We start from the raw sequence: 230,686 nt of genomic DNA, 5'->3' as shown, positions 1-230,686 counted from the left end.
GCAGATGTGGTCCAAGAAATAGAAACTAGAATCTGTAAAATTAAAACGGATGCGGTATTGAGCATTGGAGAACTATCTAATTTTACAAAGGATCAAAATTGGACTCCTTTTCCACAAGCTTATTTAAGCGAACGCCCAGATGCCATTTCTAATCATATACTTGATGGAAAAGTAGCAGTGCTGATGGATAGGTCCCCAGGCGCAATGATTGTTCCAATGAATTTAATTGGATTTTTTCAGACCCCAGATGATTATAATATTCATTGGCTCATTGCATCATTTTTTCGCTTATTACGATTTACAGGATTTATTATAGCTATTTTTTTACCCGCAATTTATATTGCTATCGTCTCTTTTCATTTTGAAGTCATTCCTTTAGATTTATACACTTCTATTGCAACGTCAAGAGTCAAAGTCCCTTTCTCCCCCTTACTGGAAGCTTTTATAATGGAAATCACACTGGAAATGCTACGTGAAGCTGGTATTCGCTTACCACAACCAATTGGACAAACAATTGGAATTGTTGGAGGGATTGTAATTGGGCAAGCGGCTGTTCAAGCTGGTCTTGTGAGTAACGTTATGGTTATTATCGTATCTATTACCGCCATTGCATCATTTATTGTTTCTAATTATGACTTATCAAGCTCTATACGCCTTATTCGTTTTCCAATGATGTTATTGGCATACTTTTATGGGATTGTAGGTATTGTTAGTGGATTAATGCTTTTATTTGCTCATTTTGTTTCACTAACTTCGTATGGTTCACCATACGGATTGCCAATAGCACCATTTCGTCTCCAAGAGTTAAAAGATTCTTTTGTAAGATTTCCTATTTCTATGATCACCACCCGCTCGAGTACAGGACAGCCGAAACAAAAAAAGAAAAAAGAAGGTGGTCCGCATGGGGAATCTTAGATTTCAAAACATAACTTTATTTGAATTTATTGTTTTCATCCATTCACTGCAACTTGCATCAGGTATGTTAATTATGCCGAGCCCACTTGCTACTACCGCTGGCACAGATGGCTGGATTTCTATCATTCTGGGATGGATGATTACTTCTATAATTGGCGTATTTATTGTATTAATGTTACAAAAAAATCCTAGCAAAAATTTCTCACAGATTTTAAAAGCATACTTTGGTAAATGGCTAGGAACATTTTTTCTTCTTTTATATGCCTTTTATCTATTTTTTGCTGGTTTTAATACTTTATTAAAGGCAACTGATATTGTAAAAGTGTGGATATTCCCTTCCACTCCTGCTTATCAAATCGCCATATTATTACTATTGCCTTTTATTATTTTAGCTCTGAGTGGGTTAAGGGCTCTTACTAGTTATTCTATGCTTGTTTTCTTCTTCACTACTTGGATGCCACTATTTCTTCTTTTTTCATTAAAGAGTAACTACAATCCTTTACACCTACTACCTATTTTTAAAGATGGCTTATCCCCTATTGTAAAGGCAACAAAAGAAACCATTACTCCTTATGCAGGCTTAGAAATTGCATATTTTATTTATCCGTTCTTACAAAAAAAACAAAAAGCCATAAAAGGAATACTAATAGCGAATACTGGAACCATGTTTTTCTATCTATATGTGACTATTCTTTCTTATATATACTTTAGCCCGGAGGGGATAAAAGACGTAATTTGGCCAGTATTTCATTTGTTAAAAGGGGTTCGTTTTTCATTCATAGAACGATTAGAAGTTATATATATCGCTTACTATTTGATTGTATTTTCCACTACAATATATCCGTATTTATTTTTCAGTTTTGAATCTGTGACCATTTTATTTCAAAAAAATGCTCGCAATTGGGCGCTCGTTAGTTTTATGTTTTTAATAGTCAGCTTATTTATTTTTCTAAACCCCGACGTGGATCAATATTTGTTTATATATTCTCTTATGGATATCTTAAATATCATTTTCTTTATTCTATTACCAATCTTTTTTTTCGCTTACAGCATTCTTTTCACTTGGTTAACTAGGAGGAAACAACTTTGATTCGAAAATGGATATGGATTGTAACTTGTTGTGTATGTTTAATCGGTTGTAGTCAAAGAATCCCTCTTGAACAGGTTTCATTAATCCTGTTAATCGCTTTGGATAGAACTTCTAATGGAGACATAAAAGTGGGCACAAGCATACCACTCTTTCATCATAAACAGCAAAGAAGTACTATAGAGCAATGGGCGCGGGCATCCACTGTATATAATGGATTCAGTAAAATAGATACGAAGTTAACGGGCTATATGACAGCCTCAAAAGCTGAAATCATTTTAATTGGGAAAAAATTGGCCCAAGAAGCAAATTGGATGCAGGAGCTTGATTCTTCTTACCGTGATCCTTACGCTACCATTAATGCTAAAGTAGTACTTGTTGATGGACCTGTAGAAGAAATTTTCACAATTAATAAGCCCGATAAACCATCACTACCATCTTACATAAGTAGTGTAATCGAATCCTCCATTCAAAATAATCAATCCGTTTCTTCCACGATTCAACAATTAATGAGAGAAAAAAATGAAGAAGGAATGACACAAGCTGTTCCAGTTATTAAAAAAACAAAGAATGAAATCGACACGGTAGGAATTGCACTTTTAGATCGACAAGGAAAATTTTTAACTCGTATCCCTAAAAAAGATGTTAAATTCTTCAATCTTATAAATAAGCCCAAAAATAAAGGCCGGATGATACTACACCTTGTGCTTCCTCCTAAAAAATCCAACAAAAAACCAAACACTTCTATCTTGGTACAGAATGCGACAAGGAAGGTAGATGTTAATTTTCAAAACGGAAAGTTTGTATTTAATCTCGATATAAATGCAAATGTAGCTTTAATAGAAAAAACCAATGCGAATTTAATTAAGGGGCATTATGATAATAAAAAAAACATAAATAATTTAAAGAGTGCTATTCAAAAAGAAATTAATAAGAAGTTACAAGATATTTTGGATGAAATACAGCAGAATAAAATTGATCCAATCGGATTATCCCTATATGCTAGAGCTTTTCAATATAAAGAGTGGAAAAAACTAAAAGGAAATTGGTTGCAAGCGTTAGCAGAGGCTAAAATAAATGTAAAGACACACGTCAAAATAAAAGATACTGGGACCATTAGAAATTAGACTAGCCTATTCTTGTATTTGATAGCATTTCTCAGTAAAATTTTCCCTCCTCAATAATTATTATGTAAAAGATGCTAACTCAAAGAAAAATTTTTAAGTTAAATACAAAGCAATAGATTTTTCTTTTTTATCTAACAGTTCTTTTAAAATGACAACAATTTAACTGCAGTAATCCAGTATAAGTTTCTAATTTAAGGAACCGGAGAACTTATAATTCTGGTGCAGTAGACGTGCCAAATTTCATTCCAATAGCAACTCCAAGATAAAACATCAAAGCCGAAATTCCCAATTTAAGGAATTTCGGTTTTTTGAGTTCGTACGAATGTCTTAGTCTTAGTTCTATGTACTTTGATATATAGGCCCAAATCAACAAAATTCCGCATCATTTTATCGTATAATGAGAGACCTTAATAAATCTTTTTTTATTTATATATCCCATACGGGCATCAATTGTCTTTTATTACTTATACTCTTTAGATTATTTCAAATGATTCTATTTCCTTCTTGTTTAACTCTTTTGATATATTTCAAATTTCTTGTTTTTCCTGTATTGATAATTAATTATTATCAGATATAATGTTGTACCCATACTAAGTTACAAAAAATAATACTCTATTATTAAAGAATCAGAAAAAACTACCCTTATACCTTCCAGTTATACCTCTTATTGCGTACCAGACTCCCATCTATATGTGATGGATTCTTTTATCTTTTTCAATAATCAAATTTTCATTAAATATTTAACTTATTTATTACTCTTAATGAATATTATTTCTTTTTATTAATTTCAGCTTTATATTGTACGATTATTTAACGTTATTCGATAAAATACGTAAGTTTTACAAATACCCTAGTTCTCATTGTTTTCATCGTGTGAAAACTATTTATCCCCCCTTAGTCAAAAGTGCTCCTCCCTATGTATACTTGATTTTTCACTCTTGCATTTTTTATTCATTCATGTATTATATGATGAAAGCAACTTTGCAAGAAGAAAACTATTATCAATGAGGTGTATCATATGGAAACAGAAAATAATGTTACAATTGGTTCTTTCGTACAATTTCCCTATCGTAATAACTCCTCCTTACAATTAACAGGTTATGTAGTGAATATCCTACAAAACACGATTGTAGTTGATATTGCAGAGATTGCCGAAACACATGCTATAGACGAAACTAGACAAGTCGTAAAACATGGTTGTTATCATAAAATGAAGTAAACTTATAATATATAAAAAGATCCTAGTACCCACTAGGATCTTTTTATATAACGTTGGTCAGATTACCACGCTTAAGGGTACCGCATGGTGGAAAATATCCTGTGAAACAATTACTTGTATAGACTTTTTCATTACAATTATATGCATAAATAAAAAAGTGGATAAATAAAAGACAAGCTGTTGGTAGCCTTCCGTCTGATATGTAACTACTGCTGTTAAGTGGTAGTTTACAAAAAGTTATTTTCTTTTTGAACCACCTTTATTACGATTGGCTGACGCGAGGTACCCTCTTACGTTTATTATAACTATTAAAACATAACTTTTACTTGATTCATTTTCAGCCAAACCAAATTCACGTTGTATTAGCCATTAATTCCTTATCCATAAAGGATGTGTAGTATTTAGTAAAACTTGTTTTTTGACCAAATTTTTTAGTTTTAAAGCCATCGATTAAACTTCCTGATGTATATTCTCTTTATAATCTGAGTAACTAGAGCATAGATTGTCAAAATTCCCAATAACCACAGAAAATAATAAAATGGAAGTGGAGTTAAGCCAATTTGAGTACTTAAACTGGTAAATGGAAGGAAAATCCCTATAATCATAACTAAGCCTGTAAGCATCAAAACTGGCCTAGCAGCCGTACTTTGTAGGAAAGGAATATGTTGAGTACGAATCATATGCACAATTAATAATTGTGTTAATAACCCTACTACGAACCAACCTGTTTGAAATAAGGATTGCATTTCAGGAATATTTGCACCAAATACATTCCACATTACGATAAAAATGATTATATCAAAAACACTACTTACCGGCCCAATAAAAATAATAAAACGAAATAAATCTTTTGTATCCCAACCTCTTGGTTTTACTAAAAATTCATTGTCTACTTTATCCCACGGAATTGAAAGTTGGGATAGATTATATAGTAAGTTTTGACATAATATTTGAATTGGTAGCATTGGAAGAAAAGGAAGAAATGCACTAGCAATTAATAAACTTAATACATTTCCAAAATTTGAACTTGCTGTCATCTTAATATACTTCAGTATATTTCCAAACGTTGTCCGACCTTCCACTATAGCATCTTCTAAAACATGTAAGTCCTTTTCTATAAGTATAATATCTGAACTCTCTTTAACAATATCATCTGCTGTATGGATAGATACACCAACGTCAGACTGTTTTAAAGCAAACACATCGTTAATTCCATCTCCCATAAACCCAACTGTATGACCATTCATTTGAAGTGCCTTAATAATACGGAATTTTTGACTAGGATTTAATTTTGTGAACACACTTGTTTTACTTGCAAGTTTTCCTAATGCCTTATCAGGAAGACTATCAATTTCATAACCCAGTACTGGTTCTCCTATATACAAGCCCATTTTCCTACATACATTTCTTGTCACGGACTCATTATCACCAGTTAAAATTTTCACTTGTACTCCTTTCTTTTGTAGAGTATGAAGTGCAACGATAGCCGATTGTTTGGGTGGATTTAAAAAACCTACATATCCAACAAGTATCATATCTGATTCATCATCAATAGAGTAACTATCCACTTTATCACTCTTTAGCTGCTTATATGCAACTGCGACAACTCGCATCCCTTGTTCCTGCCAGAGTTCAATTAAGTGTTTATTTTTACGTTGAATTTCATCTGTAATAGAAATTATCTTATTATTTTCTTTTATATAACTACAAATTGATGCAACTTCTTTAACAGCACCTTTACATAGCATTATTCGTTCGTTAGCATTGTTTTCTAAAACAACTGAAACTCGTCTTCGATCAAAATCAAATGGGCATTCATCTATTTTTGAGTATTGAGATATATCATATTTACTACTATCTCTTACATAACGTATAACTGATAAATCAATTTCATTTTTATATGCTGTATGAAAGTAACCATTTATATACGCTAATTTCAAAACTTCATCCGACTTTTCTCCATTTGTATCTGTATGGCGTACCAGATCCATTTTATCTTCTGTCAACGTGCCTGTTTTATCGGTACAGAGAATATCCATAGCCCCAAGATTATGAATAGAAGATAGCTGTTTTACAAGTACCTTCTTTTTACTCATATTAATAGAACCTTTAGCTAAATTAGCGGTTACAATCATTGGAAGCATCTCTGGAGTAAGTCCAATCGCTACAGCTATAGCGAATAAAAATGCCTCATACCAGTTCCCATTTATAACTCCATGTATCATCATGACAATAGGTGTCATGATGATCATAAATTTAATTAATAGCCAGCTAACTTTGCTTACCCCTTTATCGAATCTGGAATCAGATTTCTTGTTCAGTTTGAACTGATTCTTTGCTATTGAACCAAAATAAGTATCTGTTCCAGTACCTACAACTATTGCTTTTGCGGTACCACTTATGATATGAGTTCCCATAAAACAGAGATTTTCTAATTCAATTAAATTTTGGGTTTTTCTAATTTTACGTTTTTTGTACATATAGAAATACTGATTTGATTTTTCAATGGGTAATGCTTCCCCTGTTAGTGATGATTGATTTACAAGTAAATTTTCCGATGAGATAATTCGTACATCTGCAGGTATAATATTCCCGGCAGATAATTCTATAATATCCCCTGGTACAAGATTCTCAAGAGCAACTTGTACCTTTCCACTTTCTTCTAATACTGCCCTCTTATTTTCCTTATATGAACCATTTCCTCCCCTGAAAACGGTTACCTTTTCATATACAAGATTTTTTAATTTTTCTATAGACTTCTGAGAACGAAGTTCTTGTATGAACCGAATTAACGCACTTATAGCCACCATAATCCCTACAATAATAGTACCCTTTATATCATTAGTAAGAAAAGATAACATCCCTAATATTATTAGCAGAGAAATAAACGGACTTCTAAAAGAATTAAATAATGTTATATACCATTTTACTCTTTTTTGATAAACTACTTTATTTTTCCCATATACTTCAAGTCGCTTAGTAGCTTCTTCCTGAGAAAGTCCATGAGATGTTGTTTTAAAAAAAGATAACGTCGACTCAACATCACTTTTTGCAATTTCACTTAGCATTTTATAATTTTTGCTTAGTACTTCCTGATTATAAAAAGATTTTTTTTTATTAGATCGCAACAACTTTACCTCCTATCCATTAAATAAAATCCCTCTGTTTTTTAAAATATAATTTTAAAACCACATTTTTATAATCACCCTGAATTTTCAATCAGATTTAGAAGTGCAATAGCACTTAAATAGTATTATTCTCACCATAAAAAGTAATTTTTATTTATAAGTTTCCTCATTATTAGCAGCAAAATTTTTGAATATAATTTGGTCTATCGCTAGTATAGTATTGTAGATGCTTTATTTATTATTTTTGAAGTTAGTTTTAACTATATAATGGATTATGAAGGCCCACAAAAGTCCTAAAACAGCTCCTATTAATACATCTAGCGGATAATGTACTCCTACCCAGACCCTTGAAAAAGCAATTAAAAAAGCTAACAATAAAAATACTTTCCCTAAACGTTTTTCATATAAGCATAAAGTTATAGCTATTGCGAAGGCACTTGTAGCATGATCACTAGGAAAAGAGGCATTAGCGGTATGCTCGACAAGTTGGTTTATATTCAAATGAGAAACAAATGGTCGTTCTCTATAAAAAAACAATCCAATAATTCTATTAAATACAAAAGCAAAACAGCATGCTATAATAGCTTGAATTACACAGGTTCTATTTTTATATTTTTTGTTTAACCAAAGAATCATAAATAATAGTATGAACATATACTGAGCATATTCAGCAAAAAAAATCATTAAATAATCGATGTATATATTTTCTTTCACATGCTCATTTATATACCGAAATCCATTATAATCAAGATTGTTTATTAAATTTAACATTTCTCCTCCATAAGCAAATATATTATCTGTTTATTTTATTGAAAATTGAAATATTTATCAGTATTCCCATTGCCATTAAATTAGCCATTAAAGAACTTCCACCAAAGCTAATAAATGGAAGAGGGGTGCCTGTAAGGGGGAAAATTCCCGTGACACCTCCTAAATTAACAATAGATTGAAGACCTATCATACTCCCGATTCCTATTGATATAAGACTTCCAAATTGACTTTTACACTCTTGAGCAACCTTAAAAGAGCGAATTACTATAGTTAATAAACCAGTTAAAATGATTAGTACCCCTATAATTCCAAGCTCCTCAGATACAATTGACATAATAAAATCAGTATGAGGCTCAGGTAAAAAACCTTCCTTTTGAACACTATTTCCAAACCCACGTCCACTAACTCCACCAGATCCTATGGCAATAAATGAATTTACAAGTTGGTAACCATCCCCTTTTGCATCAAGAAATGGATTGAACACCGTTGTAATACGCGCCATTTGAACATCAGATAAACCATATTTAACTATAAAGTATAAAGTCGGTACCCAAACAATAGAAGTAACCGTTATCCATTTCATTAAAATAGTAATGTTTATTCCAGAACATATAAACATACTAGCCCCTATTCCTAAAATTAATAATGCAGAACCTAAATTGGGTTGTTTGTATATCAAAAAGAACGTAAACATTAAAAACAAAATAACTTTACCACTGCCTTGCCAATATGATTTTTGCACCTCTTGACGTTTTGAAAAAAAACCTGCTAGTACAATAATCACACCCAGTTTAATAAATTCTGCAGGCTGTATTCCAAATATCCAAGATTGTGCATTATTAACAACTTTTCCTTTCCATAAAACTAAAAATAGTAATACAATACTTACCATTACAATACACACGGAAACGATGCGTTTTTTCCATATATGAAAAGGTAGTCCAATACAAATTATTAATCCTATTACTCCTAAAAAAAGTTTATTTAATTGAGAGCGAAAAAAGAAATCACTACTATAGCCATAATTTTTAACTGCAACAATTGAGCTGGCACTATACATCATCAAAGTTCCAAATACAATTGTAATGATAAGCGAAAACACCAACGGATAATCCAGTAACTTGAATACTTTTTTCATTTCTATTCTCTCTTTCTCTATACTTCCAACAAGTTTGTCTACAAACTTTGCAGGAACGAACTTAGGTATAAAAAATTTAATATAAATTTCTTATAAGCCTAGTAACATTTTTGCAATGGTAAAGTACAGAATTAACCCCGTTCCATCGACTAATGTCGTAATGAACGGACCTGAGATAACAGCTGGATCCAGCTTTAACTTATTTAAAATCAAGGGTAATACAGATGAAACAATAGACGACCAAATAACAATGAACAATCCAGTAATAGCTACAACTTGTGCGACTTCTGTACCTACGCCTAAAGTGTACGCACGAATTAATGCCGCCACGGCTAATGTAAGCCCTAGTAAAATGCCTACTAATGCTTCTTTTTTCATAACACGAAATATATCTTTAAATTTCACCTCATTTAGAGCTACAGCTCGAACCAATGTAGTTACGACCTGTGTACCTGTATTTCCACCAGTTCCAATTAACAATGGAATAAAGAACGCCAATGCAACTACATGAGTCAAAGTTTCTTCATAATGTCGAAGTACAGAACCAGTATATGCTTCTGCTACAAACAGAAGTAATAACCACCCTATACGTTTACGGTATATTTGCCAAATAGAGGTTTCGAAATATGGCTTATCTAATGGGGTGCTCCCTCCTAATTTTTGAATATCTTCAGTTGCTTCTTCTTCGAAAACATCCATTGCATCATCGAAGGTTATGATACCTATCATCCGATTATCCATCGTTGTTACAGGTATAGCGGATAAATCATAATCCATTAGCTTTTGTACAGCTTCCTGTTGGTCTAGGTCCACTGAAACTGAAATAACATCCAATGCCATTATTGATGATAAAGTCTTATCATCTGAAGCTAGCAATAATTCACGAATAGAAACAATTCCATTAAGCTGACCACGCGAATCAAGAACATAAATATACGAAATTGATTCTACCCCTGCTCCAATTTTTCTAATATGTGAAAGCGTATCTTTCACTTTCCAATTTTCCCTGGCAGCAATATAGTCAATTGTCATCAAACTGCCCGCTGTTCCAGATTGAAAAACCAGCAGACTTCTAATTCTTTGTTGAGATTCTTCAGACAAAAGTTGTATCAGTTTTTCAGCCTGAAGTGGATGAATTGAAAGAATTACATCAACAAGGTCATCAATAGATTGCCTAGCTAATAGCCCTTCTCCTTTATCCACAGGCAAGTTGGTGCAAATATTATATTGCTCCTCTGGAGTAAGGTAACTAAGAATTTTCGCACCTTTTTCAGCAGGAAAACATTTCATTAAAGATATCTGATCTTTATGATGAAAATCTTTCATTTCCATTGCAATATCATAGGATTGAGTTTTTATAAGTTCTCCTACTAAGTGGATGTCTTTTGTCGTTAATAATCGTTGTAAACATTTTTTCATCGTAATTCCTCCTTAAGGACAGTGGTACTTGTTATCATTTTCCCACTTTTGGGAAAACAAATTTCTTAATAAATATGGGATCAATATCATCAATCATTAGTTTTCCCCCCTTTTATAAGAGATTTATTACAAATAAAATTTCGCATATAAAAAACCTCCCCTAGTGATTCAACTAGAGGAGGCTGATTTTAAAAAAGACATAGCTAAATAAAGCTCATTCCCCCTAGTTGAGTTTTGGCACTATACAACGTAAAGGATGAATCATTCATCACTTAGCTATCTTAAGAAGAGCCTTAATCCGACAATTCCTGTTCTACCCATTGGCATCTTTCGATATTTTTGGGCAATAGCCTGTGTTTGTATAGGAGCCTCACCTAACAGGTTATAAATATTTAAAATTTTTTGCTTGTTTCGTGTTAAAGCATATCCACTATTTTTGAACTTGTCAAGTAATAATAAAACTTATTTCTCCACCTTTTGATATCAAAACATTCCCAAATCATAGATATAAACATCTGTATAATAGTTTATATTTATACAACGAATTTTACAATTTATACACTAAATTTTTAAAATTATAAACTATAAAATTAATTTATTTTTATTATTACACGTGTCTTGACGCTTTATTATTGAAGATTGATGTAAAAATAAAAAATTTAAAACCAAAGACGTCTGATAGATAACAAAAATTTCAACTTGATTCTCTCTCATTTTCACTATAACCTGTATCTTGTACAAAGGGATAAATTTTAAACACATTATTTTCACAGTAGATAAACACACAACATGTAATTTGCTTATTTCTGCAAATAATATATGTCTCTGTTAGGTGAGGCTCCTGTATAGAGAAACGCTGCTACCCAAAAATGTCGAGAGACGCCAATGGGTCAACAGGAACGGTCGAATTAAGGCCCTTCTTAATGTAGCTGGTTTTAAACCTATGCTGTACAGTGCTAAAACTCAATGAGGGGGACTTTTATGATAAAACGACTTGTTTAGCTTTTTCTTAGCAAGGTTTGTTTGTCTCGAAAAAGGCCTTTACTCATATGAGCAAAGGCCTTTTTAATGTGAATATAGTACAAAAAGAAAGGGTGAATCTTCATGAAAAAAAATTGGATCTATCACAATAAAATAAAAGTTATTTTGGGTACGTTATTTTTTATTTCCCTATTGGGAGGAACATATATATACTCTCAATTTTATAACTTTAGTGATAAAACATATCGTGAACTCGAAAGAGGACGCAAATCTATGAAAAGAGAACATAAAATATCCCCTTTAAAAGATAATATTTCCATCTTAATCATGGGAGAGGATAATAGTGAAACAAGAGAAGGAGAATATGGAAAAAACGCAAGGTCAGATGCATTAATGGTTGCTACGATTAATAAAGAAACGGCAGCAATAAATTTGTTAAGTATTCCACGTGATACTCGAGTCTATATACCAATAAAAGCAAAAGAAGATAAAATTGCACATGCGCATGCATTTGGTGGTATAGATAGTACAATAGATACCGTTGAAAAGTTTTTGGATATTCCCGTTGATTATTATATTAAATTTAATTTTGATTCATTCTTAAGTCTTATTGATACGATTGGAGGAATTGATGTAGATGTTCCCGTCACATTTACAGAACAGGACAGCCAAGACCAAGCTGATGCTATTCATTTGGAAAAAGGATATCAGCACCTAAATGGCGAACAGGCCTTAGCCTTGACTAGGACACGCCATATTGATAATGATTTTATGCGTGGACAACGGCAGTTATTAGTTATAGAGGCGATTGGAAATAAAATATTAACCATGAACTCATTAAGCAAGTTTAATAGTATATTAGATACAGTTAGTCCACATATGTCTACCAATTTATCCACAACAGATATGTTCTCTATTGCTAAAACTATGATGGACCACTCACCTAACATTAACAAAAGGCAGATTAAATGTAATGATAAATATATAGATGGTATATACTATGCACAACCTGATAAAGAAAGTGTTCAACAGATTTCGAAAGATTTAAAACAAGAATTACAAAAAAAATAAGAATTTTTTAATATATTTTATTTCAGACAAGATTTATAAATATAAAAATGATATATAGATTTTCTTATATAAATCTCTCGCAATATTTGAAATTTAATTATAAAAAAGTAGAAAGCATTCTTGCTAACAAGAATGCTTTCTGTTTTACACGAGTCTTTTAGTAACTATTTATTTTTAGTAAAAAGGATATAACTAGGGGCATAATATACCCATTGTTCATCACCAATACTTAACCATCCATTTTGTTCCTTGTATACAGAATATGATTCATTTTTACTTAGTTTACGAATTACTTCATAAGTCGTCCCAGGCCCCTTGCGCGGATTTACTCCAGAACCAGTTATGGTAACAACACCTATTGTATTATTGTTATTATTATTTAATACATGTAGCATTCTATTCAGAAAGGCAGCGACTTCTCCGCGAGCGGCTGTACCTTTGGGCATAAATTATAAATTCATTTTTTTCATTTTCTTTTACAATCCCTAGTCCATAAACGCGTTGTACAGCTTGTTTATCATACACTAAGTTCTGATCACTAAAAGGCAAGTCTACTAGCTTTCCAATAATATTTTTATATTGTAACGATCGATCAATCATAATGACCACTTCGTCACGCTTAATTGTGTCATTTGGAGCAAAAATATTATCTCCTCTACCACTAATGATTTCAGCTGCTGCTGCACGATTAATCCCATCTATAAATAAAATTTTTGATCTCTTTTAATTACTATCTAATTTCAATTTACCACTATCTTTATTAAGAAATGAGAAAAAATAAATGAATAAAGAAGTTTTTCATAATATACAATATGTTTATCTTCAAAATGTATACTTGTACTTATTTCTTTAGATATTTTACATTTGAATCTTAATTATAATCCACGCATGTGAATTCTCTAAAGAAAAAAACCTAAAAAGAGAATTAATCTTCCAAATTTCACATAGGGAATCATTTGTTTTCTAAAAAACATCCAAGAATCTTTATCAACTCATTTTAGAATATTTAAACAATAATTTTATATACAAACTCTGCATAAATTATTCATTTTCTTTTATATAAGACATACCTTTTTACTTCTGATAAATTCTTAAACATTGGATTATTATACACAATCCAAAAAACATGTGGTATTTTGCAGAATTTTGTCTATCAATATGTATGTACACCCTTTTGTAGTGGATATAGACTGTGAGGTGTAAGGAGATACCTTACAAAATAATGCAAAGGGGATTATAGAATGAGCAGATTAACAAAATTCTCAAAGTTAGCATTTGCAACATTAATTGCAGGAAGTAGTTTAAGCGTCTTTGTTTCTTCACACAGTGTACAAGCTGACACCTTAGATCATAATTACCAAGACACTGTAAAATTCATACCATCTTCTAATGCTAGAGAAACATTGGAACAAAAAAACACTATTGTTCCTGAATCAAAAGTTATTAAAACCCATTATGTAAAGTACTCTAAAGCACATTTCCAATCTAAAGAAAGTATACCAAAAGAAATTTATTACTCTTCAGAAGGCTTTAAGGGCTATATACAATCAACTACCGTTTGGGATATGGGAGATCATTTCGCAACGATATATTCCGGAACCGTTATTCGATGTTAGATTTTTAATGCAACATCTCCAAATGGTTATAAAAATCAATAGATCACGGCAAATACTGTAACATCTATTACACAAAAAAATAAACCACAAAATCATTCAATTTCATGGTTTATCTATTACAAAGATAATGCTAAACGAATACTCTAACATTACCTTCCCCAAAGTTAATTATAGAGTATTTTCAAAAAAAAGACACTCTTGTAGTGTCTTTTTTATAGTATTAAAATTTACTCCCATCTTACTTCGTTTCTGAATTTAGTAAATATGTAGCGCCCTTCCATTCAGACTTCAAAATTGAATATTGATATTCATCAATCCACTGTCCTTTTAACATATAATTTTGCAATAAATGACCTTCTCGCCTCATACCCACACGTTCTAGCACAGAAATAGACTTGTTATTTCGGACATCCGAGAAAGCAATCACTTTATGCTTTCCTAACGAATGAAATATATAATGCAATAAAGCATAAATAGCCTCAGTTGCATAGCCATTTCCCTGATATTCTGGGGAAAGAGTATATCCAATTTCAACGATACGAGGTTCACTCAAAAGCGTGTGAAGTGCACAATCTCCAATCATTTTATTATTTTCAGCCAAAGCAATTGCGAACTGGAACCAAGTACCTGGTTGATTAGGATTATTATTAATTTGTTCATTTACAAAAGTTTCTGCTTCATGATATTGATAATTATCCCATGACTGAAATTTAGCTACTTCCGGATTAGAGCGATAAAAATGAAAGTATTTAGTGTCATCAATACTCAACTTTCTCAAAATAAGACGATCTGTTTTCCCAAAAACTTGATCATATTTCTCCATAACCTTCTCCTCTCTTCTCTACATTAACTGTGAGCTGGATTTCGTTACTTCATAGAGTTTTTAATTTTATCTTTATAATACATAGGCGTATATTGTTTGCATACATAAAAGAAAGTCTTTATCCCTCTTTATTTTATATTTTGAAAAGAATTCAGCTTCCCCACACCTTATTTTTTTCGGCTATTCATTTGTTTCAATGTAATAATTTTGCATTTCGTATATGCAATAGACAATTATCGCTAAACTCCAACTGACACCATAGTAGTCATGTGTGTAGAACTCATATCCTGCCTTAATTCCTTTTTCTATTACAACCAACGTAAATCCTAAAGCCATCCAAGTATTAATTTTCATTTTAATAAAAGTTATAGCTATCACGATTAAAAACAAAATATTTGTAAGGCAGTTTATCATTAGCTCATATTTTTGAATGTATATTGCCATTATACAAGCAACGATATTAGTCGCAATGCCAAAAGCAACTACCGCTCCCCAAATCCTGTCCAAAAGTCCCACTCCTGGGTCAGTCTCTTCCTTAATAAACATCCTTTTCTTTATTTCGTTCCTACACTCTCTATTCAAGATATGCTTTATTAACCTTGTTTGATGAATATCTATTTATCTTTTCATATAGAGCAAACAGAATTTTTACTCATAATTTTTTATTTATTAGGCAAACTATGTCTAAGCCGTTTGAACTAGCGGCTTCACTCTTCTGGTAATGGGAAAGCAATTTATTGTAATTGACTAACTCATTCAATTCATTGGCACCGGCAGGCAACCAAAATTGTTGTCTGCCATTTTCATGTATACTTTTTCTGATTTCATTTCAAACTATATAGAAATAGCGTGCTGTACTGATTTTAAACAGAATAGAAATTGATTTTTGAAAAGGCAAAAAGGGTAGGATTCTGTCTACTTTTTGTATAAGACTTTTTCTTTTCACATATACTATTTTTGAACCTGTTTACCAATACGTGTCCTATTGGTGTCTTGAATTCCTCCTCAATTTCTTTATTTTTTGGATTTTACAAATCTGAAGACAAGAATTTCAAGCATATTTTCTGGTTATTCGTAGTTTTTATCCAGAATAAGTTCCTCGTGTGAGCTGTATACAAAAAAAGAAAAGACACCAAAAAGGTGTCTTTTCTTTTTAAATCTAATCGGATTTCAGTAGTATATTTGTTCTCTTAAAAACCTTCTATCTTGTTCTTAAAGTTGTCAAATTTCATATGTAATTCCCAAAAAAACTTATGCTATTATGTAGCTAATAAACTATGTGTTCCCTTCCCCCTGTTTCCGGCCCTGTAAATTTTACAGGGTCTGTGATTATTTGACAGTTTATCAGCGTTAATAAATTCGAATTTTCATTTTAAATTGTTTAAATGTTAATTAGGTTTTGAACCAATATATTAATATTTAGCTCCTGATTCTTTACTCCTTTTAGATGAAGTGGACTCTCATTTACATGCTAAAAAAAGCGTTTTAACTAATAACAACCCTAAGACAGTCTTATATTGAGCCTTGGGGTTATTATTTAAATTGTTATGAACACCACAGGAGAAAATTCCCTTCATGCACTTTAGGGGATAAATTGTCCATGAAATAATAATTTTTGCTTATATACTTACTATTCATTATAGGAATACAAAAAAGCGATTCTTTTCACATTAAAAAGAATCGCTATCCAAGTTCTTATTTTCAATTACATTAAGTAAAGAATTGAGAAATTATCACCTAAGAGCCTTAACTATCACTTCAGTTGCCTCTGCAATTAGTTGATTATCATAGGTAGCCTCTTTCTCATCTTTACTGGATAAAATTGCGATGATAATGGGTGCTCTATTTGGCGGCCAAACGACAGCAATATCATTTCGTGTCCCGTAACTTCCAGCTCCTGATTTATCTCCAACTACCCAGTCAGTTGGTACGCCTGCACGAATAAGTTTGTCTCCTGTAGCATTTCCTTTCATCCACTCTGTAAGAATGTTACGTTTATGAGCTGGAAGCGCATTTCCGACCGTAAAATCCTTAAGATTGGTAGCAATTGCTTTTGCTGTACTAGTGTCACGAATGTCTCCTGGAGTAGCTTCGTTTAACTCTGGCTCAAAGCGATCAGCCATAGTAACCCGATCACCCATCTGTCTAAGTGCTTTTTCATATCCTTTAGGTCCGCCTATTTTATTAAATAAAATGTTCCCGGCTGTATTATCACTGGAACGAACAGCCGCCTCTGCAATTTCCCCAAGTTTCATGCCTGTATCTACATGTTTCTCTGTAATGGGTGAATATTCAACTAATTCGTCTTTCGTATAAGTGATAACTTCATTTAATTTATCAATTGAGTTTTGCTGCAGCAATACCCCTGCCGCTAAGGCCTTATAGGTTGATGCAAAGGCAAACCTCTCATTAGGTCGATATGCAATTGTTCGATTTGTACCAGTATCAATAGCATACACACCTAATCGAGCATCAAATTTTTTCTCAAGTTGAGAGAATTCTTGATACGTCGCATGATTTTTATGTTTAACTGGTCCGGTCTTTTCTTTCGCTTCAACTTGCAATGCCCCTCCTGTAAAAGCTTCTAGGCTTGTAACACTTAAACCTAATATGCCAACGCATATACCTATTTTTAGCATCCTTTTGTTTTTCAAAATCATCATTCCTTTCAAATTTTCAATACTAAAAACAAGTTGTAAATTCAATACACTGTATCTGAACACCTGTTTTTATACGTACAAATAATAGACCATCTAAGAAACAAGTTTGTTCCATAAATTTAAAACCTTTTTAACTAGTAGCCAAGATATTAACAAAGGTAAGAGATAGCAACTATGATAGCTGCTATCTCTTATTTCAAATCTTCCTTTTTCTTTAACTTATAAAGGCTTTTATATAAACAGGGTCTCTTCCCCTGAGAAAAGTGCACAAATTTTACTAATTTTGATTCGAACTATCTGTACTAGCAGCTTCACCATGCATACGTTGCTGTTTTAAATCAAAGTATGCATCTAAAACTTCCTTTCCAATTATAGAATTAATTCCATTTTTATCATCATGAAGCCATGGGACTACTACAGAAAATGCTACTTCTGGATTATCATATGGAGCATATCCAACTAATGTTAAGTTGTAACATTCCATACGTTCTCCTTTTGCATTTCTACCAATTGGATCATCTCCACCATATACAGTTTGAGCTGTCCCTGTCTTTCCTGCTGGTTTGTATGGAGCATTCTTGAAATACTTCACGCCAGTTCCATCACCTTCTTGGAATACCCATCTAAAGCCTTCTTTTATCCGATCAATATGTTCTTTCTTCATATCAACTCGATTTAATACGACAGGCTCTATAGAGCGTATAACTTTGCCAACTTCCTCTTCTTTTATTGATTGTTCTCCTATTTCCTGTACAATTTGGGGTTGCATTCTATATCCACCGTTAGCAATCGTTGAAATATATTGTGCCAATTGCAATGGCGTATACGTATCATACTGACCGATAGAAAAATCTAATAAAAAACCAGGTTGACTATCTACTTTTCTCGTTTGTCCAATTATTTCATTCGGCAAATCAATACCTGTTGGGACGCCTAAACCAAATTGCTTAAAATAATAGCGCATTGTATCAAATGCTTCTTGTTTAATATCCAACGAACCATTTGGTACGTAATTAACTCCCGCAATTTTTAAAGCTGTCTGGAACATGTATACATTCGAAGATACTTGTAAAGCTCGTAAATCATTAATATTACCAAATCCGGATACATTCCACGATTTCTTGGCTTGTGTACCTTTAAATTTCATCGGTGCATCATAAAATTGATCTCCTGGATGTATTGCCCCTGTCTCATATCCAGTTAATAAAGTAGCACCTTTTACAGCTGACCCTAGCTCATACGAAGTTGTCATGTTACCTAATGCCAAATCCTCAATCTCTATTTTCCCTTCTTTTTCTACAATCTTTTTGCCTGCCATAGATAAAATCTGCCCATTATTTGGGTTCGTCATGACGACAAAAGCTCGGTCCAACAGTGGCTCTGAACTCTTAAAAGCTCTCAAATTTTTCTCAATACTTTCTTCCACTTTCTTTTGTAATTCCATATCAATCGTTAATGTTAAACTATTACCACTTTTTCCTTTAGAGATTATTTCTGCGCTAACAATGTTTCCTGATTTATCAGTAATGTTTTTCACTTCTTCTTTTGTGCCGTGTAATACATCTTCATATCGTTGTTCAATATAACTTTTTCCTACACGATCATTACGGTTATATCCACGTACCAAATAAGAATCTAAGTTTTCTTTCGGTAATCCTTCTTCACTGCTTGTAATATTACCTAACACGGAACGAAATAAATTACCATTTACATAATTACGTTCCCAATCAACTGTTGCATCTATTCCTGGAAACTCCGCAAGGTTTTCACTTATGCGCGCATATTCTTGATCTGTCACATCTTTTTTAATAATTTGTGGTGTCAGTTGATAACCTGAACTCATTTTACTTTTAATAGCTAAAACCTTTAAATCTTGTGCTGTTAATTCTGCCAATTCTACTTCTGTAACGCGACTTCGTCTTAAGTCTTGAATTTTTTTGTCTAGTTCTTTTCCCTCTATTCCCTTTTCTTTAAACTTTCCTATATCTTTTTTAGTAATCTTTGATTCCGCACGTTTCGTATTCAATTGCATCCAGAAATCTTTTTTATCGATATCGGTTAACTTATTTATATCTTGTTCGGGCATTTCAAGTACTTTCGCCAATTCTTTTGCTGTTTTTAGAATATCTTCACTCTTAATCCCCTTCACCCTTGTATACGTAATTGTGCGAAGAGATTTATTATTAACGACTGTTTTCCCTTCTCGATCTAGAATTTGTCCACGTGGAACCGGTATACTAGTTGTTTCATTTTGACTGTTTTCCACTTGGTTCTTATAAGCCTCTCCCTCAACGATTTGTACTTTTCCTAGCTGCATAATAATAGCTGAGAATAGTAGAAATATGCAAAGGAACATTATATTTAATCGAATAGATATATATGTCTGCTGCTTCTTTTCTTTTTGTTTTTTCATAAATCCTCCATATAATTCTTCCGGAACTCCTCACTAATACTTAGTAAATAAATATAATAAATACGTTCCCTATATATTAGAAACCACCATTCAGTTATAAATAGTGTCTTATCCTTTTTTCTAAATCCTTGTAAGCGTCAATTCCTTTTCGTTTAGCCGCGTAATTGATAAATCTCCTTTCCTGTTTTTCTCTCTAATTCTTTTATCACTTGCATTAGAAATGCTAAACTGTATAATGACTCATGTTAAACTTACAAATAGACTTGCTAGTAACTTTTCATACTGATTATTCCTTTCTTCATGCTGTAATACTTAATAGACAATCTAAGTAATAAAGTTGTTCCACATTTACAAAAAAAATAATTAACTATAAGATGAAATAGGCTACATAAGGGAGGGTTATATGTTACATACAAAAAGATGGAGATTTTTTGCGGTTCTTTCTACTGTAGGTTTGATTTTACTAATTTTATTAAAAATCAACTTCATTTCAATTACTATCGCAACTTCTTCAGCTGAAAGAGGAAAAATTTTTGATCAAAATGGTGTAATACTAGCTACAAATAAGAAAGTTAAGTCTCTATATTGCACTTCTAATGATGAAAAACTATCGAATCAAGATACATCAAACACATTAGCTTTTTTCAATCAATTTTCAAACAAGTTTCAACATGATATTTCTGCAGAGGACATAAAATCACAATTACAACAATCTTGTAAAAAGCAGACTATGAATGATATACCGTTATACTCTGACATAAATGAGAGTGAACTTACATTCATAAACAAGAACAAACCCAATAATGTAATAATCAAAGATGAATGGATTCGATATTATCCTAAACACGAAATTGGTTCACAGCTAATTGGGTATGTAGAAAATGACCTTAATTCTAAGTATGGACCTGTTGGAAAAAGTGGGATTGAGCTTCAATATGAAAATGATTTAAAAGGAAAACCCGGAAAAACTCTGATTTTTAAAATGAATAATAAAAAGTTCTTATGGAACATTCAAAAAGTACAAAAAGGAAAAGATGTCCGGCTAGCTTTAGACTCTAAATTGCAGCAAAAAACAGAGGAAGCATTAAGATCTCAAATTAAGAAAATACCTGATGCTAATGCTGGTTATGTTGTAGTCACCGATGTAAAAACTGGCGCAATTTTAACTATGGCCAACTCGGCAGTTTTTAATCCAAATATATTACATACACATGTATCATCTAAAAATGAAAACATTAAATCACTTTCGCAAAATAAAGCAATTCAAAAATTAAAGTATGGTGAATCTTATGTAAATATGGCCTCTACTATAAAGCCACTTACTATTTTAATTGGATTAAACGAAAAGCTTTTTCAACCTGAAGATACTTATTTAGATAAGGGTAGTTTTCAGTATGATAATCAAAATAACATTACGAATGCACCTGGAACGCCTACAGGTGAGATTACACCGAGGCAGGCTATCATTAATTCATCTAACACATTTATGACAGCAAAAGTAGCTCTGCCCTTATTCAACCAAAATAATGGGAATATAGAAAAAGTGGCACATATATGGACAGATTATTTAATGCAATTCGGCCTACGTTCTAAAACCGGGATTGATTTACCCTTTGAAGAAGACGGACAATATGAATTCCATCCATCTAATAAGTTTGAAAATGGAATCTCCGCTTTATTAAATGCCTCTTGGGGAGGAAATGAAGTGCATACCCCTCTTCAACTTGCTCAATATGCAGCAACTTTGGCAAGTAAAGGTGATAAATATAAACCTCAAATCGTAAGTGCTATTATTGGTCAGGACGGTAAGGAAACAAAAAAGTTTAAGCCAATTTTAGAAAGTTCAAATCGTTATCCTATGAAATTTTGGAGCGTCGTGCAAGGTGGGATGAGTCAAAATATAGAGGAGATTAAAAACTTGCCCTTTCATGTGGCAGGTAAAACGGGTATTACAGGTTTTCCGAATGAGCAAGAAAGAATGATAAATCATTCTCTTTTCATTGCATATGCTCCTACCGAAGATCCACAAATTGCTATTTCTGTCGTTATTCCTGGTAGTAATTCAGAAAAAAACATCGCTGCTCTCGTTACATCAGAAATTTTAGAGTCTTGGCATACACTTCAAAAAGAAAATAATAACAAAGAGGAAGGTTCATTAAAGTGAACCTTCCTCTTTTACCATATAGAGTCTATATTTATTATTTTCCATTCACCATTATCATTCTTTTCGAACATAAATGAATACTTAATATCAGTTAAAACATACTTTTTTTGTACATATCCAGTAGTATCACCGTTAATTGTCGATATTTTTATATATCCATCATTTTGCACTTTTTCTGGAATCCAAGCTTTTACCATTTCATTCGATACTTCATATAAAACTTGTGATTCTTGTTTTGGTTCAGCTAAAATTTTCGTTTTATTTCCAGTAACCGTTGCATATATAAAATGTGCTTGCTTTGGTTGGTTACTTTCTGTCAATCCACTTGGTACTTTGTATACTTTTTTTGTATCATTTGCAAATTCTCCTCCCATTGGAAGAGCGACTTGCAACTCATGAAAAATGTCTTCATCAAACTTCCATTCATCCTTCTTATACATACTCCCTTTAAATAGAACTTCATCATTTAACGCTCTATACAAGTCATTTTCATTTTTTGAAATTGTACTTCGAGATAAATCATTTATAAATTGCTTTAATGATGGATCTTGAGCAGACTCATCTTTTATTTTCGACTTAATTTGAGTACTACTTTGTACCGGTGATTTATTATCATCAAGCCCAGGTTGTTGAACAATAAAAAATAACATTGTACAAACCAAAACAACTACAACAGGCAATGCTTTTTTACGAGGTGGTCTCTTATATGTTACAGAATCTACTTCACTATTTTGATATACCGATTGCTTTATTTTATTAATAAATTCTTCTTCATCTTTACGACGCTCCATTGGTCCGTTTTTTAATTTGCTATACCAGTCAGGATTTTTTTTACTGTTCATCACTTCTACCCTCCCCTATTAGTTTTGAAACCTTACTTCTCGCTCGGCTTAATCTGGATTTGACTGTTCCAATTGATACATCTAATGTTTCAGCCATTTCTTCATAAGACAATTCATATTTCGCGTCCAATATTAGTATTTCGCGGTGTTTTTTAGGTAGTTTTAATACAACATCCCATACATCGTTCATTTCCTCTTGCTTAAAAAATTCTTGTTCTGCCGATGGAGATTGCTTATCGTCACTAAAAAATCCCACTAAAGATATCCTTTTAAAATAAGAGGATTTCAAATAGTTTATTGCCGTATTTCTTGTAATTTTTAATATCCACGTTTTAATAGATGACTCCTTTCGAAACGAATGCCAATGTTTAAAAACCTTTATAAAGACATCTTGTGTGATGTCATCTGATAAGTGTGGATCTTTCGTAATAATAAATGAATAATTCCATACATCTTCCCAATAGTCTTTTATAACATAGTCAAGCTCATCATGATTACATTTTTCAATAAACTTCTGTTCCATTTCCACACCTCAAACTTATTTGAATAAACATAAAACTGCCCTCACTTTTAATATGGTTTCAATATATAGACATGATACAAGTTTCATTTGTTCCATTGTTTATCTTTTTTTTGATAGAAGAATTCTCCTGAAAAATGTAAAGGTGTTCAATACATTTCATTAAATCATCACCTTTACATTCTTTTCGATGACAGACTCCATATTCAGCCCGTACTTGCAAATACTATTTCAAAAATCACTTTTGAAACCATAGAATTTGATTTACATAATGAAAATGATGCGATATCAACTTTCTAGAGCCACAATAACATAGAAAAAGCATTCTCAATTAGGGAGAATGCTTTTTTGAAACTTAATTATTCTTTGTTTTGCCCAATTTATACCTTTGGGTTAAGCATTCATATAATAAATTTAGTAAAAGATTTCACTTTATAATTTAGTGTTATTTCTGAAAAACATGTTTTACTTTTTCGCCGGGAACATTACTCCCCCCTCTTCCTTTTACATCTTCAATCATCATGGTAACAATCATGTCTGGCGCATTTGCATCAAAAGCTGCAAACCATCCAAGTTCTTTTCCGTCTGCTTCTTTCGACTCTTTCAGTTCTGCTGTACCGGTTTTACCAGCAAGAGTTACACCATCAACCTTAGCAATTCTCCCAGCGCCATCAGGGTCATTAATGACTTTTATTAATGCACTCTTTAATATCTCTTGATTCTTTTTAGAAACCACGTTTTCTTTCCAATTCCCCGCTACTTTTGCCTCTTTTAACAGATGAGGCGACGGAATATTCCCTTCATTCACAATCGGTGCATATGTTAATGCTAAATGAAGTGGTGTCATTAATACTTGTCCTTGTCCATATCCGGTATCTGCTAGTTGAATATCGTTTTTTATCCCATCTTTTGCAATTGTTGAAATAGGAAATTCGTATTCGATTGGTAATTTTTCATGAAATCCGTACTTCTTAAATTCACTTAAATACTGATCTTTTCCCATTTTCAAAGCTTGTTGAGCAAAATAAATATTATCAGAGTACTTCATTGCCTTATCAAAATCAATTGGACTAGCATCTTTCACACGTGTTACATAATAATTTCCCCACGATGAATCTTTTGTCCACTTCAATCCTTGGATTTTATATTCTTCCTTAGGATTTATTGTTTTCATTTCCAAACCAATTGCACCTGTAATCGTTTTAAATACGGAACCTGGTACAAATGCTTGTGTGAAGCGATTCATCATTGGCAGTTTCGAGTCGTTATTCCATGCTTCTCGTTGAGCTTTTGATGCTCCTCTAACTATTGTATTTGGATTATAAGCAGGGCTACTTACAAGTGCGATTGTTGCACCCGTTTTAGGATTGACCGCTGCACTTGATCCTGCTTCATTTTTCATCTCATTAAAGATTTTTTCTTGAATTGCAGCATCAATTGTTAACGTAACATTTTCCCCTTCTTTTGCTTCTTTTTTTGCTACGTTTTTAATCTCTTTCCCGTTCTCATCTTCCATAAATACGCGTCCACCCTTTTCACCACGCAATTTATTCTCTAATACTTTTTCTAAACCTGCCTTACCCACTAAATCATCTGCTTGATAACCTTTTTTTTGAAGCGATTTTAACTCCTCTGCATTCACCTTTCCTATATATCCAGTTAAGTGTGCCGCTGCTTCTCCTAATGGATACGTACGAATATTTACTGGGCGAGATGAAACTCCTTCTAATTCAATATAATCATTCTGTCTACTTCCCTCTTTTAAAATACCGATTGGTACAAAGGAATCTGGTTTTATCCATTTTGCTGTGAGCTTCTGATCGATCTCTTCTGTAGACATATCAAGTAATTGTGCTACTGTTTCTTTCGTTTGCGCTGCCGTTTCACCTAGTTTCTCTGGAATAATTCCAACCTCAGACGCTTTACCATTCGTTGCAAGCCCTTTTCCGTTTCGATCATATATTTCTCCGCGTTTTCCTTGTTCTATTTGCATACGTACTTTGTAATCTTTTTTCATGCCTGGGAAAATGAAGTCTGGTGTCCAATCTATTTTCCAAGATTCCTTATCTTTCACAAGTTTTGCTTCATGGATGAATGAAACTGTTCCTCCATCCGTATCCATTTTAACTTCAAAAAGAAAACGTTCTTTCTCTTTAGTATTCTCTCCTTTCGTTTTAATTTTTAAATTCTTAACTCCAATACCTTCATAGATTTTTTGATATTTCTCGGTAAAATCTTTTTTTGAAATCGTCTTTTTTGCATGCTCTGATAAATGATCATACATATTTGCAAATTTTTTATCATTCCATAAATTAATATATTCTTCAAATGCTTGTTTTGGCGGTTCGTTTTTATTACATCCTACCAACATAACTCCAAAACAACAGAAAAGCAGCATCCATATTTTTTTCAATTCAATCTACTCCTTTAGTTATAAATGATTATTCCTTTCTTAAAATATTAAATAAAAAATGTTTTAACGCTTAATAGACAGTGCAAGTAATGAAATAGTTCCACATTTACAAAAAAATTAAATTTATGGTTAAGCTGCATTGGAAGAGGGAAGATTTTAAGCTTCTCACAAACATAAGGAGCGAATATATTTAGCGAACCATTATTAGTGTTGTTTTGAAAAATTCATTTAAAATACCTTTTAGTTCGTTTTCGCCGATCTTATCTTTTTTCTTTATAGATTTTTGATACAAAAAATAGAATCCTTATAGTAAGGATTCTACATCAGAAAATAACAAAAATATAAACGCTACAAAAAAATCACTTAAAGTAAAAGTGTCATCTTCATCACTTCGAGGCGTTAATATATACATATTGTTCATCATAATCTGTCACAACAACACTATGTTGATGATATATTTGTTTTTCTTAACTTGATGGTGACGGGGTTCTACCCGTATAAACGAAATTGTTTACTTTTCTGTAATATTTACAAATTCAACGGCTCCCTTACCCTCAGTACCTAAAGCCGTATTCACTTTATCTATTTCCTTACTTAATTCTGGTGCTTTCCCTTGATTGAGTAAATTATGATTTCCAAAAGATTTATTAAAAGATAGAATCTGTCTAGTTTTTTCTTTCCCATTTATTTCTTTAAATAATGTATCATCTACAATTAATAGGATTACGTTGGATCCACCACGATATGGAGATAGCCATACATCCCCTTTATATTGAACATTCATTTTTTTCTCATCAAATGTTAGTTCTTTCAAGTCTTTATATTCTTTATTTGCAAATATGATAGTTTCATCTTTTTCTATTTTTGGTAACGAATCAAGAGGGACTGAAGATAGGAGCCCCTCGTTATTATCCCTTTCACGAATAAGTCCCTTTTTATTCATTTTTTCAGCAGTTGTTCTACTAATAAATAGTAAATTACTAGTAGCAGTATCCATAGAATCCCCAAATTTAGTCGGTAGCTTTATGTCAAGCTTATTATTATCTATAGTCCCTTCTTTTAATTGATATAGGTCTTGTGAGGTTGTTATATCTTTGTATGAGTCAATTATAGAATTTCTTGTTTGTTCATTTAACTGCTCTACCTCTATTGAAAGCCCATTTGCTGGAGAGTCTTTTGTACCAAATAATGAACATGCTCCTAACATGGTAATCGAAATACTAGCTACTATTAATAATCCAATTCTTTTTTTCAATCTATATTCTCCTTCTTTTAATTATATTTAAATTAAAAAATCGTTTTATACATTTTTTTCAAGTATTGAGATCGAACAAAGTAAAAGTATATAATTTGCAAAACTAAGAAACAAATTAATACCATAACGGAACTACCCAAGACTGAAAAATTAGCTAACTTTTGTAAGGCCATAAAAGCAACTGTACTATGTGTAATCGCTATTGCAATTGGTAAAAAGAATAACAATGCAAGTTGACGTGACACAATTTTCTTTAATTCAGGTTTACTTAAACCAACTTTTGCTATCATTTTATATTGCTGCTGATTTCGTTCTAAGTCTGTATATAATCGGAAATATAAAAAGCTTGCAGCAAACGTAAAGAAAACAATGCCTATTAATACACTCATGATGGATGCAAGTCCAAAACCTTGTTTCATCACTATCCATGTAGATATTAAAGAAGAAAATTTATATTGTTCGTTGTATAATACAGGCTCATGTATACCTTCATTATCTTTCTGAAGAGTAGTCACGATTTTTTCAGCAACTTTTTTCGTGTTCTCCCAATCCTTCACAATAAAACCATTAATGGTGGATTCACCACGGTAATTCTCTGGATCCACTATCATTTGATTATATACTGCGTCTGGTATAATAATTGTCGTTATGTTTGTATCTTGTAGTTCTTTTGGCGTTAGTGTTTTATTTACATGCATATCTATTTTTATATTTCTATGCGACAATCGAAAGTTATTTTGATTCGATTTTGTATTAGCGAATTTTCTTGCAGGTATGACAATACTATCATTTTCATTTTTTAAGCTTTCTTTTTCAAAACCAAATGCCTCAGCTAACTTATTATAATCACTTATTTTTATAACGCTTAATAATACATTACTGTTATAAAGGGTATCTGGAATTTGTTTTATTGAATAAGCTACTTGTTTGAATTTAAACCCACCATTATTGAGTTGGCTTTCTATTTTTTTTAGATGCTCTTTTTCTAAAGGATTATTATTATAGGACTGATAAGAAAATGCAAAGGGACTATTCGATTCAGCCATAGATGAGTTACCTAATCCCATACAAGTTCCAACTGCAGTGAAGGCAACGGCAGATATAATAGTGACCATAAAAAACATTTTTGCATTATCTTTTAATTGATACACTAAATCTGAGATGGTGAGTATGTTTGTTTTCTTAAAGAAAATATTTTCCCTTTTCTTTAATGCACGTAACACATATACACTGAGCTGTGTAAATAAGAAGTACGTTCCAAGTACAACAAAGCTCACCCCTGTCGCCATCATGAATAATACATATTTCATATCCTTATATTGAATTGCATTTACACTATGGAATACACCCGTATATCCTAATCCAATACAAATAAGTGCGAATAAAGACAGCCAAAAGGATGCTTTGGGTTCAGGCTTTGGCTTTTCTTCTGCTTTTATTAATTCTACTAATTGCTCTACATTTACTAGTCGAGAAGTGAAAAGTGAAATAAATAAAAATAATAAGAAGAAAGCTCCAAATGTTATTCCAATAGCTTTAAAGGGCATGTAAAATGGGAGTCCTTTATCAATCATTAGCAGATTGTTGCTCATAATTAAGATAAACTTAGAGAACGCCATTCCAATTGTAATTCCTGTTAAAATAGAAGCGATTCCAATTATTGTATTTTCAATAAATATTAATTTATTCAACTGTGAAGGTGACATCCCATGTAGCATTAGAATTCCAAAATCTTTTTTTCTTGTTTTTAAAAATGCACTTACAGAATATAGGATAAAGAAGAATGAGAAGAAAAATATTAACCCCTGCGATATCTGTAATCCTGACTTTGCAAATGTATTGATTGTTACACTGGCAGCAAGATCGCCTTGTAAATTAGGATGAAATGCAAGTAATGCATAAGTAAAGAAAATCATAATAGCAAACGTACTACTTAAAAAATGAGCCAAATATGTTCGTTTACTTCGAATGACGTTATTAAATGCGAACTGTCGAAAAGTCATTTGCATTTCCTCCTAATAATGCTAAAACCTCTAGAATCTTTTGATAGAATACTTTGCGATTATCTCCACAATAAATCTCATTGTATAACTGTCCATCTTTGATAAACACAATGCGATCACAATAACTTGCAGCCATTGCATCATGTGTCACTAACATCATCGTTGTGCTATTTTCTTTATTAAGCTTTGTCAATAATCCCATCACATCACTAGCAGATTTTGAATCCAGATTTCCTGTAGGCTCATCCGCAAGTAATAATTTCGGATTATGAATAGTAGCTCGTGCGATTGCTGTTCTTTGTGCTTGCCCGCCAGAAATTTCATACGTACGTTTATCTAATATTTCAGTTATCCCTAGTTTTTCAGCAATAGCTTCCACTTTCCCTTCCATTTCTCTAGGGCTTACACCATCAAGCGTAAGTGGAAGAACAATATTTTCTTTCACTGTCAGTGTATTAAGGAGATTAAATGATTGAAAAACAAACCCTAATTCACGTCTTCGAAATAAAGACAACTGATCTGGAGATAACAGATATGGATTTTCTCCATGAATTAATACTTCTCCTGATGTTGGAGCATCTATAGTAGACACCATATTTAATAGCGTTGTTTTACCACTCCCAGATGGTCCCATAATTCCTACAAATTCACCTTTGTTTATTTTTAAATCAATATGGGATAATGCTGTATAAGAAATTTCCCCAGAATAAACTTTCCCTAAATCTGAAACATGTAGTATCTCCACAAGTATTTCACCTTCCATTTCTCTTTTCGATACATGAAGTGTAACCTATATATAGTATGTCTCATATCGATTTCCCTAACATTTATCTAACAAGTTTGTAAGATTCAAAAGAAAAAACCGATGAAAAGTCTACCTTTCATCGGTTAACGAGAGGCATATGGGAATACGATTCTAACTTTTGTTCCCTTACCTACCTCAGATTCTATCTCAATCTTATGATTTAATTTTTTACATACTTCTTTAACAAGATATAATCCCATTCCCGTAGACTCTTTGAATTTCCTACCATTTTCTCCAGTATAAAATGGATTAAAAACACGTGGTACATCAGCAGTAGGAATGCCCACTCCATAATCTCTTACTTCCAAAATAATTGCTCGTCCTTTTGAATACGCCGATACTATTACTTTCTCTTTCTTACTTGATGAATATTTAATTGCATTTGACAATACTTGATTGAGTATAAATCGAAACCATTTCTTATCTGTTTCTACAATAAGACTCGGATCTACTTTTACTTTTGGATACACATAACTACGTATAAACAGACGTTTATTTTCATGAATAACAGAATCAATCATTCCCAATAATTTCAATCTTTCTACATGAAAATCCTGTTCAAATGTTTCTAAACGAGCAACATATAAGACCATTTCTAATCCTTTTTTGATTCTTTCCGCTTCTTCATTAATACTGTCAAATCTTGAGTCATCTGCATCTTGTGTAATTAACTCAATAACAGAAAGAGGTGTTTTCATTTGATGAACCCATTGATTCATAAATGTTGTTTGTTCTTGTTGTTTTCGTTCCCATTTTTTTAATTGGTTTTGATAATATTGATATTGAGTTTGTAGTAATTTATCTAAGGCCATTGATAATGGAGTCAAATCACTATCTTTTATTGACTCATTTAAAGTTTCCATTGGTGTTGATAGACGCTTGTAGAATGAGCGATGACTATAATAACGATATATTAGATAACCTATTAATAAAAAAATACCCAAAAATACAGAATATAATGCTGTCAAAATATGTGGATACCCATCAAACCAATATATAAAAAGGATGATAAGCAATTGGGCAAATGTATAACAAATGAGTGGAATATGTTCTTGTAAAAATAATTTCATTATTCCTTTCCTTCCTTCTCCCAAGTGGCATGCAAACGATATCCAGCACCACGAACTGTCTCTAGTGCGTTTTCAATACCTAAATCTTGCAACTTCCTTCTAATTCTCCCTATATTTACACTCAATGTATTCTCGTCTATATATGAACTATCCCATAGTTGCTCTAAAATCACTTCACGTTTTACAAGGAGCGGAGACTTTGTTATCAATATTTCCAATAAAGTTGTTTCTTTTCTAGTAAGTAAAATTGTCTTATCATCTAGTTGAAGTTCCATTCTTTCTGGGAACAGGAATAATCCTGATTGCTCAACTATTCGTTCTTTTACTTTAGGAGCATATTCACCGTATGCTCTTCTGAGTTGACTACGGATTTTAGACATTACAACTTCATAATAAAAAGGTTTTGTAATGTAGTCATCACCACCATTTTCTAAAGCCATAACTTGATCCATCTCTCCACTCCTTGCAGATAGAAATACAATTGGACAAGTAGAAATAGCTCGAATTTGACGACACCAATAATAACCGTCAAAATTAGGTAAATTTACATCTAATAGCACTAAATCTGGTTTTATCTCTTGAAATATTTCTAAGATATTTTCAAAATCCTCTATAATAACACTTTGGTATCCATATTTTTTATATGAGTTCCCAGTAATTCAGCGATTTTCATATCATCTTCTACAATCATGATTGTATTCATTTCGTACTCTCCTTTAATTTAGGTGTAATTTTTAAAGTTCGTTTAGTGTTTTATATTTTACTTATTTAAAAAAGATGATATCTTACATCCCCCCTCAAATGCAACAAGTATCCAATAAAGCGTATATTTATTGTTTCTTAATTAATAAACTTAATAGAGATGGTTTCCATCTTTTTTCTTTACTTAAAATAGCATGTTGACTCTCCAATTAGATGAGTAGGATATAATTGAAAAAGCGCCCTGTTTACAGGGCGCTTCATTAAATATATTATCCATTTTACAGATTAACTAAAAAAATTTATAAATTTTATACCTATTAAGGCTATCTAAAAGGGATACGACCATGATTCCTTTTTTTGAGCCACTGACAAATGATTAAGCCAAAAATATCAAAATAAATCGGAACAAATACATATTAACCTTAGTATATTTTTAACATTCTAAAGGTGCATAGCCAACCATAATTAGTGATTGAGTATGCACCTTGAATTTTTTGTTTACTTTTTTATAAATATATTTTTGTACATATGCGTTTTAAATAGTGATTTCTAATAATAAGGAAGTAAATAATTTGCATACAAATAAAGCTTATTAATACAACAATTGAACTTTGAATTACGGATATTTCCCTACTTACTGTTTGTCCTAATTGATGAAAAGTTAGAAATGCAAAACTGCTGTGGGCCATAGCCACTACAATCGGTAAGAAAAATAGTAACATCATTTGTCTTGTCACTATTTTCTTTAACTCACTATGGCTTAAACCTAATTTTGAAATCATTTGATACTGCTCTTTATCACGTTCTAAATCAGTAAATAGACGGAAATATAAAAAACTTAGCGTAAATACGAAAAATACAATCCCCACCAATACACTTGAAATAGAAAGTAATCCATTTTGTTGTTTCAGTTCAAGCCATTTTAAATACAAAGATGAAAAGATATAAAAATCATCTTGACTCGTACCAATGGACTTCATAAGTTTTGTAGAAATTGCACTTGTTTCAGGCCATTTTTTTATGATAAAACCGTATATGGTGTAATCTCGGAGTACGCCTTCGTGTTGTATATTTAGAACTTTACTGTAAACGGCATCAGAGACAATAAAAGGTTTTTCAATCTCGGCGAATTCTGGGATATAAATTGTTTTTTGAACAGAAAGTGGTACTTCTAGTTCACCATGTTTTAATTCCAATGTTTTTCGATCCTCTGCACTTGTGTAATTTTTCTTTGGTAGTATAGCGATACTTTCAGTTTCATTTGTTAATTTTTCTATTTCATACCCTAATTTTTTAGCGTATTCATTATACGTAGAAAGATTAATTAACATCGCCCCGTTTTGTGCCCTTTTAAATTTTGTTGCTACAAGTTTATAAGAAAATCCAGATTCTTTTAATTGTTTCTTTATCTCTTCAATATGGGATTTTTCTTGTGTATTTCCCTTATCCGATTGATAGGTAAATGCATATGGGGTCGCACTTTTTGCCAATTCAGGATTTGCGATTGCCGTACAAACTCCAATTGCTGTAAAAGATACAGCCGATATAATTGTAACGATAAAGAACGTTCTCGCATTATCTTTCATTCTGAACGCTAATTCTGAAATAACAAGGAGATTGGTTCTTTTAAAGAATGTAGTTTCTCTATTTTTTAAAGTGTATATCACATATACACACAATTGAGTAAAGAAAAAATAGGTTCCACATACAATTAATAAGACACCTACTCCTACGAGTAGAAGTAATTGTTTTAAACTCATGAAATCGACCGCGACGATACAGTAGTGGACGGCGGAGTAACCTGCTCCAATTAAGATTATTGCCAACAAGGATATCCAAACGGACGCTTTCGGCTCAGGTTTTGGTTTTTCCTCTGATTTTATGAGTTCTACAAGTTCATTCATTTTCACCATTTTTGATGTAAATAATGAAATGAGTAGGAATAAAACAAAAAAGGAAATAGCTGTTACTCCCATAGACTTTAATGGAAAGTAAAATGCTAACGTATTCTCTATTCCCAATAAAGACCCACTAATTAGTAAAAATAATTTAGAAAAAATCATCCCAATCCCAATGCCTGCTAGTATAGAAGGGATTCCAATCAACATGTTTTCGAAAAAAATTAATCGATGAAGCTGTTGATGAGACATTCCATGTAACATTAATAATCCAAACTCTTTTTTTCTATGTTTTAAAAATGCGCTAACAGAATAGAAAATAAATAAGAAAGAGAAAACAAAGATTAAGTAATACGATAATTGAAATCCTATTTTCCCAAATGTATTCATTATGGTACTTGCATGAGTCAGTTCACCTTGTAGATTCGGATGAAAGACAAGTAGCCCATAAGTAAAGAAAATCATTACCGCAAATGTACTACTAAAAAAATGACCAAGATATATTCGTTTATTCCGTAAAACATTATTGAATGCGAGCTGTCGAAAAGTCATGTTTATTCCCCTCCTAACATAGAAAGACTATCCATAATATGTTTATAAAATAATGGGCGATCATCATTGTAGCAAACTTCATTGTATAACTGTCCATCTTTAATAAAAATAATGCGGTCACAGTAACTTGCAGCAACTGGATCGTGCGTTACTAACATCATTGTCGCCTTTTCTTCTTTATTTAATAGTGTTAATATCTCCATTACGTCTTGAGAGGCTTTAGAATCTAAGTTTCCTGTCGGCTCATCCGCAAGAACCAATTTAGGAGAGTGAATGAGTGCACGGGCAATCGCTGTTCGCTGAGCTTGCCCTCCTGATATTTCATATGTTCGTTTATTTAAGATTTCGTTGATTCCTAATTTATTCGAAATAGATTCTACTCGTTTATTTATTCTTTTCACATTCATGCCATCTAATACGAGCGGAAGAACCATATTCTCTTTTACTGTTAATGTATGCAGCAGATTAAAGGATTGAAAGACGAATCCTAATTCCTGTCTGCGAAATAAGGCCAAATCATTGGGTGAAAGTTGATACGGATTTTTATTATGAATGGATACACTTCCTGAAGTTGGCGAGTCAATAGTAGAAATCATATTCAATAAGGTTGTTTTCCCACTACCCGAAGGGCCCATAATCCCAACAAATTCCCCCTCTGTAATTGTTAAATTAATATTTGAAAGTGCTGTATGTGAAACCTTCCCTTTGTATTCTTTACTAAGATCTTTTACTTTTACTATTTTCATATGAAAAATTCCCTCCAAATTTACACACTAAGAATGAGATTTGATAGAAGATGCCTGCCTACATTTTGACTTTTTTAAAATACGAGTAATGTACCACTCATTAATGGTCTGTTTCGAATTTCCTTATTTAAACTGGACTACATGGCCAAATGTTATAAGCACGAAAATAACTTGATATCGTATCTCATAATTTTTATGATTGTTTCTGTTTTTCATTGTAGTAGTAAGGTTGTTTTTCTCATATTGAATTACCTTTCATTTTTCTTACACGCTTGAAATATTTCTGAAAATACAGTTTATACAGTTTACAGCCATGATTCTTTTGTGGGAGATAGTAAAGAGGGATTTTTCATATGCACTATACTATAGGGAACTAGCTTTCTGTATAGTTGTTATTTGCATTTCATGGTGTTTTCTTAACAAAACACCATGTTCTTAAAAGAACTTGCTGATGCTTCTGTTCGATATAGTGACAGTACGTCACATAATTTGATTCTTAAACAATTAGGTGGTCCTTCCGAGCTTGAAAAAATATTGAGAGAAATTGGTGATACAGTTACTAATTCAGCACGATTTGAACCTGAATTAAATGAAGTGAATCCAGGAGAAACACATGATACCAGTACTCCAGAAGCGATTGCTAAGACGCTTCAATCTTTTACATTAGGAACTGTACTTCCACCTGAGAAACGTGAACTATTTGTAGATTGGATGAAGAGAAATACAACTGGAGATAACTTGATTCGTGCGGGCGTACCAAAAGGATGGGCAGTAGCTGATAAAACAGGTGCAGGATCATACGGAACAAGGAATGATATTGCAATTATTTGGCCACCAAATAAAAAGCCAATTATTCTTGCAACACTTTCTAATCATGATAAAGAGGATGCTACATATGATGATAAACTTATTGCAGAAGCAACCAAAATAGTGTTAAATACTTTAAAAGTTACGAATAAATAATAATAGTAATAGATTAAAAATTCCCCATTTTTCCGTCAGAGTACTGTGACGTTTTTTTTAGGTGTTTTACAAAAAATTGACCATTTAATGTTACGGAAGCAATTCAAAAAAATGTTTAAAGACCACCTATTTTCGTAGGTGATCTTTATTTGTGATTCTGCATTTGTACACTACTGTAGAAATATATCATAGATACGGTTTGTTTGCTAAGTTTTTAGTTCTCTCCGCTTACTAAAAAACATCGCTTAATACAATTAATATCATATTTTTTAAATTGCGAACTATTATTCTGTCTTCTGTACAGGCAAACTACTAAAAATTAATTCAGCAACTTTTACATATCCTTTTGAGTTTGGATGAATTAAATCTGTAGACCAAAGCGTATTGTCATTAACTAAATGATGATTCCAAAAGTCAACATGATGAAGCTTATACTCTCTACTCAGTGAAAGTATAACTTCATTTGCCTCTAATAATTGCTCTTTTAATACTTGTTTTTTTTCAGAAGAAAAAGGAAGCCGAACTGTAAAATCTGGAAGGTTTGCTATCATAATATCAGCATCTGTTTTACTTAATGTATCTATCATAAATTCCATATCGTTCTTATATGCTTCATGATTCCAACGTCCTTTTAAAACATCGTTTGCACCTGCAATTAGACTAACCAAATCTGGATTAAAAGTTACTGCCTTTTCCAATTGCTGTGAGCGAATTTCTTTAGTTACTAACCCACGCTTTGCAAAATTAGCATATTCTATATCGCTTATACACAGTTGAACAAAATGATCTACCCAGCTTTTTAATGCTATTCCCTCAACTTCATCCCCTATCCCCTCTGTAAAACTATCACCAATCGCTACAAATCGCTTCCACATATATAAGTCCCCCTTTTTTGTTATTCATATCTACACTATACAATAGCCCACAATGTAATTGTTCTCCTAAAATGTTTTTCAATTCCAATAAAATTCCATAGGAGATTTTTTAAATGAGCACGACAACTGGAGTGAACTATTTCACATGAACAAAAACATGAAAATCTATGTTATTTTCTCGCAGAAATAGGTTGAGACCAACTATCTTTGTCATTATCATTTAAGCGTACTTGAAAAACATATATAGGTTGAGAAAAACCTTTCGAATCAGCGTGGTAATCTATATTATAATCTGTAATGACTAATGTATCACCTGCTTTGAAAGATATTATAGGATCAAAGTCTCCTTGTTTTAGTTTTTGAAATGCTTCTTTAGGAGACAGAATTTCAACATCTCGAATATGTAATTTTTTTGTAACTGGCTCATTGTCATCAGACATGTTTGGAATTTCCTCTTTGTAAACAGGCATTTTTTTACCTTCGTCTTTTAACTCTATTGATGTTTTTATAGTGACATCAGTCATGTCTATTTTTGTAATGGGATCTAAAGGCGTATTCCCAAATTCCTTCATTTGATACGAAATCATTATTCCAAGTGCAACAAAACTTACTGTAATCGGAAGAAATAAATATTTGATCATTTGTATATCCGTTTCTTTTTTCTTCAACAATATAAGAACTATATTTACCATAGAATATCCTAGCATCATTCCTAAAGTATTATGAAGTAAATCGGCTAGTTCCATACTTCCACGTTGCATTGTAAATTCAAGGGTTTCAATCAATAAACTTGCTATAATTGAGCTGATTAACATCCATTTTGTTTTTTGAAAAACATTACTAACTAAAGGTAATAAAATTCCTAACGGAAAAAGCATACCTATATTCACAATGATATGGAAAAAAGAAGAAAATGAAAAGGTATTCCATGCTTTTTTATAAACACTAAGTACATCAAAGTCAATTGTTCTTGCAAAAGTTATATCATCTGGACGACCAAATGAAGTAGCTGATAATGCAAGGGAATAATATCCTATTATTAATATAAACAATATAATTTGTTGTACGGTAAATTCCCCCCCACCTTTACACACCTTTTTGTATACTACAAAGTAGCTGAAAACAAATATGAGTAGTAACAAAAATGTGAGTTGTATTGTAGGAATTGCAACGTTAACAAGTAGTTCGGAAATAAAGTTCATTTTACACCTCAGTTTTTACGAATAAAATATTCAATAGTTTTATATAACATTCTAGATATAGATATCGATGTATTGTTACCCCTAATAATTATTAATATAGAATTAAACCTGTACTCTTGAAACTAGCTTTATATGACCAAGCGGCTACTAGGAAACTAGCGTTTTACTAATTGTATTTTCAGCTATGTTTGGATAAACGTTACGAAGATTCTCTTTAGTAAGAGGATTTTTGAAGTTATATATAAAATTAAAAATTCATTCAATTTTAGTATGTTTATATAGAATCTATAATTGACCGATTCCTAATACACTTAGGAACCGGTAATATACGTATATTTACTAAAGAAAGAAGATTCCCTCAAGCATTACACTTTTTTTCGAAAATTAGTTGTTCTTTGTTTTGCCCAGTTGATACATTTCTTTTCAATTAAATGATACGATATTATAGAAAAAAGTAGTGTCATTGTAATACATAAAGTAAGAAGTAAGAAGATAGGTATCTTTGTATACAAAAGTTTAAATAGTACCATCATGATTGGAAAGTGGCACAAATAGATACTGTATGAAATTTCTCCTAAGTATACAAACACACTCTTATTTAAAAATACTTTTACTTTAAGGTTACTCATCGCCATTATAATAAATATACTAACACCCATTACGACACCCCAATCTTTTAATAAGAAAGTAGTATCATTACGGGAAATACCATAAATTAAAATGGAATATAAATATAAAATAATCCCTAGTGCAATAAGAAATCCTTTATTAAATTTTTTCATATTCCTATATGAGTAGATAAGTTTTTCCTGATGCTTAAAAAGTAACATTCCAACCATAAACATGGATGTAAAATGCAGTGTATCAGCATAACCATTATAAAATCCCTCAGCTTTCCCAATATGCAACATATTAAGAAAAACACTAATTAAAGAAAAGCTCAAAGCAATTAGTATCGTTTTCTTCCAACTCAGTTTATAAAAAAGAAGGAATAACAAAGGAAACACAATAGATATACGCATTTCTTGAGCCAATGACCAAATAACTGGATTATAATTTTCCGTAAAAAAGTTATTAAGAAGCACAAAGTGGTTTATAATATCTAATTTTGTTATAGACCCTTGCCACCTATCATAGAACCAATCCCGTAGTCCTGCCACTTCATACGGTGAAAACAAAATAAATAAAGCAAAGGTAATGATTATCCAAAAATAATAAGGGATATAGATTCTTACAAATCGCTTAATTAAATATCCCCAATAATTTGTTTTTGAATGATAAAGTGCCATAGATAAAACAAAACCACTTAGTACATAAAAAACGATTACAGCTTCTCCACCCGCCCATAAAAACCTAAGCGGGGAAAATTTAATAGAGTTAGGCAACGATGGTAGCATTAAACAAAAATGTCCAAATACCACTGTAAGTGCCGCTAACCCTCGTATGGAATCTAATTCTTTTATTCTCTTACTCATAAAATATTCTCCTTGTAAATTGTAAATTTTGCTGTTAATAAAGGCCACTATACTAGTGTAGTGGGAGAATTGTACATATTCTTTCTTTAAATCCCTAATATAAGCAGTACAAGATCAATCTATGTATCTGTTTAAAGGAACTTTCGAATTTAGGCATAAGTTATATAGTAATAGAAAGAAAAAAGAAATTTCATTCTATAAAATCGTATTGTCGTTTAGAAAACATTTTAAAACTTTTTTCTAAACCCTCGTTATAGTCTGTCTGTTTATCCGTCCATTGAACGCCCTTATTTCCAGGCCACCCTGAGGTATTCGCAACATGTTTTAATAGCTCTGCTCCTTTTAAATTTTGCTGTAAACCACGGTTATACGCATTTATCATATTAGATATTGCAATTCGAGTATTGGTTTCTGCATTTTTCAAATCTTCATTCGTTAAATCTTTAGGTGCTAGTCCACCCCGGTGGAGCTGAAACAGTCCAAATGATGTGCCCTGATCCCCGACTGCATTTTGATCAAACTTACTTTCATGGAATGCAATAGATAAAGGAATCCATGGTGGCATACCGTGCTCTATTGATATTTGTTGAATTGTGTCTCTTACTTTAGCTCGGTTCGTATGATGGTCATATGCGTATTTTGTAAGATATAGCCCTACTGTGAAAACCAAAATAAATACTACGATTTTTATTAATATCCCTCTCATCGACGTCACCTCACTTGTCAGTATCAAAGATTATCTCTAGTAATCATATCTTTTGGGTATATTAACTCGTAATCGTGTATCAGATGATTATTCTTGGTTTCATTAATTACCGATTTTTAAGTGAAATTATTAGGGGGCCCTCTATATGGTATATCCCATTAAAATCGTACTTTTTTCTCGAATACTTTGTTTTCTATTCGATTGAAATTAAAGAATAACTATATACAAGGGATAAACGCTATAAAAAGATACTTAAACTTCTTTAAAAAATTCATTTTTTGGCCTCCATTTCTTTATATAATTAATTTAAAACAAAATATTTAATAGAAAGAAAAGATTTTATTAAATTTTTATAAAATTTAATAACAGAAATAAGTACCAGGTATCAATTTTTATTTTCACTTGGTGGAATAATGAATGTTCTTTCATCATGTAACTTTATTAAACTAACCTTGCATCAGAACCCTTTGAATCGAAATATCCATAAAAAACGCCATCCTTTCTGTATATTTATACAAAAAGAATAGCGTTTTTTGTTTATATAGATACAAATTTAGTTTAGCTTGGTAGCAATACGAAAAGTTCCGAAGAACCAAATTTGAGAATTAATACAATCTTCCATTCCAAGCTATCCACATAAGAATCTATAATACTTTGAAACTTTTTGTTTCAGATTACTATTTAGTTTTATCCTATAAAGTTAGCTTTTTACTATATCAATCGCACTATCCCACATACCGCTAAAGAAAGATCCGATTTCGCGCATAAAACGTGTAAACCAATTTGCTTGTTCTACATCAGAGTTTGTTACAAGGTCTACTTGTAATGATTTACCTGATAAAAATCCAGGATCTGTACTATCTTTAGGCGAAATAATCATTTTACTAATTGTTACATCCTTTTTAATAGGCGCTTCTTGTTCTTTATTCGGTACTTTAAATTCTTTTTTATAAACGTCATTGTTGCCCTTTGGCATTGGAAGTGAAACAGCTTGCTTCGTTTGAACAACTACATCTTTGTCTTTTGCATTTGCTACTCGCACTGTTTCATGCCCTTTTACCACTGCATCTTTCCCATAAACTTTCTTCACTTCAAAATTCGCAAATCCATAATCATATAATTTCTTCGTCTCATCAAAACGTGCTGTATGAGAGTTTGCTTTTATCACTACAGAAATTAGGCGCATACCGTTTCTTTCTACTGTACCAGTGAAGCAATCACCAGCTTCTGGAGTAGTTCCTGTTTTCAACCCATCTACACCTTCGTATTGCTTAATTAAACCTTGTAACATCATGTTAAAATTCACCATATCAATTGGATACTTGCCACCCTTTTGGAATGTTTTTTTTGGGATTTTTGCTGTATCTAACATTTTGGGGAAATCTTGAACGAGACGTTGTGCTAAAATCGCACAATCTCTTGCGGACATTTTATTTTTCTCGTCTGGGGTTGTCCCTTCTGGATGATGTCCCTTTAAATCATAGTTTGTTAAGCCTGTAGAGTTTACAAATTTATAATTTTTCATTCCAAACTCTTTTGACTTATCATTCATCATTTTCACGAAATCGGCTTCTTTTCCAGCAATTTCTTCAACTAAAGCAATTGTTGCACCGTTTGCAGAGTAAATTGCCATTGCCTCATATAACTCTTTAACTGTATAAGAGCCACCATTTTCTAATGGAACGTTTGATAATGAGCGATCTTGCGAAATCTTATATGCATATTCAGAAATTTTAATTTTTTGATCCCATTTAAGTTTTCCTTTATCCACCGCTTCATGAACTAAGTATTCACTCATCATTTTTGTCATACTAGCAATTGCTAATGATTCATCCGCATTTTTTTGATATAAAATTTTTCCGGAATTTGCTTCTACTAAAATTGCTGATCCTGCTTCTACGTCTATAGCAGGAACTGTTTCCGCTGATGCTCTTCCAGATGTAACAATTATGCTACAAAATAGTGTAAGCACTGTTACTATTACAATGAATTTTTTGTAAAACATACCTTTCAATTCTCTTACCTCCAATATCTTTGTACTCAAAAAAACGATATTCTAGCATAATCCCTATAAAAATAGACAGTTTTATCAAAGGCTATTTACAAATAAGACTTTAGGATCGCTTTCATATAGACCATCTCATCACACCCTTTTAGGCGCACTGACACTTAGTATTCCCACACACATCCCTATTTCTAATACCCTTGTATTTTTCAAAATGATCCGTACTTTCATATTTTTTAGGATTACATTTAATAGACAATCTAAGTAATACATTTGTTCCACAATTACAAAAAACTACATCCTATATTTAATGTAGTTTTTCTAGCTGATTTATTTATTTTTCACTTCATTTTTATAAAAAGCAAATAATGGTTCAATGGCTGGACTAGATAAAAGAGGAATTGCCTTCTCAATCAATTCTCTATCCCAATCAAACCAACGCATTTCCATTAGCATATTAATTTCTATATTAGTGAACCGTTTCTTTATTTCTTTAGCAGGATTACCACCTACTATTGTATACGACGGAACATCTTTACATACGACAGATCCAGCTGCAATAATTGCACCTTCGCCAATAGTAACGCCAGGCATTATAATAGCATTCATACCAATCCAGGCATCGCTTTTAATGACTGTATCACCCTTCGGTTCATATGATTGTTCTATTTGCTCAACGAATGGATAAACGGTAATCCATTCAGGGTGATGATTATGATTCCCACCCATTAAAATGACAACTCCACTTGCAATACAAACATAATTTCCAATAATGAGTTTATCAAGTTGCCAACCCATCTGTTCAATTGGATTGAAAAGTGCTTTGGATTTAGCATCTCCCCACAAATATCTTACACAACCATCTTCAAAATTTTGATCGCCATAATATCCTGAATAATAGGAGTACTCCCCTACTTTAATAAGTGGATTTGTTACTATGTCTTTTAAATACTTCGTTTCAGACCAATGATTATATAATGGATGCTTCATAATTACATTCCTCGCTTCTAAGTATGGTAGATTTTATAATTTACTTAGAAGCTTAATACGACAGCTACATTTTTAAACTTTTTCAAACGACGAATCATTATCTTCAAGCCTTTCTTTTATTATAAAGGAATCATAGCTCGATAAATTACATAAGTCAAATTGTAAATTATGCACGAAAATTTATGGTGTGAACTGAAATTTCAGCTTTAAAATAAACGTGTTTTCAATTAATAAGTCGCAATTACATATAATAAAGATTTCTTAACTATACATCTAACTTCTTTCTTATATTAGCCTTAACTCCCTCGATATAATTTTATTATTCATTAATTTGTCTGATAAATCAATAAATGTTAATATGATTATAGAAGATATTATCATCCTTTAGATTTCACAGCTAGTTTTTCACAAAAGAGAGTTCTGAATCCTTTATTAATTAGGAGGTCTAGAAGATGAAACTTTTAAGGCAATCAACAATTATTGGTGCATTGACTGTTGGAGGATTTTTATTTTCGAATACAATTAGTACACTCCCACCTGTGTCTGCTGAATCGCAACTTACACAAAAAGAATCGCGATTTTTAGATACTTGGCGGTGGCAAAGCTATTTTTTATTACATCATAATGCAGATTTTATAGAAGAGTTAGCAGTTGGTGACTTAAAGCATGGAGATACATTCGATGTTACTATATATACTGGTGGTAAGGATACTGGTATTGTAAAAATATATCAATTGAGTGGAAATGGAAATGAAAATGATGAAATAAACTTGCATAGATATAAAACCATTGATGACTCTGGTTTAAAACATAATTATGGTAGATTTGTAACGCCTATTACTAAGGCTTATAATCCAGGAACATATGTAGCTGTTATGAAACTTGGAGAAAATTATTATTATGGGGGCAGCTTTAAAATCTCAAAATAATTTACGTTTATCTCACCAGTAAATAAATATTGGATACTATTTTTTTAAACAAAAACCATTTTAAAAGCTCCTCTACCTTATATAAGATAGAGGAGTTTTTTGATTGTTTGCCCTTTTTAAGGTTAGAAAAAATCCTTACTTTCTTTATAAATTATCATTTTTATTCAATAACTGTTTCCACTTCTTTAAGTTCTACAATTAAATATGCAATATTGCATATTCCACGTGTTTGATTTAAAAACATGTGATAATTAGTTTATATAAATACCTCAAATAAATATTGAAGGGAGAATGCTACATGTCTTTCTTTTCTTGGTCTCCTCTTATCTTCTTAGCAGTTGTTGCAATTATCATTTCTATTCAAAAGGCTAAGAAACAATAATTTATTATTTGGAGGTGTAATAATGTCATTTGCAGCATGGAGTGCAATTTTTATGACTTTAATCGGAGCAATATCAGGAGCAATCTTTGGTACAATCTCCTCTAGAAATAAGAACAAAACTATCAATAAAAAAACTCATAATAAAGATCAATACAAAAAAGTAGCCTATAAAGTTTTATAGGCTACTTTTCATTTCATCAATATTATTTAGCTAATTCTTTCGTACCCTTCATTACATCAACGAAGAATCCCCAGTTATTCACTACAGAAGAGATACTAATATGTTCATCTGGAGTGTGGACGTTAAAGATGTCTGGTCCGAATGAAATTGCATCTAATTCAGGCATCTTTTGAACGAATGCGCTACACTCAATCCCCGCATGTACAGCGAAGATTTCAATTTCTTTATTGTATTTTTCTTGATGTACTTTTTCAAATAAATTACGAATTTGTGAGTTTGGATTGTATGGCCATTCTGGATACTCTGACTCTATTTCAAAAGTAGCACCAACTAATTCAGCAATATATTTGATTTCTTCTGCAACATGTTGTTTTAAACTACTTACAGAACTTCGCACTTCGTTGCGTAATTTAATTTCATCTTGCAACGTTTCAATAACGCCTAAATTTGTTGAGCTTTCTACAAGACCTTTAATATCCATGCTCATACTTTGAATGCCATTCGGAATTAAGAATAATGATGAAATAAGCTGCTTTTGTGTCTCTTTAGCAAATACTTTTTCAACTGTTTCATCCAATTTTGTCAGTGTAACATGAACATCTGGATCAACAGCACGCATTTCTTCTTGTAATACACGTGTCCATGATTCTATTTTTTCTTCTACTTGCTCTACATCTTCTGTACGAATTAAAATTGTAGCTACACTTTCACGCGGAATTGCATTCGTTTTTAATCCACCGTGAACTTCACTGATGTTAAACTCCATATATGCTGATAAATCACGTAATACTCGTCCTAATACTTTGTTCGCATTACCGCGTTGTTTATCAATTTCCATACCAGAATGTCCGCCTTTTAGACCACCAACATATAGACGGTATGCATCCATATTCGCTGGCGTTTCATCCCAAATTACAGGAATTGTTTCAACAGCTTTCGCACCACCTGCACTACTTACAAATAATTTATGATCTTCTTCAGAATCAATATTTATAAATATCTTTCCTTCAAAATGATTTGGATCAATAGCAAAAGCCCCGCCCATTGTCGTTTCTTCTTCAGTAGTGATAACGACTTCAAGTGCTGGATGCGGAATATCTTTTGAATCTAATAAAGCTAATGCATACGCAACTGCAATACCATTATCAGCACCTAAAGTTGTTTGATTTGCATATAACATATCTCCAATGATTCGTAATTCAATTGGGTCTTTTTCAAAATCATGTACTGTTGCTTGATTTTTTTCACAAACCATATCCATGTGACCTTGAATGATAATAGCTGGCACACTCTCATAGCCAGCAGTTGCGTCTTTTTTAATAATGACATTTAATGCTTCATCTTGAATCACTTCAAAGTTACGCTCTTTTGCAAAGCCCACTAAATAATCACTAATTTCCTTTTCATTACCTGATCCTCTAGGAATCTTTGAAATTTCTGCAAAATGATAAAATACAGGGTGCTTTGTTAATTGTTCTAAAGTAGAATACATTTTTCAAGCTCCTCTCAAAATGACGAAATAATATGTAAGTCCTTTATCATTATACCACGATTCATTATTTTACCTTTCTTTTAACTTTTATTGTTCATTTTATGTACAACACTCTTACAACATTGTAAGAGTGTTGTACTCTATATCGATTTTTCTCATTTAATAATAGTCGTATACTTTTTAAAGAAACACATTAAAGGAGATAAAGAAAATGAAAAAGTTTTTAGCAATTATTACACTATGTTTATTATTTTCTAGTTTTACTATTGGCTGTGAGAGAGCGTCACTAAATAGAATTGGTAAAGATGTATATTACATGCAGATAAAAGGCGAAGGAACTACCGAAAAAGTAGATGGTAGAAACTTACGAAACTATACGCTGCCCGCATATGATGAAGATGGCGTCAAAAAACAAATTACATTTAGAAGTACAAAAAAAGAAAACAATCATAAATTAAACGAAGACACGTTTTTACGCCTTTATGTAGATCAAGATGATAATAGAAAAAATGAAATATCATCAATTGAAGTAAAGTCCTATGAAGAGATTCAGAAAGCAGATTTACCTGAAAAAGTAAAAGATAAGTTTACTATTAAATAAAAAAACAAAAGAAAATGCTCTATGCATTTTCTTTTGTTCTTTTCACCTGTATATATTTTGAACTGCTATTATTCATCAGTTTCTCTAACCGATTTATATTCTCCGTTAATGCACCTTTCACAAGAGAGAAATCTGTATTTGATTCTTCTTTTTTTTCTTTAAAAAATGAAGACTTTTGTACATTGACTTCAGCCATCTCTTCTCCCCCTTTTCAAAAAGATACAACCTTTTATTTATATTATATAGCAAATGTAGACAGAGTGTACACGTATCATTTTCTTTTTAATTCTTCTTCTAACTCTTCTACTTGCTGCAAAGTATCTCCTTTTATTAAAGAGAAATCTGTTGTATCTTCATTATCTTCTTTAAAAAAATCATTGTCATAATCTTTTATCACTACAATCACCTCTACGTGCTAGTGTAGGAATGATTGTCCGATTTTATACAAGTTTGTCTGAATTTGTTCTCCCTTTATGTATAGGTGAAAAGGACAGAAAAAGATTCTGTCCTTATTTACTAAAATAACTATGATGAATTGTTAAATTATATACATTTTCAAAATCTCGATCTTGAAGGTTATTTTTCTTCCCATCAATAACAATGAAGACATCACTCACAGTTTTTGCTGGTATAATTCCGACATTTTCTACTTGCACCGCTTTCTGTTCATTCAATTGCTCGATGTGTTCTAATGGAACAATACTACTAAATTGAGAGCGGATACCACGAAAGTTTGTATTTAATTCCTTCACCGCTTCAAACACAACAATTTTCGCACCAATCTTTTCCCCATATGAATCTAAAAATGCGTTTAAGCTTTTTGTATATTCCTCTTCCGTATGCCATTCCATTGTCCCAAAGGCTGCTGGATTCACATTTTGAATAATTGTCGTATATATTTCTCCTCTTGCTTTTGAAGCAATTAATGACCTTTTAATTGATTGGACCGTCTTTCCAATATCGCTAAATTTCGCTCCCCATATTTCTGAAATATTAGGTGTTAAAATAAATGCAATATCAACGAAAATTACCATCGCAGTGAACATTAAAAGATTTTTCCAGAGGGTTAAATCTATTCCTTTTATCATGAAATAAACTGTGACTGATATTATAAACAAACCATACCAAGTTTTTCGAATTCGTTGTTTCTTCTCCTCGTACAACTCTTCATTTTTCCAATAAAAGAAAACAAGAACTACAAAGGCGATTACTAGAATAAATAAACCGATTCGAATGTTAGAGATCGTCAATCACATCACCCTCCATTCAAAAACTCTTCACGATATCATTACATGCACAAGCAGCTCTCTTTATGACAAAAGACGTGGACAAGCTTCTAAATTTAGCAATATCGCATATGTATTAGAAGGTACCACGTCTTTTATCCCGCTATTTGCCGGGCAGTAAGACCTCCACCTCAAAATTCAGCAAAAGCAAAGAAGTTAGGTGGGCAGTGGGGACGAACAAAATCCCCACTGATTAAAGTTTCACTTTATCATGAATCTACATTGTATATGTAGACAAGTGTGCGTTTCAAATTTTCATGTTAAAAAGAAATATGTTTCGGAATTTCCCCTTCAGGTACTTCTCCGTCCATACTTAAGTAATAATGACGAATCGGATGTAAATCATCGTCTAATTCATAAACAAGTGGTATGCTCGTTGGAATATTTAATGAAACCACACCATCATTTGAAAGGTTGTCTAAGTATTTCACTAGCGATCGAATTGTATTACCATGCGATGAAATAATTACTTTCTCACCACTTTTTAATGATGGTGCAATTTCTGAATGCCAATATTCCAGCACTCTCTTCTCCGTATCCTCTAAACATTCCGTCAATGGGAATTCACCTTTTTGAAGTGTTTTATATCTTGGATCGTTCGCCTCATATCTAGGGTCATCTTCAGTAAGAGCAGGTGGTCTTACATTGACACTTCTTCTCCAAATATGAACTTGCTCTTCACCGTATTTTTTTGCAGTTTCTTCTTTATTCAATCCTTGTAGCGCTCCATAATGCCTTTCATTTAGTTTCCATGATTTATGTACAGGCACCCAAGTAAGATCCATTTCATGCAGAACAATCCATACAGTCCGGATTGCTCGTTTTAATACAGATGTGTAAGCAGCATCGAAAGTATAACCGTTTTCCTTTAATATTGCTCCTGCTTCTCTTGCTTCACTTAATCCATTCTCTGATAGATCTACATCCGTCCATCCAGTAAAGCGATTTTCAAGGTTCCATAAACTTTGTCCGTGACGAATAAGTACAAGTTTTATCATTATAATTCCCCTCTCGGAAATGTGAATTTTATTGTTCCATCGCGTACACGTATAAAGTATCTAGTAATGCATCTTTTTATCCATTCACTCTATGATTTATCCATAGTTGCCAAATGCATGGATAAAATTCTTTCTTTTTCAAACTATAAAGAAAGGCATATTTCTCATTATTTTTGATCAACTGGTATTTCTCTTTTCGTTATCCATGCATCATGGCCTGAACGGCTATTCGCCATTTCGTTCATAACTTGATGCCAATTCTCTTCACATGATTCACCAAATTTTGAAAAAATAGCACCCATTTGTTTTCTTTGAACATCACTTAGTTTTTTCTCTAAATCTGTACCTTCTTCTGTTAAGGATAATTGTTTTACTCGACGATCATGAGTAGCTTCATTACTTTCAATTAGTCCCTTTTCCACAAGTTGACGCAGTGGTCCGTGAAGAGCTTGTTTACTTATTTCTAATAACGATAGTAACTCATTTACACTTATCCCTGGAAAACGTGCGATAAAAAATAAAATTCGGTGATGTACTCGTTGTATACCATATTCTTTTATAATTTCATCTGGTTTTTCTGTAAAAGTTTTATATGCAAAGTAAAATAATGCTAATGCCTCATTCATCTGTTCTTCTTTATGTTGTGTCATCTACTTTCCCCCTGTATGTAAATTATACCACAATCCAGTAATCAATATTTTAATCAACGCACTGGAACTTCTTTAGTTAATTGAAATATTCATTGTACAGTTAGGAGATGATTCAATTGCAAACGCAATATACTGTAAGTACATATTTACTAGACCGACTAAGCGAATTAGGAATTGAATATATTTTTGGTTCCCTGGTGATTATAATTTAGCTTTTTTAGATGATGAACTAGCACATGAAAAGCTAAAGTGGATTGGCAATTGTAATGAATTAAATGCGGCATATGCAGCCGATGGATACGCTCGCATAAAAGGAATCGCAGCGAGGAAGTTCTTGAAATTAAGCCTTTTATCTCTGAATCATCTTTATTTACCGAAGGGTTCATTCCAAAAAAACAAATCGTTACACAAAAACGATTTTGGCAACAAATGAATCATTTTTTAAAAGAAAACGATGTCTTAATTGCAGAGCAAGGAACACCTTTCTTTGGTAGTTCCGCTATCCCTTTACCAAACAACACTACATACGTCGGGCAACCATTATGGGGATCAATCGGTTATACATTACCTGCTCTACTTGGTACACAGCTCGCTGATTTATCGCGACGTAACATTTTAATTATTGGTGATGGTTCTTTCCAATTAACTGTTCAAGAGTTATCGACTGTACTTCGTCAAAATTTAAAACCGATAATATTTTTAGTCAATAACAATGGATATAATGTTGAACGTGCGATTCACGGCCAAAATCAACCGTATAATGACATACAAATGTGGGACTACACTAAACTAGCAAATATATTCGGATCAGAAGAAAAAAGCCTAACATTTAAAGTGGAAAATGAAATAGAGTTAGCAGAAGTCTTAACTAAAATAAATTTTAATATGAATCGACTTATCTTTATTGAAGTTGTAATGAGCCAAGGGGATCAGCCTGAATTGTTAGCTAAACTTTGGAAAAGATTCGGCAAGCAAAATTCTTAAAAAGAAAAAGTGCTACTATAAATAATAACAAGCTAAGAGCTATAAAACTTGTTATTATACTCAAAATGCACAAGGAAAAGGATGGCATGTGCCATCCTTTTTGACATATATTGAACTTTCCCTATTTTTAAGACCATTCTTCTACTAACGCCCAGTATAACAAGTAAAAATTTTTAATCCATCTTTAACTTTATAGCTTTTGTAGCAATAAAAGTTTTAATATGCTTATCTAATATCCTAGTTCCACCAAAATCATCCTCATAAAAACCGGTTATAACTAAACCAGCTTCAATTTGACCTTGAATTTGGTCTTCAAGAGTATGTGCATATTCTATTGTTTGATTAGAATTCACATACTCTTGAACTTCATCCTCTGGTAAATAATCTAGTGTTGATGATGGTATTGAATGTTTAACATCTAGAATACCTTTTTGTTCTAAGTTGTCATCAAAAATCCATAGTAATGGATTTGTAAATCCAGAAATAAGAATACCTCTATTCTTTAAAACTCTTGACGCCTCATTCCATACAAGATGAACATCTTTTACAAACAAATTAGAAACAGGATTTACGACAATATCAAAATATTCATCTTCAAAATCACTAAGGTCTGACATATCTCCTTGTACTGTTTTTAAAGTTAACCCCTCCCGTTCCGCTACCTTTTTATCTTGTTCCAACTGCTTTCTTGATATATCAGTAACTGTTACATCTGCTCCAGCAGCAGCTAGAACCGGCGCTTGTTGCCCTCCACCTGATGCTAAGCACAGTATCTTTAATCCCTCTAATGACTTTGGAAACCAATCTCTAGGAACTGATTTTTCTGTGGTGACTGTGATTTCCCATTCACCTGATTTACTTTTTTCGATAACCTCGCTACTTACAGGCTGCGTGTATCTAGAACCTTCTTCAACCTTCTTATCCCATGCATTACTGTTTTGTTGAGTTGTATCCATTATAACTATTCCCCCTAGCTATCTTGTTACATTTTAAGTGTAAGATCATTAACTATTTATGCTTTCCTTTTTCTATTAGCCTGCCTAATAGCGAATATACACTTTTCTATATTTATATTAACAGATAAAAAGCGGTAAGAAATATAAAATATTCCAAATAGAAATAAAATTTAGTGTTTAATTAATATAACAGTAGAATTAGTGAGTTTTAAACAACTCACTTACATATAAAAAGGCGTTCCAAACCTATTGACGGTTGGAACACCTTTTTATATATTATTTAAATTTTTAACCTCTTCACTGAACTCATTAAACAAATAAATTACAATTTATTTATTCAGCAAGTGTTAACTGCCAAGACACACCATACTTATCATTTAACCAACCAAACTTTTTACTAAATGGATAAGCACCTAAAGGCATAAGAATTGCTCCATCTTGTGCTAACTTATTAAAAACAGTTTCAATTTCTTCTTCCGTTTCACAAGTTACATAAAGTGACATAGCCGGAGTGAATGTAAAATCATGCTTTACATAACTATCGATACACATGAATTCTTGACCATTTAACGTGAATGTTGCATGAATTACAGTTCCCTCTTTACCAGGTCCCTTTTCATCGTAACGAGAGATGTTTACAATTTCTGATTGATCAAATAACGATGTATAAAAATCCATCGCTTCTTCAGCTTTTCCCTCAAACATTAAAAACGTAGTGATTTTTTGATTTGTATTACTCATTTAGAGACATCCCCTTGTTATGTATTTATACAAAACATACATCGGATAATAAAACCGAACGTATATTCTTGTAAATGTATTGTCTATAAAAATGATGAGTTTGTCAATTATCTATGTTTTATTTCTTCTTAAATAATGCTGTCCAAAGAAATGATTCTCCGAACATTTCATTCGGTTGTTCAATTTGCTTCATCTTTCTAATTTCAATTACTTCAAATTCTTTAAATACTTCTCTTAACTTTTCTTCCGAATATGCCAGTCCACCTTGTAAACTCCAACCCCTATATACATCCCAATCTGTTATTTCTGATCCATTTCGTTCATCCAGATCACCTGCTGCAAAACATGTTAATCCGAAATAACCACCAGATTTCAATGAGTTATTAATTAAATCGACATAATTCATTCTTCTATGCGGTGGAATGTGATGCAAACAGCCCGAATCGTATACGAAATCAAATTCATTTTGAGCACCTAAATTAAAAATTGAATCACAAATAAAGTGAATTTCTATTCCTTTTTCTAATGCCCTCTCTTTCGCCCAATTAATACCTTCTATAGATAAATCTACTGCTGTTACATCAAATCCCTCATTCGCTAAATAAATTGCATTTCTTCCTGGACCACATCCAAGTTCTAATACTTTCCCTTTTGAAACACTCTCTTTTTGTATATACGAAACTAGATTCTCATCTGGGACATTTTCAAAAAACGGAACATCTTTTTCTCTATTCACATAAAATTCATTCCAAAATGGTTCTGCAGGTCTTAATAATGAATCAAGCATTTTTAATATATCTTCTTGTGTACGTAGCGTTTCATTTTTCATTTATACCCCTCCATAATCAATAGTCAGAAAATTATTATATCTCTTTTTGAACTTTCAAACAAAGAAAAAACTCCTATATTCAATAGGAGTCAAAAATATTATCTCTTTAAAATCCAAGTACAGTTAACCATTTTAACAATTTCTCTTCTCGCACCTTCAAATCATCTTTTCTATACTTACCCATCTGTATTTCGCTAACAATTTCTCCGTCCACCATAAAAAGAACTCTTTCTGTTTTAGCTGCTACCTTTACGTCATGAGTAACTAGCATAATTGTAGTTCCCATACGGTTTATATTTGCTAAAATATCCATTACCTCTTCTGTCGCTTTTAAATTCAAAGCACCCGTTGGTTCGTCAGCAAAAATAATATTAGGTTTATTTATGAGCGCTCTACAAATAGATACCCTTTGTAATTCTCCTCCTGATGCTTCAGTTATATTATTAGTTGCAATTTGACTAATTCCCGTTTTCTTCATCAATTCAAGTGCACGTTTATTTATTATTTTCCTGCTCTCAACTTTTGCTAAATACGCAGGCAAAACTATATTATCAAAAAGATTCAAATTTCTAAGAAGATTGCTCTGTTGAAAAATAAATCCCATTTCGCTGAGTCGTAATTTTGCTAACGCCTCTTCTTTCATACATGTTATTTCTTTACTATCAACTTTCACACTTCCTGATGACATTCGATCCATTCCGCTAATATTATATAGTAACGTCGATTTCCCTGAACCAGAAGGTCCCATGACCGATATAAACTCTCCCTCATAAATCTCTAAGTTTATATTTTTTAACATATGGTAAGTTTTATTTCCATCCATTGCGTATTTTTTATTTAATTGTTTTACTTCTAAAATTTTTTTCAAAATACACACCTCCTACTCCCCATTTAGCTTTAAATCACTTGTTTGTTTCACTGTAAAACTACTGAAAAGTGTTGCTGCGGTCACAGATATAAATAAAATAGCTGGACATACTACATAAGAAATGATCGGATTAACAACAAACTTTATGTGAGCTGCTCCCATAAATGAACCTAACCAGCTTATTAGTGTTTCTCCAAACGTAGCAGCTATAAATGTCCCTGTTAAAATACCTACTAATACTATAGCAATAGAACGAGTAACATATTGTATACGAATATCTTTGTAGGAAAACCCGATACTTTTCATAATTAATATTTGCGAAGAATCTTTTACCAATAACATTTTAAAAAACATCGCAGTTATTAAAACCGATATCAATATAGCAATCAAAATTGCCACTTGTGTCACGAGTCTTAACTGTTTAATCGTCTCTCCTAAAGTTTGAGATAAATAATTATCCGTATCTGTTATTTTTGCAGAATTAAAATTTTGTTTATACTCCTTCACTTTTTCTTGCAGATTCACTTTGGGTTTCATATCTACATTTACTACGTACCATAATATATTTTCTTTATTGTAAGAAAAACTCGCTTTAGCTGTTTTCCCTCCATTCGTTACATCTTGATATATACCACTAATAGTTAGCATTTTCTCTTTTCCTTCTACAAATAAAACGATTTCATCCCCTATAGTCTTTTTTAATTCATCTGCGTTCATATAAGAGAGAGCGATCTCATTTTCATTTTTTGGTGCCATACCTTTAACATATTCTATTGGAAATTGGGTGAAGTCTCCCACTTCTACATTTAAATTTCCATTTGTACTATCAGCTTTCACCATTTTAAATGTACTCGTTACAAATGCTGCATATTTTTCTACTTCTTCATCATTTCGTATATATGAAATTACGTCCTTAAATCGTTTCTCTATATTTTCAGATTGCTGTAAATCTATTCGAATATCACTTTTTCCTGTTCCCATGTAATTTACAAACTTCGGTGACTGAATCGTATACAAAAAGTTAACAGGTACAACAATCATGAACACGGCTATGATTAAAACGATACTTAATACGCGATATAACTTAAAGTGTTTTACTACATCTTGTATACCAATAAATATATTTACATTTGTAATTTTAGTTTGAGAGAGAGAAAAAAACCTTCTAATCTTTCTTTTTCCTAGTTTATCTCTTGATCGTAAAGCGTCTATTGCTGTAATTCTCCTGAAATTCCGCAAAATGATGCGGCAAAAAAGGATAACGGCTAGAAATAACAATGTTGTGACTATCAATGGCACAACATAATATAAAATACTTTTATTAGCTGTCCCCATATAAAGTGCGATGTTAGAGGTAAATATTTTTGTAACAAATAACGAAAGGATATATCCACATATACATCCGATAGCGGAAATAACAACATATTTTGTTACATATAGTTTTTGAATATCTTTACTTTGAATGCCGATAGCTTTCATAACACCAATTTCCCGATAATCTTCTTCCATTGAAGTCATAATCGTAAATCTAATACATAAAATCGCGATTAGCATTAATAATGCACTTATTATGATAAGTACTGCAGCTATTATTCCATCTGTTAATGAATTGAGTGTTTTAAAGAGTGAATACGTAATAGAGGGACCTTTTTGAGGTAAGTTTGATGACTGGTATAAAGTTTCAAATTCATTTATTTTATTTAAATCTGTTAGCTGGAATTCAATAAGATATTCACTTTCTCTAAAATTCCCCTTTATTCTTTCGAAGTCTTCATCGCTTATTACAAATCGTTTTGAACTAACAAGTGATGGGTTCATTTGAACATCACGAACAAATGCCGAAATAGTAAATTCTAGCTCATTATTATTTTTAACAACCCAAATTTTATCTCCAATACGCAAATTATATTTTTGCATATAATAAATTGGTACACCTATTTCCCCTTTCCTAACATCGATCAATTCATTATTTAAATCTAATAAAAAGTCAAAAATAGTATTTTGCTTAACGAAGCTAATGTCCATTACATTATTATGTTCCGCTTGATTTTTCTTCTTTATAAAAATGTTAGATTCGCCTATTTGAACCATCTCAGCTGTTTGCTGTTTTTTTACAAAAGGAGTTTTCGCTACAAATGAATCGATTGACTTTTGATTTATTTCTCCGGCATGCATTTGTACGAAGTGCGGTGCGTTTGATACTTTAAACAATTGATCCATCGAGTTCAATAGATTTATAACATTACTTGAAGCACTAGCCATTAAAAGACTTGATAACATGATAAACATAAATAAAATGGTAATTATCATTTTATTTTGAGAGAAATCTCTTTTTAACATTCTCCTAATCATATTAAGCTAGTTCCCCTCATTCCATAATATTTTCTTCGTCACTATCGCTATTATTATCATTATGAAACTAATAGCTACTATAGGTAAATAAATTTTCATACTGTATTCTTCAAACATAAAACCATAAATGACTTGCCCAATTGGTGCCATACATTGAGATACCGCTGTTATAATTGCCATTACTTTTCCTAGGTTTTCATTTGGTGTTTTCTTTTGGACTACAGTAATTACATAGATGGATACAATTGTCATGATCATTGCAATTAAAATAGAAGAAAGTATAAAGAGGATAAATGGTGGATAGTATCCTAAATTAAGAATAAAAGGCGTAACTGATAGTGCCATTGGTATTACTAATAATGCTATTAAAAGCATCCAGTAAAACAATGTTTTCATCTTCAGCTTTTTCGCAAAAAAACCTATTGATAATGCACCTACAATAGTAGCAAAATCGATTAATCCCATTCCAATTCCGTATAACGTGTCGCTACTTTCCATTGTTACTCGTATAATAATTGGAGTACCAACAACAAATAGTGGTGTCAATATTAAATTTAGTAATGCAGCTAAAAGCATAGATTTCAAAATAAATGGTTGTTTTAAAACATATATAAATCCTTCTTTCATATCCTTTACAATTGTCGGTATTATATGGCTTTCTCGTGCTCTTTTTATAAAAGGTATTGTAATAAACATTTCTAAAATCGCAGATAAAAAGAAAGCAAGACAACTTATTATTACGAGCATTTTCAAACCAATTATGCCGTACAATATTCCTCCTAATACAGGAGCTACTATATTAGATAATGCTTGCACACCATTTACGATACCGTTCGCTTGCTCTAACTTATTCTCTGGAACTAATTGCGGAATACTCGCCATTACAACCGGTGAGTACATTGCACTAATGACTGCTAGCAAAAACATAATTGTTCCAATTAATAGAATAGATACAGATCCAGTAAATAACAAAACTATAAAGCTTAATACAATCGCAGCGTTTATAAAATCAAAAATAACCATTAAATTACGGCGATTGAAACGATCTGCTATTGCTCCGCCGAGAGGGGCTAGCAAAAAAGGAATACTCGTTACCGCATATAATCCTGCGAATATATCAGCACGCCCTGTTATATCTAACACATATAAAGACAGGGCAAAACGCAAAAGTGTTGAACCTAAAATAGTAATAATTTGCCCACTCACCATTAAGTGAAAATCTTTCATAGAAGATTTTATACTTGCTGGCATCCTCATCACACCCTTCATTCGATTCAGACCGACTGTCGGTCGATAATATCCAAACAGAAAATTACTATTTCTGTTTGATTAAAACCTCCACCATGTAATCAAAGGCTCCCTCTTTCGCTCCAACAGATGCTTCCATCATTTTAATATAAGCTTTAGCTCTCCTCATCATTTCTTCCGGCTTCCACTGGAATAACCCCTCATCAAATATGACTTGTGCTGAAGAGAGTAATAATTCAATCGTTTCTTGTGGGTATGGAGTAGAAAATATGCCTTCAGCGATTCCTTGTTCTAAAATCTCTGCTAAAACAGGAGATAAATGAATAATTGATTGTACTATACTTTTTTGATGCATTTCCGCATTATTTGGCTGATGAAATTGTTCAATCATTTTATCTTTTACATCTCCTGATTTTGGTGATTGTTCCATTAAAACTCGAAATAACTTATCTAAAACTGGGATATTAGGATTAGAGACAATTGCTTTTGCTTTAGCAACATCTGCTTTAATAATCCTTATAATAATTTCATCCATTACTTCTTCTTTCGACTTAAAATAATGATAAAACGTCCCCTTTGCTATACCAATCTCTTTTAAAATGTCATTTACTGTAGTTTTCGTATACCCTTTTGTAACAAACAAACGTTCAGCAGTTTCTAAAATTTCATTTCTACGCTCCCCATATTCTTTTACGATCCTCATCGATGTACTCCTTCCTACGGACCGACTGTCGGTTTATTTAAAGTATATGTTTAGTATGTAAAAAGTTTCCTGTTATTGTACATATACAACATCCTACTTTCTATTTCCTTTATGAATTTTAATTTTTTAATACGGTGAATGAAATTTTAAAGGTTGTTTCTATACAATCACCCTTGTACTTATATCGACTTCGTTGTATAAAAACAAAAAAGAGCCGCAACACTTTGCGACTCTTTTTGTATAATAACTATTTAACGGCCACGTCTTTGCTGACCTTGTTTTGTACTACTTTTCTTATTACTTGGCTTATTAAATGATCGATTGTTATCATTTCTCGAACTATTTCTTGAATCGTTTCTTGGACCACCTTTTGAACCACTTCTTGAACCTTCACGGCTATCTCTTTGACGATATTGACCTGATTTCTTTGGAGCCGGCTTTTGTACCGGTTTTCCATTTTCATCTACATTTTTTATCATCGGTTGTTCGATTATTTGTCTTTGTATTGGTGCACCAAGCGTTTTTTCAATTTCTTCTAAATGTTTTTCATCTTTCGCTGCAACGAACGTAATTGCAAGACCTGATCCACCTGCACGTCCTGTTCGGCCAATGCGGTGAATATAACTTTCTACATCTTCAGGGATATCAAAGTTAAATACGTGCGTTACACCATCTACATCAAGTCCACGAGCTGCTACATCAGTCGCAATTAAGTACTGAATTTTAGCTTCGCGGAAACTCTTCATGACTCTTTCACGTTTCGCTTGAGGTATATCACCATGAAGTTCAGCACAATTATAACCTAGTCCTTTTAAATTATCATACAGCTTACTTACTCTAACCTTTGTACGACAGAAAATAACTGCTAAAAATGGCTGATCACGATCCATAACAAAACGAAGTGCATCTGGCTTTGCACGATCTGTCGTCTCAATGACACGCTGCTCAATTGTATCTACCGTTACTTCTTCACTTTGTACTTGAATCATTTGCGGCTCTTCCATATAACGTTTCGCCAATTTTTTAATATCTTTTGGCATCGTTGCTGAGAATAACATCGTTTGTTTACTATCAGGTGTCTCATCTAAAATATCTTCAATATCATATAAGAAACCGAAATAAAGCATTTGATCCGCTTCATCTAGTACAATTGTTGAAAGATTACTTAAATCAATTGTTTCACGACGTATATGATCTAATAATCGTCCTGGTGTCGCAACAACTATATGTGTATTACCTTTTAATTTTCTTAATTGTTGTGCTACATCTTGTCCGCCATATATCGCTAGTACATTAATATCTTCTCTTTGAACAAGCATTTTTTTAATTTCAGTTGTAATTTGCAGTGCTAGTTCCCTTGTTGGTGCAACAATTAAAGCCTGAACATCACTAGACTCTGGATCGATTTTTTCTAAAATCGGTAACACGAATGCTAACGTTTTACCCGTTCCTGTTTTCGCCTGCCCAATAATATCTTTACCTGACATAATAACAGGAATTGCCTTCTCCTGAATCGGTGTTGCTTCTGTAATTCCATTTTCACGTAATGTATGATTAAAAGTTTCACTAATTCCTAATTCTAAAAAGTTTTTCAAATAGACCACTTCTTTTCCTTATTTTTCACATTAGCTTTCATTGTACCATTTGTTTCGCCAAATATGAAAAATAAAAAAATTCTTATCTTCTTTTTTTATATTCATCCTGTACTAGATGAACAAATTCTTTTTGTTTTTTCTCGGAATTTATTATTGCTTCCATATTTGTAGAATTCAAAATATACTTCTTGATTTTCCTATTACTCCAAATTAAACTTGTATACTTTGTATCTTCGTGTAACTTTCGAAACCACTCAAATTCGCTTAATTTTGCAATATGATGTTTTAATTTCATATCATTTCGAGGATAAAACAAAATAATATCTGCAATTACATCAAATAAAGAGCTCATAATCTTCCCTCCTATGACTTCTATTACATATATACGTTCCTTTACATATATATTTGAGATTTATGGAAATATAGTTAGAGGGTGATAAAAGTGAACACTAAATTAATAAAGATTTTTTGCATATTTTTCTTACTATTTTTTCAATCCATCTCAATTATTATGGCCAAATCTCAAACCGATGTAATAAGTAAATTTAAACATGCTTTACTCAAAAATAACGAGAAATTAATGCAGTCATATGTAACAGAAGGGATTAAACTACCTACATTTCCAAAAGATAAACATTTTCATGAAATTGTAGAGATTCAATCTCCTAAAGAAGATACTATAATTCTTATCGCTTATTTCAAAGACATTAGTGATGTGTGTACTATTGGTTCCATTTTAGAAATCGTAACAAAAGACAATAAAATATCTCAAATTAATCAAATTTATAATGGAACGAATCCGTTTATGAAAGAAGCTACGATTGTAAAAGAATATGAAATGAAGTGTAAGCAGCATATACTAACACCTACAAAATTCCCGTTCGAAATTCAGGGATTTCACGGTTACATCTATAACGATTACTTGGAACTACATTACTATAATGATGATATTAGTGGAATTTTAAAAATCACTGTTTCACCAGTGCATAATAAATTAGAGCAATATGTACATAGAGGAACAAAATTCTATCATTTAAACAATAATATAAAAGCATTATATAATCCTCATTTTGATTTCGCATATGAGCTTCTATTTCAAAAAGATGGTTTTCAATATAAAATTGCAATTGGTAACAAACTGCATATAAAAAGAGAATTCAATGTTAATGATTTGATTCAAATTGCAAAATCTATGAATTAAAAAAACGATCTTTTTATTTTAAAATAGATCGTTTTTTTATTATTTTATACAGTGAATTTCCCTCCATGATAGCAATCATACCTTGTTGCTTTAAGATTTTTAATCTCCTTTAAAGACTGCTCCGCTTTTTCTATATCTAAACAAAAGTTCGGATTCGCAATTACTAATTTCCGATTATCTTGAACAGCTGCATCTCCCGTAATTACACAATCCAAATTTGGAAAATATAATAAAATATGCCCCGAAGTATGCCCTGACGTCTCCAGTATTTGACATTCATTATTCAAAATCATTTGACCATCATGTCCTTTTTCATCAACAGGAATATGACTTACATTTTTTAACTGCTGTATAAACCATTCACCAAATTCCTTTTCTTCATTTTGCATATGTTCTAGCATTTCTTCAGCTTGAACCAACCTCTCTGATTTTATATCACCACTAATATAGTTAGATTCAATTTCACTAGCAATAATATTAATTTGAGGATATCTCACTTTGAAATCGTATAAAGACTCTATATGATCGTCATCATAATGAGTAATAATTATATTTTTTAAATTTTTCATCTCATATCCATGTTTTAAAATTGCATCTTCAATTAAAGGTGAAAAATTTGTATAACCTGTATCTACTAAAGTTAATTCATTGTTTAATACGATTAAGCTCGGATAAATAGATTGTTTCTCCCGTTAAATTCGAATTCAATTGGTAGTTCTATTAGCTTCCCCCATACCGCTTATTAAATGTTTAATAATAACTGAATCGTCTACATATATTTTATTATACATGCCATGTAACAAAACAATGTGAGTCGTTTCATATCACCTTCGCTTAACAAACATTATTTTATTTTAAACAGGTATTCGCTTATACTTATCGAAATGTATAATAGGAAAAAATGATGAAATTGATTATTCTTTCTCTTCTTTGTCTATCCTTTTAAAAAAATCCATATTTTATAAAAGGAGTGTTTATATGGAGAAACAGACGCTTTGGAAAAAGTTCAAAAAAAGCTCAGCAAACCTCGGTAAATCCAGTGTATATGAAAGTATTATTTTATACTACACTTTGAAAAAAAAAGGATTACCTGCTAAAGCTAAACTCGTTATACTAGCCGCTTTATCCTATTACGTATTGGCAATCGATTTCATTCCAGATATAGCTGCGATAATCGGGATTGGCTTATTAGACGACGTTTTAGCAATTGCTTTGGCTCATAAATTTGTCATGCAACATGCAAATGCTGAAATTAGAGAAAAGGGAAAAGTAAAGATGGAATCATTATTTGCTTCAGCACAGACATGATTTAAAGTAGTCAGTCATTTACCTACCTTTTCTAACTTCAAATAAAGCGAAACTTTAATTAGTGGGAGTTTTGTCCATCCCTACTGAATATTATCCTTCACCAATTGGGATTTTACGGGATAAATCCTTTAAAAAAAGAAAAAAAACTTCTCCTAGCTATCAAACTGTAAATAAATAGGGTGTCAGAACTTGTTCCTAAGTTCTGACACCCTATTTGTTCTTAAATCCATCTGTTATGCAGTTGATTCCGGAAAGATTCCAGCAGCGGGATCCCTTTATAATCGAAAATGAAATAAAGCAGGTAGTTCACATAGTCACATGCGTACCCTTATACAAAACTCCAATTGCCGCTGCTATAAGGATTATACCCATAAAAGCGGGTGCAGCATGACCAAGTGATACATATATTTGTCCTCCAATAATAGGACCAATCATTCTTGCTAAAGCCTGAATAGATTGGCTTCCACCTTGAATCCTTCCTTGTTCACTAGAATCGACAGACTTTGAGAGCATACCATTGAATGAAGGGCCGAAGATTGAATCACCAAAACCAAACATTAACATTCCAACGATAAGAAGTGGATAGAGTGAAAACAAAGCTGATGCTGCAATAAAGCTGTAACCTATAATCTCCGAAACCATCCCAAGAATTGCGATTTGTTTATCACTAAGCTTTCTCAAAAGCTTTGGCATTATAAAACCTTGTGAAATGATATCTTGAAAGCCCATTATTGAAAACATAAGCCCAATTAATGCAGGCCTCCAACTGAAAGTATCCATTGTAAATTGTGTGAAAATTGCTTGTAAAGATCCGTTAGGTATCCAAAGTAAAAACGCTGAGACAAGTAACCATTTTAAGTTTTTCATGGAAAGTACGTTTGCAAGCTGTGTAAAAGGATTCAACCTTACAAAGTTAATCTCTTTCAACCTATTATTTTTGTCAAGACTCTCAGGCATATATATGAGTCCATAAACAACATTTAATAAAGTTATGATTGCTCCAAAATATATGGGTACAGAATCACCAAACTTGGCAAGTAATCCCCCCAGAGTTGGGCCAATGATGGTCCCTACACCTACCACTGCACTCACCCACCCAAAGTATTTCGTTCTCTGCTTTGGAGGAATGATGTCTGCAAAATATGCGAAAATAGTACTTATGCTCCCGCCTGTTATACCTTCTATTATTCGTCCAGCAAATAGTACCCATAAAGCTCCTCCTATACCAAAAACTAAGTACCCAATTGCAGAACCGAAAAGGCATACTAAAAGTAATGGACGACGACCATATTTATCGCTCAAAGCTCCGAGTACGGGAGCAGCTAAAAACACACAGGCTGCATAAACAGATGTCAGTAGCGTAACAACTAGAGCCTGTTCTTCCGGATTGCTTGTATACGGCTGCACTAAGAATGGTACTACAGGCATTATGATACTGAAGCCTATTCCACAAAGAAACACAGAAATAAGGCCAAATATTAAAGCATGTTTATCTATGTTTTTTTCAGTGTTCCTTTCATTTCGTGATCTAAATATAGACATTTAAGTTCTCTCCTCAAAACATTTTGTTGCTGTGTCAACAAAATGTTAACTCTGTTTTGTTGATTCGTCAACAAAATAATGATAATAAAAAGGCTGCCTTTTCTCAGTAAAGTTAGGCTGCCCATGGTTTCATTTTCATTATTTTAATTTATTACGACTTAATATGTATACCTTGTTTCTTTATTTCTGCATCCAAATGCTTACTATATTTTTCCACGAAGCTAATTATACTGTCGAATTCTTCTTCGGTTACCTGTTCAAATACGATTTTATCCCGCTCTTGAAACTCTTTGTGCAGGTTTTCATGGATTTTATAAATTACTTTCCCTTGTTCTGTAAGCCTAAAATAGATTTCTTTCTTGTTATCCGACTTCTGATAGCTTTCGATAAGGCCTTTTTTTATGAGCTTCTTAGTCATTCTACTTATGGCACCGCGAGTTACATAAAAGGCTTCTGCAAGTTGGGTCACGTTAGAATCTACATTGTTTTCAATATATTCAATGCAATGTACTTCAGAAGACTTAAAGCCTTTAAGACCTTCTTCCATCTTATCCTTATTAAGCCAAACCATCTTGTTATATAATTCCCTGAAACCGATAATGACCTGTTCTTCTTTATTCATGGCCTGTCCCCCTACCCGTTCATTCGTACATTAACACTATTATATTCAATTTCTGCTTCCGTTTCGACAATATTGAAATAATTATTTTAATATTTGAGGTATACGTGAAAGTAGGTGATTAAATACTAAGTAAATAAAATAATTCACTAGACGGAAAAAAACACAAGTTTATTGCCACTTACACTATACAGTAGACAAAACGTAAGAGCTAAGATAATTTCTCTTAGCCCCTCTTTCATAACAATATTTTTTTAAAATACTATTTCACTTCATTAGCTACAAAAAAGTGCTCACATACACTCGATATGCGCTGCAAGTCCACATTTCCACCAGATATAACTGCTACTACTTTTTTTCCTTTTATATAGTTATCAACTTTTCCTGCGAGAAGTGCAGCAGTAGCTAGTGCACCCGCACCTTCTACAACAGCTTTTCCACGTTGTAATAAGTCTTTCATCGCTACTTCTAATTCACCTTCTGATACTGTTACAATATCATCTACTAATTCTTTTACAACCTCAAACGTTAAATTCCCTGGTATTTTAACTGCACAACCATCTGCTATAGTAGGTGCCTCGTAATGTTCTACGATTTTCCCTGTATCATAAGATGCCTTCATCCCATGGACATTTTCTGCTTGTACACCAATTATATTGATTGATGGATTAAAAGACTTTAATGCAACAGCAATACCAGAAATAATTCCGCCTCCGCCAATTGGCACAATGACCGTATCAACATCCCACATATCATCAAGAATATCTAATCCAATTGTACCTTGACCAGCCATTACCTCTACATCATCATATGGATGTAAGTATGTCTCACCTGTTTCCCTTATAATTTCTTCACATTTTGCCTTTGCATCATCAAAGGTTTCACCATGTAAAATAACTTCTGATCCATATCCTCTAGTTGCTTCAACTTTCGCCTGAGGTGCAGAAATTGGCATAACAATTTTACTCTTAATACCAAGTAAATGAGCGGATAATGCAACTCCTTGCGCATGATTACCTGCGGAACACGCAATTACTCCTCTCTCTTTTTCTTGCTCTGTCAGCTGCGACATTTTATTAAATGCACCACGGAATTTAAAAGAACCCGTCAATTGCATATTTTCTAATTTCAAATGAATTTCTCCACCCGTTTTACTAGTCAAATAAAAAGATTTAACTAATGGTGTTTTTCGAGCATTTCTATCTAGAATTTTGTGAGCTTTTTTAATATCGTCTATATGTAATGGTAATTTTTTAGTTATCATACTAACACCTCTTCCAATGTTCTATTCCTAAGTTTTCGTAAGTCGCAGATCCTTTATACGAAACCATCTATGTTAAAGAAAATTCTTTAAATATGAACTCCACTCTATAATACACATATTTGTAAACAGTTTAACATCCTCTTTATATCACGTTCTTTGTAATGATTTAGGCATGCAATTTGGATCCAGTTATTCTTTTGTAAATACGCTGATTCATAATGGACAATATATCCTTGTAACGCTAACGCATCACCTACCGTTTTAGAAGACTGGCCTTCGCTTAATTGAATCGTAAGTATAATTGGCGCGGCATGTTCTTTAGGTGAAACAAGGTTTAAATCCATACTAGCAATAGCTTCTTCCATATAATCATATGTCTCTTTTATTTTTACAAATGCCGTTTCATCTTCAAATCTCTTCAATGCTTCTTGCAAAGCATAAATTAAATTCCATGATTGTGAGTATGGAATGCTTTCATTTTTTTCATACATGCCAATGTCCATATAGGCAGGCACAGCCTCGTTTATTTTTACAATGTGATTATGAAAAACGAAAGAAATTCCTGTATATGATTTAATCGCTTTACCGCTAACACCACTAGCAAAATACACATCCTTCAAATCTAACGAAATTGCTCCAATTGAGCTAATGCAATCTACACATAGTTTCATTTGGTACTTGTTACAAAGAGTATTTAGCTCGTCTAAATCGTTTAACATTCCAGTAGATGTTTCATGATGAACAAACCAAAGCCATTCATAATTTCCAGTTGTCATTATTTCTTCTAATTCGGTATAAATAAACGACTCTCCCATTTCTTTTTTATACGTATCAAAATGTAACTGTGCTCGTTTTGCATGTCCAACTAATCTATTACCAAATTCCCCATTTGTTAATACTAGTCCTTTCCCTTTTAAAGAACGTAATTGTAAAGCAATCGCATCATTTGCTAATGTCCCTGTTCCTAACATTATTTGTACACGTTTTGCTTTTGTCATTTGAAGTAACCGTTTTTTTACATTATCCATCGTCACATGAAATGACTTAGAGCGATGCGAAATAGGCCGGGTAGAAAATGCCTTTCGAACATTGTCTTCGATGTCTACTGGACCAGGTAAAAACGTGTATTCTTTCGTCATAATACTTCCAACACTCGATTCTTCAAACATAGCAGGGGTAACATACATTGGCTGAAAGGCTGCTTCTTCTGTACCAACTAACGTATGGAAAGCTTTGAATCCCATTTGCTCATATAAAGGTAGTTCACGTGTTGTAGCAGAAATGAGTGCCAATTCATATCCATTTAGAAGCAAATAACGATGTAAAAAGCGAATTAAACCTAACAATGCTCTTCCATTTCGATATTCACGTTCTACTGAAAGTAAACGAATTTCATATACATTTTCTCCATGTTCTTGCAAATAAAAATCTAGATTTGGAATTTTATAATCTAACGAGAATGGTCGTTTTCCTCGCAATGCAACCATACCTACTAACTTATCGTCATCTAAACAAATTAAATATGTATTTTCTTCATGGAAACGATCTATACGAACACGATCTTTCGTTTCTTCATGTTGCGGAATTTCTTCTACAAATGTTTTATAATTCAATTTATGTATACTTTCAAATTCCCAAGCTTGATCAGCAACTTTATAAATTAACCCCATGTTGTATCTCCTTTATGTATTTAATAAAAATAATAAGTGGAGATTAACTCCACTTATTAAAAGTTCATTTCATTCTCGATTTACATATAAAATAAGTGCAATGATAAGTGCACTTAAAATAGTCGTAACAATAGAGTAAGAGTACAAAATCATGCACACTGGTAAACAAGCGATTGTAATTAGTCCTGGCTTAGTAAATCCTTTAAAGATTAAATAAAATATAATGAAAACAGCAATAAGAGTAAGCGCTATCAAATAATCAAATGCAATTAATCCTCCAATAAATGTTGAAATGCCTTTTCCGCCCTTGCCTTTAAATAAAATTGGATAAATATGTCCAAGTATAACAGCCAGTAAAGCTAACATTACAAATGTAGAATCTTCAAAAAGGTATTTTGCAATAGAAACTACGATTGCCCCTTTAATCGCATCACCTAAAAATGTGGCGACGAAATACCCTTTTCCATATACGCGCCCCATATTTCTTGCGCCAGGATTACCACTTCCTTCTTCACGAATATCAACATTATGTTTCCATTTCGTTACTATATAAGCGATTAATATGTTTCCAAATAAATAAGAAGCCACCAAATACAAAAATTGCATACTATTAATCATGTAATCATTCACTTTCTACATGGGAATACTTATACAATATTCATTTACTACGCATATTGTACTTTTTTCACCCTACATCCCTTTATACATTTTAACATCATAATTTTACAAATCCTACAAAAATTCTCATCATGCTATTTACACTTTGAAATATTTATCCTTCATTAAATAATATGTTCCTTTCGCTGCCATTTCTGATTGTGATACAAATATAACTTCTCCCATACTTTCCACACTGCATTTCTTAAATTCAGCATATATTTCAGGTACTGAACACAATATACTACCACTAACTGAAATTGAAGTTGACAACTCAAATTGCGTCTTATGATAAACATTTACCGTAATTCTCGCTAATTCCTTACCAGCTTGCATCATGATTTCATGTGCATCATCATTCCCATTTCTCGCTTCCTGAATAATTAATGGTGCAATTGCTGCAACCTTGTCTTTTGAAGAAGTATATACTAAACTTTTTATATGAGATGGCGTCAAAAGCTGAAACTGATTTTGAATATTTAAGCTTAATGGACAAAGTCGAACTCCTTGATCGAATTGTAATGCCATTTTCTTTAAAGCTTGTAATGCAATCCAATATCCACTTCCCTCATCCCCTAAAATATGTCCCCATCCGCCGCTATACTCGTACTCTTCGCCTTTCTTACCTATACAAATTGCACCTGTTCCACCTATAGTTAATATTCCGTCCTTACCTTTTAAAGCAGCTGCATGTGCAATTATTGCGTCATTAAAAACTTCAATTTGTGTTCCATATTTCTTTTTTAATCGTAATGTTAATTCATTTATATTTGCTCCACTTATACCCGCTAATCCTAGGCAAATACAAACGCATTGTCCATTTACTACACTTTTCTGGCATTGATCAATCACCTCCATAATGTGCGAAAGTGCTTTTTCATAATCTATTAATATATTTCCAAATCCACCCGTACCTCTTGCAAGCTCGTTTCCGTCTCGATCAAAAGCAATTGACTCAGTCTTCGTTCCCCCACCGTCTACTCCAATCATATACCTCATTTATTCGCCTCATTTTCCTCTTCTTATTGGAGGGAATGTTATATTCCCTAAAACCACAGATTCCTTAGCACCTGTTGCACTCGGCACATTGCTCGGATTACGATGGTACGTTTCGTTTGCTAAGATTGCAAATGCGATTGCTTCTTTCGCTGCTGAAGAATAGCCTAAATCTTCTTGGAGAAATATTTCGCATTTTTCTTCTCTTAATCCATTCCGTATCATTTCAACAAGTGTATTATTATAACTTCCCCCACCACCTAAAATTACCTCATCGATTTCATAATACGGCAAAATAAACTCCTTATAATGATGAACAATTGTACTTGCTGTAAACATCGTGACAGTCGCCAATATATTTTCTTTGCTATAGTCTTCAAATCGCTTCAATAATTCACTCACAAACACTTCTCCAAATTGTTCTCTACCTGTTGATTTTGGCGGTTTCATGTTCAAAAATGGATGGGTCATACAGTATGTCAATATTCCATCTACAACTGCTCCCTGTCTTGCGATCGCACCATTTTGATCATATGGTAACTGAAATAACCTTTGACATACTTCATCGATTACCATATTCCCTGGGCCAGTATCAAAGGCAATAACACGCTTATCACTTAGTTTATTTGGAATCACTGTAACATTACCAATCCCACCAATATTTTGGAGTAGTCTATTTTTAGTTTGATGCCGATACAAAACGACCTCTGAATATGGTACAAGCGGTGCACCTTGTCCCCCTGCTGCCATATCCATCGTTCTAAAGTTAGAGATAACTGTCGTGTTCGTTTCATATGCTATAACTGCTGGTTCCCCAATTTGCAATGTTGAAGAAATAATATTACCTTCTGGTGCTGGTTGATGATAAATCGTTTGTCCGTGAGAACCAATTAAATCCATTTGTTTTAACGGAAAATTAGCCTCTATACAAACTTCCTTAACAGCGTTTGCAAAACATAAACCAAGCTTAAAGTTCAAACTGCATATTAGTTGGACATTAGACGCATCAATTGCTAAAGCCTGTTGTATCTCATTTTTTATATCACTGCAAAATGGAACGGTAGTAAAATGTATAAGTTCAACCTTAGAATCTACACCGTTCCCTTCTATATGAACGAGCGCTACGTCTATACCATCTAACGATGTACCGGACATTATCCCTGCAATATACATAACATGCATGCCCCCTATTCACTAAAACACAATTATGTATGTAAACAATGTACAACCTACAGAAAACAATATAAATCTAATAAACAACTGGACTTTCGATACAAATGTGCCATCAATAAAAGAAACAACGATTGTAAGCAAAACACTTGCCGCAATACTTGTAACGAGCCATATACTATGCATTTGTGATAGATTTAGCATCCTTAATAAAGGTACAAAAATTAAGTTCGCACAAATCACCCCAAATAATAGTAAAAATACACCTTTATAACTAAATTTTATATACATACCTTTTCACCTTCTCTCAATTCTATATGAAAGAAGTGATAGACAAATTGTCTATCACTAATAATTTACTGAACGTGCGTTATGCATTCACAGATTCTTCATCACCATTATTCTCAATTTCAAGCATGTTTTTGTCATACATTTTAAAGAATGGAAGATAAATAAGAAATGATATTGTTATGTTTATAAATACGAGTACAATCGCTCGCCAATCTCCACCTGTAGCTAAATAAGCGCCAATTGGAGCAGGCAATGTCCACGGAGGCATTATATGTGTCGGTGTAACAAATCCCATCGCAGTTGCTGAGTATGCAACAGTTGCTGTTACTAGTGGGGTAATGATAAATGGGATAATTAAAATGGGATTTAGTACAATCGGCAAACCGAATATAACTGGTTCATTAATATTAAAAATCCCAGGAACGATACAAGTTCTTGATAACGCTTTCGAATATTTTGATCGACCAAATACAATCATAGCTAATATAAGCCCTAACGTCGCGCCAGAACCACCAATCCATATAAACCATTGATATAACGGTTCTGGTGCAATGAATGGCAACTGATCAGCACCGCTAGCAACTGCTTCACCATTTTTTCCTAAGTATACTTCCCATAATGGACGGGCAACAGTGCCAACAACCGACACACCATGTATACCGAACGACCAAAAAAATGTAATTAAAAAAACTGGGATGATTACACCGAAGTAACTATCCCCAGCTTTTACTAACGGTGCCGCTAATTTATCAACAACATGATGTAAATCAATACTTAAAACGACAGTAACTAGACTCATAATAATAATAACGAAAGCTGCAGGTATAAGTGCTTCAAAAGAACGTGATACAGACGGCGGTACTTGTTCTGGCATTTTAATCATTACATTTCTCTTCTTACAAAACCTTAAGATCTCTACAGATAAAATAGATACAATCATCGTAACAAATAATCCATGTCCTCCGAGATTTGTCATCGGAAGCATAAATCCTTTTTTATCAATTAATTCAGGCGTTAATGTTAAAAGTAGTGAACATACCGCAAGTTGCGCTCCTGATAAAGCATCTAACTTATAACTTTTCGCTAAATTATATCCAATTCCAAATGCTATATATAAAGACATAATAAACATCGTTAAACGATATGGTATTAATATACTTGTTTGATTCTTTAATGCCCAAACTGATATGAAACTATCTTTCGGTAATGGTGGAAATGCTACTATTAAAAAGAAACTTCCAACGATAATAAATGGTAACGCCGAAATTACCCCATCACGAATTGCTTGTAAATGTCTCTGTTCAGAAAGCCTTGCCATCGGTCCAGATAAGTTTTTATCAAGAAACGTGACAAACTTATTCATAACGCTTCCCCCTAACTGATTAATTCATTTACAGTTTTTAATAAAGTCGGTCCACCAAGCGGCGTGTATGCTTGTGGCGGAATAATACCGCACGGAACGGATTCCTGTTCTGCAAATTTTTTTACAGAGTCAAATCGGTGTCTTACTTGAGGTGCAACCATTACAACATCCCAACCATTCTTGACTTCTTCCTCAACCTCATTCGTTCCAATTGCATGCACTTGCATGTTCACACCTTTTTTCTCTGCTTCTTTTTTTAAAGCGTTTACAACAATTGCGCTGGACATTCCTCCAGAACAAACGAATAAAACTTTCATTTATTAATCCTCCTATACTTATAATTTATTCCCTTTCAAATGAAAGGAAGTTTCACTTTACTAACAAGCATATGAAGAAATAAAACGATTTAGTTATACTGAAAGTAAATTTCAGTAAAAATATTTTCTCTATTAAATTATTGTTTCAATATAAATTTTTCTCAATTGCAAGGCCAACCTCACATCGTATATTATTTTAAATAATCGTATGATAGGGAGGCGTATAAATGATCATGAAACGTTTATTAATGATATGTTGTATCGTCATCTTGTTTATTCCTTTCTCTTTCATTTTCCCTCACTCTACTTATGCCGAAGTAACTACTACGTACAAAAAACATGAATTACGTGCTGTGTGGATAGCATCTGTCCTTAATATTGATTGGCCCTCAAAAACTGGGCTACCTATTGAAAATCAGAAACAAGAATTTATAAGATTATTGGACGATGCAAAAAACACTGGGATGAATGCCGTTGTTGTACAAATTAAACCAACTGCTGATGCTTTTTATCCTTCAAAATACGGTCCTTGGTCTGAATACATTACGGGTACACAAGGAAAAGACCCTGGTTATGACCCACTCGCATTTATGATTGAAGAAGCTCATAAAAGAAATATAGAGTTCCACGCATGGATTAATCCCTACCGAATAACGATGAATCACACTGATATAAATCGATTATCAGAAAATCACCCTGCAAGACAACATCCCAATTGGGTTGTACCTTATGGCGGAAAGTTATATTATAATCCTGGTATTCCAGAAGTGAAAAAGTTTATAACAGAAGGTGCTTTAGAAATCGTTCAAAATTATGACATTGATGCCCTTCATATGGACGATTATTTTTATCCGTATAAAGTAGTTGGTGAAGTGTTTCCCGATCAAAAAACGTACGAAACTTATAATAACGGTAGATTTACAAATATAGAAGATTGGCGACGTGACAATGTAAATGAACTTGTAAAAGGGTTAAATGCTGCTATTAAACAAGAAAAATCATACGTGAAGTTTGGCATTAGTCCATTTGGCGTATGGCGAAATATAGCTGACGATCCAACTGGTTCTAATACAACCGCAGGTCAAAGAAACTACGATGACCTGTATGCTGACACACGTGAGTGGATACAAAATGGATATATTGACTACATTACACCGCAAATATATTGGAATATCGGTTTCACACCTGCTGCGTATGACATATTAGTAGATTGGTGGGTGAAAGAAACAAATAACAAACCGATTCACCTATACATCGGTCAGGCGACCTATAAAATTAATAACAATTCTGTTCCTGCTTGGTCTGATTCTGAAGAATATCCAAGGCAAATTGCATTAAACCGTCAATATCCTCAAATAAAAGGAAGCATGCATTTCAGCTTAAAAGATATAAATAACAACCCACTTGGAATTAAAGATAGACTTTCGAATGACATATATAAACATCCTGCATTAATACCATCTATGCCTTGGCTTGATCATGACCCACCAAAACAACCTACTTTAAAAGGTGCCATTCCAAGAGATGAAGGTATTGCTATAGGTATAATTGACAATAGAGATAATGACTCTGCTTATTACGCCATTTACCGTGTGAATGGAAAAAATGAAGTAGATATACAAAATCCAAAAAATTTACTTACTACTGTAAGAAAAACAAAATTCGGAGAAATTTATGTAGATAAAACGGCTATTTCTGGAGAAACGTATACGTATGTGGTAACTGCAGTTGATCGATTGCATAATGAAAGCATTGCTTCTAGTAAGACTACTATAAAAACAAAATAGTTATACAACAAAAAACTACCTATTCTTTTATGAATAGGTAGTTTTCATATTATTACTAATATTAAACTACATAATTTCTTTTAATAAAGCTCTACTAATTCTGTAATTTCTGATTGCGGTATAATTTCTATCAAAAATAAAAAGAGAACCCCCGAAAAAGCTGCATTTACCAGCTTTTCCAAGGAAATCTCTCCTACTTATTTTTAAACTTCTCAGTCGCTGCTCTCATCTTCACATTCAAATCGTGATCAATGGAGTCACGAATATCACGCTCTACTACTTCCATTTCCTTTTGGAAATTTTGCAAGTATATTTTTAGTTCTTCTTCTTTTTCAGGACGTTGTGATGGTGGTAATTGTACCACTAGTGATAACATCGCTGTTAAATCTTTCATTAAGAACGTTTCAAGTTTATGTTGTTGTTCAAACATGCGTTGTTCTTGATAGTACGGAAGTGCATTTAATACTGAAATTGTAATGTCATCAACCGTTCTTTGTAGTGAAGGATTAATCGAGCGTTTATATGCTTGAATTGTATTTAATGCATCTGGATATCGATCATAGAAATACAATTTATAAAACGATAAGTCTGTCGGTTTAAGAGTTTGCTGTGATTCTTGTCTCAAGAAATCTTTCACTTTCATTGTTGCGATATCAATATCTTCATTCGTAAGCTTTTTTGTTGTTTTTGCCATCACATGCACTTTTTTCTGCTTTTCTTTCGGTAACATTGAGAAAACTTGCTCTCTCGTACGTTGGCCTGATGTACAGAAAAGAGTATTTAATGCATTTTGTTCTTTTTTCCCTTCTGTACGAATCCAACGATAAAAGAGTGGGTGCTGCGTAAATTCTTGTAAAAACGGTGTTGATTTGTTCGATAATTTCTCAATGGAATCTTGCGCTCTCTTATATGGTTTCGTCCATGAAAAATAAAGTTTACGTCCGAAGTATACAACTAAAACAACGACAGTAAATGCGAGTAAAAGTAATGACCCTAATAGTAATAATACTCCTTGAATGAAACTCATTTTTTCACCTCCTCAAATGATCTGTTATTTCCTTGGACGCTGAATGAGTTTCTGCTTCATCTCATCATTAAATGTGTCAAGTTCAATTACAAACTTCTTACTAGACTCAATAATACGCTCTGATGATTTCTCAGATGCTTCAATAGCGGCAAATACATTTTGGAATGATTCACGTAATTTATCCATGCTAATTGCAGGATTTTCAAGGAGTTTTGTTGTTTCTTCTGTATTTTGTTTTAATGCTTGTGAATTGCTTAATACCATTGATTCAATCGCTTCATTTGTTGCATTAACAGCATCAATTGTTTTACGTTGATTTGTTAATGCAAGCTGTATTGCAGCGGAAACCGTTACAACGTTTTGCGTCATCGTAATTGCATTACGAATTGCCTCTGATAGCTTTTCATTATTTTTCTTAATGATGTCTACAGATGCGATAGATTGTAATAATACACTTTTTGCTTGTTGCATATTACGAGTACGCACAAGTATCTTTTCTAATGCATCATTTATTAACGGAATATCCCTTTGACGTTCTGGATTTTGTTTCTCAGCTTCAAGCATACCAGCAAGTTTTCTTCCTAAGTATACTTGTTTATCAAGAGCGTGAATTTTATCGTGTGATTGCTCTTTTAACATTTCAAGACCAACCGTATCCTCTTGCAAGTTATCACGGCCAATGAGAAGTGATCTTATAATCTCCTCGATTTGCTTATCTATAGATTGATATTTATGCACGTAATTTTCAAGCGGATTTTTCTTAAACACTTTAAACATAAGTTTTTTCATACCAGTTGCCTTTAATGAATTCGGATCAAGTTCTGATACCACTTTCCGTAATTCTAACAATGTATTTGGAATTTCTTCATTCTTCCCATTCATCATCGCTGTTACAGGACGTTTTAATGCCGATAGCGTTTGTCCCGCCGCTTGCTGCTCTTTATCCCCTAAGTCTCCAAGCTGGGACAATACTTTTGATAAATCTGTATTTTGCTCGCTATTTAACTTTTGTACATAAAGATCTGCTTCTTTATTCAATTCTTCAAGTTCTGCATCTTTTATTACTGTATCAACTACTACTTCTACATTATTATCTTTCACAATCGATACAGGTTCTTTTTTCTCGAGTTCAGTCAACAAAATCGCTCCTTTATTTATATGTGCGAATTTATGTGCACTTTATTCCATCTAACATATCGTATTTCATACACATTTTGCTTGTTTGAAATCGATTTTTCAAGAAATACCTGCTTATGCAGTCATTCCCTGTTTCATAGTATAAGTATACATGTTCTCAACATTATTTTCCTCAGACTTAAGACCTAGAGAGGAACATGCTGAAGACGGATTCTTCACAGATTCCCTTACTTATCACCACTGAATATTAATTTGAAGTTCCATTTAGTTACCTTCTTAAATTCATACAATGCTCTATCTTTTGACATATGCTATCTTTCAATGTGATAATTATATTAGGTCCACTTCTAATTATTCTTCCGCGCAACAAATGCTCCCTTTTGAAAAGCTAATAACACTGTTTCAAACGTAGCATCTTCTTCAATCATCTTTATAAATTCTGCTAGTTCCTCCGCATGAGAAGTTGCATTATCAATAACAAGAAAACCTTTTGGCTCTAAAATACGTTTTATATGTTCCCACCACCACATGTATTGCGTTCGTTCTGAATCTAGGAAAATAAAATCAAATGAACGATTTACTTGTGCATCTAAAAACGCTCCTGCCTCTTGATTGTGAACATCAATTCGATGTGTAAGATTTACCTTCCCAAAATTTCCAAGAGCTTCTCCAACTCGTTCTGAAGAAATTTCTACAGTTGTAACATTTCCATTTGTTTCTTCTACCGCATTTGCTAACCACAATGTAGAATAGCCATTTGAGGTTCCAATTTCTAAAAGGTTTTTGGCATTACAACCTTTTACTAACAATGATAAAAACTGTCCCATTTCACGAGATATATTTCTTAATTTTTCTTCCCGCTTTTCTTTATATCGATCGTGCTCTTCCCCATATTGTTCAAGTTGCAATAATAATGAATCTAAAGTATTCATTTTTCCCATCGCCTTTCCAAGCAATATGATGAAAAAGCTCATGATGTCCGTCTACTTTTCATTATATGCGAAATGTGAACCTTTTTCCTGTTATATGACAAAGAATTAAATTCTTTATAGCATATTGTTTCGTTTTTTGGTAAAGTTAATTTCTACGTGTAATTATTTCATTACATTATTTTACAATGGAATTGCAATTATAAAATAATCTATACCCCATTTAAATGAATCGGTATTTTTAATTCAAACAAGCGCCCTTTTCGGACGCATTTTCTTTTGTTTATATATTTCTGTGAGAAAGGATGCTTACACATGAACGTGATTAATTTAGATGCTGCTAGAAGACGTAAACAGCATAAAAAACTAATGATAACTATACCGATTATTAAACGCATTTATGAAGAAGACGGGGAAATTAAATTCGAGGTAGCTGGCGAAAAAGATGTACCTCTTGAAATGTTAGAAAAATAAAATAAAACTTCATCCTCAAAACTAACCTCTATACTCTCACTTAGTTTTGAGGATGAAATCTTACTTTTCGCAAATAACGAGATAAATGAATAAAGACGTACTTCTTCTGAAGTACGTCTTTATATTATATACTTTTATTTAAATGCATTAGTTTTTCTGGATTAACCATCATATAAATGTTTGAAATTTCCCCCTCATGAAATGCAAATGAAAGCACATAAGTCACTTTATTATTTATTGTAACAATAACCCCTGGTGCACCATTTACCATTTTGAAATCAACAGCGTACTCTGCTGGTAACCTTTTTGCGATTCCAAAGAACAAGCGTATTATTCTATCTGCAGAATAAATCGGATTAATAACGGTAGTAACTTTCCCGCCACCATCTGCTTTGAATACTACATCTGTTTTTAATACTTCTAACATGCCTTGCGCATCCCCACATTGTAATGATGATACAAATTTTTCAACATAAGCAGCCATTTTCTTCGTGCTTAATTTTGATTGATTTGGTTTATCCAAAATACTTTTTCGTGCACGCTGAAATATCTTCCGGCAATTCACACTACTCTTACCAACTATTGATGCTATTTCTTCGTAATCATAACTAAAAACTTCTCTTAATATGAAAACAATCCTTTCTACCTCAGACAGTTGTTGTAAAAGTAATAAATATGCCGTAGAAAGAGATTCTTTCATTACGTATGACTCTGATGCCTCATCACTCTCTTCCACAAATGGCTCAGGTAACCACATTCCGACATATACGTTCCGCTTATGTGCCGCAGAACGCAATTTATCAATTGAACGATTACTTACCATTTTACATAAATATGCTTTTATATTTTCAACAGACTGAACATCTTCTAAATTATTTAATGAGATAAATACGTCATGGACTATATCTTCAGCATCCATAACACTCCCAAGTATTCGATATGCTAAAGAAAACAATAGAGGTTTATGTGCTTCATACAATTGCTCCGTTTCCATGATGAATAGCCTCACTTTCTAATTGCTTTATAATGTGTAACGCTGCACGTTTTCCGCTTGCCACCGCAGCATCAGCTAATAATTCATCATGTCCAGTCCAATCTCCTGCAACGTATACACCTGGCATTTCAGGTATATTAGGACCCGGATTTTCAACTCGGCCAATATGAGAAAAATCATGTACTACTGTTATTTTGGGTAAATATTGCTGTGCAACAACTTCTCTTTTCCAATTTGGATGTAACAGCTCCATCGTACTTTCTAACTGTACTTTATCTTCATGAATATGATTCATCTCTAGCGCAGGATTATGGTACTTAATTAGACTCACTGCAATGGATCCATCTTCACTTAATTTAGCTGCTCTTGATTGATTCGTGAAAAATATTGGCTGATCTAACCCTAATGCAAATTGATGTGTAGGATTGGGTAATCGTCTCAAACCAATATCTAATGCAGCAACAGTAACCGGTACCGATTGTTCACTCCATCTATGCAAACTTGTTCCTTCTGCCCCTTTTATTATTTTACAAGCCTCTTTCGGTGGAGTCGTCACGATAACTGTACCTACTTCCAATACCTCACCGTCAAAACAATGTATTCTTTGCTTATCTTCGTAATGCTCTATTTCCAAAACATGCTTTTTAGCCAAAAATTGCACACCAACATTATTCGCTATATCTCTTAATTTTGTTATTATCGTCTCCCAGCCACTATCTACATAAAATACTCCTTCTTTCATAGAAAGCTGAATTTGCTTTAGTACTGATGATGCTAATTGCATTGTAGGAGCATACGTATACGTAGTTGTTCGACATAACGCATAAAACATATTTCGTACCATGGGATTCTGTATTTCTTTTTCTGCCCATGTAGTTAGGCTCATTTTTGGAACTTCTCCTACATCTAAATTCCCTAAACCAATCATAAGACGTGAGAATTGTACTTTTGCAGACCACGAAAGTAGTGGTGTTGATAAAATAGAGCGAAAATCTGTTGGGATGGTGAATATATCCCCTTTCCATATTCCATGTGCTTTTGTAGATGGTATTCTACCCGGAAGATTCATACCGAGCTCATTAAAAGTTAAAAATGCTGCTCCTCCTCTATATAAGGCATGTGCACCAAGATTCATGCAGATCCCATTTTTATTTATAGTCATCCCTCGACCACCAAATCGACTAGACTTTTCTAATACAATCACTTTCTTTCCAGCTTTCGCTAAATATATAGATGCTATTAACCCAGCAAGCCCACCGCCAACAATGACTACGTCAAATTTATTCATAACAAAATCCCTCCTTATCGTTCTACATACAAGACGAACGATGAAGGTAGGATGTGACATGAGAATATATTTTTATGTTATCTACTTTATTTAATTATTTTTTTGTAATCCGATCATATTGCATACGAAATAACTCAATAGCAAATGGAATATCCTCTTCACTCTTTATATAATAACTAACCCATCCTGATTCAGGTAATATATGGTGTGGTTGAACTAATCCTTGATTAACTAATTCATCCCGATTTAGCTTTGGAAATGGTAAATCAGCTAACTTATCACCATGAAGATGACCTAGTTCTTTCTTACCATAATTTATTTCAATGCCTCCAAATCGATGCGATTTTTCAGAAACACCTGTCCAGCTGAGCACTTCTTTTCTAATCATTTCACTAAATGACATAGTCATTCGCTCCTTTACGATTGGTGTAACTATAAATTACTATTCCTCTCCATATATTTCATCAATCGAAAGTATGAAAGGCTATACGAATATAGTTTAATGATAGATTATTAATTAACCTTAATTTCATATGTACGAAATACTTCTCCAGTTAAAAGTACGCAAAGTTTTTACACTAACATCGATTCTAACTACTTAGCCTGTTTTTTTCAGTTCTTAAATTTCAATCTTACAGTGGCACTCAAAATCCGTCGCTCAACTTCACGAATTTTGGCAATCTTGAGAGGGCAGATCTAATATTATGCCTAGAATTGCACATTACAAAAACTAGACTCATATCCTAATTTCATACAATGACATACAAATAGAAAGGCAGGTAATACAATTGACTTCAAATATTGACTACACTTCCCCCTCAACCAATTTCACCCATGATTTAAATAAAAGTAATTTTTTTAAGAAAGATTCCAAAAATTATATAAACGTACTTGGCATTAAACAATTAAACACATTAGAAAACACTTCTTTATTAGATATATATTTAAGTACAGGTAATGTTGTAGAACCACATATCCATCAAAATGCAGCTGAACTCGTTTACTGCATTTCAGGGTCCGCTGTCGTTTCTTTACTTAATCCGTTTACGAATCAAATTTTAAACTTACCTATAAAACCAGGGCAAGTCGCTAATATCCCACAAGCTTGGTGGCATTATGAAATCGCCACAACAGATAACACACATTTATTAGCTATTTTCGATGCCCCAACACCAGAAGTTATTTTTGGATCTGATATTTTAAGATTAACTCCTGCCAATATGATGGCCCATACTTATTGTCTTGATGAACAACAATGGAAACAAGTCATATCTCCAATTCAATCCACTACAGTAATTGGACCACCAACAAATTGTAATCAAAACCGAGGAATGATAAACCAATCAACTCAAGCCCCCTCTCAACAACAAAATCTATATTACCAAGACTCATACTATTTCCCTCCTTATTGGGGGTATTAAATTCATTCATTACTAGCAAAAAAATTATTCATCTCCTTGGAAAATACCTCGGAGATTTTTTATTTATATACCAATTACGTATTCTCTTTCGTAACAATTAATAGAGTACATACATATAATATTTATATATTTCATTGGAGGTGATAGCACTATGAGTAATTATAACTATCGAAAAAACTACTCTAATAATAAAAATAGTAGTTCATCAGCGTCCTCTCAATCTTTCAGTTCCCAATCGGAAAGAGATTTAGCTCAACAAGGATACGTAAAGAAAAAAGGATGTAACTGTAATAAAAATAAATAGGTTATTACTAATTTGAACAATGACATTTCACAGCCCACGATAAATAATACGCTAACCTATTATTTAGTATTTTTAAGAGATGAATTCTGTTTTTAATAGAATTCATCTTTTTTTGCTGACGAGGATTTTTTCAAAAGGCATTTCTTATTCCATGAACTATAAAGTGTAAATCATAAATTTGAATTTTTCTTTTATACCCACTTAACAAAGAGTAACTTTTCAATTGATTTATTTCTAATTTCCCACAAAAAATATAGTCCTTCCTAATTAAATTAGGAAGGACTATATACAAACCCCTGTTTAATTTTCAATTAAACATTGTAACAAATTAGACGATATTAATACCTGCGCTTACAAATCCAGCAACAGCAGCTATTGGACTTGCTGCTGTTAATGAAACATATACTAATATTTTATCTCCAGCCGCAACTGGAATACTAAGAGCTTCAATTCCTGATGCTGTGTCCAAAATAGCTATTATAGGAAATGCTGGTGTTAATAATAGAGGTGCGCCCTGTACTGTAAACGTATTACTTGCTGCAGGTGCAGTTAATATTTGTATCTGCACTTGAACAGGTGATAACGGAGCTAATGCAGCTGTTGCACTAAAGAAACCTGCTAATGACGTAATAGTCCCTGCGCGTGGTGCTACAAATGCATAATCACCTAGACCTAACGCTAATGTGATACTTGTTCCACCCGTTAAAGCTACACCAGGCTGACTAAATCCAAATCCAAGAAGAGTTCCTGTATTAGCTATTAACGCGTTAACTAATGCAGCTGGTGTTGTACCTGAAGCAAACGGAATAATCGCTCCGCCACCAGTTGCACCTGTTGGACCTGTTGTTCCCGTTGGACCTGTTGCTCCTGTTGGACCTGTTGCTCCTGTTGGACCTGTCGCTCCTGTTGGACCTGTTGGACCTGTCGCTCCCGTTGCTCCTGTTGCTCCTGTTGCTCCTGTTGCTCCTGTTGCTCCTGTTGCTCCTGCTCCTGTTGCTCCTGTCGGGCCTGTTGCTCCCGTTGGACCTGTCGCTCCCGTTGCTCCTGTTGCTCCTGCTCCTGTCGGGCCTGTTGCTCCTGTTGCTCCCGTTGCTCCTGTTGCTCCTGTTGCTCCTGTTGCTCCTGCTCCTGGAGTAGCACCAATTAATTGAGTTAATAAGTTTAATAAAAGTTGTAAACTTGCAGGGTCAATAATTAAAGAGAAGAAGAATGGTGCAAGGGCACTGTAGAATTGTTGTAATAATGAAAGTAATTCGCTTATGTCTGGATTAGGGGATTGTAGTACGTTGATAATACTTTGAATTAGTTGTTTTAAATAATTACCCTCTGGAGATGGTGCTAATCCATTTAGTAAATTTAATAGTTGAGTAAACAAATTGAGTAAATTTAATCTGTTTGCATCACTTGGATTTGCAAAAAATGCTGCAATAGCTGAAATTAAAGAATTTAGTAAAGTGATTAATTGTCCTAATTGAGTGCTAGTAATTGGAACTGTTTGTGGATTATTACAACATTCTGGAGTGAAAACTATCGGATTGCAGTTATTATGACCAAAACAATTATTATGTGACATTTATTTCCTCCTTACTTGTCTTATATTTGAGTTTTTTCCTACTCTAAACACTATAAAAAATGTTACTGTATAAAATGAAGTTAGATTATATATTTAACTTAGAATAGAAAACATGAATAACAATTAAGATTTACAATGCTACTTAATTATGTTCATGACTCACATATTAATTATATGTTTTTAATAATTGACTGCTTAGATTAAACACCTAAACTTAAGAGTTTATTTTATTTTTCCACGTTTATCTCTTAGGTACAAAAGCACATATTAATTTGAATATAAAAACTCTAATTAACCATTAGCATATATTCCACAAGTAACAACATTACTTTTTACATATAATTAAAGATCAATTCTTTATTAAAATTGTGTTCACACTATAAACAGGAAGCCGTTTCTATTATAGAAAACTCTCATACAATATAGTGGACAAGTTATTCAATACTTCGTTCCAATTAAATATTAATAGGAGTGAGAATTAATTGCCTATCATTCAACCATTTATCGCATCTAGAAGATTCACATCTACACTGGGAGCTGGAACTGGAACTGGTGCAGCCTTTGCGGTTGCTGCCACAGCTTGTTTAAACGATGCGGGTACTACTGCAACTGCTTTTCCCATTTTCACGTATTACAACCTATATGTAAACGGTATTCTTCAGCCAAGCGTGAACTCCAGTGTTACTACTGGTCCTACTGGCGCTATTACAATTCTTGGAGGAGATGCATTAGACGGCGGAATTCCAATCACAATCGAATTTATCGTCACTTAATGTTAACGAATATAATTTAAAACAAAAAAGACAGATTCCTTTTCATTTAAGGATCTGTCTTTTTTAATTAATAATGATAAATTGCAAAATAATTGAAGATCCTTGCGATGGTGGTTGATTATCCAATAAAGTTAGTTTACCAGTACTAACTTCATAAAATGGTTGTGGTTGCAGAATTCCATTGATAAATAAATTAATATATGAAACCTCACTAGGTGCTAATATATTCGTTGTCCCATATTGAGCTATCCCATCTGAATCTGTATATATAAGTTTCTCTCCATCTGAAAAAGTGTAATATAACAAATTGGTTGTTGTTATGGGGCCAATAACCCCAGTTGCTCCTGTTGGCCCTGTTGCTCCTGTTAACCCCGTTTCTCCTGTTACTCCCGTTTCTCCTGTTGCGCCCGTTTCTCCTATTGCTCCTGTTGCTCCTGTCGTTCCCGTTGGCCCTGTACTTCCAGTTGGAACATAAATTGGTGGAAGAGTTGGAAATGTAGGTCCAATATTCTCAGGTCCTATCCTACCTTTATTCATTGATAATTTATCATTCCGCTTCAATTCAATACCTCATTCCACATGTTTTTAACTAACATACATTATTATGACTCTATTATTAAGGAATAATTTCATAACTATTCTTTTTTCTTTCAAAATGAATCATACATATAAACATTTCACCATTGTTATAACTACTATTAAACCCTTCCACCTTACTTCAGGCTCTACTTTCCCCCGTAATATAAACTTCAAATTATAATAATAATTTAATTACTAATTTAAATTCACGTAATACAAGTCCACTTCAATTATTCGGTATATTATCAATTGTTAATTGTCAGTTGTTCAATAGATGCCTCACTAACAATTATACGAATCGATTAAAAAATGATTCAATCTTTTTTTAAATAAACATTCTTAAATACTAAAGTGTTAAATATCACATCAACCACAAAGATAAGAACATTCCGATAATTAAACAACATCGATGAAGCTAATAAAAAATATATTGTACTATATTCATAGTAGAAACTATCTATACTAAATTTTCCGTATATACATTATCAATTTACACTCGCCCTTACCGATGTTACATTAAATATGAAGACAGTTTCTCCTTTACGAACCATCTCTCAATACGTATTTGAGAAACGTACTCCAATCCTATGCGCGAGAGCAATACTATGTTGGCACTCAAACGAGTGTCTTTTTTTTGTAATTTAACACAAAATAAAAACCACCTTGTATAGATGGTTTTATCTTTTCTATATATAAATGCACACTTATGTAGCTGGGTAATAAATTGTCATGCTTAATCGAGTCAAAGATTTCCCTAAATTATGATAAGAGTGTGATCTATTGGCCTTAAAACGAATTGAATCTCCACTATTTAATGTATATTGACAATTATTCACTTTTATTGTCAATTCACCTTCAAATACCGTTATAAATTCTTCTGCTCCTTCTTTGTGCCCTTCTGAACTTAGTTCCCCTTCTTTTTCTATTTCAACTGTATACATTTCAAAATGTCTATCATCTTGAAAAGGAAAAGAAGGATACACTTTATATTTTCCATTATCCTCAGACAATACTTGAACATCATCCCTTAAAATAACTTTTATATCAGGTTGTGGATTATTGATTAAAGAAGTAAAAGACACTTTCAATCCATTCGCAATTTTCCATATTGTTGTTAGTGTCGGGCTTGATTCTCCTCTTTCAATTTGTCCAATCATCGTTTTACTCACACCTGTTAATTGAGAAACCTTTTCTAAACTTAATTTTTCTTTTTCCCGTATTGTTTTTAAATTTTTCGCCAAAGTAAGTTGAATTTCTTCCATAAAAAAACCCCCACAATATATACAATATAACGACCGTTATGTATAATAAAAAGAACACGTTATATTGTCCTTTTCGATCATTATAACATACAAAAAATAATAAGGGGGTTTTGAAATGCCTATATTTTCTTTTTTATTATTTGTTTTTATAAGTAGCTTCACACCCGGTCCTAACAATTTTTTAGCTATGACATACGCCAATCAACACGGGTTAAAGAGGAGCATGCAATTTTGCTTTGGAGTAGCTTTTGGCTTTTTCATCCTCACTTCTTTATGTAGTTTCTTTAATGTAGTACTACTCAATATCTTACCAATAATCGAATTCCCTTTAAAAATTTTAGGTGTAACGTATATGTTATATTTAGCTTTTAAAATACTCACTAGTAAAGGCAGTACGAATCCCAGTGAAAAAGCTAATAAAAACTTATTTACAGTGGGGATTTCTCTTCAATTCATTAACCCTAAAGGGATATTATTCGGACTGACTGTAGTATCGACTTTCATACTCCCTTACTACAATTCATATTCAAGTTTTCTACTTTTTTCATTATTTCTAGGTGTAGTCGGTTTAATGAGTACATTTAGTTGGAGTTTATTTGGTTCAATATTCCAAAAACTCTTAATAAAACATAACCAATTATTTAACATCATTATGGCCGTTTTATTAGTTTTCAGTGCCATTTCAATCGTTATACACTAATTCGATGCTCCTTCTAATTTTAGATTTTTGTACTTTTTCATACCAATCTATTTTTCTCTAGTAGAACTTTGATGTAGGAATATTGCTGCACACAGATCCACCCTTATTTATTCTCGTATTACCAGCCTATAACCTTACATATCATTTCATTGAGCACCTGATGTTGGATCGGAAATAAAATATGGTAATCCATTTGAAAAATTTTCAATTCTAGATTATCTATCTTCTAGAACAAAGAACTTAAAAATCTACTTATAATAATACTGAAAAATACGGTATAATATAAATTACTGTTCTTTTGGAGGGTTATAATGGCTGATAAGTATAAAGTTTTCATTCTCATTGTTACCGCATTTTTTTCTTTCTTTTCTTTAATAAAAGATTTCCGCAACACTTCAAAAAGTTTCTTTTGGGGTAGTTTTGTAATTCTTACAAGCTTCATAATACTTTTAACACTCGCTTTAGATTTAACTCAAATACTCCTATATTCAACGCAGATAGCGCTTGAGATTATTACAATACCACGTAAACTATTTCTACCATCTGTCACTGAGGCCGCTAGTTTTTGCTAACAACTCGTGATTCTAAAAAAACACATAAATTACATACCTGAACAACTGTATATTCCACCCTTTTTGTAACTTAACTACGTTTAATCTGCATTTTTGCAACCTAAAACACTATTCATATGTTTTACCAGAGATTCAAGGTGATACTGTCAAAGCATTTAATGAAAGACTATTGGGTTTAGCAATGTTCGCAATCATTAAAAATGCGGTTTCTCTTTTCTAAAGAAACCGCACCACATGAATATTATTATTAAATTTTAAACTGACTCGTATACAATTCAAAGTAAAATCCTCTATCTTCCATAAGAGATTCATGATTTCCTCTTTCTAAAATACTTCCATCCTTTATGACAAGGATTTGATCCGCCTTTTCAATCGTTTTGAGTCGGTGAGCGATTACGAAACTCGTTCTACCTCTCATTAAATTATTTAATCCTGCTTGAATTTGCAATTCTGTTCTCGTATCAATATTAGATGTCGCTTCATCAAGAATTAGTATATCTGCATCTGCTAAAATTGCCCTTGCAATCGCAAGCAGTTGTTTTTGCCCTTGACTTAAATTCGCCCCTTCTGAAGCAATCTCTGTTTCATATTGTTTCGGTAAATGCTTAATAAAAGAATGTGCCGATGCAGCCTTTGCTGCATTGATTACTTCTTCATCACTTGCATTTAATCGTCCATAACGGATATTATCCATAATTGTCCCAGCAAATAAATACGTATCTTGTAAAACTACTCCTATTTTACTTCGTAAAGAATTGATATCATAATCTTTTATATCTTTTCCATCAATATGAATTTGCCCTTGCTGTATATCATAAAATCGAGTCAATAAATTTATGATTGTTGTTTTTCCCGATCCCGTTGGACCAACTAAAGCAATTGTCTCTCCAGGCTGTGCCTTAAGGCTCACTTCTTTTAAAATCTTTTTATTTTCCACATAACCAAACGAAACATTCTCAAGTTCAACATGCCCTTGTAAATTTTGTACAACGAATGCGTCTTTTTTATTTTGAATTTCTGGTACTTCATCCATAATTTCAAAGACACGTTCTCCTCCAGCAACTGCCGATTGAATCGTATTCATTAAAGTTGCAAATTGACTAAGTGGTCTTGAAAATTGTCGAGAATAATTAATAAAAGCTGCAATGACACCTACTGTTGTCATTCCGTTTAATACCATTACCGATCCAGTTCCAATTACAAGCCCCATTCCTAAGTTATTAATAAAGTTCATACTTGGAAAAATAAATGCTGAAAACGTTTCAGCCTTCGTTGCTGAAATTCTTAGCTGTTCGTTAATTTCATTAAAGTTATGTACGGTTTCTTTTTCTTTTCCGTATAACGTAGTTACGTCTGCACCTGTAATAGCTTCCTCGATAAATCCATTTAATTCCCCTAAATCCTTTTGACGCTTCGCAAAGTTTTTGCCACTATAAGCAACTAGTTTTTTTGTAACGAAAAACATAATAGGTACTGTAATTAAAGTTACAATCGCTAAAATCCAATCTAATGAAAACATCGCAATCGTTACACCTATAAATGTTAACGCTGATGAAATAATTTGTACAACACTTTGTGTCAAAGCTTGATTTAAGTTATCAATATCATTTGTCACACGGCTCATTAAATCACCTTGAGAACGTACATCAAAGAATCGTAGAGAAAGCGTTTGGATTTTCTCAAATATATCTTGTCGTATTTTTTGAATTGTCTTTAATGCAACATTAATCATGACAAACGTTTGTAACCACGTTAAAAGCACCGTTACACCGTAAATTGCAATAAGTAACATACACATTCTTGCCGTACCATTTAAATCTTTCGGTACAATATATTGATCTATAATTACTCCCATAAAATATGGACCTAATAACCCAAGTAATGTCGTAACAAATACTAGAAATATAACGAACATTAGAGCAACCTTTTCATACCCCATATAGTTCCAAATCCGCTTTACAGTTCCTTTAGTATTTTTAACTTTTCCACTCTTAGGTGCGTTACGTCCACCTTTATTAGCAAATTGCCCTTGAAAATTACGCATGTTCTTTCCCACCTTCTTTATGCAAATTACCACCTTGGGAAAGATAAATTTCCTGATATACCTCACATTGTTCTAACAGTTGTTCATGTGTGCCATCACCAACTAATTCACCATTATCTAATACGAGAATTTTATCAGCATCTATTATAGATGAGATTTTAGAAGCAATTAATAATGTCGTTGTTCCTTTATATTCCATTCTTAATGCCGATTGAATGTTGGCTTCTGATTTCGCATCAACTGCTGATGTAGAATCATCTAATATAAGAATGGATGGTTTTCTCACAAGCGCTCTCGCAATGGATACACGTTGTTTTTGTCCACCTGATAAATTCGTCGCACCTTGTGTTAAATTATAATGATACGATTCTTCCAACTTGTTTATAAACTCAGTCGCACACGCAGATGAAGTTGCTGTTTCCAATTCATCGTGTGTGGCATCTTCTTTACCATAACGCAAATTCTCTTCTATACTTCCTGAGAACAACAATGCCTTTTGAGGTACAAAACCTATTGAAGCACGCAATTTTTGTAAATCGAACATCTTAACATTTATTCCGTCAATACATATTTCACCTTGCTCAATATCATATAGGCGTGGTAACAGTTTAGCTAAAGTAGATTTACCACTTCCTGTAGAACCGATAATCCCTACTTTTTCACCTTTACGTATGCTGAATGAAATATCTTTTAAAACGTATTCATTATTTTTCGTATAACTATAACTAACATCTTTAAAATCAATATTCCCCTTGATTTGCTCAGGTTCAATTGCTTTAGCTTCGCTCATAATATCAACTTCAGTATTTAAAACTTGTTGTACACGATCCGCAGATGGAAAAGCTCGAGCAATTTGAATAAATACCATACTAATAGACATAAGTGCCATTAAAATGATATTCAAATAGTTAATAAATGCTAAAATCGCACCTACTTGAAGAGTTCCATTAAATACTTTTTCTCCACCAATCCATAGTGTTGCGACAATCCCACCACTTACAACTAGCATAATAATTGGCATCATTAAGGAAATAAGCTGCACAGCTCGAATATTTATCTTCGTTAAATTTGTATTAACATTTCCAAACTGAGAAATTTCATATTTTTGTCTTACATACGCTTTTATAACACGTACACCAGATAAATTTTCTTGTAACTTTGTATTCACTTTATCTAATGCTTCTTGCACATTTTTAAACGTTCCACTCGCTTTACTTGCAATTAAAATAATCGCCAGTAATAAAATTGGTACAACTACAAGTAATATTGGAAATAACTCTCTCGCTGTTATAAAAACAATAATTATACTTCCGATAAATAACAAAGGGCCACGAACGAGAACACGTAAAGTCATTGTCATCGCCGATTGAATTGATGTAATATCATTTGTCACAATCGTTAATAATTTTCCGGTTCCAAATGTATCCCGATTTTTACTAGAAAATGTTTCTATTTTCGTAAACACATTTTTTCGTATGTCCGTAGCGAAATTTACAGCTGCTTTTGTAGAATACATCATACATCCAAGTCCTCCAACTAACCCAAGTGCCGCTGCTCCTATCATTAGAAGACCCATTTTTATTACATAATTCAAATCCCTATTTGCAATCCCAACATCAATAATATGTTGCATAATAGTCGGTTGAATTAAGTCCATCGCAACCTCAAGTACCATAAATAGCGGTCCAATAATAGCGAAGAACATGTATGGTTTTAAATACTGTAATAACTTGCGAAATGATTTCATACATAATCTCCTTTTTTCCATGAAATTACCACTGAATAATTCATATCCCTCCTTATTTAAACCCTAAGGTTTGTAATTTCTTCTTTACTTTTATTATATTATGCAAATTAATATTTAACATTATTAAATGATAAGCATTAATGACTTTTCGGTCAATAAATGTGCTTTCTATTATGTAAATACAAAAACCGCATTCTTAATGAAAAGAATACGGTTTTTTATCTATATTTCTTCAATAAAAAAGCATGTAAATTAATATTTAAAACTCAGTTAATACCGGGAATTTATAACCTTTAAAATCTAATTCTTTATTACTTCGAACCATTAAATACTTACTAGTCTGTAATTCTGTATATTGTACATCATTAATTCCTAATTGATCTGGGTAAAAATAAAATTCAATCTCCGTAAACTCCCCAGGGATTTCCTCACATAATTCATCTAAAATCGGAATTACCGGCGCAAATACTCCAAATAATTTTAGTTTTTGATTTTCTACTGTAAAAATAATCAGCGCATCTAATTTCTCTGAATAATAAAGGTTTTCATTCCATGTTGAATCATACATATTTAAATAAAACGAAGAGCGGTAATTTAACGTTGAAAATTCATTAGAAAGCCTTTGGCCATTTTCAATAATCTCATATATTAATTGTCTATCCGCTTCATTATAAAAATCTAACTTTTTAAGTTGAGAATCTTTATTACTCTTGTTTTCGTATGATACTGTCATCAAATATTCTTGCACAATTTGAAAACCAAATGGTTTATATAGTTCCGGATTTTCAGTAAACAAGACCGCACACTCGCATTGCTCATCAATTTCCTCTATCATCTTACTAAACAATTGTTTCATTAATCCTCGTCTACGATAATTCGGATGTGTCATTACTGATTGAATACCCGCTGCATTTATTTTTTCACCATTAATTAAAAGCGGAAGTGAAAATGCCGCAACATTTGCAATCGCTTTATCATCTTGTAAAAATGATAATGCTTTATATGTATAATCCCAATACCCTTTCTCCGAAAAATCATTCAATGTTTGACTTGTAATCCCAAACACTTCTTCAAATAAAGGAAATAACTGTTCTCTTCTCGGTTCTTCTAATAGAAAGTTTGCAATTTTTTCAACATTCCCCATGTTGTCCCTCCATACGTCGATTCCATTATTTTAGATATACTTATATGACCTGCTCTCAAAAAATAGGCCTTTCAAATCAATATAGTATCATAAAACTTTTAAAAATGGTTTAATTTATTTTATGTTTTGATTATTAAAAAATAAGTCGAATAAACAAATATTAGGATTTTTGAATATTAATAAGTTTATTATATAAAAATAGTGCTTTCTAATTAGCTTTTACTAATAGAAATGCACCATTTATAAAAAAAAAATTTTATTCTTTCGCTCCTTCAAGCCTCTCCTTCGTATTAATTTCTTCTCCGCTCATACGCTTTTCAAATGTCTTTCTCCAACTAGTAGAAAGTGCATGTACTTCTAAAATTCTTTTTAATCCTTCAATATTTAGTTTTTCCTTATGCATGATACGATTAGCAAACGCTACTGTAATTCCTTTTGGATCAGACTCCAGCCGTTTTAACGTATCGACTGGTGATACCCACCCTTCTTTTAATACACGAAAATAAAACCCTGTATATCCTGTATCTTGAAAATATAATGGCAACTTTGGATTATTATATTTCTTCGCTAATTTAAAACAAGGCTGTCTTGGTTGCGTTATTTGTACAATCGCTTCTCCGAGCTCAAACGTATCACCGATACAAACATCCTCTTCACGCATACCGCTAACTGTTATATTTTCTCCGAACGCTCCATATTCAAGGTCTTGATTCAATGTTTCTTCCCAATAACTATAATGTTCACTCGAATACACACAAACCGCTTTATCCACACCACCATGATGAACTAAATCCGCCTGACCATCACCTTTAAATTTTAAAAATGATAAATATATTGGTTCCTTTGTTTTCGTTTTATTTATACCCGTATGAATTAATTTACCACCATACATAACTTCTTTTGGGAATCCTATATTTAGTGATAGTACCTCATATAATTTATTTATCATAATTACCTCTCTCACTTTCAGCACAATTTTTTAAAAGATTGATTTATTATTTCAAAACCTTTATCAATTTCTTCATTTGAAATGACAAGAGGCGGTAAAAAACGTAGTACATTATCAAATATTCCTGCCCCAATACTTATAAGCCCATTCTTCCAAAAATCTTCAATTAGCTTTACTGTTAGTTCTTTTGCAGGTTCTTTCGTTATGCGATTCGTTACAAGTTCCATTCCAACCATCGCACCGATTCCACGTACATCACCAATCACTTCGTACTTTAATTGCATTTGATGTAGATGTGACATTATTCTATTTCCAATTTGCTGAGCCCTTTCAACTAGATTTTCTTCTTCCATTATTTCAAATACAGCAAGACCGGCTGCACATGATAACGGACTCCCAGCAAAAGTTCCACCAATTTGTCCTCTCCCAGGAATGTCCATCAACTCCGCACGACCGACAATAGCACTTAATGGTAAACCGCCAGCAATTGATTTTGACAAAGTCATTATGTCAGGTTCTATATGAAAATGTTCCGTTGCAAACCATTTCCCTGTTCGGCCAAATCCAGTTTGCACTTCATCCATTATCATTAAAATACCGTATTGATTACAAATTTCTCGTAATCGTTTTACAAATGAAATAGAAGGAACAATAAACCCACCTTCTCCTTGTACTGGTTCCATTACGATTGCTGCTACTTGTTCAGGTGATACTTCTTCTAAAAACTTTTCAAACTGATAGATGACTTGAGAATCCACTTCTTCAGGAGAAACTCCTTCTTCAGCTCTGTAATAGTACGGATACGGCAATATATGCATGTCTGAAACGAACGGACCAAATCCTGCTTTATATGGATTTTCTTTGGTCGATAAAGACATTGTCATTAATGTTCTCCCATGAAATCCTCGTTCAAACGAAATTACTTTCCTCCTCCCTGTTACTTTACGTGCGATCTTTACAGCATTTTCAATCGCTTCCGCACCACTATTGGCAAACATCGTTTTTTTCTTGCTTGTACCTGGCACTTTCTCATTAATTTTCTCCGCTAAAGTAATATAATTTTCATATGGAGTTACATGAAAACAAGGATGTATAAATGATTCTGCTTGTTTTTGCACCGCTCTTACAACTTTCGGATGACAATGTCCAACATTTTGCATACCAATTCCACCAGCAAAATCAATAAACTGATTTCCATCTACATCTGTTATTATCGCTCCCCTTGCTTCTTTTACATATAAAGGCGTTAAATGATATATTCCTTTCGGTACAGCCTCCTCATACCTTTTTTGAAGTACTTGTGAATAACTGCCCGGTAATACACTAGATTTCAACAATTCTTCTTCACCTCATCTAATTTTTTAATCAATCCATTTCTGATAAAGTGATTATATATCCCATAAAACCATTGTTCAATTCAATTATTTATATAATAATGATAGGTATATCCTATGATTAAACTTGAGGTGATTTCAATCGAATTACGACAATTAGAATACTTTTTAGCTGTTTCGAAAGAATTACATTTTACAAAAGCAGCCGAGAAATTAAATATTTCACAACCTTCACTAAGCCAACAAATACGTGCATTAGAACATGAAGTAGGCATGCCACTTTTCGATCGAATTGGTAAAAAAATATCTTTAACTGAAGCAGGAAGAGTTTTATTATCGCACAGTAAAACAATCTTTCATGAAGTCGAACAAGCCCGTTCTGCTATCCAAGACTTAAATGGATTACAATACGGATCCTTAACAATCGGCTCATTGTTAACCGTTGTAAATTATTTACTACCGCCAACCCTTTTACATTTCAATAATCTTTATCCAAACATCGAGCTTTCTGTGTTAGGACTTCGTACAGGAGAAATTCGTGAAAAATTATTACAAAATGAATTAGATATTGGTATTACATTTCTCCCGGTGCAAGATAAAGAGATTGTTTCTATCCCACTATATAAAAGTGAACTTACATTAGTTATTCCAATCGGTCATCCTTTAAGTGAACGTGATCACGTGTCTATCAAAGAATTACAGAACTACCCTTTAATCCTTCTACCAAAAAACTTTTATTTAACAGAACTACTTACAACCTATTGTCAAAACTTTAGCTTTAAACCAAAACCAATTTTAGAAATTAGTACGATGGAATCTTTAATTCAAATGGTTTCAAAAGGTATGGGAATTACAGTGTTACCCAAGCCGTATATAGACTTTTTACAAAATGAAAACATTCAAGCTATTAAAATAAAAGATCCTACTCCAACTATAGATATAGGACTTATTTATAGGAAAGATAAATATATGTGCGCTGCCACTCGTGAATTTATTGAACAACTAAAAATAACAGTACATTCTTTACAAAACTAAACGAACAAAAGAGATTATTCTATAAAACCGTTTCATAACGACCTAGTAGAATAATCTCTTTTCATAATGAAATATAACATTACATATAAACTCGTATAAATTTTAGTGCACCTTTTTTGAGATTGGAATATACTTTGTAAAATACGCCCCCACTAGCAACAATACAATTGAGACTAGCCACGTAAAAACACCGCCAAAATGAAGCCAATATGCAAACAAATTTAAGATTGCAATTAAAAAACAACAAATAGAAGTTAATGAACTTTTTAACCCTTTTATCCCCGCTTTTTTTCTTTTTTGATAAGTAACATAAATTGAGATAACCAGAACAAAAATAATAACAATTGGTAATATACCTTCCAACAATGACATCCCCTCCAATATATTTCCACTCCATTTCATGTTACCATCTTATTCCTACGTACCTTTTTACCTTTTAGGAATCAAATCATTTTTCTCTTCTCTCCAAAAGTCAGCATAAGCTTTATTTGTAAAATTCACATTCACCTCAATAAACGGAAGACTTTCTCCTACTTTCAATGAATACCAATCATTTAAAAGTGGCGATCCGAAACAAATATTCATTGTACAATCCTGTAAATCAAATAATACAGAATGCAAAGTCCCAAACCATTCTTCATAATTATGTACAGTCAGCCCTACAGGATATTCTTCTTCTACTAATCCTTTTAAAGACTCCATGCTCAACTTTTCATTTCGATTTAAATGTTCATGTAAAATGTGATATCTCTTTGTAGACTGTTCTAATTTCCTATTATTTAATTTCTGAATAGATGAACTAACTGCATGGTTTGTTGATACGATAAAAGCTTGATTGTCATCATCAATCGTTGTTATGGATTTATATCCGTCAAATATTTCAATATGTGCTGCATTTAAAGGATCAGCTACAATAATATTAATATTACTTGCAATAGGCAGATCTTTTATTAACGATATAGCTTCCTTAACATTTTTACATTTCTCCAATAATACCCGGATTACCGCAAAACATTGTAATCCATTTACCTTTGGTTTTCTTAACCCTTCAATATTTCCTACCGGTTGGCCACATGCTGAAAATGTAACAGATAATCCATGCTCGTTCACTCCTTCTGTCCGGCCAAAGTATTGAGTAGAAAAACCACTATGTGCATACGCACCTTCAACATGCGTCGAACAAAAACGCATATCATCAATTTTTGGTGATAAATCATAATTTCTTAATACATATGTATGCTCTAAATCAGTTTTTTTAGGCAATACTGCACAATGACTACAACCTGCTTTTAATAGTGTTTGATAATAATACATCATATTTTTAAAAGGAATTTTTAACACTTCACAAAAGCCTTCAATTTCTTCATTTATTCCTGGACAATATTTATTTAGTATTTTTCTAGATTCTGTCCAATGGTTATCCAATATTAAATGTTCTTCCTGCATAAATTGTGGAATGAGGTACAGATGATTTTTTACAAATTCCCCTTGCTGCTTTCCAATTTCATAATGGCTTCCTTTTAATGATGAAAAATACCCTTTTACTTTATACATTATAATTCCCCCTCACAATGAATATATCCATATCATACCAAATGAACTTTATTCATTCTTGATGTTTTTCACTATCTTCCCTTCACATCATCCCTTTTGAAAAATCTCAACTAATAATTATTTGCTAGCTAATTAAAACCTTGTTAATATTACCGTAATAGCAGATTTCCGTAATAAATTAGTTTGATATCAAATGAGCAACACACTCTATTGAACCCATTTATAAGCAATCATCTAGTTCATGAAATTAAGAAACTTACTTATCAGAACAAAAGGAGAATATATTTATGAGTAATTGCAAACCAATTGATGAATTAACTATTGAGGACCTAAAACAAAACCCAATATGGGAATGGGCAATAGATGAAGAAGAAAACGAAGAACATGATGAAACATGGGTGAAACCAGCGGCAACTTCTAATTTTACAGAAGAGTTAAACGGCTCAATAGTACTAGGCAAATTACTCTTACATAATGGCGAGAAATTCTCTATGATGTGTGAAATTAATATTGAAAATGACGAGGTATTCCTTAGTTCTGTTGTTTATTATAACGAAATAGAAGATGAGTATATTGCTATAGAAGATGTAGTAAAAAAACTTGAACTACCTTTAACAATTCATATAAATCTTACTATTAATGAAGAACCTACAACTTTAATATTTTCTGCGAATAAAGTGGATATTTATAAAAATACTATAAAAACTAATTTATATTAAATTCTCACTAAAATAAGAACTAGGATACTTTTATAATCATTAGTTTCCTAGTTCTTATAATACATGTGTATTTCTATACTAAATAATCTCCTTTTCCACCAACGTCTCTGCGATTTGAACTGAATTCCAAGCCGCACCTTTTAATAAATTATCGGAAACGATCCAAAGATGGAATCCGTTTGGCATATCAGGATCCTTTCTAATTCTCCCGACAAATGTATCTATTTTCCCTTCTGCATATAATGGCATTGGATACAGCTGTTCACTAGGATTATCTTGTAATATAACACCTGGTGCATTCAGCAGCACTTCTCTAATTTCTGCAACAGTTGCTTCTTTTTCAAGTTCAATATAAACCGATTCTGAATGTCCTGATGCAACTGGAACACGCACACAAGTAGCTGCCATTTTCAAGTTTTGGTCTCCAAAAATTTTCTTCGTTTCTTGAATCATTTTTACTTCTTCAAATGTGAAATCATTATCTGTGAATATATCTACTTGTGGTAGTACATTAAACGCAATTGGATAATGTTTTTTATCTTTCTTCACTGGTAATATAGTACTCTTAAACTTTTCACCTGCAAGCATTGATTTAGCCTGTTCTTTTAATTCATGAATCGCATGGATTCCTGAGCCTGATACAGCTTGATACGTTGAAACGATAATTCGTTCTATACCAAATGATTTTCGTATTGGCTGAAGAGCTGTTACCATCTGTAATGCTGAACAATTCGGAACTGCAATAATACCGTTATGTTCCTTTAATGTGTTCGCATTTACTTCTGGAACAACGAGAGGTACACCATGTGCCATTCGGTATTCACTTGTATTATCAATTACGACTGCGCCACTAGAGACTGCGTGATTGGCAAATTGTCTAGAAACTTCTCCCCCAGCGCTAAAAAAGGCAATATCTACACCTTCAAAACTAGTTGTTTTTGCCTCTTGTATAATTATCTCTCGTCCTTTAAATTGCACTACCTTACCAGCGGACCGTTTTGACGAAAGTAATGTAACTTCAGCTATATTAAACTTTGTTTCTTGTTCTAACAGTTCAATGATTTTCTGCCCTACTGCACCTGTAGCCCCAACAACAGCTACATGATAGCCCTTTTCAATCATCTTTTCTCCTCCAATATCGCTTGAATAAATTTCTTCACAACTTCATTCTAAAAGAAATTTATTCATTTGAAAAATTGAAATACATGATATAATCATTCACAAATCATGATAATAAAAGAGGTATCATTTATGGAAATGAGACATGTTAAAACATTTTGTGCCATTGTTAAGCACAGCGGTTTTTCCAAAGCTGCTCATGCGTTAGGTTATGCCCAATCTACTGTAACAACGCATATGAAAGCATTAGAGAATGATTTAAACATTCCTCTTTTCGATCGATTAGGCAAAAAAGTACTTCTTACAAAAGCGGGTCATCAATTTCATCCGTATGCATTAGAATTACTTGCTATTTATGAAAAAGCGCAAGAAATCCCTCAAAATAGTGATGATTTAGAGGGAACATTAACGATTACATCTAACGAATCATTAGCAGTGTACCGGTTACCACAATTATTACGTACTTACAAACAAGAAAATCCGAAAGTGAATATCGTTCTTGAAACAAATACAAACGAGCAAGCAATGAAAAAGCTACGTGAAGGAGAAAGCGATGTTATCTTCCTAATTGGAGAAAGTATAGAACATAATGATTTGATTACACGTACTTTTAGTAATGAAACATTTGGATGGATTTTACCGGCTTATTCCTCTGCACACGCAAATCCATTCCAGTTATTACAGGACACCCAGTTTATTTTTACAGAACAAAGCTGTGGCTATAGACCGATGGTAGATCGTTTTTTACATCAAAGCGGGAATATTCCAGATAAAACATTTGAAACTTCCAATGTTGAAGTAATTAAACAATCCGTTATGTGTGAGTTAGGCATTTCAATTCTTCCTTATATTGTTGTACAAGAAAGTTGTCAAAAAGAACAACTATGTTTTCAGCCTATCGAAACTCCAGCCGTTATTCAAAGTCATGTAATCTATCATAAATCTAGATGGATCTCCCCGGTACTACAGTCGTTTCTTTCCTTACTAGAGCGAGACTAAAAATATTAAAAAAGTGCATACAAAAAAGAGTAACTGCCTAAAAAGCACTTACTCTCTTTCATTGCTAAGTATATTATTTATTAGCCTGTCCCCCACCTGCAATTAATTTGCTACCCGAATATGTACCTTTTTGCATAAACACTTGATTAATTAATTCTTTTTGTTCTGCTTCTGACATTATTCCTTTCCCTTCTCCTAAGTTCCCACTTTGCAATTTCCAAATCTTATTGTGATCCGCATCGACTTTTTCATATTTTCCTTGTTTCCATCGTTCTAAAATGTCAACATATGTACTTCCCTGTACAAGATCATTGCTCTTTACAATATCAATTAAACTTTCAATACGTTCTTGTGTGATAAAAATATAGCCCCACTTTTGATCGGCTTTCGTTTTTTGATGTGCCATTTCATGTAATGCTGTCTGTATGTGCTCATCTGTCCATTTAAAATTTTTATTAAAACCGCTATTTGGTAATGAATGATTGCCATTTTCTAAAAGCTTCGCCTCTTCTGCTTTTACATTAATATCAGCTAACACTTCTATTGCGGGAGCTGCTGGTGTTGTCTTTTTCGCAGCTGGTTTACTATTATTTAAATAATACAGCATACCATATGTTAAACCTACTCCAATTACTGCCATACCAGCTATAATACCGATTATTTTAAATAGTGTTTTCATCTCGCTTGTTTCCTCCCAAATATCCCTTTTCATAATTTCTATCTATTAAAAGCAGGTGTAGCATATTTTTTTCATACTAATTAATATAAATATAACTATTACTTTCCAAAAATGTAGCAACGCCATCTTCATCGTTACTTTTCGCAATAAATTTAGCAACTGATTTTAATTCCTCAACAGCATTACTCATCGCTACACCAATCCCACACTTCTCTATCATTTCCATATCATTGTAGTCATCTCCAAATGCAATCACTTCAGATGCGTCTCGATTTAGATGCTGTAGAACATGTTGAATGCTATTCCACTTCGAAACTTCTGCATGCATGATTTGACACAATGTTCCGTCATCTGTAATGACTGCATTGCACTCAATAGGCAATTCTTTAGTGAAATCCTCATTTATTGGTCCTTTCGTACAAACTATTACTTTCGAAGCTTTTTCAAAGTTCAACTCTCTAATATCCATAACTTCACACAGTACATTACCGAAATAATCAGTAACATCAAAATTTGAGTACAGTTTATCATTTATTTCAAGGCAAATCTGATGGAGATTATATTTTTTTGCTATTTCTATAATCTCTAAAACGTTATTTTTAGAAACTTTCATTTCATATAAAATATCATTACCTTTAAGAACAAGCGCTCCGTTATAACAAATAATAATCTCATTCTTTAACACGTTGGGAATATATTGGTTTATAGCTCTTGGAGGCCTTGCCGTAGCAAAAATTAGTTCGTCTCCATTATTTTTGCACTCCCTTAAAATATTAATAGATTTCTCTGAAATTGTTTTATCACTTCTTAATAAAGTCCCATCAAGATCTGAAATTATAATCTTTTTCATGTTTTCATTTATTCCCCCTTCAAAAATTATACTTGATACAATAAATACTAGTTGAACTAATCTACCTTATACAGGCGATTGATCTCCCACCTAACTTCTTTATCCCAGCTTGATTTTGAACCTTACTACCAGTTACCGTAAATACTAGATAACTCTATTACATGATTACTATTTCCTAAATCATATGTATATTTCCTTATATTGTATTTCTTTTCTTTGTAAATTGAAAGATTATTCTGTCTAAAAATACCTTCTTTTTCAAATGCAAATTCTACTTTAAGCATTTCATTTTAAGTTTATAAAAATAAATGTTAGCCTAATATTTAAAGGAGATGAATAAATATGAGTTTATTGTATAACGGTTTAACATTTTTAAACTTTGATGATACGTATTTATTACAAGATAAACTACATTCTTATTCTCATGAAGATATTGATTTTACTCATTTAGAGCACTCAAATCTGTATTGTGAAAACCCTTCTTTAATGCATATAAAAAGGAATTACTTTTATTGGTTCTGGAAATTATCATTATGTATCTTATTTATTACTAGAAGAAATTAAAAAATCATTTAGCCTTATACTATTTGACCATCATACTGATATGAACTTAAAAGGAATGAATAAACAAACTCTTATTTCCTGTGGGTCATGGGTATCGTTTGCTCTTCAAAATAATCATAAATTAAAGAAAGTAATTATTATTGGTCCTTCTTCTTTAACAATTCACTCTAATGATTGTTCATGCGTAGAAGTTTTCCCGATAGACATATCCCATGAAATATCCGTATATACACTCCTTTCACATATTCATACAGAAATAATACATGTAAGTGTTGATAAAGACGTTTTAGATCCAAAAGTAACTATTACAAATTGGGATCAAGGACATATGAAACTACCTAAACTTTTAAAATCTATTCATACTCTCATTATGAATAAATCTGTTTATGGAATTGATATTTGTGGTGAACTACCAGTTTATCCTTCTCAACTTTTCTTACCTAAATATACAAACGCTATTAAAAAAAATGAAACAGCAAACTTACAAATTTTAAAAATAATATATAATTCGAATTTTACATATGCATAAAAAACAACGAGTGCCATTTATGACACTCGTTGTTTTCATACTATGCACGATGTTCTTGTAACCACTCCATAATTGCATCTAACCTCGAAACATCAAAACGTCTATCTTCACATACGTTTAAGCTGTTTAAACTTTTCACAATTTCTAATTCATTCGACTTTATACTTTTTGCTTCAATCAATTTACAGTACCCGTCTGTGACGGTATTTAAATTTTCATAATAACGCCGCAACGGTTTTGATATATGTAAATGTTTTTCAAAGTTTCTTCTGCTTCTCGTCTCATCAAATTCTTTCCGTTTTCTAAGTTCTTCATCATTCGTGTACAAATAAAAATATTGATCTGGAAAACCAATTTCCCTATTTATCAACTTTTCTTTATAAAAATTTTCTATTAAAGATAATGGTTGATTAAATATATCAAAATGAAAACACCAATTATAACTAAGTGGCTAATATATATATCCATCAAGTATTACTAATTCATATTGCTGCGACTTTTCCACTGCTATATTCCAGCGCTCTACTTGTTTTTCAAAATACCATGTTCTATGTTCATTTTTTGGTCTTTCAAATAAAAAATTCACTTCAGGTATAATGAATGCTCCATAATTGTTTTCTAGTTCACGACATGTTGTGCTTTTCCCAACAGCACTCGCTCCCTCAAACGCTATAATCCCCATAGTTTCCCCCACTTTTATTAACTAAAATCTCGTTGTTTCGCTCTTCTCCCCCATAACTGTCTCCATGAAACAATTGAAGCGATAGAAAGCATTATTGTTGTAATAATACTACCTTCAATCCCAAATGAGCCTCCATGAAGGACTTCATTGCCATTTGTTACAGGTTTAAATAGCGGTGTTGAATATATCGTCATTCCACTAATAGCAAAGCCATAGACGTTATATTGTGCCCAATTCCAAATGGAATGCCATGCACAAATCCCCCAAAGACTACTGTCCTTTAGAACGTAAAAAGCTGCAAATACACCAACTAATATTATATTCGATATTGAAAGAATTGTAATTCCTGGATTAAGCAAATGAAGAAAACCAAATAAAAAGGACGTCACAACAATCCCAATCCATATACGACTTCTAACAGAAAGAACTGGGAATAACCAACCTCGTACAACAATTTCTTCAGTGGCCCCTTGTATTAAAAATGCGACTAAAGACCCTGCAATACCAAATATAGCTGTCATCGTAATTTCTTGCATTTGTAGTTTTACATTTCCTGTTAATACGAGTAAAATTACTGGTATCGAAATGAAAATAAACCCTAATAGTGCCCCTCTCAAATACTTTCTCATCCATTGCTCATTCCAAAAACCAATGGATGAAAATGATCTTTTCTCAACAAATTTAATCCATAAAAACACAAAAAATATAGCCCCGCCAAACGTTAAAATCATCTCAATATTGTTATACATTGCCTTCATAAAGGTTGTTTCTGTTTTCGGTAAAAACAGCATAAATAACATAAATAATTCACCTAAAGTTAAAAATACAATAGCAAGTATAACAGCAAAAACAGGGTGAACTTTCCTTCTTCCGTCTTTTGCTGCTTCGATTATTTTAAATTGTTTATTTTGCAATATTCATCCTCCTAATTTTTGTAATCATCTGTATTCTTAAAATATATATCATTTCCCTTAAACATACTATTTTATATAAATGATTTCTGTTTGGAATACATTCAGATTAGGAATAATATATAAATAAAAAAGATGTCTTTGCGCCTTTTACCATTATCGCCCAAATTACTCACTGGTATTACCAGCACTTGCTATTTCCCACCATTTGTTGTAAGATAGTAATTAAGGTCAATTTAACATTATATTTTCTTTGCATATTATCAAGTATCAATCAGGAACATATTGTACTCCTTATGGATTTTTGATAATATGTGAACTTTTATTTTCAATCAAATAAGGCCGATCATATTGTAATCTTTTTAAATTTTAGGAGGCACTACCATGACATTAACAGGTAAAGTAAAATGGTTTAACAGCGAAAAAGGTTTCGGTTTCATCGAGGTTGCAGACGGTAGCGACGTATTCGTTCACTTCTCAGCTATCACTGGCGACGGCTTCAAGTCTCTTGACGAAGGTCAAGAAGTTAGCTTCGAAGTTGAAGACGGTAACCGTGGACCTCAAGCTAAAAACGTTGTAAAGCTATAATTCAAACAATAAAAAGGTTGTTACCAGCTAGGTTAACAACCTTTTTAATATATAACTAAAAATTTTTACATAAAAGGAGTGGTTACATGTATCGCAATCGAAAGAACGATGTAGCAGAAGTACCACCAGAACAAACCCCTGTTTGGGAATGTGAATCAGAGGATTGTTTAGGATGGATGAGAAAGAACTTTTCATTTGAAGAAGAGCCTAAATGCCCTTTATGTAAAAGTAGTATGAAAAGCGGAGAACGTTTATTACCTAAAATAGGTTGATTTTTACAAGCCCCTCTTATTTTAAATAAGAGGGGCTTTTTATTAATAATGAATATCCTCTACATCTGTTCGTACAATAGAATACATTAATGCATCGTGTTGCTTATTTCCTTGATGAATATATCCACGTAACAGCCCTTCTTGTTGAAAACCTAATTTAGATAACATATTACACGAAGTTATATTTTCAGGATATGTAATAGCTCCAATTCTAAATAATCCTAAATCTCGAAATCCATAAGTAATAATTTCTCGAGCAGCTTCAGAAGCATAACCCTTCCCCCAATAACGAGGATGCAAATCATATCCAATCTCTGAGCGTTTACTCCAAAGTTGTAAATTATTTAATCCAATTGTTCCTACTAAAGTATTTGTGTCTTTTAATACAATGCCCCAACGCATTGCCTTTTTCTCAAAGTAATTTTTCGAAAAAGATTCAATCATACGTGAAGCTTGTCCAAACTCAGTAAAAGAATTCATACCGTAATAACACGTTACCTCATCCAATGAGAATATTTCATATATTTTTTGACAATAAGATTGTTCTATTTCAACTAAGCGCAAGCGTTCCGTTTCTAATATAGGAAATGCCATAACCATAGGATCACTCCTTTCTCTCTACTAATTTATTATAGCAGAAAAAGTATTTATAATTAGGAAAGTCCTCAATGTCCCACAAATCAAATATTTCTAGCGCCGCTTTTCCTCATTTTCTATTTATATGCAACTAACGCCCAATGACATGGAGCTGTTTGTCTCCAGTTTACACTTGAAAACCCAGTTTCTCTTAGAAGAGTATCTAACTCATTAAAGAAAGGATATACTTCTGTACTATCCCACTTCTTCCCAATTCGTTCTCTCGCTTCAAGAGTACGTAACAATTACACCCCCCTGTTACTCTTTTCTCATCTTCACTTAAAAATATGTTTTATTCTTTTCATTTCTATCACTCCGCTCGTACTAAGCTATTTTATAATTTCGATAACATATCCACCTTTCCCTTCTAAAACAACAACCTAATCCATACATTCATGTTAAAATATAGAAAATAAGTTTTTTATTATGGAGGTGTAAAATTCCTATGTATATTTTCATCGGCTTATCCCTCTTGCTCATTTTACTCATTTTTTTATTCGCAAAAAAATTTACACCAAGCTCATTTATAATGACAAGTTTTAAAGGAAATAGCTTTAAGACATTTTCAGTTGGTATATTAATCGCTGCCACACTCTCTCTTTCATACGGAATGTATCACGCAGCAACATATCAGCCTAGATATTTAGATATTAAATTACAAAATCAAAATTTCACTGTTTTCGGTAATGTTGGTGAGTTTGGTTATTTCTCAGAGGAATTACTGAAAAAAGATGCAGAAGTTGAACTGTATTTTGTCTCTTGGGAAACATTACAATTAAATAATCCAGAAATAATAGTAGACTACCCTTCAGGCAAACAGAAAACATGGAAGCCTAATATAACAATAATACCTACAAATAAATTACAAGAAGAACATAATATTAAAGAACTTTATCAACTCTCACCGTATTCCTTTGAGGAATCTGGAAAAATAACTTTAACTATTAAAGAGAATAAAACATCTCATAAAAAGATTGCAATTAATGTGAAATAATTACAAATAAAATGTCCCTCCATTATGTTGGAGGGACATTTTATTTACATATGTATTCAATATTATTATTTTGACTGTTCATTCAATGTCGCAATTATTTCATTGGCAGTATTCTTTCCGTTTCCAATACAAGCTCCAATTCCTACACCGTAATATGAAGCTCCAGCTAAGTATACATTAGGATAAAGAGCGGCCAATTTTTCTTGTAATGATTGAACAGCTTGATTATGTTCTAAATGATATTTCGGCATTAAACCTTTCCAATTTGTAACTTCAATTACTTCTGGTTCACCTTGAATTCCAAGACTCTTTTCAATATCATGTAAAGCTACTCGTACTAATTCCTCTTCACTATAACTTTTGATCGTTTCATACACTGGATTAGTACTCTTATAAAACATTCTTACTAATAGCTTTTGTTTACCCGATGTATGTTTCCACTTCCTGCTTGTCCATGTGCAAGCGTCACAATGTAAATCACTGTTTTCCATTACGATAAAACCTGTGCCGTCAGCCGGTAGTTGTTCATCTAGTATGTCAAAACCTAAGTAAATACTTATAAGCGATGAATTTTTAAATTTATTAAAATGCTCATTTAACTCATTAGACTGTAATAAAGTTTGTGCGATATCATGTGGAGCTGCTAAAACGACATAATCAGCTTGTATTGTCTCATGATTTGTAAAAGAAACCTCATATCGATCCCCTTTTTTACTTATCGCTGTTGTTACAGCACCTTTTTTAATGACAGTCTCCTTCAGCACTTCTTCTAAGCGATTAATAATCGTTGATAGTCCCCTTTTAAATGATACAAACTTTTTATTTCCTGCTGACTGAAATTGTTTTTTATTCTCTTCAAAACCTTTAATAATACTTCCGTATTTATTTTTATACTCAAGTAAATATGGTAACGTGGATGCCATTGTAAGCTCATTCAATTTACCGGAATATACACCTGAAAGCACAGGTGCAATTTGTCTTTCCACTAACTCTTTCCCTAAAAAGCTTTCTAAAAATACAGCAAGTGATGTATCCTTTGTAAACTCCTTATTTTTCGTAATAAAATCTTTTAAAGCAACGATTTTCCCTTTTTTTGAGACTAGCGTACTGCTAAATAATGATTCAACACTCATAGGAATCCCGAATATAGTGTCAGCAGGAATTGGATGTAATATGTTATCAGAGTATATGTAAGAAATACCTGTTTCGTTATATACCATTTCATTTTCTAAATTTAAATCTTTTACAAGCGGCAAAACATGTTCATTACGAGCTACGATAGAATCTGCTCCAGATTCCATAATAAAATCATTTTCTTCCACACTGTGGATTTTACCACCTAAATACTCTTCTTTCTCAATAAGGATTAAATTTAAATCTATATTATAATCCTTCTTTAATTTTTCTAAATAAAACATAGTAGAAAGTCCAGTAATACCTCCACCGATGACAACGACTGTTTTCATATTTGCTGCGCTCCTAACCGATACAATTAATAATTCCTTTATTATTATAACCAAAAATTATCATAGTCGACTAGCAGCTTGCGCATTCTGTAAGAAATTAGACAATATATATGAATATATTTTTGGTTGATCATTATGGACTAAATGACCTGCATACGGAATAACAGCAATATGTATATTGTTGTTTAATTGTTTAAACGTTGTAGCAGCTGTAACTTCATCTTCTGAATCTCCTCCAACAATACACAGTGTAGGTACTTTAAGGTTATCTACATCACTTGTTTCATGAAATGGGTACCACTCCTTAACTTGCCACGATTCAAGTAACCCTTTCCAGTCACTTTTTACATGAATTTGATTCATATAAGTTACAACTTCTTCATTTTCCATCAGCTGTTGATGGCACTTTGCCTCGTACTCCTGAGACTCTTCCCAATTATCTCGCTTAACCGGAAAGATACCTGAAATAGTTAATGTACTCACTTTATCTGGATATTTTTTTGCAAATAATAAAGCGACTAATCCCCCAAGTGAAACACCTGCCACATGACATCTATTTATTCGCAAATACTCTAGCGTATCATTTAAATCCTTAGCAGAGCGGAGGAAATAATTATCTAATGTCCCCCCAGATTTCCCATGTCCTCTTAAGTCAGGACGAATTACTTGATAATTTTTTTCGCGAAAAAACTCTACCTGCTCTTCGAATTCTACTAAACCTGTCATACCACCAGAATGTAAAAGTACAATTGGTTCCCCTTCTCCTGAAATATGCGTATGTAGTATCATATATCCCCTTTCTTTAAAACGTAATATTCTGTCAATTATTAGTATATCGAATATATTTTCAAATTACCAAATAAAAAAGAACTATAACATATTCAACTCACGTCATAGTTCTTTCTATTTTAAAAACATAAACCAATTTATTAATTTATCTATTTCTTGGCTGAGTTCTATTACTTTTTCATGTTGAAGTCCATAATTTGAGACTAGATTCAATAATTCTTCTTTTTTCATTTCAATTACTTTTTCTAACTTCACTAATTCCATGTCGTCTTTATTCGCTCCAATTTCAAAATATATGTAATATAGTATAGCCTACTTACATAATAAGTAAAAGTCTCATACTAATGTAAAATCTTACATATTTGAAAAAACAATATACTACTAACAAAAAAAGAGACTTACACTAAGTCCCTTATTACAGAAGAATTTCGTATTTCTATTAATATGTTACTAAACCTTATGAATTTGTGCCATTTACTCTTATTTAAATTTAGAACCTGTTACTCATTAATAAGACAACGGAATTTATCTAACGTGATATTTTCATATTCTGGGGCTCTTTTCAAGTGGCCAAAATAACTATATGAAAATTTAAATATATGTCCAAAATCCCAATTTAATTCATTATAGTCTTTAAGCCAAAATACGTTTTCTATCGGAAGTGTATCAACTTGTTTTGCTTGTATGAGAGGTAGCTGATCTACTGGAGAATTCAATATTAATTGCGCATTTGAAGTTAAATTACGACTTTCTCTAAGTACATAAACTAGCTTTATTAGTGGCTTTACTCCTCGTTGAAATAATTCTATATGTCCTAAGTCATATAATATATTAATTGCATACGAAAAAGTAAGCATATGACCAATTAAATCGTGATGTGATTCCGCCCTATATATAATATTAAATTTAGATAATTGTTTTGGGTTTTTAATTTCACTTTGCATCTCATCATTATTTATAATTAGTCGCTTTACTTCTTTAGTTGTAAAACCAATCCAAGATCTACCGGGAATTGTTTTTTGAAACGATAATATAAGGTTTGCTATATTATTAATTTCTAGGTCACTCCCCCAATTGCTTAACTCCTTAATGGCTAATAAACTTAAAGAAGCGTAAATTACATTGTGACCAACCCAATGAAGCTCATCAATCGTGTGTTTCAAGGATTTGATTATCGTTTTTTCAGCACTTTGAAAATCGACTCCTGCTTTATAATCAATAGTTTCACCTAACCTTTGTTTATGAATCATCATTTTCGTTTGAGAATAAATGTTACATGCGGTTTCTTCATCAATGTTATGATCTTTCGCAAAAAAATAACGAACAATTGCAGCTGCTCCAAAATGTGCATGCCAAATATCATTTGTTTCTGTTTTACATTGAGATATAATCGAAAGCCCATCTTTTAATAAATTTGTATTTTTCATCTCTATTATCCCCTCTAAACCCTAATAAAAATGGATTTTTAGCATCTACAAAGTCGCCAAAAATCCAGGTGAAAACTCTTGAAACATTTCTTCCTTTACTGTTATAAATTTAAATTTCCCCTGTCGTTCTACAAGAATTAAATCTATTTCTAACAATACTTTGAGATGATACGATCGATTAGACTCATCTCTAATGTAGTCTCAATTTCTCTACAAGTATGTTTGTTTTTATTATGAAATAAATAACGAACAATTTCGATACGTTTCACTTCTGCTAATGCCTTAACTATTTTCACTCTGTGTTCATCTGATTTTTTTATTTGATAGTCATTGAACTATCTTATTTTTGTTTTTTTGTCAAATCCCTCCGCTTACTTAACATAAAAAGTAGAGAGTAAATGTGTATGTATTTATGGGGGAATATTCAATTACACACGCACCTATTTACGTAATTCAAAATTGCTAGCATGTTACCACTTTGTATTTCCCTAAGGCGGATACACCCTTAACTTAATGACGGTGTTAACACAAATAAGATATGATTCATTTCACTACTCTTATTCAAAAATCTATGTTTCACATTCGGGGGAATACGCACAACGTCCCCTTCTTCTAAAAAATATTCGTTCCCTTCCAATTCCACATATACTTCCCCTTTCATTACAACCGCAATCTCTTCCTTATCTTCATGTGAATAATGACTTTCCGTCGTATTTGCATGTCTATTTAAATCCATCATTAACATTTCAATACGAGCTTTCATAAAGTCTGGTGTTAATACATCGTAAACAATATGATCATTATTTTCTCGGTAAACCTTTTTACGATCTGTTTTCTTAGAAATGAGTGAATCTGTATCAATATCATTTATAAAAAGTGTAAACAGCGGTACGTTTAATGCTTTCGCTATTAATTCTAATACACTTAAAGAAGGATTAGCATGTCCCCTTTCAATTTGACTAATCAGTGAAGTACTGATTCCTGCATAATCAGCAAATTCACGAATTGTCATATTATTTTTCTTACGATAACTTAAGACAGTTTGACCTAATCGATAATGAATCATAACAAAAACTTCCTTTCGTCTATCATAGTGCATGTTTTATCCCTTTTGTGCTGACATACTAAACAGAGACAATTAATCCTTCCTTATCTCATTAAAGACTTATATACTAACTCTTGTACATTATATTATATACAGTTCATTATAATAAACAATATATCGGAGGAACAAACTTTGAAATCACCTATTCTTTCATATTTCATCTTATTTTTCGGCGTGTTTGCCTTATCAACTTCAGCAATCTTTGTAAAATTAGCGGATGCCCCTACAGCAATTACTGCTTTTTACAGATTATTGTTTGCAACGTTAATTCTTATTCCATTTCTAATATTTAATAAGGATAATCGAAACGAATTACGCTCTTTATCAAAAAAACAATGGGGATTCGGACTATTATCCGGATTATTTCTAGCAGCACATTATGTACTATGGTTTGAATCATTACAATATACTTCTGTAGCAAGCTCTACAGTTATCGTTACGTTACAACCTTTATTTTCAATGCTTGGAAGCCATTTTTTATTTAAAGAAAGGTTTACGAAAGGTGCCATTATAGGGTGTCTCATAGCAATTTCCGGAAGTATCGTAATTGGATGGCAAGATTTCCAAATTAGTGGAGAAGCATTATACGGAGATATTTTAGCTTTCATTGCAGCCGGAGTCATAACAGCCTATTTTTTCATTAGTCAACACGTTCGTAAAGATTTATCTCTTATACCATATTCAGTAATTAGTTATGGCAGTAGTTCACTCGTTCTCGGTATATTTGCTTACTCGCAGCAGTCATCTTTCTCCAATTATTCAGCACAAACATGGTGGTCCTTTATAGGCTTAGCATTCATTGCAACGATTTTAGGACAAACAATTTTCAATTGGTTATTAAAATGGATGAGTACTACTGTTATTTCAATGAGTATTTTAGGAGAAACGATTGGAACGTGTATATTAGCGTATTTCATTTTGAATGAAACGATTTCGTTACAACAAGGTGCAGGTATTTTACTTATTTTTATTGGATTAACATTATTTTTATTACAACCGTATCCTAATAAAAAAGCATGACATTGTATTGTCATGCTTTTAACTATTAATTATGTACAATCAAACCACCCGGTCTAAAACGACTCATCATAATTTCATTAACAAATTTCCCATGAGCCTTCAAATTCCCTACCTTTACACCCTCTTCTATAAATCCAAATTTTTCATATAAGGCTTTCGCTCCAGGGTTCGTTTCTAACACACCAAGCTCTACTCGCTCTATCATTAACCAATTGTCAGCAAGATCCAGCATTTTTGTAAGAAGTGCTTTTCCTATTCCTTTATTGTGATATTCGCTGTCTACTCCAATAAATAAATCTCCTGAGTGAGATCTACGTCCAGGACTTTGGGTTAAACCGACAAATCCAACAACTTCTCCATCATATTCTGCAACAAATTCAAATTGATTTGGTGCTAAATTACGAATTCTATTCTCCATCGCATCTACACGCATACTAGGTAAGAAAACCATATAAGGTAAAACATCCTCTTGAATGCATATACGATGAATTGCTCTAGCATCTTGTAGTTCTACTGCTCTAATGTTAATCCCCATCTTTTCCCCCTCCATTCAAATAATCATATAGATATTCTAATATGCAATGCGAAAATCCTTCCTAACCTTAATTAATCATGTTATTTTTATATAATTATTCCAGTATAATAACATTTTTAAAACTCAACACTTTTCACTCTAAACCACTTAAAAAAATCCAAGCGATTTTATTTTAACTATTCACCCGATTATACAATTCAAGTAGTTCCTCTACAGCAATATTATTTATTTTCATACCTGTTATATCACTATTTTGTATTTCAACATTTTTAAGATTACAATTAATTACTTTACTACCTTCAAGATCGCATCTTTCAAAAGAAATAGACTCCTTACCTTCTTCAAGGCTTGTATCTTTAAATTGAACTCCACCTAAAGTCACCAAATTAAATTTACTGCCTGAAAGATTTAAATCTGCATATGAGGAGTTCCTTAGATTTATATTTTTAAACTTTGATTGACTTACATTACAATTACTCATGTTCATATGCATTACATTGCTATTAACAAATGAACTATCCTTTAAATTCACCTGATAATACTCTGTATTTGCCAAATTACAGTTTTCGTATTGCCCACTTTTCATATCTTTATTTTTAACTAAGTTCTCTTCGCTTGAATCTGTCTTTATTCTTTTTACATAGCAATATTCATCTTCTGTTTCAAAAATTGTCTCAAAGCCCATTTTTTTATAGAAATGATGATTATTAACTTGTCTACTAGACGTCTCAAGATCCCAAATCCTTACGCTTGGAAACTCTTCTTCTATAAACTTAATAGCCAGTGATCCAATCCCTATCCCCTGATGAATAGGATCCACACATATACGATCAATTCTACCGTAAGACTTACCAGAAATCGTAACTATAATTCCACCGACAATTTCTTCATCCATTCTAACTTTAAAATAATCCAATTCTTCAATTGAATATATAGTCATCTCAACTGAAGAATATCCTGGTGGCTGAATGTTATAATCAATTACACCATCTTGATCACACAACCATTGTTTTGCTTCTTCATCAAATGTTCTTTTCATTATTTCTGTTAACTTTTCAGCATCTAAAATTGTAGCTTTTTCAATAGATATTATCGTCATTTCATTTTCCCCTTAATTTTCATAAACAAATTAGTTACTAATTTACTTTCGTTTTTATAAATTTCCCCATTATTACATATGGAACATCATCTTTACTTGGATGAAAGGGTTCCAATACATTCACCCAACCTAATTTTGCATATAAAGAACGTGCCTTTTCATTGTTTATTTGTGTTGTTAAAACGCTCGTTTTATTTGGAATCCCTTCTAATAATTCATTATGTAATTTCGTTCCAAGACCTTCATTTCGATATTCCGGGTGAACTGCTAACTCTACAAATTCAAAACAATCTTCTAACCATTGGTCTACTTGTTCCAAATTTAATGCTTCTCTCATTAATTGATTATATTACTGTCCTTCCAAAGAACGATAACCATAAGTAAAACCAACTACTTCATTTTCATCATTTATTGCTACTGCTCCTTTAAAATCTGTATATCCCATATGTCTTGTAATTCGTTCTACCATTTCATCAAAATTTGTTTTATTAAATACTTTACAATATAGTTTTGCCATATTAATAATTATGGCTTCATCTTTTCGTATAGGTAATATTGTCATTTTATCACTCCTATTTTTAGTGATTGTATTTACCAACACTCGTAAATAATTATAAAATATAGAATTTTTCATCTCTTTTTATATTAACCTATTATTCATTATAAGTGTTTAATTATTATCATTTTATCAAATGATATATCAACGATGTTTTATGTCTATTTCGTATAGGTGTTAGCAAGTTCGTTTACAAACTTGTTAGTACTTTTCACAAAAATTGTATAATGCTTCACGAAGTAGGAATCCGTTTTGATCAATATTTTTTCAAAATGGATTCCTTTTGTCTCTTATCAAATAAGGGGTTGTAAAGCATTTCTGATTAAACTTTATCCAAATGTTACAATAGTACCAGTAGTATCAGCAGTACCATTAAAACCATTAAAACAATTAGAGCAACCACCGCAACCGCCACAACCACCACAACTAAAGCAACCGAAGCAACCAAAACAACGGAATCCACCACAACGACCACCACCACAACCGCCACAACGACCACCACAACCGCCACAGCGACCACCACAACCGCCACAGCGACGAGCATCACCTTCAATATAGTAATATGGATATTGGTTTTGCTGGTCCCAGTACACAACATTTCCAGATTGATAACCATTAAGGCTTAACGCTTGTAGTTCTTGTTGAAAATTATTCATTTTCATGACCTCCGTTTATAAACTAAAACCCCATCGATACTTTCCTATATTTCTGTTCGTTAAATCTAAGTAGAAATAGCGCCATAAACTAAGTTCAATACGTACACCAACAAAATATGACCTATCACTAGATGATGCACCTTGTTCATATGCCTATTTTTAGGTTATTCTTACTATAGGCTCATTTTTATAAGTGGAAATTATAAAATATGAATTTAAACAATAGCATTTAGACTTAAGCTATTATTTTCCAGTTCCATATTCGTATATTCCATAATTTTGTTTGGTCATCTTCTTATTTCCAATAAGGAATCCCGTCTTTATTTTTCTTCGCCTCAATATCTGCTATATTAAAACGGAATATTTTTATTCATTTACAAAACACAATAAAAAGCTCTGGAGCATATTTAAGAAACAATTCATACTTCAGAGCTTTTGTATATTTCCTTTTATTCATTCGTTAAGCACCTTCCGTACCATAGTCTTCAATGGTTAGCTTAACATTATATTTGATAGGCGTCTTACTAAACACTTCATCCCAATTTTTTCAACTTTCTTCCATACTTTTGGATACCTGATTTTCAAACTAGTATTAAAGCCAGCAACATCAGTTTTATATTCCTTTTGAATTTTGTGTAATGTATGCTTCACTAACTGCCTAACTTCTTGCTGAGCAGATTGCTCCGCTCTTTTGAGAAATGTATTTTTAAATGCTTCCTCTGACTCAGACCAGTTTTCGGATAACCGTCCCACAGACTGCACATTAAAGGCTTGTATAAAAACTTTCCACTCAGGTACATAAGAAACAATCGTGTCCCACATTTTTATCATCCTATAACAATACATGATTTTAGAAATCCCTCACTAAATTGGAATTTATTACTAATCATTATGTCTGATAAGAAAAATTTTGATGCACTTAAAACCTCATGTTACATTTCCTCTTTATTTTTCATTTCATATTCAAAATGGTCATTCTTTATCAGACAAACAAAAAAGAAGGCTGCCTAAAAATCAGTTTTACTGACTTTATCGGCAACCTTCTTTTATAAAGTATCTTCTTTTTGTAATTGCTTTTCTTCTTTCCAAAGCTTTCCGGGCCAAAAAGCGAAGCGTCCTAATACAACTGTAATTGCTGGTACTAATAATGGTCTTACAATAAACGTATCTAGTAATACACCGATTGCTGTCACAATACCGAATTGAACTAGAACTTGAATTGGTAACGTACCTAACACTGCAAAAGTTCCTGCTAAAATTAAACCAGCTGATGTAATTACACTTCCTGTTTGTATAACACCAGATTTTACTGCATCTACATGATTTTGTTTCTTTCTATTTTTCCATATTTCAGAAACCATAAAGATATTATAATCTTCTCCTAAGGCAACTAAAAATACGAATGCATATAACGGTATCGCACCTTGTATTGCGGGAGCCCCCATACCGAAATGCAGTAAGACCCAGCCTGCGCCTAATGCAGAGAAGAATGATAAAACGACAGTTACAATTAAGTAAATCATCGCAACGATTGAACGTAAATACACGAGTAAAAGTAAAGCAATGATACTAATCATAACCGGAATAATAACCGCTTCATCACGTTCAGTAATTTGCTTTGTATCATATAAGGAAGCTGTTTCTCCGCCAATCCATAAATGATTCTCAGCTTTACTGATTCCTTCATCTTTTAATACCTTTTCTACACTATTTTTCAATTTAGGGATTTGATCTAATGCTTCAATTGAGTATGGATTTTCCGCTAAAGAGACTTCATACATTTGTAATTGATTATTTTCTTTTCCCTTCATTGGTTCTTTCACTTTATTAACAAAAGATAATTTCTCTATTTCTTGTTTAATAGGTAAATCTTTTCCCTTTGAATCAACTACTATCTTTACTGGTGCTAATTCTCCAGCTGAAAAATGATCCGTGATTAATGTAAATCCTTCACGTGATGGCATATCTTTCGGGAATGATTCTAATAAATCGTACGTGTATTGAATACGTGGTACAAATGAAGCCAATCCTCCTAATAAAAATACAGTTAGCATAATAATTGTCCACGGTTTACGTACAACAATATCACCAAGCTTTTTACTAAAGGCCCCCTTTGTAGTTTTTACTTTTAAAACTTTCTTTTTCGTAAACTCTTCATTCATTGCAGTTGTTCTCGGTATGAATGGGAAGAATGCAACTCTACCAAAAATCAATAAAAATGCCGGAAGAATTGTTAATGCAGCGATTCCCATTATGAAAACAGCAACACTAAATGGTACTGCAAATCGATGAAACGCTCCATAATGTGCAAGTAATAATGTTCCTAATCCTAATACTACAGTTAGTGCACTCATTATAATTGCTCCGCCTGATGCTTTTATCGCAAGTTGCAGTGCTTTATATTTACTTTCTTCTTCTAACAGATACTCCCTATATCTTGAAATTAAAAATAGACAGTAATCCGTTCCCGCTCCAAACAGTAAGACAGTCATAATCGATATAGCCTGTGCATCTACTTTAATCCATCCATTGTCTGCTAAAAAGCCCAGTGTCGGACTGATAATTCCATATGCAAAGCCAACAACAAGTAAAGGTAAAATTGCTAAAATTGGAGAGCGATACAATAAAATTAATAAAACCAATACAAGTAATACAGTAGCAACTAATAATTTCACATCAGCTTGACTAAATAAACTTACTGCATCCGTTTGAATACCTACAGGTCCAGATAATCGAACATGTAAACCGGAGTCGGTAATTTTTTGTTTGAATGGATCTACATCCACTTTACTATTCACTATTTTTCTTAAATCTTCAAGATTCCCTTTTAATATATCCGTTCCAGCTGATTTATTAAAAAATACTGGTGTAACAAATGATGTCCCCTCTTTTGATGCACTTTTTGATAATACTTGCTCTGGAATTGTATCAAATGGTGGTAATGTTGATTGTTCTTTTAAAGGACTGTCCTTTAATTCTTTATAAACGTCTTGTATGAGTTTATAATCCTTTAACTGTAATCCACCCTCTCGATGCCATACTACTAACAACGGATTTCCTGCATTATTAGGAAATTCTTTTTTCATAAGTGCTTCAGCTTGCTGTGACATAGCTGTTTCAGGTAAATTTTTCGGATTCGGTTCTTTCATACTGTTTACTTGTGGCAACGTAAATGAAAGTACTAATGTAATAAGAATCCAAATCGATAAAGTTATCCATTGCGTATTCTTCCCTGCTACAAGCTTCCCTAACATATTTAACGGGTGCTTTTTCATAAAAACCCACCTTCCTTTTTCCCTCCAATATTAATTATATATACTGGTCGGTCAATTAATCAAGAATGATTAAAAAATTATGTTATAATTATCTCAATAATAAATGTCAGGAGCGAATGTATTTGGATCAAAAACAACGTCCTCTCGGAAGGCCTCGTCAAAATAAAAATACAAAGTCTACAAAAGAAATCATTTTAGAAGTTGCAACTAGGTTATTTCTCACCCAAAATTATCAAGTTGTTTCAATGGATGAGGTCGCGAAAGAATGTGGTGTTACAAAAGCAACCGTCTACTATTACTATTCAACAAAAGCGGATTTATTTACCGCTACTATGATTCAAATGATGGTACGAATAAAAGAAAATATGGATCAAATCCTCTCTACAAATAAGACTTTGGAAGAAAGATTATTGGACTTTGCTACAGTATACTTACACGCAACGATAGATATTGATATGAATAATTTTATGAAAGATGCAAAACTCTCTTTATCTGAAGAGCAATTAAAGGAATTAAAAAATGCCGAAGATGACATGTATGAAGTATTGGAAAAAGCACTTGACAATGCGATGGGCCTTGAAGAAATACCTAAAGGGAATCCAAAATTAGCTGCCCATGCGTTCGTAGCTTTATTATCAATCGGGAATTTTAAAGATGAGAATCACAATCCTATTCTTGCAAATATAGATGAATTAGCAAAACAAATCGTTTCGTTTTATTGGAATGGGTTAAGTCATTAATATGTAATACATTTTCCAAAATAAAAGAGCATGTTTGGAGAAATCCCTTCAAACATGCTCTTTTATTATTTATATACTAATAATTAAATTATACTTTAGCATTATTTAACAAAGAAGTCTGATCTTCACCTTCTACAATTTTTGAATTTGTGCATGTATATTCCCCTTACTTAATCCCCCATGATAACAAACTACGGATTCAATTTCTAAATTTAAATACTTCATCAAAGACTGTTGAGCTTCCTTAATATCCAGAGTAGTTGGGGCATGAACTCCTCCTAACATTCCATTCACACTGTACATGGAATCCCCAGCGATAAGAGTTTTACTTTGTTTCAAATATAAACTAATATGACCGGGAGTGTGCCCTGGGGTATGGAGAATAATAATACCACCGCAATATGGAAGTTCTTGCCCATCAATCACAATCTCACTTACTTTTCCTTTTGGTAGGTTCTCTAAATGTGCACCTTTCAATAATGGTAAATCCCCTTCAATATAAGGTTTATCTAACTCGTGTGCATAAATTTTGATATTACTTACACCGTTCTTCAATAATTCAGGAAGACTCCCTATATGATCTATATCCTGATGTGTCAAAATGACGACTTTTAACTTATCAAAAGATACCCCAACTCTCTCCATCTCTACTTGTATATCTTCAATTTGTCCAGGGAAGCCAGTATCTATTAATACTGCCATTTCATCATCCCATAAAAGAATTGGATGAATAATAAATTCTTGAAATTCAAGGTGTAGCATTTCTACTCCTTTAGCAATCTCCATACAGCAATTCTCCTTTATAATGAAGTTTGAAAATATGTACGAGTACACCGAAAATATACACGGACCCGCTATCTTATAATATGTTTTGTCATCCCAATAGAGAATGCCTCAAACCCTATAGATTCATAGTAAGATTGCAAATTTTCTACACACATAAGTTGGGGAATGACCTTGTTTTGTTCACAGTGCTGGATTAATCGTTTCACTATTTCTTTTCCAATGCCAACGGACTGATACTTTGGCAATACACATACACCACAAATAATGCCCGTTATTACACCATCTGATATTACTCGTCCCATCCCAATTAATTGTTGCTCTTTAAAAGCATAAATTGCATACCAACTTTGTTTACACATTTGTTCCAATTCATTAACCGTTAATTTCAGAGAATTCCATCCTAAAGATTCGTATAAAGCTAATAATTCATTGAAATCTGTTGGATGTTCAATTGTGTAGCTTATTTTAATTTTCATAAACTCCTCCCTATTTACTTCTATTCCCTATTAAATTATTTTATTAAAAATTTCAAGCTGTCATCAAATTAACTAGAACAAACTTCAATAAGAAAAATAGAATCCCTTCTCAAAATAAAAAGAAATTATCTCACCTGAGATAACTTCTTTTATATAAATCTATCATTATATTATCAACCAAAAATTATACAGCTACATACGATAAGAACAAACAACACCAATAAACTATTTGAGAAATTACCCATTGAATACTGCCCCTTTATTTACTTATGTAAAAGATTTTACCATAAAATTATTTACAGCATAATATCTGAAAAAGACATTGCATTCATTAGTTATGTATATTTAGTAATATTTTATTTTTGGCCCTATTCGCCTTTCCTAAAATCACTTCTCATCCTTCCCTTCTTTAGTCCACACAATTACTAAAACAACAAATTAGTAAACATTAATTTACTATAATAAATAAAATCATTTGATTTATAGCTAAAATAGCAATAAAATAGTGACTAAATCCAAAAAGGAAGCGAAAACAATGTCCCATAAAGAATTATTAAATGAATACATGAATTTATTATTAAATATGTCAGGTACTTTCAAATTACTATCAGAGAAATCTTCTGAATTTACACATTTAGAGCAACACGTAGTGGAGTATATCGCCCAGCAAAAAGTCGCTGTAAATTTAAAAATGATTGCTAGTTATTTAAACATACCTAAACAGCAATTAAGTGTAACCGTTCGTAATTTAGAGAAAAACGGATACATTGTAAAAAAACAAGATACAGTAGATAAACGAGCCGTTTTAATTTCCCTAACAGAAAAGGCTGAAAAGGTGCACTATAAAAAGTGGAAACAAATTTATAATAATTTCACAGTAAACATCGAAAAGTTATCTGAAGAAGATATGAGGGATTTAACTTACGGACTGTATAAAACAAATAAAATGCTATCAAAAATGCTAAATACCACTAATCATATATAAAAAATATTTTTTATTATTAAACGGAGGATGCTTAATGGTTAAAGAAATAGATTTACAATCAGTTCAAGGTACTATGCTTATCCCCCTATGGGGACGAGCATATGGTAGTGAGAACAATAAAGATATTTTAGATGATACGGAAGCTATTCGTATTATTAATGAATGCGACTTTGATTTCTCTAAAATAGCAGATACATTTGGCGAATACGGTTGTATCACATACATTACCCGTGCACGAAAAATTGATGATACGATAAAACAATTTATTACAAAACACCCGAATGCTACTATAGTAAATATCGGTTCTGGTCTAGACACTACTTTTTCAAGAATTGATAACGGTACAATACAGTGGTATAATCTTGATTTGCCTGATGCAATCGCTTTTCGCAAAACATTAATTGAAGATACACCGAGGAATATAAGCATCGCTAAATCATTTTTTGATACTTCTTGGTTTAACGATATAAAATATGATCAAAGCGACGGTATTCTTTTTATATCAGCAGGTGTGTTTTATTACTTTAAAGAAGAAAATTTAAAAGAAATCATAGTTGCTATGTCAAAACGTTTCCCTGGAGGAGAGCTATATTTTGATGCTGAATCAAAGTTCGCACTGAATCTTTCGAATGCTACTGTAAAGAAATCCGGTAATAACGGCGCGATGATGTATTTTTATGTAAACAATCCAAAATCAATAGAAAGATGGTCTTCTAACATAAAAGTATTAAGCTGCTCCCCTTTCTTTAAAGGTATACCTACAAATAACGATCGGGATGGTAGTACACGTATAATGATGAGAATTGTAAACATAATAAAGATGTTGAAGTTTGTTCATTTGCAGTTTAAAAAATAATAAATAAAGAAGACTCCAATACATTTATATTTAGGTCATACATGTTAAGCTTAATAAAATCAAAGGCAGGAACATATTTGATATGTTCCTGCCTTTTTATTATGGGGTACCGATACATAGTCATCTAGCTAAGATTTTGAAGTACTTCAAAATCAAAACATTCATTTCACCACAGTTTTCTATGAAAATCCAGTTCATTTTTTTGTTTTAGAAAAGGATGAATTTCTTAACTTGCTGGCGATGGGGTCTCGTTAGCATTTTTGAAGAAAAACACGCTAAGCAAAAACATACAATAAGCTGCCCATATGGACAGCTTATTTACATAATTATCGAAAGCGGAGGTTAAAAATTCTTAGTTTTTTGCTCAATTAAAGCACTACATTAATCTAGAAATTCAAGTAATTTCAATTTTTCAATTATCATTGATTTATATTTGATAGCTTCATACTGTGAATTATCAATTTTTGTCTTTTTTATATTTAACATATCAAATATTTCTCTTTCGATATCTCTTCTTGCTTCTAAAACTTTAATTGTTCCGTCTAAACCGTGATAGCCTTTCATTTTCGCATACCCTTGATTTGTATAATACTCAATAAATCCAGCAGACCATTCTTTTTCTCTTTCATTAAATACCTTTCTGAATGAGAATTCCAAATCATCTTGTTCTATATAAAACAATACTGGATTTAATTTCTCTATGATTTTCGCTAATGCATTAATATAACTTATAACTTTCTCTTTTTTTTCACCATATTTAACCATTCCGATTGTTAATGGATTTTGTATGAAGCAACATTCAAAAATATAAGTTTTATTTTCGTTGTTGGCTATTTCAACAAAATCCCTCCATTTTTCAGTTATTAATTCAATATTCCCCTCTAGCGGTAATTCATATATATCATTTTTGAAAATGGTATTTAATAAACTTTCAGGAAAATTAGAGCTGTATTCATTTTCAATTTTTTTATATGGCAATAAATAATTGTTTCCTCGCTTCGTGACTCTATCACTAATTACTTCCCTAAAATTACCACTATTCACTAACAAACTTTCGAATTCAGTTTTATCAAAACAAGATACCCCATCATAATCAGCAGGGTGGTCTGGATTCCCTTCAAGAAATAACTCAACGTCAATATTTTTTTCAATTAGAATATCGTAAAGCAAGTTTGCAGTGGTGGATTTCCCAAAGCCAGGAAGCCCTTCTACTATGATTAATTTTGTATTCAAAAAAATCTACACCTTTCTAAGACAAAATAAAAAGTTTTAAATTAAAAATAAATTGTCCATTGAACTCACCCTCACCTCTTTTTCTAAATTTTACCATCTGAATAATGCGGTAGTAAAGAAGTTTTTCTTGTATATCGTATACATAATCGGTTGACATAACGTCACATTATCGGTAGCAATCAAAAACGGTGAAACCGTACTCTCACAAGAGCATCTTCTTTTTTTCTATGGATCTATGCATTTTTTATACATTCCTATCCTAGCACGGTTTTAGGGTTCTTGTTTGTTATTGGATTAGCTGAAAAACTGTATAAAATTCCGCATGCTCTTATCATGGGGAGCCGAAATGTTGGTGGTATCCCTTATATTTCCTTAATAGAAGATTCAACTCTTAACTTAATTTGCCCTTACTATCCTCCCTATCTTTCCACAAACTCAATAATCGTTTCACATACTTTATCCGCCTCTTCAATATCTGGAAAATGTGCACTATTTTCAAATATAACAAGTTTACTATTTTTTACTTGTCTCGTTATTCTACTACTCATTCCCACACCCGTGTTATAGTCACGCGCCCCGATTATGACACACGTATCAATTTCTAAATCTTTAATGCGCTCAATAAGCGGTAAAGCTGATCCTGTTTCTAAAATCACTTTACTCATCCTCCCTGTATTGTTAACTTACTTTCCTCCCAAAGACTTCGATTTAACTTTGCAAATTCTTCATTTATAAATAATAGTCGATCTATAGTTTTGGTATCAACTACACTCCAAACTTGATTATATTTTTCTTTTAAAGAAACTTCTGACTTACTTCTTATTGAGATTTGTTCATTCATATTTCCTTCTGTCACCTGTAAAAAACCTTCTATCTGCACATTATACATATTCATCTAACGATGGCGCTTGTAATACCATTTTTTTAATATTCTCTGGATATTTCAAAGCATATTCTAAACAAAGTTGTCCACCAAATGAATAACCTAACAAATTTACCTTCTTTACATGTAATCTCTTTCTTAATTTCTCTAAATCTTCCACTAGCGTATGTATTGAATAATCATCGTCATTTTTTGGTGCATCACTTCGTCCGCATCCTCTTTGTTCGTAATAAACTACTGTTATATAATCTTCTAACCTCAATCCAAATGTTCTTTCGAATACATAATGATTACCACCTGGACCTCCATGTACAATAACGAGAGGAATTGTATTATGAGCTGCCCCTGCAACTTTACACCAATGCTCAATACCGGATATGTGTATATATTGCTCACCATCTCTTAACATGTGATTACTCACTTTACCTCTCCCCCTTATGTAAATGCCCTTACTAATTTTTCGTTTTTACTACCTTTATTCACATTCTGCTTTCTCACTTTAAAAGCTTTTTCACCACACATAACCACACTTATATTTATTCTTTCGATTCTTATTTCCCCCTCTATTTTGACAATATTTTCATATAGCTATTACAGAAAAAGCTGTATCCTTATAGAAAAAAGATACAGCCGTAACCGAATAAATTTAGTGTATTATCTAAATCACTCCCATTATTCATTTATGAATATACTTATCAAACTCCTTCAATTTCTATAACTGTATGCTTATAAAGGTTTTATATATTGTAATGTTGAATTACTAAATTTAACATTACAATATTCGATAATTACTACTAGGAGGATACCCATGAATGAATCAGAATTTTACGCATATCACATCGTTACAAGGAAAGAAATGAAAATTGGACAAATCATTCAATTTGATAAAAATCAAACCAATACTCTATATCGCTTCTTTTTTGAAAGAGACCAATTAAATTCTAACGGTGAAGATGGCATAAAAATTTTAAACAATCATTATAATAATGACGGATTACATATAAATAATGAAAATGCTCAAGTAGTTATGAATTATATGGATCAAACAATAAGAGCGGTTAGAGAAACGATTGTGGAAATGGTTAGGCTGCAAGAATATCCTGAATACCCTTCAAGGTTGTCTTGCTTATATGCCTCCAAAAGCTATGAAGATGCTTTGAAATGGAAAGCGTTATTTGATTCTTATAATCGAGAAGTTTTGCAGATTGTTAAACTACGAGTGATTGGTAATTCTTTTGAAGGTGACGGAAATCTTTTACCGAAAGAAGATGGTATTCCTTTTTCTCAAAAAATTGAACAGGCTAGAGCGTATTGGCAAGGAAACGTTAGAAATGAACTTCCTGAGCTACTAATTAATGGGAGAATTGAAGTGGTAGAAATTATTGATGATTTTTCCCAAATTCATATTTAATTCCTGACTAAATATTATAGGATGGAGATTATAATGATGAAAAAAGTGTACTTCAATCATGATGGTGGTGTAGATGATTTAATTTCATTGTTCCTAGTACTTCAGATGGACAATATTGACCTCACAGGTGTTTCTATTATCCCAGCAGATTGCTATTTAGAACCAGCGATATCTGCAAGTCGTAAAATTATCGATCGCTTCGGAAAAGGTAATATTGAAGTAGCAGCGTCAAACTCTCGTGGGAAAAATCCATTTCCAAAAGACTGGCGGATGCATGCATTTTATGTAGATGCTTTACCAATTTTAAATGAGTCTGGGAAAGTTGTGACACCCGTAGCGGCCAAACCTGCGCATCACCATTTAATAGAAACTCTTCTACAAACTGAGGAGAAAACAACTTTATTATTTACAGGTCCTCTTACCGATCTTGCCCGTGCACTATATGAAGCGCCTGTAATCAAAGAAAAAATTGAAAGCCTCGTTTGGATCGGCGGTACATTTCGTACTGCGGGCAACGTACATGAACCTGGGCATGATGGAACAGCCGAGTGGAATTCGTTTTGGGATCCCGAAGCAGTCGCTCATGTATGGGATACTAATATAAAAATTGATTTAGTAACACTAGAAAGTACAAACCAAGTTCCGCTAACTTTAGACGTACGTGAACGCTGGGCAAAAGACCGTAAATATATTGGTGTCGATTTCCTTGGTCAATGTTATGCAATGGTCCCCCCTCTCGTTTATTTTTCAACTAACTCTACCTACTATTTGTGGGATGTATTAACTACTGCATTTGTTGGAAAAAGTGATCTCGCAAAAACACAAATGATTAATAGTATTGTTCATACATATGGTCCTAGCCAAGGGCGTACAGTGAAAACTGCTGATGGACGACCTATAAATGTAGTATATGATGTAAACCACAATGCATTTTTCGACTATATAACTGAATTAGCTAAGAAAGCTTCTACTCGAAACCCCCGCTAATTAACGTATTCTACTTAGGGGATGAAAGCTAACACTTGTTTAAAGGCTAGGAATTGCAACGAAAAGTTTATTATGTTAACTTTCACAACCGTGGTATAAATCCAGATGATGAGCCATCTAAAAGATTTAGAAATTGGTTGGAACTAATTATTTAATTATTAAAAAGAGTATTGAATTAACTTTCAATACTCTTTTTGTGCAGTTAAATTGCATTTGGTCAGAATAAGCATTAATTTCATTAGAGTTAGGTTTTACAGATTAACCATTTCATAACCATTTACAAAATACGCTATTGTTTCTAGCTCATCTTCATTTAATTCTCTATCTAGCTCTTGCTTATACGCTGCCTTTATCTTCTCTTCATCGCCTTTATGAGTTTCCGTATAACTTCCTACTGTTTTTAACAAACCAATCTCTCGCAAAAACTCATTTCGATCTATTGCTTCCCCATGAGAAAGAATATATGTCTCAGCATCAAATTTCTCTAATTCTTCTATTAATGTAAACGTTCGTTTCGTCGTATGGTTCCACTTTGAAGAAAAAATATCTGCATATATACAGTCTCCTAAAAACAATATCTTTTCTTCTTTAATATACATAACAACAGAGTCATGTGAATGATCTCCGCCCACATGCTTTAACACACATGTCACATCACCAAGGTCTAATTCAAGTTGATCCTGGAACGTTAAGGTCGGAGGAATAATTTTAATATTTCTTGGTTTTTCACTGAACTCTTTTTTGATACATTCCGCACAAAATTCAATTTCTGTACCTTCTTTTACACGTGCGTCCAATGCCTCATCCGTCCACTCGTAAGAAACAAGTGTGTTCATCTCTTTTTTCGTTTCAATATGTGCAATAGATACTGCATCTTGTAATACAGGCAATCCAAAAATATGATCCCAATGCCAATGCGTTAATGCTACGAAATCAGGATTTGATACATTCTGTTCTTTTAGCATTTCTAAAAACAATTGTGCATGTTCTTCTGAATTTCCTGCATCAATCATTAAAGTTTTTTCTTTTCCAACGACCATTCCTAATATAGGTCTATCTGTTTCAGAAACAGGTGTCATATACCAAAATGAGTTTCCTATTTTTTTAATTTGCTGCATAACTATTGCCTCCATTTATGACTGTGTGAAAATTTCCAGCCAAGAAATTTCTTTATTTTGTATTTTGATTATTAGTAAATAACAATGTCAAAAATGAAATCATTCTACATTTTTTATTATCTAGTGAAATACAAATACTAATTTTGACAAGGGAATCATTTCTCAACATTTGTTACTTTTAATCTATTTTACGCTACGAATTTACCTTTATATTATATTACAATTTGTATAAATGAGATATATTTTACAATATCGAAGGAGTGTTGAACCTTGAATGCAAAGGAAACAATCATTCCCTATTTCGGTAATGCGTTAGCAGCTAAAGAGTTGATCAATCAATTCGTTTAATGAAGAATGCTAACATATTACCAGATAAATAAAAAGCAGCAACTATACAGTTGCTGCTTCCATCATTTCTTTTTGTATTTCAACACGTTTGATTTGGTGAGGGTCTTTAGAAAGAATTTTAAATGTATATCCTTCGCTATTTACTGTTTGCCCTTCCTCTATATCATAATTCTGCATCAGAATCCAACCACCAATCGTATCAACATCACTATCATTCATATGTAATCCTAGTAAATCATTTAATTCACTAATTAATACCTTACCTTCTACGACAACATGATCTTCATTCATTTGCTGGATGGGCGGACGCTCATCTTCATCGTATTCATCACGGATTTCTCCTACAATCTCTTCCAGAATATCCTCAATGGTTACAATACCAGCCGTACCGCCGTATTCATCATATAACACAGCTAATGGAATACGTTTCTTTTGCATTTGTAGTAAAAGATCATGTATTGGTATAGTTTCAATTACTCCGATTACTGGACGTGTATACGATTGAATTGAACTAAATTCTTTTGTTTCTTTATTCATATAACGAATAAAGAAGTCTTTCACATTCACCATACCAATGATTTCATCTTTATCTTCCCCAAATACTGGGTAACGTGTATACTTTTCATCACGGATTATTTTCATATGGTCTGCTAAAGAATTATCTACATGTAGCCCTATAATTTCTGTACGAGGGACCATGATTTCTTTCGCAATACGATTATCAAATTCAAAAATATTATTTACATATTTGTATTCAGCTTGATTAATTTCTCCACGCTCATAACTTTCAGAAAGAATCAGTCGTAATTCTTCTTCTGTATGTGCTACATCATGCTCTGATGCAGGTTTTAAGCCGAACATTCCTGTTATCATCCTTGCAGAGCCATTTAACAAGCGAATAAACGGATACATGATTTTGTAGAACCAGATAAGCGGAGCCGAAAGTAATAAAGTAACCTTCTCAGCCTTTTGAATCGCCAATGTTTTTGGTGCTAATTCACCAACTACAACATGTAAGTACGTCATAATAGTAAAAGCAATCCCTAAAGATAATACACCTGCAATGGAAGGATTGATGTTCCACTTATCAAATAAAGGGTGTAAAAGTCTCTCAATCGTTGGTTCACCTAGTGCCCCAAGTCCCATTGCTGTAACTGTAATCCCTAATTGACAAGCTGACAAATATTCATCCAAGTTTGATGTCACTTTCTTAGCTGCCAGCGCACCCTTCTTTCCTTCTAATACAAATTGATCAATCTTTGAACCTCTTACTTTTACAATAGCAAACTCAATTGCCACGAAAAATGCAGTACATGCGATTAAAACCGCTACCATGATTAAATTAAATATGTCCAACTAATTCCCTTAGCTTCCTTGAAACTAAAGGATTCACCTCCTGATATATTTTCTCTTTCCATACCTACAATTTCATACACTTTAACATGAGATTGAATACAATCTACATTCTCAAAATGATGAGAGGTACTCTGAGAAAATCGAGGTCATTTAGCCACCTATCCGAGTCAACATCTGAGTCCAATACATTTCCACCGCCTTGATTAAATTATCTATATGTTAGCATGAGAAATAAATCCCAGTCAACGTTTACATTTGGTATACCCTGAAATTTTTAAAAAGGGCTTCTCTTCCCTGTTACATAAAATCTCTTAATGCGTGCATCAAACACTATCCACCCTCATAAAAAATACTAGCAAAAATCTAATAAATAATAGACTTTAATTCGTATTAATAAATCTATAATTATCACTTATCACCTTATATCCACCAACACTTTCTTTTCTTCCGACATATTACCACCATAGAATAACAATCCTCTCTCAACTCATTCCCTTCCCGATCATTATATATATGCAGCAATTCAAACCCATTTAATTGTAACAATCTTTCTAATTCTTGTGGATACGTATACCGCAGATCTATTGTTGTTTTCAGTTCCTCCACTAGCGTATTATCCTCATAAAACCTTCTTGTTGTTATGTAGTGCTGTATTTGCTGAATTGAATCATATATCATTTCAGTATATAAATCACACTTTCTTCCCTTTTCATCATTAACAGTTATCCAATATTCTTCTGTAGATGGTTGTATTAATTCTTCTTTTGAAGGGAAACGTGTATCGAATATAAATATACCATTGTCAGCTAACACATGATGAATAGATGTTAATAACTGATTTTGATGTATATTCGTAAGAAAATGCTGGAATCCATGGCCAACCATATATGCAAACGGAATTGTTTCTTCAATATTCAATTGTAAGCAGTCTTGCTGTAACCATTTCACATTCGTTAAACTCGCAGATTTACTCTTCGCTTCAGCAAGCATACCTTCATGTATATCTACACCAATCATATGATATCCTTCTTCGATAAAAGGAATAGTGACTCTCCCTGTTCCACAGGCAATATCTAGAATCCATTCATTTTGTATATTTAGTTTTTTCGCCCATGATAGTAAAAACGGAAAATCTGATAAACTTTTATTTTCCACATCATATCGTTTCGGATTTTCGTATTCGGATAAACTCCAATTTGTCTGCAAACTTATTCCCCTTTTCATCTTTCCACTTAAATTTAATATGTAAATTATAACGAATTGTTAGTTTTTTCTCTATAATCAAACACAATTACTTGGACTAATCTAACTTTCCTTTTCGTAAGCTAAAAATAAGTGGAAAGAATCGGAGTGTGATAAAGTGGAACGATTATGGATCCCAATGATTGTAACATTTTTTTCGTTCGGTGGATTACTATTAGGAGGTGCTGTTGGAGTAGCAACACGCCAACTAATTGAAGAAAAGATGCATCGCTTATACGCATTATGTGGTGGGATTTTGCTTGGGCTTTTATCACTTGAAATTATTCCTGAGACATTTTCAAGCTATGAAATAATAGGTCCTATACTTGGGATAGCTATGGGAGTATTAGTTATGAGTTTATTAGATAACTATTGCCATCATCCGATTATACATAAGAAAGATCAACAAGCATGGCAAACCTTCCTTTTTCTTTCTTTCGCTATATTCATTCATAATATGCCGAGTGGGTTTGCTTTAGGTACAGCATTTACGAATCATAACGACTCTGCCATTCCTTTCTTGCTTGCGATTGTCATTCACCATATTCCAGAAGGGTTAGCTTTAATTATTCCATTTCTTTTTACAAAACATAAATATATTTCATTTTTATTAACAACTTTATTACTTTCTCTCATCCTAGGGACCGGTACTGTTTTTGGCATTATGATGGATGGGAAAGCTCTCCATTTACAAGGACTTATTATGGGAAGTGCAATTGGTTCTCTTGGCTATGTCACAATTCACGAAATGCTTTGGAAAGCAAAAAAACAGCTACCTTTCCTTCCGTTTCTATCGTGGTCTATAAGTGGATTTTTACTAATAATAGTCTTCACTCTTTTCACTGGACATCATTAAAACAAATAAGTTATATCATTTGTATATTTTTCCTTTTTCTCCAAAACATAATAGTATCTACCTATTATAAGGAGGAACGATTATGTTTGGGAAAACAGCCGGTGAAGCATTAGTAGATCTTTTAATTGATTGGGGCGTAGAACACATATATGGTATGCCTGGAGATTCCATCAATTCTATAATTGAAGCTTTAAGAAAAAAACAAGATAAAATTAAATTTATTCAAGTTCGCCATGAAGAAGCTGGCGCGTTAGCAGCGGCGGCATATGCGAAATTAACAGGAAAACTTGGTGTTTGTATGGCTATTGCAGGACCTGGAGCTATTCATTTATTAAATGGTTTATACGATGCAAAACTCGATCAAGCTCCTGTATTAGCAATTTCAGGACAAGTAGAAACCGATTTACTCGGGACGGATTTTTTCCAAGAAGTAAACTTAGAAAGAATGTTTGATGACGTTGCGGTTTATAACCAACGAATAATGTCAGCTGAACAACTACCTGCTGTAGTGAATCAAGCGATTCGAATGGCATATACGAAAAAAGGTGTATCGGTTCTAACCATTCCAGATGATGTTCCGAAATTTGAAGTGAAAAATGGTGCACGTATTACGAACTCTTCCTTTACATTACCTGAAATATTTCCGCAAGAAGAAGATTTAACTGTAGCGAAACTCGCACTTAATGAAGCGAAAAAACCTGTTATTTTAGCCGGGAAAGGCGCGAAACATGCGAGAGAGTCTTTACTCGCATTTGCAGAACATATCGGTGCTCCAATCATACTTACATTACCCGCTAAAGGAATTGTTCCTGATGAACACCCTCTTTGTATCGGTGGATTAGGGTTAATCGGGACGAAACCTTCTTATGAAGCAATGAAGCATGCAGATACTTTAATTATGGTTGGTACTTCTTATCCGTTCACTGGTTTCTTACCCGAAAAAGCAAAAACACTTCATATTGATACAGACCCCGCACAAATCGGGAAACGTTATACGACAGATATCGGCTTAGCTGGTGATGCTGATAAAACATTAAAATGGTTAATTGAAAATGTAGAAAAACACGAGGACCATTCCTTCTTAGAGCATCATCAAGAAATGATGAAAAAGTGGGAAGAAAAATTACACACTCAAGAAGAAGATTCTTCTACTCCAATTAAACCACAACGAGTTATGCATGCACTGCAGAAAGTAGCAGAAGATGACGCAATTCTTTCAGTCGATGTCGGAAATGTAACAGTATGGACTGCAAGGCACTTCCGTATGACAAACCAGAAATTTATCATTTCTAGTTGGCTTGCAACACTTGGCTGCGGTTTACCTGGTGCACTTGCTGGACAAATTGCTTTCCCGGATAAACAAGTGTTTGCAGTTTGTGGTGACGGTGGATTCGGAATGACAATGAACGATTTCGTAACAGCTGTTAAATATAAACTACCAATCGTTGTCATTGTATTAAACAATAATAAAATTGCTATGATTAAATTCGAACAAGAGGTTATGGGTAATATTGAATTTGGTACAGACTTAACGAATCCTGATTTCGCAAAATACGCAGAGGCGTGCGGTGGTATTGGATACCGTGTAGAACATTTAGATGACTTACTTCCTGCCTTTGAAAATGCGGTAAAACAAAGTAAACCATGCATTATTGATGTAGTTGTAGATGTAAATGAAGCACCAATGCCAGCAAAAATCACATTTGGTCAAGCAGCTGGTTATACGAAACATATGATAAAAGAATTATTTGAAGAAGGTAAGATTGATTTACCACCACTTTAAACAAAAAAGATAGCTGAAAACAATTTGTCTTCAGCTATCTTTCTTTATTTTTGTACCTCTTTATAGAAAGAAAAATCATTCATAGTAGGTTGTACTTGCTTCTCTACTTTCACTTCTTTATCCTTCCTCTTCGGCATTCTTACATTTCCTAGTTTAATCGCATCTTGCATACTATTACTAATAAGATTTCCTGACAAAATTGTCATACTATAAAAAGCAATCGGAATAAGTACAATCCATGTATGTGTAGTTAAGTGACGGAAATTTTGTCCGATTAAACCTGTCCACTCTTTTGTTACACTATCTGCCTCTGTACCAGAGATTATTGTTCCACCGAAAAACAGTTCTAACAAACCAAGATGTAAGAGAAGTAATAGCGTGCTTACAAATTGCTGGGCTACTAATAAAAGAAATGATGGTAGCATATGCGGCCATACATGGCGTTTCAACCTCTGCCACTTACTCCCGCCGAGCACAGTGGCCGCCAACATAAATTCTTCATTCTTAATACGTTTTACTTCTTGCGCTACATACAACATAACAGTTGGTACAGCAAGGCACGCAAGAACCACTATTTGAAACGCAACTCGTAAATGAAACGGAGCAGCCTCCTCTCCACTTTCAAACATTAAAACTTCATTTAACATAAAATAGGAAATCATAATCATCGGTACAATGCTAAACGGATCAAAAAAAGATGAGATAACTGAAAATGAGCGTTTACTGTACATACCAAGCAATAAACCCATAGTTCCGCCAATTACTACACGTAAAATTGCGATAACGATACTAGCACCAAATGTCCATTTCGCTCCTTCTATTATTAACTGAAAAAGGTCGCGTCCTTTTTCATCGCTTCCGAACCAAAATTTACTCGATGGTGAAAACGGAGCAGCCTCTAATTCTTCTTTTTCGTTATACATCATCGTTAATTCGCGAATATTCCCGTCAAAAAATACCGTATTTCCAATACTAACAATCATTAGTACACTCAAAAAAGTAACACCTAGCCAAAATCTCACATCTCTTTTTACAACTTGCCACATGTTACACACGCTCCTTTATAACATTTTGTAAAAGCGTATGTAATAAACGAAATAGTATAAAAAGCGGTACGTATAATAAAACTAAACTCACTGTAAATATTTCCAATTTTGAATTTTCTTTTACAAAAACAAACATACCGTACGTATTAAACAGCCATTCAATAATATATAAATTTGATAACATAAATAAAATATTTGTTTTTGCATAATAGACTGTTGTAAACAAGACATTTCTTGAAATATGGTGCGTCAAAATATGTCTTAAACTTAGCCCTTTACTCTTAGCAAATATACTATAATCTTTCTCTAATTCTTCTCTGAAACGTAATAATAGTAGCTTAATAAATAATAAAGTTGTAGGTATAGAAAGGCATATTATTGGTAACAGGCGAGCCCTTTCCTCTCCAAGTCCTGCAAATTTCACTGGCATAAAACCTGTCTTTTGAAAGATTATTACTACTAGAAGTTGAGATAATAAAATTAATAAAATGTCCGGAATACTTTCAAGTCCGACGAAAATCCCATTCCACATACGTTGCTTTGATTGAGAGCGCTGTAATACCCAAACAACGATAAAATACGCAATGAGTAAAGAAAGTATAAATGCCGAAATAAATACAAACATTGTCTCTACATAATGAATCCATATTTGTGGAAACAACTTTCTTGAATTCCGAAACCCATACGTAATTTCACCTGGTTGAAGTAACTTCTCTCCAAGAAACACAACTGTGTTCCAAAAACCGATTAAATCAATTTGCAGCCCCTTAAATAAGCGCGGGAGTGCCCCTAAAAATAGAATACAAATAAGCGCCGCAAATAATTGTAAACATGTAACCCCACACCACTTACCAATTCGCATCAACATAACTATTACCCCTTACTTTTAGAAAGAATGTTCAGAAATTAAAATCCAGATATATTACATCTCTTCAGCTACACCCTGCACTCGCTTTTGCCCACTAGGTAAAATAACTTGATATAAACACGTAACCAAAAATAATAAACCAAATAAAATAATAAACAATGTATCTGCACCAATCCATTTTGGAAATAACATCGCTATCGCACCGAGAGATAACAGCTGGAATCCTGTCGTTAATGGACTAAGTAAACTTTGAACACGCCCCATGAATGACTCTTCTACAATTTCATACATCCAGCCCGATATTGCAATATTAATAAACGGTAAAAAGAACGTCGCTAAAGCGATACATACATAAAAAGACCATACATGATTTACAAAATAGCACATACCAAAGGAGATTCCTGATCCCGCCATCCCAAAAACAATAATAGATTTTGGTGCATATTTCTTACCTATACTTGTTGCTACTACACTTCCGATTAGTAATGAAATCCCTCCAACTACCCCACCTACCATTGCTAAACTTTCATACGTTGCTGGAGCTAATTTGTATTTTAATATGTAAGTAGTGGATACGCTTAAAATACCATTTAATAATCCAAACACGATAAATCCTAAAAGTAATTTTTTTAAAGTTTCATTTTGGTATATATACCTAATCCCTTCTTTAAACTCTGTTATTAACATCTTCAAATTAACTTCTTTCCATTTTGTTCTACCGTTTGGCAAACGAACTTTTTCTGGAATTGAGATCGTTTGAATCAAAATACCACTCGCAATAAAAGTGAACGTATTTACTAAAATGCTCCCGTAAATTCCAAATGCCCAATATACCATCGTTGCAATTCCTACACCAAATAGAGCATACAAACTATTTACCATTTGATTAATACCTGCTGCTGCACCGTATTGGTCTGATTCTACTACTCCCTGTATCATCGCCTGTTCTGATGGAGAGAAAAATTGGATACATGCATTTTCCAAAAATAAAAATATAAACACAAGTATGATCATCCCGTAATAAAGCGAAATTAGAATTCCGATATTACAGAGAGAACAACATATATTACTTACCGTACAAATACGTTGTCTATCAAATCGATCCACTACTGTCCCTACTAATAGAAAGAAAATTAATGCAGGTAATGCAATCAAAATTTGCGTCATCGTTGCGTAAACTGGTTGTTTTCCGTATTGATCTAACAAGTAAAACATTAAAGAAATTCCAGCAATCATAGAACCAAGGCGTTCTAAAATATTTGCTAGAAAAAAGCGTGCAAAAACTTTGTTGCGAAATAACTGTAGCATTTCTTTCATACGTAATATCCTTTCTCTCGACAAAATATTATTATTTCAGTCATTTCTCGGAAGTCTTATTATATTTTTTTCGACCATTATCCAATCTTTTCCTTCTTTATAAAGAACATCCCATAAAAAAGACCCTTGTTCATTAATACAAGGGTCTTTGCATTTTTCTTCGCTTCACGAATCTGCTGTTGATATTTATCTAAAATCTTTAAAAGTCTCTCTAATACCTACTTAATCTCTCTAACTTTTTTGATTCCCTAAAGTTCGGATCAATTATATTTATTTTGCAAATGTATCACACATCCACTTATAAAACTTTTCTTTCTCTTCAAATTGAGGGGAATGTGCTGAGTTTTCAAAAGCTATAAATTCTTTTTGATTCGCTTCAATCCTATCAAAATACTGTTTTGCTGCATGAAATGAAGTATTATAGTCATATTTACCCATAAGAAAATAAAGCGGTAACTTCAGTTTAGTTACTTTAGTAGGTAATGGATTCTTTAAGTCTTTTTCTAATAAGACAGTTTGAGAATGTGATAATCCAACGTTATAACGAATTACGTCTAACAAGTTATATTCATTACTAAATAGCATCACCATGTTATCACCATCTGGATTTTCAATGAGTCTTGATGTTCCACCATATTTCGCAACATAATTTCGCGGGGTATATGTATCACCTTTTTTAATTTTTTCAGTTAATCCTTTTAAATATGAGACCTCATCTGCGTTCCCAGCATTTTTCGCTTGATCGACAACAAACTTTAAACTATCCATTTCATTTTCTACTGTATCACTCATCTGCCCTATACCAACATACGCTTCATATTTTTCAGGAGCTTTATAGGCAGCTTGCATTCCAATATATGCACCGTAAGAATGACCAATCAATATTACTTTTTCTTTACCGAGACGTTTTGAAACGTAATCCGTCATAGCTAATAAATCCTCTACGAGTAGATCTGATGAAAGGTTAGAATAGTCTTCAAAGAAATGATACGTTTTCCCGCTTGCTCTTTGATCGTAATTAACAACTGTGAATTTCTCTTCCATTAAGTCTTGGTATTTTTGAGCATACGGTATTTCCGATGAGCCTGGCCCACCATGTACAAAGATAATTACTGGATTCCTCTTATCTTTGCCGCGTATCATAATCTCATGACCACTTCCATTTATCTCTACTTGTTCTAATGTACTTATACTGTTTTTCCCCTTTATTTGCGAGGTCCATGTAGGAAATATTAGTGCTATGATTATTAGTAGTATAATGATGACTCCAATAAGTTTTATTAATTTTTTTATCTTCTTCATAAGACTCTTCCTTTCTGTTCAATTTATAAAATATCAATTTAATTCTATAAAACTACATCAAATCGCCTCAAAAATAAGCGCGTAAACCAATTACATTCTCCAATTTCCACTCAATCTTTTTGTACATTATTAATTTCCCATAAACTTCTTAACTTTCCGCTATATAAACCCTTATTTTTTTCTTAATTTTCAATATTCTAACCTCAGAAAGACTTTATAACATCTCGCATACACATATTTATGTATGACACCTATAGAAAAAAGCCCTTGTTTTCATAACAAGGACTTTTTTCTTAAACTATTTCGCTACTTCTTCTTTCGGCATTACCATCCCTTTATAAAGTTGGACAGTAATCCAATAATAAATGAAATAAATTACTATGAAGATTCCTATTGGCATCCACACTTTTACAAACGGGTCAACTAATATGAAGCTGAATAAGTTAAGCCCTACTAAAACGTGGGAAATTCCAATAATTGCTGGGAAGATAAATAAATATGAAATTTCTTTATATATACTTTTTGTCAGCATACTACGTCTCACACCGATTTTTCGTAACATTTCATAACGGCGTACATCACGAGAAGCGCCCGTTAATATTTTGAACATAAGAGAACTTGCCATCATTGCCAAAAAGGCAATTCCAAGGAAAAATCCCATAAACATTGTCCCACTCATGAAACTGTTCATAAACTGATAAATTGTCATTTTAGTAAATAAGTCTACTTTTGCACCTGTTGTTTTTTCAATTTGTTCTTTTTGTCTCTTATCTATTTCGATCAACAACGGTTTATATTTTTTCATATCATCTACTTTTGCTAATGTCACAGTGTGTTCTGTTCCTTGAATTCCTTTATAATGCTCTTCATCAGCAATTCTTACAGGTTTTCCGTTAAATTGATTATGTGTAATTTGTATTTCTCTTACAACCGCATCTTCCCAATCTTTTGGCATACGAGGAAGCTTATTCGCTACTTCGGGAGCTTCCAAAGCAGAATATACGGGTTCAGTTAAAGGTTCAGCTACACGTTTACGAGCAGGTTCTTTTAAAGTCTTTGTATCAAAATGATCTGAAATAAGTGGTGGTTTTTCAGTTAAGTCGTTACGTAAGTAATAAACTGCTTCTTCATCTACTTTATACTTATACTTACTTTCTTCAACAATTTCCATTTCTTTTAATGCTGCTTTATCTTGTTCATTTGGATCATGAATTACGACATCATACACACGTGAGAAGTCTGTCATAATACCGACGTTCTTTTGAAACGCCATACCTGCTGTCATCGCACCTGCACCTAATGCAATTAACATCGCTACAGTGCCTAGTACTCTCGATAAACTAGTCACTCGAAAGCGTAACTGTGCATAAGTAAAACTATTTAATCCCGTTTCATTTCGCTTTTTATTCCCCTTAATTTTCATTACAAAAAGTGGCAGTAATGAGTTGAAAATGAAATACGTTCCTAATGTCGTAACGATTGTCGCTATTATAAATCCTAGTTCAGCAAACATTTGTATATTTACCATAAAATAGTATCCTGTACTTACTAGCAATACACCTAGTACTGTCATAATAACTGTGCGAGTTTTACTTTTCTTCACCTCATCTTGCGTTTCATCTTCACGTATTAATTCTAATTCTGTTTTACGTAATAATCGGAAACTATTCATTAGACCAGTAATGAAAAATAATATTAAGAAGAAAATAGATGTAATTAATATAGCTGGTGTGTATACAGATGAGTAACTACCTTTTGCTGAAATTTCCATGCCATTCATTAAAAAATTCCCTGCTACACTAGCTAGTATGATTCCTACTAAAATACCGATAATAATACTGACAATACCCATACCAAAAGTCTCAATAAATAATAATTGCGCTACTTTTTTCTTTTTCGCTCCAAGCATCATGTACATACCGAGTTCTTTTCTTCTTAATGTAAGTAAAAAAGAATTGGCATAAATGATGTAAAAAACTGTAATGAAAGAAAGCAATATTGCACCAACCCAGAAGACGAGCCTAATACTACTAATGAGACTATTATCTTTTGTAAATTCACTATTCATCGCCATCGTTTGGAACATGTAAAAAATACTAATACTAATAACGAGACCAATAAGTAAAACCATATAATCTTTTAACATCTTTTTCATACTATGACGTGATAATTTGAATAACATAGTCTCGCCCCCTTACTTAGGCTCAGCTGTTGAGCCCATTTGGGCAAGCACACCTAAAATATCTTGATAGAAATTTTCTCGTGTTCCTTGACGATTTAACTCTTTATAAAGAAGTCCATCCTGAATAAATAAAATACGTTCACAATAGCTCGCACTAAATGCATCGTGTGTTACCATCAAAATACTTACATTGTGATTTTCATGTAAATCTTGCATCGCTTCTAATAAGCTTTTTGCATTTTTACTATCAAGTGCTCCTGTCGGTTCATCTGCCAATACGATTGCTGGATTATGTACTAAAGCTCGTGCTGCCGCTGTTCTTTGTTTTTGTCCACCAGAAACAGCTGACGGATATTTCGTTAAAATTTCAGTAATCCCTAATTTCTTTGCTACTCCATTTACCTTCCCAGTAATCTCGCTTGACGGTACGCCTTGCAAGGAAAGTGGTAACGCAATATTTTCATAAATTGATAAGTTTTCTAGTAGATTAAAATCTTGAAAAATAAATCCTAATTTTTGAGATCGAAAATCTGATAATGCATTACCCTTCATAGAAGTAATATTTGTTCCAGCTATTGTCACACTGCCACCTGTCGCTTGATCAAGTGTACTAATCACATTAAGTAATGTCGTTTTTCCAGATCCAGAAGGACCCATAATCCCTACAAACTCTCCCTCTTTAATACTTAATGAAACACCCCTTAATGCTTTTGACTGATTCTCATTCTTTTTTCCATACGTTTTTTCTACACTTTCTACTGTAACTACATTTGCTGACATCTCTTTCACTCCATCCCTTTTGTATAGTATTAACTTCTCATATATTTCTTATCTTTTTGTCATATAAATCCTTAAGACTTTTTTAACTTTTCAAACTTAAAGGAAATATGAATCATATCACTTCTTAATATTCTCATTTTTCTAAAACTCGTTCCTTCGATTTCTCTTACATTTACCTTACAATTTTGTAAGGTAAAAAAGAAAACACACCACTTTGAAATTGAAGTGAACCCGAAAAGGGGGAATCCTATTCTCACAAGGGACCTTCTTTTTTGTTCTATAGATCTATGCATTTTTTATACATTCCTATCCTGGCGCGGTTTTAGGGTTCTTATTTGTTACTAGATTAGCCGAAAAACTGTATAAAATCTTGCATGCTCTTAGCGTGGGTTTTTTCCGAAATACTGACGGTACCCCATCTCCATCAAGCTAAAAGAACGAGTTATCCCCAAACAATAAATACGAGCAACATGCTCAAAACTTTCATTCTGGGATATTATGATGTCTTAACTTGATCGGCTCGGCATGTAGTTTTATCCCTAATTAATAGCTTGTTCTCTTCTATATAACTTTTTAAAATATAGATTTGAACCATATTTCTCAATGAATAAAATAACTTAACATGGTAAAATACTATTTGGATGGGAGTCCAATACATATTATTAAAATTAAGATGGTTCAAGTCTGAAGAAGGCACCTTAGAGTTTCTTTTCTTTATAGGCTAGCACCAAATCCTGTATCCATTATTTGTTCACTTTGAATACATACGGTTTAAGTTTATTATCAAATTACCAATACAATTAAAGTAAAAAAAATCCCTCAGATAAACTGAGAGAACCTTTAAAATTCACATTATTTTTCCTTCTTTAATCGCATTTTTCTATTTGATCGCCTTCTTCACCTGTGTTTACTGCCGAACTATCCGTTCCGCCTCCCACTGCATGCTGCTGTTTGGTGTTAGAACTTTCGATGGCAGCGTTGGTTCCCGCTGCACTGTCATCTCCACCACCACTTGCCACTTGAGTAGCACTAGCCTGTTTCTCACGGGTTCTATTAATTTGATTATTGATGATGAGTACAAATTCTGCCTCTTCATCCGAAGTTTCTTTTTTCATTTTATGCGGCTCAATCTGATCCCCACTAATTCCTTTATTTATCGCTTCGCCTCCAGCGCCCACAGTTTCTTGCTGTCGGGTATTCGATGAATCGATTGCTGCATTACTTCCTGCTGCACTATTTTGTCCGGCTCCACTGGCGATTTGTGTTGTATTCGGTGCAAATGTAATCTGATTATTAATGACAATGACAATTTTTCGTTTATCATCAAGATTTCCCAAATTAATTTCTTGCCCATTTTTTTTTACAAATCGAAACGTGATTTTTTCATTGTTTTCCATGTTCTCACCCCCTTTGTAATATTAAATGACTAAAGAATGATAATGGATTGGACAAGGGTATTTTTTTATAAATATGTGCACCCCGCCCACAATGAAGGCTGTATTCCTGTGACTACTTTCCATAAGAAGTGAATGTTATTTTTCTTAAACCGTTCGAATGTAAACTTTTAAACATTTGTTTACTTTCATTCCCTTGATTTTATCGCATCTTACTTATTTTTCTCAAAAACGACTAGGGAAGTATACATTCAAAACATGACGAATAAAGAGATTAGAACATCCATGAACAAAAAAGAAAAAGCTAGATCCATTCTAGCTTTTCACATAATTTTCGTTAGCAGAAATTAAATTTATCTTTTAAGGAAATCAATTGCTTGCTTAAAATTTGTATTGTCTATCTTATAAGCTATAGTGTGAGTTCCATCTGTACCTTCTAATATCATAATTTCAAGATCTTCTTCGACCCACACAAAGAAGGTTTCTTTTGATCCATCTTCAAATTGAACAATCATATGAGATCTCATCGCATCTTTAACTTCTTGATGCAATAGTATATTCATTGGTTTACTATTTTCTATTGCTGAAACAACAGATTTAATCGTATCTTTATTTGTTGTTTTGAAAACATCGTTTTTACTTAGATTTTTTAACTCAATTGATGTAATTTTGTCCTTGTTCTCAAATATTACAGCATGTACCTCTGCTTTTTGCCGTTCAGATATAGATGGTTTTGAAGAAACCATTTGATCTTCTTTTGTAGTACAACCCATTAAATTTATAGATAGCACAAAACCCCTAACTAAACACATGATTTTTTTCATTAATTGTGTTCGTTTGTTTTGTTACCCCTTATCCTTCCTTAACAAATAAGACAAGAAATTCCATGTACAAAAAAAAGAGGGCTTTTTCTTCAAAGCCCTCTCCAATAGAAATTTACCACTCTCGACGATTATCGCAATCACAGTCACGATCACGCTTACGTCTACGACGACATTCATCACAATCACAGTCGCGGTCACGTCTACAACAATGGTCATCACAATCTCTATGTCTGCGTCTGCAGAACATTAAATCATCCCAAAATCTATCACAATCTCGGAAACGTCTGAAATTACAATTACATCCCATAAATATAATTACCTCCTCTTAACTCTAGGATTCATCATATTTTATGCTAAAAAACAAAAACAGCTTGTTTACTAGTCTACTTTCTGCATTTTAAAGTAATAATATTATTATCTAATCTTTAAGTTTCAAATCCATTTCAGCCCTTATCTTTCTCTAACAACAAACAAGACGCCACCCAGATCCCGGTTGCTATAAATTTAATCAAACTTATTTATCCTCAAGTCATTTATTTCTTTGCTTCCATACCCCATTCTCTTTACGATATATATTCTTGCCATTCATGAAGTCAGCTGTATTACCTGGAATGCTATATTTCTTACTCTTTTTCTTAGCCTTCTTCTTTTCAGCCTCTTCTCTTCTTGAACAGCTTGCAAATCCGCCTTCCATTGTTTCAACAAACCCTTTTCACGTCGCATCGAATTTGTACCTCTTAGAGTAAAATGTGAATCCAATAATTAGATTCTTCCTATTTATATACTCATTTAATCCAAATGTCCATTTTGTACAAAATAAAGAGCACCTTACAATTACAGGTGCTCAAATATATGAAGTGGGGCTATCCCATACTCCAATATATGCTTGTCCTTATTAAAAAGTGCAAAATAAAAAGAGTACCCGTCATTAGGTACCCTTCAACAAATAAGTATGGCGCTCCAAGTTTCACCTCATATGATAACTCGTCCCACGAATTCATCATATATCATATGTTTGTCTTATTAAAATGTTCACTGGTTTAATGTGTAATTTCTATATAACAAAGAAAAAAGCACCCGTTATGAATACTTTTTATACATTTTCATTTTCGTAACGTAATTCAGAAGCTTCTAAGCATAATTTCTTCATTTGGTCTGTATATTCAAAGTCTGCTCTTGGTATTGACTTCTTTCCTTTTGGCTGTTGCGACATCCTTACGGAAGATTGAATGACTGATAGTGGTACTGCGAATACTGACTTGTCCTTGCTAAATTCAATAAGAAAGAAACAAATCGCCGTCATAGTCTACTGTACTTTTAGCTTCATAGAATCCATTTAGCACAGGTGCCCTTTACTCTTTAACACCTTCACAGGAGTTGGACGCTTGTTTATAAGCGCCACTCCCCCTCTTTGATACATTTTCATTCGCTAGATTGATAAGCATTTCAAATGCCATTCCACGGTTTCCTAGTCCCATCTTTATTCCTCGCTTTCCACTTGTAAATTTCTACTTAAATTAAATATGCAATATTTCATATTTATTTATCGCGATATACCTTTATTAACTATCATTTTCTAGTGCATCATTAATATCCATTGATAAATCAACATTTGTAATTTAATCCCTTATATTAGTCCTTGAAAGAATACTTTTAAACACTTTATTCAAATAATCATATTGGAATTTCTTATTCTACACATCTATACGTATTTTGTGTATTATATAGCGGAAGAGTAAGGTAAGAGTTACTCTTTGCCATTTTAGGAAAGGTCCTGTTGGAGACAACAGGACCTTTTTTCGTAAAAGGATTATTTTGTTTAATTCTCACCACTAATCATCAAAACATCTTATAATCGTTATATAATGAATTAAAATAAATGATTAGGAGTAGATAAAATGTCAGTTACACTAGAACTTATTCTTGTCATTCTTATAGCGATTAGTGCTGTTGGCTATTTGATAAAAGAATTTCAAAAAACTAAGAAAACAACACTTGGAATTTCACTAGAATTTTTAGTACTTTTCTGGTCAATATGGAGAATATCAACTATCATAATCTAATTTGTAAAATATAATCTCCCTTGAATAAAACTCAATATTCCGTCGATACTGCAGGCACCCGTTAAGTTACTTTCTCCTTTTCCACCCTTGGAGAACCGAGCAGTTAGCTTTTGCTAGTTGCTCTTTTTTATGAGTTCTAATTAATTTCCCCAAGCACATTTATAAAAGTTCCGTATGATATAGTCAATCCTTTCTTTTGAGTGAATGATCTCGTCACGAGAGCACTTTATAAAGTGCTCTTTTTTCATTTCAAATACATACAAAATGAAGTTTATATACTAATTGCGTTCACCTCTCATAATCCAATTCACTCGCAGGGTTACTTGGTCCAAAATAGATATTTGCTTATGGATGCTGTCACGATATTCCTCACTATGGATTCTTGAAAAACTATTCTGGATCCGTTTTAAACCAGATTTTCTTCGTTCCAGATCAGTGATAAGCTGTTTAACTTCTTCAGATCCCAAACTGCACATCCCTTTTCTACAAAATGAAATTTTTATTAGCTTGTCACCATTAGATTGGACGAGCATCTATTATAGTATTGGAATAGGCCTTGCTCACTTTTTTCATTTTATTTTATAATCTTCTTTTTAAGTAGGTTGATTTTGAGCAATAAGAAGGTCTCTTATTTACAAATTTATAAAATAAAGAAGCACTCAAAATTGATATGATCCCCTTATAGTAGACAGGAAAAAGAAAGCGCATTACCCTGTTTATTATGGAGGGGATTTTTTATGGGAATTTCTTAAATTACTTATATAAAAGCTAATGGACGAGTATTAATACTTATGAAGTAACTTTTATCTGATAAGAAAGGGGCATCAGATTTATGAACAACTTTAATTTCCTTTGTGAGCAATTTGCTAAAATTCTTAATGGAAAGAGCAACATAAATCAGGGTGTTTGTTCTGTCTCCTTGCGTCGTAATATTAGAGTGTTTGTTCAAGGACGACCAAGCACCTCTGTGATACCGATTGGGATATCTTTTGAATCGTTAGATCAAAATGGCAATGCGTTGAACTTAGGGGAAATCGCTATTTTACAAGAAGAAATTCCTTTATTTATACAATCAATTGTTCAACAAGGGATTATTGTTAGCGCCTTACATAATCATTGGTTATATATGAAACCATTGATTATGTATATTCATATCCAATCTGTTGAACCACCATTAAGTTTTGCAAAAAAATTGGCAAATTCCTTTTCTTTTTTAATTAGTTATCCAATTACTGATAACGGAGGCTAATGTTAAGTAGATCATATTTATTCATTTCTAGATACATTGAATTCCGATAATGAGAATTATGTAAATGAGCTGTTCATATGGGCGGCTTATTATATTTTTTGCTTAGATTGTTTTTTTCAAAAATGCTGGCGGTACCCCTTCAATAAAGGCTCAGACACAAAAATAGGCCGTGGAGAAGACTTTCTCCACAGCCTGAGAAAACACTTCACTTAAGATAGAGAAGTGTTTTCCCTTCATTATTGATTAGAACTAGAAGATTGTGATTTTTTTGCCTCAGCTTGTGCATTCACTTGTTTCACTGCATGCACATCCGTTTCAGTTGCAAATTCTGTACCATAACTAGCATTCGCACTTTGTGCACCTGAAGCTTGTGCTTTCTTTGCCTCAGCCTGTGCATTCGCTTGTTTTACTGCTTGTACATTTGTTTCAGTTGCGAATTCTGTACCATAGCTAGCATTTGTACTTTGGATGCTAGCGCCAGAAGTTGCCTTATTGTAACCTTGTTGTTTTTTGTTCACCTTTCTCACCTCCACAATCAATATTGTAGCCAATCCATTTAAAAGCTATCCTTAATTTTATTTTTAAACTTCCGTATATACGTCACTTTCAATAAGACCTTTTGGACCTTTAGGCGTATATTTAAATCTTTTGCCTACGCGGTTTAAATATTCAATACTTCGACAAAATTTCCATCTACTCACTAAAATAGTAGTCTATTTACACGTCTATCAAATAAAAAAGTTGGCAATTACTAAAGCGAAAAAAGCTCTTTCTTTTTGCTCATTCATTTTCGGGTTCAGTTCATTATATTTTCTACTTTGTCTTTATATACAACATATTCTTTTCCATCCACTACTGCTACCACCGCAAATTCATCTTTTGGATTAAATGAAAGCCAGTCAGCCCACATGCTTGTATTTGGTCCTCCACCCCACATATTATGAACCGTGTTTTTAGTTAAATTCATAACTCTATAAGACGCATTTGGTGCATTTGATCCAGTCTTTATTTCAAATGTATATGCGTTATGAATTTTTTTATAAAAGTAGGAAACGCTTGATGGACGAAGCTGATTCATAAAATCTTGTTCTTTTTTCTCTGCAATTTTTATCCCCTCTTGTAATGTGACAACATCTGTTCTTATTGTTTTCCAACTATCTTTTGCTGCATTCAAGTTAGGTGCTAAGAATTTATATCTATTTTGATCAGCTTTTTGATTAGCTGTATCAATATGTCCCAGTACGCCCGAATATTGAGAGTCTAAATCATCCCATTGCGTGGACATAAAAGTAAGAGCAGTAATAGCACTATCAATCGCACTATGCATATCACTAATATTATGAAACGCAACTCCTACTACACGATTTAATGTTATCTTATAATCTACATTCTGACGTAATTTTGCTAATTCCGGCTCTAGCCAGCCTAGCTTACCTCTTGCATCACCTATCATTATCCCACCAGCAATCAATGTTGGGAGAAAGGGGATCTTTACCATGTCTAAGCCCTTAGATTCTATGTCTTTCTGATAGTTTATTTGCCCTAAAAGGTCCTCTAGACGCTTTTGATCATCCTCTACCGCAGCTCCTTGGTTCTTTAAAATAGACTGCAAGGTCTCTTTATGGCTCCCAAATACTCTAACATCTTCTCCAATAGCATTTTTAAATTTAGTTAATTCTTCTATTAATACTTTTGCAGACTTTTGATTTTGTTGAATTTCCTCCCGTAAATCCGTAATCCCTTTTTTAAAAGTATCTCCATTCCCAGTATTGATCGCCTCTACTAATGTTTCATAATGATTTTCAAATTTTGTATCGTATTCAATAATACCTGTCAATGTATCTAAAAGCTGTTTTTTTACTTTCGTATTCCATGAAACTGCATGTGCTCTTGCATTCTTTTGATCTTGTACAATTTTACTAGGTAAATCTGCATATCCATTAATAGTAATTCCTTCAAAACTCACATCTGGATTATTAATTAACAAATAAGAATATTCATTCATAGATTTTACAAATAACCCAGCATCTTGCACAGTTTTTTTCATCTGTTCTTCATTTGCTGAAAGAGACATATCTCCATTGTTAGTTTGTTCAATTTCACTTGCAAAAGCTGCTACTGGTATAACTGAATAAGTTGTTGTCATAGTTAAAAATGTAGATACAGCGAGTATTTTATAAGGGATTTTTTTCATCATTTTATACTTCTCCTATATAGGTTTTGATTTCTAATTCTATTCCTCTTTAAAAGCGACGTCTTTCAATTTTTTTGAAAATCAGCAATACAGCACGGCTATCTTGGTATCTGGGTAAAAATTTTATAAAAACGAAAGGCGAAGTCTTTAATGAGACTCCGCCTTTTTGGTGTATAAGGAATTATTAATTGTTGCATTACTATTTAACAACGTAATCATAGATTCTCTATGTTTTAGGTGACTTTGCAACAAAACTAATATTTTCTTATTTTTGCGGAGTAACAGGCTCCACTTTTAATTCTTTGATTCCTTCTTTTAAAGTGACCGCATCTGTGTGCAATGTTTTCCAACTGTCTTTAGCTGCATTCAAGTTAGGTTTTAAGAATTTAAATTTATTTTGATCAGCTTTTTGAGATGCAGTTTCAATATGTCCAAGTACTCCCGAATATTGAGAATCTAAATCATGCCATTGCGTGGACATATAAGTAAGAGAATTAATAGCATCATCAAGTGCCTTATGCATTTCATTAATATTATTGTAAGCAACTCCAACTACACGATTTAATGTTACTTTATAATCTACAGTCTGACGTAATTGTGCTAATAAGGGCTCTAACTTTCCTAAATTATCTCTTGCTACACCCACTATAATACCGCCAATTATCGGTAGGCCCAAAATGGCACCCTTCATTACATTAAACCCATCAGATTCTAATTGTTTATAATAGTTTACTGATCCTAAAACTTCATCTAGACGCTTTTGATCGGCCTCCACATCAACCCCTTGGTTTTTTAAAATCGATTGCAAGAGATCTTTATTACTTCCAAATGCTCTAACATCTTGTCCAATAGCGTCTCTTAATTTAGTTAATTCTTGTATTAATTGTTGTGCTTGCTTTTGGTTTTGTTGAATCTCACCTCGCAAATCTGTAATGCCTTCTTTTAAAGTTTCTCCATCACCTGTATTAATCGCATCTACCATTGTTCCATAATAATTGTCAAATGTTGTGTCGTATTCAACAATGCCTGTCAATGTATCTAAAAGCTGTTTTTTTACTTGTGTATCCCATATAAGAGCATGTGCTCTTGCATTTTTTTGATCTTGTACAATTCTACCAGGTAAATCTACATATCCATTAATAGTAATCCCTTCAAAGTTCACATCTGGATTTTTAATTAACATATAAGAATAAGCATTCATAGATTTTGCAAATAACCCAGCCTTTTGCAAGGTTTCTTTCATCTTCACTTCATTTGTTGAAAGAGACATATCTCCATTATTTGTTTGTTCAATTCCGCTTGCAAAAGTTGCTACTGGTGAGACCACAGAAGTTGTTGTCAAAGTTAACAACGTCGATACAGCAAGTAGTTTGTATGGGATTTTTTTTATCATTTCAAATTCCTCCTATATAGGCTATGATTTTCAGTTCTATTCTTGTTTAAAAGCGATGTCTTTCGAAATGAATTCTGCATCTTTATGAATATCATTCCAACTTTGTTTAGCAGCCTTTAAATCATCAGGTATCAACGAGAGTTTATGCTCTTGCATTTGGTCGATATTATCATACAAATCTGTATAATTAGCCCCCATTTTATTCCATTGTTGTTGAATATTCGTTAGAGACAGTATCGCTTGATCCACTGTCTGATACAGATATGCCAAAGTGTCTTTCGCGTTAGTAAGCGAAATAACAGCTTGGCTAGCAAGATCAGCTTTTGTACTTAATTGTCCAATTTTGTTAGAAATTTCGTTATAGGAGTCCATATGTTTAGATGCCGTGACACCAGCTGCTGTTCCTAAACCAATTCCAGCTGCACCAAGAGCTGTAAGGCCACCAACAACAGCGGGTGTTGCTGTACCGCCAGTTACAACAATTATTACCGCTCCAGCAATAGCTCCAATAACTAAAATGGCTGCTCCTAATCCACCGCCAATTGACCATGCTAATACATTATCAAAATGTTCTTTCTGAGTAGAATGTAGCTTCTCAATTTCAGCTTGAAGTTGTGGAATTAGCGCTTGTTGACCCGCTAATAGTGCCGTTAATCCACCTTTTCCATCTGGGCCGCCTACATTATTTTTAAAATCTGTAGAATTTGTATATAGTTTTGCTTTGAAGTCCTGTAACATCTTAATTACTTCTGTAACCTCTTTTGAGTTTGTATTAATTGTAGTGATTAAATCATTTATACCCTCTTTTAAGCCTGCCTTATCTTTCTTTTGTACAGTATCTACTAATGTGTCGTAATAATTTTGAAATTGTTCATCGTAATTTACAATATTACGTGCTGTTTTTTGAATCTTTGGTTTCGCTGTATCTAACCAATAATTAGCATTGATTCGCGACAGTTCCTGATTAAGGTGAATGTTTTTGATTAATTCTCCTTCTTCTGAACCTAAATCAATATTGGATAGATTTACATTCGGTTGTTTAATCATTGTTTTTGCGTATAAATCCATTACAAGAATATGAGATCCTGTTTCAGCCAATGCTTTCTTCAGTCCCTCAGGCCCTAGTGTATAATTCTCTACTTTTTGTTCTTGAGCGGTCTTTTCTTGTGCAAATGCATGAATAGTGTTACCGGTAGTAGCAGTTATAACCGTTGCCAGAGTAGCTAAAGTCAACACTTTAAATGGAAATTTTTTCATAACTATTCTCCTTCTCATTCTTTCGCTAGATTCTTATAATCTTTTTAGATTTTCAAAAACATAATATCAAAATTTATAGACCTGTTCTTCAAGGTAACTTATTACATTTTTTATTTGTCTTAATGTATCTTTTTGAGACTGCTGGTTAGTTGTATCAACATTAGTAGATAATTTTGTAATACTATTTTTTATTAGACCCAAATCTTCCTTATAGCGTTTTAGTAGGTCAAGTTCTACATCTACTTGATATGCAAATGTATGTAAATCATTTTGCATAATAAGAAGCATTGATTTTTGTAAATCTGCTATTTTTAGGTTCTTAGTCAAATCATAAAATTTTTGGTTTTGTGTCTCTAAATCTGCTAAATGTGTTCGCTGTTCTGCTGTTAATTTATTTACTTCAGCGAAAGCACTATATGTTTTCTTAATTTTTTCAGGGTCAATAAATTTCGTAAGGTCATAATCTTTTGTTTTTGCAACTGCAGCTGCAGCTATTTCAGCTTGTTTGCTTTTCTCAATTGCTTCACGGGCTTCTTTTTTGGCAGCTTCAATCTCTAGAGCGGATTTACCCTTTTCTTTCGCTTCTTGCTCTGCTTTTTTCTCTGCTTCTAAAATAGAGTTGTTAATTTCTTTGCCTTTGTTATACGCTGCTACTGCTGTTTGAGCAGCAGGTTCAATGATATCTTTTGAAAGGTTATAGACTTCTTTGAATATAACAAACCCTTGTTCATTTAAAGCTCCTGGTAATAATGCTATTTGTTGTAAATCATTTTGAATTGATTTTTGGGTATTTTGTAATTCATTTTTTAGCTGATCTATTTTCCCTGTTCCATCTGAACTTAGTACACCCTGTGCTTTTGTTACATCCATATCGAGATCTTGAAGTTTTTTATCCAGTTGTAATTTAAGATCTGTTAATTCATTAATCTGTCTTTGTACGTTTTCTTGATTCGTCATAGTCATATCTTGAAGAACCTCAAGTCTATCCAAAAACCCTTCTTTATCTTCTTTATTGTCTACAAACTCTTTTAATACTGGGTAATAGTTATTAAATTTAGTTACAAACCCTTTACTTTTTGAATTTACTAGAATTAAATGTGGATAAAGTTCTGATGACCATTCCTTCATATCTTGCTTGATTAGGGATTGATTTGTATTTAAAGCTGGGACTTCTGCTAGCTGTACATTAGGGCTCATTAAACCTTGATCAATATATGTTTGGATTAATTTAGATTGTGCACCTAATTTTCGTAATGATGAGGAAATATCCATGCTTTCCTGTTGAGTTTCTGCATGAACGATTGGTGTTGCGAGAGCATTGATAGGAATAGTCGCCCCAGTTACAATTGATGTTATAAAAAATCCTGAAATTATTTTATTTTTCATTCCGTACGCCCCTTTACTATTGTCTATTTTCAATCTTATACATACATCTTGAACGACCTAACGCTAGGCTCTTTTTGTCACATGCTCTAGGAAGGAGAAATCTTTCGGATAGAGTGTTAAACCTCGTTATTATTTACTTCTCGTAGAAAGTAAGAATGTTATTTTCTAATAATTTTAATATTGCGTTTTTTGAAAGTAAACGATAAAATTTCATCACCTATATTTGAATTAATGCCCCATGAAAAGTATAATATTTATTTTTCTCTTGAGTCTATCTGGATTTGCAGGAATCCAGATAGACTCATTGCTTCTACTGCTAACCCTGCCATGACCTTTTTGATAATAATTTCATAATATCTCTCCTAGTTTTGTCGACAGGGCCCTACAAGATTACAAAAGATGAATTTATACTGTACATTGCTTATACTTTTATTACGGAATAAAATCATTTTTGCTATGTAGAAACTTAAAACACTTTTTTTCAAATGTTATAATTTCGAGATTCTAGACCTTTTTAAAAGTGACGCAACATTAAGATAATTAACTTTAACATAATGTTACTTGCAACTTTACTGCACATTTATTAGTGCAATCTTCTCCCCCTTGAGTGGTCATACCATTTACACCTTTATTAAAACATTAAATTTTTAATACGTAAATAGTAGAATTTTGTCGATTACATTCAATAATTTAACTATTAAGTATTAATACGAACGAAAATGTTATACTTATAAAATGATTTTTTAATTTTATTTAAGTAATTATAGCAGTTACAACTTGATATACTTAGTTAAAGGGCGTCATTTTTAATATATATATAATAACTAATATAATTTGAGTTTTGTTTAATATAATTTAATCACACTCTGCATATCGATCCCCTTTATTTATCTATGCATCATTACATATTTCTCCATAGATAAAAACAACAACATTTCTAAAAAACGTGTCGTTATTTGTTATTTTCCGTTACAAGAGATATAACGTAATATTAAGATTTAATGAATAATTGATTTGTTATTTAAGTCCCTACATTACAGTACATGTAAATCGATTTGGAAAGTAGCATATTGATTCAAATCGAAAACCATCCGAACTAGCATTGGATCTTTCATTCTCTCCAAAAAAAGTAGCTTTCACTAAAATAATGCATAATAAGAGCCGTAGGAGTATAACCTACGACTTTGTAAAGGAATCTCGATTTACTATAGAATATCCTCTAAAGGTTTATTCTTACGATTTAAACCTCCTGTAAAGCTTTCTGTTCACTTTGTAAGAATGAATCTAGTTTATCTATCAGTCGTCTAATATTTTCATTTTTGGTATACTTACTTGAATCATAGCCTTCATCCAGTTCTAAATAATAAATAAACCCTTTCATATCCTATGGATAATTAAAATCACTATACAGGTTAGCTACATTCTCTAATAAAGTATCATAATCATTATTTTTTTCTCTCATAGACATTAAAATAGAGTACTTCCATTTTCGTTCCTCAATTTCACTATTCCAATATATTGCTAAATCCATGACTATGGTTACTATTAATTCAATAGCTTTTTCTTTATCATATTTTCCCCATGTAAGTAAAATGTCCCTCGATTAATATTGGCTCTAGCTGTAATATCCTTAACCGTAATGAAATCAAACCCTTTTTCATTTATTAATTCAGTTAGTGCATTGCATCACGTATCGCTTCTTTAGTACGAGCTACGCGTAAATCAGCATATGTATCTTCCATTTTTTACCTCTTTAATTTTTTTAGACATATTTTTATATAATGTTCAGAATGCAACAGATCAACTATTTCTGTTTATTGAACCCATAAGATACCCATACTATAATACTAAATATAAATAATCAACACTATGTTGATTAAAACGATAGGAGGTACAGAAATGAAAAACCAAGTATCACTAGTAGTTGAACATGAATTGAATGACGTAACACCAGAAATGATTGACTAGTGGTGGGATAATATTGATAACTCTGAACGATATAAACTATGGCATCCAGAAGAACATGTTGATTTTAAATGGTTAGTTGATCCTAAAGTACATGGACACGTAGGAGCCATATCAGCTTCAATCGAATCTGCGGGGGGGGATGGACTAGAATTTCCGCTAAGGATTAGATGGGAAGATCCTAAAGATTGTCCTATAAATACCCATTACAGCCATGTTTTAATGGGTTCATGTTTAGATGATAATGACGATGTAATTTCACAAGTAATACATCAATACGAAAAATCTGAGAACGGTACAGTAATGACTTCTACATTCATTTTTCCGAAAGGATTACCACCATTTATTAACCTAAGTGGTTTATATAAACACAATGTAGAAGAAATGGGTCAGTTCAGCAAATTTTTACCGAAACTTTTTGAAGAAAATTTGTAAGGCAAGTTAACAGCTTTACTTTTAATAAGTGATTAACTAGAAAACAAATCGGCCTCCAACATTTTAGATATGTCTACAATGTTGTGGGCCTTTCAATATCAAATCAATCACTTTCCACTTTACTTCATTCAGGTAATGTACTCTTCCCTTCAAATGAAAAACACCTCCGTTGAATTGACATACTTAGTATGCGAATTCAGGAGGTGTTTTTTTTCATGTGCCATTATTCGAGTTCACTTCATTATAATGGCGTATTTTCTAATCAATTATTATTTTCTATCCTTTATTTCCTCTTCAATACTTGCCGCAAATATATCTAGCGAAACAACTTCTGACTTCTCTTCACCATATTTTCGTATATTTACAGCTTCGCTTTCCATTTCCTTATCCCCAATAACAAGAACATAAGGAACTTTTTGCATTTGTGCTTCCCTTATTTTATATCCTAATTTTTCATCTCGTATATCTCGTTCAACACGAATTCCAGCTTGTGCTAGTTTGTCTGCAACCTCATTTGCATATTGTACATGTACTGCATTTGAAACTGGGAGTACTTTCACTTGAACTGGTGCCACCCATGTAGGGAACGCGCCACCAAAGTGCTCAATTAATATGGCTAAGAAACGATCTAAAGATCCTAAAACTGCTCGGTGGATGACAACTGGTCTTCTTTTTTCATTATTTTCACCTATATAATTTAAATCGAATTTCTCTGGCATTTGGAAATCGAGCTGGACTGTTCCGCACTGATGACTTCTATTTAAAGCATCTTTAATATGAAAATCAATTTTCGGTCCGTAAAATGCACCGTCACCTTCATTTAATCTATATTTATAATTTAATGATTGTAATACATTTTCTAATGCCGATTCTGCTTGCTCCCATAATTTATCGTCACCCATTGAATCTTCTGGGCGAGTAGAAAGTTCTACTTCATACTCAAATCCAAAAGTTTTATACACATAATCAATTTGCGCCAACACTGATTTAATTTCATCTTCAATTTGTTCTGGTGTTACAAATAAATGAGCATCATCTTGGCAGAAAGTACGAACTCTTAATAATCCGTTTAAAGCGCCACTAAATTCATGTCGATGCACTTGACCGAACTCACACATGCGAATCGGTAATTCGCGATAAGAATGCAATTTATTTTTAAACATAAGCATATGTCCTGGGCAGTTCATCGGTTTTAATGCAAAACTTTTATGATCTACTTCTGAGAAATACATATTATCTTTATAATGTCCCCAGTGTCCTGACTTCTCCCATAATTCTTGATTCATCATAAATGGAGTAAGCACTTCTTGATAATTGTACTCATTTTGAATTTCTCTTAAAAATGCTTCTAATTCATTGCGAATAATCTGCCCTTTCGGCAAGTAAAACGGCATTCCCGGAGCCTCTTCTGAAAACATAAACAATTCAAGTTCACTACCTAACTTACGATGATTTCTCTTTGCAGCCTCTTCAACAAAATGCAAGTGCTTTTCCAATTCTTTTTGAGAAGAAAATGCAACACCATATATACGCTGAAGCACTTGATTGTTACTATCACCTCGCCAATATGCACCAGAAACATGAGTTAATTGGAAGGCTTTCAAATAGCCTGTTGACGGTACATGTGGTCCTCTACATAAATCTACAAACTCACCTTGTTTATATAGTGTTACACTTTCCCCATTAGGGATTGCTTCTAAAAGTTCTAATTTCAGATGATCGTTCATTTCTTTAAACAGTTTGTTTGCCTCTTCTCGTGAGACCTCAACTCGTTCTATTTTTACATTTTCATTTATAATCTTTTTCATTTCTTTTTCGATTTTCGGTAAATCTTCTACGTTTACACTACTCGGAAGATCCATATCATAATAAAATCCATTTTCAATGATTGGTCCTACTCCAAGATTTATATCACCATACAATCTTTTTACAGCTTGCGCTAAAATATGTGCCGCGGAGTGTCTTGTAATTTCTACACCTTCATTTGAATCTATAGTAATGATTTCTACTTCCGCATTTTCTTCAATATTTCGGCGTAAATCATATAACTGATCATTTACTTTCCCCGCGACTGCTTTCTTTTTCAAACTACTACTAATTGATCCAGCAATTTCTTCTAAAGTAATGCCTTTCACAAATTCTTTAACGCTACCGTCTGGAAATTTAATTTCAATCATCTGTTCTTTCATTTTTCATCTCTCCATTTCATAATAAAAAGCACACTCCTCCCTAAAATAGGGACGAGTGTGCTTTTACCCGTGGTTCCACCCAGATTCCCATTGTAAACATACAATGGCTTCTTTTACGGTAACGTCGTTTACACGGCACTAGATACTTAATTTCCCCAGTGCAGCTCTAAGGTGGTAAGTTATTTTTCTGCGTTAGGAAGTTCTCAGCTTTCCTCCCTTCTCTGTATAACCGGGTAAAATAACTCGTGTCCTTTTCTTCGCTTATTATGAAATTGAATGCAAAAAAGCATATTCATCCCTAAAATAGGGACGAATATGCTTATATTCGTGGTTCCACCCAGATTCCCATCACAAAAAACATAATGGCTTCTTTTGCGATAACGTCGCTTACACGGCACTAGATACTGAATTTCCCTAGTGCAGCTCTAAGGTGGTAAGTTATTTTTCTGCGTTAGGAAGTTCTCAGCTTTCCTTCCTTCTCTGTATAACCGGGTAAAATAACTCGTGTCCTTTTCTTTGCTTTTAAAAGTACATCCATTAATTGTTATTTACTATATCTTATTCATTTTATTTTTGCAAGTGTTTAAAAAATATTTTTTATTTAATAAAAAAAGAAACCAAAAATAAATTTTTGGTTTCCCCTTCTCAATTTTACCAATCTTGTGGTTCGTAATTTAAGTCTGAAAATAGTCGTTTTTTCTCTTTTTTCGATAAATCTCTCCACTGTCCGACTGGTAAATTATTCAACTCAATATTCATAATTCTAGTACGTTTTAACGTGTATACTTGATACCCTAAAGCTTCACACATACGGCGAATTTGACGATTTAGCCCCTGTGTTAAAATAATTTTAAACTCATATTTTGATAACTGTGTAATCTCACAAGGAAGAGTTTTTGTATCTAAAATTTTAACACCCGCTGCCATTTTCTCTAAAAATTCCGGTGTAATCGGCTTATCTACTGAAACGATATATTCTTTCTCATGCTTGTTTTCAGCACGTAAAATCTCATTAACAATATCGCCATCATTCGTTAACAAAATTAAACCGTCTGAGTCTTTATCTAGACGTCCAATGTGACTAATTCGTAATGGATGATTCACTAAATCGATAATATTACCTTTTACAGCTTTTTCACTCGTACATGTAATACCTACTGGTTTATTTAAAGCGATATATACGTGATCTCGAGCGATACGAAGTTGCTCTCCATTTACTCGTACGTCATCACCTGGATTTACTTGGTCACCAATTTTTGCAACCTTACCGTTAATAATTACTTTTCTCTCGTTAATTAACTTATCTGCTCCACGTCGAGACGCTTTTCCAGCTTCACTAATAAATTTATTTATACGCAAGTTAGGCACATCCTTTTCATAAAAAATTTCAAGCTCACACTGCTTCTACCGTACAATACAAAAGGGTAAGCCTCCTATTTTAACTTAAATATATTAACATGAAAGGGTATATGGCGTCTTCTATTAATTTCTTGTTTATAAGAAAATATCTTTATTATACATTCATTTATGCACTTTTTACAGAATTAATATACAAGCCATTCTTCCTTACATACAGCTTGTTTCCCTTTTATCTCTTCTATATCTTCATGAATATTAGCTAGTTTATACAATAAAGGAAAACTCTCTTCCACATAATTTTGATGCACCATTTCATCTTCCCAATAAGTTAATACTATGTAACGATTTTCATTTTTTAAAGACTTCGCAACTACTCCACCTAACATCCCTTTTACATTCTCCATTCCTTTATTCCAAATTGTTTCTTGCTTATGTAAAAAATGATTTTCTTTTTCTCCCTTTACATCACATATGGCAACTCTTACGAATGATCCTTCTGTAACAACGTTTTTCAAAGGCTTATCATTTATATCATACAACGTTTGAAATAATTCAATTTCACATGAAAGAAACGTATCCTCTTGATTACTATTTAAATAAATTGTATCGTGAGCCCCATTCATAAACGATTGATATGCATTTCTATCTTCCCATAAAGTATATACACATGCCTCATCTTCATTCCATCCACCAAATTGCCCATGAAAACCATCTAGATGCTGTATATCACGCCATTTTTCTTGTGCTTTTGAAAACAATTCCTTTTTCTCTTCTTCCACCCTACAGTAGATTGTTTTTAGTAACATTTCTAATTCCCCCTTATCTTACATTTCATTTCCCAGTTGCAATACTTTCTACCTTTCCACCTACACGAACATTAAGATCATTCATTTCTTCATATGTTTCAAAAGTAAATACCATATAAAAATTCAAATCTCTTGCCTCTCTCTTATTCCACCCTTTTGTTTACATAATATAATTACATTTCACTAATTGTCTTTAGTATTCAAAAAATCCTCCGCTCTTTCTATCAGCCATTCACCAAACGTGTCTAAAAATAATAAAATTTCATTTATATCATTTATCGGCTCAATTACATATTGTAATGCCTTTCTCATATTTTTTTCTTGTTCAGGAAAATGCTCACTAAATAACTCATATGCAGGATATAAGTCTCTGGAATAAAGCCCTTCTCTATCAATTGTCAACGCTAGACCTGACCTAATTATTATCTTCATAATCCAACGGCAGCAATCCGCAATATCATCCACGCCTTTATTATGAATTAATTCTTCGCGTGCTTGTCCAATTTGCTTCCGCAATTGAATAAGGTGTTCATAGGCTAACTCCTGACTTACTTTATATTTAGGTAAAGACAATGTTATATCTTCACCCAATATACATACACCATGTGTCTGTATCATAAAGCTTATAAAAGAAAAACTATTGGAATTTATCACTTCTTCTTCACTGTAAAAACTTAACTCCACTCCTGATATACAATTAAACTTTTGTAGACTTTGAACTTCTAGCTTCTTTCGCCAACTTAAGTCTATTAATTTAGGATCCTTTCGCACTAATATAAGTACATCTATATCTGCAATCCCTTCAATTCCAATCCCTTTTGGAATTGAACCCCTTATATAAACACTGTGCAAAGCATCCTGTAACATTTTACAACAAGTATTTTTTATTTCTTGTATTACCTCCATAAATATAGGTTGAATTTTATCCATATGTGCATCATTTATAATATAGCCTTCATCATCTGTTGGACAAAAACGTCCTATTTTTTTTATACTTGGCAAATTATCAGCTCATTTCCATACTAAATATTATTTTATCCTATACGCATAATAATTATAATTTAAATGATTCAGAATTAAAAATTAAAAGAGATAGAAAGTAAACAATCCTACAATATCATTTACTTCCTATCTCTTTTATTATCAATTATTTTTCAAATATATAATACGTAATCTCTCCCGGATAATGTAATACAGTTACTTTCCGATCCCCTTTTTTAAAACTAACAGTATGCCCGTTTTCCCCTAAGTTCTCCCATCCACTTGCCTTCGTAATAGGCATTACACTTATATATTTATTATTCTCTTCGTTATCATCGTTAATATGTATTGCTGACATTGGTATTGGAAAATCTTCGATTTCTGATTCTTTGTTCATATATATGAGTGCAAGTAAACCAACTAATAACATAGCCGTTGCAATACTTGAAGCTCGTTTTTTTCTTTTCGTCCCCACTAAAACTCCCCTTTTCTTACATAATATCTTCATTATTTTACTAGTTTTAATTATTCACGTATAGAATAAACGTACTTCAAATCACTTCTGCACTATACTCTTTGCCTTCAATAACATTATTGTTTTATATTATAATTATAAATTTTTAAATTTTGGAGGCGCTACATTTTGAAGAAACTACTTTTTACTAAATGGACAGTTGTTATTTCTATTTTCATCATTTTCGGTACGATTTTCTACGTAACTAATGGTAAAAATAAAAATGAGAAAGCAACTGTAGAAACAGTGGATACAAAAACTTTCAAAACTAAATTACAACCTAAAATTAAGGAATTGACTACTAATTATAATGACATTATCGAAAAAGATTGGTTGCCTGCCTGGGAAGAGATTAACACGAACGGAGATTCAGTGGATAGAAATAAACTATTAGTTACAATGAGTGCTGTTTCCAAGCAGTATGAAACAATTATGAACGAAATAGACACGATAAAAATTGAAGAAAACATAACAGATATACATATACAAAAACAACTAATCCAATTCACAACTCAGTTTAAATCCGCATCAAATTACATGAAAAATGCAGCAGATTTAATTATTGATAAATACAATAATTCTACTCCATCCAATGAAATAATTGAAAATACAAAACAGGCTTTAGGGCTTGCCGATCAACATATTTTCATCGCTTTATCTACTTTAAATGAGGTTGAAGATAAATTAGGACTTGCAAAAAAATAAACTGTTTACTATTTTAAAATAAAAAAATGATTGCAATTCACAGTTTGTCTGTCTATAATATTTTTATTGATTTATAATCAATGTATTTAAGTTATTAATTTTATAATTCGGATGAACCATTCAGGAGAAGATCTATTGATCTACCGACGGGGCAAAAAGTTACTGAACTAACTTTGAAACTCTCAGGTCTTGGTTACAAGTAGAACTGCATGGGGACGAATCTCTGGAGAGACTCCCTCTCGCTTTTATATAGCGCGGAGGAAAACGAGCGCCGAAGGAGCAAATCCGCTATTTTAGCGGATAATCTCTCAGGTAAAAAGGACAGAGACAAGCGAAAGAAAATGCCGATTTGTATCGGTTTATTTTTCTATTCCTTGTTTCTCCAGAGACCATTTCATTTACTTGAAGTGGTTTTTATTTTTTCTAAAAAAGGAGAATAAAGATGGAGACAGTAGGTAAAGCATTAGAACAAATTAATCATTATGTGTGGGGATTACCAACTTTGTTGCTACTCGTTGGTACTGGTATCATTCTCACAGTGCGTTTAAAAGGTTTACAGTTTAGTAAACTATTATACGCTCACAAACTAGCATTTAAAAAATCAGAAGATACCTCTTCTTCTGGAGATATTAGTCACTTCCAAGCACTCATGACAGCTATGGCGGCAACTATTGGGATGGGAAATATAGCCGGTGTTGCAACCGCTGTTACAATTGGTGGTCCTGGTGCAATTTTTTGGATGTGGATTACCGCTTTATTCGGAATGGCAACAAAGTATGCCGAAGCAATCCTTGCGGTGAAATACCGTGTTAGTAATGAAAATGGTGAATACTCAGGTGGACCAATGTATTATTTAGAACGTGGTTTAGGCAAAAAATGGCTGGCTGTTTTATTCGCTATATTCGGCACAGCTGCTTCTTTCGGTATCGGTAATATGGTTCAATCTAATTCAGTTGCAGAGGCAATGCGAATCAACTTTTCTTTCCCCCCTGCATTAACTGGTATACTCATGTCATTCTTAATCGCTATCGTTATTTTGGGCGGTGTAAAAAAGATTGGTAGAGTTACTGGATATATCGTTCCTATTAAAGCTTTCTTTTATATAATTGCTGGCCTTATTATTATTTTCTATCACTACGATCAAATTCCAGAGGCATTTTCACTTATTTTTTCTGGTGCATTTAATGGTACTGCAGCTGCTGGTGGTTTTATTGGTGCAACAGTTGCATCTGCTATTCAAATCGGAATGGCTCGCGGTGTATTTGCGAACGAAGCTGGTTTAGGAAGTGCACCAATTGCGGCTGCGGCTGCAAAAACAGATTCACCTGCAAAACAAGCTTTAGTTTCTATGACTGGTACTTTTCTTGATACATTTATCGTATGTACAATTACAGGACTTGTATTAATTACAACAGGAGCATGGAAGTCAGGTAAAACTGGTGTTGAAGCCACAACACTTGCATTCCAATCTGTTTTCGGCACCGCTGGTAGTATGATCCTTGGTATTGCCATTATTTTATTCGCCTACTCTACTATTTTAGGCTGGTCGTATTACGGTGAGAAATGCGTTGCTTATTTATTTGGAGAAGGTGCTGTTCGATATTATAAAGCAATCTTTATCGTGATGATTGCAATTGGCGCCAATTTAAAACTAGGCATCGTATGGACATTTGCTGATATTGCAAATGGACTTATGGCGATTCCAAACTTAATTGGTCTAATTGGATTAAGTGGTGTAGTTGTCGCTGAAACAAATCGGTTTTTACAAGCAGAGAAATTAAAGGAATTAAATAAAAAACGTGTAAGTTAATTTATTTCTAAAAGGAATGACTCATAAAGTGAGATCATTCCTTTCTCTTGTTATGTCCTCTCTATTGTTATTGTAGAAAATATATCATTTGCTTCTGAACTTCCGATTCTCTATCAGCCTTTGCAATCCCTTTTCCTTCAATTTCATGTTTATTTATAGTTTTATATTTTACATACGTATGAAATTCTGTTTTAAATGGAAATGGTGTAATTCGAATTGTTTCTTCATCCACCCATTCAGCTTGAATAGGTTTATCCTCTTTACTATTAAACATTTCTGTTCCTTCAAAACCATCTTTAAATAAATCAATTTCATCTTTCTTTTTTACACCAGGTTTATTCATACATACATATAATGAAAGCTCATCACAAAACTTTAATAGCCTATAATGTTTATCAAACATAGCATACTTCTCTTTTGTTAACGTTTTCAAAATTCTTTTTTGTCGATCCAATTCCCCTGTATAAAATGACATCATCTCTTCGTCTTCCTCATTTAATGGAAACGATAAAAAATGTTTACTACAAAGTAACGCCCCGTATGGATTAGAGTTTTCAATTTCATTCAAACCAATCGTATAAAAAACAAAGCGTAATGAGCTTGGACAATCCATAAATGTATATGGGATATTTTTAGCATCATTCAAAATTGGTACTTTATCAAGCTCTATCCACCCTCTATCATGTTCATATATAGCATCAATTGTTTCCATCAAATATTCCTGATTTATAAAAAAATCTTCCTTTATATTACTAGCAATCTCACCAGCTAAAAAACCATGATCATGTTGACGAATTAATATACTTTCTTTCTCATTCTTTTCACGAAAAATCATCCGTATACTCCCCCTCATCTTCATATTATAGCTTGTCGTATGCATCAATTCTTAATAAATCCCTTTTAATTTGCAGGGATTCAGTTTCTTTCAACGAAATTAACATAAATATACAGCATTCTTTCTAATCACAAAGTTAGCTTTATCTTTACTAACCATTATACTAAAACATTCATTCTAAAAAATTTTTTATGAGGTGAAAACATGAACAAAACAGAATTAATTAAAAATGTGGCACAATCAGCTGATATTTCTCAAAAGGAAGCTTCTGCAGCTGTACAATCCGTATTTGACACAATTGCTACTGCATTACAATCTGGCGATAAAGTTCAATTAATCGGTTTTGGAACTTTTGAAGTGCGTGAAAGATCTGCTCGTACAGGGCGTAACCCACAAACTGGAGAAGAAATTCAGATTGCTGCTGGTAAAGTTCCAGCATTTAAAGCAGGAAAAGAATTAAAAGAAGCTGTTAAATAAACAAGAAACCAGCCATTTTATAGGCTGGTTTCTTGTTTATTTCTTATTTAAGCAGTTCCTTTATATTCTCTGCATGATAAACTTCACAAATATAAAATATACATTTGCAGTTACTTACAATTTGATATTTTCTAGTCGGATAAACATTCGCTGCTACCGAGCACCCATCAAACAACTCGATAATATTTCCAGAAGGCTGATACCCTTCGTATAATACGTTTCTTCTTACTTCCATCTTTTCTATAAGCTTTTCAACTGGAATATTTCCATCCTCTAATTCTTGCTTTATAGTATCCGGTAAAAACGATGTGTCCGCAAAAATTAGATTTTCAGATAACACCTTACCTTTATAACTAACATGAGATACGCGGTAAAGAAATGTTCCGTTTTTATCAAAGAAATTCTTTGCTTCTTTCGGAATGTACTGTCTATCAAGTACCTCTTGTTCGAGAACATCAAACTGAACTGGATCATTCAAAAGCTTTTCTAAAGCATGAATGGATGATGTATCTCCAGAAAATAAAATATTTTTAATTGCTTGTACATTATAAGTTAATTCGTTTTTTCTATTTTCCGCCACTAACATGAGGAACACCTCTTCTATAAAATATTTTATTAAACTTATTTATTCTTTAAAAGCGATACCGCGTCTAACTGCGTAATTTCAGTTACTTCTTTACTAAATATTGCAATGGAAGCTATATAATCTAAACTAGGTCTTATATCTTCCATCATTGTATTTTCTGCTAACTCTTGTCTATCTTTAAAAATCAACAATTTTGGAGGCTCATTTGGAGCTGATACTGTAATTTCTACTGGTGGAATCAATAGTCCTTCACCTGTCGCTTTCAGCACCGCTTCTTTTCGAGTCCAATATGTTAAAAATCCTTCTAGTCGCTGCTCATCAGGTAATTTCATAACTTGTGCTATTTCAATGTCTGTTAATACACCCTCTGCCATTTTCATAGCATCTACATTGGGATTCATTTGTTCAACATCAACACCCACAGGTGCAGATGTTGTAAATGCAACGACAACCCACTCACCCGAATGTGACACTGATATTTGCGGCATACCTTCTGGTAATTGTGGTCTGCCATGTTGTAATTTACATACCGGGCACATTCGATCAATCGGCACTTGAACTGGTGACATAGAAAGTATCTTTCCAAGTACTAATCTACTAATTACGCAACCTATTATAAAACGTGCACGATCTGCCGAATGATGATATGAATTTGCTTTCTCTCGCTCTACACCATTTAGTAAATTGTAATGCCATGATTGTAAATCTGAAATTCTCGCCCACCATATTTGACAACTATTCTCATTAAGAGTTGGTACAGAATCTACAACTTTACTCTCCATCATGTAAACTCTCTCCTTTTAAATGCCAATATCACTTAATTTCAAAAGAGTATTAGCATGCTACAACTTATTTATTTACAACTTCTTTCTCTTTTTGTAATACAGATAACGGCTTTTTATTCTTCTTTGACATTATCTCTTTATCAGAAATACGTAAAGAAAATAGTAATGCTAGAAGTAAAAATATTGCCGATCCAATTAATGCTGCTTGATATGGTAAGAAATCTGATTGTGCATTATTCTGTACGTTATTACTTCCAAAAGCAGATAGTATACTAGCTAAAACAGCAACTCCTATTGCAGATCCTAATCGGTTTTGCACATTGAATATAGTAGTTGCTCTCCCCATAGAAGGTGGTGCAATATTGTTAAAAGCAGAAAATTGAACTGCACCGACAGATTGACCTAAGAAAATACCTATACCAAACAACAGTGCCCGTATTTGCCATGGATTCGTATCGTGATTTACAAAACTTAATAAAACAAATATAACCGCGGTACTTATTAATCCAATAGAGATTATCTTTCGAGCTCCTAATTTCTTATATGACCATGGCACAATCTGTGAAGAAATCATTAATCCAATCGCCTCCGGGAATGTAGTAAGACCCGATTCCAGCGCGGAAACTCCTATTACATTTTGATACATAAGCGGAAAAATAAATAACATTCCTAGTAAACCAGCTGATGAAAACAACGAAATTAGACTCATTTTTCTAAAAACGGGTTCTTTTAATAAGCGTAAATCTAACATCGGTTGCTTTACTTTCAGTTCTACAATTATAAACAATGTAATGAATACAATCCCAGCTATCCCAGTACTTATTATTTCTGGAGAAATCCAACCTTTTGACGGACCTTGACTAAGTGCATAGATGAGCATCGCAAAACCTGGTGCTGAAAGAACAAAACCGATAGAATCAAAACGACCAGCTGATTTTTCAATATGCTCTGCTAAAAATAGAAGTCCAAATAGCAACGCAATGATACCAAACGGTAGATTAATATAAAATGCCCAGCGCCAAGACATTTGATCTACAAAGAAACCACCAATAATTGGCCCGATCGCTGGTGCAACAGCAATTGGAAGTACAATAAATCGAGAAATTTTTGGTCTTTCCTCTGGTGAAAATGTTCGGAATAACATCGCCATCCCGACTGGTGTTAAAAGCCCGCCACCAGCACCTTGAATGATACGAAAAATGTTTAATGAAGTAATATCATTCGCAATTCCACATAATGCAGATGCAATTGTAAAAACGAAAAGGGCAGTTAAAAATACTCTTTTCGTACCAAAACGATCGCCTAACCAACCAGAAATCGGAAGAAAAACAGCTAAGCTAACTAAATACCCAACATTTACTGTCCCCATTGCAGATGGGGGTACTTGCAGTTCTTTGCTTATCGTTTGCAGTGCTACATTCACAATCGTTGCATCCATCGCAGCCATAAACATCGCTGTTATATAAACGATGCTTACAACTACTTTTGGATTTATTTTTACTTTCATTATTGTTTTCCTACTAATATTTTTTCGCTAATTTGATTTTTTTTTGGCTCTAAATCATTCCAGTTAACTTCAACGTAGTCTAAGCAAACTTGTCTGCTAGCTTCTTCATGTACGACATTCCATCCAATTGGTACATCGAGAAAGGCAGGCCAGAGAGAATACTGGCCCTCCTCATTCATTAATACTTTATATGTGTAATTATCATTTTCAAATGGATTCGTCATACTCTACTTACCCCTTTCTTATTCTGTAAATATTTCGCTAACACTTGTCCAATTTCTGTAAGCGGCCCTGGCTGACATAAATCCTTATGTCTACAATCAATATCATGTTGCACGATATCTCCATCTAAATAATTTAGCCATGTATTTGGCGAAATAGGATCAAACCAGTCTGGTATAACAGTTGACCTAAAGAATAAAATATCCCCATTATAAACTTTCGGTACGTATTTCCCTAACAACCCTACCGAATTTACATATGTTTCTTTCAAGTTCAAAATAGTCTCTTCTTCAAGACTTGCTAATGCACTTCCATCTTTGCGAAGGATTGCAACCGCACTTTCCATAGTAAGTGGTTTACCATCCATGTTATCTGGATCATATCCACCTAAAGCAAGTAATGCGATTAACGCTTCTTCTTCAGTAGGTGCTTCCGTATTCGGTAAGAAGTGACCAGGATAAGAATCAAGCATAACGAGTAATTCTACTTCTTCCCCTTCATTTTGTAGTTGCGCCGCCATTGCATGAACAACATTTCCTCCAAGCGACCAACCGAGTAAACGATACGGTCCGTGAGGCTGTACTTCACGAACGTGTTTCAAATAATCCGCCGCCATCTCCTCTAAGCTTTTTGGAAGTTCTTCATTTTCAGCGATACCACGTGCTTGTACACCATAGATTGGATAATCTGTCCCTAAAGATTTCATTAGTCCTGCATAGCACCAACTTAATCCCCCTGCTGGATGTACACAAAATAGTGGTAATTGATCTCCGCTTGCTCTTAATGGAAGCAACACATCAAGTGCACTTTGACCATTCCCCATTTCAAGTCTTTCAGCAAGCCCCACAACAGTAGGTGCTGCAAATAAAGTTCCGATATTCAGTTCAACGCCAAGCGCCTCTTTAATGCGACTCATAAGCTGCACTGCAAGAAGTGAATGACCACCAAGATCAAAGAATCCGTCATCAATTCCAATTTGAGACACACTTAAAACTTCTGTAAACAAGTCACATAACATTTCTTCTTGCGGTGTTCTTGGTCCGCGGCTAGAAGATGATGCAATAAATTCTGGAGCTGGCAATGCCTTTCTATCTAATTTACCGTTTGGAGTTAAAGGTAACTCATTTACTACCACAAAAGCGTACGGAACCATATAATCTGGCAAACTACCTCCAGCATGCTGACGCATTTCATTCGTATCAATCGTTTCATTATTTGATGCGACGATATAAGCAACTAATCGTTTATCCCCTGGTTGATCTTCCCGGACAATAACTGCTACTTGTTCAACTTTATCGTGCTTCATTATTACCGCTTCTATTTCCCCTAATTCAATCCGGAATCCACGAATTTTAATTTGATGATCTGCACGTCCTATATAATCTAACGTCCCATCTTGACGCCAACGCGCTAAGTCTCCTGTTCGATACACTCTTGTACCTGGCTTACCAAATGGATCTGCGATAAAGCGTTCAGCAGTTAATCCTGCTCTTCCTAAATATCCACGAGCTAGTCCAGCACCTGCAACATACATTTCTCCAACTACTCCTGGTGGCACTGGTTGTAAATAGTTATCTAATACATATACTTTAAGATCTGGTATACTGCACCCGATTAAACTATTTGCTCGTAAAGAAACGATACTCTCATCTAACTCAATATAACTAACATGTACCGTTGTCTCCGTTATACCGTACATATTAATAAGCTTCGGTGCGTTATGAGGATGACGACTATACCAATCTTCTAATCGACTTAGTTCAAGTGCTTCTCCGCCAAAAACAACATATCGTAAAGATAATTTTTGACCAACCTCTTCATTTTCACGATCTGCTTGCATCAATTGATAGAACGCTGATGGAGTTTGGTTTAAAACAGTAACCTTTTCACTAACAAGAAGCTGTAAAAATTCTTTCGGCGAGCGACTTACAGTATGTGGTACTACAATTAAACGCCCTCCATATAATAAAGGTCCCCAAATTTCCCAAACCGAGAAATCAAAAGCGTATGAATGGAACATCGTCCACACATCGTCTGCGTCAAATTGGAACCAATGATCAGTTGCTCCTAACAGTCTTACTACATTTTGATGAGGTATCATAACCCCTTTCGGTCTACCTGTTGAGCCTGACGTATAAATAACGTAAGCAATATGTGAAGGAGATAACGGCTTCATGCGCTCCATTTCATCAATATTGTCTTCACTATATTTCTCAATTTCTTCTATTACGTTCACATCATCAACTAAAATCTTTAGTGCCTCATCACATTCAATTTCTACACTTGAATTTGTTAAAACACATGATGGTTTCGCATCGTGTAGCATAAATGAAATACGATCTGACGGATAATCCGGATCTAACGGAAGGTATCCGGCACCAGCTTTAAGAACAGCAAGTAAGCTTACAACCATATTTAAAGATCTCGGCATCGCTAAAGCAACGAGTTGATCAGGACCGATTCCTTTCGCTATTAACAAACGAGCTATTTTATTCGCTTTTCTATTTAACTCTTCATAAGTTAGCTTTTCATCTTCAAAGACGACAGCAATAGAATTTTGATTTACATGAGCCTGCTTTTCAAATAATTGTGGCAATGTCATTTCAGGTACAATTTGAAAACCACCATTCCACTTTTCTAAAACTGTATTTCGCTCTGCTAAAGTTAATATTTCTAATCTACCAATTGATTGATCCGGATGTTTCTCTGCATCATCTAATAATAGAATGAATCGTTCTATTATTTTTTGAACCGTTTCACGTTTATATAAATCGGTACTAAACTCTAACAATCCGTGTAAGCCGTTTGGAGTACCATCAACCCCGTTACTCTCGCTAATTTCAAATGTTAAATCAAATTTTGCAGAACCAACACTTTGAATTTCAAGGCTCGCTTCTAAATCCGGTACATTAAACGTTGCTTCTGGCGTATTTTGGAAAGCTAACATAACTTGAAACAGCGGATGACTATTTCGAGTTCGTACTGGGTTTAACACTTCAACAAGTCGTTCAAATGGAACATCTTGATTTTCATAAGCTGCAAGGTTTACCTGCTTCACTCTATCCAATAATTCTTTAAAGCTTGGATCTCCTGATGTATTTGTACGTAACACTAATGTATTTACAAATAAACCGACTATATCCGAGAGTACATCGTCGTTTCTTCCAGCAATCGGGCTACCTAATGGTATATCAGTTCCAGCACCTAATCTTGTAAATAGTGCACTAAGTCCCGCTTGCAACACCATAAACAAACTAACTCCATTTTTACGACCAAGCTCTACTAACCTACTATGCATACCTTTATCTATATGAAAATGAATTATTTCTCCGCGATAACTTGTTTCAATTGGACGCTGATAATCTGTAGGCAACTCCATTTGATCTGGTAAACCTTTTAGCTCTTCTTTCCAAAAATCTAATTGTGTTGAAATAAGGCTCTCTGGTGTAGATTCATCACCTAGTAGTTGCTGTTGCCAAAGTGAATAATCTGCGTATTGAACTGGAAGGGCTTCTAATTGAACACTATCACCTTGACATCGTGCTTTATAAGCTACTGTAAAGTCTTTCGTTAACGGTTGTAATGACCAGCCATCTCCTACAATATGATGTAAAAGAATTAGTAATACATGCTCATTTTCACTCACTTTAAAAAGTTGTAAACGAACTGCTGGCTCAACATCAAGGTTAAAGCTATATTTTACCGCCTCTGAAAGTACACTTTCTAATTCATCTTTACATGTTTTTGTTATAATCATTTCTAGATTTAAGTCTTCCATATTTAAAATTTTCTGATATGAACTACCTAATACACTAGGGAAAATTGTTCTAAGTGTTTCATGTTTCTTCACTACATCATAAAAGGAACCTTGCAGTGCTTCCTCATTCAATTTTCCAGACATACGAATGACTAACGGAATATTATAAGTAGGACTTGGACCTTCTAAACAATTTAAGAACCATAACCTGCGCTGTGCAAATGAAAGTGGAACTTCATTTTGCCTACTTACTTTCTTAATAGCTGGTCTTGCGCTTTTTGCACGATCTAATTGTTTCGCTAATTCAGCAACAGTTGGTGATTCAAATAGCTTTCCGATCCCTAATTCTACACTTAACGTTTCACGAATTCTTGCCATTAAACGAGATGCAAGAAGCGAATGGCCACCCATTTCAAAGAAATTATCATCTATACTAATTCGCGAAACACCAAGTACTTCTGCAAATAAATCACATAGTATTTCTTCTTTCGGATTTCTAGCAACTCTCTCATTGTTCATTCCATTAAAATCAGGAGCAGGTAATTTCTTTCTATCAACCTTACCATTTGGTGTTAATGGTAATTCTTCTAGTGCAACAAATGCCGATGGTACCATATAATTCGCTAAACTTTCTGAAACATAAGAACGAATCTCTGAAAGATTAATTGGTTCCTTCTCTTCGGTAACGATATACGCAATGATTCGTTTATCATTTGGGCGATCTTCTCGTACCATTACTACCGCTTGTTGAATATTTTCATGTCGTTGTAATACCGTTTCAATTTCAGCTAATTCAATTCGGAAACCGCGAATTTTAATTTGATGATCTGCACGACTAATGTACTCTAGCGCGCCATCGGTACGCCATTTCACAAGATCACCTGTGCGGTACATACGCTTCCCTGGTTTTCCATAAGGGTTTGCAACAAACCGTTCAGCTGTTAACTCAGGTTTTCCTAAATATCCGTTCGCTAGCCCTTCCCCTGCAATATATAATTCACCGATAACTTCAGGTGGAACAGGTTGTAACCCTGCATCCAAAACATACACTTCTGTATTCCAAATTGGTCTTCCAATAGGAGGTATACCATTTTCACTGTCATCAATGTTCATGAAAGTAGACCAAATAGTCGTTTCAGTTGGTCCATATAAGTTAGTTATAGAGCAACCTAATTCTTTTAATTTATTTGCTAAATGTGCCGGAAGAGCTTCACCGCCAACGAGTACGTTTAGCCCTTGTAGCCTCTCTGGATATTCATTTACTAACGCTTGCCACAACGTCGGTGTAGCTTGCATAATTGTCGCTCTTTCTTCTTGTAACAATGTGGTTAACGCAGAAGGCTCTTGGATTACCTCTTTTTGTGCAATTGTTAAACTTGCACCACTAATAAGAGGTAAATAAATTTCTAGAGCAGAAATATCAAACGCAAACGTTGTAACTGCTAATAAATGATCGTTTTCATTTAATGAAAACATATCTTTCATAGCTAATAAGAAGTTACTTAAACCTTTCATAGTAACAATTACACCTTTTGGATTTCCGGTTGATCCTGAAGTATAAATTGTATACGCTGGGTTTAAAAGTGATTCATCATTTTTAAATGGTATATTCATATGAGAATATGTTTTTAACGCTATTTTCGTTTCTTCGCTATCTAATATGATTTTTTTAATATCATTTTCTATAACTAAAGTAGATGAAACAGATGAATGTGTTATGATACAAACTGGATTTGCATCATTTACTATATAATGAATTCGCTCGGCTGGATATTCTGGATCTATCGGTAAATACGCTGCACCAGCCTTTAGAACTGCTAGCATACTAACTACCATTTCTATTGATCTTGGAAATACTAAGGCTACAAACTGATTTGCTTGTATTCCTTCTTCTACTAAATAGGTTGCTAATTCATTCGCTCGTTCATTTAGCTCTTTATACGTAAGTTTTTTCCCGTTACAAGTAACTGCTATTTTATTTGGATTTTTTTGTACTTGTTTTTCAAATAATATAGGTAGATTAATTAGCTCTTCAGCTTTCTTCGTTTCATTCCATTCCAATAAAACTTTATGATTTTCTTCAGGAAGAGTAATGTTTATTTTTCCAATTGGCTCGTCTTTATGATAATTATTTATCACTAATTCTAATAGATTCATAAATCTTTCTTTATGCAATGCTAGTTCCGTGTCGCTATAAACTTCCGGATTCGCATCAAAATGAATCATTAACTCATTTTCATCGAAGCGCTTATATACATTTATCGATAAATCATCAACAGGTCCTGCTGATAAATTATGTGTAATACCACGATTTCCAGCAAAGTTAAGCCCATAATCAAAAGGCATAACATTCACCAACGGTCCAAATAACCTTTGATTTTCACCTAGTAACTTTAAGTCTCTTCTTAATTCCTCATGACGGTATTTATGATGACGACGTACATCTCGAATTTCTTTAGAAACTTGCTGTATGAATTCCGCAAGAGTTATATTTGGAGCTATAGTGAGACGAAGTGGAACTAAATTCATTACCATGCTTGGTGTATGAATAGATACAGAACCAAGACGCCCCATCATTGGTAAACCTAAAACAATATCATTTGCACCTGTTAATTTATGCATGTAAATACTTGTTACGGCTACAATAAATTCGGGCCAACTCGTTAACGAAATGTTTATATCTTCTAGTAAAGTTTTCGTATTAGCATTTGATAAATAAGCGGTTTCTCGTAAAAATCCATTTGATGTTCTCGGCGCTCGTTCTGCCAAACTTACAACTTCCGGTTCATCTGCAAACTTCTCTAACCAAAAAGTACGATCTTCCTGAAATTGTTTAGATTCACGATACTCATTATCTTCTTGTACAATTTTTGCAAGAGAGCCAAATGGCTTTTCATTCTTATTTGTTTCTTCTATAAGTGATGTATACTCATTGGCTACCTTTTGGCTAAGAAGTGAAAACCCATAGCCATCCATCACAATGTGATGGATGCGCTGATACCAAAAGAAACGATTATTTTCAACTTGAATAAGTGCTTCAGTAAATAATTTATCTTCTTTTAAATCTATCGGTACAGATAAATCATTTTTCATCCGTACTTTAGCAGCTTCTTCAGGATTTTCTTCTTTACGAACGTCAATAAAATGCATATGAAACGTTGACGATTCCTCAATAACTTGCCATGGGCCAATTTCATCCTCTTCGAAACGAACATGAAGTGCCTCTGCTTCCGTTATAACTTTACGTACAGCTAACTCGAAAATTTCTTGATTAATCGTTCCATTTATTTCTACATATTCCCCAGTATTATAAATCGGATTAAGCGGATCTAATTGCTGCGCAAACCACATACCAGATTGTGCAGACGATAACGAATGACGAGTCTTTTGACAATTAGACATTCTTTACTACCCCTTTATTATGTAGTCTATTTGTTACAACACCTGTGCTGCTTGTGAAGATAGTAAACTGTACCAATCGGCAACAGTTGGACGTTCTGCTAAATCTGCAAAAGTGATTTCTTTCCCTTCGCGACGCCACTTCTCTACTAAACTCATAATTCTGACCGAATCAAGTCCTCTATTTAATAAATCTTCATCAACTTTAATACTCTCTACTGGCTCACGAAGTAGTTGTGCAACTAGTTCGTGCACTTCCTGTAAAGTGATCCCTTTACTCTCATCACCTTTTACACTTTGTAAATCTTTTAATAGTAAGTTTGTTGATGTCGTTACTGCACATCTATTAGATGCATACTGCAATGCTTGTTTATGATGCTCTAGTGAAAAATCAGCTACTCCATCTGCTACAAAAAATGGCTCTATACCATCCATAAATGCTTCACAAGCTGTTAAAAGGCAGCCAATATGCGCATAAATACCGCAAATAATAAGTTGATCTCGTCCTTGTTCATTTAAAATTTCTAATAGATTCGTCTTTTTAAATGCACTATATCTCCATTTTGTTAGGAATATATCATCCTCATCAGGAGTAAGTTCATCGACAATTTTCTTTTTATCCGGTCCAGCGGGAATACCATCACCCCAAAAGTCTTGTAATAACCCTCGTTGTTCTAACGTTTGTCCACCAGGCTGTGCTGTATATATAACAGGTACACCAAGTTCCTTACATTTTTCTCTTATCACCTTAATATTTGAAATTAGTTCTACTTTTGGCGATTCTTTATCGCTATATGCGTCAAGAAAATATTCTTGCATGTCATGGATTAAAAGAACTGCACGTTTCGGATCCGGCGTCCAATTCACTTTATTTTTTGGTAGTTCTGATTCAACTGGCATTTTATATACTGAAATAGATGGGATAGCCATCTAATCACTTCCTTCCGATTTTAATAGTTTTTTATCGTTTTACTATAATAAGTTTTTCAGCAATGACTTTACGTAATTCTTTTTTGCTTACTTTTCCTACACCTGTTTGCGGGAATGATTCAATAAATTCAATTCGATCTGGAATCTTATAAGCTGCTATACCACGTTCTTTTAAAAATATTTTCAATTCACTTACAGTTGGAGCTTGTCCGCGAGCTATAACAAATGCACAAGTACGTTCACCTAAATAATCGTCTGGCATAGATACAATTGCTACATCATGTACTGCATCATGTGCTAATAGATGATTTTCAACTTCTTCCGCAGCAACCTTCTCACCACCACGGTTAATTTGATCTTTATCTCTTCCTTCTACAACGATGTAGCCTTGTTCATTTACTTTTACAAGATCACCTGTGCGATAAAAGCCATCCTTTGTAAATGATCGTGCATTATGCTCTTCCGCTTTATAATAACCACGAATTGTGTATGGCCCTCGTGTTAATAAACTACCTACTTCACCAGGTTTTACATCGTTATCATTCTCATCAACAACCCTTACTTCATCGAATGTAGACATCGGTCTACCTTGTGTATGAATAATGATTTCTTCAGGATCATTTAATCTAGTATAATTTACTAACCCTTCTGCCATACCGAATACTTGCTGTAACGTACATCCAAATGTAGAGCGTATACGCTTCGCAACTTCGGCACTAAATTTCGCACCCCCTACTTGAAGAACTTGCAGGCTCGATAAATCGTTATTACGGGAAGATACAGCATCAAGCCAAATCATTGCTAATGGTGGAACGAGCGCTGTAATCGTAACTTTTTCTTTTTCTATAAGCGCAAATGCCTCATCTGGGCTACCTCCAGTTGCCAACACTACTTTTCCACCTGCATAGAAAGTTCCAAACGTTCCAGGAGAACTCATCGGATAGTTGTGTGCTACTGGAAGAACTGCCATATAGACGCTTTCTGCATTTAAATTACAAATTTCAGCGCTAACACGCAAACTATAAATATAGTCATCATGCGTTCTAGGAATTAATTTAGAAAGTCCTGTTGTCCCTCCTGATAATTGGAGAAACGCAACTTCACTTGGCTGAACTTCTGGTAATGGAACGGGATCCATGTAAAGTTCATTTATACTCACAAATTCTTCTTCTTCCCCTACTACGATTACATGTTGTAAAGTAGGCACTTTTTCTTTTACTTCTCTTGCTAGTTTTCGGTAATCAAAGCCAAGAGCCTTATCTGAAATAACGTAAGCACTCGCCTCACCAAACTCGCAAAAATAACTAATTTCACTACTTCGATGTGAAGGTAGTGCAAAAACAGGAAGCGCTCCAATTCGAAATAGTGCAAAACATATTTCGAAAAACTCTGTAATATTAGGTAGCTGAAGAACAACTCGGTCTTCTTGCTTTATTCCTAAATTCAGTAAACCTGAAGCTAAGCAATCTACCTTTTTATCAAGTTCACTATACGTTATATGCGTATTACCGCTTACAACCGCAATTTGATCTCCATATTTTTCAGCACGCTCTCTTAACACTCCGCCAAATGTTTCACCAAGCCAACATCCTTCTTCTCGGTAACGATCTGCAAATTCTTTTGGCCATTCCGTATAACCTGTTAACATTCTTTCTTCCCCCTATTTTTCATTCAACGTATTATCTCTTAACCCTAAAGCCTTCAACATTGTTTGGAACTTAGCTGATGTTTCTGCTAACTCATCTTCTGGTTTTGACTCAGCAACAACTCCAGCTCCTGCATATAAACGAAGTGTATTTTCTTGCACTTCAGCACAACGAATTGTAACAATCCATTCGCCATCTCCATTTAGATCGCTCCACCCTAACATTCCTGTAAAGAATTCACGGTCAAATGGCTCAATTTTTTGAATGGCCTCTCTTGCTTCTTCCATTGGAGTTCCGCAAACTGCTGGCGTAGGATGAAGAGCAATTGCTAATTCTAAAGAAGAAGTATTTGGATCCTTAAGTTCACCTTTCACTTCTGTAGACAAATGCCACATTGCTTCACTATGAATAACTGATGGTTTTTCTGGCACATGCAATGTATGACAGTACGGACGAAGCGCAGCAGCAACCGCTTCAACTACTACTGCATGTTCATGTAAATCTTTTGGTGAAGAGAGTAATTCCTCTGCTCTTCTTTTATCTTCAGCTGGATCGTCACTTCTTGGTCTTGAACCAGCTAATGGATTAGAAACGACTTGCATACCATTACGTGAAACAAGCAATTCAGGGCTTGCTCCAATTAATGTCTTATTGTTCTCGTTTTCATCTTTCGGTAAATTCACAGCAAATGTATAACCGTGCTTATTATGCTCTGCTAATTCGCGAAGTAGTTTTTGTTTATCAATCTTCTCTGAAGATTTAACATCTAACGATCTAGATAGAACGATTTTCTTTAAATCTCCGTCCTGAATTTTTTCAATCCCTTGCTTCACACCATTCATATATACTTCAGGAGCTGGAACCGGTGTCATTTCAAATGTCAGTTTCTCATTTCGTTTTATCTCATTTGTTGTCTCCAACTGTAAACGCTCAGTAATTCTGCAATATTCCGGTACAATAAGTTGAACTTCTTTTCTACGATCAAATGGCAAAGCACCAACAACGATAGGATTCGGATTTCCGGCTTGTTTTGCATTACTTAATACCGCTTGTACAAGCTCTGGAAAGCTTTCAATTTCATAATGTTTTACTGTAGTAAACTCTCCTTCTGTCAATATCGTTCGAGTTGGTGAAGCGAAAAAGAACGAAGATTCAGTCTTATAATCTTCTAATAATTTTTCTGACAGTTCCTTTACGGCTGTAAGTTCATTCATAGTATTAAAACCTCCTGAATTTTTTATTAAACTCCTAATGTAGCTCCGCCATCGACACATAAATTGTGCATTGTAATATGACTCGCTTTATCTGAGGCTAAAAACAATACTGCTTCAGCAATTTCTGAAGGTTGTGCAATTTTTTGTAACGGTATACCGAGTCTATATGTATTTTGAGAACCAGCAATTATATTTTCAGCTCCATTCTCATCAGCCCATAATAATCTTTGCATTTCAGTTTCAGTAGAACCTGGAGAAACTAAGTTGCAGCGAATATTATGTGCTGCAAGTTCTAACCCTAAACATTTCATAAACATCGTCGTTGCAGCTTTTGATGCAGCATATGCAGCCATCTCCATTCTCGGAGTATTTGCCGCATTTGAACCAACTGTAACAATTGCCCCTGACTTTCTTAACATCATGCGTTTACTTACTGCTCGGGCCATATAGAAAACTCCTGTAGTATTTACAGAAAATGTTTTATGCCAGTCTTCATCACTTAAAGAGTGAATCGCTCCCATTCGTAAAACTCCTGCGACATTTACTAATATATCTATAGGTGCTATGTCATTTTCAATTTGTTTTACTACCTCTTCAACAGCAGTGCAATCACTCACATCTAAATGAAATGTCTTTATACGTGTTTCGTATGATGCATAATGATTTAATAACATATTTAGCCCTTCTTCATTTTGATCAACTGCAATAACTGTAGCTCCTCTTTCTAAAAACATTTTTGCTACAACACTACCTATACCTTGCGCTGCACCTGTTACTAAAACGATTTTTCCATCAAATTCCCCTAGGCTCATTTCCTCTATCCTTTCATATAAAAATTAATCCAGTTTAACATCATAAATGATAACGATTTTCATTATCACTTATAATGTTAAAAATAATACACTTACTAAACTAATTGGTCAAGTGTACTTTTCATCAAATCAAACCTATTGATAATGATTTTCATTTTCTCTACCTACATCGAAATGATAATGTTTCTCAATATACTTGTCAATCTTTTTTTATTTTTCAGATAAAATATTTTTTACGTTTCTATGCCAGATTGCATCTATAAGCATTAAAACGTAATTTAAATAAAAATTTAATCCCTAATTCCTTATCATCTTTTTTGAAATTGAAAAAGATAACCTATAGATTTCTTCGCCCACAATACTTTATCAAAAATTCAAGTTTTTCTTTTCTCAATATTTTTCTGAAAATATTTTACTTTACATCTTGCATTTCTCAATGCATATCTTATATATAATCTAAGATTTTCATATATTATGCGTGACTCAATAATATTCCAATATAATCCAATTGAATATTTTAATAACTCTTTTATCAGTAAAATTCCATAAATAAAATAAAGTGAAACTTTAATCAGTGGGGGTTTTGTTCATCCCCCCACTGATTATTAGCCTTCACCAATCGGGCGTTTACGTGTAGCCCGACTCCCACCTAACTTCTTTGCTCTGCCTGAATTTTGAGGTGGGAGTTTTACTGCCCGCAAATAGCGGGATAAAGACCGGTTAGAGAAAAACTATTAAAATTAGTTCATAAAGAAAAAAGGAAAGTGGTTCGATATCCACTTCCCTTTCGTAATTTTATTATGTATCGGAAAAAAGCACCCTATTTTATAGGGTACTTTTTAGTTGCCTTAGTGCTATAGAAAATTTAAATACTTACGCTACACTGCGATACTCTTCTTCTTTTTCTTTTTTCTGATTAGGTGCTTGAATTAAAATTGCGATAATAAATGACACGACACATAATACACCGATCACCATGAAAGTTGGTTTGAACCCACCTAGAATTGCACCGATAAAGGAACCTGCGAGCGCTCCAAATCCAAAGCCTTGATACACAATTCCGTAGTTTTTACTATGATTTTTCATACCGAAGAAATCACCAACAATAGCTGGGAAAATAGTGATATTTCCACCAAAGCAAAACGCTACACTTGCTACACAGACGAAGTAGATACCATAATTTAAATCTACGAAACTTAGAACCAAGACTGAAGTCGCCATAGCAACAAAAGTACCAGTAACGATTTTTAAACGGCCGATTTTATCTGATAACGGTCCCAGAATGATACGACCCAATGTATTGAAGATTGCAACCATAGCCACCGCATTAGCTGCTGTTGCTGCGCTAAGCCCTACAAGTTGAACACCAATGTCTTTTACCATACCAATTAAGTATAAGCCACTCATACATGATGTAAATAGCATAATAAATAATAAGTATACTTGTTTTGTGCCTAGCATTTCTTTTGTTGTATATTCTTTAGTTTTTGTTTCTTGAACTGCACTTTGGTCAACAGCTTGATGGATCAAACAAGCACCGATTACTATCATAGCTGTAACAATTAAACCCCAGTATATAAACGCTTGCGATACACCAACTGAATCAATCAACATTGCGTTTATGTATTTGAATATTAGGCTACCTGTACCATATGCAGAAACAGATATACCGGCGATTAAACCTTTACGATTTGGAAACCATTTTATTAAATTGGATAGTGAAGTGATGTATGCTGTTCCATCTGCGTATCCTACAACAACTCCTGCTAGTACATAAAGCATTAATAATGAGGAAGCTTGTGAACTAAGCATTAATCCAATTCCTAATGCTAGTCCAGCTATCATAATAAGTTTACGAAGTCCCCATTTTTCTTGCAATTTACTCGCAAACAAAGTTGAAAATGCTAAAGAAAGGCTAGTAATTGAGAAAGTTATAGCAACAGCGTTAAGACTCCAACCGTATTTACTCACTAAGGGCTGATTGAATAAACTCCATGTATATATCGTTCCAAGCCCCATTTGTACTATGACTGTTCCAAGAACAACAAGCCATGGATTAACCGATGATTTTTTCATACCATCTCTCCTCCTCTTTCTATTTCAATGCTATTCGCTAAATATGCTTTTTTCATTTTCATTTTCGCCACCTCATTCGATTTAACAACTTCATTGTATAGGATGTTACCGATTATGTAAGCACTTACAAGACGGAGCGTCAAATATATGGAACCAGTTACATAAAACGAAGGGTGAAATACAAAAAACTGCTTGTTAAATACGTAGCAGCTTTTATAATGTTTTGCATCAGTACGACTTACGGGGGCTTTTACATCCTCTTTTACAAAAAAATTTATCGAATTATACCATGGCTGGACTTCAATATTTTGCTTACCCTATACAAACAAAAAACATCCTATTCTTATTTAACTCTTCAGCGTTTATAACATGTTGCGTCTGTATTTCTTGATACAAATCATTTAATAGTCTTGTAATCTGGCTTCTCGTTACAATGCTTGTAATCAAAAATCCCACCATTTCTACTTCCGTATATTTTGTTTTTCTAACGAAACATACAGAATTACAACGTTTTTTTACAATTTTCTACATGAAAACAGAAAATATATAATTCATTTACATAATGTTGCACTTTAATTTTTAGTAAACAACAAATATTTTATTGATAAATAAAACTAAACATTCACTAATATATCTATAAGTGGTTTAATATATATAATAAACAAACATTTCTGTCTTTTATAAGGAGGTACTATGAAAGCAAACGTAGGGGATACTATACTATTTCAACGAAATAACTTAAAGATCACAGCATCTGTACTAAAACTATACACTGAATCGGTCTTAGTTGAAGTTACAGATGTAAGCGGTGGTACTTTTGAATTTGACCGAACAATTGTAAATCATAAAAACTATAAAATTTTAAATACGAATACATAAAGTGAAACAAACAACACAAAATAGCCCCTGCTCACCAGCAGCGGCTATTTTATATGAAAATACTTCATTAGTTAATATATCCTAAAACACTTACAATCTTACTCGCTTTTAAATTATTAATGTGATAATAAATTTCTAAGCCCCTTCTCTCAGCTCGTAACACTTTACCTTTCATTTTTGATAAATGTTGCGAAACAGTCGATTGTGGAATATTCAGTAATTCTGTTAATTGTGTTACATTACAAGTTTTGCGTGCACTTAATTCATTTACAATTTGTAATCGTATTGGATGCGCCATTATTTTTAAAATATCCACATCTTCTTCAGTAACTAAACTTTTTTTTATCTCGCTCGTATATGTTGTCATAAGACATTCCCCTTTTATTTGAATTCATTTTTATTAAAATCTGCTTCTAAATAAAATGTAATTTCTAACATACAACCAAGACCTTTATATAGAAATAATAGGATTTTAATTATTTAAAAGCAGCAATGCTATGTAATTTTATTTATTTGGTACATATACATAATACAATTTCAATTTGTGCTGCATGTGAAGTTAGCATAAATTTATGGTGAAGATTCTTCATTCATTTATACATAAACTGATAGGACTTCTTCGTAGTTCATTTATTATTTCGATTGGCTTATTGTCTTTTATATAGATGCGAGGTATCCTTCTACTTAACATACAAGTAATCTCATAATTAATTGTACTTAATATATCTGCAACGCAATCTACACTTATTGATTCCTCGCCTTGATTACCATAAAAGACCACCTCATCCCCAACATGTATTGGCATGATTTTTGTTACGTCCAACATTAACTGGTCCATACAAATACGTCCTATAATAGGAACTTTCATACCTTTTATTAATACAAACCCTTTATTCGAGAGTTGCCTGCTGACACCATCCGCATATCCAACCGGTATCGTCGCAATCCATTCTTCTCCTGTCGCTGTATATGTTGCTCCATAGCTAACCCCATTTCCTTTTTTTACTTTTTTGATATGCGCAACTTTTGATTTAAATGTCAGGATAGGCTGTAACGAAATAGCTTCTTGATTGACATCTGCAGATGGATAGAGACCGTATAACGCGATTCCAAGGCGGACCATATTTCCTTTTGTTTCTCGCATATCAATTGTAGCAGCACTATTATTGGTATGAATCCATGGAATAGCAATTTGTAACTCTTCTGCTTTGCTTACGGCTTTTTGAAATACCTCTTGTTGCATGAGAGTATACATTTTATCCCTTTCATCTGCACAAGCGAAGTGCGTGTACATTCCTTCAACCTGAATATATTTTGTACACTTTAATGTTTGTAAAAACAATGTGACTTCATTAAGTTGTAAACCGAGTCGGCTCATTCCAGTGTCAATTTTAATATGGATGTACGCATTCTTTTCCATTTGTGAAGCAATCTCTTCTATAGCATGCAAATCCTCAATTGTATATACTGTCATGCTTAAATCATACGTAATTGCATCTACTATCGCTTCATACGGTGTGTATCCAAAGATTAATATTGGTACAGTTATACCAGCTTCTCTAAGTTCAATTCCTTCATCTACAAACGCAACTGCCAAGTGACTTGTGCCTGCCTCTATTACCGCCTTCGCAATCGGAACTGCCCCGTGTCCATAGGCATTCGCTTTTACAACTGTCATAATCGCTGTACCAAATGGAATAGCTTGTTTGTACTGTTGGAAATTACGTTGCAGTGCATTTAAATCAACTTCAATAATAGTATGTCTACCGTAGTTAACTTTCATAATTTATTTACCTCCTATATTAAGCTATCAAAAATGCTTTTCCTGAATAGCCAAGTTCATGAATCCGTAAAAATCATTAGTATTCAAACGAAAATCCGTCGGTTATTATTTTTTTAGTATTCCTTCAGTTATTTTTACCTCGTAACCTTCCGTGAGCTAAGATCGTTAAAAATCACATTCACTCTCACCCTCATATTTTTACATATCTTTACCTATCCAAAAAGGTACACACATTATGTATTTTTACAGTCTAGTGGTATGGTGGAGAGGTATAGAGATACCTCTTTGTAATACAATTGCTTTACGAAGTAATACTATATGAGTAATAAATATATCTACTGTATAAAAATATTCATAAGATGACGTCATGTCCTACAACTATATAATTTAACTATTCGTTTTTACGGTAATTCCAATGTATATTAAACATTTAAATGTAGTGATATTTAGTTTACGAATTGATAAGTAGGAGGCTGTTGTAAAGTAAATTACAAAAAGGGTATTTTAGTTAGTCTTATATGTGTATTTGTATTTTCATTAAGTGGTTGTAATTTTATCGATGGGTTTAAAAGCGGATTTGCTTCTAATACGGAAAAGGTAGAAAACCAGGAGAAAAAATAAATCCGTACAAAAAAGACGACATTTTATGTGTCGTCTTTTTTGTTTCAACTTTAAAGTGAACCCTCATTATTACTTTATTGCACCAAAGCCCGTCAGTCATTCCTTAGTTCAAAACCAGTAAAAGCTTACACTGTTTTCCATAATGATAAAGCATAAATCCAGTTTGGATCCCCATTTCCTTGGTAATTTTGGACAGCTTCATACACTTTCCCTTCGTGTACGACTCTATCTCCCTTTTTATATGCCTTCTTTGAATTCCACGCTTCGTATGAAGCGCTTTCAGTTTTTGTGGTAACTTTGAATACATCGCTTTGTGTTGATTCATTTCCAGCTACATCAACAGCTTTCACCGTATATTTATATGTAGTATTAGCAAGCAAATTTTTGTCCATATGAGAAGTAGTGTTGGATGTTCCAATTTTTTTCATTACGCCTGATATTTCTCTATAAATATCGTAATGGTCTACACCGTCATTATCGTCAGACGGACTCCACATCAGATCCACACTTGATGCTGTCGTTCCCATGCTGTGTAATCCTTTTGGCTGTGTAGGTGCTTTTGTATCAAGAATCGCTACTGATGTTTTCACTTTAACTGCCGTACTTTCTTTCGATACATTTCCAGCTGCGTCAATCGCTTTTACAGTATAAGAGTATTCAGTACTTGGTTGTAATTGTTTATCAATAAAATGAGTGCCTGGTACTGTGTCAATAATCTCTCCATTGCGTAGGACCTGATAACCTTTTACCCCTACATTATCCGTAGAAGCGGTCCATGCTAGTTCTACACTATTTGCTGTAACTTTTGTTGCCTCAAGTCCATTTGGATTACTTGGTGCTTCTGTGTCTGGTTTTTCATTATTGACTAGATTTACATCAATTACATTATAGAATGCATTTGCTGTATCAGCTACATCCCATACCGCTAAAATAACATGGTATCCACTACGATCAGTAGGTACGTTAATTTTGTGATTTAAATTGTTTAAAGCTGCAGAGCCATCATGTTGTACAGTTCCAATTGGCTCAAAGTCTGCTCTTGTTAGCGCTTTATTTGGATTCCAACCTTTTTTCGTAATATAGTAATGCCATTTGCTTGTTAAGTGAGGAGCTGTATACTTCCATGTGAACGTATTTTCTCCACCTGTTATCGTATTTTTAAACCAACGCTCTGTTGTTTGTTGATCCAAAATACCACCAAATTTCCCGCCTGCCGAAGCAATCAGCCCATCAACTGGGCCACCTTGTGGAAATCCTTTTGGAGCTTCTAAACTTTGAGGTTCATACATAATACTTTCGCAGTTCAAGTTCAGTGCGCCGTAAGTTGGGCTACATAAAGCAGAACGACTTCCAGGTTTTTCAACAAAACCGTGCGCATATGCATTTTGAGGAATGAGAGTCGTGCCTATGATTCCAGCCGTTAATGCAACGGCTCCCAGGCTTTTCTTGTTCATCTTCATATTTAGTAAGTGTTTTAAAATTCGATTATTCATGTTCGTATCCCCTTCTTGTTATACTTCGTAGTGTGATGAGGGCTTTGATGCAAAAGAATAACAATAAAGACACTTGTTTTGGAGAGTGCGTAAGAAACGCACACTTAATAATAAACGAATGTTCCATTCATTATTATTGAATATTTAACTTTATGGATATATCATGACATATAAACTACTAAAACTTGTGCATAAGTTGTGCAGAATCGTTGAACTTAATACTAACACTAGCTAAATATTAAATTCACTTAGATGCTTATACATACAACTTCTTCATTTTTAACACATGTTAGGCGTTTGTATATACTATTACAAAACACATTTTTATAAAGGAGGGAATCATATGCCTACAATGTTACAAGAAGAAGTTGAAGAATCACGAGAAACATATGTCAGTCGTATCATATTAGTAGGTGGATCAGCATTATTTTTAGCGGGTGGTGTTATATCGGCAATTTCTGCTTTTAAAACTTATAATCGATTATCACATACGCCGCCTACTTCAGATAACTCATAGTTCCTTATTTCATACAAACGCCGCCTCCAATAAGGAGACGGCGCTTTATTTATTATTTCACTAAATTTTTCAGTAATTAAATCTTGTTACTTCACCACAAACTTAGTCTGACTACACCCATCCTTCTGCTTCGTTACTTCTAATACAGCTGGCATTGCGTTTTTCAGTTCTTGAACGTGTGAAATTACACCGATAAATCGGCCTGATTTTTGTAAATCGATTAGGGCGTCAACTGCTTTCGTTAATGACTCTTCATCTAATGAGCCGAATCCTTCATCGATAAACATCGTTTCGATGGAAATACCGCCTTCATACGCTTGAATGACATCTGCCATTCCAAGCGCTAAGCAAAGTGATGCATTAAATTTCTCGCCGCCAGATAATGTTTTTACATCGCGTGTTTGGCCAGTGTATGCGTCATAAACATCTAATCCTAATCCACTTTGACGATTTCTCTTTTCAACTCGTTCGCTTCGTTTTAAATAAAATTGTCCGTTTGATAATTTACGTAATCGTTCGTTTGCAATTTGAACAATTTGTTCTAAATACTCAATTAAGATGTAACGTTCAAATGATATACGGCTTTCGTTATCACCTTTCATTACTTCATATAAATCAACAAGTTCTTGGAATGCTTTTTCTTCCTCATGAATTTGCTCATCGATACGTCTAATATTTTCATGTAAATCAGAAATATATGTTACAGCGTTTTGCGCACGTTGACGTTTTTCTTTAATGATATCGAGATTAATTTGTAATTCTGTTATGTGTTGACCTAACGCTGTAATATCCATATACTCTTTATCTTTTAATTCAGCATGTAACTCTTCAATTTGTTTTGCAAGTACTTCAAGAGATGAATAATAACTTTGAATTTCTTTTTGTAACATCTCCATCTCAGCATCATTTAATTTTGCTTCTTTATACGTGATTTGATCTGTAAATCCGCTTTGTTCAAGTTCTTTCATAAAGCGCGCAAAAGTATCTTCTTTCTTCAATTTTGCACTTTCAAATTGATTAGAAGCACCTTCCTGTTCTGCTTGAATACGTATATTTTCATTCTGCCAATGCTGATACGCTTCCTGCACTTTCTTCCATTCATCTTCCATTAACCTAAGTTGTTGCGTCGCTTGATCAAACTGGACTTTCCAAGCTTGTATTGTTTGTAAGCTGTCAGGAATATTTTTCTTATCATGTTCATATGACGTTCGAAGCTGTAAACACTCCATTTCTGTACGGTGCTGCTCTGTTTCTACCTCACGCTTTTGTTTCTGAAGCACATCTACTTTTTCTTCTATGCTTTTTATATTCACAGCAGTTTGCTTACGCGTTTCTTCGCTTGCTTTTAACGTATTTACTTCCGTTACTAATTGTTTTCCTTTTTGAACAAGTGCATTGTATGTTTCAGCTAATTCTTCCGAGCGATAGCCTCGCTGCTTAACCTCTTCTATTACCTGTTCATATTGAAGATGATAGAAATTCCATTTCTCCTCTAATTGAACATGTAATTTTTCGGCAATATTCTTCTTGTCTCTTAAATCATTTAACTCTTTTTCATCGATCGCATCACTTTGCTCTGTAGCTTTTTCCGGATGGTTCGTACTACCACATACTGGACAAGATTCGCCATCATGTAGATGAAGAGCTAATATACCAGCTTGTTCACTTAACCAGCGGCGTTCCATATTTTCATATGCGTTCACTGCCAATTGCATCTTATTATATGCCGCTACTTTTTCTTGCTCAAATTTTTGTTTTTCTTGCCAAACATCATATGCTTGCTTTAAAACTTTTGCATCTTCTCGCATATTCGTTAGTTCTTCTACTTTATCTACATATTGCTCAAGTGCTCGTTCTAATTGCTGTAATTCACTAGACATTAGCTGTTTTTGATTTGTATGCTCCTCTAATTGTCGGTCTAATTTTTGCATACTTTCCTTTAATTTCCCTAGTTGAATTTCTGCATTTTGTAAATTCAACTGTTTCTCAGCTAATGATGCAATAATCGGTTGTAACTCTTCTAATCTTTGAACAAGTTTTTTTGCATCTTCTCGCTCAGGTTCTTTATTCTTTACTGCTTCATATTTCACCTGAGCAAGTTCAAAACTATTCATTACATTTTCTTTTTTGGCGATAATTTGTTTTAACAAACTTTCAGCTTTCTGCTCATTTTGCATCGCTTCTTCGTGCCATTGTTCAAATGGTAATAAGCGCTTCGCCTGTTCCGCACGTTTAAAAGATCTTTCTTTCATTTCAATAACTGTACGATTTTCTTGTAAAGTATTATATTTCTCATTCTTTTGTTGTAAATCTGTAAACTTCTCATTTACAGATTTCGCTGCGTGAAAACGTGTTTCAGCATCCTTTAATTGCTTCGTTTGAACATCTTGTTCTACTTGTAGTTGCTCAACCTCTGCCTTATACGCAGCTGTTTCTTGTTCTAACGCTTCTACTACTTGATGCGTATTTACATGTTCTTGTTCTACTAATGTCTCTAATAATGCTCCATCGCGAATTGGCAATTTAAAAACATTACGGAAGTATAGCTCACGTTCTTTTTGTTTTTCTTGTAAGACGTCTTTCCATTGTTTACGCTTTTGATCTAATAACTCACGCATTAATTTATAACGATCTGTTTTAAAAATGCGGCGTAATATTTCTTCTTTATTTTCCGTTTCAGATGTTAATAATTTTCGGAACTCTCCTTGTGGTAACATGACAATTTGGCTAAATTGATGTTTACTTAATCCAATTAAATCTTCAACTTTTTTATTTACATCCGTTACATGAAAACGATCAACAGCTGGAACCTGCTCTTCATCAATCACTTCATATAATTCTACTGCATGTCCTGTGATCGTCTTGTTCCCTTGTTTTTTATGCCCAAGTTGTCGTTTTATTTCATAACGTTTCCCTTTTAACTGAAAGGTTAGTTCTACACTTGTATACACATTATCATCAGCAAATTGACTGCGAAGCATGCTCGTATCACTACGTTCTTCTCCGCTTGCCTCACCATATAACACATAACAAATCGCATCAAAAATCGTTGTCTTTCCGGCTCCTGTATTTCCAGAAATAGCAAAAATACGATGCTCACCAAGATCTTTAAAATCGATTACTTCTTTCTGTTTATATGGACCAAATGCGGTCATAATTAGCTGAAGCGGTCTCATCCTCGTTCACCTTCCCGTTCTTGCACTGTTTGCAAAACATCTAAAAATAGACGTTCTTTCTCTTCTGATAACTCTATCCCTTTCATTTCTTTATAAAAAGCTTTTAAAAGAGATAAATCATCTGTTTTATGTCTTGAAACAGTTACTTCATTTTCATCTGTGAACTCTCGTCTTTGAATAGATCTTTCAACATGCATTGCATTTGGGTATACAGAACGTATTTTTTCCATTGGCTGCAAGACAGGATTTTCATCTAATAATTTCACAAATACATAATCTTCATTTACTGGATGATGCAATAAATCGTCTATTTTTGCTTCTACTGTACGCATTTTACGACGTGGTGTAAGTAAACGTTTTTCAATTGTTGTTTCACCTTTTTCATCCAGTTCCACAATATAGTATCCTTTTTTATGTTTTTCTTCAGAGATAGAATATGCAAGTGGCGAACCTGAATAACGAATGGTCTCATTACGTACAAAATGCGCTTGATGTAAATGGCCAAGCGCCGTGTAATGAAACTTATCAAAATAATGGCTATTTACATATTCAGCACCACCAATTGAAAGTGGTCGTTCCGCATCACTTGTATTTTCCTCTGCCTCTCCCGAAGAAGTTACAAACGCATGTCCTACAAATACATGTCTCGCTTCTTTATCCATCGTTTCAGAAAGTTCATTCATAAAAATACGCATTGCATCATCATGAGAACGAACATCTTCGTTTTTCAATACATGTCTAACTATGCTTGGATCCGCATATGGAACGAGATGGAAGTGAACCTCGCCATATTCATCATTTAATATAATTGGCTCATATGGAAATTGAAATTGCCCCACAATAAATAATCCTTGTTTCTTCATTAAACTACTTCCAAAATGAATACGATCTGGACTATCATGGTTTCCTGCAACTGCAATAACTGGTGTTTGTAAATCAATCACTATTTTTTGTAAAACATCATTTAATAAGTCTACTGCTTCCGTAGGTGGAATTGCTCGGTCATATAAATCCCCTGCAATAATTACGGCATCTGGTTTTTCTTCTTCAACAGCTTGTACAAACTGATCTAATACAATCTTTTGATCTTCAGTCATATACACGCCATGAACAAGCTTTCCTAAATGCCAATCCGCTGTATGAAATAACTTCATAGTTTCCTGCTCCTTTTAATTTACTGATTTTAGTGATACGAGTTGATAGTTTATTGTCGTTTTTCCGTTTTCCCACTCTAACTTTTGTATCATTGCACTACCAATTCTTTCTTCATTTGATTTATATAAAGGCAATATTTCTTGCAGTGTAAATAAGTGATAACCATCCAATTTTAATTGAAATATATTTTCTTCTATATGTAATCTTACTTCTTTTTCATTTGAAATAATTTTTGTGTGCATCTCAAATTTCATGACAGATACAACCCCTTTTTCTAATCTCTATATTATTAATAGTATATTGGCTATGCAAGATTGACAAGTAAATACACGGCAAAGTACATACTTTTCTATTGCTATTTGTTTTTTATTTTTTATATATAATACGGTATGTGAAATTTTATTTATTACAAAAATAAAAATGTCTCATGTGACATCTTTATTTTTGTATAAAGTCTTTCATTACATAATATAAAACTGTAATTAAAACGATCGCTACAAAAAATGAAAATACAGCGACAATGTACCCATCCTTATTTAATAGAATACAAAAAGAAATAGATATGATAAAAATCGGAAATACGAGACGTACTTTATCCTTCACTTCCTCTGTCGTATCTGTATGATGAAAAAACTGTGTTATCCCTATCATTAAAGAAGACAAAATAATCACCGACAACAGTAAAGGTCCTGGCATTCCGATTTCTCCTTTCTCTATTTCTAATGAAAAGCAATTTTTCTTTCATCATAATCATTTCAAATACCCTTTTTGAAGTGATTATGTACAATTTACACCTATATAATAGCGCGTTTATTATGATAACTTCAAATAATTACAATTACAGTAATGTTGTAATATTCATTTTCAACCTCCGAAATCCTGCAAATATAACTCGTCAAAATATGCATTGGGCAAATTAACATGTATCGCCAACTTTAGACAAAGTTTATAAAGGACATTTCAGTACATATCAAGAATTAAGAATAAGAAGATATGTAAGGGAGGATGAATTATGACTGAACACGTTTTATTTTCTGTTAGTGAAAACGGCGTTGCATCAATTACTTTAAACCGCCCAAAAGCACTTAATTCTTTATCTTATGACATGTTACAACCAATTGGGCAAAAACTGAAAGAATGGGAAAATGATGAGCGAATTGCGCTTATCGTATTAAAAGGAGCTGGCACAAAAGGTTTTTGTGCAGGCGGCGACATTAAAACTCTTTATGAAGCACGTTCAAATGAAGCTGCATTGCAGCATGCGGAACGTTTTTTTGAAGAAGAGTATGAAATTGATACATATATTTATCAATATAAAAAACCGATCATCGCTTGTTTAGATGGAATTGTAATGGGCGGTGGTGTCGGTCTTACAAATGGTGCGAAATATCGAATTGTAACTGAGCGTACGAAATGGGCAATGCCAGAAATGAATATCGGCTTCTTCCCAGACGTCGGTGCTGCTTATTTCTTAAATAAAGCTCCAGGGTTTGCTGGCCGCTATGTTGCTTTAACGGCATCTATTTTAAAAGCATCTGACGTATTATTTATAAACGCTGCTGATTACTTTATGACATCTGATTCATTACCAAATTTCCTTACTGAATTGGAAAGTATAAATTGGCATAAAGATGATGTACATACTAATTTAAAAGAAGTCATTCGTACATTTGCAACTGCTCCAAGCTTAGAGAGCGAACTTGCTCCTACATTAGAAGAAATGAATTCACATTTTGCATTCGATACAATTGAAGAAATCATCCATTCATTGGAGAAAGATCAAGGTTCCTTTGCTTTAAAAACGAAAGAAATGCTATTATCAAAATCCCCTATTTCGTTAAAAGTAACATTAAAACAGTTTATTGATGGACAAGATAAGTCCGTTGAAGAATGTTTCGCTACCGACCTTGTACTTGCTAAAAACTTCATGAGACATGCAGATTTCTTCGAAGGAGTACGCTCTGTTGTCGTTGATAAAGATCAAAATCCGAATTATAAATATAAGCAGTTAAGTGATGTTTCAGAAGAAGATGTAAATCGATTCTTTAACTTACTTAATGCATAAAGTGAAAATTTAATAAATGGGTAACATCCCCATTCATACGGGATAAACCTGAGGCTATATGGTCGTGTAATTACGCGACTATATAACCTCTTTCCTATTTAATAATTTTTAATAAAATTTAATTTTATTAAATCAAAATATGTGCTACACTATTTTTAATCGAATATTCTAAAAATAAAAAAAGGAGGAGCGACTATGATTGAAAATTTTTTTCTTTTCATCATTATGTCCATTTTTCTTATTATTTTACCCGGTCCAGATACAGCAATGGCCACGAAAAACACATTAGTTGCCGGTAAGGTGGGCGGGGTGAAAACAGTGTTCGGTACATGTGTTGCACTTTTGATTCATACGTTAGCAGCAGTAATCGGACTTTCCGCACTTATTGTAAAGTCAGCTCTTTTATTCTCTATTTTCAAGTACGTTGGAGCTCTATATTTAATTTATATTGGTATTAAAGCCCTTTTAGCAGTAAGAAACAAAGAAGGCGTTGATACGAACGATATATCTTTGAATAATGAAAACGAGCATACTTCTTGTTTTCGCCAAGGGTTTCTTACAAATTTATTAAACCCTAAAATTGCAGTCTTCTTTTTAACTTTTTTACCGCAATTTTTAAATCCAACTCATAATACGTTTATCCAACTTCTCGTAATGGGCCTTACTTATCTCATTTTAACAGTTATATGGTTCGCTTTTTATATATTTTTAATTGATAAAATTAGTACTTTTATGAAAAAACCGAAGACGCAACGTTATATTCAAGGGTTAACAGGAATCGTCTTAATTGGTTTTGGTATTAAACTAGCTTTTGAAAAAAGTAATTAACAAGACGAAAAACACCACATCTTCAAAGTGGTGTTTTTCATTTAACAATTTATTTGACTGGTCTAGGCTACTAATTAATTGTGAGGAAACAATCCCTCTACTCTCTATTAAAACCAGCGCTCAGTTACAACTTTTTTACGTGTATAGAATTGAACGCCATCTGTACCATTTGTACCTAAATCACCAAAGAAGGAAGCTTTATTTCCTGCAAATGCGAAGAATGCCATTGGTGCTGGAACGTTTACGTTTACACCGATCATACCAGCATCGATATTATCACGGAATGTTTGTGCATGTTTACCATTTGACGTATAAATAACCGCACCATTTGCAAATTCCGATTGATTTGTCACCTTAATACCTTCTTCTAAATCTTTTACTCTTACAATACTTAATACTGGAGCAAAAATTTCATCTTGCCAAATTTTCATCTCTTGATTTACGCCATCAAAGATTGTTGCACCAACAAAGTATCCTTCTCCAACTTCTTCATTAATTTTACGACCATCTACTAATAATGTTGCTCCATCTGCTACACCACTATTAATATAGCCTAAAACACGTTCTTTATGAGATTCACGGATTAATGGTCCAACATAATTATCTTCGTTGAAACCGTCACCTACTTTTAACTTCTTCGTTTCTGCTACTAATACATCAATGAATTCATCAGCAATTTCATCTACTACTGCTACTACTGAACATGCCATGCAGCGCTCTCCACTACTTGCGAACGCAGACCCAATTACACCTTGTACAGTTTTTTCAAGGTTGCAATCTGGCATAACAACCGCATGGTTTTTCGCACCTGCTAACGCTTGTACACGTTTACCATTTTTTGTACCAGTTTCATATACGTAGCGTGCCACTGGCTCAGAGCCAACAAACGAAACAGCTTGAATATCTTTATTTTCTAAGATGCTATTTACAACATCTTTTCCGCCTTGTACTAAATTTAATACCCCTTTTGGAAAACCAGCTTCATAGAATAACTCTACAAGTCGCTCTGCTAAAAGCGGTGTTCTTTCAGATGTTTTTAATACGAATGTATTACCACAAGCAATTGCAAGTGGGAACATCCATAATGGAATCATCATCGGGAAGTTGAACGGTGTAATACCAGCAACAACTCCGATTGGATAGCGCCAAATCGATCCATCAATTCCACTAGCAATATTCGGAAGAGCTTGTCCCATCATTAAATTTGGTGCTGATGTTGCAAGTTCTACTGCTTCAATACCACGCTGCACTTCACCAGTTGCATCCGTTAGTGTTTTACCGTTTTCAAGTGTAATGATTTTTGCAAGCTCATCTTTGTTTTCTTGTAAAAGCTGTAAATATTTATATAATTGTCTTGAACGATTCGGAACTGGTACTTTAGACCATTTTTCGTATGCCGCTTTTGCAGCTTCAACAGCCTTTTCAACATCCTCTTTTGGAGATAGTGGAACGTAAGCAATAATTTTTCCAGTCGCTGGATTCGGAACTGCTTCTACTTCCGTACCTGTTGATTCAACCCACTCACCATTAATATGATTTTTTACTCGTTTAATTTCAGTTGTAATCATTATATTCTCTCCTTTTTTATGATGTATATAAGTCTATTATTTTTGATTAGAAATTAATTGTTCGCTAACTTTCTTATATAAAGCAGCCATATCGTTTTCACCATATCCTGCTTTACTCGTTTCTTCATATACGTTTAATAGCATTTCACTTACTGGTAAGTGGAGTTCACTTTCCTTAGCTAAATCAACCGCAAAGCCTAAATCTTTCTTTAATAGATTTACAGTAAAGCCTGGCTCGTAGTTTTCTGATGCAATGAAACTTTTATAATTACGCTCATAAATTCTACTTTGGCCATAACTTACATTTAAAATATCAAACATTTTATCTAAATCCATATTGTTCTTTTTAGCTAATGTTAAAGCTTCACTCACACCAGCTGTATAAAAACCAATTAATAGATTGTTAATTAATTTAACAGTTGTACCACTATCAATCTGCTCACTAACATGGAAAACATTCGCTCCAAGTACTTCCATGACAGATTCAGTTTTTTCATATACTTCTTTCGATCCACCAACCATAAACGTTAATGTACGGTTTTCTGCACCAATTACCCCACCACTAACAGGTGCTGCTAAAAAGTCTACTTTCTTTTTCTTCGCCGACTCCTCTAACTGTTTGTTTAACTGTGGAGATACTGTACTTGTATCAATTAAAACTACATTTGAGTGGCTATTTTCAAATAACCCTTCTGCTCCAAAATATACTGCTTCAACAGCACGAGGTGACGGTAAACTTGTAAAAATCACATCACATGTCTCTGCTAGTTTCGAAATTGATAAACCGATAATTCCGCCTTCCTTTTCAAAGGAAGCTTCAGCTTCTTTATTCAAATCCACTCCGTATACTGTGTAACTTGATTTAACTAAATTTTTAGACATTGGAAGACCCATGTTACCTAAACCGATAAAACCAATCTTTTTCATATCGCTTTCCTCCTATTTACACAATATATTTTCCGCGATTTATAATAGCTTTCGCAATATCTCTCTTTTTCGTAAATAAGTTCGTGTATAAAGGCACTAATAATTGACGGATTTCAGCTAAAACTACACTTCTATCTTGTTCTTCTGCGACAGCTGCTGAAAGAATGGAAATCGCAGCTTCTTCTACTTTACGATATCCTTCTTCACAAATAACATCTGTTATCATTTGCTTCGTACGCTCTCTTTCTTCACCATTTTTAGTAACTGCTTTCCTCGTACGTAAAAATGCTGATTCCATGACGTACACGTCCGTCAACATATTTGATAATACACGTGAATATTCTTGCTCCTGATCAATTTTTAAGTCCGGAGTTTTAGAGAGCGTTTTCAAAGATTGTTTCAACAATTTTTTCGCTAATAAAATGTAACGATGGTTTCTTTCTACATTTTCCATATCACTTTCTACTTCATGCTCTTCTATTTGCTCTATTTGTTTCATTAACATTTTGGCAACTGTTAATCTGTTAATTTCGTTCGTTCCTTCAAAAATACGACTAATTCTAGCATCACGATATAAACGTTCTACCTCGTACTCTTGCATATAACCGTATCCACCATGAATTTGTACAGCCTCATCTACAATATTGCCCAGTGTTTCAGAAGCATTTACTTTATTAAGTGCACATTCAATTGCAAATTGGGACATTTTTTTCATAAGATCTTCATCACTCTCATGAATTGCTTCATCAATTACACCTGCTGTGCGGTAAGCTGCACTTTCTGCTCCATATGTAGAAATAATCATATTGGCAATTTTCTCTTGAATCATCGTAAAGTCCACTAATTCAGTTTGGAACTGTTTTCGTTCTTTTCCATATTGAACTGACAAACCGATTGCTTGTTTTGCTGTTCCAATATTTCCAAAAGCAAGTTTCAACCTAGCGAAGTTAAGAATATTAAGAGCTACGTGATGACCTTTCCCAACTTCCCCTAAAACATTTTCAGCCGGGATGACAACATCTTCTAAAATAAGCGTCGCTGTTGAAGAACCTTTAATCCCCATCTTCTTTTCTTCTAGTCCTATTGATACACCTTCACATGTTCTTTCGACAATAAACGCTGTCATTCCTTTATTTGTCTTCGCAAAAACAACGTATACATCTGCCATATGAGCATTTGTAATCCACTGCTTCTCACCATTCAACTTCCAAGCTGTACCATCTTCATTCAATACTGCACTCGTTTTTGCACTTAATGCATCAGAACCAGCATTTGGCTCAGTTAAAGCATAAGCACCAATCCATTCTCCTGATGCGATTTTTGGCAAATATTTTTCTTTCTGTTCTTTCGTTCCGTAATATATGTAAGGCAATGTACCTACACCAGCATGTATATTAAATGAAACGCTAAATGCACCAGCGTATCCCATTTTCTCTGCTACAAGCCCTGAAACGGCCTTTCCTAACTCGAACCCACCGTATTCTTCTGGGACCTCGATACTTAATAATCCAAGTTCTCCAGCTTTCTCAAATAATTGACGAGAAACTTTATAATTATGTTGTTCAATGTTCTCAATTTGTGGAACAATTTCTTGTTTAACGAATTGTTCAGTCGTTTTTGCAATTAAATCTTCATCCCCTGAAAAATCTTCTGGTGTAAAGAAAGTATTGTTCACATCTTTATTGAGTGAAAAAAATTCATCCCAAGGTAACTTCGTTTTCTCCATCTGAATCCCCCTATCATTTCGGCCTTCATTGCTCTTTGCATATGCTCGTCTACGATGAGTGGAATATCTTATTATTGAAAACAGAAGGCGATGAATTTTCACATCAAGCAGTTCGTTTTGCCAAAGATGTATTCTCATCGCCTTAGTTGTTCTACCTATTGATCTTCAGATAATACTGTTTTTGCAATACCAGTATCTAATTCTTCAAAGTCATGATATGAAATTGTTTCATATAATTCACTTCTCGTTTGCATATTAGAAAGTGCATCTTTTTGAGAACCTGTTTCCTTAATTAAAGTAAACACATTCTCATACGCTTTCGCAGCAACTCGAAGTGAAGTTACAGGGTAAATAACCATTTGGAAGCCCATATTCGCAAATTCCTCAGCACTATAATATGGTGTTTTCCCGAACTCAGTCATATTTGCTAGTAAAGATGCATTCACTTTGCTAGTAAATAAACGGAATTCTTCTTCCGATTGAAGCGCTTCTGGAAAAATTGCGTCTGCACCTGCTTTAACATATGCATTCGCTCTTTCAATCGCAGCATCTAGTCCTTCTACACCGCGTGCATCTGTGCGTGCTACAATATATAAGCTTGGTGCAACTTCTTTAATCGCTTTAATTTTTTGAACTAATTCTTCTGTAGTAACAAGTTTCTTACCATTTAAATGTCCACATTTCTTTGGTAATTGTTGATCTTCAATTTGAACAGCCGCTACTTTTGCCTCTACCATTTCTACAGCTGTTCTCGCTACGTTTAGTACTCCACCAAATCCTGTATCAATGTCAACAAGAACTGGTAAATCTGTAGCTCTAACTAGATCTCTTGCTCTTTCAGCTACTTCAGTAGATGTCACGATACCTAAATCTGGTAGACCTTTACTTGCAGTGTAAGCAGCTCCCGATAAATAAAGAGCTGAAAAACCTGTATTTTTCGCAACAAGAGCCGCCATTGCATCATGAGCACCTGGAATTTGCAAAATTTCATTTGCTTCTACTAAAGCTCGGAAGCCATTCGCAAGCTCCTCTTGTGTTGACTGTTTATTCACAACCCAAGCCATTCTAAATTCCCCCTATTATTAAATTAAGAATAGATCTACAAATTCGTTTACATTCATATTTTCTAGTTTTTCTTCATTTAAACAAACTTCATGAATTTGTTCTTGTTGCTTACTAGAATAATGACCTGCCATATTTGCAGTGAATTTTTGAACAACTTTTGGAATCGCTTCATCTCTACGGAAACGGTGACCAAGTGGGTATTCACATTCCACATTTTCTGTTACAGTACCATCTTTAAAATGAACTTGAACAGCGTTGGCGATTGAGCGCTTGTTCGGGTCAAGATAATCTAAACTGTACTGTTTGTTTTCAACAACAACCATCTTATTTCGTAATTCATCTACACGTGGATCATTTGCTACTACATCCTCATAATCGTCCGCAACGATATCTCCTTTTAATAAACCAATTGCTGTAATGTATTGTAAACAATGATCACGATCAGCTGGGTTATTTAATGGACCTTCTTTATCGATAATACGAATTGCTGATTCATGAGTTGTAATTGTAATGTGATCAATTGCATCTAATCTTTCTTTAATTTCCGGATGTAATTTCACAGCACATTCTGCAGCTGTTTGTGCATGGAATTCTGCTGGGAATGACACTTTGAATAATACATTTTCCATTACATAAGATTCTAGTGGTCTTGCTAATTTTAATTCTTGCTTGTTAAATAACACATCTTGGAATCCCCATCCTGGTGCAGATAAAGCTGTTGGATAACCCATTTCACCTTTTAAAGCAGTCATTGCAAGATGAACACCGCGGCTCGTCGCATCTCCTGCTGCCCATGATTTACGTGAACCAGTATTTGGAGCATGACGATATGTACGAAGACTAGAATTATCAATCCACGCATGTGATAATGCATTAAAGATTTCTTCACGCGTTCCGCCAAGCATTTTCGCAACTACTGCAGTTGTTGCTACTTTTACATATAATACATGGTCAAGACCAACACGATTTAAGCTGTTTTCTAAAGCAAGTACACCCTGAATTTCATGTGCTTTAATCATCATTTCTAGTACTTCACGTACTTTTAATGGTTTTTTTCCTTCTGAAATACGAACGCGGCTAATATAATCTGCTACTGCTAAAATTCCGCCTAAGTTATCAGATGGATGTCCCCATTCTGCTGCAAGCCAAGTATCGTTATAGTCTAACCAACGGATCATACATCCGATATTAAATGCGCCTTTTACTGGATCTAGCACATAAGATGTTCCTGGTACACGTGTACCATTTGGCACGATTGTTCCTGGTACAACTGGTCCTAATAATTTCGTACACTCCGGGTATTGTAGTGCTAAAATTCCACATCCAAGTGTATCAAGTAATACGTAGCGGGCCGTACTGAATGCTTCTGCACTTGTAACCTCTTTATTTAATACATAATCCGTAATTTCTTCTAATAATGCATCTTTTTGTTTAATTTCATTTGTTTTAATCATGCTATTCTTCCCTTTCTGTCGAAAATTCGTTATTATTAATGATGGGTGTCGGTCAAACACCCATCTGGCGGGCGGCGCTAACAACTCCCCAGTTGTTTTTATTTACTAAATACATGTCGCTCGCCAATATAATTTACACGTGGACGGAACAAACGATTGTTCGCATGTTGCTCAATTACGTGTGCACATAGCCCTACTGTTCTAGAACTAAAGAAGATTGGTGTGTAAAGTTGAATTGGAATACCAAGCATCCAATATACTGGAGCAGCATAGTAATCAAGATTCGGATAAATGCCTTTTTCCTTCTCCATAATCTTCTCTCCAGCTTCACACATTTCATATAGTGTATAATCGCCTTTTACATCACAAAGCAGTTTTAAAGCTTCCTTCATCATAAGTGCTCTTGGATCTATCTTCTTCATATATACGCGATGTCCAAAGCCCATAATTTTTTCTTTGTTATAAAGTTTCTTCTGTAATAGTTCTTCAAATTTCTCAACATTGCCAGCTTCTAAAAGCATGTACATAACCGCTTCATTTGCGCCACCATGTAAACTTCCTTTTAAAGATGCAACTGCACCTGTTAGAGCACCGTATAAATCCGATTGTGTTGACGCAATTACACGCGCTGTAAATGTAGAGTTTGGCATTTCATGTTCACTATATAAAACAAGGGAACGATCAAAGATCTTTTCCTCAAGTTCAGTTGGTTTTTTACCAGTTAACATATAGAAGAAATTCGCACTATATGACAATTCCTCCAGGGGCTGAATTGGCTCCTCATTATTTAAAATATGATAGCTATTCGCTACAATATTTGGCACTTTACTTAAAAGCTTGTACCCTCGACTTTTATTCACTTCTAACGAGCGGTTTTCGATATCACTATCGTAACCAGCTAATGCAGATACACCTGTACGTAACCCATCCATAGGATGCGTTTCCTTAGGTAATGCCTTTAGCACGTTGAATACACCTTCTGGCACTGCATATTCTTCTTTTAATTTCTTTTCAATTGTTGCTTTTTCATCCTCATTCGGTAGATGTTCTTCTAATAAAAGGTGCACAATGTCTAAATACTCTTTTGTTTTTGAGAGTTCGATTAAATCATACCCTTGAATTACAATTTCACCTTTTACTGTGTCAAGAAACGAAATTTTCGTCTCCGCTGCTACTACACCATCTAATCCCGGGGAAAATTTTTCTTCAGCTTTCATCATTATTTCCTCCAATCCTAATAGATCTTCGTGCACATAACTGTAAGCCTTTACATTACTGTGAAACTACATTTCTATTTCAATGTATCAGAGTTTTTAGAAGATTTCAATTTATTTTATAATGATAAGTTTCCTATACTTTTACCGATGTAATAATACAATTTTTCAAAAATAACTTTCATCTTTTATAAAGAAAGGACAGACATCCTTTTAATATTTTTCAAAACGAAATATAACAATTATCCATATAATCCGACTAAATATACCTTTAATCCCTTTTTCTTTAACAAACATAAAAAACCGAGCTGCACTCATGCACAGCTCGATTTTTTATTATATTTATTTCATACTCCCATAAATATAATTCTTATATAAAATTTATTTATTTTTAATAAAATTATTATTTTACATAATTAAATTAAATTTCTTCCGTTTCTTTATGATAGCTTACAACTAATTCATAGTTTTGAAAGTACGAAAGATCATCAAAATCTATAAAAATAAACTACCGTCTTTCTCAACTGACACTATTTCCCCATCTGATTTCTCAGAAAAAATCCCTAAAGAATATTCGGGCTGAATTTTGAGGTGGGCTCGCAAATAGCTGTATAAATCGAATAGATTCATCATGCTTTATACGCAATTCTTCCTTAAACCATTGTAGAGCATCATGATCAATTGAAATTTTCATCTTCGCTCCTCCTGTTTACGCAAAATCCTTTTTGCCAAATCGTTGTTTTACAAAAATGACAAATATAATTAAAGCTATTAATCCTGAAATTGCACTACCTGCGAATAAAATACGGTAACCAAATACTTGTGAAACAAATCCAAGTAAAATCGCACCTAATCCAATACCTAAATCAAATGCGGTAAAGAATGAAGCGTTAGCAACTCCTCTTTTACTCGGAGCAACAATTGTAAGCATCGCTGCTTGTAAAGCAGGCTGCGCTGAACCAAATCCAACACCGTATAATACCGCTGCGATAATTACACCCATTAAACTATTTGAAATGGTTAATACAACTATAGCTAAAATAGTAATACATAGTGCCGGGAGTATGATAAATACTTCTCCATACTTATCTAATAATTTCCCTGAAATCGGACGTACAATTGTTAAAGCAATTGCATATACAAGAAAAAATGTTCCAGGATTCACATCAATTGATGATGCAAATAACGGTAAAAACGTTGTTATGCCTCCGTATGCAAATGATAAAAAGAAAACAACAATCGTTATTGATAAAACGGATTTTTCAAACAGCTGAATTTCCCCTTTTTCTTTTTGTGGCGTGAATGGCATTTTCGTTATTAACGATAATATGACTGCCATAAAGGATAAAAGAGTTGCTAATAAGAATAGGCCATGAAATGAATAATTTTGTACAACCCATAATCCAATCATCGGGCCGATTGCCATCGCAATTGTCATCGCCATCCCATACCAGCCCATACCTTCACCACGGCGTGAATCTGGAATAATATCAGTTATCGCTGTCCCAACAGCTGTTGTAGAAACGGCCCATGTCACTCCGTGAATAACACGTAAAACAGCTAAAAGGACAATAGTTGATGCTAAATTATACGAATACATCGTTATCCCAAAAAAGATGAGTCCGAAAATAATAAAAGATCTTCTACCATATTGATCTAACATACCTCCAATAATCGGTCGTATTACAACTGCGGCTATCGTAAACATTCCCATCATCAGCCCAACTTGTGATTCATTTCCACCAATCTCTTTAATAAAGAGCGGGAGCGTTGGAACAAGTAAATAAAACCCTGTAAATAAAAATAACATTGCGATAGTCATTTGAATAAATGATTTCGTCCATAATCGTTCCATTAAAATTCCTCCATAAACACGTAAAATATTGCAATCAACACATCAATTGTATATTTTTCATGTTCCCTTGCCCTCCGCTAATAGACGTATCTTTTCATAATAAATGGTCTATCCTCAATTCGTTTTGGTCTTACGACTTTGTACGTATGTTTTAACCAAAAGTCCTATCTATGTGTACCTTAATAAGTATTAAAAGAATATACTACTTTATCATTGAAACTTAGGAGTGATCGTTTTCATGTGGGTATCACCAAGAATAACCGCCGTTGTCCCAGCAGCTCCCTCAATACATGTTCCTGCCGTTCATACAGCTAGTTCTGATGTTGGTATCGAACTTCCTGCCGCTTGGCAACAATATCAATCGACTGACCAAGTCACCCCTTCATTTTGGCATCATGGTACACACCCGAGTAGTACTACTTTTTATGGCCCTAGTTATCCAATACCGCCAACTCAAATTTTTTATCATTTCCCATCAATTTACTTTCAAAATTTCTATGGTACTTTTAATATTTAAAAATAATATTACTCTTTATAATACAAAAAGCACCAAAGAAACCGTTTTTCCCGGTACCTTTGGTGCTTTTAAAATGCATTATTTATTGTCCATTATTGGAAGGAGCCTCTCCTGTGTTCCCGCCAGTAGTTGGTGGGGTTGGCGTTTCTTGGCCACCTCCAGTGGTTGGTGGTGGAGTTCCTTGGCCACCTCCAGTGGTTGGCGGAGTTGGCGTTCCTTGGCCACCTCCAGTGGTTGGCGGAGTTGGCGTTCCTTGACCACCTCCTGTAGTTGGTGGTGGTGGAGTTCCTTGACCACCTCCAGTGGTTGGTGGAGTTGGCGTTCCTTGGCCACCTCCAGTGGTTGGTGGAGTTGGCGTTCCTTGACCATTTCCATTGTTTTGTTCATTTTGCTTATTCTGTTCATCTTGTTTCTTTTGCTCTTCTTGCTTCTTAAGTTCCTCTTGTTTCTTTTGCTCTTCTTGTTTCTTAAGTTCTTCCTGTTTCTTTAATTCTTCTTGCTTTTTCTCTTCTTCAGTTTTTTGCTGTTGATCTTGTTTTGGTTGTTCCGTTGTATCCGGTACGCTAGTATTTGGAGATGAATCACGTTTTTCACCTTTTATACGTAACTCGCTACCTTCTTGAATAACACTACTTGGCATTTTAAAGCGTGATTTATCTGTAGCCATCTCGCTCATCATTTCTTTAAAGATCAACTGTGCAATTTTCGTATTTTTACTACTAATATACTCATTTTTACCATCTTTCATATATCCAGTCCATACTGCCATCGTATATTGCGGTGTATATCCTGCAAACCAACTATCACGAGTTGCACTTTCTGGAATTCCATATTGTGCTAGTTGTTTTGAAGAATAGTTAGTTGTACCTGTTTTACCAGCTACATCTAAAGAGCCCACATTTGCCGCTGTACCAGTACCTGATGTCACTACTGAACGAAGCATATCAGTAATCATATATGCTGTAGAATCCGCCATAACTGATTTTGGTTTTTGTCCAAAACTTTGTGACTTGCCGTCTGGATAAACTACTTTCTTAACAAAATGCGGCTTTGTATACTTACCATCATTACCAAATGCCGCATAAGCACCAGCTATTTCAGTTGGCGATACTTCATTTGTACCAATAGCTGTAGATTCATCCGGCGTTTGCTTTAATGTAATACCTAACTTCTCGGAGAAGTCTTTTGATTTACTACTTCCGACTTCTTTTGCAGTTTTAATTGCCGGAACATTTCGCGACATTTTTAATGCTTCACGCATTGTAATTGGGCCTAAATGACTTCTGTCTGCATTTCGCACTTCTTGTCCAGTTGAATACTTAAATGGAGAGTCGTCAATTTGATGATAAGTAGACCATTTTAAGTATTCAATAGCAGGACCGTAATCAAAGATTGGCTTCATTGTCGAACCAGCTGCACGATCTAATTCAATCGCCATATTATGCCCTTTAAATACTGCTTTATTTTCACCGCGCCCACTACCTATAGCGCGAACTTCCCCTGTTTTTGTATCCATAAATGTGAAAGCACCTTGGAATTTATCATTTGGATAATCAATAATATTTGTATTTAAAATATTATCAGCCAATTTCTGTGCTTTTGGATCCAACGTTGTATAAATTTCTAAACCATCAGAACCAATATTAGCATCTGGTAATTCTTTTTCTACTTCTTTCACAACCGCATCCATAAATGCAGGATATGGCATTGTTTGTTCAGTTACAGTCTTAAGCCCATCTGTTACTGGAACTTTTGATGCTTCTTCCATTTCTGCCTTTGTAATATAACCATGTCGATTCATTAAGTTTAGTACAGTATTTCTTCTTTCTGTTGCCCTTTCGACATTTTCTTTTTTCGTTGGATCATAGTTATTCGGTGCTTTCGGCAAACCGGCAAGCATCGCAACTTCTGGTAATGTTAAATCTTTTAATTCTTTACCGTAGTAGTTTTGCGCTGCTGTTGCGATTCCATATGAACGATTACCTAAATTAATTTTATTTAAATACATCTCTAATATTTCATGTTTTGAATATTGTTGTTCTAGCTTATACGCTAAATATATTTCCTGAACCTTACGCTTTGACGTTTTTTCCATCGATAAGAAGTAATTTTTAATAACTTGCTGCGTTATCGTACTTCCACCTTGAGAGCCATAATCTCCTTTAAGACTGACTAAAACCGCACGGGCAGTACCTTTAAAGTCTACCCCGCTATGCTCGTAAAAACGTGCATCTTCTGTTGCTAAAAATGCATTTTCTACTAATTTTGGAATTTGATCATACGTAACATTCGTTCGCTTTTCTTTCCCATATTCATATACCAAATTCCCGTCTTTATCATAAATTTTTGAGGATAACGGATTAACAAGTTTTGATTTCTCAAGTTTTGGCGCATCCTTTATCATAACGAAAAAGGTAGCAACCCCTGCCACTAAACCTACAATACCAAGTAGTAAACAACTGATTAAAAATTTACGAAAAAACGATGTTTTACCTTTTGGTTTTGTTTTTTTAGAAGCTGGCTGTTTTTTCTTTTGAACTTGTCGTCGTTCCTCTCGAGAACGATAATTTTCTGACATGTTACTTTCTCCTGCCTTTCAATTCTCCCGTTGATTTACATAAAATATTGAGGTCACCTTCACAAATATACTTATATTTAGAAAGTTTATTAACCGGAAGCATTCAATATTTTCCCAATTCACAGATTATAAATTTTGGAATACTTCTTATACAAACTATATTCACCTCTATTTTTTTCTAATAATACCGCCCCTTAAAGCATAGAATGTAAGAAGTGAATTTTAATACCTCGTATAAATAATATACCTTTTTTTCAAATGGTCAATATTTTCTTATTAATAAATCAAAGGTGAAATAAAAATAGCACAACTATATGTACTTCGTGTGAACTTCCTTATAATTACGTATAACGAACATTTAATATCTTACATATAAGTATAATACCCCTTTAATTATAAGGATTTCAATACCACATCCCCTTGCCTACAAGAAAACACCTTAAATGAAAAGTAAGGAGTTGCGTAATGATAAAATTATCTCCCGTTATATCAAGAAATATAGTTGCTGTTGGCTATAATCCTTTTTCTATGATTTTACGTATTCAACTAAAGAATGGTATGTATGATTTCTTTAACGTACCAGAAAGTATTTACACCGGTTTATTAAACGCACACTCTAAAAGTTATTATCATAATACCTATATTAAAAATTCTTACCGCTACACTAAAATTTAAACTTGATTGGCATACAAAAAAAGAAAGGCGAATCAAATTCCCTTTCTTTTTTTGTATGTTTTCACTTGCAATTCACCTTCTATCTTCTTTTATTAATTTCATCGTACGCTTGAATTTGTCTTTTAAGTCGCCTGTCGGCTTTTTTATCATGTACGATAAGAACTGCGTGTATCGCTCCTGGAACCCAAAAAATTAAGGTTAAAATGAAATTAATAATCGCTTGAAACGGCTTTCCGCAAAATAAAACAGCTACCGGCGGAAGTAGAATTGCTAATAAGTACATCATGTCTGAAAAACTCCTTAATGTTTATTTTTCAATTCTTACCCATCCATCTCCTATACTATCAAACCTATGAAATCATGTTATTTCTAAAGACGTATATAAGAACTCATCATTACAAAAACCACATATAATAGTATAACTAAATGAAGAGCCTCTCACTAACGTTAATAAGCTATTTTCACCTGTTCGTTTATATGTATATTCTACGCCCATATGAAAAAGCCTACAAAAAGAATTATCACATCAATCTTGTCCTACTTCTAAAATTGAAATACTCCAAACTTCATTTAAATGAGTATTTCATTGCCTTTTCTTAGATTCCAATCTTTGTTCCTCTACTATTTCTGTTAATCCAATTGCTGAAATTACAGTACCTATTGCCTGTATCCAAATACCTATTAGCCCTATTATACGTTGATTTTCTTTATCTATATTACTGTCTTCATTTTCCTTTTCTTCTTTTGATATATTGTGAATACCCTCATATGCTTGTAACCCTGCACCTAAACTTTGCATTGAATTCCCTAATACAATAATCCACTGTGTTCCATTTATCTCATTCAATGCTACTTCTACTCCTAAAAAAGCTCCAATTGATTGCAAACTATTTCCAGTAATTATAAGGAAATCATTTTCTTTTATTTGTTCATTTAGATTAAAATACGTTCCTATTACATTAGAAATATTACCTAAAGCTAATAACTCAATCCCCGTTTTCGCTAGCGCTTTATTTTTATTATCTACAGTTACATCTTGCTCCTCACATTTATCTTCATCTTTCACATCAATAGTTGCTATAATTTGTAATATATATCCGAGGGCTTGTAATGAACTCCCTACAATAACAAGATCCGACTCAATCTGTTCTTCTCCTGCAAACCCTCTAGTTGTTCCAATAGCTGCTATAAGATTTCCTCCTACTTGAAACCATGCCCCTGTCAATTCTAAATCGCGTAGGTTCATTTCCCATCACCTATATTAAAATTTTCTAGTACATTCGAAATAAACAAATATCACCTTTAATTCATTATTTTATTTTTCATATGTAATTTTGTGCATCACATAATGTAATAATAATACAAAAGAGCACCTTTCAGGCGCTCTTTTTGACAAGGAGTTTCTCGATGAATGTATACTTTGCAAATGCTTCCCACATAATTCAATATATGCTTGTCCTTTAAATCTGTGAATATAACATTTAATACCTATCTGAACATTAAATGCCTACCGGACATGTCAATGAATCTCCATTTTTATCTATTGATATATTTAATATATAATGAATTGCTTTATGTGACCACATTTCAGGTGTAGGAGATTCTTTTACATATTGAGGTGCACATAAGTGAAGCATTGGAGTGCTAATACTTCCACCTGGATCTAAAGCAACTACGGCCATGCCATTTGGCAGTTCCATTGCCATAGACTGAGTGATACCTTCAATAGCAAACTTCGAAGCACAGTATGGCGCAAGTTCAGCCTCGCCTTCTCTTCCCCAACTAGAGCTCATATTAATAATAATTCCTTCTTTCCTAGCTATCATCGCCGGGACGAATGCTCTAATGACATTTACTACCCCGTTCACATTTACACTCATTACACTTTCAAATTCTTGAGCGGTAACTTTCCATAGCGGTGCATTTTGATTAACAATCGATGCATTATTTATTAACATATCGGGTGCCCTATACCTATTAAGAATACCACTTGCCCATTTACTAACTTGGTGATGATTTGAAACATCAATTATTTGAAAATCATGTGAAGCACCGTAATATTTATTAAGCTCTTCAATTTTATTTTTTGAGCGTCCACACCCTGCTATGTTCCATCCCAATTCATGAAACCTATCAACCATTGCACGTCCTAACCCTTGCGTTACTCCAGTAATAATTACAAGTTTCCCAATGTCGTTTCGCTCCAACTTCATCTCCTCCTTTCAATTAATATTACTCTTTTTATTCTTATTCAACCTCTCACTTAAGTATCAATTCATTTCATACTTTAGAAGTATTTTTGATATTACATATTACAAACAAAAAGAGTAATTATCATAATTACTCTTTTTGTTTATATCGTTATTATTTTAAAATTGTATCTTCTCTTCCCACATTTCTCACACCGACGAATAAAAGTTACACCCAATTTACCATTTTTATTATCTTGTATTTTAATAAAACCCTATTTATGTTTACAGTTCGATTCATCCAAATACTTTTCAATCCACTTTTTCAACTTAACAGAGCCCACCTCTATCAAAGAATTTCCACCTAGTTTTATAACATACTTTTATATAAATTCTCAATCTCATTTTGCAGCTTTTTAAATTGCTCAAAATGCATTGTTATAGATTGAATACTATTCCTTTCAACATTTTTCTTCACTAATAAAACACCTGTATCGTGAAAAATCGCTTCAAGTTCTTTCCTTATAGATATTTTCGTAATATATGCGGTTTTAATTGCCGATAAAATTGCTATTTCATTAAACTTTAATTTTATTTCATTAGGACAAAATGCTTTTTCGATCAATGTAACATCATTACTATAAATAAAAGCAACAAGTTTACTTGATTCTGCATCTGTTAAATCCACTGTTTTTATAACATTATCCATTACATTTCGCCTCCTTTAATTCCGTATATATTAATTATTCAAATTTATTCTTTTTAAAATTCCACTCTTCATTAATTTTAACATACTTTTTGCTCGATTGATTAAACAAAGCTTCAAACATTTTTCTATTCCGGAATATTTGTCAAATGAACCAATTAGACTATACCTCCATATAGTAATGCAAACAATTACTTATAAAGTAGGTGAAAATTATGCCCTCAGTTGTTGGGAATTTAGTTGTACAAAATAGTAACGGATCTTTCAACTTAGGTGATTTCTACAATGTTTCTCCAAAAGAGAATACGAAAGCTTATAACGGCTCTGGCGCATCTAACGTTGGTTTCGTAGTGAACACTTTTAGTGGGGTTAGCGCGACTAATACATTTGATTCTGATCTAGCAGATCAAAACCAAGTTGGTACGGCCTAACCAGATCTGTAATCATTTTTGTATAACATTTTTAAATTTGTCTATACTATACTCAGGCTGATACACAGCTATCGTCGATTTTTTGAGTGCCAATCTTTTTCTCCCTTTCCCTGGGACTAAGCAGCTAGCTTGCATCTAGCTGCTTTTTCATTTAGTTCTTCATCTCTTCAAAAAATTAGGTTTTTACAGGTAGCCTGACTCACAGTCGAATTTTGAGGTGTGAATCTGTCTGTCCGTAAATAGCTGGATAAATTAAAGAAGCTAAACTTCAAAATTCAGCTTCTTTTAGGTTACATCAATTATGTCCATTGCAGAAAATATATTTGTTTTATAAAATGCATCTGTACATTTTACAATTTGTTGAATTGGATTTATATGAACCACTGTCATATAACTCGTAAGTATGTATCCTTCTTCAAAATATGTCACTAACATCTCTTCTTCAGACAATAATGAAGTTAATAATTTATCTGAAATGCTTTCTTTCGCTTCATTCGTTATTAGCGGTCTTTGGACTTTTAATTTCTCTCCAATAATTTTTTTCATACTTAATAATTGTTCCGACATTACTGTAAACGGAACCCACTCTCTTCCTTTTTCCTGTATCTTTTCATAATTCATTTTCTTTACTCCTCAATTTTCTACATCTATCTATTCATAAAAATAAAAATTCCACTTCTAAATACACTTTATCCATCTCTTATTTATATGTAGCGTAGCTTTCTAATTAAAAACTATTTATGCATTTGTAGAAATCCCCACCCCGAAAGAACGTTTGTTCTAATTATATACGAACTAACGTTCTTTCGGAAGTGCAACATGTAAATTTTTTAAACAAAATGCAACTTTAATATATGAAGTTTATTCGTACTCATTGATTACTCCCTTTTATTAATCAAATTTCTTTGCACTTCCTATAAAGTTAATTTATACTCCAATAAATATGATATGTACCATTCTTTAAATTATGTACTCTATTCAATTTCTAAGAAAATATTAAAAATACATTTGGTTTATATTTAACAAAATTAATTAACTAAAACATTATCAGTTCAACATTTTGCGAAGTAATTGCTTATTTTTTTTATTTACACCAAAATTTTCTATTGTAATTCTTAATATTTAAATGTAATATTGTATTGTCTTACTATCTATTTATAACTCACACACTAACGAGAAAAGGGAACTCTATATGAGTTCCCTTTTCTATTAAAAATTAAAAAACAGAAATATAGCACTATGCTAAACCTCTGTTTTTCTTCTAAACCTTACTTTTCATCTAAGAATTTAAATGTATCTTTAAATTCATTATCAGTTACTTTAATATCCGCTTCTTTCAATAGATCATTGACTACTTGTTGTTTCCATTTACCTGTCGCATCTTGTAGTCTTTGTTGTTCTAAATCTTTTCGAATAGTATCTTTCACTTCATCAAATGGTTTCAATTCTTTTTTATCTGTCACTTTTATTATATGATAACCATATGATGTTTTTATTGGCTCACTTACTTGCCCTGCATCTAATTTATATGCAGCTTCCTCAAATTCTTTCACAGTTTGACCAGGAGCAAAACCAGCTATTTCTCCGCCCTGTTCCTTTGAACCAGTATCTTCCGAATATTGTTTCGCTAAAGCAGTAAAATCTTCACCATTATTTATTTTCTCTTTTACTTCTTTCGCAGTTTTTTCATCTTTCACTAAAATGTGACTTACCTTCATTTCTGGTTTATGGTTATCTTTCACATCTTTATCTGTGACAGTCGCTCTAATCGCTTTCTCAAGTGCAATTTCTGGCTTCATTCTCTCTTTTAATTCATCTTCATTTTTTAATCCTACTTGCTCTAAAGCCACTTTAAACTTGTCACCCATTTGTTCCTTCGCTGCTTCTACTTGTTTTTTAGCTTCTTCATCTGATACTTCATATTTATCTAGCAATGCCTTATTTAACATCATTTGAGATAAAGTACTTTTTCCATATGTTTGCCTTAATTCTTTACTTAACTCGTTCTCCGTCACGTTTCCTACTTTTGATGTTGCAACATTTTCTGAGGAACCACACGCAGACAATGTTAGCGCCACACATGTAATAATAGTTCCCATAAATAGCTTTTTCTTTTTCAATTAAAATACCTCACTTTGATAAATGTATATTAGGAACTATACAGCGCTATTGTGAAATTAATGTGTTTTCCGCAAGTATTTCTCTTCATGCCAAAGACAAGCTTTATTAAATACAAAATCCGGCATAAAGCCGACTTTTTAACATCATTTAATCTGCACATGTTCTTCTTTGATCCATTTGTTCCCACCTATATCTATATATCCATCTTGACGATTCCAAATACGATAAGGGACCTTCCCATCGACCGCACCTGTATCATTCCCGTTTGGTCCATCGTACGTTCTAATTTCATATCCAGGTGCGTATTTTGAATATGCATAAAACCATTGCACATTAAAGTGTTCTAACTTAGCCCACTGCTGTTCACCACCTAAACAAATCATATCTTTTTCGCCACCTCCCCAATAACCTTTAAAGATTAAATATGGGATTTTTTTCGTAAGTCTTCCTGTGAACTGTGGATTTGCAGGATTTTCATATAAATTAATGCCGTATCCATCATCATATTTTGAAACTGCAATACCCATTCCATTTGGTTGCTTTGTATTATCTATACTTGATTGATTTGTTTTGTTTGTACCTATAAACCAAGAAAGATCCTTATTTCCAATTAATTGATTCAAATCACATTTCCCAATACCAGGAACATTTCCTGAATCAGTATATTGCCAAATATCGCACGGATATGCTGGTTTATTCCCTCCATAACGAGGAATCCAAATAAAATCAGCATCAATATTGCGAGCTCCAAATGATATATACGTGTGATGCCCTACATATAAACCAATTTTTTTTGCACCTAATCGGCGTAATTCATCAATAAATGCTTGCGTCCCGCCCTGCATATCTACCATTGTTTGAACTTCTACATCTGCCACCCAAAATTTGGCGTTTTTATCGCCACGATTCCAAAAATCTTGCGCTTCTTTTTTTGCATCTGATATAGATATAAAACGGCAAAATGCATAATTTCCAAATGGAATACTACGTTTCTTCATTTCTTTCACATAACCTTGATACATAAAATCGACCGTATTCGAGCCATCTTGAACTCTAGCAATAACTAAATCTAGTTGAGACGCTGCAATATCCCAATTAATATTTCCATTCCATTTCGAAATATCTACAATATAACCCATTACTAATCAACTCCTTTTTATTATCCTATTCAAAGCTTGTATTATTGCTAGACCCATATGCCTAATAGCAAGCTTCTATAAGACAAATAAATATATTTTCATCATTTTTTAAAACTAAATAATTTCTTTTTATCCATAATACTCAAGTTCTTCTTTTTTGCATTTGCAAACGATAGACTTGCGTTTATTTCATACTAAATATCGGGATAAAACTATAAATAATGTGCATACTATATGTAAGCTATTTTAGCTTATACTCATGACTGACCTCCAATATTTTTCAATCTCCCTGTAAAAAGACAGCTAAATAATAAAAGCTGTCTTTTTATTATTTCCTTTATGTACAAGAAAAAGACATTTTCGATTCAGGAAAATGTCTTTTCACATTTTAATAATACAATTTTGGTGTTATATCCTTATTTTCTATATTCCCTTCAATTACAAATCGTACATCATCATTGCTTGTAACGCAGCTTGTAGAGAATAAAATAGGGATATCGCACACAACGTCGTTCATTACATCATGAAATACATTGGCAGCAACACCTGTAAACGTTTGGCAAAGGTTTGAGATATCATCGTTAAAAAATTGAATAACTTTCGCAGCAAAAACTGGAAAAATAACATTCGCTCCACCTGGTAGCTGTGGCTGTACAACAACTTGTTGAAAATAAGGATTATTTTCTAGCGCTACTTGAAATAAATGTGCAATTTCAAATGCATCTAGTGGACATGGAAGCGGATTTACAATCACACTTTCTGCGTTACTAACAACAACCGTTACACTTACGTTTCCAAATTCCACGAAAGATTTAAGAAGCGTAGCTAATGCTATCGCTTTTTCATCACTCATAGCTTGTACTAAAATAATAAAGTTCCCACCAACTGGAATAAGCGGACCCACTGTTATAGTCGGATCAGCGCCTATAGAATTTTTAAGCTCATTAAAATACGTAATCCACGGTGGTGAAAGCTCAACTTGTACATTTTCTTCCATTCTTTCATTCTACCTCCTTATACAATTTTCATTACCATAATATGTAATTGTTTTAAAATTGCATAAGGCATTTATATTATTTTCTTACGTTCACTATTTATAATAATGAATCAATTTAAGAAAAATATGCTATGTTTCTTTCCTAACTTCAAGTATTATGCTGGAATGAGATTCCATGTACCAATACGGCATCTATAATAAGCAACTACACTAAATTTACATATTATATTTAAATGTCTTCACATTCAAAAGAAGATTAACACATACACCTTCTATATGTAAGGAGTTTATTTAATGAAAAAAATCCCTATCGTATTCAAAGTTCCCCCGAATTCAAAGCTAAAAGTTACATTCTACGGTCCTTGTAACGAAGTAATTACAAATGTATCTTTAATTAATCAACTACTCACCCCTACCTGCCAAACTGTATCTCAATATCCAGACTTTAAAAAATATATAACTGAAGTCCGATCATTATCAAATTGTTAATCGTATCATTTTATGATTTATCATTTCGAACAGTACGATACCAAAGTAATAAAAAGAGCCGCATCTATCAAAATGATATGATCCCCTTATAGTAGACAGGAAAAAGAAAGCACATTACCCTGTTTACTATGGAGGGGATTTTTTATGGGGAAAATTAGAGTCACTTACGATGTAGAATTTAAGAAACAAGCTATAGATTTATACTTAAAAGACGGCATGAGTTATAAAAACATTGCGAAAGAATTAGGTATTCATCACTCGATTGTAAGTCGTTGGGTGAAACACTTTGAAACTGAAGGAATCAAAGGACTAGAAGAAAAACGCGGTAAAGCGAAAGGACCAGGTTTAGGTAGACCAAGGGTTAGACCCGAAGATCCAGAAGCTAAGATCAGACGATTAGAAGCGGAAAATGAAATGTTAAAAAAGCTCTTAGGGATGTAAAAGGAGGAATGAAAGTCGTATCCAAAACGAAAAAATTCGAAGTCATCCATGAAATGACAAAAACAGGTTATACAGTGACCATTCTATGCGATATTGCTGGTGTAACCAGAAGTGGGTACTACAAATGGATAAAACGGCATACGACGCCTTCAAAAAAACAATCAGAGGATATCGAAATTAAGAAAAAGATATTGGCGTGTCATAAAAAATTAAGAGGAATTTATGGATATAGAAGAATACAAGTGTGGCTGAAAGCCACATATAACCTTTATTTGAATCATAAGCGCATCCAAAGATTGATGCGTGAACTAGGTATCAAAGCCGTAATTAGGAAAAAACGACCTTATTACGGAAAAAAAGAAGCTTATGTGATTTCAGAGAACCATCTAAATAGGGAGTTTCAAGCTTCAAAACCGAATGAGAAATGGGTAACCGATATTACCTATTTGATTTTCAATGGACAGCGCTTGTACTTATCCGCTATTAAGGATTTATACAATAATGAAATTGTTGCCTATGAAACCAGTCGTAGAAACGACTTGAAACTTGTGTTAGATACACTGAAAAAGGCAAAGAAAAAACGAAATGTGAAGGGAATCCTCTTACATAGTGATCAAGGGTCCCAGTATACATCTCGTCAATATAATCAATTACTTAAAAAATATCAGATGAAGGCAAGTATGTCTCGAAGAGGCAACTGTTGGGATAATGCTTGTATGGAAAACTTCTTCAGTCACTTTAAGGCAGAGTGTTTTCATTTACACTCCTTCCATAAAGCGAATGAGGTCAAACTTGCCGTGCGTAAATATATGCACTTTTATAATCATCAAAGATTTCAAAAGAAATTAAATAACCTGAGTCCATATAAATATAGAACTCAGGTTGCTTAGTTACGCTTTTTAAATACTGTCTACTTGACAGGGGTCACTGCAAAAGAAACGGCTCTTTTTTCATTTCACAAAAACATGACTTCATTAAAAAACCAAAATAACTCATTAATTGATATTCTATTGATATTTTGTTGATATTTTACACATATCAATGAAATGAGCATATATTATCGTATGGAGATTCTCCACTCATAAAACCTATCTTTTTTTGAGCATACTTTATTTGTATGCTCCTTTTTTATTCTTTACTTAACGGATTATCCTGTTAGCATTTCCAAATATCCACCTAGACAAACATTGAATATTTCAAAAAAAGATTTTCTTATTATGATGCACTATGAATATAAGTTTAATAATTTATCTATAGCTACATTTTCAGTATCACTTAAATCGACAAAATAATGAAGTTGCCACAGTTGACTCTTCTTAGCTTGATTACTAACAGGCTTATCCCAAATAGGGTAAACCCTTATAGCCATTTTTCCTTTTTGGTTTTGAGTTTTTAATATTTTTTCTTTTAGAAGAATCTCTTTTGGAAAAATAAATTGTCCTAGTTTATTATCCGCTATACAAGTAATAACTAAAAGATTAGGAGCCGAATCATAAGAAAATGCCTGATTTCTCATGGAAGCATCCTTCTCCCAAAAAGAAACAAATTGTCCAATCTTATTAGGCGTAATTTTTGATACCCTAAATCGTATGCTTCTATTATTTAGCTGAAATACCCATCCTGCATATTCTGAATTTTGCTTTTCTTCTTTTTGGTTAGTAATGAATAGATTATTAGGTTTGTAAATCATTTCATCTAGTTTTTTAATTATATTACTAAAATTTGTCATGTAAACGCACCTTTTTTATTTTTCAGTATACCAAGAACATTCGTTCTTGTATATCAAACTTAAACAAATGATGGCTTTGAATAGTCTTTCAAAGATTATTTGATCTACTCCATCCATAACTTCAAATTTACTTTTATAGTATTTATTACATTACTCTTCCAATTTCTTGTATTTTTCATTATTATATTAATATATCAACAAAAAACGAGGTACATATTACATGAATCCATCCAAAATTGACTTCGGCTCCATAGAGCAACCTTTCTTCCTATTCGTTTTATATCTTATCGCAATTCTTTTAACACTCGGCATTACATTTAGTATATGTCATTCCCTTTTACTAAATTTAAATGCACCGAGATGGGTAGCAAAACTGTTAGCCATCGTATTAACTCTAGGTGTTGCTTATCAAGTATTTATGAACTTATTTTAATATATTCCCTTTTAAACTATTTTAACTAAAAGGCCCTACCATAAGGTAGAGCCTTTTTTTAAAAAATAGTCCATAAATCACAAACATGTATTTTATTTTATTGGAGATGGAAATCTTGCAGCTTCAAAATGCGTACTAATAAATCCTGGATCATTTTGTATAATCAGTCCATCTACATCACTCTCAGCAAAAATTTCAACTACATCTCCTGCATGTAATTGAAGTATTGTTGAAACAGCTACGACATTTGCAAAATTGAGTGGACCAAAAAAGTCATTATCTATCGCTATAGCTGGATTATCATTTACCCGAATTTCTACACGCGCTCTATAATTCGTATTACTATCATTAGGTGCAAAGCTGATTGTACCAATAATAGAATAAACCCCTCTAGTCTTCGGAATAAAATCTGATGTTGCTGGGTTATATTCGTTCGCTAAATCAAATTGTTCATTTTGAAATAATACTTTAACAAAAGTATTTGCAGTGACATTTTGATCTACTGTACTAACCGCTCTAAAAGCAGATGCCCTTACAAGTTTATCTTTCTCATTATCACAACACTTCTCGTAATAATCTGTACTCTTCTTACAACAAGTATGCTGTTTCTTTTTATAGCAATTGCAATGCTTACAATAATAAGACATATTTATATCCCCTTTCTAAATCTATTGTTGTATACTATGCAAAATAAATTTAAAAAGTTTGGACGAGCTATTGCTATTATGAAATTAAAAAAACTCCACGGAAAAGCAGAGTTAATAATTTTTTTTCCTTTTCAATATTTATACAATTGGAGATGGAAATCTAGCAGCCTCAAAATGAGAACCATCCTCTGAACTACTAATAACTCCATCTATACTACTTTGCGCAAAAATCTCAACAATATCACCTGCATGTAATTGGAGTATTGTTGAAACACTTACGACATTCCCAAAATTTATCGGACCAAAAAAGTCGTTATCTATAGCAATTGCCGCATTTCCATTCACTCGAACTTCTACACGCGCTCTATAGTTTACATTTGTATCGTTTGGAAAGAAACCAATCGTTCCAATTACGGAATAAACGCCTCTAGTCTTCGGAGTAAACTCTGATGTTTCCGGGTTATATTCATTCGCTAAATCAAATTGTTCATTTTGAAATAATACTTTGACAAAAGTATTGGCTGGAAGGTTTTGATCAACTGTATTTACCGCTCTAAAAGCGGATGCTCTTACAAGGTTTTTCTCCTTATGATTGCAAGAACAATCATCATATTTTTTACTGCACTTATTATTATAGTCACTTCTTTTTTTACAACAATCATGATTTTTCTTTTTGTAACTCTCACAATTCTTACAGTAGTAATAACAAGACATATATAGTGCTCCTTTCTAATCTACTACTGCATAATATGTATGCTAGACTTGGAAAGTTTGGACAGGTTATTGCGATTACAAAAATAAAAATGCTCCACCATAAGGCAGAGCGAAGAGAAAGTATAACTTTTAAAAACAAAGCACTCATGTAATATTCTGGTTAAATCAGTAATACAAATTATCTAGTTTCATCAACTCGGATTTTCAGAAAAAACTCCTCTGTACGATTTTATTATTATTGAATAGACTATATTGTTCAGTGAGATATGCAATATTTCGTATTTTATTATTTCAATATTCCTTTATTATCGTTGAGTTGTAAATATTCTCTTAAAAACACTTTAAAATCAACACTTACTCTATAACAAATACTTTTTCATCCTTCAGAATTACCTGTAATCATTATATTCAAATATCATTATTGCAAATTATTGACCTGTACAAACATAAGGTTTTTGTGTATTCTATGGACAAGGAGTAAGGTAAGAGTTACTCTTTGCCATTTTAGGAAAGGCTCTGTTGGAGACAACAGGGCCTTTTTTCATATTTTTTTATAGTAAAGCATCCAAAATTTATAAACACTTGGCAATAATTTTTGCCAAATTCCTCTCTCATCATTCTTATCGTCACCTTTCATTTTGGAAAAATAATATCCCCACTTAAGAATCCTTGCGCTGTATATAACTCATGAGGTTGTAACATTCTCATTCCAATATCTAAAATTTTATAATTGTTCCCTAGATACGAATCATTCCTTATAAGGGCGCTCTGTACTTGCGCTCTTATATAAATACTTAAATTTATTCCCCCGCATACTTTTATAAATTGTATACAGTTCCATATGGAATTGTTGAAACAGAAATTCCGTATGGTGTAATATGATGCATTGGGTAATAATACTCCATAGATGGATAGTACGGTTGTATGCCTTGCTGTATTTGTTGCATTTGCTGCTGTGCTTGTAACGCTTGTTGAACAGCTTGAATTGTACTTTGTGCTCCGCTATACGTAATACCCGCCGTACCATACGGACGCATTCTATCTCGGGTATCAAAATATGAATAAAACATTATTATTCAACTCACTTCCATATAAGTTATTACAAAGTATGTTATGATTCTTAATTTCAGTGAGTGTTAAAAACTAGTTCACTAGCTTTTATTCAAATAGCGTTTTTGTTCACCTTCCTTCTTTTGACCCCCACTATTTACCGAAATATTCCGACTTTTTTGCATTCAAGGCCAATCTTTTCACGGACAATCAATCGGTCTACATTTGCAAGCATCCACGGGTATTCAGGATGCTGCCAGATTGCATTTCTGCGTTGTACCTTTAAATCCGTACGCTTGGAAAATTCTTTTGCAACTACCTCTTCCAAAACGTTTCCGAAATATGCCGATTCACTTTGTACATCTTCCTTTTCAATCGCTTGTGTTTTTTCAAAGAATACTTGAACTGCTGATTTTCATTTATTTAAACCTGCGATTGCAGAAACATCTGAGCCACCAATAGCTTGCAACCACTGAGCGTGGTCCATGTTTAGTTTGTTAACCAATACTTTTGCTTGCATGTTCTATTCACTCACCTTCCATTTTATACTAATACCAACATATATTTTTTATGAGGACTCATTGCCGTGAGTCCTTTTTTATTGCCCCAAATACTTTTGTAACAATTCCACTGCTTCATTAATGCTCCCATTCACACCCTCATGGATATTCATGTGAAATCATTACCGCTCGACTGATGGCATCTTGTAACTTTTCGGCATCGATAGACGTTGCCATGATACCTTCTTGCTCCTGTGGATCAGCTTTACCATAGCCATTGTGCATGGACATCTGGTTTTCTAGCAGCTAGCTCGCCTCCTTAAAAAATACAGGATTTTCCTTTCTGTTATCGAATTAGTAATGCTTGGAAAGGGGGTGTAATATGGCAGAAATTAAAGTAGGACTTACACAATTTCTAGACTTCACACTGAAAAGTAGTGCAGCTAAAACAAACTTTATGAAAAATCTAAAATCTCAACCGGAATACCAACCAGCTTTTGATTACTGGAAACAATTACGAGACACTGTTATTAAATTTCATCAAAACGAACTACCTTTTGAATGTTTCGAAACATTAGTGCAAACGGTTGATCAGAAGAAACAGCAAAACTATATCGATGTCATAAAACAGTACAAAAAATTTATTAAAAACAAAGACGTCTCTTGGTTCGATCCAGGTAAATCACATTGGATATCAGATGATTTAATCGTCCGCTCATCGCCTGAACTCGGTTTGCTCATTAATGATGAGCCGCATCTTATCAAACTGTTTTTCAAAGGAAAAAAAGAGCGAATTGATAAATACAACATCAACTCAACGCTGACATTATTAAACGAATCAACATTTTCAAATGAACATAACGATGTGAATTATACGGTTCTTAACATCCAAAAGAACAGAATGTATACGAATAACTCTATTAATAATGATCATTTAATAGCGCTTGAATCAGAAGCTAACCAGCTTTGTTATATATGGAATAAGATGTAAAGGATACTATTCATCTCTTTCAATACCTTGTTCATGCATAATTTGGGCATAATTTTCACAAATCCAATCAGTTTCGTTTAATTGAAGCTCACCTTCTTGTTCCTCACAAACAATGCAGGGTGGGCGTTTTTCGAAAATAGTTTCTTTAACCATTTCCGCCCCCTAACCCACCTCCTCCGAAAGAGTGATATAATGAACTCTTTCCACTAAATCAGCGTTAACCCCCTGGTTTTTTAATCGATGAAGAAGTTCTTCGTTTTTTAGAACATGCAAAAGAAAACCGTTATTATATCGCTTATCTTCTTGCTATTACATGTGGAATACGTAAAGGTGAAATCTTAGGTCTACAATGGAAAGATATTGATTTTGAGAGACGAACGTTATCTGTTAACCGTTCCCTCTCTCACATTACAAAGGGATTCCATGAACCAAAAACCTCTTCTGGAAAAAGATTACTGATTTTGCCTGACATTACTTTAATGGCACTAAATGACCATCTGCAAAAAATCTCTGAGAAAAAAGAGCGATATGATAAACGCTATAATGACTACGATTTGGTCTGCCGTTTCAGAAGTTTGACACAACTCCTGAAAAAGCTTATAAAGAAAAGTGGGGTTCCTGATATTCGTTTCCATGATCTAAGGCATACTCATGCAACATTAATGTTGCAACAAGGTATTCACCCGAAGATTGTCAGTGAACGATCAGGACATAAAAGAGTAGGTATCACATTGGACACCTACTTACATGTCGTACCAGGGCTTCAGGAAACTGCGGTGGATCAATTTGCAAACGAATTATTCGGAATGAAAAACTTTTGTTAGAAGTTTTCGTTTCTGGGCAAAAACACCGCCTAAATAACCCAAAATATCACAAGTGAAAAAGGAGCAACAGAACATGAGAGAAATCAAGTCTGACAAGGAATTCAAAGACATCATCGCAAGCGAGGAGCCAGTAGTTGTTAAGTTCTTTACTACATGGTGCCCAGATTGCGTGCGTATGGACAACTTTATCGGGGATGTAATGGAAGAGTTCAATAAGTTTGAATGGTATTCTATTAATAAAGATGAGTTCCCAAGTATTGCTGAAGAGTATCAAGTAATGGGCATTCCAAGCCTACTTGTATATCAAAATGGCGAAAAGCTAGGTCACTTACATAGTGCAAATGCAAAAACGGAAGAGCAAGTTACTGAGTTTTTAGAAGCGTACTAAGAAACGAAAACCCTCTGAAAAAATATTTTCCAGAGGGTTTTAATCTTTTTTCACAATTATCTTTCGTAGTTGTTTCGTCATCTCTTTAGAAGAGTAATATACGGTTTCCTCATGACCAATGTACATAATTACACTCCTATCCCCTTCATCTCCAAGGTAAAGATGTATACCGTTTGTATCACCACTTTCATATGTAATTAATACATCGTATTGTGGTTTTTCGCCGCTTCGCTTTTGTTTTTTCGTGTTATTAAATAGATTATTAATCCCTTTGATTATTTGTTTGTCTTCTATACACATAAAATAATTTTCATTTAATCCACCGTATCCTTTAAAAGTGGATATTGATATTTTAGAAATATTTTGTTTCTTCACGTTTTTATCATTTGATGAATTACATCCAGTCATTATAAGAAAAATACATAGTAAGAAAAGTATGCGTTTCTTCATCCTCCTACCCTCCTATCTCTTGAATTGTAGATAAATCCCAATTCCATTCATACCCTTACTTTGTACTTTTCAACATATTTTTCCTTAACGAAACTTTGTTATCCCCTTCTTAAAAAGCTATAAAACGTCAACAATGTTTGTATAGACCCACACGAGTTTCGTTTGATACTCTATGTATAGAAAGAAATTCCTTGTAGAAAGGCGAGTGATTAAAATGGATTCTCTTTCTCATAAAGAAGCTGATAAAGGTGCTATTGTCAGCATTATAGCCTACATATTTTTATCCTCTATGAAAATCATCATCAGTTATATTACCCTCTCTAGCGCATTACGTGCTGACGGTTTGAATAACTTAACGGATATTGGTGCTTCTTTAGCGATATTAATTGGCCTGAAAATTTCTCGTAAGCCTCGTGATCCAGATCATCCATATGGGCATTCGCGTGCAGAACAAATCGCATCTCTTGTTGCTTCCTTTATTATGGCAACGGTCGGATTAGAAGTTGTGATTAGTGCAATTCAATCGTTTTTAAATCCGAAACAAGCAGCACCTAATGTACTCGCTGCGTGGGTTGCTTTATTTTCTGCCGTCGTAATGTATTTCGTATATAAATATACGAAAAAGATTGCGATTCAAACAAAGAGTAAGTCGTTAGAGGCTGCTGCAAAAGATAATTTATCAGATGCTCTCGTAAGTATTGGTACAGTAATAGGTATTGTCGGATCACAGTTCAAAATGCCTATTTTAGACCCTATTGCTGCTTTAATTGTCGGTCTTATTATTTGTAAGACCGCGTGGGACATTTTCGTAGAAGCTTCTCATATGCTAACGGATGGAATTGATCCTGAAAAAATGGATGAATACGCTGATGCTATAGGGCATATTTCAGGTGTTGAACATATTGTAGATATTCGTGCTCGTATGTATGGGAATCAAACGTATGTAGATATTACAATTGAAGTAGATGCTCGAATGGATGTTAGCGAAAGCCATTGTATTACTGACAGTATTGAAGATATGCTTCGAAAGAAATTCGGAATTTACCATGCTCATATTCATGTGGAGCCCATGCAAAAAGAACCTATTATGACATAGGTTCTTTTTTAATGAACGCCTTATGAAATATAACACATAAAACGAGCCAGCTACCGCCCGCTGCCCATCCGGCTAATATGTCAGATGGATAGTGCACGCCAAGATAAATTCGGCTAACTGAAATAGATAATACAACGAAGCTTGCTATAAAAATAATCAGCAACTTTTTATGCAATGAAATACGATCTTCTGTAATTGTGACATATGCAATAAATCCTAAGAAAGCAGTAGCATTCATCGTATGCCCGCTCGGAAAGCTATATCCAGTTGCTGTAACAAGCTGCGTCACATCAGGTCTTGCTCGTTCGTACCATAGTTTGAGCATACTGTTCAAATAACGTGATCCGTAATAATTAATTGTTAGAAGTAATGCACTTAATATTTTTTTTCTAAGGAGAAAATACATTACAAGTATAATGAGTAACGGGAAATATATTCTTTTTGAACCGATAAAGGACACCCAAGTAAAATAGGTTGTCAAATACTCGTTTCGGAAACTTTGAATAAAGTGTGCGACTACATTATCAAATTTTTCAATACAAGCGGTATGATACGAAAGTGATAGTGCGACAAAACAAATGAGTAGTGTACAACTTAACAAGTATAAATGTCGGTATCGTTTCACATACATAACCTCACTATGCAAAAAAATGGAGCGGTTGTTTTAGTTTTCCTCTCCATTTCTTTTTTATGCATAGTTTATTAAAAAATATTATTGTTAATTTTTTGCTGCATCGTTGGAATATCTTCGCTTGTTACTGTAAAGCGAATAACCTTCTCATCAAGATCTAGCGCTTCCGCGAACAAACCAGCTAATCCACGTGATTTTCTATCTACTTCCATAATAATTTCTAATCGGTCATGGGCACTTGGCAAAATTAATAATTCTAATTCATCTAATTTCCCATAATACTCTCCGGAAACTGGAATAAACTCAAATTCTTGCGCGAATGGAACTTGCTTACGTAATCGATACGGCAATTCCTCGCATTCTATATGACGCGCTTTAAAACCTAATTGATTTACACTATTTAATACACTGTTCAATAGCGCGTTCGGCAACACTTGAATATAATCACGGTCACTTGGATCAATACTACGTTTAATATCAAGGCCTGTATGAACCCAAACCGTTTTCATTCCAAGTGTTAGTGGTACTTCAATTGGCATTAAAAACGAAAATGGAATTTCCACTTTTTCATTTGACTCTACAGAAAATGGATCTGTTAAACGAACTCGCTCCAAATCATACGTTGACGTTACTTTTTTATCATCCACTTCTCTTACATATGACGTCGACAACGTTAAGTAAATGCTTTCAATTTCTTGGCTAACTGAACCTCCAGTTATATGTATCTTCCCTACGATTTCTTCTCCAACTATATACTCATCTTTTTCAAGAACAGTATCTACTTTTGCACTACCAATACCAACGCTTGCTAAAAACTTTTGAAACATGGGGTCTCCATCCTTTCTAAAGCGTAAGCTACATCTTTTTTCAAATCTTGTACATTTTCATAGTATGGCGCTTTCATTTGTAACATTCGCATTAGCATGTCGCGATTATATTCTTCCAGCACTAACTCTTCATACCAAGGTTTTTCCTTTTTTTCAGTCGATTCATAACTAGCATACAATAAAAATAATGCGAAATGACCGAGCGCATAAAAATCGCTACGAAAGTGAATTTCTCGCATCAAAGCTTGTTCACCTTCATAAGTTGTAGCTCGCTCATCACCCTCACCTTTCAATTTAGCCAATCCAAAATCAATAATACTAATCTGATTTTCTTTCATTAATATGTTTGGAATACGTAAATCTCGGTGAATGATCCCTTTACTATGAAAATACGAAACAATTCCTAGTACTTCATATAAAATTTCAAAAACTTCACGTTCATCATATACTTGCCCATCTAGGAAAATATAATCTTCGAAATTTTCTCCCGGCATATACTCCATCACAAAAAAGTTCTTTTTCTCCCATATGAAATGATCATGTAGATTAGGAATTGACTCATGATTTAATGTTTGTAAAATCACTTTCTCTTGCTCAAATGATTTTCTACCAAACTCATATCTTTGTTTACTTTGCCTTAATTGTTTTAAGACTTTATATTTATTTATTTGAAAATCATTAACGACATATGTAACCCCATAACTGCCCATTCCAATTACTGATTCAATCTTATAACGCTCTGCAACAATTGTATTTTTTCGCAGTGGTCTATCAAATAAAGCTAGTATACGACGCCATTTCATCAGCTACTTGAAAAGAAGCTACGGCTTTTACGTTTTCTTTTATAATGCTGATGCCCATAACCAGATGAACGTCGTTTATTATCGCTACTTGAATACGAGCGCCCTCTATGACGATAATCACTACTTGAATACGAACGATGTTTTTTCTTTCCTAATAAAGAATCAATAATTTTTTTGAACATCCCTTCACCTCTTGTATAAAATTTTCTTTTAATTATACCAACAATTCTTGTCTATATTTGTGACAAGTTTGTAAAGAGTAAAAAACGACGAGTTAAGCCCGCCGTTACTTTCAATCTTCCTCTTCATCAAAAACTTCATCAATCATGCATTTCTCTAATAAATACTCAAATGTAATATCTGCCAGGTCCTCAATTTCTTCTCTTTTTGGAACGTACCCTCTTTCAATTAGTCGCTCATAAAAAAACTCCGCAATCTCTTCCGTGTCAATTACGACTTCAATTTCCTTCATGAGCATCACTCCTTTATTTCTGTTTTATGAAAAAATCTCAAAATTATGTATATGAGATTAGAAAAATAGTTTTTTCTTTTTTATAAGTCATATCGTGTAGGCAAAGGGCATACGATGTTAGTACAAGCTATCCAAGGGGGGAAATAATAATGGAATACCAATACGAAGTAGAGCAAACAAAAGAAGAGTTCATGCATGAAGATCAATGGGCAGACTCTCTTATTAAATGGCTTTTTATTTTTTTAATAATTGTAGGCATACCTTATACTGCATATGTTGTTGTTCAATTTATTCTCTCTTTCTAGTTAACTATTTTTTCTCTGTCAATTTAACTAAATAATTTTGAACAACATCCATAACAATTTTATATTCTTCATCTTTAAATGTATCGAATAATAAATGATAATCATTATAAATATCTAATAACCCATCAATAATTTCTTGGCGATTCGTCTTTACACTTACTTTTTTCGAATTGTTAATTGACTTCAATTTTCCTAAATCCAATTTATTCATACCAGCTTTATCTTGTTTCATTTTCTTCAAAATTGCATTTGCCGTTTGTGCATTGGCAAGTAATGTTAAATCAGATTCATCAGCTTCTAACCATTCACCATCAGTAATTCGTGACAATTCATATATAGTATCTTCCCATGCATCATTTTTATATCTCCATACTTCTGTACGAAAACCAACAATACGAAAAACATCTTTATCATATCCAGTTACTTGCACGAGATCACCAAACGTAAAGTTATAATTTAATTCAATCCACTCTGTGTCGCCCTTTTTCATTTCCTGCTCTGTTACATGCTGCAAAGTTTGCTCAACGTAAAACCCATCGTGATTATTTACTTCGTATACGTAAACTCCATCTAAAACCTTCATATTTGTAACTTTCCCAACGGTTCCATATAGCGTAATCACGACTATGTCCCCTACGTTGTATTTAGGTTGTTTTTTCTTTGCCATCTCTATCTCTCCTTTTTTAAACGTCGTGATTTTGATAACAGTATATGCAACCTACATTAAAACGCTTATCACAGAAGCTTATATTCATAAATTTTTTCAATAAAAAAATATCACTACATAAAATTTATGTGAAACGCAAAAAAACTAGTAAATAGACTAGCTTCAAATCAAGAACTTTCGTATAAAAAAACATACAAAATACTTCACTTTAAAAAAGTAATGTATTCTGTATGTTTTTTTATAATTTTTATCTCTCTTGTATATATAAATCCCATGCATCATCAAATATAGACATACTTTCTAGCATTCCACTTAACTCTAAGTATGAACTAATTACATCATAGTCTTCAGATTGCTTCGGAAAACTTAAATCATCATACATCGCCTCTGCTAAATCTGATATTTCATTTTTAAATAAAGCTGCACGGTGCTTCATCATATAATGGTAAAATGTCTTTTTCAAAAATATTCCCTACCTTTCTAACTTGGGTACATTATACAAGGCAAAAAAGAAAAAAACCAGCATAAAAGCTGGTTAAAAGTCGAAATAATTCCTTTTTAATAAACGTGGTCTTCCCATCAACTCTTCGTATGTTAGTTGTTTTGGCAAATCTTTCGTATAAATTAAAAACAACTGATCTTCAATTTCTTTTACAGTATGGTCTGCTTGATAGTCCATTCCACATGAGGAACAAGTAATACATGGTGTCTCTTGGATTTCAATGGCTTTCGTACCATCTGGTAATTCCCAATATACAGTATTCAAGCTTTCTTTCGCTTCTGTACTGTCACACCACATACAATTCATACTACGTCACCCTCATTTTTTTTGTCGTCATCTAACTTTGCCATTTGTGCTTGATATTTTTTATCTTTTAATTGATCACGCTTATCACGTTTATCTTTTAAAGAAGCATGCGTTTCATTGACTTCATAATCTTTACGGCGATTCATACGTTGTAAATCATCTGGAACAAGATTAAATTTCCTATCACTCATCAATCCTGCAACGCCGATATCAGAACGTTTCTCTTCATAAGTCGGATAAATTTCTTTAAAGTAGCCTTCTGCTCTTCCTGGGATATAGTTTTCTGGTTCTGGATACGTTGTAATAACCCCTTCAAAGTTACGAAGAACAACTTTATCCGCACTTTGTGAAATTAAATAGTTTGGCTGAAGCGCAATTTTCCCGCCTCCGCCCGGTGCATCAACAACGAAAGTTGGTACTGCATAACCAGACGTATGTCCACGTAAGCCTTCAATAATTTCAAGACCTTTCGAAACTGGTGCACGGAAATGACCGATACCTTCTGATAAATCACATTGATAAATGTAATATGGACGAACACGAATTTTCACTAAATCATGCATAAGTTTTTTC

The 230,686-nt window shown here is 33.3% G+C and carries 207 protein-coding genes, 20 pseudogenes, 3 riboswitches and 2 other annotated features (2 of these 232 only partly in view); of the genes and pseudogenes, 59 read left to right on the top strand and 168 right to left on the bottom strand.

The window, feature by feature from the left end; genetic code table 11:
• The 4 genes from KPL75_RS26345 to KPL75_RS26330 all read left to right on the top strand — a co-directional run.
• Nucleotides 1–915, top strand: the 3' portion of a protein-coding gene (locus KPL75_RS26345) for a spore germination protein (RefSeq protein WP_219918517.1). The gene continues 594 nt to the left of window position 1, outside the view; 915 of the gene's 1,509 nt are visible here — the last part of the coding sequence; its start codon lies beyond the left edge, outside the window; it ends in the stop codon at nucleotides 913–915.
• Nucleotides 902–2,005: a GerAB/ArcD/ProY family transporter gene (locus KPL75_RS26340; RefSeq protein ID WP_219918515.1), complete on the top strand. Its 1,104-nt coding sequence runs from the start codon at nucleotides 902–904 to the stop codon at nucleotides 2,003–2,005. The genes KPL75_RS26345 and KPL75_RS26340 overlap by 14 nt, the downstream gene beginning before the upstream one ends.
• Nucleotides 2,002–3,129 carry a Ger(x)C family spore germination protein gene (locus KPL75_RS26335; protein WP_002147856.1) on the top strand — a complete coding sequence of 376 codons (1,128 nt, stop codon included), beginning with the start codon at nucleotides 2,002–2,004 and terminating at the stop codon, nucleotides 3,127–3,129. The genes KPL75_RS26340 and KPL75_RS26335 overlap by 4 nt, the downstream gene beginning before the upstream one ends.
• A 1,018-nt stretch (nucleotides 3,130–4,147) precedes the next feature.
• Nucleotides 4,148–4,348, top strand: a complete 201-nt coding sequence (locus KPL75_RS26330) for a DUF2187 domain-containing protein (RefSeq protein ID WP_002065497.1) — start codon at nucleotides 4,148–4,150, stop codon at nucleotides 4,346–4,348.
• Between the two features lie 437 nt (nucleotides 4,349–4,785).
• Here KPL75_RS26330 and mgtA read toward each other — a convergent pair whose 3' ends face one another.
• The 4 genes from mgtA to mgtE all read right to left on the bottom strand — a co-directional run bounded on the left by mgtA (nucleotide 4,786) and on the right by mgtE (nucleotide 10,804).
• Nucleotides 4,786–7,479: a magnesium-translocating P-type ATPase gene (gene mgtA / locus KPL75_RS26325; RefSeq protein WP_219918513.1), complete on the bottom strand. Its 2,694-nt coding sequence runs from the start codon at nucleotides 7,477–7,479 to the stop codon at nucleotides 4,786–4,788.
• Nucleotides 7,480–7,707: 228 nt separating this feature from the next.
• Nucleotides 7,708–8,247, bottom strand: coding sequence for an undecaprenyl-diphosphatase (locus KPL75_RS26320; protein WP_002147863.1), 540 nt, complete (start codon nucleotides 8,245–8,247; stop codon nucleotides 7,708–7,710).
• 22 nt (nucleotides 8,248–8,269) lie between these two features.
• The gene (locus KPL75_RS26315) at nucleotides 8,270–9,385 is read right to left on the bottom strand and encodes an FtsW/RodA/SpoVE family cell cycle protein (RefSeq protein ID WP_002065490.1); all 1,116 of its coding nucleotides are present in this window, start codon (nucleotides 9,383–9,385) and stop codon (nucleotides 8,270–8,272) included.
• Nucleotides 9,386–9,475: 90 nt separating this feature from the next.
• Nucleotides 9,476–10,804 carry a magnesium transporter gene (gene mgtE, locus KPL75_RS26310; protein WP_219918509.1) on the bottom strand — a complete coding sequence of 443 codons (1,329 nt, stop codon included), beginning with the start codon at nucleotides 10,802–10,804 and terminating at the stop codon, nucleotides 9,476–9,478.
• Between the two features lie 212 nt (nucleotides 10,805–11,016).
• Nucleotides 11,017–11,193, bottom strand: a riboswitch (M-box (ykoK) riboswitch).
• A 428-nt stretch (nucleotides 11,194–11,621) separates the two neighbouring features.
• Nucleotides 11,622–11,785, top strand: a riboswitch (M-box (ykoK) riboswitch).
• 123 nt (nucleotides 11,786–11,908) lie between these two features.
• On the opposite strand from mgtE, the gene KPL75_RS26305 reads away from it, so the two are divergent.
• Nucleotides 11,909–12,856, top strand: a complete 948-nt coding sequence (locus tag KPL75_RS26305) for an LCP family protein (RefSeq protein ID WP_016095350.1) — start codon at nucleotides 11,909–11,911, stop codon at nucleotides 12,854–12,856.
• A gap of 164 nt (nucleotides 12,857–13,020) precedes the next feature.
• Here KPL75_RS26305 and KPL75_RS27600 read toward each other — a convergent pair.
• Nucleotides 13,021–13,558, bottom strand: a pseudogene (locus tag KPL75_RS27600) (S-layer homology domain-containing protein); the annotation flags it as partial.
• Between the two features lie 539 nt (nucleotides 13,559–14,097).
• On the opposite strand from KPL75_RS27600, the gene KPL75_RS26290 reads away from it, so the two are divergent.
• Nucleotides 14,098–14,472 (top strand): hypothetical protein, encoded by a 375-nt coding sequence (locus KPL75_RS26290; RefSeq protein ID WP_219918506.1) that lies wholly within the window; start codon nucleotides 14,098–14,100, stop codon nucleotides 14,470–14,472.
• Between the two features lie 238 nt (nucleotides 14,473–14,710).
• On the opposite strand, the gene KPL75_RS26285 is transcribed toward KPL75_RS26290, so the two are convergent.
• Both KPL75_RS26285 and KPL75_RS26280 read right to left on the bottom strand, forming a co-directional pair.
• Nucleotides 14,711–15,295 carry a GNAT family N-acetyltransferase gene (locus KPL75_RS26285; protein ID WP_219918503.1) on the bottom strand — a complete coding sequence of 195 codons (585 nt, stop codon included), beginning with the start codon at nucleotides 15,293–15,295 and terminating at the stop codon, nucleotides 14,711–14,713.
• 180 nt (nucleotides 15,296–15,475) lie between these two features.
• Nucleotides 15,476–15,811 (bottom strand): hypothetical protein, encoded by a 336-nt coding sequence (locus tag KPL75_RS26280; RefSeq protein WP_219921170.1) that lies wholly within the window; start codon nucleotides 15,809–15,811, stop codon nucleotides 15,476–15,478.
• 1,123 nt (nucleotides 15,812–16,934) lie between these two features.
• On the opposite strand from KPL75_RS26280, the pseudogene KPL75_RS27895 reads away from it, so the two are divergent.
• Nucleotides 16,935–17,009 (top strand): annotated as a pseudogene (locus KPL75_RS27895) (undecaprenyl-diphosphatase); the annotation flags it as partial.
• A gap of 19 nt (nucleotides 17,010–17,028) precedes the next feature.
• On the opposite strand, the gene bla (KPL75_RS26275) reads toward KPL75_RS27895, so the two are convergent.
• A complete protein-coding gene (bla, locus tag KPL75_RS26275; protein WP_375141039.1) occupies nucleotides 17,029–17,955 on the bottom strand; it encodes a class A beta-lactamase Bla1 in 927 nt (308 codons plus the stop codon).
• 277 nt (nucleotides 17,956–18,232) lie between these two features.
• Entirely contained in the window at nucleotides 18,233–20,368 is a 2,136-nt protein-coding gene (locus KPL75_RS26270; RefSeq protein WP_219918500.1) for a peptidoglycan D,D-transpeptidase FtsI family protein, read from the bottom strand.
• Nucleotides 20,369–20,771: 403 nt separating this feature from the next.
• Here KPL75_RS26270 and KPL75_RS26265 point away from each other — a divergent pair, with 403 nt between their 5' ends.
• A complete protein-coding gene (locus KPL75_RS26265) occupies nucleotides 20,772–22,532 on the top strand; it encodes a peptidoglycan D,D-transpeptidase FtsI family protein (protein WP_219918496.1) in 1,761 nt (586 codons plus the stop codon).
• An 11-nt stretch (nucleotides 22,533–22,543) separates the two neighbouring features.
• Here KPL75_RS26265 and KPL75_RS26260 read toward each other — a convergent pair whose 3' ends face one another.
• The 10 genes and pseudogenes from KPL75_RS26260 to KPL75_RS26215 form a co-directional block, all read right to left on the bottom strand.
• Entirely contained in the window at nucleotides 22,544–23,374 is an 831-nt protein-coding gene (locus KPL75_RS26260; protein ID WP_219918492.1) for an SH3 domain-containing protein, read from the bottom strand.
• The gene (locus KPL75_RS26255; protein WP_219918490.1) at nucleotides 23,364–23,897 is read right to left on the bottom strand and encodes an RNA polymerase sigma factor; all 534 of its coding nucleotides are present in this window, start codon (nucleotides 23,895–23,897) and stop codon (nucleotides 23,364–23,366) included. The genes KPL75_RS26260 and KPL75_RS26255 overlap by 11 nt, the downstream gene beginning before the upstream one ends.
• A gap of 442 nt (nucleotides 23,898–24,339) precedes the next feature.
• Nucleotides 24,340–26,307: a penicillin-binding transpeptidase domain-containing protein gene (locus KPL75_RS26250; RefSeq protein WP_219918487.1), complete on the bottom strand. Its 1,968-nt coding sequence runs from the start codon at nucleotides 26,305–26,307 to the stop codon at nucleotides 24,340–24,342.
• Nucleotides 26,308–26,818: 511 nt separating this feature from the next.
• Entirely contained in the window at nucleotides 26,819–27,562 is a 744-nt protein-coding gene (locus KPL75_RS26245; RefSeq protein WP_219918482.1) for a lipoprotein BA_5634 family protein, read from the bottom strand.
• 32 nt (nucleotides 27,563–27,594) lie between these two features.
• A complete protein-coding gene (locus tag KPL75_RS26240) occupies nucleotides 27,595–29,565 on the bottom strand; it encodes an FtsX-like permease family protein (protein ID WP_219918476.1) in 1,971 nt (656 codons plus the stop codon).
• On the bottom strand, nucleotides 29,540–30,310 hold the full coding sequence (locus tag KPL75_RS26235; RefSeq protein WP_309137442.1) for an ABC transporter ATP-binding protein: 771 nt from the start codon (nucleotides 30,308–30,310) through the stop codon (nucleotides 29,540–29,542). Before KPL75_RS26235 ends, KPL75_RS26240 begins: the two co-directional genes overlap by 26 nt.
• A gap of 143 nt (nucleotides 30,311–30,453) precedes the next feature.
• On the bottom strand, nucleotides 30,454–31,440 hold the full coding sequence (locus KPL75_RS26230; protein WP_219918468.1) for a sensor histidine kinase: 987 nt from the start codon (nucleotides 31,438–31,440) through the stop codon (nucleotides 30,454–30,456).
• Nucleotides 31,440–32,143: pseudogene (locus KPL75_RS26225) on the bottom strand (response regulator). The gene KPL75_RS26230 and the pseudogene KPL75_RS26225 overlap by 1 nt, the downstream one beginning before the upstream one ends.
• A gap of 505 nt (nucleotides 32,144–32,648) precedes the next feature.
• Nucleotides 32,649–34,592, bottom strand: coding sequence for an FtsX-like permease family protein (locus tag KPL75_RS26220; protein WP_219918465.1), 1,944 nt, complete (start codon nucleotides 34,590–34,592; stop codon nucleotides 32,649–32,651).
• Nucleotides 34,564–35,338: pseudogene (locus KPL75_RS26215) on the bottom strand (ABC transporter ATP-binding protein). Before KPL75_RS26215 ends, KPL75_RS26220 begins: the two are co-directional and overlap by 29 nt.
• Nucleotides 35,339–35,767: 429 nt before the next feature.
• On the opposite strand from KPL75_RS26215, the pseudogene bla (KPL75_RS26210) reads away from it, so the two are divergent.
• Nucleotides 35,768–36,301 (top strand): annotated as a pseudogene (gene bla, locus KPL75_RS26210) (class A beta-lactamase); the annotation flags it as partial.
• A 284-nt stretch (nucleotides 36,302–36,585) separates the two neighbouring features.
• On the opposite strand, the gene KPL75_RS26205 reads toward bla (KPL75_RS26210), so the two are convergent.
• The 6 genes from KPL75_RS26205 to KPL75_RS26180 all read right to left on the bottom strand — a co-directional run bounded on the left by KPL75_RS26205 (nucleotide 36,586) and on the right by KPL75_RS26180 (nucleotide 43,554).
• Entirely contained in the window at nucleotides 36,586–37,176 is a 591-nt protein-coding gene (locus KPL75_RS26205; RefSeq protein WP_219918463.1) for an SGNH/GDSL hydrolase family protein, read from the bottom strand.
• A 170-nt stretch (nucleotides 37,177–37,346) separates the two neighbouring features.
• The gene (locus KPL75_RS26200) at nucleotides 37,347–38,378 is read right to left on the bottom strand and encodes a VanZ family protein (RefSeq protein WP_219918460.1); all 1,032 of its coding nucleotides are present in this window, start codon (nucleotides 38,376–38,378) and stop codon (nucleotides 37,347–37,349) included.
• A gap of 365 nt (nucleotides 38,379–38,743) precedes the next feature.
• Complete coding sequence (locus tag KPL75_RS26195) at nucleotides 38,744–39,853, bottom strand: acyltransferase family protein (protein ID WP_219918458.1); 1,110 nt, start codon at nucleotides 39,851–39,853, stop codon at nucleotides 38,744–38,746.
• Between the two features lie 190 nt (nucleotides 39,854–40,043).
• Entirely contained in the window at nucleotides 40,044–40,559 is a 516-nt protein-coding gene (locus KPL75_RS26190; RefSeq protein WP_219918456.1) for a transglycosylase SLT domain-containing protein, read from the bottom strand.
• Nucleotides 40,560–41,259: 700 nt separating this feature from the next.
• Entirely contained in the window at nucleotides 41,260–42,573 is a 1,314-nt protein-coding gene (locus tag KPL75_RS26185) for a D-alanyl-D-alanine carboxypeptidase family protein (RefSeq protein ID WP_309137441.1), read from the bottom strand.
• A 321-nt stretch (nucleotides 42,574–42,894) separates the two neighbouring features.
• A complete protein-coding gene (locus KPL75_RS26180) occupies nucleotides 42,895–43,554 on the bottom strand; it encodes a CatB-related O-acetyltransferase (RefSeq protein WP_219918454.1) in 660 nt (219 codons plus the stop codon).
• 452 nt (nucleotides 43,555–44,006) lie between these two features.
• Between KPL75_RS26180 and KPL75_RS26175 the strand changes: the two genes are divergently transcribed.
• Both KPL75_RS26175 and KPL75_RS26170 read left to right on the top strand, forming a co-directional pair.
• Nucleotides 44,007–44,483 (top strand): DUF5065 family protein, encoded by a 477-nt coding sequence (locus KPL75_RS26175; RefSeq protein WP_219918451.1) that lies wholly within the window; start codon nucleotides 44,007–44,009, stop codon nucleotides 44,481–44,483.
• Between the two features lie 404 nt (nucleotides 44,484–44,887).
• Nucleotides 44,888–45,046: a hypothetical protein gene (locus KPL75_RS26170; protein ID WP_258237061.1), complete on the top strand. Its 159-nt coding sequence runs from the start codon at nucleotides 44,888–44,890 to the stop codon at nucleotides 45,044–45,046.
• A gap of 22 nt (nucleotides 45,047–45,068) precedes the next feature.
• On the opposite strand, the gene pepD is transcribed toward KPL75_RS26170, so the two are convergent.
• A complete protein-coding gene (pepD, locus tag KPL75_RS26165; protein ID WP_219918444.1) occupies nucleotides 45,069–46,538 on the bottom strand; it encodes a beta-Ala-His dipeptidase in 1,470 nt (489 codons plus the stop codon).
• A 211-nt stretch (nucleotides 46,539–46,749) separates the two neighbouring features.
• Here pepD and KPL75_RS26160 point away from each other — a divergent pair, with 211 nt between their 5' ends.
• Nucleotides 46,750–47,139 (top strand): YxeA family protein, encoded by a 390-nt coding sequence (locus KPL75_RS26160; RefSeq protein WP_219918442.1) that lies wholly within the window; start codon nucleotides 46,750–46,752, stop codon nucleotides 47,137–47,139.
• Between the two features lie 19 nt (nucleotides 47,140–47,158).
• On the opposite strand, the gene spoIISB is transcribed toward KPL75_RS26160, so the two are convergent.
• From spoIISB to KPL75_RS26135, 5 genes are all read right to left on the bottom strand, one after another.
• On the bottom strand, nucleotides 47,159–47,335 hold the full coding sequence (spoIISB, locus tag KPL75_RS26155) for a stage II sporulation protein SB (RefSeq protein ID WP_000852629.1): 177 nt from the start codon (nucleotides 47,333–47,335) through the stop codon (nucleotides 47,159–47,161).
• Nucleotides 47,336–47,410: 75 nt separating this feature from the next.
• A complete protein-coding gene (locus tag KPL75_RS26150) occupies nucleotides 47,411–47,536 on the bottom strand; it encodes a hypothetical protein (RefSeq protein ID WP_000588712.1) in 126 nt (41 codons plus the stop codon).
• A 112-nt stretch (nucleotides 47,537–47,648) separates the two neighbouring features.
• Nucleotides 47,649–48,389, bottom strand: a complete 741-nt coding sequence (locus KPL75_RS26145; RefSeq protein WP_219918440.1) for a type II toxin-antitoxin system SpoIISA family toxin — start codon at nucleotides 48,387–48,389, stop codon at nucleotides 47,649–47,651.
• A gap of 296 nt (nucleotides 48,390–48,685) precedes the next feature.
• The gene (gene gpmA / locus KPL75_RS26140) at nucleotides 48,686–49,423 is read right to left on the bottom strand and encodes a 2,3-diphosphoglycerate-dependent phosphoglycerate mutase (RefSeq protein ID WP_219918437.1); all 738 of its coding nucleotides are present in this window, start codon (nucleotides 49,421–49,423) and stop codon (nucleotides 48,686–48,688) included.
• Nucleotides 49,424–49,590: 167 nt separating this feature from the next.
• On the bottom strand, nucleotides 49,591–50,073 hold the full coding sequence (locus tag KPL75_RS26135; protein ID WP_219918435.1) for a MarR family winged helix-turn-helix transcriptional regulator: 483 nt from the start codon (nucleotides 50,071–50,073) through the stop codon (nucleotides 49,591–49,593).
• A gap of 178 nt (nucleotides 50,074–50,251) precedes the next feature.
• Between KPL75_RS26135 and KPL75_RS27890 the strand changes: the two genes are divergently transcribed.
• Nucleotides 50,252–50,506: a thiamine pyrophosphate-binding protein gene (locus KPL75_RS27890; RefSeq protein WP_375141038.1), complete on the top strand. Its 255-nt coding sequence runs from the start codon at nucleotides 50,252–50,254 to the stop codon at nucleotides 50,504–50,506.
• Nucleotides 50,389–51,057, top strand: a pseudogene (locus tag KPL75_RS26130) (thiamine pyrophosphate-dependent enzyme); the annotation flags it as partial. The gene KPL75_RS27890 and the pseudogene KPL75_RS26130, both read left to right, overlap by 118 nt.
• A 173-nt stretch (nucleotides 51,058–51,230) precedes the next feature.
• Here KPL75_RS26130 and KPL75_RS26125 read toward each other — a convergent pair.
• From KPL75_RS26125 to KPL75_RS26085, 9 genes are all read right to left on the bottom strand, one after another.
• The gene (locus tag KPL75_RS26125) at nucleotides 51,231–52,013 is read right to left on the bottom strand and encodes a class I SAM-dependent methyltransferase (RefSeq protein ID WP_219918432.1); all 783 of its coding nucleotides are present in this window, start codon (nucleotides 52,011–52,013) and stop codon (nucleotides 51,231–51,233) included.
• A gap of 333 nt (nucleotides 52,014–52,346) precedes the next feature.
• The gene (locus KPL75_RS26120) at nucleotides 52,347–52,754 is read right to left on the bottom strand and encodes a VOC family protein (RefSeq protein ID WP_002147959.1); all 408 of its coding nucleotides are present in this window, start codon (nucleotides 52,752–52,754) and stop codon (nucleotides 52,347–52,349) included.
• 118 nt (nucleotides 52,755–52,872) lie between these two features.
• Nucleotides 52,873–53,583, bottom strand: a complete 711-nt coding sequence (locus KPL75_RS26115; RefSeq protein WP_219918430.1) for a class I SAM-dependent methyltransferase — start codon at nucleotides 53,581–53,583, stop codon at nucleotides 52,873–52,875.
• Nucleotides 53,584–53,689: 106 nt separating this feature from the next.
• Entirely contained in the window at nucleotides 53,690–54,451 is a 762-nt protein-coding gene (locus KPL75_RS26110) for an ABC transporter ATP-binding protein (RefSeq protein ID WP_219918428.1), read from the bottom strand.
• A 12-nt stretch (nucleotides 54,452–54,463) separates the two neighbouring features.
• Entirely contained in the window at nucleotides 54,464–56,803 is a 2,340-nt protein-coding gene (locus tag KPL75_RS26105) for an ABC transporter permease (RefSeq protein ID WP_219918426.1), read from the bottom strand.
• Between the two features lie 6 nt (nucleotides 56,804–56,809).
• Nucleotides 56,810–58,072 (bottom strand): MFS transporter, encoded by a 1,263-nt coding sequence (locus KPL75_RS26100; protein ID WP_258236995.1) that lies wholly within the window; start codon nucleotides 58,070–58,072, stop codon nucleotides 56,810–56,812.
• A 46-nt stretch (nucleotides 58,073–58,118) separates the two neighbouring features.
• Nucleotides 58,119–58,754 (bottom strand): TetR/AcrR family transcriptional regulator, encoded by a 636-nt coding sequence (locus KPL75_RS26095; protein ID WP_219918424.1) that lies wholly within the window; start codon nucleotides 58,752–58,754, stop codon nucleotides 58,119–58,121.
• Between the two features lie 251 nt (nucleotides 58,755–59,005).
• Nucleotides 59,006–60,358, bottom strand: a complete 1,353-nt coding sequence (locus KPL75_RS26090; protein ID WP_002012917.1) for a DEAD/DEAH box helicase — start codon at nucleotides 60,356–60,358, stop codon at nucleotides 59,006–59,008.
• A 73-nt stretch (nucleotides 60,359–60,431) separates the two neighbouring features.
• Nucleotides 60,432–60,701, bottom strand: a complete 270-nt coding sequence (locus tag KPL75_RS26085; RefSeq protein ID WP_219918421.1) for a hypothetical protein — start codon at nucleotides 60,699–60,701, stop codon at nucleotides 60,432–60,434.
• A gap of 90 nt (nucleotides 60,702–60,791) precedes the next feature.
• On the opposite strand from KPL75_RS26085, the gene KPL75_RS26080 reads away from it, so the two are divergent.
• Nucleotides 60,792–61,550, top strand: a complete 759-nt coding sequence (locus KPL75_RS26080; RefSeq protein ID WP_219918418.1) for a hypothetical protein — start codon at nucleotides 60,792–60,794, stop codon at nucleotides 61,548–61,550.
• A gap of 44 nt (nucleotides 61,551–61,594) precedes the next feature.
• On the opposite strand, the pseudogene KPL75_RS26075 reads toward KPL75_RS26080, so the two are convergent.
• A pseudogene (locus tag KPL75_RS26075) lies at nucleotides 61,595–62,271 on the bottom strand (MBL fold metallo-hydrolase).
• A 257-nt stretch (nucleotides 62,272–62,528) separates the two neighbouring features.
• On the opposite strand from KPL75_RS26075, the gene KPL75_RS26070 reads away from it, so the two are divergent.
• Entirely contained in the window at nucleotides 62,529–62,858 is a 330-nt protein-coding gene (locus tag KPL75_RS26070; protein WP_002200484.1) for a YkvA family protein, read from the top strand.
• Between the two features lie 306 nt (nucleotides 62,859–63,164).
• Here the strand turns inward: KPL75_RS26070 and KPL75_RS26065 are convergent, their stop codons facing one another.
• From KPL75_RS26065 to KPL75_RS26020, 10 genes are all read right to left on the bottom strand, one after another.
• Nucleotides 63,165–64,400, bottom strand: a complete 1,236-nt coding sequence (locus KPL75_RS26065) for an MFS transporter (protein ID WP_219918416.1) — start codon at nucleotides 64,398–64,400, stop codon at nucleotides 63,165–63,167.
• Nucleotides 64,401–64,551: 151 nt separating this feature from the next.
• A complete protein-coding gene (locus KPL75_RS26060) occupies nucleotides 64,552–65,022 on the bottom strand; it encodes a MarR family transcriptional regulator (protein WP_219918415.1) in 471 nt (156 codons plus the stop codon).
• A 259-nt stretch (nucleotides 65,023–65,281) separates the two neighbouring features.
• Complete coding sequence (gene tdcB / locus KPL75_RS26055) at nucleotides 65,282–66,283, bottom strand: bifunctional threonine ammonia-lyase/L-serine ammonia-lyase TdcB (RefSeq protein ID WP_219918414.1); 1,002 nt, start codon at nucleotides 66,281–66,283, stop codon at nucleotides 65,282–65,284.
• Between the two features lie 104 nt (nucleotides 66,284–66,387).
• Nucleotides 66,388–67,953 (bottom strand): aminotransferase class V-fold PLP-dependent enzyme, encoded by a 1,566-nt coding sequence (locus KPL75_RS26050; protein WP_219918413.1) that lies wholly within the window; start codon nucleotides 67,951–67,953, stop codon nucleotides 66,388–66,390.
• Nucleotides 67,954–68,022: 69 nt separating this feature from the next.
• Nucleotides 68,023–68,571: a glycerol-3-phosphate 1-O-acyltransferase PlsY gene (gene plsY / locus KPL75_RS26045; RefSeq protein ID WP_219918412.1), complete on the bottom strand. Its 549-nt coding sequence runs from the start codon at nucleotides 68,569–68,571 to the stop codon at nucleotides 68,023–68,025.
• A 138-nt stretch (nucleotides 68,572–68,709) separates the two neighbouring features.
• Nucleotides 68,710–69,609 carry a BadF/BadG/BcrA/BcrD ATPase family protein gene (locus tag KPL75_RS26040; RefSeq protein WP_219918411.1) on the bottom strand — a complete coding sequence of 300 codons (900 nt, stop codon included), beginning with the start codon at nucleotides 69,607–69,609 and terminating at the stop codon, nucleotides 68,710–68,712.
• 9 nt (nucleotides 69,610–69,618) lie between these two features.
• A complete protein-coding gene (gene anmK, locus KPL75_RS26035) occupies nucleotides 69,619–70,779 on the bottom strand; it encodes an anhydro-N-acetylmuramic acid kinase AnmK (RefSeq protein ID WP_219921166.1) in 1,161 nt (386 codons plus the stop codon).
• A 21-nt stretch (nucleotides 70,780–70,800) separates the two neighbouring features.
• Nucleotides 70,801–71,067 carry a hypothetical protein gene (locus KPL75_RS26030; protein ID WP_219918410.1) on the bottom strand — a complete coding sequence of 89 codons (267 nt, stop codon included), beginning with the start codon at nucleotides 71,065–71,067 and terminating at the stop codon, nucleotides 70,801–70,803.
• Nucleotides 71,068–71,146: 79 nt separating this feature from the next.
• The gene (locus KPL75_RS26025; protein ID WP_219918409.1) at nucleotides 71,147–72,430 is read right to left on the bottom strand and encodes a PTS sugar transporter subunit IIC; all 1,284 of its coding nucleotides are present in this window, start codon (nucleotides 72,428–72,430) and stop codon (nucleotides 71,147–71,149) included.
• An 11-nt stretch (nucleotides 72,431–72,441) separates the two neighbouring features.
• Nucleotides 72,442–72,747 carry a PTS sugar transporter subunit IIB gene (locus KPL75_RS26020; protein ID WP_219918408.1) on the bottom strand — a complete coding sequence of 102 codons (306 nt, stop codon included), beginning with the start codon at nucleotides 72,745–72,747 and terminating at the stop codon, nucleotides 72,442–72,444.
• A 227-nt stretch (nucleotides 72,748–72,974) separates the two neighbouring features.
• Between KPL75_RS26020 and KPL75_RS26015 the strand changes: the two genes are divergently transcribed.
• A complete protein-coding gene (locus tag KPL75_RS26015; RefSeq protein WP_219918407.1) occupies nucleotides 72,975–74,534 on the top strand; it encodes a glycoside hydrolase family 10-like protein in 1,560 nt (519 codons plus the stop codon).
• Between the two features lie 193 nt (nucleotides 74,535–74,727).
• Here KPL75_RS26015 and KPL75_RS26010 read toward each other — a convergent pair whose 3' ends face one another.
• From KPL75_RS26010 to KPL75_RS26000, 3 genes are all read right to left on the bottom strand, one after another.
• Nucleotides 74,728–75,561 (bottom strand): DUF3974 domain-containing protein, encoded by an 834-nt coding sequence (locus KPL75_RS26010; protein WP_219918406.1) that lies wholly within the window; start codon nucleotides 75,559–75,561, stop codon nucleotides 74,728–74,730.
• 24 nt (nucleotides 75,562–75,585) lie between these two features.
• On the bottom strand, nucleotides 75,586–76,698 hold the full coding sequence (locus KPL75_RS26005; RefSeq protein WP_002119468.1) for a toxic anion resistance protein: 1,113 nt from the start codon (nucleotides 76,696–76,698) through the stop codon (nucleotides 75,586–75,588).
• A 347-nt stretch (nucleotides 76,699–77,045) separates the two neighbouring features.
• Nucleotides 77,046–77,639, bottom strand: coding sequence for an O-methyltransferase (locus KPL75_RS26000; protein WP_219921165.1), 594 nt, complete (start codon nucleotides 77,637–77,639; stop codon nucleotides 77,046–77,048).
• A gap of 303 nt (nucleotides 77,640–77,942) precedes the next feature.
• On the opposite strand from KPL75_RS26000, the gene KPL75_RS25995 reads away from it, so the two are divergent.
• Entirely contained in the window at nucleotides 77,943–78,101 is a 159-nt protein-coding gene (locus KPL75_RS25995) for a hypothetical protein (protein ID WP_002085567.1), read from the top strand.
• A gap of 124 nt (nucleotides 78,102–78,225) precedes the next feature.
• On the opposite strand, the gene KPL75_RS25990 is transcribed toward KPL75_RS25995, so the two are convergent.
• The 3 genes from KPL75_RS25990 to KPL75_RS25980 all read right to left on the bottom strand — a co-directional run bounded on the left by KPL75_RS25990 (nucleotide 78,226) and on the right by KPL75_RS25980 (nucleotide 80,786).
• Nucleotides 78,226–79,095, bottom strand: coding sequence for a sigma-70 family RNA polymerase sigma factor (locus KPL75_RS25990; RefSeq protein ID WP_219918405.1), 870 nt, complete (start codon nucleotides 79,093–79,095; stop codon nucleotides 78,226–78,228).
• Nucleotides 79,073–80,383, bottom strand: a complete 1,311-nt coding sequence (locus KPL75_RS25985; RefSeq protein ID WP_219918404.1) for a phytoene desaturase family protein — start codon at nucleotides 80,381–80,383, stop codon at nucleotides 79,073–79,075. The genes KPL75_RS25990 and KPL75_RS25985 overlap by 23 nt, the downstream gene beginning before the upstream one ends.
• Before the next feature lie 94 nt (nucleotides 80,384–80,477).
• A complete protein-coding gene (locus KPL75_RS25980; RefSeq protein WP_219918403.1) occupies nucleotides 80,478–80,786 on the bottom strand; it encodes a luciferase domain-containing protein in 309 nt (102 codons plus the stop codon).
• Between the two features lie 385 nt (nucleotides 80,787–81,171).
• Between KPL75_RS25980 and KPL75_RS25975 the strand changes: the two genes are divergently transcribed.
• Nucleotides 81,172–81,804, top strand: a complete 633-nt coding sequence (locus KPL75_RS25975) for a cupin domain-containing protein (protein ID WP_219918402.1) — start codon at nucleotides 81,172–81,174, stop codon at nucleotides 81,802–81,804.
• A gap of 632 nt (nucleotides 81,805–82,436) precedes the next feature.
• Here the strand turns inward: KPL75_RS25975 and KPL75_RS25970 are convergent.
• Nucleotides 82,437–83,681, bottom strand: a complete 1,245-nt coding sequence (locus tag KPL75_RS25970) for an exosporium glycoprotein BclB-related protein (RefSeq protein ID WP_219918401.1) — start codon at nucleotides 83,679–83,681, stop codon at nucleotides 82,437–82,439.
• A gap of 482 nt (nucleotides 83,682–84,163) precedes the next feature.
• Between KPL75_RS25970 and KPL75_RS25965 the strand changes: the two genes are divergently transcribed.
• Nucleotides 84,164–84,454, top strand: a complete 291-nt coding sequence (locus KPL75_RS25965; protein ID WP_219918400.1) for a DUF4183 domain-containing protein — start codon at nucleotides 84,164–84,166, stop codon at nucleotides 84,452–84,454.
• Between the two features lie 63 nt (nucleotides 84,455–84,517).
• Here the strand turns inward: KPL75_RS25965 and KPL75_RS27750 are convergent, their stop codons facing one another.
• Nucleotides 84,518–85,015 carry a DUF4183 domain-containing protein gene (locus tag KPL75_RS27750; RefSeq protein ID WP_219918399.1) on the bottom strand — a complete coding sequence of 166 codons (498 nt, stop codon included), beginning with the start codon at nucleotides 85,013–85,015 and terminating at the stop codon, nucleotides 84,518–84,520.
• Nucleotides 85,016–85,146: 131 nt separating this feature from the next.
• On the opposite strand from KPL75_RS27750, the pseudogene KPL75_RS27585 reads away from it, so the two are divergent.
• Nucleotides 85,147–85,339 (top strand): annotated as a pseudogene (locus KPL75_RS27585) (collagen-like triple helix repeat-containing protein); the annotation flags it as partial.
• A 398-nt stretch (nucleotides 85,340–85,737) separates the two neighbouring features.
• On the opposite strand, the gene KPL75_RS25955 reads toward KPL75_RS27585, so the two are convergent.
• Nucleotides 85,738–86,295 carry a helix-turn-helix domain-containing protein gene (locus tag KPL75_RS25955; protein WP_219918398.1) on the bottom strand — a complete coding sequence of 186 codons (558 nt, stop codon included), beginning with the start codon at nucleotides 86,293–86,295 and terminating at the stop codon, nucleotides 85,738–85,740.
• A gap of 115 nt (nucleotides 86,296–86,410) precedes the next feature.
• Between KPL75_RS25955 and KPL75_RS25950 the strand changes: the two genes are divergently transcribed.
• Together KPL75_RS25950 and KPL75_RS25945 are read left to right on the top strand one after the other, a co-directional pair.
• Complete coding sequence (locus tag KPL75_RS25950; protein ID WP_002148002.1) at nucleotides 86,411–86,995, top strand: LysE family translocator; 585 nt, start codon at nucleotides 86,411–86,413, stop codon at nucleotides 86,993–86,995.
• 311 nt (nucleotides 86,996–87,306) lie between these two features.
• Complete coding sequence (locus KPL75_RS25945; RefSeq protein WP_000774136.1) at nucleotides 87,307–87,567, top strand: hypothetical protein; 261 nt, start codon at nucleotides 87,307–87,309, stop codon at nucleotides 87,565–87,567.
• 247 nt (nucleotides 87,568–87,814) lie between these two features.
• Here KPL75_RS25945 and KPL75_RS25940 read toward each other — a convergent pair whose 3' ends face one another.
• The 5 genes from KPL75_RS25940 to gabT all read right to left on the bottom strand — a co-directional run bounded on the left by KPL75_RS25940 (nucleotide 87,815) and on the right by gabT (nucleotide 94,788).
• The gene (locus KPL75_RS25940; RefSeq protein WP_219918397.1) at nucleotides 87,815–89,611 is read right to left on the bottom strand and encodes an ABC transporter ATP-binding protein; all 1,797 of its coding nucleotides are present in this window, start codon (nucleotides 89,609–89,611) and stop codon (nucleotides 87,815–87,817) included.
• Nucleotides 89,604–91,358, bottom strand: a complete 1,755-nt coding sequence (locus tag KPL75_RS25935) for an ABC transporter ATP-binding protein (RefSeq protein ID WP_219918396.1) — start codon at nucleotides 91,356–91,358, stop codon at nucleotides 89,604–89,606. The genes KPL75_RS25940 and KPL75_RS25935 overlap by 8 nt, the downstream gene beginning before the upstream one ends.
• 259 nt (nucleotides 91,359–91,617) lie before the next feature.
• On the bottom strand, nucleotides 91,618–92,502 hold the full coding sequence (locus KPL75_RS25930; protein WP_219918395.1) for a GNAT family N-acetyltransferase: 885 nt from the start codon (nucleotides 92,500–92,502) through the stop codon (nucleotides 91,618–91,620).
• Nucleotides 92,503–92,758: 256 nt separating this feature from the next.
• On the bottom strand, nucleotides 92,759–93,451 hold the full coding sequence (locus tag KPL75_RS25925; RefSeq protein ID WP_219918394.1) for an MOSC domain-containing protein: 693 nt from the start codon (nucleotides 93,449–93,451) through the stop codon (nucleotides 92,759–92,761).
• 17 nt (nucleotides 93,452–93,468) lie between these two features.
• Nucleotides 93,469–94,788 (bottom strand): 4-aminobutyrate--2-oxoglutarate transaminase, encoded by a 1,320-nt coding sequence (gabT, locus tag KPL75_RS25920; RefSeq protein ID WP_219918393.1) that lies wholly within the window; start codon nucleotides 94,786–94,788, stop codon nucleotides 93,469–93,471.
• 129 nt (nucleotides 94,789–94,917) lie between these two features.
• On the opposite strand from gabT, the gene KPL75_RS25915 reads away from it, so the two are divergent.
• Nucleotides 94,918–95,820, top strand: a complete 903-nt coding sequence (locus KPL75_RS25915) for a LysR family transcriptional regulator (protein ID WP_219921164.1) — start codon at nucleotides 94,918–94,920, stop codon at nucleotides 95,818–95,820.
• A gap of 102 nt (nucleotides 95,821–95,922) precedes the next feature.
• On the opposite strand, the gene KPL75_RS25910 is transcribed toward KPL75_RS25915, so the two are convergent.
• Nucleotides 95,923–96,186 (bottom strand): hypothetical protein, encoded by a 264-nt coding sequence (locus KPL75_RS25910; RefSeq protein WP_219918392.1) that lies wholly within the window; start codon nucleotides 96,184–96,186, stop codon nucleotides 95,923–95,925.
• Between the two features lie 63 nt (nucleotides 96,187–96,249).
• Nucleotides 96,250–97,374 carry a C45 family autoproteolytic acyltransferase/hydrolase gene (locus tag KPL75_RS25905; protein ID WP_219918391.1) on the bottom strand — a complete coding sequence of 375 codons (1,125 nt, stop codon included), beginning with the start codon at nucleotides 97,372–97,374 and terminating at the stop codon, nucleotides 96,250–96,252.
• Nucleotides 97,375–97,661: 287 nt separating this feature from the next.
• Here KPL75_RS25905 and KPL75_RS25900 point away from each other — a divergent pair, with 287 nt between their 5' ends.
• Nucleotides 97,662–98,093 carry a hypothetical protein gene (locus KPL75_RS25900; protein WP_219918390.1) on the top strand — a complete coding sequence of 144 codons (432 nt, stop codon included), beginning with the start codon at nucleotides 97,662–97,664 and terminating at the stop codon, nucleotides 98,091–98,093.
• Nucleotides 98,094–98,171: 78 nt separating this feature from the next.
• On the opposite strand, the gene KPL75_RS25895 is transcribed toward KPL75_RS25900, so the two are convergent.
• Nucleotides 98,172–99,215 (bottom strand): aspartate-semialdehyde dehydrogenase, encoded by a 1,044-nt coding sequence (locus tag KPL75_RS25895; RefSeq protein WP_219918389.1) that lies wholly within the window; start codon nucleotides 99,213–99,215, stop codon nucleotides 98,172–98,174.
• Between the two features lie 129 nt (nucleotides 99,216–99,344).
• On the opposite strand from KPL75_RS25895, the gene KPL75_RS25890 reads away from it, so the two are divergent.
• Nucleotides 99,345–100,211 (top strand): LysR family transcriptional regulator, encoded by an 867-nt coding sequence (locus KPL75_RS25890; protein ID WP_219918388.1) that lies wholly within the window; start codon nucleotides 99,345–99,347, stop codon nucleotides 100,209–100,211.
• Between the two features lie 73 nt (nucleotides 100,212–100,284).
• Here the strand turns inward: KPL75_RS25890 and KPL75_RS25885 are convergent, their stop codons facing one another.
• Both KPL75_RS25885 and KPL75_RS25880 read right to left on the bottom strand, forming a co-directional pair.
• Entirely contained in the window at nucleotides 100,285–100,890 is a 606-nt protein-coding gene (locus KPL75_RS25885) for a PRK06770 family protein (protein ID WP_002148017.1), read from the bottom strand.
• Nucleotides 100,891–100,966: 76 nt separating this feature from the next.
• Entirely contained in the window at nucleotides 100,967–101,740 is a 774-nt protein-coding gene (locus tag KPL75_RS25880) for an HAD family hydrolase (RefSeq protein WP_219918387.1), read from the bottom strand.
• Between the two features lie 342 nt (nucleotides 101,741–102,082).
• Here KPL75_RS25880 and KPL75_RS25875 point away from each other — a divergent pair.
• A pseudogene (locus KPL75_RS25875) lies at nucleotides 102,083–102,833 on the top strand (arginase family protein).
• 40 nt (nucleotides 102,834–102,873) lie between these two features.
• On the opposite strand, the pseudogene KPL75_RS25870 reads toward KPL75_RS25875, so the two are convergent.
• Both KPL75_RS25870 and KPL75_RS25865 read right to left on the bottom strand, forming a co-directional pair.
• Nucleotides 102,874–103,515 (bottom strand): annotated as a pseudogene (locus tag KPL75_RS25870) (chloramphenicol acetyltransferase).
• 17 nt (nucleotides 103,516–103,532) lie between these two features.
• On the bottom strand, nucleotides 103,533–104,429 hold the full coding sequence (locus KPL75_RS25865) for a CPBP family intramembrane glutamic endopeptidase (RefSeq protein ID WP_219918386.1): 897 nt from the start codon (nucleotides 104,427–104,429) through the stop codon (nucleotides 103,533–103,535).
• A gap of 381 nt (nucleotides 104,430–104,810) precedes the next feature.
• On the opposite strand from KPL75_RS25865, the gene cspD reads away from it, so the two are divergent.
• Together cspD and KPL75_RS25855 are read left to right on the top strand one after the other, a co-directional pair.
• Nucleotides 104,811–105,014, top strand: a complete 204-nt coding sequence (gene cspD / locus KPL75_RS25860) for a cold-shock protein CspD (RefSeq protein WP_002012849.1) — start codon at nucleotides 104,811–104,813, stop codon at nucleotides 105,012–105,014.
• Nucleotides 105,015–105,100: 86 nt separating this feature from the next.
• Nucleotides 105,101–105,286 (top strand): cold-shock protein, encoded by a 186-nt coding sequence (locus KPL75_RS25855; protein ID WP_000286202.1) that lies wholly within the window; start codon nucleotides 105,101–105,103, stop codon nucleotides 105,284–105,286.
• Nucleotides 105,287–105,328: 42 nt separating this feature from the next.
• Here the strand turns inward: KPL75_RS25855 and KPL75_RS25850 are convergent, their stop codons facing one another.
• Both KPL75_RS25850 and KPL75_RS25845 read right to left on the bottom strand, forming a co-directional pair.
• Complete coding sequence (locus KPL75_RS25850) at nucleotides 105,329–105,880, bottom strand: GNAT family N-acetyltransferase (RefSeq protein WP_033718163.1); 552 nt, start codon at nucleotides 105,878–105,880, stop codon at nucleotides 105,329–105,331.
• A gap of 119 nt (nucleotides 105,881–105,999) precedes the next feature.
• Entirely contained in the window at nucleotides 106,000–106,167 is a 168-nt protein-coding gene (locus KPL75_RS25845) for an SAM-dependent methyltransferase (RefSeq protein WP_219918385.1), read from the bottom strand.
• Nucleotides 106,168–106,367: 200 nt separating this feature from the next.
• On the opposite strand from KPL75_RS25845, the gene KPL75_RS25840 reads away from it, so the two are divergent.
• Nucleotides 106,368–106,916 carry a hypothetical protein gene (locus KPL75_RS25840; RefSeq protein WP_219918384.1) on the top strand — a complete coding sequence of 183 codons (549 nt, stop codon included), beginning with the start codon at nucleotides 106,368–106,370 and terminating at the stop codon, nucleotides 106,914–106,916.
• Nucleotides 106,917–106,981: 65 nt separating this feature from the next.
• Here the strand turns inward: KPL75_RS25840 and KPL75_RS25835 are convergent, their stop codons facing one another.
• From KPL75_RS25835 to KPL75_RS25810, 6 genes are all read right to left on the bottom strand, one after another.
• On the bottom strand, nucleotides 106,982–108,382 hold the full coding sequence (locus tag KPL75_RS25835) for a protoporphyrinogen oxidase (RefSeq protein ID WP_002148030.1): 1,401 nt from the start codon (nucleotides 108,380–108,382) through the stop codon (nucleotides 106,982–106,984).
• A gap of 60 nt (nucleotides 108,383–108,442) precedes the next feature.
• Nucleotides 108,443–109,171 (bottom strand): alpha/beta fold hydrolase, encoded by a 729-nt coding sequence (locus KPL75_RS25830; protein WP_219918383.1) that lies wholly within the window; start codon nucleotides 109,169–109,171, stop codon nucleotides 108,443–108,445.
• Nucleotides 109,172–109,285: 114 nt separating this feature from the next.
• Nucleotides 109,286–109,435, bottom strand: a complete 150-nt coding sequence (locus KPL75_RS25825; RefSeq protein ID WP_219918382.1) for an aspartyl-phosphate phosphatase Spo0E family protein — start codon at nucleotides 109,433–109,435, stop codon at nucleotides 109,286–109,288.
• Between the two features lie 236 nt (nucleotides 109,436–109,671).
• Nucleotides 109,672–110,598, bottom strand: a complete 927-nt coding sequence (locus KPL75_RS25820) for a hypothetical protein (protein WP_219918381.1) — start codon at nucleotides 110,596–110,598, stop codon at nucleotides 109,672–109,674.
• A 149-nt stretch (nucleotides 110,599–110,747) separates the two neighbouring features.
• Entirely contained in the window at nucleotides 110,748–110,894 is a 147-nt protein-coding gene (locus KPL75_RS27580; protein ID WP_258236994.1) for a hypothetical protein, read from the bottom strand.
• A gap of 209 nt (nucleotides 110,895–111,103) precedes the next feature.
• On the bottom strand, nucleotides 111,104–111,697 hold the full coding sequence (locus KPL75_RS25810) for a helix-turn-helix domain-containing protein (RefSeq protein WP_219918380.1): 594 nt from the start codon (nucleotides 111,695–111,697) through the stop codon (nucleotides 111,104–111,106).
• A 138-nt stretch (nucleotides 111,698–111,835) separates the two neighbouring features.
• Here KPL75_RS25810 and KPL75_RS25805 point away from each other — a divergent pair, with 138 nt between their 5' ends.
• The gene (locus KPL75_RS25805) at nucleotides 111,836–112,723 is read left to right on the top strand and encodes a DMT family transporter (protein WP_219918379.1); all 888 of its coding nucleotides are present in this window, start codon (nucleotides 111,836–111,838) and stop codon (nucleotides 112,721–112,723) included.
• A gap of 25 nt (nucleotides 112,724–112,748) precedes the next feature.
• Here KPL75_RS25805 and KPL75_RS25800 read toward each other — a convergent pair whose 3' ends face one another.
• From KPL75_RS25800 to KPL75_RS25775, 6 genes and pseudogenes are all read right to left on the bottom strand, one after another.
• Nucleotides 112,749–113,258 (bottom strand): GNAT family N-acetyltransferase, encoded by a 510-nt coding sequence (locus KPL75_RS25800; protein ID WP_219918378.1) that lies wholly within the window; start codon nucleotides 113,256–113,258, stop codon nucleotides 112,749–112,751.
• 172 nt (nucleotides 113,259–113,430) lie between these two features.
• A complete protein-coding gene (locus KPL75_RS25795) occupies nucleotides 113,431–114,357 on the bottom strand; it encodes a GNAT family N-acetyltransferase (protein WP_219918377.1) in 927 nt (308 codons plus the stop codon).
• Nucleotides 114,358–114,394: 37 nt separating this feature from the next.
• Nucleotides 114,395–114,919: pseudogene (locus KPL75_RS25790) on the bottom strand (GNAT family N-acetyltransferase).
• A gap of 323 nt (nucleotides 114,920–115,242) precedes the next feature.
• Complete coding sequence (locus tag KPL75_RS25785) at nucleotides 115,243–115,569, bottom strand: heterocycloanthracin/sonorensin family bacteriocin (RefSeq protein ID WP_002136253.1); 327 nt, start codon at nucleotides 115,567–115,569, stop codon at nucleotides 115,243–115,245.
• A 460-nt stretch (nucleotides 115,570–116,029) separates the two neighbouring features.
• Nucleotides 116,030–116,334 (bottom strand): annotated as a pseudogene (locus KPL75_RS25780) (Ger(x)C family spore germination C-terminal domain-containing protein); the annotation flags it as partial.
• Nucleotides 116,335–116,615: 281 nt separating this feature from the next.
• Nucleotides 116,616–118,844, bottom strand: a complete 2,229-nt coding sequence (locus KPL75_RS25775) for an MMPL family transporter (protein WP_219918376.1) — start codon at nucleotides 118,842–118,844, stop codon at nucleotides 116,616–116,618.
• 122 nt (nucleotides 118,845–118,966) lie between these two features.
• On the opposite strand from KPL75_RS25775, the gene KPL75_RS25770 reads away from it, so the two are divergent.
• Nucleotides 118,967–119,584: a TetR/AcrR family transcriptional regulator gene (locus KPL75_RS25770; protein WP_219918375.1), complete on the top strand. Its 618-nt coding sequence runs from the start codon at nucleotides 118,967–118,969 to the stop codon at nucleotides 119,582–119,584.
• 132 nt (nucleotides 119,585–119,716) lie between these two features.
• Here the strand turns inward: KPL75_RS25770 and KPL75_RS25765 are convergent, their stop codons facing one another.
• Nucleotides 119,717–120,370 (bottom strand): MBL fold metallo-hydrolase, encoded by a 654-nt coding sequence (locus KPL75_RS25765; RefSeq protein ID WP_002148046.1) that lies wholly within the window; start codon nucleotides 120,368–120,370, stop codon nucleotides 119,717–119,719.
• Between the two features lie 68 nt (nucleotides 120,371–120,438).
• Nucleotides 120,439–120,846 (bottom strand): GNAT family N-acetyltransferase, encoded by a 408-nt coding sequence (locus tag KPL75_RS25760; protein ID WP_002148047.1) that lies wholly within the window; start codon nucleotides 120,844–120,846, stop codon nucleotides 120,439–120,441.
• A 535-nt stretch (nucleotides 120,847–121,381) separates the two neighbouring features.
• Here KPL75_RS25760 and KPL75_RS25755 point away from each other — a divergent pair.
• Complete coding sequence (locus tag KPL75_RS25755) at nucleotides 121,382–121,831, top strand: MarR family winged helix-turn-helix transcriptional regulator (protein ID WP_219918374.1); 450 nt, start codon at nucleotides 121,382–121,384, stop codon at nucleotides 121,829–121,831.
• 34 nt (nucleotides 121,832–121,865) lie between these two features.
• Complete coding sequence (locus KPL75_RS25750; protein WP_219918373.1) at nucleotides 121,866–122,687, top strand: class I SAM-dependent methyltransferase; 822 nt, start codon at nucleotides 121,866–121,868, stop codon at nucleotides 122,685–122,687.
• A gap of 381 nt (nucleotides 122,688–123,068) precedes the next feature.
• Here KPL75_RS25750 and KPL75_RS25745 read toward each other — a convergent pair whose 3' ends face one another.
• Both KPL75_RS25745 and KPL75_RS25740 read right to left on the bottom strand, forming a co-directional pair.
• Entirely contained in the window at nucleotides 123,069–123,920 is an 852-nt protein-coding gene (locus KPL75_RS25745; protein ID WP_219918372.1) for a P-loop NTPase family protein, read from the bottom strand.
• Between the two features lie 419 nt (nucleotides 123,921–124,339).
• Nucleotides 124,340–125,212, bottom strand: a pseudogene (locus KPL75_RS25740) (alpha/beta fold hydrolase).
• A gap of 399 nt (nucleotides 125,213–125,611) precedes the next feature.
• Between KPL75_RS25740 and KPL75_RS25735 the strand changes: the two are divergent.
• Complete coding sequence (locus tag KPL75_RS25735; protein WP_219918371.1) at nucleotides 125,612–126,214, top strand: DUF2441 domain-containing protein; 603 nt, start codon at nucleotides 125,612–125,614, stop codon at nucleotides 126,212–126,214.
• Nucleotides 126,215–126,247: 33 nt separating this feature from the next.
• The gene (locus KPL75_RS25730; protein ID WP_219918370.1) at nucleotides 126,248–127,201 is read left to right on the top strand and encodes a nucleoside hydrolase; all 954 of its coding nucleotides are present in this window, start codon (nucleotides 126,248–126,250) and stop codon (nucleotides 127,199–127,201) included.
• A 251-nt stretch (nucleotides 127,202–127,452) separates the two neighbouring features.
• Here the strand turns inward: KPL75_RS25730 and KPL75_RS25725 are convergent, their stop codons facing one another.
• The 3 genes from KPL75_RS25725 to KPL75_RS25715 all read right to left on the bottom strand — a co-directional run bounded on the left by KPL75_RS25725 (nucleotide 127,453) and on the right by KPL75_RS25715 (nucleotide 131,247).
• Nucleotides 127,453–128,319: an MBL fold metallo-hydrolase gene (locus tag KPL75_RS25725; RefSeq protein WP_219918369.1), complete on the bottom strand. Its 867-nt coding sequence runs from the start codon at nucleotides 128,317–128,319 to the stop codon at nucleotides 127,453–127,455.
• A gap of 390 nt (nucleotides 128,320–128,709) precedes the next feature.
• Entirely contained in the window at nucleotides 128,710–130,023 is a 1,314-nt protein-coding gene (locus KPL75_RS25720; protein WP_219918368.1) for a hemolysin family protein, read from the bottom strand.
• A gap of 420 nt (nucleotides 130,024–130,443) precedes the next feature.
• Nucleotides 130,444–131,247, bottom strand: a complete 804-nt coding sequence (locus KPL75_RS25715) for a class I SAM-dependent methyltransferase (RefSeq protein WP_219918367.1) — start codon at nucleotides 131,245–131,247, stop codon at nucleotides 130,444–130,446.
• Between the two features lie 136 nt (nucleotides 131,248–131,383).
• On the opposite strand from KPL75_RS25715, the gene KPL75_RS25710 reads away from it, so the two are divergent.
• A complete protein-coding gene (locus tag KPL75_RS25710; RefSeq protein ID WP_219918366.1) occupies nucleotides 131,384–132,121 on the top strand; it encodes a ZIP family metal transporter in 738 nt (245 codons plus the stop codon).
• 82 nt (nucleotides 132,122–132,203) lie between these two features.
• Nucleotides 132,204–133,904: a pyruvate oxidase gene (locus KPL75_RS25705; protein WP_219918365.1), complete on the top strand. Its 1,701-nt coding sequence runs from the start codon at nucleotides 132,204–132,206 to the stop codon at nucleotides 133,902–133,904.
• A gap of 44 nt (nucleotides 133,905–133,948) precedes the next feature.
• Here KPL75_RS25705 and KPL75_RS25700 read toward each other — a convergent pair whose 3' ends face one another.
• From KPL75_RS25700 to KPL75_RS25650, 11 genes and pseudogenes are all read right to left on the bottom strand, one after another.
• Nucleotides 133,949–134,950: an ABC transporter permease gene (locus KPL75_RS25700; protein ID WP_219918364.1), complete on the bottom strand. Its 1,002-nt coding sequence runs from the start codon at nucleotides 134,948–134,950 to the stop codon at nucleotides 133,949–133,951.
• A 1-nt stretch (nucleotide 134,951) separates the two neighbouring features.
• Entirely contained in the window at nucleotides 134,952–135,818 is an 867-nt protein-coding gene (locus KPL75_RS25695; protein WP_219918363.1) for an ABC transporter permease subunit, read from the bottom strand.
• A 54-nt stretch (nucleotides 135,819–135,872) separates the two neighbouring features.
• Nucleotides 135,873–137,135: an MFS transporter gene (locus KPL75_RS25690; RefSeq protein WP_219918362.1), complete on the bottom strand. Its 1,263-nt coding sequence runs from the start codon at nucleotides 137,133–137,135 to the stop codon at nucleotides 135,873–135,875.
• 270 nt (nucleotides 137,136–137,405) lie between these two features.
• Nucleotides 137,406–138,437 (bottom strand): alpha/beta hydrolase, encoded by a 1,032-nt coding sequence (locus KPL75_RS25685; protein ID WP_219918361.1) that lies wholly within the window; start codon nucleotides 138,435–138,437, stop codon nucleotides 137,406–137,408.
• Between the two features lie 298 nt (nucleotides 138,438–138,735).
• Nucleotides 138,736–140,619 (bottom strand): ABC transporter permease, encoded by a 1,884-nt coding sequence (locus KPL75_RS25680; RefSeq protein WP_219918360.1) that lies wholly within the window; start codon nucleotides 140,617–140,619, stop codon nucleotides 138,736–138,738.
• Nucleotides 140,620–140,631: 12 nt separating this feature from the next.
• Complete coding sequence (locus KPL75_RS25675; RefSeq protein ID WP_309137440.1) at nucleotides 140,632–141,408, bottom strand: ABC transporter ATP-binding protein; 777 nt, start codon at nucleotides 141,406–141,408, stop codon at nucleotides 140,632–140,634.
• An 857-nt stretch (nucleotides 141,409–142,265) separates the two neighbouring features.
• Complete coding sequence (locus KPL75_RS25670) at nucleotides 142,266–142,796, bottom strand: hypothetical protein (protein WP_002065306.1); 531 nt, start codon at nucleotides 142,794–142,796, stop codon at nucleotides 142,266–142,268.
• Between the two features lie 350 nt (nucleotides 142,797–143,146).
• On the bottom strand, nucleotides 143,147–143,617 hold the full coding sequence (locus KPL75_RS25665; protein ID WP_219918358.1) for a hypothetical protein: 471 nt from the start codon (nucleotides 143,615–143,617) through the stop codon (nucleotides 143,147–143,149).
• 112 nt (nucleotides 143,618–143,729) lie between these two features.
• Nucleotides 143,730–143,924, bottom strand: a complete 195-nt coding sequence (locus KPL75_RS25660) for a hypothetical protein (RefSeq protein WP_219918357.1) — start codon at nucleotides 143,922–143,924, stop codon at nucleotides 143,730–143,732.
• Nucleotides 143,925–144,146: 222 nt separating this feature from the next.
• Nucleotides 144,147–144,340 (bottom strand): annotated as a pseudogene (locus KPL75_RS25655) (hypothetical protein).
• A 439-nt stretch (nucleotides 144,341–144,779) separates the two neighbouring features.
• Nucleotides 144,780–145,095, bottom strand: a pseudogene (locus KPL75_RS25650) (Holliday junction resolvase RecU); the annotation flags it as partial.
• 1,417 nt (nucleotides 145,096–146,512) lie between these two features.
• On the opposite strand from KPL75_RS25650, the gene KPL75_RS25645 reads away from it, so the two are divergent.
• Complete coding sequence (locus KPL75_RS25645) at nucleotides 146,513–146,929, top strand: DUF1259 domain-containing protein (protein WP_219918356.1); 417 nt, start codon at nucleotides 146,513–146,515, stop codon at nucleotides 146,927–146,929.
• A gap of 236 nt (nucleotides 146,930–147,165) precedes the next feature.
• On the opposite strand, the gene KPL75_RS25640 is transcribed toward KPL75_RS25645, so the two are convergent.
• The 7 genes and pseudogenes from KPL75_RS25640 to KPL75_RS25605 form a co-directional block, all read right to left on the bottom strand.
• Nucleotides 147,166–147,447, bottom strand: a complete 282-nt coding sequence (locus tag KPL75_RS25640; RefSeq protein WP_219918355.1) for a gamma-type small acid-soluble spore protein — start codon at nucleotides 147,445–147,447, stop codon at nucleotides 147,166–147,168.
• Between the two features lie 278 nt (nucleotides 147,448–147,725).
• A complete protein-coding gene (locus KPL75_RS25635) occupies nucleotides 147,726–149,126 on the bottom strand; it encodes a hemolysin BL regulatory component HblB (protein WP_219918354.1) in 1,401 nt (466 codons plus the stop codon).
• A 262-nt stretch (nucleotides 149,127–149,388) separates the two neighbouring features.
• Entirely contained in the window at nucleotides 149,389–150,516 is a 1,128-nt protein-coding gene (gene hblB, locus KPL75_RS25630) for a hemolysin BL binding component B (RefSeq protein WP_219918353.1), read from the bottom strand.
• Nucleotides 150,517–150,552: 36 nt separating this feature from the next.
• Entirely contained in the window at nucleotides 150,553–151,773 is a 1,221-nt protein-coding gene (locus KPL75_RS25625; RefSeq protein ID WP_219918352.1) for a hemolysin BL lytic component L1, read from the bottom strand.
• Nucleotides 151,774–151,839: 66 nt separating this feature from the next.
• Nucleotides 151,840–153,159 carry a hemolysin BL lytic component L2 gene (locus KPL75_RS25620; RefSeq protein WP_219918351.1) on the bottom strand — a complete coding sequence of 440 codons (1,320 nt, stop codon included), beginning with the start codon at nucleotides 153,157–153,159 and terminating at the stop codon, nucleotides 151,840–151,842.
• Between the two features lie 1,240 nt (nucleotides 153,160–154,399).
• Nucleotides 154,400–154,690 (bottom strand): annotated as a pseudogene (locus KPL75_RS27885) (DUF2247 family protein).
• Nucleotides 154,691–154,740: 50 nt separating this feature from the next.
• Nucleotides 154,741–154,901, bottom strand: a pseudogene (locus KPL75_RS25605) (TetR/AcrR family transcriptional regulator); the annotation flags it as partial.
• A 157-nt stretch (nucleotides 154,902–155,058) separates the two neighbouring features.
• Here KPL75_RS25605 and KPL75_RS25600 point away from each other — a divergent pair.
• Nucleotides 155,059–155,559, top strand: a pseudogene (locus KPL75_RS25600) (DAPG hydrolase family protein).
• A gap of 269 nt (nucleotides 155,560–155,828) precedes the next feature.
• Here KPL75_RS25600 and thrS read toward each other — a convergent pair.
• The 5 genes from thrS to KPL75_RS25575 all read right to left on the bottom strand — a co-directional run bounded on the left by thrS (nucleotide 155,829) and on the right by KPL75_RS25575 (nucleotide 161,405).
• Nucleotides 155,829–157,748, bottom strand: coding sequence for a threonine--tRNA ligase (gene thrS, locus KPL75_RS25595; RefSeq protein ID WP_219918348.1), 1,920 nt, complete (start codon nucleotides 157,746–157,748; stop codon nucleotides 155,829–155,831).
• A gap of 44 nt (nucleotides 157,749–157,792) precedes the next feature.
• Nucleotides 157,793–158,015 (bottom strand) — a binding site (T-box leader).
• A 35-nt stretch (nucleotides 158,016–158,050) separates the two neighbouring features.
• Nucleotides 158,051–158,274: a binding site (T-box leader), on the bottom strand.
• Nucleotides 158,275–158,399: 125 nt separating this feature from the next.
• The gene (locus KPL75_RS25590; protein ID WP_219918347.1) at nucleotides 158,400–159,107 is read right to left on the bottom strand and encodes a pseudouridine synthase; all 708 of its coding nucleotides are present in this window, start codon (nucleotides 159,105–159,107) and stop codon (nucleotides 158,400–158,402) included.
• Between the two features lie 185 nt (nucleotides 159,108–159,292).
• Entirely contained in the window at nucleotides 159,293–159,913 is a 621-nt protein-coding gene (locus tag KPL75_RS25585) for a YdbC family protein (RefSeq protein ID WP_219918346.1), read from the bottom strand.
• A 183-nt stretch (nucleotides 159,914–160,096) separates the two neighbouring features.
• On the bottom strand, nucleotides 160,097–160,915 hold the full coding sequence (locus tag KPL75_RS25580) for a nucleotidyltransferase (RefSeq protein ID WP_219918345.1): 819 nt from the start codon (nucleotides 160,913–160,915) through the stop codon (nucleotides 160,097–160,099).
• A gap of 145 nt (nucleotides 160,916–161,060) precedes the next feature.
• Nucleotides 161,061–161,405, bottom strand: a complete 345-nt coding sequence (locus tag KPL75_RS25575) for a hypothetical protein (protein ID WP_219921163.1) — start codon at nucleotides 161,403–161,405, stop codon at nucleotides 161,061–161,063.
• 132 nt (nucleotides 161,406–161,537) lie between these two features.
• On the opposite strand from KPL75_RS25575, the gene KPL75_RS25570 reads away from it, so the two are divergent.
• Both KPL75_RS25570 and KPL75_RS25565 read left to right on the top strand, forming a co-directional pair.
• The gene (locus KPL75_RS25570) at nucleotides 161,538–162,113 is read left to right on the top strand and encodes a hypothetical protein (RefSeq protein WP_219918344.1); all 576 of its coding nucleotides are present in this window, start codon (nucleotides 161,538–161,540) and stop codon (nucleotides 162,111–162,113) included.
• A gap of 213 nt (nucleotides 162,114–162,326) precedes the next feature.
• Nucleotides 162,327–162,448: riboswitch (glycine riboswitch) on the top strand.
• Between the two features lie 107 nt (nucleotides 162,449–162,555).
• On the top strand, nucleotides 162,556–163,923 hold the full coding sequence (locus tag KPL75_RS25565; RefSeq protein ID WP_219918343.1) for an alanine/glycine:cation symporter family protein: 1,368 nt from the start codon (nucleotides 162,556–162,558) through the stop codon (nucleotides 163,921–163,923).
• Nucleotides 163,924–163,990: 67 nt separating this feature from the next.
• Here KPL75_RS25565 and KPL75_RS25560 read toward each other — a convergent pair whose 3' ends face one another.
• Nucleotides 163,991–164,758: a DUF3891 family protein gene (locus KPL75_RS25560; protein WP_219918342.1), complete on the bottom strand. Its 768-nt coding sequence runs from the start codon at nucleotides 164,756–164,758 to the stop codon at nucleotides 163,991–163,993.
• A gap of 204 nt (nucleotides 164,759–164,962) precedes the next feature.
• On the opposite strand from KPL75_RS25560, the gene KPL75_RS25555 reads away from it, so the two are divergent.
• Complete coding sequence (locus tag KPL75_RS25555) at nucleotides 164,963–165,235, top strand: HU family DNA-binding protein (RefSeq protein WP_002157910.1); 273 nt, start codon at nucleotides 164,963–164,965, stop codon at nucleotides 165,233–165,235.
• Nucleotides 165,236–165,278: 43 nt separating this feature from the next.
• Here the strand turns inward: KPL75_RS25555 and KPL75_RS25550 are convergent, their stop codons facing one another.
• From KPL75_RS25550 to KPL75_RS25505, 10 genes are all read right to left on the bottom strand, one after another.
• The gene (locus KPL75_RS25550; RefSeq protein ID WP_219918341.1) at nucleotides 165,279–165,821 is read right to left on the bottom strand and encodes a chorismate pyruvate-lyase family protein; all 543 of its coding nucleotides are present in this window, start codon (nucleotides 165,819–165,821) and stop codon (nucleotides 165,279–165,281) included.
• Between the two features lie 35 nt (nucleotides 165,822–165,856).
• The gene (sfp, locus tag KPL75_RS25545) at nucleotides 165,857–166,606 is read right to left on the bottom strand and encodes a 4'-phosphopantetheinyl transferase Sfp (protein ID WP_219918340.1); all 750 of its coding nucleotides are present in this window, start codon (nucleotides 166,604–166,606) and stop codon (nucleotides 165,857–165,859) included.
• Nucleotides 166,607–166,670: 64 nt separating this feature from the next.
• A complete protein-coding gene (locus tag KPL75_RS25540) occupies nucleotides 166,671–168,113 on the bottom strand; it encodes an MDR family MFS transporter (protein ID WP_219918339.1) in 1,443 nt (480 codons plus the stop codon).
• Nucleotides 168,113–168,337, bottom strand: a complete 225-nt coding sequence (locus KPL75_RS25535) for an MbtH family protein (RefSeq protein ID WP_002136206.1) — start codon at nucleotides 168,335–168,337, stop codon at nucleotides 168,113–168,115. Before KPL75_RS25535 ends, KPL75_RS25540 begins: the two co-directional genes overlap by 1 nt.
• On the bottom strand, nucleotides 168,334–175,494 hold the full coding sequence (locus tag KPL75_RS25530) for an amino acid adenylation domain-containing protein (RefSeq protein ID WP_219918338.1): 7,161 nt from the start codon (nucleotides 175,492–175,494) through the stop codon (nucleotides 168,334–168,336). The genes KPL75_RS25535 and KPL75_RS25530 overlap by 4 nt, the downstream gene beginning before the upstream one ends.
• Before the next feature lie 33 nt (nucleotides 175,495–175,527).
• Nucleotides 175,528–176,421 (bottom strand): isochorismatase family protein, encoded by an 894-nt coding sequence (locus KPL75_RS25525; protein ID WP_219918337.1) that lies wholly within the window; start codon nucleotides 176,419–176,421, stop codon nucleotides 175,528–175,530.
• A gap of 31 nt (nucleotides 176,422–176,452) precedes the next feature.
• Nucleotides 176,453–178,069 carry a (2,3-dihydroxybenzoyl)adenylate synthase gene (locus KPL75_RS25520; RefSeq protein ID WP_219918336.1) on the bottom strand — a complete coding sequence of 539 codons (1,617 nt, stop codon included), beginning with the start codon at nucleotides 178,067–178,069 and terminating at the stop codon, nucleotides 176,453–176,455.
• Between the two features lie 12 nt (nucleotides 178,070–178,081).
• The gene (gene dhbC / locus KPL75_RS25515; RefSeq protein ID WP_219918335.1) at nucleotides 178,082–179,281 is read right to left on the bottom strand and encodes an isochorismate synthase DhbC; all 1,200 of its coding nucleotides are present in this window, start codon (nucleotides 179,279–179,281) and stop codon (nucleotides 178,082–178,084) included.
• A 26-nt stretch (nucleotides 179,282–179,307) separates the two neighbouring features.
• Entirely contained in the window at nucleotides 179,308–180,093 is a 786-nt protein-coding gene (dhbA, locus tag KPL75_RS25510) for a 2,3-dihydro-2,3-dihydroxybenzoate dehydrogenase (RefSeq protein WP_219918334.1), read from the bottom strand.
• Between the two features lie 873 nt (nucleotides 180,094–180,966).
• Nucleotides 180,967–182,169, bottom strand: a complete 1,203-nt coding sequence (locus tag KPL75_RS25505; RefSeq protein WP_219918333.1) for an L-lactate MFS transporter — start codon at nucleotides 182,167–182,169, stop codon at nucleotides 180,967–180,969.
• 693 nt (nucleotides 182,170–182,862) lie between these two features.
• Here KPL75_RS25505 and KPL75_RS25500 point away from each other — a divergent pair.
• A complete protein-coding gene (locus KPL75_RS25500) occupies nucleotides 182,863–183,048 on the top strand; it encodes a YkvS family protein (protein ID WP_002136198.1) in 186 nt (61 codons plus the stop codon).
• A gap of 67 nt (nucleotides 183,049–183,115) precedes the next feature.
• Here KPL75_RS25500 and KPL75_RS25495 read toward each other — a convergent pair whose 3' ends face one another.
• The 3 genes from KPL75_RS25495 to KPL75_RS25485 form a co-directional block, all read right to left on the bottom strand.
• Complete coding sequence (locus tag KPL75_RS25495; RefSeq protein WP_219918332.1) at nucleotides 183,116–183,415, bottom strand: ArsR/SmtB family transcription factor; 300 nt, start codon at nucleotides 183,413–183,415, stop codon at nucleotides 183,116–183,118.
• Between the two features lie 219 nt (nucleotides 183,416–183,634).
• Nucleotides 183,635–184,831 (bottom strand): alanine racemase, encoded by a 1,197-nt coding sequence (gene alr, locus KPL75_RS25490; RefSeq protein ID WP_219918331.1) that lies wholly within the window; start codon nucleotides 184,829–184,831, stop codon nucleotides 183,635–183,637.
• A 746-nt stretch (nucleotides 184,832–185,577) separates the two neighbouring features.
• Entirely contained in the window at nucleotides 185,578–186,945 is a 1,368-nt protein-coding gene (locus tag KPL75_RS25485; protein WP_219918330.1) for a lytic polysaccharide monooxygenase, read from the bottom strand.
• 343 nt (nucleotides 186,946–187,288) lie between these two features.
• Between KPL75_RS25485 and KPL75_RS25480 the strand changes: the two genes are divergently transcribed.
• Nucleotides 187,289–187,462, top strand: coding sequence for a hypothetical protein (locus KPL75_RS25480; RefSeq protein WP_219918329.1), 174 nt, complete (start codon nucleotides 187,289–187,291; stop codon nucleotides 187,460–187,462).
• Nucleotides 187,463–187,548: 86 nt separating this feature from the next.
• On the opposite strand, the gene KPL75_RS25475 is transcribed toward KPL75_RS25480, so the two are convergent.
• The 4 genes from KPL75_RS25475 to KPL75_RS25460 form a co-directional block, all read right to left on the bottom strand.
• Nucleotides 187,549–190,638 (bottom strand): AAA family ATPase, encoded by a 3,090-nt coding sequence (locus tag KPL75_RS25475; protein ID WP_219918328.1) that lies wholly within the window; start codon nucleotides 190,636–190,638, stop codon nucleotides 187,549–187,551.
• Nucleotides 190,635–191,792 carry an exonuclease SbcCD subunit D gene (locus KPL75_RS25470; RefSeq protein ID WP_219918327.1) on the bottom strand — a complete coding sequence of 386 codons (1,158 nt, stop codon included), beginning with the start codon at nucleotides 191,790–191,792 and terminating at the stop codon, nucleotides 190,635–190,637. Before KPL75_RS25470 ends, KPL75_RS25475 begins: the two co-directional genes overlap by 4 nt.
• A gap of 15 nt (nucleotides 191,793–191,807) precedes the next feature.
• Nucleotides 191,808–192,047 carry a DUF2584 family protein gene (locus KPL75_RS25465; RefSeq protein ID WP_088096366.1) on the bottom strand — a complete coding sequence of 80 codons (240 nt, stop codon included), beginning with the start codon at nucleotides 192,045–192,047 and terminating at the stop codon, nucleotides 191,808–191,810.
• Between the two features lie 184 nt (nucleotides 192,048–192,231).
• The gene (locus KPL75_RS25460; RefSeq protein WP_001119406.1) at nucleotides 192,232–192,489 is read right to left on the bottom strand and encodes a hypothetical protein; all 258 of its coding nucleotides are present in this window, start codon (nucleotides 192,487–192,489) and stop codon (nucleotides 192,232–192,234) included.
• Nucleotides 192,490–192,805: 316 nt separating this feature from the next.
• Between KPL75_RS25460 and KPL75_RS25455 the strand changes: the two genes are divergently transcribed.
• Both KPL75_RS25455 and KPL75_RS25450 read left to right on the top strand, forming a co-directional pair.
• A complete protein-coding gene (locus KPL75_RS25455) occupies nucleotides 192,806–193,858 on the top strand; it encodes an enoyl-CoA hydratase/isomerase family protein (protein ID WP_219918326.1) in 1,053 nt (350 codons plus the stop codon).
• Nucleotides 193,859–194,053: 195 nt separating this feature from the next.
• Entirely contained in the window at nucleotides 194,054–194,686 is a 633-nt protein-coding gene (locus KPL75_RS25450; protein ID WP_219918325.1) for a LysE family translocator, read from the top strand.
• Between the two features lie 107 nt (nucleotides 194,687–194,793).
• Here the strand turns inward: KPL75_RS25450 and KPL75_RS25445 are convergent, their stop codons facing one another.
• The 8 genes and pseudogenes from KPL75_RS25445 to KPL75_RS25415 all read right to left on the bottom strand — a co-directional run bounded on the left by KPL75_RS25445 (nucleotide 194,794) and on the right by KPL75_RS25415 (nucleotide 204,495).
• The gene (locus KPL75_RS25445; RefSeq protein WP_219918324.1) at nucleotides 194,794–196,254 is read right to left on the bottom strand and encodes a CoA-acylating methylmalonate-semialdehyde dehydrogenase; all 1,461 of its coding nucleotides are present in this window, start codon (nucleotides 196,252–196,254) and stop codon (nucleotides 194,794–194,796) included.
• A gap of 36 nt (nucleotides 196,255–196,290) precedes the next feature.
• Complete coding sequence (locus KPL75_RS25440; RefSeq protein WP_219918323.1) at nucleotides 196,291–197,181, bottom strand: NAD(P)-dependent oxidoreductase; 891 nt, start codon at nucleotides 197,179–197,181, stop codon at nucleotides 196,291–196,293.
• A gap of 16 nt (nucleotides 197,182–197,197) precedes the next feature.
• Nucleotides 197,198–198,907 (bottom strand): acyl-CoA dehydrogenase family protein, encoded by a 1,710-nt coding sequence (locus KPL75_RS25435; RefSeq protein ID WP_219918322.1) that lies wholly within the window; start codon nucleotides 198,905–198,907, stop codon nucleotides 197,198–197,200.
• A gap of 155 nt (nucleotides 198,908–199,062) precedes the next feature.
• Nucleotides 199,063–199,971 carry a methylisocitrate lyase gene (gene prpB, locus KPL75_RS25430; RefSeq protein ID WP_219918321.1) on the bottom strand — a complete coding sequence of 303 codons (909 nt, stop codon included), beginning with the start codon at nucleotides 199,969–199,971 and terminating at the stop codon, nucleotides 199,063–199,065.
• Nucleotides 199,972–199,989: 18 nt separating this feature from the next.
• The gene (gene prpD, locus KPL75_RS25425; protein WP_219918320.1) at nucleotides 199,990–201,426 is read right to left on the bottom strand and encodes a 2-methylcitrate dehydratase; all 1,437 of its coding nucleotides are present in this window, start codon (nucleotides 201,424–201,426) and stop codon (nucleotides 199,990–199,992) included.
• 98 nt (nucleotides 201,427–201,524) lie between these two features.
• Nucleotides 201,525–202,646 (bottom strand): citrate synthase, encoded by a 1,122-nt coding sequence (gene mmgD, locus KPL75_RS25420; RefSeq protein ID WP_219918319.1) that lies wholly within the window; start codon nucleotides 202,644–202,646, stop codon nucleotides 201,525–201,527.
• Nucleotides 202,647–203,061: 415 nt separating this feature from the next.
• Nucleotides 203,062–203,334 (bottom strand): annotated as a pseudogene (locus KPL75_RS27575) (HesB/YadR/YfhF family protein).
• A 15-nt stretch (nucleotides 203,335–203,349) separates the two neighbouring features.
• Entirely contained in the window at nucleotides 203,350–204,495 is a 1,146-nt protein-coding gene (locus KPL75_RS25415; RefSeq protein ID WP_219918318.1) for an MFS transporter, read from the bottom strand.
• 238 nt (nucleotides 204,496–204,733) lie between these two features.
• Between KPL75_RS25415 and KPL75_RS25410 the strand changes: the two genes are divergently transcribed.
• On the top strand, nucleotides 204,734–205,012 hold the full coding sequence (locus KPL75_RS25410) for a hypothetical protein (protein ID WP_002136183.1): 279 nt from the start codon (nucleotides 204,734–204,736) through the stop codon (nucleotides 205,010–205,012).
• An 82-nt stretch (nucleotides 205,013–205,094) separates the two neighbouring features.
• Here the strand turns inward: KPL75_RS25410 and KPL75_RS25405 are convergent, their stop codons facing one another.
• A complete protein-coding gene (locus KPL75_RS25405) occupies nucleotides 205,095–207,590 on the bottom strand; it encodes a transglycosylase domain-containing protein (protein WP_219918317.1) in 2,496 nt (831 codons plus the stop codon).
• Between the two features lie 465 nt (nucleotides 207,591–208,055).
• Between KPL75_RS25405 and KPL75_RS25400 the strand changes: the two genes are divergently transcribed.
• Nucleotides 208,056–208,265 (top strand): KTSC domain-containing protein, encoded by a 210-nt coding sequence (locus KPL75_RS25400; protein ID WP_219918316.1) that lies wholly within the window; start codon nucleotides 208,056–208,058, stop codon nucleotides 208,263–208,265.
• Between the two features lie 79 nt (nucleotides 208,266–208,344).
• On the opposite strand, the gene KPL75_RS25395 is transcribed toward KPL75_RS25400, so the two are convergent.
• From KPL75_RS25395 to KPL75_RS25380, 4 genes are all read right to left on the bottom strand, one after another.
• Nucleotides 208,345–208,551 (bottom strand): YqaE/Pmp3 family membrane protein, encoded by a 207-nt coding sequence (locus tag KPL75_RS25395; protein ID WP_219918315.1) that lies wholly within the window; start codon nucleotides 208,549–208,551, stop codon nucleotides 208,345–208,347.
• 297 nt (nucleotides 208,552–208,848) lie between these two features.
• Nucleotides 208,849–209,511 (bottom strand): DUF6944 family repetitive protein, encoded by a 663-nt coding sequence (locus KPL75_RS25390; RefSeq protein ID WP_219918314.1) that lies wholly within the window; start codon nucleotides 209,509–209,511, stop codon nucleotides 208,849–208,851.
• Between the two features lie 253 nt (nucleotides 209,512–209,764).
• Nucleotides 209,765–210,472: an SDR family oxidoreductase gene (locus tag KPL75_RS25385; RefSeq protein ID WP_219918313.1), complete on the bottom strand. Its 708-nt coding sequence runs from the start codon at nucleotides 210,470–210,472 to the stop codon at nucleotides 209,765–209,767.
• Between the two features lie 352 nt (nucleotides 210,473–210,824).
• Nucleotides 210,825–211,163, bottom strand: coding sequence for a hypothetical protein (locus KPL75_RS25380; protein WP_219918312.1), 339 nt, complete (start codon nucleotides 211,161–211,163; stop codon nucleotides 210,825–210,827).
• Nucleotides 211,164–211,375: 212 nt separating this feature from the next.
• Here KPL75_RS25380 and gerPF point away from each other — a divergent pair, with 212 nt between their 5' ends.
• On the top strand, nucleotides 211,376–211,591 hold the full coding sequence (gene gerPF / locus KPL75_RS25375; protein ID WP_001141569.1) for a spore germination protein GerPF: 216 nt from the start codon (nucleotides 211,376–211,378) through the stop codon (nucleotides 211,589–211,591).
• Between the two features lie 285 nt (nucleotides 211,592–211,876).
• Here gerPF and KPL75_RS25370 read toward each other — a convergent pair whose 3' ends face one another.
• The 4 genes from KPL75_RS25370 to KPL75_RS25355 form a co-directional block, all read right to left on the bottom strand.
• Nucleotides 211,877–212,212 (bottom strand): YolD-like family protein, encoded by a 336-nt coding sequence (locus KPL75_RS25370; protein ID WP_219918311.1) that lies wholly within the window; start codon nucleotides 212,210–212,212, stop codon nucleotides 211,877–211,879.
• A 647-nt stretch (nucleotides 212,213–212,859) separates the two neighbouring features.
• Nucleotides 212,860–213,711, bottom strand: coding sequence for a peptidylprolyl isomerase PrsA (locus KPL75_RS25365; protein WP_219918310.1), 852 nt, complete (start codon nucleotides 213,709–213,711; stop codon nucleotides 212,860–212,862).
• A 144-nt stretch (nucleotides 213,712–213,855) separates the two neighbouring features.
• A complete protein-coding gene (locus KPL75_RS25360) occupies nucleotides 213,856–214,851 on the bottom strand; it encodes a glycoside hydrolase family 25 protein (protein ID WP_219918309.1) in 996 nt (331 codons plus the stop codon).
• 388 nt (nucleotides 214,852–215,239) lie between these two features.
• Nucleotides 215,240–215,848, bottom strand: a complete 609-nt coding sequence (locus KPL75_RS25355; RefSeq protein WP_219918308.1) for a hypothetical protein — start codon at nucleotides 215,846–215,848, stop codon at nucleotides 215,240–215,242.
• Nucleotides 215,849–216,142: 294 nt separating this feature from the next.
• Here KPL75_RS25355 and KPL75_RS25350 point away from each other — a divergent pair, with 294 nt between their 5' ends.
• From KPL75_RS25350 to KPL75_RS25340, 3 genes are all read left to right on the top strand, one after another.
• A complete protein-coding gene (locus tag KPL75_RS25350; RefSeq protein WP_002085768.1) occupies nucleotides 216,143–216,337 on the top strand; it encodes a hypothetical protein in 195 nt (64 codons plus the stop codon).
• A gap of 144 nt (nucleotides 216,338–216,481) precedes the next feature.
• A complete protein-coding gene (locus KPL75_RS25345) occupies nucleotides 216,482–216,778 on the top strand; it encodes a transposase (protein ID WP_219918307.1) in 297 nt (98 codons plus the stop codon).
• Between the two features lie 8 nt (nucleotides 216,779–216,786).
• Complete coding sequence (locus KPL75_RS25340) at nucleotides 216,787–217,668, top strand: IS3 family transposase (protein ID WP_219917553.1); 882 nt, start codon at nucleotides 216,787–216,789, stop codon at nucleotides 217,666–217,668.
• 335 nt (nucleotides 217,669–218,003) lie between these two features.
• On the opposite strand, the gene KPL75_RS25335 is transcribed toward KPL75_RS25340, so the two are convergent.
• Nucleotides 218,004–218,507: a MepB family protein gene (locus KPL75_RS25335; protein WP_002148148.1), complete on the bottom strand. Its 504-nt coding sequence runs from the start codon at nucleotides 218,505–218,507 to the stop codon at nucleotides 218,004–218,006.
• A 220-nt stretch (nucleotides 218,508–218,727) separates the two neighbouring features.
• On the opposite strand from KPL75_RS25335, the gene KPL75_RS25330 reads away from it, so the two are divergent.
• Nucleotides 218,728–218,940, top strand: a complete 213-nt coding sequence (locus KPL75_RS25330) for a hypothetical protein (protein ID WP_219918306.1) — start codon at nucleotides 218,728–218,730, stop codon at nucleotides 218,938–218,940.
• 92 nt (nucleotides 218,941–219,032) lie between these two features.
• Here KPL75_RS25330 and KPL75_RS25325 read toward each other — a convergent pair whose 3' ends face one another.
• The 5 genes and pseudogenes from KPL75_RS25325 to KPL75_RS27745 all read right to left on the bottom strand — a co-directional run bounded on the left by KPL75_RS25325 (nucleotide 219,033) and on the right by KPL75_RS27745 (nucleotide 222,157).
• Nucleotides 219,033–219,593: a C1q-like domain-containing protein gene (locus tag KPL75_RS25325; protein WP_375141037.1), complete on the bottom strand. Its 561-nt coding sequence runs from the start codon at nucleotides 219,591–219,593 to the stop codon at nucleotides 219,033–219,035.
• A 132-nt stretch (nucleotides 219,594–219,725) separates the two neighbouring features.
• Nucleotides 219,726–220,301, bottom strand: a complete 576-nt coding sequence (locus KPL75_RS25320; RefSeq protein WP_002148155.1) for a C1q-like domain-containing protein — start codon at nucleotides 220,299–220,301, stop codon at nucleotides 219,726–219,728.
• 818 nt (nucleotides 220,302–221,119) lie between these two features.
• A complete protein-coding gene (locus tag KPL75_RS25315) occupies nucleotides 221,120–221,371 on the bottom strand; it encodes a DUF3947 family protein (RefSeq protein WP_016094103.1) in 252 nt (83 codons plus the stop codon).
• A gap of 137 nt (nucleotides 221,372–221,508) precedes the next feature.
• Nucleotides 221,509–221,727 carry a YqaJ viral recombinase family protein gene (locus KPL75_RS25310; RefSeq protein ID WP_258237057.1) on the bottom strand — a complete coding sequence of 73 codons (219 nt, stop codon included), beginning with the start codon at nucleotides 221,725–221,727 and terminating at the stop codon, nucleotides 221,509–221,511.
• A 222-nt stretch (nucleotides 221,728–221,949) separates the two neighbouring features.
• Nucleotides 221,950–222,157, bottom strand: a pseudogene (locus KPL75_RS27745) (hypothetical protein).
• Between the two features lie 76 nt (nucleotides 222,158–222,233).
• On the opposite strand from KPL75_RS27745, the gene KPL75_RS25305 reads away from it, so the two are divergent.
• The gene (locus tag KPL75_RS25305; protein ID WP_219918304.1) at nucleotides 222,234–222,842 is read left to right on the top strand and encodes a hypothetical protein; all 609 of its coding nucleotides are present in this window, start codon (nucleotides 222,234–222,236) and stop codon (nucleotides 222,840–222,842) included.
• A gap of 6 nt (nucleotides 222,843–222,848) precedes the next feature.
• Here the strand turns inward: KPL75_RS25305 and KPL75_RS25300 are convergent, their stop codons facing one another.
• The gene (locus KPL75_RS25300; protein ID WP_219918303.1) at nucleotides 222,849–222,995 is read right to left on the bottom strand and encodes a hypothetical protein; all 147 of its coding nucleotides are present in this window, start codon (nucleotides 222,993–222,995) and stop codon (nucleotides 222,849–222,851) included.
• A 137-nt stretch (nucleotides 222,996–223,132) separates the two neighbouring features.
• Here KPL75_RS25300 and KPL75_RS25295 point away from each other — a divergent pair, with 137 nt between their 5' ends.
• Both KPL75_RS25295 and KPL75_RS25290 read left to right on the top strand, forming a co-directional pair.
• Nucleotides 223,133–223,666: a site-specific integrase gene (locus KPL75_RS25295; RefSeq protein WP_258237056.1), complete on the top strand. Its 534-nt coding sequence runs from the start codon at nucleotides 223,133–223,135 to the stop codon at nucleotides 223,664–223,666.
• A gap of 73 nt (nucleotides 223,667–223,739) precedes the next feature.
• Entirely contained in the window at nucleotides 223,740–224,054 is a 315-nt protein-coding gene (locus tag KPL75_RS25290; protein WP_001206934.1) for a thioredoxin family protein, read from the top strand.
• 39 nt (nucleotides 224,055–224,093) lie between these two features.
• Here KPL75_RS25290 and KPL75_RS25285 read toward each other — a convergent pair whose 3' ends face one another.
• On the bottom strand, nucleotides 224,094–224,504 hold the full coding sequence (locus tag KPL75_RS25285) for a YhfM domain-containing protein (protein ID WP_219918302.1): 411 nt from the start codon (nucleotides 224,502–224,504) through the stop codon (nucleotides 224,094–224,096).
• A 214-nt stretch (nucleotides 224,505–224,718) separates the two neighbouring features.
• Between KPL75_RS25285 and KPL75_RS25280 the strand changes: the two genes are divergently transcribed.
• Nucleotides 224,719–225,600, top strand: coding sequence for a cation diffusion facilitator family transporter (locus KPL75_RS25280; protein WP_219918301.1), 882 nt, complete (start codon nucleotides 224,719–224,721; stop codon nucleotides 225,598–225,600).
• Here KPL75_RS25280 and KPL75_RS25275 read toward each other — a convergent pair.
• The 5 genes from KPL75_RS25275 to KPL75_RS25255 form a co-directional block, all read right to left on the bottom strand.
• Nucleotides 225,590–226,225 (bottom strand): phosphatase PAP2 family protein, encoded by a 636-nt coding sequence (locus KPL75_RS25275; RefSeq protein ID WP_016094107.1) that lies wholly within the window; start codon nucleotides 226,223–226,225, stop codon nucleotides 225,590–225,592. The two genes, KPL75_RS25280 and KPL75_RS25275, sit on opposite strands and share 11 nt — an antisense overlap.
• Before the next feature lie 77 nt (nucleotides 226,226–226,302).
• Nucleotides 226,303–227,058: a sporulation protein gene (locus KPL75_RS25270; RefSeq protein ID WP_219918300.1), complete on the bottom strand. Its 756-nt coding sequence runs from the start codon at nucleotides 227,056–227,058 to the stop codon at nucleotides 226,303–226,305.
• The gene (locus KPL75_RS25265) at nucleotides 227,040–227,861 is read right to left on the bottom strand and encodes a serine/threonine protein kinase (RefSeq protein WP_219918299.1); all 822 of its coding nucleotides are present in this window, start codon (nucleotides 227,859–227,861) and stop codon (nucleotides 227,040–227,042) included. The genes KPL75_RS25270 and KPL75_RS25265 overlap by 19 nt, the downstream gene beginning before the upstream one ends.
• Complete coding sequence (locus KPL75_RS25260; RefSeq protein WP_002141661.1) at nucleotides 227,861–228,043, bottom strand: hypothetical protein; 183 nt, start codon at nucleotides 228,041–228,043, stop codon at nucleotides 227,861–227,863. The genes KPL75_RS25265 and KPL75_RS25260 overlap by 1 nt, the downstream gene beginning before the upstream one ends.
• Before the next feature lie 110 nt (nucleotides 228,044–228,153).
• Nucleotides 228,154–228,333: a YozD family protein gene (locus KPL75_RS25255; RefSeq protein WP_002012644.1), complete on the bottom strand. Its 180-nt coding sequence runs from the start codon at nucleotides 228,331–228,333 to the stop codon at nucleotides 228,154–228,156.
• Between the two features lie 149 nt (nucleotides 228,334–228,482).
• Between KPL75_RS25255 and KPL75_RS25250 the strand changes: the two genes are divergently transcribed.
• Entirely contained in the window at nucleotides 228,483–228,638 is a 156-nt protein-coding gene (locus KPL75_RS25250; protein ID WP_002018281.1) for a DUF3930 family protein, read from the top strand.
• Between the two features lie 4 nt (nucleotides 228,639–228,642).
• On the opposite strand, the gene KPL75_RS25245 is transcribed toward KPL75_RS25250, so the two are convergent.
• The 4 genes from KPL75_RS25245 to ablA all read right to left on the bottom strand — a co-directional run.
• Nucleotides 228,643–229,305, bottom strand: a complete 663-nt coding sequence (locus tag KPL75_RS25245) for a hypothetical protein (RefSeq protein WP_219918298.1) — start codon at nucleotides 229,303–229,305, stop codon at nucleotides 228,643–228,645.
• A gap of 247 nt (nucleotides 229,306–229,552) precedes the next feature.
• Nucleotides 229,553–229,768, bottom strand: a complete 216-nt coding sequence (locus KPL75_RS25240; RefSeq protein ID WP_002085796.1) for a YozE family protein — start codon at nucleotides 229,766–229,768, stop codon at nucleotides 229,553–229,555.
• A gap of 72 nt (nucleotides 229,769–229,840) precedes the next feature.
• Nucleotides 229,841–230,113, bottom strand: coding sequence for a YokU family protein (locus tag KPL75_RS25235; RefSeq protein WP_002085797.1), 273 nt, complete (start codon nucleotides 230,111–230,113; stop codon nucleotides 229,841–229,843).
• Nucleotides 230,110–230,686 carry the final stretch of a lysine 2,3-aminomutase gene (ablA, locus tag KPL75_RS25230; RefSeq protein ID WP_002148177.1) on the bottom strand. Its footprint extends 842 nt past the window's final position, so only the last 577 of its 1,419 coding nucleotides appear in the window; the start codon falls outside the window, past its right edge; the stop codon is at nucleotides 230,110–230,112. Before ablA ends, KPL75_RS25235 begins: the two co-directional genes overlap by 4 nt.

This window comes from Bacillus sp. NP247, from assembly GCF_018966865.1.
Lineage (GTDB): Bacteria > Bacillota > Bacilli > Bacillales > Bacillaceae_G > Bacillus_A.
The sequence above is the reverse complement of the archived record's forward strand: the minus strand, read 5'-3'. Positions and strand labels throughout refer to the sequence as shown.

Bases quoted from the DNA above. Each gene is read 5' to 3' on its own strand.
- KPL75_RS26340 (WP_219918515.1), top strand. From the start codon at position 902: ATGGGGAATCTTAGATTTCAAAACATAACTTTATTTGAATTTATTGTT.
- KPL75_RS26330 (WP_002065497.1), top strand. From the start codon at position 4,148: ATGGAAACAGAAAATAATGTTACAATTGGTTCTTTCGTACAATTTCCC.
- KPL75_RS26320 (WP_002147863.1), bottom strand. From the start codon at position 8,247: ATGTTAAATTTAATAAACAATCTTGATTATAATGGATTTCGGTATATA.
- KPL75_RS26315 (WP_002065490.1), bottom strand. From the start codon at position 9,385: ATGAAAAAAGTATTCAAGTTACTGGATTATCCGTTGGTGTTTTCGCTT.
- mgtE (WP_219918509.1), bottom strand. From the start codon at position 10,804: ATGAAAAAATGTTTACAACGATTATTAACGACAAAAGACATCCACTTA.
- KPL75_RS26305 (WP_016095350.1), top strand. From the start codon at position 11,909: ATGAAAAAAAATTGGATCTATCACAATAAAATAAAAGTTATTTTGGGT.
- KPL75_RS26290 (WP_219918506.1), top strand. From the start codon at position 14,098: ATGAGCAGATTAACAAAATTCTCAAAGTTAGCATTTGCAACATTAATT.
- KPL75_RS26285 (WP_219918503.1), bottom strand. From the start codon at position 15,295: ATGGAGAAATATGATCAAGTTTTTGGGAAAACAGATCGTCTTATTTTG.
- bla (WP_375141039.1), bottom strand. From the start codon at position 17,955: ATGATTTTGAAAAACAAAAGGATGCTAAAAATAGGTATATGCGTTGGC.
- KPL75_RS26270 (WP_219918500.1), bottom strand. From the start codon at position 20,368: ATGAAAAAACAAAAAGAAAAGAAGCAGCAGACATATATATCTATTCGA.
- KPL75_RS26265 (WP_219918496.1), top strand. From the start codon at position 20,772: ATGTTACATACAAAAAGATGGAGATTTTTTGCGGTTCTTTCTACTGTA.
- KPL75_RS26260 (WP_219918492.1), bottom strand. From the start codon at position 23,374: ATGAACAGTAAAAAAAATCCTGACTGGTATAGCAAATTAAAAAACGGA.
- KPL75_RS26255 (WP_219918490.1), bottom strand. From the start codon at position 23,897: ATGGAACAGAAGTTTATTGAAAAATGTAATCATGATGAGCTTGACTAT.
- KPL75_RS26240 (WP_219918476.1), bottom strand. From the start codon at position 29,565: ATGACTTTTCGACAGTTCGCATTTAATAACGTCATTCGAAGTAAACGA.
- KPL75_RS26230 (WP_219918468.1), bottom strand. From the start codon at position 31,440: ATGAAATTATTTTTACAAGAACATATTCCACTCATTTGTTATACATTT.
- KPL75_RS26220 (WP_219918465.1), bottom strand. From the start codon at position 34,592: ATGACTTTTCGACAGCTCGCATTCAATAATGTTTTACGGAATAAACGA.
- KPL75_RS26205 (WP_219918463.1), bottom strand. From the start codon at position 37,176: ATGTGGAAGCGATTTGTAGCGATTGGTGATAGTTTTACAGAGGGGATA.
- KPL75_RS26200 (WP_219918460.1), bottom strand. From the start codon at position 38,378: ATGAACTTTATTTCCGAACTACTTGTTAACGTTGCAATTCCTACAATA.
- KPL75_RS26195 (WP_219918458.1), bottom strand. From the start codon at position 39,853: ATGAGTAAGAGAATAAAAGAATTAGATTCCATACGAGGGTTAGCGGCA.
- KPL75_RS26190 (WP_219918456.1), bottom strand. From the start codon at position 40,559: ATGAGAGGGATATTAATAAAAATCGTAGTATTTATTTTGGTTTTCACA.
- KPL75_RS26180 (WP_219918454.1), bottom strand. From the start codon at position 43,554: ATGAAGCATCCATTATATAATCATTGGTCTGAAACGAAGTATTTAAAA.
- KPL75_RS26175 (WP_219918451.1), top strand. From the start codon at position 44,007: ATGAAACTTTTAAGGCAATCAACAATTATTGGTGCATTGACTGTTGGA.
- KPL75_RS26170 (WP_258237061.1), top strand. From the start codon at position 44,888: ATGTCATTTGCAGCATGGAGTGCAATTTTTATGACTTTAATCGGAGCA.
- pepD (WP_219918444.1), bottom strand. From the start codon at position 46,538: ATGTATTCTACTTTAGAACAATTAACAAAGCACCCTGTATTTTATCAT.
- KPL75_RS26160 (WP_219918442.1), top strand. From the start codon at position 46,750: ATGAAAAAGTTTTTAGCAATTATTACACTATGTTTATTATTTTCTAGT.
- spoIISB (WP_000852629.1), bottom strand. From the start codon at position 47,335: ATGGCTGAAGTCAATGTACAAAAGTCTTCATTTTTTAAAGAAAAAAAA.
- gpmA (WP_219918437.1), bottom strand. From the start codon at position 49,423: ATGATAAAACTTGTACTTATTCGTCACGGACAAAGTTTATGGAACCTT.
- KPL75_RS26135 (WP_219918435.1), bottom strand. From the start codon at position 50,073: ATGACACAACATAAAGAAGAACAGATGAATGAGGCATTAGCATTATTT.
- KPL75_RS26125 (WP_219918432.1), bottom strand. From the start codon at position 52,013: ATGGATACAACTCAACAAAACAGTAATGCATGGGATAAGAAGGTTGAA.
- KPL75_RS26120 (WP_002147959.1), bottom strand. From the start codon at position 52,754: ATGAGTAATACAAATCAAAAAATCACTACGTTTTTAATGTTTGAGGGA.
- KPL75_RS26115 (WP_219918430.1), bottom strand. From the start codon at position 53,583: ATGAAAAATGAAACGCTACGTACACAAGAAGATATATTAAAAATGCTT.
- KPL75_RS26105 (WP_219918426.1), bottom strand. From the start codon at position 56,803: ATGATTAGGAGAATGTTAAAAAGAGATTTCTCTCAAAATAAAATGATA.
- KPL75_RS26100 (WP_258236995.1), bottom strand. From the start codon at position 58,072: ATGAAGGGTGTGATGAGGATGCCAGCAAGTATAAAATCTTCTATGAAA.
- KPL75_RS26095 (WP_219918424.1), bottom strand. From the start codon at position 58,754: ATGAGGATCGTAAAAGAATATGGGGAGCGTAGAAATGAAATTTTAGAA.
- KPL75_RS26085 (WP_219918421.1), bottom strand. From the start codon at position 60,701: ATGAGCTCTTTATTTGATGTAATTGCAGATATTATTTTGTTTTATCCT.
- KPL75_RS26070 (WP_002200484.1), top strand. From the start codon at position 62,529: ATGGAGAAACAGACGCTTTGGAAAAAGTTCAAAAAAAGCTCAGCAAAC.
- KPL75_RS26065 (WP_219918416.1), bottom strand. From the start codon at position 64,400: ATGTCTATATTTAGATCACGAAATGAAAGGAACACTGAAAAAAACATA.
- KPL75_RS26060 (WP_219918415.1), bottom strand. From the start codon at position 65,022: ATGAATAAAGAAGAACAGGTCATTATCGGTTTCAGGGAATTATATAAC.
- tdcB (WP_219918414.1), bottom strand. From the start codon at position 66,283: ATGATAACTAAAAAATTACCATTACATATAGACGATATTAAAAAAGCT.
- KPL75_RS26050 (WP_219918413.1), bottom strand. From the start codon at position 67,953: ATGGGGTTAATTTATAAAGTTGCTGATCAAGCTTGGGAATTTGAAAGT.
- plsY (WP_219918412.1), bottom strand. From the start codon at position 68,571: ATGATTAATAGTATGCAATTTTTGTATTTGGTGGCTTCTTATTTATTT.
- KPL75_RS26040 (WP_219918411.1), bottom strand. From the start codon at position 69,609: ATGAGGTATATGATTGGAGTAGACGGTGGGGGAACGAAGACTGAGTCA.
- anmK (WP_219921166.1), bottom strand. From the start codon at position 70,779: ATGTATATTGCAGGGATAATGTCCGGTACATCGTTAGATGGTATAGAC.
- KPL75_RS26030 (WP_219918410.1), bottom strand. From the start codon at position 71,067: ATGTATATAAAATTTAGTTATAAAGGTGTATTTTTACTATTATTTGGG.
- KPL75_RS26025 (WP_219918409.1), bottom strand. From the start codon at position 72,430: ATGAATAAGTTTGTCACGTTTCTTGATAAAAACTTATCTGGACCGATG.
- KPL75_RS26020 (WP_219918408.1), bottom strand. From the start codon at position 72,747: ATGAAAGTTTTATTCGTTTGTTCTGGAGGAATGTCCAGCGCAATTGTT.
- KPL75_RS26015 (WP_219918407.1), top strand. From the start codon at position 72,975: ATGATCATGAAACGTTTATTAATGATATGTTGTATCGTCATCTTGTTT.
- KPL75_RS26010 (WP_219918406.1), bottom strand. From the start codon at position 75,561: ATGAGTTTCATTCAAGGAGTATTATTACTATTAGGGTCATTACTTTTA.
- KPL75_RS26000 (WP_219921165.1), bottom strand. From the start codon at position 77,639: ATGGGAAAAATGAATACTTTAGATTCATTATTATTGCAACTTGAACAA.
- KPL75_RS25995 (WP_002085567.1), top strand. From the start codon at position 77,943: ATGAACGTGATTAATTTAGATGCTGCTAGAAGACGTAAACAGCATAAA.
- KPL75_RS25990 (WP_219918405.1), bottom strand. From the start codon at position 79,095: ATGGAAACGGAGCAATTGTATGAAGCACATAAACCTCTATTGTTTTCT.
- KPL75_RS25985 (WP_219918404.1), bottom strand. From the start codon at position 80,383: ATGAATAAATTTGACGTAGTCATTGTTGGCGGTGGGCTTGCTGGGTTA.
- KPL75_RS25980 (WP_219918403.1), bottom strand. From the start codon at position 80,786: ATGTCATTTAGTGAAATGATTAGAAAAGAAGTGCTCAGCTGGACAGGT.
- KPL75_RS25970 (WP_219918401.1), bottom strand. From the start codon at position 83,681: ATGTCACATAATAATTGTTTTGGTCATAATAACTGCAATCCGATAGTT.
- KPL75_RS25955 (WP_219918398.1), bottom strand. From the start codon at position 86,295: ATGGAAGAAATTCAACTTACTTTGGCGAAAAATTTAAAAACAATACGG.
- KPL75_RS25950 (WP_002148002.1), top strand. From the start codon at position 86,411: ATGCCTATATTTTCTTTTTTATTATTTGTTTTTATAAGTAGCTTCACA.
- KPL75_RS25945 (WP_000774136.1), top strand. From the start codon at position 87,307: ATGGCTGATAAGTATAAAGTTTTCATTCTCATTGTTACCGCATTTTTT.
- KPL75_RS25940 (WP_219918397.1), bottom strand. From the start codon at position 89,611: ATGCGTAATTTTCAAGGGCAATTTGCTAATAAAGGTGGACGTAACGCA.
- KPL75_RS25935 (WP_219918396.1), bottom strand. From the start codon at position 91,358: ATGAAATCATTTCGCAAGTTATTACAGTATTTAAAACCATACATGTTC.
- KPL75_RS25930 (WP_219918395.1), bottom strand. From the start codon at position 92,502: ATGGGGAATGTTGAAAAAATTGCAAACTTTCTATTAGAAGAACCGAGA.
- KPL75_RS25925 (WP_219918394.1), bottom strand. From the start codon at position 93,451: ATGATAAATAAATTATATGAGGTACTATCACTAAATATAGGATTCCCA.
- KPL75_RS25905 (WP_219918391.1), bottom strand. From the start codon at position 97,374: ATGTATAAAGTAAAAGGGTATTTTTCATCATTAAAAGGAAGCCATTAT.
- KPL75_RS25900 (WP_219918390.1), top strand. From the start codon at position 97,662: ATGAGTAATTGCAAACCAATTGATGAATTAACTATTGAGGACCTAAAA.
- KPL75_RS25895 (WP_219918389.1), bottom strand. From the start codon at position 99,215: ATGATTGAAAAGGGCTATCATGTAGCTGTTGTTGGGGCTACAGGTGCA.
- KPL75_RS25890 (WP_219918388.1), top strand. From the start codon at position 99,345: ATGGAAATGAGACATGTTAAAACATTTTGTGCCATTGTTAAGCACAGC.
- KPL75_RS25885 (WP_002148017.1), bottom strand. From the start codon at position 100,890: ATGAAAACACTATTTAAAATAATCGGTATTATAGCTGGTATGGCAGTA.
- KPL75_RS25880 (WP_219918387.1), bottom strand. From the start codon at position 101,740: ATGAAAAAGATTATAATTTCAGATCTTGATGGGACTTTATTAAGAAGT.
- cspD (WP_002012849.1), top strand. From the start codon at position 104,811: ATGACATTAACAGGTAAAGTAAAATGGTTTAACAGCGAAAAAGGTTTC.
- KPL75_RS25855 (WP_000286202.1), top strand. From the start codon at position 105,101: ATGTATCGCAATCGAAAGAACGATGTAGCAGAAGTACCACCAGAACAA.
- KPL75_RS25850 (WP_033718163.1), bottom strand. From the start codon at position 105,880: ATGGCATTTCCTATATTAGAAACGGAACGCTTGCGCTTAGTTGAAATA.
- KPL75_RS25840 (WP_219918384.1), top strand. From the start codon at position 106,368: ATGTATATTTTCATCGGCTTATCCCTCTTGCTCATTTTACTCATTTTT.
- KPL75_RS25835 (WP_002148030.1), bottom strand. From the start codon at position 108,382: ATGAAAACAGTCGTTGTCATCGGTGGAGGTATTACTGGACTTTCTACT.
- KPL75_RS25830 (WP_219918383.1), bottom strand. From the start codon at position 109,171: ATGATACTACATACGCATATTTCAGGAGAAGGGGAACCAATTGTACTT.
- KPL75_RS25825 (WP_219918382.1), bottom strand. From the start codon at position 109,435: ATGGAATTAGTGAAGTTAGAAAAAGTAATTGAAATGAAAAAAGAAGAA.
- KPL75_RS25820 (WP_219918381.1), bottom strand. From the start codon at position 110,598: ATGAAAAATACAAATTTATTAAAAGATGGGCTTTCGATTATATCTCAA.
- KPL75_RS25810 (WP_219918380.1), bottom strand. From the start codon at position 111,697: ATGCACTATGATAGACGAAAGGAAGTTTTTGTTATGATTCATTATCGA.
- KPL75_RS25800 (WP_219918378.1), bottom strand. From the start codon at position 113,258: ATGGGGATTAACATTAGAGCAGTAGAACTACAAGATGCTAGAGCAATT.
- KPL75_RS25795 (WP_219918377.1), bottom strand. From the start codon at position 114,357: ATGACGATAATATCTATTGAAAAAGCTACAATTTTAGATGCTGAAAAG.
- KPL75_RS25785 (WP_002136253.1), bottom strand. From the start codon at position 115,569: ATGAATAATTTTCAACAAGAACTACAAGCGTTAAGCCTTAATGGTTAT.
- KPL75_RS25775 (WP_219918376.1), bottom strand. From the start codon at position 118,844: ATGAAAAAGCACCCGTTAAATATGTTAGGGAAGCTTGTAGCAGGGAAG.
- KPL75_RS25765 (WP_002148046.1), bottom strand. From the start codon at position 120,370: ATGGAGATTGCTAAAGGAGTAGAAATGCTACACCTTGAATTTCAAGAA.
- KPL75_RS25760 (WP_002148047.1), bottom strand. From the start codon at position 120,846: ATGAAAATTAAAATAAGCTACACAATTGAACATCCAACAGATTTCAAT.
- KPL75_RS25755 (WP_219918374.1), top strand. From the start codon at position 121,382: ATGTCCCATAAAGAATTATTAAATGAATACATGAATTTATTATTAAAT.
- KPL75_RS25750 (WP_219918373.1), top strand. From the start codon at position 121,866: ATGGTTAAAGAAATAGATTTACAATCAGTTCAAGGTACTATGCTTATC.
- KPL75_RS25735 (WP_219918371.1), top strand. From the start codon at position 125,612: ATGAATGAATCAGAATTTTACGCATATCACATCGTTACAAGGAAAGAA.
- KPL75_RS25730 (WP_219918370.1), top strand. From the start codon at position 126,248: ATGATGAAAAAAGTGTACTTCAATCATGATGGTGGTGTAGATGATTTA.
- KPL75_RS25725 (WP_219918369.1), bottom strand. From the start codon at position 128,319: ATGCAGCAAATTAAAAAAATAGGAAACTCATTTTGGTATATGACACCT.
- KPL75_RS25715 (WP_219918367.1), bottom strand. From the start codon at position 131,247: ATGAAAAGGGGAATAAGTTTGCAGACAAATTGGAGTTTATCCGAATAC.
- KPL75_RS25705 (WP_219918365.1), top strand. From the start codon at position 132,204: ATGTTTGGGAAAACAGCCGGTGAAGCATTAGTAGATCTTTTAATTGAT.
- KPL75_RS25700 (WP_219918364.1), bottom strand. From the start codon at position 134,950: ATGTGGCAAGTTGTAAAAAGAGATGTGAGATTTTGGCTAGGTGTTACT.
- KPL75_RS25695 (WP_219918363.1), bottom strand. From the start codon at position 135,818: ATGTTGATGCGAATTGGTAAGTGGTGTGGGGTTACATGTTTACAATTA.
- KPL75_RS25690 (WP_219918362.1), bottom strand. From the start codon at position 137,135: ATGAAAGAAATGCTACAGTTATTTCGCAACAAAGTTTTTGCACGCTTT.
- KPL75_RS25685 (WP_219918361.1), bottom strand. From the start codon at position 138,437: ATGAAGAAGATAAAAAAATTAATAAAACTTATTGGAGTCATCATTATA.
- KPL75_RS25680 (WP_219918360.1), bottom strand. From the start codon at position 140,619: ATGTTATTCAAATTATCACGTCATAGTATGAAAAAGATGTTAAAAGAT.
- KPL75_RS25670 (WP_002065306.1), bottom strand. From the start codon at position 142,796: ATGGAAAACAATGAAAAAATCACGTTTCGATTTGTAAAAAAAAATGGG.
- KPL75_RS25665 (WP_219918358.1), bottom strand. From the start codon at position 143,617: ATGAAAAAAATCATGTGTTTAGTTAGGGGTTTTGTGCTATCTATAAAT.
- KPL75_RS25660 (WP_219918357.1), bottom strand. From the start codon at position 143,924: ATGGGATGTAATTGTAATTTCAGACGTTTCCGAGATTGTGATAGATTT.
- KPL75_RS25645 (WP_219918356.1), top strand. From the start codon at position 146,513: ATGAACAACTTTAATTTCCTTTGTGAGCAATTTGCTAAAATTCTTAAT.
- KPL75_RS25635 (WP_219918354.1), bottom strand. From the start codon at position 149,126: ATGATGAAAAAAATCCCTTATAAAATACTCGCTGTATCTACATTTTTA.
- hblB (WP_219918353.1), bottom strand. From the start codon at position 150,516: ATGATAAAAAAAATCCCATACAAACTACTTGCTGTATCGACGTTGTTA.
- KPL75_RS25625 (WP_219918352.1), bottom strand. From the start codon at position 151,773: ATGAAAAAATTTCCATTTAAAGTGTTGACTTTAGCTACTCTGGCAACG.
- KPL75_RS25620 (WP_219918351.1), bottom strand. From the start codon at position 153,159: ATGAAAAATAAAATAATTTCAGGATTTTTTATAACATCAATTGTAACT.
- thrS (WP_219918348.1), bottom strand. From the start codon at position 157,748: ATGAAAGAACAGATGATTGAAATTAAATTTCCAGACGGTAGCGTTAAA.
- KPL75_RS25585 (WP_219918346.1), bottom strand. From the start codon at position 159,913: ATGTTACTAAAAACAATCTACTGTAGGGTGGAAGAAGAGAAAAAGGAA.
- KPL75_RS25565 (WP_219918343.1), top strand. From the start codon at position 162,556: ATGGAGACAGTAGGTAAAGCATTAGAACAAATTAATCATTATGTGTGG.
- KPL75_RS25560 (WP_219918342.1), bottom strand. From the start codon at position 164,758: ATGATTTTTCGTGAAAAGAATGAGAAAGAAAGTATATTAATTCGTCAA.
- KPL75_RS25555 (WP_002157910.1), top strand. From the start codon at position 164,963: ATGAACAAAACAGAATTAATTAAAAATGTGGCACAATCAGCTGATATT.
- KPL75_RS25550 (WP_219918341.1), bottom strand. From the start codon at position 165,821: ATGTTAGTGGCGGAAAATAGAAAAAACGAATTAACTTATAATGTACAA.
- sfp (WP_219918340.1), bottom strand. From the start codon at position 166,606: ATGATGGAGAGTAAAGTTGTAGATTCTGTACCAACTCTTAATGAGAAT.
- KPL75_RS25540 (WP_219918339.1), bottom strand. From the start codon at position 168,113: ATGAAAGTAAAAATAAATCCAAAAGTAGTTGTAAGCATCGTTTATATA.
- KPL75_RS25535 (WP_002136206.1), bottom strand. From the start codon at position 168,337: ATGACGAATCCATTTGAAAATGATAATTACACATATAAAGTATTAATG.
- KPL75_RS25530 (WP_219918338.1), bottom strand. From the start codon at position 175,494: ATGTCTAATTGTCAAAAGACTCGTCATTCGTTATCGTCTGCACAATCT.
- KPL75_RS25525 (WP_219918337.1), bottom strand. From the start codon at position 176,421: ATGGCTATCCCATCTATTTCAGTATATAAAATGCCAGTTGAATCAGAA.
- KPL75_RS25520 (WP_219918336.1), bottom strand. From the start codon at position 178,069: ATGTTAACAGGTTATACGGAATGGCCAAAAGAATTTGCAGATCGTTAC.
- dhbC (WP_219918335.1), bottom strand. From the start codon at position 179,281: ATGAATGAACTTACAGCCGTAAAGGAACTGTCAGAAAAATTATTAGAA.
- dhbA (WP_219918334.1), bottom strand. From the start codon at position 180,093: ATGAGCCTAGGGGAATTTGATGGAAAAATCGTTTTAGTAACAGGTGCA.
- KPL75_RS25505 (WP_219918333.1), bottom strand. From the start codon at position 182,169: ATGAAAAAATCATCGGTTAATCCATGGCTTGTTGTTCTTGGAACAGTC.
- KPL75_RS25500 (WP_002136198.1), top strand. From the start codon at position 182,863: ATGAAAGCAAACGTAGGGGATACTATACTATTTCAACGAAATAACTTA.
- KPL75_RS25495 (WP_219918332.1), bottom strand. From the start codon at position 183,415: ATGACAACATATACGAGCGAGATAAAAAAAAGTTTAGTTACTGAAGAA.
- alr (WP_219918331.1), bottom strand. From the start codon at position 184,831: ATGAAAGTTAACTACGGTAGACATACTATTATTGAAGTTGATTTAAAT.
- KPL75_RS25485 (WP_219918330.1), bottom strand. From the start codon at position 186,945: ATGAATAATCGAATTTTAAAACACTTACTAAATATGAAGATGAACAAG.
- KPL75_RS25480 (WP_219918329.1), top strand. From the start codon at position 187,289: ATGCCTACAATGTTACAAGAAGAAGTTGAAGAATCACGAGAAACATAT.
- KPL75_RS25475 (WP_219918328.1), bottom strand. From the start codon at position 190,638: ATGAGACCGCTTCAGCTAATTATGACCGCATTTGGTCCATATAAACAG.
- KPL75_RS25470 (WP_219918327.1), bottom strand. From the start codon at position 191,792: ATGAAGTTATTTCATACAGCGGATTGGCATTTAGGAAAGCTTGTTCAT.
- KPL75_RS25465 (WP_088096366.1), bottom strand. From the start codon at position 192,047: ATGAAATTTGAGATGCACACAAAAATTATTTCAAATGAAAAAGAAGTA.
- KPL75_RS25460 (WP_001119406.1), bottom strand. From the start codon at position 192,489: ATGCCAGGACCTTTACTGTTGTCGGTGATTATTTTGTCTTCTTTAATG.
- KPL75_RS25455 (WP_219918326.1), top strand. From the start codon at position 192,806: ATGACTGAACACGTTTTATTTTCTGTTAGTGAAAACGGCGTTGCATCA.
- KPL75_RS25450 (WP_219918325.1), top strand. From the start codon at position 194,054: ATGATTGAAAATTTTTTTCTTTTCATCATTATGTCCATTTTTCTTATT.
- KPL75_RS25445 (WP_219918324.1), bottom strand. From the start codon at position 196,254: ATGATTACAACTGAAATTAAACGAGTAAAAAATCATATTAATGGTGAG.
- KPL75_RS25440 (WP_219918323.1), bottom strand. From the start codon at position 197,181: ATGAAAAAGATTGGTTTTATCGGTTTAGGTAACATGGGTCTTCCAATG.
- KPL75_RS25435 (WP_219918322.1), bottom strand. From the start codon at position 198,907: ATGGAGAAAACGAAGTTACCTTGGGATGAATTTTTTTCACTCAATAAA.
- prpB (WP_219918321.1), bottom strand. From the start codon at position 199,971: ATGGCTTGGGTTGTGAATAAACAGTCAACACAAGAGGAGCTTGCGAAT.
- prpD (WP_219918320.1), bottom strand. From the start codon at position 201,426: ATGATTAAAACAAATGAAATTAAACAAAAAGATGCATTATTAGAAGAA.
- mmgD (WP_219918319.1), bottom strand. From the start codon at position 202,646: ATGATGAAAGCTGAAGAAAAATTTTCCCCGGGATTAGATGGTGTAGTA.
- KPL75_RS25415 (WP_219918318.1), bottom strand. From the start codon at position 204,495: ATGGAACGATTATGGACGAAATCATTTATTCAAATGACTATCGCAATG.
- KPL75_RS25410 (WP_002136183.1), top strand. From the start codon at position 204,734: ATGTGGGTATCACCAAGAATAACCGCCGTTGTCCCAGCAGCTCCCTCA.
- KPL75_RS25405 (WP_219918317.1), bottom strand. From the start codon at position 207,590: ATGTCAGAAAATTATCGTTCTCGAGAGGAACGACGACAAGTTCAAAAG.
- KPL75_RS25400 (WP_219918316.1), top strand. From the start codon at position 208,056: ATGATAAAATTATCTCCCGTTATATCAAGAAATATAGTTGCTGTTGGC.
- KPL75_RS25395 (WP_219918315.1), bottom strand. From the start codon at position 208,551: ATGATGTACTTATTAGCAATTCTACTTCCGCCGGTAGCTGTTTTATTT.
- KPL75_RS25390 (WP_219918314.1), bottom strand. From the start codon at position 209,511: ATGAACCTACGCGATTTAGAATTGACAGGGGCATGGTTTCAAGTAGGA.
- KPL75_RS25380 (WP_219918312.1), bottom strand. From the start codon at position 211,163: ATGGATAATGTTATAAAAACAGTGGATTTAACAGATGCAGAATCAAGT.
- gerPF (WP_001141569.1), top strand. From the start codon at position 211,376: ATGCCCTCAGTTGTTGGGAATTTAGTTGTACAAAATAGTAACGGATCT.
- KPL75_RS25370 (WP_219918311.1), bottom strand. From the start codon at position 212,212: ATGAATTATGAAAAGATACAGGAAAAAGGAAGAGAGTGGGTTCCGTTT.
- KPL75_RS25360 (WP_219918309.1), bottom strand. From the start codon at position 214,851: ATGGGTTATATTGTAGATATTTCGAAATGGAATGGAAATATTAATTGG.
- KPL75_RS25355 (WP_219918308.1), bottom strand. From the start codon at position 215,848: ATGGAAGAAAATGTACAAGTTGAGCTTTCACCACCGTGGATTACGTAT.
- KPL75_RS25350 (WP_002085768.1), top strand. From the start codon at position 216,143: ATGAAAAAAATCCCTATCGTATTCAAAGTTCCCCCGAATTCAAAGCTA.
- KPL75_RS25345 (WP_219918307.1), top strand. From the start codon at position 216,482: ATGGGGAAAATTAGAGTCACTTACGATGTAGAATTTAAGAAACAAGCT.
- KPL75_RS25340 (WP_219917553.1), top strand. From the start codon at position 216,787: ATGAAAGTCGTATCCAAAACGAAAAAATTCGAAGTCATCCATGAAATG.
- KPL75_RS25335 (WP_002148148.1), bottom strand. From the start codon at position 218,507: ATGACAAATTTTAGTAATATAATTAAAAAACTAGATGAAATGATTTAC.
- KPL75_RS25330 (WP_219918306.1), top strand. From the start codon at position 218,728: ATGAATCCATCCAAAATTGACTTCGGCTCCATAGAGCAACCTTTCTTC.
- KPL75_RS25320 (WP_002148155.1), bottom strand. From the start codon at position 220,301: ATGTCTTGTTATTACTACTGTAAGAATTGTGAGAGTTACAAAAAGAAA.
- KPL75_RS25315 (WP_016094103.1), bottom strand. From the start codon at position 221,371: ATGTTTTATTCATATTTTGATACCCGAGATAGAATGCGTCCGTATGGT.
- KPL75_RS25305 (WP_219918304.1), top strand. From the start codon at position 222,234: ATGGCAGAAATTAAAGTAGGACTTACACAATTTCTAGACTTCACACTG.
- KPL75_RS25300 (WP_219918303.1), bottom strand. From the start codon at position 222,995: ATGGTTAAAGAAACTATTTTCGAAAAACGCCCACCCTGCATTGTTTGT.
- KPL75_RS25290 (WP_001206934.1), top strand. From the start codon at position 223,740: ATGAGAGAAATCAAGTCTGACAAGGAATTCAAAGACATCATCGCAAGC.
- KPL75_RS25285 (WP_219918302.1), bottom strand. From the start codon at position 224,504: ATGAAGAAACGCATACTTTTCTTACTATGTATTTTTCTTATAATGACT.
- KPL75_RS25280 (WP_219918301.1), top strand. From the start codon at position 224,719: ATGGATTCTCTTTCTCATAAAGAAGCTGATAAAGGTGCTATTGTCAGC.
- KPL75_RS25270 (WP_219918300.1), bottom strand. From the start codon at position 227,058: ATGTTTCAAAAGTTTTTAGCAAGCGTTGGTATTGGTAGTGCAAAAGTA.
- KPL75_RS25265 (WP_219918299.1), bottom strand. From the start codon at position 227,861: ATGAAATGGCGTCGTATACTAGCTTTATTTGATAGACCACTGCGAAAA.
- KPL75_RS25260 (WP_002141661.1), bottom strand. From the start codon at position 228,043: ATGTTCAAAAAAATTATTGATTCTTTATTAGGAAAGAAAAAACATCGT.
- KPL75_RS25255 (WP_002012644.1), bottom strand. From the start codon at position 228,333: ATGAAGGAAATTGAAGTCGTAATTGACACGGAAGAGATTGCGGAGTTT.
- KPL75_RS25250 (WP_002018281.1), top strand. From the start codon at position 228,483: ATGGAATACCAATACGAAGTAGAGCAAACAAAAGAAGAGTTCATGCAT.
- KPL75_RS25245 (WP_219918298.1), bottom strand. From the start codon at position 229,305: ATGGCAAAGAAAAAACAACCTAAATACAACGTAGGGGACATAGTCGTG.
- KPL75_RS25235 (WP_002085797.1), bottom strand. From the start codon at position 230,113: ATGAATTGTATGTGGTGTGACAGTACAGAAGCGAAAGAAAGCTTGAAT.